Origin of the sequence: Actinomadura litoris (assembly GCF_009733595.1) — a bacterium.
In the GTDB taxonomy this organism is placed as follows: Bacteria; Actinomycetota; Actinomycetes; order Streptosporangiales; family Streptosporangiaceae; genus Spirillospora; species Spirillospora litoris.
Genome location: NZ_WOFH01000014.1, coordinates 1 through 218,526, shown reverse-complemented (window position 1 = coordinate 218,526; position 218,526 = coordinate 1). Strand labels below are relative to the sequence as shown.

Sequence of the window (218,526 nt, the reverse complement as noted above, 5' to 3'; positions counted from 1 at the left end):
GGCCTGGTGGTCGATCCGTTCGCGGGGAGCGGCTCGACGCTGGATGCCGCCCGGCTCATCGGCCGTCGCGCCATCGGCGTTGAGTGGCACGAGCCCTATGTCGAGGCCGCTGCCCGGCGTCTCGCGCAGGCGCCGCTGGAGTTGGCATGAACCGGCCGGATCCGTGGGTGGCGGAGGCGGTCGAGCGCAGTGCCCGCGAGGTGGCCGAGGCGACGCAGCCGCCGCCGGTGGATCTGCCGGAGGATCCCGTCGCGTATCTCGCGTGGCTTCGGGATCGGCCTGAGCCCACGCGCCCCATTGGCCCCGTGCGTCCCTCAGGTCCCCGTAGGCGGGCGAAGTGGTTGAACCCGGACCAGTTCCGCACACGGCGCACGCGCGGCCGTCTCGCGCCCGCTGAGACGTCCCCGGCATACGACGCTGCGGTCACCCGGCTTCAGCGCCTACCCGACTGCGGCGCCGCCTCCATCGAAGCCGCGCGCGCCCAGCTCGGCCCGACCGCCCCGTACACCGACCTCGTCCTGCACGCCGCCGCCCACCCCGTCGCACCACCCCGCGCGGACAACCACGGACACCGGCGGACACGCGCGGACAACGACGGACACCCCGCCGACGCACCGACCTGCGGGACCTGCGGCACCGCGCTTGACCCCGACGGCACCTGCTGGACCTGCACCACCACGACCACCCAGGAGGCGTCGTGATCACCGCGACCCTGCCGCGCCCCACCGGCCCCGGACTCGACCACGACTTCGTCCACGTCTACTGCTGCGACCCCGACCGGGCGGTATGCGGCCTGGACGTCGCCGACCGCAAGGACCTCGGCGACGCCGACCCCTCCGACGAGGACTGCCCCTGGTGCGGCGCCATCGAGCAGCTGGGCTCGCCATGCGGCGCGGTGGACTGCCCGGACTGGGGGGCCTGATGACACCGGAAGCCGCCGCGTGGATCCGCGCCAACGTCCTCCCTCCCGCCCTCCGCGCGCCCATCGCGACCTGCCCCTGCGAGTGGGGGCCGTGCTCGAACTGCGTGCACGGCGACCACGACCGGTGCCGCGCCGGCGAGCCCGCCGTGTTCCCGGCGGGGTGGGTCACCAACAGCAAGGGCTCGGTGGTCTCGCCTGCGCCGTCGAGCGACGCGCGGGTGTGGCGGGTCGGCCGGCCGTGCGCTTGGCGGTGCGCCTGCGACTGCCGCGTCGTGCCGTCCGAGGCCGTCCAGCTCGACTTCTTCGCTGCCTGGGACGAGGAGCTCTCGATGTCATGAGCGTCAGCCACCTGGTCAGCACGGGCCATCTCCCGGAGGTGCGGGCCGTGTCCTGGTCCTGCTGCTGCGGCGCCTCCGAGGTCCGCCACTACGGCCGGACCGTCACCGCGGTGTGGGCGGTCCGCCTCATGCAGGTCCGCGCCGACCGGCACCGCATCACCGCTGCTCACCACCCCACCACCAGGAAGTGACCCCATGGCCACCACCCGCACCCTCCAGCCGGGCGACCCGATCGCGTTGCTGAACCTGTCGCCCCGCGCCTACAACGCGCTGATGCGTGAGGGGATCCGCACCATCGGCGACCTCGCGGCGTGCGATGCGTTCGATCTGCTCGACATCCGCAACTTCGGGACCAAGTCGCTGGATGACGTGCACACCGCCCTCATCCAGCACGGCCTGGCGCTCAAGAACGGCGCGGGCCCGGCATGAGCATCCGCGTGGTCGACCCCACCTGCACCGAATGCGGAAAGCCGCTCACCGACCCGGCATCCCGTGCGTTCCGGATTGGGCCCGAGTGCCGCAAGGGGATGACCACGGCTCAGCTTCGTGACGCGATGGCCCGTGCGCAGGAGGCTGACAACCCGTTCCGGATCCCGGAGGAGCGGCCCGCGTCTATCCAGGCCAGGGTCAACAACCACAACGCCCGCGCGATGACGGAGCCGGACGGTGTGCAGCTCTGCCATCACGAGAACGTCGTCGGCCGGTGTGCGGATTGTCGCCGTGAGGCCGACCCGTGGCGCGCTGCCGAGATGATCCTCCGCCAGGTTCGCGCGCAGCCGTATGCCGAGCGGCGTGCGGAGCGGATCGCCGTCCAGGTCGCGCGGCGGGACGCCGGGATCCCCGCACCCGCCGCACGACCCGCCCCCCGACCGTCCCTCCGCCGCGCGGCCGAGCCCAAGAAGCCCAAGCGCGCCACCGCGCACCCCACCGGACAACTGGAGCTGCTTTGAGCCCCCTCGAAACCCTCATCGCCAGCGCGGTCCGCAACTGGCACACCGACCACAACATCGTGTGCCAACACGCGCGGGCCATCGACTACGGGAGCCTCGCCGAGACGCTCGCGTCGCAGGTCCGCGAACAGATCGCCAGCGAGATCGAGGGGCGCGCGACCAAGCTGGACACGACCGGCTGGCATGCGAGCGCTGATGAGCTTCGGGAGGCCGCCCGGGTCGCGCGAGGTGGGACGTGACCGGTAAGTCAGCCGGGCAGCCGGTTGCGCAGCCGGCTACGGCCGAACTCCTCGCCCTCGCCGCCAAGACCCGCGAGGACATCAACATCCGCGACCTCGAAGGCGCGATCGCCGGGGCGCTCACCGAAGGGGTCCCTTGGGCGGTCGTGATGAACCAGACCGTCCGGATGCTCGCGCAGAACGACGGCGATGTCCGTGGTCTCCGGACCGTGTTCGCCGAGCTAGTGAGGCTGCACCACGGCAACCGCCGCACCGAACGAACCAACTTCTAGGACAGGACTCGACACCATGCCCTACACCACCCACGGCCACTGGTACGGCCCTGGCGAGCCGGCTAAGCCCGGCCCGCGGCTGGTCGCGAAGTGCAACGGCCTCGGGGGCTGCGCCGCCTGCCGCGAAGAGGCCGGCCTGCTGCCGCTGCCCGAACCCGAGACCACACCCATGGCTGACGCGCCGGACGTACCCGAGGAAGCGGTCACGGCCGTCGCCGAACTCCTGCTCCGCGACTACGACGCCGAGTTCAACGCGGACCACCTGCGATGGCAGGACTTCGCCGGGCAGGCCCGCAGGGTGATCGAGGCTGGCGCGCCACACATCAAGCGGAAGACCCGCGGGCAGGTCATGACGGAGCTGTTCGGCTCACGGCAGGAGGTCGTCGCCCGGCGGTCCGAGCCGCGCACCGCGGACGACACGGTGCGGCTGTGCGAGATGGCACGGCCCGGCGAACACGAACGGCAGGTCCGCGAGCAGGTGGCCGCCGAGATCCTGGCCAAGGCCGAGCCGTACCGCGACGCCCTGACCGGTCCCCGCGCGTCGTTCCGCCGTGGCATGGAAGCCGCCGCCCGGCACATCGTGCCCGCACCGACGCCGCAGGAGATCGCGGATGCCATCGCCAACGGTGGCGCCGTGTTCTGCAACCCGCCCGAGGAGGATCGGTGACCATGCCTACGGACCCGACGCCGCCTGAGCCCGCGCTCCGCGACCAGCTCGCCGAAGCCATCCGCGCGACTGTCCGCATCAAGCCCGGCCCCCGCGCGGTTGCTGACCTCGCGGCTGGGCGGTCCATCCCGATCTCTGGTGGTGAGGCCGATGTCGCGGCGCTGGCCGTGTTGCCCGTCTTCGAGGCCGCGCTCGCGACCGTCCGGGCGTCCCGTGACCGGGCGCATCAGGCGGCGGTGGCATTTGAGCGCCGCGCGATCGCGAGCGCCAAACGCGCCGAGCAGGCCGAGGCCGCACTCCAGCGCGCCCAAGAGTTGGTCGACCTCCTCGACCAGAACGTTCCCGAGGCGGAGGGCAACGAGCAACTCCGCCGACTCATCAGCCTGTTCCACGCCGTCCTCGACCAGCCAGGAGTTACCCCGTGACCGACGTCTACCGGAAGGTCTCGGCGCTCGTCGTCCGGGACGGCTGCGTCCTCACCATCACCGCGTCCCGGCACCCTGACATTTACTGCATGCCGGGCGGCCCCGCGGTCGAGGGTGAGAGCCACGAGGCGACGTTGGACCGGGAACTGGCCGCCGAACTCGGTACCGGCCTGGCGGGCCTCACGTACGTCGACCGGTTCGAGGCGGTGTCCGGGATCGACGGGGCGCTCGTCCTCACCGAGCTGTACCGGGTCGAACTCACCGGCGAGCCAGCCGCCGTCCAGCCCGGCCGGGCACTGCGGTGGGTCCACCCGTTCGACCAGGATGTGGAGGTGTCCACGAGCGTCCACGGCGTTCTGCATCACGCGATCGGGGCCGGGCTTCTGCACGCCGCCCTCGACCAGCCTCCCCACCCCGCCTAGCACTCACCCCGAAACGTCCGACCAAGACGGTAAGGAACCCACATGCCGACCAACACCAACCCCCGACCCGACAACGAGCAGCCCACGCCCGAGCAGCTCGCCACCGCCATTCGCACCCTCCAGAGCGCATGGGACGGCGCCTGGACCCCCACCCCCACCGGTCCCGTCGACGACCCCGACGAGTGCGACTGCGCCGGCGAGTACGACGACGGAACCCCCCGCTGCAACTGCGGCGACGCCTGTACCTGCGCCAACTGCAACCTGCTCGCCGTGCAGCGCATGGCCACGTGCCAAGGTGTCGCAGGCTGCGGACGCCCCACCCGCTACCGGGTGAGCGCCTGGTCGGTCCGACCGAACTACGCGCGCCCCGACGACGCCGACCCCAGCCCCCGCGACGAACACGGATACGTGCAGGTCGGCAACACCGTCCAGCGGACCTGGAGCCTGTCCGCCTGCGGGTCGGTGTGCGCGCGGGCCGTCATCGACCGGCACGCCCACATGGGCGCCCACATCCACTTCGAGGTCGAGCGGTGGACCTACCAGCCCGACCTCGCTGAGCTCCCCAGAGCGCTCGGCGTCGCTGTCGGGTGCACGGGAGCCGCGCACCGCGCGCTCAAGCAACTCGCCGTCGACGTCTACCGAGGCGGTGGCCGAGCCTCGCGGTTGTGGTCGATGGCCGCGCGGCGCGAGCTGGCCGGTGCGGCCGCGGCCATGGCTGACGTGCCCGAGCCCGCCGACGGGCCCGAGCTGCTCGTCGTGCGCCGGGCGCTGGTGTAGGTCGGCACGGTTGTCTGACCGCCGGGCTAGACCACCGTTGGTCAGGGCGCTAGTACCGTCGGTCACCGCACTGTGGGCACGTCCGCTCGACCCCGGAGGAGAACCATGGGCAAGCACGGCGACCGATCCGACGAGGACTCCTACGAGCCCGACCGTCCCGTCCCTCCCGCCGAGAAGGACGAGAAGGGCAAGCCCGACAAGGGCAAAGGCAAATGACCGTCCACACCACCGACACCAGCGCACGCACCGACGCGCTCACCGACACCCTGACCGCCCGCGGCTTCCTCATCAGCACCCGCACCCGGGACGCCTTGCACGCCGCCCCCCGGCACCTGTTCGCGCCGGCCCGCGGCTGGTTCGCGACGAACGGCCCCGGCCCCCGCCACCGCATCGACCGCGACGCCGACCCGGACGTCTGGTGGGACGCGGTGTACAGCGACGGGTCCATCGTCGTCCAGGCCGCCGACGGAGCCGCTGACCCGGCCCAGGGCGTCGCCGAGGCCACGTCTTCGCTGTCGGCCCCGGGCGCGGTCGTGGCGTTCCTGGAGGCGCTCGACGTCCAGCCCGGTGACCGGGTCCTGGAGATCGGCACCGGCACCGGGTGGACGGCGGCGCTGTTGACCGCGCTCGGCGCGGACGTGACCACGGTGGAGGTCGACCCGGGCCTCGCCGCTACTGCCTGCGAGACCCTGGACCTGGCCGGGTTCGACCCGCTCATAGTCACCGGCGACGGTGCGCTCGGCGTCCCCGATCGTGCGCCGTTCGATGGTGTCCACGTCACCTGCGGTGTCGGTGATGTCCCGTATGCGTGGGTGGAGCAGACCCGGCCGGGCGGCCGGATCGTGGTCCCGTGGATGCCGGAGTACGGGGAAGGCCACAAGGCGGTCCTGACCGTCACCGGCGACGGGCACGCGGTCGGCCGGCTCATCGGGACCACGAACTACATGATCCTCCGCGCGCAGCGCAGCACCTTGACCGTGCCTGCGGACATGGCGGGCGCGGATGAGACCACCACGGACCTCGATCCCGGTGAGGTGACCGGCAGTCTCGGCGCGGACGTCGCGATCACCGGCGCGCTCCCGGATGTCATGGGCGCGCCCCGCGAGCGGGACGGCGTGGTCGAGGTGGAGTTGGCGGACACGGCCGGGACCTCGTGGGCGCGGGTCCGGCAGGGCGACGGCGAGCATCGGGTGTGGCAGGCGGGGCCGCGGCGGCTGTGGGACGAGGTCGCCTCCGCGTACGAGCGGTGGACAGGGTGGGGGCGTCCCGGCCGGGAGGAGTTCGGGCTGACCGTGGGCCCCGACCGTCAGGTGGTTTGGCGCGACGCCCCGTCCAACATCATCAGCCCCTGACGCGAGCGCCCGGGTTTCCAGTTTCAGCAGTCAACTGGAAACCCCTCCCGCCCACGCCGGGCGTCCCGGATCCTGGGAGCCTCCCAGAAAGGAAGGCCCTCATGGCTGACGAAAACCTCCTGACGATCTCCTTCCCGCCGGCCGATGTGGACGAGGCCGTCGAGCGCCACAAGCGGTTGACCGCGGCCGCCGAGGACCTCGGGGGCGCGGGCGGCACGTGGAAGGTCAGTGAGGGGTGGTTCTCGGTCCATGCCAGGACTCAGGCGGGCAGGGACCGGCTTCAGGCGGAGGCGGTGCCGTTGCCGTCGGGCTGGGCGATGCGGATCGGCGCCGGCCCGGCCTGACCACGCGATGAAGGGCCCGTACCGGTGGGGTACGGGCCCTTCGCGTTCACGGTCTCATTGGGGTGGCTGGTCAGCCCTTCTCCACCCTCTGGACCTCGTTGTCGGAGACGACCAGGTCCCACCGGTCGTCCGGGTCGTCGCCCTGCGCCTCGACCGTCCCGCTGAGGACGTGGTCGAACGTGAACTCCGCGAACTCCGGCGGGTAGAACCGGCCGACGATCGGCGCCTTCAGCTCGGCCTGGACGTCCGCGCCTTCCGACAGGAACGCGTTGATCAGGTACTCCATCCACTCGGTGGCGTAGTAGAACTTCTCCATCCGGTTCCACTCGATCGCCGTGCCGTCGGGTGTCGGGACCCAGTCGCACCACAGGCCCGGCTGTTCCGGGGGCGGGGAGTTGGGGTCGACGACGCCGGTGTCGTTCTCCTCGGGGCGGCGGTTCCCCAGGTAGTAGGGGCCGGTGTCGCGGTGCATCCGGCGGGAGTCGGAGAACCGGCGCAGGTAGCTGATTTCGCTGGGGTTGAGGGGCGGCTCGATCTGGATCTTGCCGGTGAAGTCGGTGTCGTAGCCCATGCGCGCCTTCCTTTGGTGGTGGGTTGGGCCTGGTCTGGCGGCCTGCCCCGGTCTCGTCCGCCACCCGCGGACGAGACCGGGGCGGGGCGTCAGGTCAGGGTTCCGGTGGGGACGTACCGGGCGCCGTACGCGCACGCCACGCTCGACGCCGCGAACACGACATCGTCCTCACCGTCGCCGAGGCCGTTCACCCCGGCGACGTCACAGACCTTGCCGAGGCGCCCGTCGGTCCGCTCCACCACGGCGAGTCGGCCGATCAGCCCCTCCCAGTTCGGGACGGTGCCAGCGAACTGGCGGGCCGCGTCCCGGCCCACGCGCTCCACCGTGACCGTGTGACCGGTCAGACCGGCGCGCTCGCGGGTGATGAGCGGGTGGACGTCCGTGACGTGGTGGAGGCTGACCGACCTGTACTCGCGGGTTCCGCCGTCCGCGTGCCGGACGATCACGACGGACCGGACGAAGCCGGCGAGGGTGACGATCTCCTTCTTGGTGGTGCGGAGTTGCGTGCCTTCCGGCAGCTGCTTGAGGTCTTGGAGGTCCATGGGTCTCCTTCGGGTTCGCGGTGGGGTAGATGGGGCTGGTCAGACCTCGTTCGAGATCGCGGCCTCGCAGTCGTCGCACAGGTCCCGGCGGACCTCGCGGCCGTTGACGTCCTCCTCGCAAGGGTCAGGGCGTTCGCGCACGTCGGGCTTGGTCACGGCGCACTCGGTGCAGCGCTGCATCGGGATCTCCCTCCGGTGGGGTGGGGTGGGGTGCTGGTGGATGCTGGGCGCTCCCCCGGCGGGGTGGGGAGCGCCCAGCACACCGTCAGCGCCTCCGAGGAGTAAGCGCGAGAACCAGGACCCAGCACGTGACCGCGATCCCGCCGATCAGGGCCAGGACACCGAACCCCTGGGTGGTGACGGTGACCGCGAAACAGATCAGCGACGCGAGCGCCGCGACAGCGCGGAGCGTGTACATATCGGGGTCCTTCCTGATCAGGGGGGTGAGCCGGCGTCCTGTCTCGGGCCGGTACCGGCCCGAGACGGGGCGTCAGCTTGCGAGGACGGCGCGGGCTTCCTCAACGTGCTGCCGGACCTCGGCGCGCTTCTTCGTCTTGGGGAACTCGCGGACGACGATGTCGTCGGTGTCCTCAGCAGTGACCTGCCATCCGGTCCAGCGGCCGCGGCGCCACGTGTCGCCGATGGTGATCAGGCCGCCGTCTACGCGCATGGTGATGCGGCAGACGGTTTCGCCGTGCCATGTGCGGCGGTCGACCTCGGTGGCGATGCCAGCCTCGGCGAGGGTGGCCGCGAGCCGGTCCCAGCGTGCGCTCATCTTGGTCTCCTTCGGGAAAGCAGTTCAGGCGGCGAGCAGGATGGCGGTGGTGCTGGCGAAGGCGCCGTTGTCGAGCAGGTCGAGCGCGTCGCCCGCGATCAGGTGGTTGCAGCGGCCGAGGCGCTGGCCCGCTTTGCAGGTGCACGACCGCTCGACGGTGTCGGTGAGGTAGGTCGACACGCCGTCGGAGCCGGTGGCGAGGTACACGCCGTCGAAGCGGGTGGGGACGATCGCGCCGTCGAGGATGAGCTGGACGGCCTTGTCCTTGACGGCCTGCGGGTTTTTGAAGGCGGTGGTGTCGATGGCGTTGACGGCGACCTCGACGACGGAGGCGCGGGCTTCTGCGAGCGCGGCGGCCTCTGCGCGCTCCTTGCGGAGGCAGGGGCGGGTGATGCCTTCGGCGACGGAGCGGGGGTTGGTGAGGAGGGCGCGGCAGCGGCGGCAGTGGGCCGTCTTGGTGGTGGTCCGCTTCGCCATGTCACCCTCCAGTCTTTGTCGTCCTGATGTAGACAAGGTTAGGAGAGGCGAGCAACCTTGTCAACATCAGAGAGACGAAGTAGCTTTGAGGGACCGCCACAACCCACGGCCTAGACTTTGTCCCCATCAAGTAGACGATGGGAGCCCGCACCCGTGACCAAGCCCGACCCCGACGCCGACTACTGGACACTCCAAGACGTCGCCGACCACTACGGAATCAAGTACGCCTCCGCGCGCCGCTACCGAGCCCGCGGCGAACTCCCACCCGAGGACAAGCAGTTCGGCCGTTCACCGGTCTGGAGGCCGGCCACGATCCTCGCCCATCAACGACCTGGCCAGGGGGCCCGCACCGACCTCCAGGAGGACACCAAGACATGACCGTCCACCTGGTCTCGTTCGGCTACCTTCACGGCCCGCCCCCGCCCGCCGACCATGTCGAGGACCTCCGCCACCAGCTCGCCGACCCGGCCGGCTACCACCGCATCCTCGCGCTGTTAGAGGTCAGCCCGGTGGATGGGCGGGACCAGGCGGTCCGAGAGGTCGTGCTCGCCGACTCCGCCGCTGCCGAACTGCTGGACCGGCTCTACGCCCGAGCGTGCGCGCCGGGCACCGCGTCGATCGGGTTGGGCTGCTCGCAGGGGCATGACCGGTCGGTCGCTGTAGCGGAGCTCCTCGCGGCGCGGCTACGGGAGTCCGGCCGCCTGGTCACGGTCGAGCACCTCCACGTCCAGCGGCCCCGCATCCGGCATACCCCTGGGAGCAGTCCATGATCAGGAAATTGTTAGACCTGTCCAGCGTCACGGCCACCGCGATCGCGATCGGGGCCACGGCCGGTGTCATCGCCGGTCAGGTATCCGCGATCCTGGGATGGGCGGCGTATCGGCTCGCCGGCTGGTCGGCCCGGCGCCGATACGCGGACACGCGAGCCGCCGAACGACGGAGATGGACGGGGCTGATCGACAACATCCCCGGCGACCCGCTCAAGTTCGTCGTCGCGGTCGTGCTCACCGCGGCCTGCCTGGGCGTCATCGCGGTCCGGCACAGGAGGCGACTCGTGTTCGTAGCTGCGGCGGTCCCCGTGGCCGTCTCCCTCGTCGCCGCCAGAGAGGCGTCCAGGGATGTGGACAGGGCAGCGCACGCCGAGGCTCGCACGTACTGCTTGACCGAGCGCCTGCCGGGTGAGTCGTCGGAGGTCTGTGTCAGTAGAAGGGCGGAAGAGATTCGTGAGCAGAGCTGGGCGCAGGCGCAGGCGACGTCGCTCGCCATCCTTCCGTAGGCGCTGACGCCGAGCATGCGAACGGCCCCGAACCGGTGTGGTTCGGGGCCGTCGCCGCCGCGCCGCTACCCGTGCCTGGTGATGGCGTTCGCGATCCCGCTGTTCCAGAACACGGTCACCGCAAAGATCACCATGCACGCCCACGTCACCGGCCCCCGCTCGATGGGCGAGTTCGTCCTGAACGCGCGAGGCCCCCGCGCGGTCAGCGACCACGGCCATCCGAGCGGGCAGCCGCCGACGGTGGCCATGTCTCCGGCGATGTGGACGATGACGCCGAGGACGACCGCGAAGGGCACCACGCGGAGGTTCGTGTCGCCGACGAGTAGGACGAACGTGACCGGGATCGGCAGCAGGTCGTCCACCTCGGTCCGCAGGCGCGTCCACCGGCGGATGTGGAAGACCCTCGCCGCCGACGCAAGGGTGAGGACGAGCAGGACCGCGAGGACGCCGGTCCCGGTCGCGTGCGGGTCCACGGCCGCGCCGACGGCGAGCGCCAGGGCGACGACGCCGAACACCCCGGCGGCCGCGGGTCCGTGCCAGCGTTCGGGGTAGACGCGTCGGCCGCGCCGCCGGTCACCCGGCCACGCCATCCCGGCCAGCAGCCCGGAGCCCGCGAGGACGGCGGCCAGGGCGATCCCGGCCACCGCCCAGCTCGTGCTCCCCGAGCGGAGCGCGGCGCCGAGGAACGCCAGCAGCGCGACCACCGCCACCCCGACGAGCGAGTGCACACCCCTGCGGTGCCCGCCGGCGACCCACGCGACCGCGCACGCGAGCCCCCGGGACAGCGGCCCGAGCGTCCGCGCCACATGCGACTCGCGGTGATCGATGTCCGGGAGCATCGCCGCACCCGCACACACGACGGTGCCGAGGGCGAGCTCGGGGAGGGACAGGTGCGCGACCGGCGCGGCCGGGACCGCCAGCACCCCGAACATCATCGCGCCGCTCAGCGCGTGCGTCTTCCCTAGCACCGCAGGTCACGCCCCCTCGGGCTCAGCTCGTGCACCGTCGAGCGACCCCCGTGCGCCTCGCGGTCGTGCTTCACTGCGGCGCCGCGCGCGCTCTGGGCGGTCTTGTAGTTCACGCCCGCGGTAGGCGCCGGGCCGCCCCGGCGGAAGGTGGCCAGGCACGTCCCGCAGCGCCAGCAGTAGCCGGTCCGCAGCGGGTTGCCGTACACGAGCGGCCCCGGGCCGACCGTGAGCTGACCGGCGCCGGGTTCGACCACCGCCGCGACCGCGTAGACCGCGCGCTCGATACCGGACGTCGAGGCTGCCTCGCGGAACAGGCGGCTGCCCTTGGCGAGGTCGCCTCCCCGGATCGCGGTGACGATCTCGGCGGCCCAGGGTGGCGCGGTGGCGGGTGTGTAGGCGCGGATGTCGAGCGTCTTCGCGGGCACGACGTCACTCGCTGTCCGGGCGGGGCATGGCGCGGCACCGCTCCGCATGCGTCTGCGCCCACTCCTGCGCCTGCTCCGTCGCCCGCTTGCCGCCGTCCTGCCGGACCGACCCCGCCCTCTCGAACGCCCGCGTGGCGTGCGCGACGGGGCAGCCGCGGCAGACCGCCGTGATCCCGGCCCGGCTGCGCATCAGATCGACCGTCGCGCCGCCGACGGTGAGGTACCGGGCGATGACGCCCTCCGGCCAAGCGGCCGGCTGCTGGGTTGTGGGGGGCATGGTTCCTGTCCTTTCGATGATCGGTTCCACCGGCTCGACGGCCGGTCCGTTCAGAGATTCAGGCCGGTACGGTCGCGCGGCCGCCGAACGCCGCCGCGTACCTCGCCGTCCACAGGTCCTTCACGCGCACCGCTCGGTCGTGCCGAGCGCCGCCCAGGTCCGCCCGGACCTTCCGCACGCTCACGGTCGCCGGGTCCACTCCGAGGTACTTGCGCATCAACACCGCCACGGCGTCCTCGTCCGCGTCCGGCCTCGACTGCTCGGGCAGCTGGCCGTCGCTCTCCTCTCCCAGGACGTCGGCCAAGACGGCGCGTACGACGTCCTCGGCGATCTCCGGCCCGACCCACTGCCGGACTCGGCCCTGCGCCGCCGCGCGGACGACGTCCTCTGAGATCTCGACCGGCAAGGTGATGATCGTCGGCACTGCCTTCTCCTTCGCTTGGTGTGTACGGGGCCGCCTCGTACGGCCCCGTTTGGCTAGGCGTCGTCGGTGCCCGTACGGGTGCCCGTACGTTCCTCGGCCGCCTCGCGCGCGGCCCGTACGGTCTTCTCGCACCACGACCGGCCCCACCCCGTACGGGCCTCCAGCTCGACGTACGCCGGTTCCCACGTACGGCCTTCCGTACGGGCCGTACGGATCTCGTCGGCCAGCACCTCGACCCAGTGCGCGCGGCCTTCCCGTACGCCCCGTACGGGTGCGCTGACCTGGTCCGTACGGGTCGTACGGGCGGACACCACGGCGCGCGTACGGGCCGCGTGTTCGGCCGTACGGGGCTCGCCGGAAGGCGTACGCGGCTCCGGCGTACGGGTCTCTTCGCCCGTACGCTCCGGCACGTACTGCTCGTTCCGTACGGCCCGCAGAACGCCCTGCGGCGCCCGTACGTACGGCGTCCCGATCGACCTCTCACAGATCACCGGCTGCGCCGTACGGACCGTCGTCGTACGGGTCTTCTCCTTCGTACGGACCGGTGCCGCCACCCGCACCGGGACCGGGTCGGCGATCAACACGTGCAGAGCGATCAGCGTCGCCAGGTCGCCCACGGTCGGGAACAACACCGCGACCGCCTTGCTCCCCATCCAGTGCATCAGCAGGTCGTACTGCGCCAGGATCGAGATCCCGATCGCCGCGAGCATCACGCCGTACGTCAGGGTCCGCTGCACGTTGCCGCACCGGACCCTGGCCGCGAGCGCGGAGGTGCCGAGCGCGAGCAGCACGGGCACTGCGCCGGTCGCGACGGCCAGCGGGTGCGGCATGCCGGTGTCGAAGGCGTGCCACAGGTTCCAGAGGAGCTGGTTGGCGGCTGCGATGGTCAGGACCGCGCACGCCCAGATCAGGCCGGGGCGTTTCTGCGTGCTCATCGTGTGTGTCCTCTCGGTCTCCCACACCCCCCACACCCCTCCCGGCCGGGGGGTGTGCGCGGTCCCCTGGCCCGGGGAAGGGGCCCCTCGCACGGAGGGGTGTGGGGGGTGTGGGGGTGTGGTTTACGCAGGTCAGCGGGCTGTGGGGGGTGTGGGGGTGGGTGTGGGTCCCACACCCCTGACACACCCCCTCCCACACCCCGGGTGTGGGAGGGGGTGTGGGGGTCAGGCCGGCGCGTCCGGGCGCCACCGCGCGACCTCCTCCGGCGGCACCAGCTCACCCGACCGGATCCGCTCGGCGGCCGCCTCGACCTCCGCGCGCTCGTACCCGCGGCCGCGGCGCCCGTCCACCGTGAAGTCCGACTTGAGCGGCCGGATGTCGAGCTGGGACAGCAGCCCCCCGAGCGACTCGGCGCGGCTGCCGATCTTCTCGGCGATCTGCCGGGTGTGCATCCGCTCGGCGGAGCCCATCGCAGCGAGGACGCGCACGACGAGTTCGGGGACGACGACCTCGTAGGCGACGATCGCCTCGAACGCGGCGGCGTCGGCGGCGTCGTCGCGCGGCCCGGCGGGCGTGTCCGGGGTGGCGTTGCGGAGCCGTTCGGCGGCGGCGTCCAGGTCGGCGAGCGCGTCGTTCAGCCCGGCGAACTTCGACCCCGCGTCCGGTCCGTCCGGGGGCGTCGGCGGGAGCGCACCCCGCCCCGTCGGGGCCTGCCGCTCCCGCCGCTCAGGGCTTCCACCACCCGCCGACGGGACGGGCATTCGTCCACCGGCGGCCGCGAGCAGATGCGCCGAGCGCTGCCACCGCTCCTCGAACACCCGCTGCCACTCCGCCGACATCCGCAACGTCACCTCATCCAGCTCCGGCCGCCACGCATCCTGCGCCACCGCCACCGCACGGATCATCGACGGCGACGTCCGATACCCCTTGAACACCCGCGGCGGCTCCTGCCCCGACCGCACATGCCCGTAGCCGGTGTGCGGCGCGTCCTCCGGCGACGGCCCGCCCCGGCCCCCCGCCCAGTCGTAGAGGTAGCCCAGCTCCTTGCGGTCGTTGACCTTCATGCCGATGCGGACCTGCGCCTGGGCGAGGACCTCGGTCGGGATGTACTCCGACAGCGCCCGCAGCGCGCACGTCACCGTCCGCACCGCCGCCGCGCGTCCGCGGTCGGAGATCTGCGCGATCCGTTTGGTGACCTCGCGGCCAGTCGCGCCCGCTTCGTCGGTGACCAGCACCAGCTGCGGGGTGGCGGGGGTTGCGGCGAGCTTGTCGTCGTCACGGGCCTGGTTCGCGGCGTGGTAGGCCCGTTTGCGGTGCTCGATCGCGGCGATCAGCCAGTCGCACATCATGATGGCCTCGTGTTCGTTGTCGGCCACCCACAGGATCGGGGACCGGGCGATCGTCCCGTCGACCCAGGGCGACAGCCACGGCAACGCGACGCCGCCGCCGTTGTAGTCGATCACCAGGACCAGCACGTCATGGCAGGACAGCAGCCCGGCCACGATCGTCTGCAGCTCGTTGCTCTTCCCCGACCCGGTCGCGCCGACCAGGACGGCGCAGCTGTAGCGCAGCGGCACGTCCGCCTGCGCGCCGTTGCGGACCACTCCGACGGGGATCGGGTTGTTGATCGTGCGGGGTTCGGTGGGCAGTGGGAGGGCGATGTCGTCGCGGAGCGCATCGACGATGGACACCTCGATGAGCGCGCGGCGCCGTGACCTGCCCGGCCCGATCTCGACCCCGCACCCCTGGGGCAGGTCGGCGGCCGCGGCGAGGTTGTCCTGGTAATTGGAGAGCGTCTGCCACGTCACGCCCGTGGTCGGGAGGACCAGTTCCAGGGTGTAGCCGGTGCACCGCTCGACACCGCCGGGGCCGGGGAACATCCAGTGCTCGACGGCGACGACGACTTGCTGCACTGGTGGCCGCTTCCCGGTGCGGGGGTCGAGGGGGCGCAGCACGATTTGGGTCACCCGCTCGATCCGGGTGACCCACTCCCCGGCGATGCCCGTCAAGCGTTCCTGCTCGGCCGCGTCCACGGCGGCTACGGACGCCGCGGCTTCCTGTGCGGCGTGCCGTTCGGCGACGACGCGGTCGCGGGCGCGGATCGGGCGCGCAAGCCCGGCGGCGGTGACCGCGCCCGCCGCGAGCGTCCACCCGAGCGTGGCCGTCCACCCGGTCGTGACGGCCTGCGCCAGCCAGAGGGTGCTGCCGCTGATGCCTGCGATCCGGTAGCCGAGGCCGAGCCAGGAGCGGCCGTCGTGGGCCGCGCGCCAGCTCGTCACCCCGGCCGCGGTCGCGCCGCCGATCAGGACCCATTCCGGGGAGACGTCCAGGACGGGCAGCGTCCCGACTTCGTAGGCGGTCGCCAGCGCGATCGTCGCGTGCAAGGGCCCGGACACCGTCCCGTGCCGCCACCGCCAATCCACGCCGCCCATCAGACGTTCCACCGCTCTTCGCTGGGACGCGGCGCTTCGTGGCGCTTCAGGTCCTCCTCGTGCAGTTTGGTGATCGCGGGCTTGATCTCCGCCGCGACCGACGCCATGCGGGTCTGGGTCTTCGCTAGCTCAACGACCAGCTCACTGATCGCGGGGTGCAATGGCAGTTCCTTACGGCACCGTGTGGCCATCCGCTCGAACCCTTGGGCGATCCACGCCAGCGCGTCGGGCAGCATCTCGATGTCGTGGTACATCTGCACCATCCCGCCCGCGCCGGGCGGCGGCTCGTACCGGGCGAGGGACTCGGCATGCTCCTGCGCCGTTGCGACGAACGACGGCACGCCACCTCCGCTCTCACGTCGGGTCATGTCTTCTCCTCTGCTGGTGTTGGCCGCCGGGTCGGTCGGCCGGTTCACTTTTGTTTCGATCCGCGGCTGGTCGCGCTCGGCGTCGGTGTCCGCCGGGTCCTGGCCGCGTAGGCGTGCCATCGCCCGCCGGGCGAGTGTCCGGCTCGCGGTGTAGCTCCGCCCGTAGGTCCAGGCCGCCGCGCTCCACAGGCCCGCCCCGGCGAGGCGCCGCCACCGGATCCGGGTGGGGTGGGCGTGGGAATCCTTCAGGGATGCGCGTGCGGCGCGTGCGGCGTCGCGTCCGGTGCCGCCGCCGGCGACGGCGCGGTGTGCGGCGCGGGCGGCGCGGGCGTTCCGGATGGCGGCGGTCGTCGCGTGGTCCATGCCGCGTCGGGTGCTCCGGGATCCCGAGCGCGCGGCTCGGCCGGTCGCGGCGGTGGCGCGGCGGGCTGCTCGGGCGGGGCCGCTCACCGCTGGGCTGGCCGTGGCGCGGCGTGCCGCGGATCCGAGCCGCCCGGCCCTTGCCCGTCCCGCGACCCCGCCCGCGCGCATGCCAGCGGCCCGGCCGCCCGTGGCGCCGCCCTTGGCGGGTGAGCGTCCGAACGACTGCGGCGTCCGGCTCCCACTCGCTCGCGTCGAGCCTGTGCCGGGCATCCGCATCTTCGCCGCGCTCGACCGGCCGCCCGTCGACCACGTCCGGGTCCGCGTCCACGCCCGCCCTGAAGTACCCACCCGGCGGCGCCCGGCGACCCCGGCCGCGCCCGTCCCGACCACGGCGGCCGCGCCGGCGGCCAGACCGATCCAACCCCCGGCGTGGAACAGCGCGGCGGGCACGGCGGTCGCGACCTCGGCGGCCATCGCTGCCGAGGGTCCGGCGACCACCTGCGCGGGACGGGGCGCGTCCTCGGCCGGCTGTGGCGTCCGCTCGATGTCCTCCGCGGGCGCGGGGTTGTGGTGTTCGGGGGGTGGGGCGGGTGGCGGGTCGGCCTCGGCCCCGGCGGGAGCCTGCTCTGCGGTATCCCGCACAAGTCCTCCAAGAAATCCGCAACGACGTGAGAAAACGCAGAACGCCTAGGTCAGCCCGCAGCCGCCCCGTCCGGAACGCGGATACACCCCACGCTGCTCCGGGCCCAGACCGTCAACCCCTCGGCGATACCAGGCGCGGCAGTGACGCGGATGTCCCCGGTTGAGGTGCGGGCGCGGACGTTACCCCGCTGAATCGCGGCGACGGTGACGTCTCCCGAGGATGTGACGAAGTCGCCCGTGCCGCCGAACCTAGCGATGCTGATGTCGCCGGCGGTGGTGGTGATGTCGGTCCGGCCGGTGACCTCGGCGCCATGGACGTCACCAGACGTCGTGCGGACGGTCAGGGTGTCGGCGGTGTCCACGTCCACGTCCCCCGAACTGGCGTGGGCGGTGACAGAGCCGAGGCGGCCCTTGGCGCTCAGGTCGGCGGCGTTCCCGTCGACCTCGATGTCGCTGCCGGGCGGTACGAGCGCGACGACCTCGATGTCCCCGGATACCGCGCGGGGCGGGGCCCCGGGCTGGATGTGCTGGCCGTTGATGACGTTCGCGCCGTGGTAGTCGCCCGCGATGAAGGTGCCGCTGCCGTGGTTGGCCTGGACCTGGATGCCGAAGTTGCCGTTGGTGCGGATGGTGGCGGTGCCGGGGAGTTTGGGGACGGCGACGACGAGGCCGTGGTCGGTGGTGTGGAGGGTGGCGCGGTCGATGAGGTCGGCGAGCGCGGGGTCGGTGGTGGTCGCGGTCAGGGTCAGGGTGGCGGTGGCGCAGCCGGGCGCGGCGGCGATCTTGACGTGTCCGAAAGGGACGGTGATGTCGAGACGCGCCGGGCCGGGGGCGGCGGCAACGAGGGTGCGGGGCATCTGATCTCCCTTGGCATGTCGGGGTTGCGATTAGGTCCACGTGGACCTTAACTTAGGTCCACGTGGACCTCAACTCACCGCACGGAAAGGCAGCGCGTTGATAAGCACACGTGGACCTGAGAAACTCCGGTTCGTGCCCAGACAGCCCCAACCCGGTCGCCAACACCGGTCCGTCACCCTCTCGGACGACAACTGGGAGCCCGGCGAACTCATCGCCGAGGCCATGGGCACGACCCGCAGCCAGCTCGTCGAGGCGCTCTGGGCCTACTTCATGCGCCGCCCCGGCGCGGAACTCCCGGAACGACCGCCGCAGGAACTCATCGACCGCGCCGACGCCGCCTGGGAAGAGCGCAAGGCCCGCATCCGCGCGCGTGCGCTGACCCTGCCGTGCCCCAGCTGCAAAGTGGAGAGCGGTCCCTGCCTCGCCGGCAAGGCCAAGCGGCCGACCAACACGATGATCCACCGGCCCCGCCTCATCAAGGCCGGCGCCGAGATCGCTGAGGAAGAGCGCGCGGCGGAAACCGACTCCGACGCCTGACATGCCGTTGCCCGACGGCGGCGCTCCCGCCTGATCCTCCGGCCCCCGTAGGCCCGTCCCATCCGACGCCCGCTCCCCGGGTCGTCGCTTCCCCCACCCCTGCCTCGACCTGGGGAGTCCCTCGCATGCCCGAAAGTCCGCGTGCCGCTCCGGCGCCGGAACCCGTACCGGCCGCGCTGCTCGGCGCCCGGGGAGTCTTCATCTGGCAGAAGGCACTGCACATCGCTGGCCTCGACCTGCCCGAGAAGGTCCGGTACACCCTGTGCGTCCTCGCGCTGTACATGAACCCCGACGGCACCCAGGGCCGCCCCGGGTATCACCGGTTCGTCCTCGCGCGGGGCGGTACGGAGCGGACGCTGCGCAGGCATCTCGACCAGGCGATCGCCGGCGGTTGGCTGATGTGCGTGCAGCGCGGCGGCCGCAACGGCGACGGCACGACCCGCGCCAGCGTCTACATCGCCACGTTCCCGGCCGCAGTGTTCGCGCGGCTCGCCGAGATCCTGGCGCCCGCGTGGGGAGACTGCGAACTTCCCGAGATGGCGGCCGAAGCGCTGCCCGCCGAACCGTCTCAAGCGGACACCCAAGAACGTCCGGTTGAGACCGCGCCTCATCCGGACACCTATGAGTGTCCGGATGAGGATTCTCAACCGGACAAAACGCGAACCTCAACCGGACATCCTGACGCCTCAACCGGACATGCAGCATGTCCGCCCACCGATCAGGTCCACCGACCAGATACACCGATCAGTCAGTCGACGCGCGCGCGAGACCGGCAAGGCACCCGCTGGCTTCACGAGCGCTACGGACTGACCGACGAGGAAGCCGCCGCCGTGATCGAGGTCGTGCGGGGGCGCGCGGGCACGCGAGTCGTGGACCTCGTGAAGTACATGGAGTCGATGACCGTCCACCCCGACGGGTCACCCAAAACCGATCTGCTCGACATCGTCGAGGCCGTCCAGCTCCACTCGACCGCCACCACGACCGCGCCGGACGACGACGACGACCCGTACGACGACCGCACCCCGACCGGGCCCGCGCTGCCCGACAGCCGCTCGGTCGCCGAAGCGCTCGCCGCCGCCACGCCCGACCGGCAACCCGAACATGACGGGCCCCGCCCCTCCGTCGCCCAAACCATCGCCGCCGCGAGGAAGCACCTCGCCCAGATCGCCGCCGAGTCCGAAGCCGCCCGCCTTGCCAAACGACCCCCCGCCCTCCCCGGCCGGTGGGAACCTGAACCAGCCGACCAGCACACCCACCACACGCCCGAGCATCTGCGCGAGCGGATGCACGAGCAGACGATCACCGGAGCACCATGACCCAGGACCGTATTTGCTCAACCCCAGGATGTGGCACAGGCGGAAAGCTAACGCGCGGGATGTGCAGCCGGTGCTATCGCTACTGGCTCGACCACACCCCGGTCGAGGAACGCGAGATCGCCCCCAGGTTCGTCGACGACTTCTGGAGCCAGGTCGAGAAGACGCACGACTACGGATGTTGGCTCTGGACAGGCAAAGCCGACCCGAAGGGCTACGGACGCTGGAAGAGCAAGCACCTCGCACATCGAGAAGCATGGCGACGCGAGCGCGGGCCAATCCCAGACGGCATATGGATCCTCCATCACTGTGACACCCCGCCCTGTGTCAATCCCGCCCACCTCTATCCGGGAACGGTCGTGGAGAACGTGCGAGACGCGGTCGCTCGCGGCCGCGCCTACCGACCTCCGCGTAAGACCCACTGCCCTAGAGGCCATGCAAAGGAAGGCGACAACCTGGTGGTAGTACACCAGCAGGGGCGTGAGGTGCACCGCTGCCGGACATGCGAGAACGAACGGAGCAACCGGCGCCAGAAGGAAGCTCGGCGCTCACGCGGACTGCGGCAGACGCGCCTCTCGGACGACGAGCGTTCCCGGATCGTCGCCCTCCGTCGGGAAGGACGCACCCATCCTGCAATCGCGCGGGAGGTCGGACGCGGCATCGCAACGGTCGGGAGAATCCTGAGGGATGCTGGCGTGTAATGGATCTCGCCACGCACGCGCTCCAGCAGGAAGGCTGGCGGCCATGACCCCCAACCCCGAACCGGAGCAGCCCACCCCGGCCTGCTTCTCCTGCGGCGACGACCTCGCGGACGGCGACTCCACACCGTTCCGTGGCGCCCCCGGCTACAGCTCCACCTACGACGAAACCGGCGAACTCGAACTCCGCGTATGCGACCCCTGCCTCACCCGACACCAGCACCGCGTCACCCGCATCACCACCACCCACGTCACCTCAACCCGACGGGAACCGTGGCAGCCATGAAACTCCACGAACGCACCATGCGTGTCGGGGGCGCCCTCGCCGACCTCCGCGTCCTCCTCATCGACTTCCAGGAGAAGCACGACCTCACCGACATCGAGATGCTCAGCATCGTCAACAGCTACGAGGCGACCCACCTGAAGTACATGCTCCGCGCCGAACGCCACCCCGACGACCCCCACCGAGGCGCAGACGAAGCCGGAGACGACGACCAATGAAGACCTGGGCGGCGCGCGTGGACGGTGAGATCCTCTTCCAAATCACCGGCCCCAACGCCGAACAACTCGCCCGCGCCGCCGCCGAACAATACGGCGGCGTCCTCGTCTACCGCGAACCCGAGAAACCCACCGAGCAGAACGGCTGGCAACTCCACGGACCCTGGACCGAAGCCGAGTAGGACAACAGCATGACCACGTTCAACCCCACCCCGTTCCTCCTGGACCTCGCCACCTTCACCGAAGCGCGCCTGGACGACGAAGAACACCGCCTCACCCAAACCGCAACCCCCGCCCCCGCCCAGGCCCTCCGCGACATCAACGCCAAACGCGCCATCGCCCGCGAAGCACGAGCCGCACACGCCCAAGCCCTCGAAGCCCGCACCCAGTTCACCGACGGCATCGCCCTCGGCTACGCCCTAGTCCTCCAGAACCTCGCAGTGATCTGGGACGACCACGCCGACTACGACCCGCGCTGGCTCCCACCGTCGAGCTGAACTCACCCCATCGAGCCGACCCCACGCGACGTAGGCACGCCCCCGAACAAGCGGTGAACCACGCCAGCAACCACAACGTCCAACCCGTCCAACCCCACCAGCAACCGAACGGACCAGCCCCCCGATGGACAACTGGATCAAGCTCATCGAGGCCATCGCCAAACTCATCGGCTCCTTCGCCTGGCCCCTCGCAGTACTCACCCTCGTGATCTTCATCCTCAAGCGACACCGGGACGCCGTTGACAGCGTCTTCGCCCGCATGACCTCCCTCACCCTCCCGGGAGGCATCGAGATGAGCATGGAACAGAAGCTCGCCGAACAAGAGCAGCAGGTGATCGAGGCCGCCGAACGCGTCGCCGAGGCCCCACCGAATGAACGAGAGCCAGCCCTTCAACTCCTCGTCGAGGAGACGGACCGGCACCGCCGGCTGCAAGAGCTCTCCGAGATCATCAACAACACCCGCTTCTCCGAGGCGATCAGGCAGAAGGCGCTCGATGGCATCTGGGCTCTCGACATCGACACGACGTGGCGTGGCGAGGAGATCAGGACCATCGAGCAGTTCGACAAGATGAGCGCGCAGAAGGGCGCGATCCAGCGACGGATCAAGAAGCTGAACAAGTCCTAGCCGAGGCGCAAAGGTCGCTGCCACCGACTCCCCCACTCCGTACGCCGTACAGGGCACAATGGGGGCCAAGGGGGTGACCATGGCCAGACCAAACGAGGACGGCCCCGACCTCGAAGGCTGCACCCGGAACCACTGCCACGCCCGCAAGAGGGACGGCTCCGGGACCGCCTGCCACCTCCCGGCCGGCTGGGCAACCGACCACGCCACCAACGACGAAGGCCCCGGCGTAGGGAACTGCAAACTCCACGGTGGATCCGTCCGGAACGCACGCGTCGCCGCGCGCACCGCGAAAGCCCGCATCGCCGCCGAGCGGTTCGGCGGCTCGCTCGACATCGACCCCGCCACCGCCCTCCTCCAAGAGGTCCAACGGTCCGCCGCGACCGTCGCCTACCTCCAGCTCCGCGTCCAGGAACTGGAGGAGGACCAGATCGTCTGGGGCGTCACCGAGGAGACCATCGGCGCCGACCGCGAGGTGAAGAAGAAGGCCACCCCGAACGCGTGGATCGTCCTCTACCAGCAGGAACGCCGCCACCTCGCGCAGGTCTCCAAGGCCGCCTTGGACGCCGGCGCCACAGCCACGATCGTGGACGTCTTCCGCCAGGTCGGCACCACCTACGTCACGCTCGTCGGGCGGGTCGTAGAGCAGGTCATCGTCGGCCTGGAGCTGTCAGACGAGGACGCAGCGCGCGCAGCGACGATCACCCAAGCCGCGTTCCAAACCGAGCTGGACAACCTCACCAGCGGGGCCGCAGCATGAGCCCGAAGATCCGCGTCACGCTCGACGCCGGCTCCGGCGAGATCAAGGAACTCCTCACCGTCGAGACCGTCGACGACGGCGCGCTCGACAGCGTCGCACCCGTCACGGACGACGAGGACGCGCTGATGGCCCACCTCGCCTCCGCGCTCCGAGCGGCGGCCGAGATGCTCGAAGGGGACTCCTCGACACCCACCACCCCGTGGGGTTGCGACTGGCCGAGGCCCGTCATCCACGTGGACCCCGCCGTCCGCTCCGGCCAGCCCATGATCCGGGGCATCTCCTGCGCGGCCATCGCCGACCGCGTCCACGCCGGCGACGCACCCGAGGACGTCGCCCTCGACTACGGCGTCACCCGCACCGAGGTCCTTCTGGCGTGCTGGTGGGCTGGCCTGAACGGGCGCCCCTACATCCGGCGGCGGTTCGCCGCGTGGGCCAAGAACGCACACCAGCTCATCGCGCGCGGCGAATACGACCAGGTCCCCGACCCGCCCGCACGACCGGAGAGAACATGACCAAGTCCCGCATCGCCTTCGTGGACACCGAGACCACCGGCCTGTCCCTAGACGACGACATCTGGGAGTTCGCCGCCATCATCCGCGAGCCCGACGGCACCGAGCACGAACACCACATGTTCATCCAGCACGACTACGCGAAGTGCTCAGCGCTGCCTGAGCCGTTCCTGAGCGACCACAGGGCACGATTCGCCCCCGGCGAGGCCGCGAAACCACAGGCGAAGGCAGCCCGCGAGATCGCCGAGATCCTGTCCGGCCACCCGCACATCGTGGGCGCCGTCCCGAACTTCGACACCGAACGGATCGCTATCCTGCTGCGCCGCCACGGGCTGGAGCCCGGCTGGCACTACCACCTGATCGACGTCGAGGCGATGGCGGTCGGCTGGGCACACGGGGTGTTCCGGCAGTGCGCCGACCAACTCGCCGCGCGGGGCCTGCCGCACGACGTCGTCGACCAGGGGCCGACCCTCGTGACCGCACTGCCGTGGAACTCCGACTTGCTCTCCGGGGCGCTCGGCGTCGACCCGGGCGCGTTCGACCGGCACACCGCTATGGGCGACGTCCGTTGGGTCCGCGCCCAGTACGACGCGATGACCAAGGCGCCCGTCCGCGAGCTGCTCGCCAAGGTCCACGTCGGCCACGGCGCCGACCAGGGGCCACGCCCGGCCGAGGAAGGCCGTGCTGATGCCTGAAGCTGGAGCCGATCCGCTCGCCGCGCGGTGCCCGGCCTGCCTCGCCGACCCCGGCCGCCCCTGCACCGCCACCAGCAGCGACCTCCCCCGCGAACTCGCGCACAAGCTCCGGCCACTCGCCGCCGCAACCCGACTCCGCCGCTGCCCGAACTGCGCCGAATGCGCCGGATGGACGCCCTCCGTCCGGACGCCTGCCGACCCGGCGGAGGTGTCGTGCCCGGTCTGCGCCGCCCCTCCAGGCGCCACGTGCACCGAGAGCGGGAACGCGCGGGCCACCTGGCACGAGGTGCGTGTCCGCGCCGCCGCCCTCGCACTCGAACCCTGCGGGGCGTGCGACGGCATCGGGTGGATACCCGACCCCGGACCGAAGGAGGACACGCCCCATGCCTGACACCACCCACCGCGTCGCCGTGACGCTTGTGGCCATCACCGACGACGACGCACACCAGGTCATGGCCAGAATGCTGGACGCCGTCCGCAACGCGCTCCCCGAACTGGCCATCGACTACGCGACCAACAGCGGGTTCGACCTCAGCGAGGACGACGAGGCCGAATCAGAGGTGCACCTAGTCGTGGACGGCACCGGCATCGTCCGCGCCTACCTTGACGCCCCTGACCGCGCAGACAAACACGCGCGCACCGTCGGTGGCGTCATCGTCGAACTACCGATCATCGCCGACCACCGGCGCGAGGCGACAGCGTGACGGACGACGACCGGCCCATCATGACGTTCGGCAAGGGCGAGGCGTGGTGGTGGACCAGCGACGACAACGGCATCCCTGACCATCCACCGGTCCACCTCGGCACGGTCACCATCGACGGCCTCACCCCCGACGAGACACCCACCGGCCCCGAGAAAGAACCACCCCATGGCTGACCTCCCCAAGGACGCCCTCACCCGCGCCACCGCCCAAGCCATCCAATGGGCCACGCTCATCGGCGTCCTCACCGCGATGCCCTGCATCGCCTGGCTCTGGAAATGGGCGCTATGAACACCGCCCTCCACGTCCTCGCCGCCGTCGTCGGAACCGCCGTCTACCTCGCCCTGGGAGTGCGCTACGCCGCCCACCCCTTCATCGCCCGCGAGGTCGAACAGAGCTGCCAGAGGTGGCCGTCCCTCATGAACGAGCCGGGCAAGATCGAGTCTTGGCGTCGCACTGCCGCCATCGCCGGCGTCGGGCTCGCGCCGCTCTGGCCCGCATACCTTCTCTACCGCGTCGCGATCAACGCGCTGGTCAAGACAGCGCCGCTCTCGCCCACCGAGCTCCGGCGACAAGTCACCGACCGCGACCGGCGCATCGCCGAGCTCGAACGGGAGCTGGGCCTCCGATGAGAGCAACCCGCAAGCAGCCCGAACCACCAGACGTCAACGACGCAGCGAACATGCTCGCCGGGGGTCTGGCAGACATCCGTGAAGCCCTCGGCCCCCTCGACGAGACCGTCCGCGGCTACCGCGACCAGCTCCAGCGCGACGGCTGGTCCACCGCCGCCGCCGAACAGATGGCGATCACGCTCCACCAGCTCATGCTCGCGAGGCTTTTCACGGAAGGCGGATGATGGTGAACACGATCGGGCCGTCCGAAGACGCCTGCCCCGGCGCCTGCAACCGCCGCTACCGTGACGCGTGGGCGGCGTACACGACCGCGCACACCGCCTGGCGGAGCACCTGCGCCGCCCTGTCCGGCACCGCCGCGCAGCTCCTCGCCGACGTCCCCGAGGACGAGGATCTAGCGCCCGACGCCTACGATGCGCTCTTCGCGATCGTCCTCCCCGAGGAACCCGGCCGCCTCCCCGACCCGCCCGACGAACCCGAGGTGCCGTTCACCGCGGGCGAGGCCGTCACCGCCAGCGGCGCGAACGTGTGGTGCCCCAGGTGCCGCCGACGGATCCGCGCCGCGCTCGTCGAGATCGGGGACCTCGCCGCGACACTGGAGGCGTGGGCGGACGGACACCGCGGCGCCGCATCCGGCGAGCACATCCCCACCCGCCGCACCACCGCGCCGTCCCCCTCGCCCATCACCGACATGCTCGACGCCCTCTACGGAATGCTCGCCGACGTCGAACGGCAATGGCGCGAGCACGCCGGGCACCCGCCCCGCCCCGGCCGCTCCCGCGGCGGCGACGCCCGCCAGCGCACCCTCGCCTACCTCCTGGAGCAGGCCGACAGGATCCTCGACAACCCCGGCTCACCCCGGTTCGGGCGCGGGATTCTGGCATGGCAGGCACGGCTGCTCCGCGCGACGAAGTCCGACCCAGTCGTCCGCCGCCGTCCCGGACGGTGCCCGCGCTGCACGTGGGTCAACGTCCTCCAGACCCGCGACGACGGACACATCGAATGCCGCAACTGCGGCCGGTTGATGAACGAGGACGAGTACCAGGACGACGTCGTCAGCGTGGCCGGGTTCGATGTGGTGGACGAGACGATCGCCGCGCGCGCCGCGTCCTAGCGGAGCACCATGAGCAGACGCCTCCCGCGAGCGTGCGAGGCGCCGAAGGCTGGCCGTTCTGAAGGGATCGACATGGCAGAGACGACCCGTACCGAAACGACCAGCGACACCAGGTCGGACGCTGGTCCGATCATCATGGTCGTCACGCTGAAGAGCGGCGCTCAGATCCGCGCGGATGTCGACGAGTACCGGATCCAGCACAACCGTCTCGGTGGCCTCGTGGGCATCAAGTGGCAGGCCACCGCCCGCGCCAACGCCGCGATCGAGTACCTCGACGTGAGCGAGGTCGCCGCCGTTCACACCGAGTGGTCGAACGCGTGAGCGTGCGGCTCGGGCTCGACATCCCGCGCGTGACCGGGCTGATCTCCGTGTTCAACGACGCGATGCGCGGCACACCGGAAGCCCTACCGCTGGAGGAACGCGCCCGGCTCGCGCTGGACTCCCTGCCCGCCTGGGTCGTCCGCGACATCGGAGCCGCCGCGCAGAGGCTCGCGGATCTGGCCAACGAGACGGCGGCGAAGACCTGAGGCGGGGCGCCCGCGCGGAGACACCCCGCCATCCGAACGTCAGCGTCAGGCGACCTGCGCCCGCGCGGCCTCGGAGAACAACGCGTTCGTCATCGCCACCGTCTTCGGCGTGAACCGGCCCTTCCCACACACCATCCCCGTCGCCTTCTCACCCGGCGCCAACTGCGTGGTGTCGATCGCGTTCTCGTACTCGCCCATCACCTGATCGGTCGAGTGCTTGGTGCCGCCGGTGTCGGTGATCGAGAAGTACAGCGGGTTGACCTCCAGCTGCTTCTTCCCCTGGTTCGTCACCGTCACCTTCACGCACGTCAGCGCACCACCGCTCGACAGCACGCTCTTCGTCGCGGTCGCGCGCTTGGCGACCAGCTTGATCGGCACCGCGCTCTTCGGCTTGCCCTTCCCGGTGGCGCCCTTGCCCGACTCGGTGGACTGCACGGCGACCGGGTCCTGCGCGGCCGGGTCGCACGCGGTCGCACCGAACACCAGAGCGGCGGCGACGGGCAGGATGATCGTGAGGCGCATGTGAGGGTTTCCTTCTGTCGTGATCCGAGCCTCGGCGGGGGGCGGTCGAAACGGTAGGGGTAGGACGCGGCACGTTCACAGCGCGTTCACGGCTACTACTCGGCTGTCACCATCCGGCCACCGTGGAACCACGGACACCCATCCGGGAAAACCCCGACGCGGCATCACCGCCGGTCACACCCGGGGCGAAGATCTACCCTGAGCCCATGAGCGGCACCGACCTCAACCGCGACGCGCTCCTCACCATCCCCGAACTCGTCACCTTCTTCGACGGCCAGGTCTCCTACGGCGCCATCGACCAATGGGTCCGCCGCAACAAGATCACCCCACGCGGCCGCAACGACCGCGGCCAACTCCTCATCCGCTTCGGTGACGCACTGCAAACCGAAGCCGACACCCACGCCACCAAACGCGGACGACCTCGCAAGACACACCCCGCCAGCTTGTTCACCGATCACTATTTGTGAGACCCTCTCCTCAATGTGGTGCTCTGTCGCCACACCCCCAAGGCCCAGGTCGAGCCACCGGCTCCCGGGCCTTTCTCCTTCCCCCCGGAGACACGGCCACCCCGGTCTGCTGCCGTCGGCCGCCCAGCACCACCGACCGCCTGCGAGGAACCCCATGCCCGACGAGCAGACCACCGTCTACCTCGGCAACCGCGACGCCGTCGAAGTCACCCACGACGACCACGGCCGCGAGACCCGCACCCCCCTGCCCGGGAACCGCTGCACCACCGTGCAGCCCCCCGCCGGAACCTCGATGGCCGAGATCTTCGCCACGATCACCGCGCCCCGCGGCGTGTGGGCCTACCACTCCGACAGCGCCCCCGCGTGGGTCGCGTCCACCGACCCGGCGCTCGCGCAACTGCTGGCCGCGCATTACGGCTGCGAGGTCCGCGACCCCGAACCCGACCAGCCCGCCGCCGCCGACGCCGGCGCCGAGGCTGAGGAGGTCTGACCGGTGCTCACCAACGGCGGCCGCGACCACGTCCTCGCGGCCTGCTTCACCACCAGCACCCAACCCGCCGCCGCGAACTACATCGCGCTGACCGCGAACTCCACCGCCCCCTCCGCCTCCGACACCACCCTCACCGGGGAGATCACCACCGCGAGCGGCGGCCTGATCCGGGCGCAGGCGACCTACGCCCACACCAACGGTCAGGCCACCGCCACGCTGACCAAGACGTTCACCGCGAACGGCTCGGATTCACTTCCGGTGACGGTGGCGAAGATCGGTGTGTTCAACGCCAGCAGCTCCGGGACCATGGTGTACGAGACGCTGCTGTCGGCCACCGCCACGCTCTCGGCGTCCGGCGACGCGCTGACGATCACCGAGACGATCACCGCGAGCTAGCGCCCTACCTGCGACCGTGGCGATCTCCTACGTCGGGGGCGGCAGTGCCGGCGGGAATGTCGCCACCCTGAACCTCGCCTGGTCGTCGCTGTCGGCGACGCCCGCGTCCGGGGACGTGGCCCTGCTCATCTGGTCGCAGTCGTCGGGCAACACCGTCACCAGCGACCCATCCGGCTGGACGGCCGCCGCCGCAGCGGTCGTCTCCTCCCAAGGGTCGCTACGCACCCGCGTCTACTACCGCGTCTGCACCGGCAGCGAGTCCGGCAACATCTCCGGGACCATGAACGGCACCAACCGGCAGACCTTCTCCGTGACGGTCTACCGGGGCGTCGACAACACCACCCCGGTCAACGCCATCACCAGCCGCAACGAGGGCGCGTCCGCCGTCACCAGCCACCCGTGCCCCGCCGTCACCCCGACGGCCGCCGGATGCGCGATCGCCTCCATGATCGGCGAACGGCAGTCCACCGGGTCCACCGCCATCACCACCAGCGGGTGGACCAAACGCGTCGACTCCGACAGCCTCGCGCTCGGCTCCGGCGGCACCATCACCGGCATCGCCGATGACGGCCTCGCCGCCACCAACCCCTCCGGCACCCCGGTCACCCCACCAGACCTGGTCGGCAACGTCGCCTCGTCCGGCGTCACCACCTGGTCCCTGGCCATCCTCGCCGCCGGAGGGGGCGGGTCGTCCAGCCGATCCGCCACCGACTCCGCCACCCTGGCCGACAGCCCTGCCCGCACCGTCCAAACCGCCCGCGCGGCCACCGATACCGCGGCGCTCGCCGACGCCGCCGCGCGCACGGCCGCCGCGCCCAGGGCAGCCGCCGACGCCTTGACCGTCGCCGACAGTTCCGCCCGGCAGGCCACCGCCCCCCGCGCCACCGGCGACACGGCCAACCTTTCCGACGGCTGCGCCGCGGCCGTCGTCCTCGCCCGCCCGGCGGCCGACACCGCGACCACCGCCGACGCCGCTACCCGGACAACGATCTCGACCCTCATCGCCAGCGACAACCTCACTGGCGCCGACGCCGCCGCAGCGGCCACCGCATCAGGACGTGCAGCCACCGATTCCGCCGCCGCAGCCGACACCGCCGCCGGTGCTCTCGCCGCGGCGCGCGCCAGCAGCGACACCACAACCACGGCAGACCAAGCCACCGCCGGCACCGGCCGGGGCGCGACCGCGACCGACACCCTCACCGCAGCCGACACCACCGACCTCCAGGTCACCTACCAGCGCCCGACCGGCGACACCCTCACCGCCACCGACCTCGCCTCCCCGGCCAGCGCCCAGGGACGCGACGGCAGCGACACGGTCACCGCCGGCGACACCGCCACCCCCACATCCGGGCGCGGTGCCGCCGCGGCCGACACCGCGACGCTCCTCGACGCGGTGGCCGGCTCCACCGCCACCGCCCGCGGCTCCGGCGACAGCATCACCACCACCGACGCGCCGACCCGGACCAGCGACCTCACCCGAGCGGCCACCGACCTCCTAGCCCTGCCCGACCTGCTGTCCGCCGGAGGGCACCTCACCAGGCCGGCCAGCGACACGATCACCCTGACCGACACCGTCAGCGCCCACCTGCCCGGGGTGCCGCCCCTGCCCGACCTCGCCGGGACCGCCCGCGTCGCCGGCCAGCTCAGCGGGACCGCGACGGTGCGCGGCGCCCTGTCCGGACACCTGCGGTGAGGAGGACGGCGTGGCGGTCTACCTCGAACTGACCCTGGTCCAGGGCGACGACCAGAGCTTCGCGTTCACCGTCACCGACGACGACGCCCAGGCCCCGGCGAACCTGGCCGGCGCGGCGGTGCGGATGCTGATCAAACCGTCGAAGGACACCGACGACGAAGACGCCACCGTGGTCACCCTCACCGCGGCCGTCACCGACGCGGCCGCCGGGGAATGCGAGGCGGACGTCCCCGCCTCCGCGGTCGCGACGGCCGGCGCGCGCTGGTGGAAGCTGACCGCGACGCGATCAGGCCAGCACAAGACCGCCCTCTACGGCGTCCTGTGGGTGCAGGACACATGACCGTCCTCGACCCCGTCCAAGGTGTCGCCGCAGCGATCCTGGCGCACTTCGAGCCGCCACCCCCGCCCCGAGGCCGCCGGTGGTCGACACCCGGGCAGCTCGCCCGCGCGATCGACCGCGCCACCCGGCAGACCGCCGCGCTCGACCTCATCGACCGCGAGCTGGTCGAGCTCGCCGACGGCGACACCGACCGCCTCCAGCTCTACTGCCCCCCTCAAGAGGGGAAATCACAGAGAGTATCCAGAAGGTTTCCGCTCTGGCTTCTCGCGCACGACAAGACCTTGCGCATCGGGATCGTCTCCTACAACGACAACAAGGCGCTCCGCTGGGGCAAGGCCATCCGCCGTGACGCGGCTGACAACCCGCAGCTCGGGATCCGGCTGAGGAAAGACACCCGGGCGGCCGGGTACTGGGAGACCGAAGATGGCGGCGGCGTCATATGCGCCGGGATCGCGGGCGGGATCACCGGCGAAAAAGTCGATGTGCTGATCATTGACGACCCGTTCCGCGGTCGAGCCGAAGCAGAGTCCGCGACCTACCGCGATGCCGCCTGGGACTGGTGGGAGTCCAACGGCTCAACCCGAGGATCGTCGCGCTTCAAGGTGTGCTTGATGATGACGCGCTGGCACTGCGACGACCTTGCTGGGCGGCTGGTGACACGCGAGCCGGGTCGGTGGCGGGTCGTGTCGATCCCGGCGGTCGCGGGCAAGGGCGTCCAGATCAAGGGCGCTGACGGCCGAGCGAAGACGGTGTGGGTTGCCGACGGCGTTGATCCGCTCGGCCGCGCCCCAGGCGAGGAACTCGTCTCCGTCCAGGACCGCAAGCCCGGCTACTTCCACGGGCTGCAAGAGGTGCGCTCCCCGTACGTGTGGCGGAGCATCTACCAGCAGACCCCGGTCGCCGCCGAAGGCAACATGTTCCGCCGTTCGACTTTCCGGTACTGGAACCCGATGCCAGCCGACCTGAGCAGGCACGGCACGGCCGATGGTCGGCGTGTCGACCTCGACAGCCGGCCGGTATTCCTGGATGACTGCTGGCGATTGGCCACGGTCGATCTGGCCGCGTCCACGAAGCGGTCGGCGGACTACACGGTTGTGTCGGCGTGGGCGATCAGCCCGGACGGTGACCTGATCCTTTTGGACCGCGCCCGGAAGCGCGTGGTCGAGGAGGACCACTGGGACCTGGCCCGGCCTCTGGTCTCTCGGTGGGCGCTGGCCACGGTATTCGTGGAGAAGTCGTTCATCAGCTCCACGATGGTGATCGACGCGACGAAGGCCGGACTGCCGGTTGAGCCGGTAGCGGCGGACACCGACAAGGTCACCCGCGCGGTCCCGGCGACGTCCCGGTTGAAGGCGGGCCGGGTGTGGTTCCCGGCTGAAGCGGACTGGCTGGACGAGTGGTGCGACGAGTTGGCTGCGTTTCCATCTGCGGCACACGACGACCAGGTCGACACCCTCTCCTATGCGGCGCGGGTGGTCGCGGCGCACTGGCTGCCGCAGGAGACCGCCGACCAGGTCGACCAGCGCCGCACAGCAGGACCTGCGGACGACGGCGCGATCGGGCAGGCGTACACGGCTTCCACAGGGGCGGAGCCGCGCACCGGCGACTACATGTCGATGGACTGGTGACCGCTTGAGCTCGATCACCGCCTGACCTCCCTGGGCAAGGGAGGTCGGGGCATCCCGCCGTCACTGCGCCGCAGAACAAAACTAAACACGCAGGTCAGGGGGTGAATGCATGGCGCCACCCACGAAGGACCTCGGAACGATCGACTTCGCCGACGTCGTCGGCGCGCAGTGGGTCGACGTCAACGAGTTCGTCCCCGACCTGGCCTGGCCCCTCAGCGTTCGGATGTACTCCCGGATGCGCCACGACCCCAAGCTCACGGCGATTCTCAAGGCCTACTCGTTGCCGATCCGCCGCGCGACCTGGGCCATCGATCCCGCCGGGTGCCGCGACGAGGTCGTCCAGGTCGTGGCTGACGACCTCGGCGTGCCGATCCTCGGCGCCGACGCCGTGCCTGGCCCGGCGCGCCGCCGTGGTGTGTCCTGGGCCGAGCATCTCCGCCTCGCCCTGCTGTCCCTGGTCTACGGCCACGCCGTGTTCGAGCGCCGCTACGAGATCCGCGGCGGCCTCGCACGGCTGATCAACCTGGGCGAGCGGATGCCGTGGACGCTCGCGATGATCAACCTGAACCGCGACGGCACCATCCAAAGCGTCACCCAGGACCTGGCGTGGACGACACCAATGACCGCGAACCGGCTGGTGTGGTACGCGCATGACCGGGAGGGCGCCACCTGGACCGGCCGGTCTCTGCTCCGCGCCGCCTACGGGCCTTGGCTGCTGAAACACGAGATGTGGCGTGTGCACGCCACATCGAACCGGCGGTTCGGGATGGGTGTCCCGAACGTCGAGGCCCCCACGGGCGCGACGCCCGCGCAGGTGCAGGAGGCGCAGCGGCTCGCGTCCTCGATGCGAGTCGGAGACCAGGCCGGGGTCGGTGTCCCGCACGGTTTCAAGGTCAATCTCACCGGCCTCAGCGGATCAGTCCCGGACACCGTCGAGTTCGTCCGCTACCTCGACCAGCAGATGTCCACCCTCGCCCTGGCGGGGTTCCTCGACCTCGGCCAGACCCAGACCGGAAGCCGCGCGCTGGGCGAATCGTTCATCGACCAGTTCCTGCTGTCGCTGCAGGCGGTCGCGGACGAGGTCGCCGACGTCGCCACCTCCGGGCAGCCCGGCCTGACCGGGATCGTCACCGACCTCGTTGACGTGAATTGGGGTGAGGACGAGCCGGCGCCGAGGGTCGTGTGCACCGACGTGGGCCGCCGCCACGACCTCACGGCCGAGGCCCTTCAGGGGCTGGTGTCCTCGGGGGTCATCCACCCCGACGACGACCTGGAGGCGTACCTGCGCGGCACCTACCGGCTGCCCAAGCGCAAGCGGGACGACATCGCCACGGCGGAGCGGTCGTACGCCTACGACCTGGATTACGGCATCCTCACGGTGGACGAGCGCCGCGCGCAGATCAATCTGCCGCCGCTGCCAGGCGGTGCGGGGGCCCAGCTTCCGACGCCGAGCAACCTGCGGTACGCGCCGCCACCCGACACCGAGACCGCGCCGACGGCGCCGCAGGTGCAGGCACGCGCGGCGGCGACCGCGCGCGGCGAAGCGTTTTTGACCGTCGATGAGCGCCGCGCGCGGCTCGGCCTGCCTGCCCTTCCGCAGGGCGCCGGCGCCAGGCTCCCCGACGCCGGCGCCGCGCCGCCTGCGCCGCCCGCGCGAGCCGCCGCTCAGCCGCGCGGCGCCAGCCCCCGCAGGCGCACGGCGCGGCGCGGCGATGTTCGGGCGGCGGGTGACAGCGCAGCCGGGCATCGGCAGCTCACCACCGTCGAGGCCGCCGCCGGGATGGACCCCGACCAGATCGCCTCCGACCACGACGCCGCGCTGGAGGATCTCCTCGCCGCGTGGGCGGCGGTGCAGGCCGCGCAGACCGACGCGCTCGTCGAACAGGTCGCTGCCGCCGTCGTGGCGGCGGAGACGGCGCAGCTCGCTGCGCTCACCCTCGACACCTCCGCCGCGGCCGAGGTCCTGGCGCCCGCCCTGCTGGCGATGGCCTCGACCGGCGCCGGGCAGGTCGTGGCCGAGGCCGCGTCCCAAGGTGTCGACCTGGCCACGCCCGAACTGGACGAGGACGCACTCCGTGCGCTGGCCGACACCATCGCCGCGCTGATGGGTTCTGCCACGGCGGACGCGGCCGGGCGGGAAGCCCTACGCGTTTGGACTCCCGGCGCGTCGGGCGAGGACGTCGCCGGGCTGGTCCGCTCCCATATGGAGGGGCTGACGGATGCGTGGCCGCGTGAGCAGCTCGGCGGGGCGCTGTGGGCCGCCCAGGCGCACGGCCGCTGGGCCACCCTCATGGACGCCGGTGAGGCCACCTACGTCGCGTCGGAAGTCCTGGACACCGGCACCTGCAAGAACTGCGTCGAGATCGATGGCACAGAGTTCGACTCCCGTGAGGCGGCAGGCGCCGCCTACGCGGCGGGCGGCTACATCGAATGTCTCGGCCGCCTGCGGTGCCGCGGCGTGCTTGTCGCGGTCTGGCCGGACTCATGACCGACCCGGCGCCCGAGGTCACGGTGACCGTGCCGCCCGCGCTCGTCACGGTCCCCAACGTGGAGCTCATGCACGTCGGGCAGTGGCCGATCTCCACCGGCATCGCCAACTTCACCGCCGGGGACCTCGCCGCCGCTGTCGCCGCCCTCGACTGCCCGGCCGTCCGTCGCCCGGTCCTCAAGCTCGGCCACGCTGAGCCCGACCCTGACGAGAACGGGCAGCGCTGGGACGGCGAACCCGCCGTCGGCTACATCGCGAACATGGCCACCGTCGAGGGCGGCCAGACATTGGTCGGGGACTACGCCGGGATGCCCGCCTGGATGGACGGGCAGTTCCTGGCGTCCGCCTACCCCGACCGGTCCATTGAGGGCCGGTACGACCACCGGTGCCAGCTCGGCCACACCCACCCGTTCGTGATCACCGCTGTCGCGCTGCTCGGCGTGGTCCCTCCGGGGATCGGGACGCTGCAGTCCCTCCAGGACGTCGCCGCGCTGTACGACGTCGCCGCCGCTACTGATCCGGCCGGAGCCGGGGTGCCGGTCGCCGTGACGATCCGCGCCGCCGCCTCGTCCACTACCCACGCCGCCCGGGAGGACGCCGTGCCCAACCCCAACCCCGCCACAGTCCGGGCGGGCGTCTCCACCGATGACGTCCGCCGCGCGTTCTACAGCTCCGAGTACGGCTCGGGCTGGGACGTCTGGATTTGTGAGATGCAGCTCGGCCCCGACCTGCAGCTGATCGTGATGGACGACTCCACCGGTGGCCTGTCGCGGGTGCCGGTCACCATCGGTGAGGGTGACGGCGAGGATGCTGTGACCTTCGCCGATCCGGTCAAGGTCGTGGTGCGGTACGAGGACGCCCCTGCCGGGGTCGCGGCGGTCGCTGCCGCGTCGTCGCGGCCGCCGGTGCTGCGGTATGCCTCGCGCGCCGAGTCGCGTCCCAGTGACCGCCCGGCCGCAGCAGCCGAAGGCCAGGACGCGACCGAGAACACGACCGAGGACACGGCCACCGAGCCGCAGGCAGCCGACCCGGACGGCGCCGAGCCGGACCCCGCGCCCGCCGAGCAGGCGCACACAGACCCCCCTGCCGCGACCGCGGTCGAGGGTAACCACAACCAGGAGGGAGAGCCCATGGATGCGGCTCTGCTCCGTCAGGCCCTGGGGCTCTCTCCCGAGGCCACCGACGACGAGGTGAGGACCGCCCTCACCACCCAGGGCATCACGCCCACCCCACCGGCGCCCGCCGGCGACCCCGAGGACCAGGCCCCGGCCGACCCCGAGGGTGAAGGCGGCGACGCCCCGGCCGCCCCCGCCACCGACCCCGCCGAGACGCTCGCGCCCGGCACCGTCACGATCGACGAGGCCGCTCTCGCCGAACTCCGCGAGCAGGCCCTGGAAGGTGTGGCCGCCCGCGCCCAGCAGCGCCGCGAGGCACGCGACCGCGCCCTCGACGACGCCATCAAGGCCGGGAAGTTCCCGCCGGTCCGCCGCCCCCACTGGGAGAGCTACTGGGACAAGGACGAGACCGGCGCCAAGGAGGCGCTGGCGTCGCTGGCGCCCGGCCTGGTGCCCGTCCAGGACGCGGGCGCGCCGGGTAGCGAAACCGACGCGGCGGCCGACGCCAGCGAGTTCGACTCGCTGTTCACCCGCCCCGTCCCCGCCACCTCGAAGGGAGCCTGACCCGTGGGCGACTACATCCCGGTTTACGAGAGCAAGGGATCCTTCACCACGTCCGCGGCGGTCACCGGCGGCACCCTGGCCGCCGTGTCGGGGGACAGCACCGTCGGCCCGGCCGCGGCCGGATCGGCGAAGGTCATCGGTGTGTTCGCCACGGACGCCGCGTCCGGGGCCCGCGTCACCATCCACCTGCGCGGCCCAGAGCACGAAGTGGTCGGCTCCGGCTCCGTCACCGCCGGCGACCAGCTCGTCGCCGCAGCCGGAGGGAAGGTCGCGTCCAAGGCGGCCGCGTCCGGTGCCACGGCAGGCGACATCAACGACGCCCGCTCCATCGTCGGAATCGCGCTCAACACCGCCGCCGACGCCGCCAAGGTCCGCTACGTCGCCCTGTAGGGCGGCCCCCGTCACGATCATCCGTACAGCCCCCGCCCAGCATCACCGGGTCGGGGGCTGTCGCATGGGAAAGGAAGACCATGCCTGACGCTTACCCGCCGGGGGCACCCAGTCTCAGCGGCGACCTGCTGACCATCAGCAGGCTCCTGCAGTCCCCGGCGCAGATCACCCGACGTCTTCGCACCTTCGTCGACCTGCGGTTCATCTCCGATCAGGTGCTGACCCAGCGGTTCCGCACCTCGGGCGGCGCGATCGCCTACGAGGTGTCCGAGCCGATCGTCAACACCCGCCCGGTGGAGTCGGTCGCGCCCGGCAGCGAGTACCCGATGGACACCCCCTCTCCCGGGACGGGCGCGCTGGCCGCGGTCGAGAAGTGGGGGCAGGGCACGTTCCTCACTGATGAGTCGATCAAGCGGACGGTGAAGGGCGGCGACGCGCTGGACCGCGCGCTCCGCAAGACCGTCAACACCATCATCACCAAGGTCGACGGGATCACCATGTCGGCGGTCGGGTCGGCGATCACCGCGACGCAGGCCGCGACCGGGTCGGGTTCGAACCGGTGGGCGAACGCGACGGCGGCGATGATCCTGCGGGACATCGAGCTGGCCAAGGCGCAGGTCGTGGACCTCAAGCAGGGCTACAACCCGAACATCATCGTCATGAGCAACACCAAGTACGCCTACATGGCGTCCGACCCCACGATCGCGTCGCTGCGTCGGCGGGAGGCGACCGACAACCCGGTCTACAACGGCCGTATCGAGATCATCGGGGATCTGATCGTGGTGCCCGCGCCGCTGTCGAGTCTGCCGTCGGACGACGTGTGGATCATCGACAACGAGGAGCTCGGGGGGATGGCCGACGAGGCGGAGGTCGACCCGGGCTACGCCGTGTCGGACATGGCGATCCAGGTCCAGTCCGAACGCAAGGCCAAGCGGGACGCTTGGGAGCTGTGGGGCCGGCGGCTCACGGTCCCGGTGATCCAGGAGCCCGGCGCCGGAATCAAGATCACGAACACCTGAGGGGCTGGGACACATGAGGCGGTACAAGGTGCTGGCGCCGTGTGTGGTGCACATCCCGATGAACACCGACCGCGGTGTCCAGCTGGGCACGCTGTACCAGAACACGGTGTTCGTCGGCGATCCTGCCAGCGACAAGATGAAGTTCCTGGTCGACGCCGAGATGATCGAGCCGCTCGACGACGGCGACTCCCCGGCGAAGGACTCGGGTGAGGAGCAGGCGTCGCTGCAGGCCGAGAGCGGCGGGCCGAGCATGCCGCCGGAGAACGGGCCGGGCTCGGGCAAGGACGCCTGGGTCGAGTACGCCGTGGGCTCGGGGCGGATGGAACGCCCGGATGCCGAGGGCCTGTCGAAGACCGAGCTGGTCAAGACCCTGAAGGGCGAGTGAGCCGCGGCCTGGCAGCGCGCGACCCCGTCACGCTGCCGGGCCGCTCCACAGAAGGGACATCCCCATGGCGACACTCGCCAGGACAGCTCTGACCCCGGTCGGTGCGAAGACCACCGGTGCTGCCGCGGGGCAGGACGCCGGCTGGGCGGCGGCGACCGCGACGACCGGTGACCTGATCCCGCTGTCGGGCCGCGGCACGATTCTGCGGATCCGCACGACCGGGACCGCGTGCAACGCGGTGATCGATTCGGTGGTGACGTCGAGCTACGGCGCTGATCAGGACTTGACGGTGACGATGGGCGCGACGGATGAGCAGGAGGTGTACATCGCCAACGACGGCCGGTTCGACCAGGGCGGCGGGTCGAAGGGGTATGCGAAGGTCGTGTGCTCGGCGGTGACGGGCGTGTCGATCGCCGCGAAGATCGTCCCCGGCTGATGACCCGCCCCGAACCGCACACTGTGCCGCCGCCGGTGCGGGCCGAGTTCGTCATCCGCGCGCGAGTGGGCGATGGCGAATGGGCTGACCTGTGTAGCGGCTGGGCTTGGGGGCGCACACCCGAGGTGACGCAGCGGCTCTTCTCCTCTGCCCTGGGCGAAGCGGCTCAAGCCGTCGATGCAAAGTCACAAGAGGTGCTGCGGATGATCGACGCGGCGAGCGATGGCTGAGCCGTGGGCGCCGAGCATGACCGACGTCGGCGCCCGGATCCCCACCAAGACCCGCGACCAGACCCAGCCCGGCAACGACAACCCCGCCGGGACCTTCAACGACACCACCGTCCCTACCGCCGACGAGGTCGAACCGATCGTGGAGGGCGCCGTCGCGCAGACTCGCGCGGCCGTGGCGTCCATCCCCGAAGCGCTGTACGGCCTGGCCAACGACGCCGCCGCGTGGCGCGCCGCCGCCGACATCGAACTGGCGTGGCCGGAACGGAACGCGCAGATCACCGACCTGTACACCACCCTGGACGCCCGCGCGAAGCTCGCGCTGCAGCAGCTGATCGACGCGTGCGACGACGCCGGTACCGGCGCCGACGGCGGCCGGCCCGTCTACGCCTTCCCCGAGCCCGTCCCGTGGGGCGACACCTATCTGTGAGAGGAGCCACGCCGATGGCTGCACCCGAGTACGAGTACGTCGCGCTGCAGGAGATCTGGCACGGCGGTGTCCGCGCCTACCACGTGGGCGACCCGGTGCCCGCCGAGAACGTCGAGGCGCACGGGTACTCGGCCGAGCAGGTCGCCAAGGTCGACACCAAGGCCGCGGCGCAGGCGGCCGAGCAGGCGACGCAGAACGCCGCCGACGCCGTCCCGGCTGAGCAGGGCCCGGCGAAGGCCGCCAAGACGGCGGCCGCGAAGTCCTGATGGCGCACCGGCCGCAGGACATGTCGGCGGCGCCAGGGAGTGTCACGGTCCGGCTGCCCGACCTGGAACCCGTAGCCGGGCTCGTCGCTGCGGTGTCGCGGTTCTGCGCGCACATGACCCCGGCAGCCTACGAGGCGATGCCGGAGAAGGCGGCCGATGCGCTCGGGCAGGTCCAGGCGATCTTGTGGCGGCTGGAGCATTCCCGGCCCGAACCCGACCCAGGACCGGATAGCGAGGGGGGCTGAGCGGTGGCGGTAGGCGGTTGGCTCGTGTGGGACGAGGCGGAACTCGACAGGCTCCTGAACTCGAAGGAGGGGCCGGTCGGGCGGGACCTGTCGCGGCGCGGGACGGTCGGCGCGCAGGCCGCCAAGACCCTCTGCCCGGTGAGTCCCCGCGGGTCGCACGGACGGCCGTCCGGCTACTCGCGGTCGCAGATCGGGTGGGAGCTGGGCCGCGACCGCGAGGGCCTGTACGTGGACGTCAAGAACCCCTCGACCACTCCCGACGGGAAGCCGCTGGGGCTGTTCATCGAGGTCGGCACGGAGCCGCACGACATCGCCTCGCACGGCGACTACCCGCTGCGGAACCGCCAGACCGGGCAGGTGTTCGGCCGGAAGGTCCGCCACCCGGGGACCCGCGCTCAGCCGCATCTGCGGCCCGCGCTCGACGTGATGATGCAGCTGTGAAGCGGCGCTGGCGGCGGCTGGATGCGATCGCGCACGCCCTGTACTGCCCGACCATGCTCGGCCGCCGGGCCACGCGCGCACGCTGGCACCACAACATTCACCTCATCCCCGGGGCCCTCCTCGACGAGATCTGCCGCCGGGCGGACACCGCTGATGGTCGTTGACGCCGAGGCCGCCGTCCGCGCCTTCATCAACTCCCGCACCGGCGACCTCGTCGGCGTGGGGCATCCGCTCCAGCTCGGCGCTTTCCTGAACCGGCAGCACAGCCCCGGACGAGGCGCCTACGCCTACCTCACCCGCGTCGGCGGCGTCCCGACCCTCACCGTCGAGCAACCGGTCGACCAAGCCCGGATCTCCGCCGCGATCTACGCGCCGACCAAGCTGATCGCCGCGCGCGCCGCGACCGCCTACGCATCCCTCCTGCACACCCTGTCGCTCGGCGGCACCCGCACCCCGATGGGCGAGGCGGTGTGCCTGACCGTCGACAACATCTCCGGTCCGCTCCTGATCGACGACTCCGAGTCCAACCACGAGCAGTTCCGGTACCTGGTCGACGCCGACTTCCTGCTGGCTGATCCCGCCCTCATCTGACCCCGTGCCGCGTAGCGCGGCGCTCTTCCATCACCCACCACCTGAGGGCTGTAGCAGCCCGGAAGGGACATCGCCATGCCCGCAGTCGCTGTTCCGATCAACGCGATCGCCCTCGGCCCTGGATTCCTGTACTGGGCGCCGCTCGCCTCGGCGTTCCCGGCCAACACCGTCGCCGGAGGTGTGTTCACCGATACCTGGCCCGTCGCGTGGAGCCTGTTCGGCGCGACCGACAAGGGCTCGGAGTTCAACTACGAGCTGTCCACCGACAACGTGGAGGTGGCCGAGACCCTGGACGCGGTGGCGGTGGTGCCGACCGGCCGCGTGATCTCGATGACGTTCGACCTGGCGCAGATCCACGCCACGAACTTCAAGCTGGCGGTCAACGGCGGCACGATCACCACCACGGGTAGCGGCGCGACGCAGCTGAACGAGTTCGCCCCGCCGGAGCTGGGCTCGGAGGTCCGGCGCATGATCGGGTGGGAGGCGCAGGACTCCACCGAGCGGCTGGTGGGGATCCAGTGCTTCCAGACCGGCAAGATCAACATCAGTCGTGCGAAGGGCGCGGACAAGGCGACCCTGCCCAACGAGTGGACGTTCGAGAAGCCGGCCGACGGGTCCCTGCCGTTCAAGTACTGGACGACCGGCGCGGCGAGGGCGTGACCATGAGCCAGCTGCAGTCCGTCCCGATGATCGAGGTCGAGACCGTCCCCGAAACGGAGGGCGCCGTCCCGCCGGTGATGTTCAACGCCGGTGAGGACGCCGAGGCCCAAGCCCACCAGATCCAGGCCATGAGCGAGGGCGTCGTCCACGGCGACACCGTCGAATGCCTCGGCGGCCACTACCGCGTCGCCGACAAGGTCGGCCTCATGCCGCTGCTGAAGTTCGCGCACACCGCCTCCATGGACGTCGACGCCAACGACATGGAGGGCCTCGTCGCGATCTACGACATGCTCCGCGACTGCCTCCACGAGGACGACTGGAAGCGCTTCGAGCGGGACATGACCGTCAAGAAGGCCGAGGCCGACGAGATGATGACGGTCGTCCAGCAGGCGATCGAGGTCATCAACGCCCGCCCTACCCGGCAGCCGTCCGGCTCCTCCAGTGGGCCGCCCACAACTGGAGCACCCTCGACGGCCACCTCCTCCTCTCCTCCGGCGCCGCGGGCGCGGCCGGGCATGGACGACACGCTGGTGCCCGTGGGGCGGCTGGCCGAGGCGCTGTAGCGCTCACCCCCCGGCAGCTGTGCAACACCGTCTACGCCTTCCTCACCGACGGCGGCGACCCCGAGGAGATCGAGAAGCTCGACGCGCGGCTGCTGGAGCCGCTCGACGCCCGTGCCCGCGCGGCTGAGGCCGCCTTCCTCCGGGATGTGAACCGCGGACGGGGGTGAGGCATGGCGCCCCTGGCGACAGCGTTCGTCCGTGTCCGCGCGGACCCCTCCGGTTTCCGCGGCGACGTCGACCGGGAAGCCCGGCGGGCGGGCAGCGACAGCGGCCGCTCGTTCGGCCAGGCGTTCGGGGACGGGTTCAGCAGCGAATCACCCGGGCGGCTCCGCGACGTCTTCCGCCAGTTCAACGGGGACGCCGACGCCGGCGGCCGCGACTCCGGCCAGCAGTTCGGCCAGGGGTTCGGGGAGACGTTCACCCGCGACGCCCAAGGCCGCCTGCGCAACGCCCTAGGCCGGTATGTGTCGGAGTCGGCCGCCAGCGGCCAGGAGTCCGGGCTGCAGTTCTCCACCGGTTTCAACGCCGCGGCCTCCAGTTCGGAGCCGTCGGTTTCGATCGACACCGGACCCGCGCTGGCGGCGGTGCAGGAACTGGGGATGGCGCTGCTGTCGCTGGCGGCGATCCCGGTCGGCGCGACCGCGATCGTGGGGATCTCTGGTCTGGCCGGCGCCGCGGCCGCGGCGGGTGTCGGGGTCTTGGGGTTGCAGGCGGTCGCGGTCCCGGCGTTCAACAAGATCAAGCAGGCGATCGCGGAGGAGGGCGCGGCGCAGGCCCAGTCGAACGGGTCGGCCGTGCAGGGGCAGCAGCGCGCGCTCGCGCTGGCCGGCGCGCAGCAGGCCCTGGCCTCCGCGCTCCGCAACGCCGGGTACGCACACCAGCAGGCCCTGGATGGGGTGCGGCAGGCCGAGCAGTCGCTGGCCTCGGCGCAGCGCAACGCGCAGCAGGCGCAGCAGGCCCTCAACCAGGCGCGCGCGGACGCCTCCCGCCGCCTGGTCGACATGCGCAACCAGGTCATCGACGGGGCGCTGGCGATCCGGCAGGACCAGCTCGCGGTGCAGCAGGCCCGGCTCGCGCTGGAGAAGCTCACCTCCGCGCGGCAGGACGACCTGGCGGTGCAGCAGGCGCAGACCGGGGTGGCGCAGGCGCAGGCCAACGCCGCCAAGCTCGCGGCGGATCCGGCGGCCTCGGATGCGGCCAAGGCCGCCGCGCAGGCCGCCGTGACGGCAGCGCAGCAGCAGCTCGCCGCGGCCAAGCAGAAACGCAAGGAGGACCAGCTCGCCCGCCAGGAGGCGCAGCTGCGCTACGACCAGGCCATCCAGCAGCTGCGCGAGCAGCAGCTGGCGCAGAAGCGGCTGGTCGCCGATGAGCGCGCCGCGGCCAAGGCCGGGGTCGAGGGGTCGGATCAGGTGCGGCAGGCGCGGCAGCGGCTCGCCGACGCCAACCGGCAGGTGCGCAACTCCGAGCTCGCGGTGGCGCGCGCCCGGCAGAACGTCGCCCGCGCCGACGCCCAGTCCGCGGACGCGGTCGCCTCGGCCCGGCGGGCGCTGACCGCGGCGAGCCTGTCGGGAGCCGCGGCGACCTCGACGCTCGGGCGGGCGATGACCAAGCTGACGCCCGCCGAGGAGAAGCTGAAGACCGACTGGCAGGGCCTCACCAACGCCTTCACCAAGTGGCGCGAGTCGATGGAGCCGACGGTCCTGCCCTTGTTTAGCAAGGGCATCGCGATCCTCAAGGGCCAGATCCCCTCGCTGACGCCGTTCGTGAAGGGCGCCGCGTCGGCGTTCGATGGGCTACTGGACCGGGTCGCCAAGGGCGCCAAGGGCAGCGAGTTCACCGCGTTCAAGAAGCAGCTCGCGGCGTTGACCGGGCCCAGCATCAAGGGGCTGGGGAACGCCGCGGTCGATGTGGCGGTCGGGTTCGGCCGCATGTTCCGCGCGTTCCTGCCGTTCGCTCCGATCGCGGTCCAGTTCATCGAGCGGCTGGCCGCGAGGTTCAAGGAGTGGGCGACCACGAATTTCGCGAACGGGGGCAGCAAGGAGTTCCAGGGGTTCCTGGCCTATGTGCGGGAGGCGGGCCCCAAGGTCGTGGCGACCGCCGAGTCGATCGGTAAGGCGATCGGTCATGTGATCTTGGCGTTGGCACCGGCGGCGGGGGGCGGCGGGCTCGGGGCGCTGGGGGCGATCAAGGCGGTCGCTGACGGGATCGCCTCGATGGACCCGGCGGTGATCCGCGCGATCGCCTACGCGCTGGTGTCCCTGAAGTTGGCGATGTTGGGCGTCGCGGCCGTGAAGGGCGTCGCGCCGGCGGTGTCGGGTGTGGTGGGCGGTCTGCGGACCGGGGTGACCGCCACGCGGGGGTTCATCGCCGGGTTCCGCAACGTCAACCTCGCCTTTTCTGACAGCGCGACCAGGGCGAACACGCTCGGCGCGGCGATCCGGTCGCAGCTGCAGCGGTGGCGGCAGCAGGCCGCCGCGGCGCGCGCGTCGGCGGCGGCGACGCTGGCGGACGCCAAGGCCAACGTCAAGGCCAAGGCCGCGGCCGCCGGGAACTGGATCAAGGCGCAGGCGACCGCGTTCCGCGCGGCGGCCGCGGCCAAGCTCGCCGACGCCCGCGCCGCCACCGCCAACGCGGTCGCGCAGGGCCGGGCGAGGGCGGCGGCTGCGGGGAACTGGATCGCGGCGCAGGCTGCGGCGTTGAGGGCTGCGGCTGCGGCGCAGTTGGCGAACGCGCGTGCGGCCACGGCGAGCGCGGTGGCGAACCTGCGGCAGCGCGCGGCCGCGATCGCCTCCGCGGTCGCGGCCGGGGTCGTCAAGGCCGCGACGGCGGCGTGGACGGCGGTGCAGTGGCTGCTGAACGCGGCGATGTCCGCCAACCCGATCGGGATCGTGGTGCTGGCGATCGTCGGGCTGGTCGCCGCGCTGGTGCTGGCTTGGAACAAGAGCAGCACGTTCCGCAACATCGTGATCGGCACGTTCAACGCGATCAAGACCGCGGTGACGTTCGCGATCTCGTTCGTCGTGAATTTCGTGCGGCAGCACTGGCAGTTGCTGCTCGCGATTGTGCTCGGCCCGCTCGGTATTTGGATCGGGCTCGTGATCAAATATTGGTCGCAGATCAAAACTGCCGTGACTTCTGCGATCACATTCGCGATCAATTTTGTCCGGTCGCACTGGCAGCTGATCTTGGCGATCGTGCTCGGGCCGCTCGGCCTGCTGGTCGGCCTGGTGATCAAATACTGGTCGCGGATCAGAAACGCCCTGGCCAGCGCCGTTTCCGGGACGATCGGGTGGGTGCGGTCCCACTGGCAACTGCTGGTGTCGATCATCGGCGGGCCCCTCGCCGCCGCGATCATCCAGGTGGTCCGACACTGGAACTCGATCAAGAACACCACGACGAACGCCATCCACGCAGTCCAGAACGGCGTGTCACGCGGAATGTCCGCAGTCCGCAATTCCTTCTCCAGCGGGATGTCGGCGATCTCCTCGACCTGGGCGAAACTGCGGAACGCCACGAAAGCCCCCGTCAATTTCGTGATCGACCACGTGTACAACAACGGCATCCGGAACCTGTGGAACAAAGTGATCGGGTGGCTGCACCTGGGCGGGAACCTGCAGCTGGGGAAGGTCGGGCTGCTGGAATCGGGTGGCACGCTCGACAACCCCGTCACGGCACGGCCCGGCGTGTACACCAAGGCCACCGCCATCGTCGGCGAGGGCGACACCCAGGCACCCGAGTTCGTGATCCCCACCGCCGCCAAGCACAAGCAGCGCGCGCAGTCGCTGTGGCTCGCGGCGGGCCGGCGCCTGCAGATGCTGGAGGGCGGCGGCCTGCTCGGCGGCATCTGGAACGGGGTGAAGAAGACCGCGTCCAAGGTCGCCGACGTGGGCAAACTCGGGCTCGCGCTGCTGGACGACCCGAAAAAGCTGTTCGATGATCTCGCGGCGAAGATGGTGCCGTCGGCCGTGGGGCTGGCCACCAGCCCGTGGGGGTCGGCGATCGCCGCGATCCCCAAGAAGCTCCTCGGGTCGGCGTGGGAGGCGATGGAGTCGCTGGTCGGCGCGTTCAAGAAGGGCTTCGGGGGCGGGGGGCAGCAGTCCGTCGTCGAAGCCGCCCGCAAATACATCGGCACCTGGTACCGGTGGGGCGGCACCGACCTGTCGGGGATCGACTGCTCCGGTCTGACGATGCGCGCCTGGCTGGACGGCGCCAAGCGCAATATCACCAGAACGACCTACACCCAGCGCGACTACATGAAGACCATCCCCGGTCCGAAGCCGGGCGCGGTCGGCCAGCCCCACAGCGGACACACCTACCTGGCCAGCCGCGTGCAGGGCGGCCGGACGTGGATCGTGGAGGCCGCACGCACCGGCACCCGCGTGTCCGAGCATCTCCTCACGCGCTCCACGCCGTGGTGGGGCTACCCGCCCGGCCTGGCCGCCGGTGGCGCGCTGGTGAAGGGCCTGGGCGAGCAGTTCATCAAGGGCACCGGCCGCGGCTGGGACGTCGCGAAATGGCTCGGCATCGCCGGTGACCCGGGCGGGGTGGTGGCCGGGTACGGGCCGCGGCTGCGGCCGCTGTCGTTCGACTCGGGCGGGTGGCTCCCGCCGGTGAACCAGACCCGCAAACCCGAGCCGGTCCTCACCGGGCGGCAGTGGTCGGACATCCACACCCTCGCCCAGCGCGGCGCCGAGCGGACCGGACCGGCGGTCGGCGAGCTGCATCTGCACGAGCTGCAGCACCTCCCACCGGACCAGGCGATCACCAGCGCGCTCGACCGGGTGCTGTTCATGCACGGCATTTAGGGGGTGTAGCCGGTGCCGATCCTCGTCCGCCCCACCGTCGTCACACCTCCGGCTCCGACCTACCGCCCTGCGGTCACGGTGATCACCGACCCGTCCGGGCGGGACTGGCCGCTGGACGGCACTGGCGGGATCTGGCGGCAGGCCGGCCGCAAAGGGTTCCACGCGCCCACCTATCAGCACTACCGGGACGACTCCCCGGCGGTCGACGGCTCGTTCTGGCGGGGTGTCCGCGCCACGGCGCGGGACCTGTTCATCCCCATCGTGATCCGCGCCGGCTCGCGGGAGGAGCTGGTCGCGACCAGGCGGGCGCTGATCGGCGCGGTCTCCCCGCGCCGGGGCGAGTGCGTGATCTCCACGGTCCAGCCGGACCTGACCCGCCGGTCCATCCGCGCCCGCTACGCCAGCGGGATGGAGGGCGAGGAGGGCAAGGGCGGCTGGGGCGTGGTCGCGATGACCTACGGGCTGCTGTTCACCGCCGATGACCCGTACATGTTCGGCGACGAGCAGACCCTGAAATGGGGCTCGGACGCCGTCACCCGCACCGAGATCCCGATCCCCGGCGCCGACACCTTCTACGAGGTCGTCAGCGCGGCGCACATCCTCGGCGCCTCCACCGTCATCAATACCGGTGACGTGGACGCCTATCCGATCTGGAAGTTCACCGGCCCGTTCGATGCGATCACGCTGACCAACGACTCCACCGGCGCGACGCTCACCATCACCTGGACGGCGACCGGCACCGACTCCCTCACCATCGACACCACCCCGGGAGCGACCACGGTGGTCGACGGCAACGGCGTCAACCGGTGGGACAAGCTCAGCGCGGGCTACCAGCTGTGGCCGCTCGCGCCCTTGGAGAACGACCTGACGTTGGACGTCACCGGGTCGACGGCCGCGACGCGCGCGCAGATGACCTACCGGCCTCGCTTCGAGTCGGACTGATGCCGGTCCTGCCGGTCGGCGAGTCGCCGTACACGATCGAGGTCCGCGACGCGGACCGGGCGCGGACCGGGCAGATCGACCGTCTCACCGCGCTGGAGCTGACGCCGGCGTTCAACGACATCGGCGCCTGGACGCTCACCATGCCCGCCGGTACCGCGCAGGCCGCAAGGTTGGTGAAGGGCGGCTGGGTCAACATCATGACCGGCACCCAGCCGGTCCTGGCCGGGCAGGTTTTGGGGCTGAAGAAGACCCGCTCCAACTCCGAGACCTTCGACGGGACGCTGACCGCGTACGGGTCGACCGCCGAGACGATCTTGAGGGTGCTGGCCTGGCCCGCGCCCGGCCTCGCGCTGGGCTCGCAGAACGTCGACTACGACCGCCGAACCGGCGCCGGCGAGACGGTGATCAAGCAGTACGTGAACCTGAACGCGGGGCCGGGTGCGCTGGTCGACCGGCGGATCCCCGGCCTGGTGATCGAAACCGACGCAGGGCTCGGGTCGACGGTGATCGGCGCGGCCCGCATGACCCCGCTGGTGCCCGACCTGATCGGCCCACTCGCCACCTCCGCAGGACTGGGGTTCAGGGTGCTGTTCAACGCGGCGGGGAACCTGGAACTGCAGACCTACGTCCCCGCAGACCGGTCGGCGTCCGCGCGGTTCGCGATCGACCTGGGCAACCTCACCTCCTACGAGCACGTTGAGGAGGCCCCCAAGACCTCCGTCGCGGTCGTCGGCGGCACCGGCGACGGCGCTCTGCGGCAGTACCGACAGGTCATCGACACCGACGCGATCGCCGACTGGCACGTGCGGACCGAGACGTTCGTGGACTCCTCCAGCGCCGCGAGCACGGACGAGATGGACCAGGCCGGCGCGCAGCAACTCGTCAACGACGGCCCGGTGAGCAGCCTGACGATCGAGGCGATCGACACCCGGGAGCTGCGGTTCGGGCGGGACTACTTCCTCGGCGACGTCGTCACCGTCGAGGGCGTCACCGACGTGTTGCGCGGGCTGACGGTCACCTGGTCGGTGCCCGACGGTCTGGTCCGCAAGTCGACGGTAGGGACGGCCGCCGCGACAGGGACACGCCGCCTTATCAAGCTACTCGCCGACCTCACCGCGAAAGTCACCGCCCAGCAGGCCAAACAGTGAAGGGAGGCGGACGTGGCTGCCGTTGAGACCGCCAAGCCGTTCGACGGCTCGGCGATCAGCTCGTCGCTGGAGTTCCGCAAACGGAACCGGCCGGTCCCGGACTATGTCGACGCGGCGTGGGGGTCGACATCGCTGCAGGTCTCGGCGGTCGGCGGGACGTCGATCAACATCGCCAACGGGCGAGGCGTGTTTCAGGGCGCGCTGTATGAGCTGACGGGCGGGCCGCTGAACCTGACCGTCGCGGCGAACGGAGGCGGCTCCAACCGCACCGACTACGCCGTAGCGACCTTTGACTCCGCGCACACCCCCGGCGTGTACTCCCGGGTGCTGGCCGGGACGGCGATCACGCAGAACGACACCGGCACCTGGGACGTCCCGCTCGCGACCTGGCAGAAGACCCCAGCCGGCGCGATCGTGAACCTCATCGACCTGCGGCCGTTCCGTGGGTCGCCGGTCGTGCCGTGCACCTCAGCCGTCCGCCCGGCGAACCCGACGATGGGGATGATCGCCTATGAGGTCGACACCGACCGGCACATCAAATTCACCGGCTCGATCTGGGTCGCGCTGCTGGAGGACACGGGCTGGGTCTACCTGACGCTCAACGGCGCGGACGGGCACGCCTGGACGCTGAACAACAACCTCCGTGTGAGGCGCGTCACCGGCGGGATCGTGCACATGCGTGGTTCGATCCGCCGCGACGCCGGTTCCCTACCGACCAGCGATGACGGGTCCGCCGTATCGATCCTGCCGGTCGGGTTCCGACCTACCCAAACCGAAACGATCTTCGGCTATCACTCCCGGTCCCCGGTGGTGGTGAAACTCGATCCGTCCGGCGAGGTGCGGGTGATCGCGATCACGGCAGACATCCCTGCGACCCGGACCATCCAGGCATCCGGCGACTGGTTCATCAACTAGTGGGGGGCGTGGGCTGATGGCGCGGCATAAGTTCGGGCAGTCCTCGGCCGACTGGACGTTCGAGGTCGGTCCCGGCGACATCCCGGTCCTGGCCAGTGGCGTGGAGCTGACGGCGTGGTCGGCGGTGACCGGCGGCACCCAGTACACCGACCTCCTGGATTCCGGCGGCGGCGCCATCACCATCATCACCTCCGGGGACGGCGGCACCTACCCGGAGGGCACGATCCCCGAGTTCTCCGGCCCGGACGGCATCACAGCCCTGTGGGTGGAGGGGGGCGTCGGCACCCGGTACAAGCTGACCGCCACCGACCTGGGCGACACACTGGACGGCAAGCTCGACCTCGCCGGCGGGTCAATGGAGGGGGAACTGCGGCTGTCTGACGACTCGCCGGCCGCGTCGCAGGACTATGTGCTCGCGCACGCCTCCGGCGGCGCCCCGTCGATCTTGCCGTTCTCCTACACCGGGATCCTGTCGGTCCGCACCGGCACCGGCCGGATCTACAACGACACCGGCCGCGCGCTGACGATCGGGACCGTCCGCGCCTCGGCCGCCACCGGCCCCGCCGGGCAGTCACTCATCATCGACGTCCACAAGAGCGGGACGACGATCTACACCACGCAGGCCAACCGGCCGACGATCGCGGCCGGGCAGGTGACCGGGACGGGCGGCGTCCCGGATGTCGCGACGTGGGCGGCGGGCGAGTACCTGACCGTCGACATCGACCAGGTCGGGACGACCACGCCCGGCAGCGATCTGACCGTGACGATCCCCTCGACCTGATGGCCGCTCCCGTCGCGCACACCGCTGCCGGTGACGTCACCACCGCGACCGACCCGAACAACGGCAACATCACCGTCTCCAAGCCCGCGAACGTCGCGGACGGGGACGTGCTCGTCGCGATCCTCAACTCCACGGTCGCGTCCACCTGGGACACGGTCCCGGCGGGGTGGACGCTGGGCGCGCAGTACAACGCGACCCGCACCACCAGCGTGTTCACCAAACCCATCCCCTCCGCGGCGGCCGAGACCGCGACGAACTACTCCTGGCACTTGGCGGGCGGCGCGGGCCGGATCGGTGCGCTGATCTTCCGCGCCACCGGGGTGGACGGCACCACCCCGATCGACGCGTCCGGGAGCGGGGTGGGGACGGGCACCACCACGATCGTGGACCCCGCGGTCACGGCCGTGTCGTCCGAGGCGCTGCTCATCGCGATCTTCTCCTCCTACATCGCGTCCGGCACGCCGACCACGGTGACCAAGCCCGGCAGCATGACCAACGTCGGCGGCTGGAACGTCACCACCGGCACCAACAGCACGACCCACCTGGTCGCCTACGAGACCCTGTCGGCATCGGGCTCGACCGGCACCCGTACCGCGACGGTATCGCCTGCGGGGGCGAACGCCGCCGGGTTCATGTTCACGCTCAAGCCGGGGTCGGTGGCGCCGCCGCCCAGCTCACCGGTCGCGCACACCACGACGAACGACGTCTCCAGCGTGACGGTGTCGTCGGCGCCGACGCTGAGGGTGCCCAAGCCGGTCGCGGTCGCGGACGGTGACCTGCTGGTCGGGGTGGTGTTCCACCGCAACGCCGGGAACATCTTTGCGACGGTCCCGCCGGGGTGGACGGTTTTCCCGGGCGCTTACACCAGCGGCTGCCTGCTGGCGGTGTACTGGCGGTATGTGACCTCGGCCGCAACGGAGCCGGACTTCTACACCTGGCGGTCGCCGAACGGCAGCGCGCGGGGCGCGGCGGTGGTGTTCCGGGTGACGGGCGCGGCACCGCCGAGCGCGGCGCACGGCCCCTACGACTCCAACGGCGCGGCGACCGGGGCGGGGGTGTCGAGCATCGTCGCTCCGGCGACCACGGTGGTGGGGCCGGCGGCGCTGCTGATCGGTGCGTTCGCGACGACGTCGTCGTCCACGACTCCGGCGGTGGCGTCCACGCCGTCGGGGATGACCGAGGTCAAGGGCGTCCCGATCGTGACGGGGACGGCGGCCGCGTATCTGGAGGTCGCCACGCAGCAGCTCGCCTCGGCCGGGTCGTCGGGGACGAAGACGGCGGCGGTGTCGCCGGATGCGGGCTCGGCGGCGGGGCTGCTCGTCGCGGTCGCGCCGCCGTCGTATGGCACCGCGCAGCCTCCGCAGCTGCTCGGGCGGCTGACGGGCGGGGTGACCTCGTCGGCCGTGAAGGTGTCGGCGGTGACGAAGTTCTGTTCGAGCGTGCGGTTCGCGCGGTCGGCGAGCCCGTCGCTGACCTCCCCGACCTACACCTCGGCGGCCGCGCCGGACCGGGACGGCATCATCACCGGCACGTTCACCGGGCTGTCTGCGGACACGACCTACTACTGGGGTGTCGAGCTGGACGGGACGCTGGACACCGCACACGTCTCGACGTTCCGGACGCTGCCGACGGTGGGCACGGCGTCGTCGTTCTCGTTCGGTGCGGCGTCATGCGCGGACAATAACTCCAACGCCGCGAGCTTCAGCGACGCCGCCGCGCGGACCGGCCCGACCGGACTGCCCGCCCGCATGTTCGTGCACTTGGGCGACATGCACTACCAGGACATCGGTGTCGACGATGACGCGTGGGCGCTGGGCGCGTGGCTCAACGCCCTCGGCCAGGCCAACCAGCAGGCCCTCTACGCCGCGAGCCCGCTCGCCTACACCTGGTCCGACCACGATTTCGGCGGACAGAACGTCGCCGCCGACTGCCCTGCCGCACCAGCGGTGCAGGCGGTCTACCGACGGCTGTTCCCCTCGCATGCGCTGCCGGGCGACGGGGTGGGGATCTACCAGTCCTGGCAGATCGGCCGCGTCCTGTTCGTGATGACCGACGGCCGGTCCTACATGGACCCGATCACCGACCCGGACACCTCGTCCAAGACCAAGCTCGGCGCCACGCAGAAGGCGTGGTGGAAGAGCCAGGTGGTCACGGCCGGGGTGGGGCTGGTGGTGTGGCTGCACGAGGACGCCTGGCACAACGCCTCCACGTTCACCGGGGACGACACGTGGTCGGCGTACGCGACCGAGCGCGCCGAGCTCGCCGACTACATCACCGCGCACCAGGTTCCGCTGCTGTACGTGCACGGTGACGTCCACGCGCTGAGCTATGACGACGGGTCGCATGTGCAGGGCCGGTTCCCGCTGGTCAGCGTGAGCCCGCTGGACCAGACCACCTTCATCGGCAACGGCGGCCTCACCGGCGGTGTTGTACCGGACCCGCCGACGACCGCGACCAAAAGCCAGCAGTACGGCTGGTTCGACGTCCTGGACAACGGCACACAGATCGTCGTGCGGTACCTGGGGATCTCTGGCGGGGTGGTGGCGCAGCGCGCCGATTTCTCGTTCGGGATCAAGCGGCAGATCGGCTGGGGCGTGCCGCTGTGAACCGGCAGGGCGAAGGGCGTGTGACCTGCATGCTGCAACGGTTGTGGCACCGGGTCGGGAAGCGCGGCATCGCCCTGTTGTTCCTGGCCCTGCTGGACCTGCTCTACCCGATCGGTCTGGCCGGGCAGCCCGCCGCGACCCGCGCTGGATACGAGGTGGTCGCGCCGTGGCAGGTGTGGGCGGTGCTGTGGCTGCTGACCGGGCTGCTGTGCGCCGCCCAAGCGTTCGCGCGGAGGGACCGGCTGGCGTTCACCGTGGCCGTGGCGATGAAAGTGCTGTGGGGGACGGTGGCGCTGATCGGCTGGATAGCCGGCACGAGCCCTCGGGGATGGTTGTCGGCCCTGATCTGGCTGACGTTCGCCGGGTTCGTCGCGGTGATCTCCACGTGGACTGAGGAGTGGGATCGCCCGTGAGCGTGTCGGGGACTCTGGCGCAGGGTGCGATCGCGGCGGGCATCGCGGGTGTCCCGGCGCTGGTCGCGGGCTGGTTCGCGTTCCGGCAGGCGACACGGGTGCAAAAGCACGCCGATCGTGCCGCGCTCACCGATGACCTGCAAGAGGAGGTCGCGGATCTGCGGAAGGCGGTCAGTGAGGCCCGCAAGGAGACCGACGAGTTGCGGTTCCGCCTGCGGGGGGCGATGGACTACCTGCAGCTGTGCATGACGGTGATGCGGCGGAACGGGGTGGACCCGCCGCCGGTGCCTGACCTGGTGAAGTTTCCGTGGGAGGAGAGCCGATGAGCGTCTTCGGCGTGGACTACGCCTGGAGCCACCCGGGCGTCGCGGCGCTGCGGAAGGCGGGGGTGCGGTTCGCCTGCCGCTACCTGTCGCGGGATGCCGGGAAGAACTTGACGCGTGGGGAGGCCGAGGAGCTGTCGGCGGCCGGGATCTGGCTGGTGGTGGTGTGGGAGACCACGGCGTCCCGCGCGCTGTCGGGGCGGGCCGGGGGCGCGGCGGACGCGCGGGCGGCGGAAGCGCAGGCGCGCGCGTGCGGGATGCCGGACGGCCGGCCGATCTACTTCGCCGTCGACTGGGACGCGAGCACGGGCCAGCAGGCGACGATCAACGCCTACCTCGACGGCGCCGCGTCCGTGATCGGGCGAGAGCGGGTCGGCATGTACGCAGGCTATGGGCCGATCAAGCGGGCGTTCGACGCGGAGAAGATCACGTTCGGGTGGCAGACGTACGCGTGGTCGGGCGGCCGGTGGGACTCGCGCGCGCAGCTCCAGCAGTACTCCAACGACGAACGGATCAATGGCGTCGGCCTCGACTACGACCGCGCCGTGAAAGACGACTACGGCCAGTGGATGGTCGGAGAGGACCCCGACGTGGCACTCAGCAGCGACGACAAGAAGTGGCTGACCGACAACCTGTTCAAGCTCGTCCTCCAGCAGGACAAGGTCGCGGCGCCGGCGGGGGTCGACCCGACCGGTAACCCGACCTGGCGTCCGGACAACCTGCTGCGCGAGATCTACTCGCGGGCGTTGGAGATCAAGGCCGGGGTGGCGCAGTTGGCGCAGCAGTCCCTGGATGTGGATGAGGCGGAGGTCGCTCGTCTGGTGCTGGCTGGCCTGACGCCGGAGAGCATCGGCAGGGCGGTGGTGGAGGCGTTCCCGGCGGGCATGGCCACGAAGGTCGTGGACGAGATTCAGGCGCGTCTGGCGTCCTGACCCTCCGTCTCCGGCGTCCGGGCCGGGCGCGCGACGCTCGCCGTCCCCGTCCGAGCCCTCCCTTCCCTGTTAGCTCATCGGCCCCAGCGCACTGGCTGGGGCTTCGTCGTTTCCGGAGGTTCTCCTTGGTCACAGGCTTCCGCGCGGGCGCGGCTGCGCTGGCGCTCGCTGCCGCGGCGCTCGCCGTGACGGTCGCGTGGCCGCTCGGTGTGCCGTCGGCGCGCGGCGACAGCGGCTGCCCGGACGCGACCGTCACCGCCGCGACCCCAGCGCAGCTCGCCGCCGCGCTCGCGAACGCGCAGCCGGGCGACTCCATCGCGGTCGCGGCCGGCACCTACGACGGGAACTGGACCGCGACCACCCCCGGCACCGAGGCGGCGCCGATCTGGCTGTGCGGGCAGGACGCGACGCTGACCAACGACGGCCCGACCGGCGGGTACGGGCTGCACCTGGACGGCGCGTCGTGGTGGCGGGTGCGCGGGCTGACGGTGACCTGGGCGGCCAAGGGCATCATTGTCGACCACTCCGCGCACGTGGAGATCGTGTCCAACACTGTCCACGATGTCGGTGACGAGGCCGTCCACCTGCGGGCGTTCACGACCGACTCGCTGGTGGCGGGTAACGCGCTGCATCACACGGGCCTGCGGCGTGACAAGTTCGGCGAGGGCGTGTACGTCGGGTCGGCGAACGGGAATTGGTCGGTCTACACCGGCGGCGCGCCGGACGCCTCGGACCGCAACGTCGTGCAGGGCAACACGGTCTACGCGACGACGGCCGAGCCGGTCGACGTGAAGGAGGGCACCACCGGCACGCAGGTCACCGGGAACGCCCTCGATGGCGGAGCGCTGACAGATTCCGGCGGCGACTCCTGCGTGGACGTCAAGGGCAACGACGGTCTCGTCCAGGGCAACACCTGCACCGGGGTGCCGGGCGGCGACGGCCATGACGGCTACCAGGTCCACCACAACAAGCTGCTCAAGCTCGGGCTGGGCGACTGGGGGTTGCGCAACGAGCTGGCCGGCAACAGCGCGGTGATCGGGCCCGGCGCCCGGGACGGGTTCTGGGTGCATGACGCCTCGACCACCTACAACGTCGTGCGGTGCGGGCAGGCCGTGACCGGCGCCGCGTATTCCAACATCACCTGCAGCCCCTGACCACACAACCAGCGAGGAGTGAGCATGACGTACAGCGCAACGTTCAAGGTGGCCGAGATCAGCCACCCGGACCCGGCGACGACCGAGGTCCGCGCGACCGCCGAGACCGCCGACATCACGGCGAACACCGAGGGCAAGGTCCGCTCGATGGAGCTGAGGGTCGTCCTGGACGAGGCCGAGACGGTGCTGAAGGAGGGCGACGTCATCACCGCGTCCGGCCATTTCACCGGCGTCGCCCAGTCGGCCGACTGAGCGCCGGGAGGAGATCGCATGGCGTCAGAGGACATCACCCACCGATCAACCAACCATCAAATGTCTGACCTGCGAGTTCCCTCATAACTCGGCATAACTCGCGGCCGTCCATCAAGCAATTGTTCAGGGGCGCGAGGAGTCCAACGATCAGCATGCCGACGTTGGATTAGGGCGCCTCAACCTCAACCCGCGTAGGGCTGAGTCCAACTGATGTGGGTGGCGGGGGCTACCCGGTGGCCCGAAGGAGGTCGCATGTCCGACTACATCGTGAGTCTGATCCGCACGTGGGTCCCGGTCGGTGTCGGCGCCGTCCTGACCTGGCTCGCCGCCAAGGCGGGCATCGTGGTCGACGAGGACACCGGCAAGGGCGCGATGCTCGTCGCGACCGCGCTGATGATCGCCGCCTGGTATGCGTTGGCGCGCGCGGTGGAGAAGGCGTTCCCCCAGCTCGGGAGCGTGCTGGTTGCGCTCGGGGTTTCGAAGGCGCCGGTGTATCCGGTGAAGGTGATCCCGGGGCGGGTGGAGCCGCCCAGGGGGTAGTGGCTGTTCCTCTCCAGCCACGAGCGGCCCGTCCTCCTTCGGGAGGGCGGGCCGCTTTCGTCGTGCTCGCCGGGGTGTGCCGTACCGCCGCCTCTGATAACGAGCAAATAGGCCGCGATCGCTGCGAATAACTCTTAATGTCTCGTCGTTCGCTGTTCGGGCACTGTCCGGTCATCAAGCAACGTCGCTCTGCTCCCGCCCGACTAGACGCCCGCCTACCGTCCAGACATGGACTTGCTTGCGCTTCTCGCCTGGGCGGGGAGTTCTCGTACGAGGTCGGCGGTGGTGTGGCCCGTGGTCGCGAGCGCGGCTTCGAGGGCGGTGACGGTGCGGGCGTAGACCACGAGGATGCGATGGCGTCGACACCGGAAGGTCGGTACGTGATCAAGGCTGATCAGCTCTATGTCCCACCCGTCGGGCCCTCGCCATTTCACGCGCACATGTTATGACCTGCGCGAACGTGGCCCGCCCTCTCGCTCTGACGGGAGGGCGGGCATTCGTCGCGTCCAGTGCGGGCGACGTCGCGGCCCCTTGTCGCTACAGGTAGGCGGTCCTCGTGACGCCGGACGCCACGATCTCCTTCGCCCACGCGAAGTAGGCATTCCTTCCCGCGAACTCCCACGCGTCGGCGACGTCCGCCCACAGCACCGCCGGCGGAGTCCCCTGGGCGAGCTTCGCTCCGGCAGCCCATACCTTGCGCGCCGCACCGGTGATCCACGCGACGGCCTCCGCGAGCTCGTCGCTGCCCTCATTCAGCCGCTCATGCCAGGCGACGCACGCCACCGTTTGCCCGTCGGGTCGCATCACCTCAAGGTAGGTGTCGCCGCGCGCGGCCCGGTCTGCGACTGAGACGTGCCAGTAGCGGGGCAGCGGCGAGGTCGACCCTGACATGTCGCCTCGGGTTCCGACGGTGGTCTCGTACAGGACCGGCAGCTCGTCGGGCATGTTCAGGTCGTTGCGGGCGCCCTGCCCAGGCCGCGGCCAGGCCCGCACGGTCTCGGCTTCCCACAGCGGCGTCCGACCCGAGTGCCGGGCCGACCCGGGCGCCTGCCCACGGGCGACATAGCTGTGCCACGTCTTGAGCTGGACGCCCCACTCGGTCGCGCACTGCTGCGCGGTCCATTCCTCACTCATCGCTTGCTCTCTCGTAGGCTGGGCGAGCGGCCCCGCTCACCACGATTGAGCGGGGCCGCTCGCAGTGTGCGGCTGGTCAGTACTCGCCTTTGAGGCTGGTGATGTACACGCTGGCCTCGTTCTTGGACATCTCCTCGATCGCGGCACGGTCGGCCGGGCCGAGGTAGAACCCGCCGCCCTCGCCGCTGATCCGGCGCTGCTCCAGCAGGTCGAGGATGTAGTCGACCTGCCGCGGGGTGGCGAGCTGCCCCTTCTGGCGGCGGAGTTCGGCGAGCTGCGCCTCGCGGGCCTGGCGGACCTCCTGTTCGGCGGCGGCGATGGCCTGCTTCTCGGCGTGCTCGGCGATCCGCTTCTCGGCGCCCTTGTCGTGGGTGAGAGTGAGCCCGATGACGTGGCCGATCGCGGTCGTGGACGAGCTGGTGGCGGGCGGCTGCCAGCCCACGTCGATCCTCGCGCTGACGCGGTGGGGGTCGCCGTCGCGGCCGCCGGTGACCACCCACCGCCAGCCGCCGGAGGAGGAGAAGGTCCGGCCGGCCTGGCGGAGTTCGAGCCGGTAGCAGTCGGGGGTGCGGTTGAGGAACTCGGCGACGGCTTCGGCGCGGGCGCGGTCTGCGTAGATGTGGTCGATCAGGCGCGCGTCGCCTCGCCAGCCGGGCTCGGTGCCGTCGGTGCGGACGACTCGGTGGAACGTGGCGACTCGGCCGAGGTGCTCCTTGTCGACGGTCTGGACGGTGTAGCGGTCGGCCACGTGGGTCCTTCCGATCTGGATGCGGTGGGCGAGGGAGGCGGCGTCGATGACCCACCGGCCGGTGACCTTGAGCGCGGCGATGACGTTGCGGCGGCACCAGGCGCGGATGGTCGCGGTGGTGACTCCGGCCTGCTGGGCGGCGGCGGTGGTGTTCATGGTGTTCTCCCTCTCGCTGACACCTCCAACCTTACAGTCTGAGACTGTAAAGTCTGCGACTCATGCCGAAAGGATCTAGATCGTCTGCTTCACACGCGCGGGCGGCTCAATGCAGGTCGGTGCAGGCGACGGGCAGCAGTCCTAGCGCGAACACGCCCTGAGCCGTGATCCGATCCACGAACGGCTCCACCGGCGCGCCAGCGGGCAACGGCCGGAACGCCACCACCAGGACGACCCGTCCATCCACCCGGGCGACATCCGCCCACTCGCTCGACACAGGCCGCTGGTAGACGGCGTCACCGGCACGCAGGTACGCCCACCCATCGCTCGTCAGCTCCACACGTCCGTCCCCGGACGGGCGGGACGTCATGGATCCGGCCTGCGACGATAGCCCGAACGCCTCAGCGACGATCGGCATCGTCACTGCCGCACGGTCGTCGGAGACGGCAGCGAGCAGGAAGGCGGCGTCTCTTCCGGTGTCCGGCGCGTCAGCGATCCATCCGGACAGGATGAGCGCGCCGAATTCCCCTTCGATCGGGTCGGTCATCAGTTGTGCCCCTTGAGGTCGGTACGGGCGCCCCGTCCGGGGCGGTTGGCATGGGCGGCGCGGACGGCCGCGGCTGAGTACACCGCCCGCACACCGCCGCCGGGCGCGGGCTCGTGCCGGTATGGGCGCACGCCCAGCCGCCGCAGTGTCGGCCGGACCGAGGGCAGCGCGATCCCCATATGCTCAGCGACGTCCGAGGCACGCCACTCCTCTACCGGCTGCTCGTGCTCGGTGACCCGCTCATGCGGGTCCGGGCCGATGATCTCCCAATCCGCAGGGATCTTCGCGGCCTGCCGTTCCAGATACCCGTAGGCGTCCTCGGGTGAATCGGCGTAGAAGCGATCCCATGCGCCCCATTCGCGCCGGACGGGCTGACCGTCGCGTGCGGGGTCGCCGTAGACGGCGTGTTCCTCCCCGCTGGTGTACATCTCGCCGCGGGGCCGGGTGGACTCCAGCCAGATCACCCCGGCACCGGCGCCCGGGGACGCGGCGATCGCCTGCGCGAGAGCGCGGGCGCGAGGAGAGAGCCGGTCCAGCTCGACGGTGTCCCGGGGCGGGACGACCCCCTTACCGTCACGGTTGCGGCCGATGCGCAGCCCGATCGTCACCTTCGCCATCAGGCGACCAGCTCCGCCAGCGCGGCGACCGCTTGCGCGATCGCGGTCGAGGGGTCACGGTCGCGCCGCTCCTGGTCGATCGCCTCGCCGGTCCACCAGATGACCTTCGCGAGCGGCTGCCCGGGGACAGGTGTGGCGTACACGTACCAGTCGGGACTGACCAGCAGGTCGGCGTTGCGGAGCGCCTCCACGTCGGCGAAGGTCGGATACCACGCGCCCCAGCGGTCCGGGTAGTCACGCAGCACCTGCGCGATCCGGGCCATGGCCTCCCGGACGTCGCTTTCCGGGACGGTCCGGCGCGGGGCGCACTCGTCGGAGTAGTCGTCGCTGAGGGTGGACGGGCGCCAGTACACGGTGGTGCTGACGGGGCCGGTGTAGCCGTCGATGGCGTCCGCGACACGGGCGGCCAGCGTCTGAACATCGGTGCTCTGCGTGGTCATTGGCGGGCTCCCCGGGTGGATGTGCAGGGTCAGATGAGCTGGGTGTGGAGCTGCTCGGCGAGGTCGAGGACGACGTCGGCAGGCAGCGCGGGCGTGCCGACGTAGGTGGTGGCGACCTTGCCGTCCATGCGGGTGTGGGTCGGAACGCCGCCGGGGAACTCCTTGGGCTCCGCGCGTAGGGCGATGACGGCGCCGGACAGGACGGTGAGGGTGTGGCCGCGTTCACCGGGGTCGGTGATGGCGTCGATGCGGTCGGCCAGCAGCGGCGCCAGGCCCCGGACGGACACGACGCGACCTTTGGCGCCGGTGCGGTCGGTGACCTTGGGGGTGACGGTGGTCTGGTGCCCGTCGGCCTCGGTCCAGGTGTAGGAGGTGTCCAGGTCGATCATGCCGCAATCCGCCTTTCGGGTGAGGGTGGGGCTCCTCTGTTGGCCTGACGCCATTACTATGCAACGTGCATAACGAAGTTGCAAGAGAATGGCTCGATCGGGTCACCGTGAGCGCCAGCAGCCGTCGTCAGGCCGGAGCGAACAGGGTGGCTCGTCGTCTCCAGGCTCAGCTCTGCGCGACCCGCTCCTTCGCCGCCACCATCAGCGCCGCCCGCGCCTCCGGGACGTCATCCACTCCGGCCCACCACGGGTGCCCTTGGATCTCGGCTGTGAGCGCCTGGAGCCACGCCCAGGTCTCGTCCCACGTCGCCTGCTGCTCGTCGGTGACCTGGGCGGCGCCGGCGGCGATCTGGGTGGAGGGTGGCTGCTCGCGGCTGAGGTCGGCGAGGCGGGTCTCGGCGCGAAGGAAATCGGTCTTGGCTTGGACGAGGTCGGAAGGTATGTCGAGGTCACTCACGTGATCATCGTAGACACGGTGCCTCGGAGCGCCTGGCGTGGTCCTCGCCGGGTGAGCAGGAGACCCCTTGGAGGGGCGATGAAGATGCGGCAGTAGCAGGGGCTACGAGCAGTCGCGGGGGCGGAGATGCACGAGCTCCCCAGACGGTGCGCGGCCGCAGGAGCAGATCTCCAGCCACCCCTGGTCCAGGAAACGCTGGGCTTCGCGGTCGAGTACCTCTTGGCCGCGGTCTTCGTAGGTGTTCCCGCCGCAGTCGTGGCCGTCTTCCCAGAGGACCCAGGACACGCGCCCGTCCTGCTCCAGTTCAAGCTTGTACATGGTCCCTGCGACCCATGGGGCGCCGGGCTGGAGCTGTGTGCCGGCGGGCACGAACGCCCGGGTCATGAGCGCTTGATGCAGTAGATCCATGCGGCGGCGACCCCCAGGGCCATGACGCTGATCGTGGTCGGGCCCGCCCAGGGCGAACCGGTCTCGATCCACAGGACCGCTGCCGCCATCAGGAGAATCAGGGGGATGATCGGGGCGACCAGGGCGGCGACGATCGCCGCGGTCGCCCATGCTGGGGTCGGGTGGTCTTCCAGGTCGATCTGCTTGTGGTGGTGCATCGGTGGGGTTCCTTTCGGTGTGGTGTGATGGCGGGGCGGTCGGGGCCCGCTCAGTTCGGATGAGCGGGACCCGACCGCTGCTGGTCAGTGTGCGCGGGCGAGCGCGCGGCAGCCGATGATGCGGCCGTCCTGGTCCCGGACCTGCTCGTCGGGATAGACGATGTCGGACCGTCCGGCGGCGGCCTCTGCTGTGGCTCGGGACACGACGAGCAGGACGCCGTCGCGCGGCTCGGGGAGGCCGGTGACGGCGCCGAATCCGACGCTGCGCAGCGGCACCGTCCCACCACCGGGCAGGGTGACGGCGCCGATCTCGCGGCGATCCTCGATGCAGCGGGCCATGGGGCCGTCCGGTGCCTGGTTGAGCAGGACGGTGTCGTCCTGCCCGATGAGGGTGAGGGGGTGGGGGGTGAGGTTGATCAACTGCATGGGGGTCGATCCTCTCCGTTGGCGTCCACTGATAGGGACTGATGGACGAGACCCCTCGCAGGGGCGATGAGGGCGCGGGGTCAGACGCCGGGGATGCGGTCCAGGGTTGCCCGGGAGATGCCGGTGATCTCGTGGATGCGGGTCTTGGTGACGCCGGCGGCGCGGGCGCGGCGGACGATCTCGTCGCGGGCGGCGCGCATCGCGCCCCAGGCCGCGAGTTCCCGCTCGGCGTCGGCTTCCGCGCCTTCCCCCTGGGGGACGAAGTCGGGGGGCAGGTAGCGGGCGGCGAGCTCGGCCCGGTGCTGGAGTTGGTAGGTGCGCCCAGGCGCCCACTCATCGGGTTCGAAGTCGTAGGCGACCTGCAGCTCGGTGTCGGCGGCCTGCATGGCGGCCTGGGTGCGGGGGGTGCCGTCCTGTGCGGTCGGCCAGAACTCGCGTGGGATGTACTCCAGGTGCTCTTCCTCCCGGAGTTCGGCGATCTCCTCGGGGGTGAGGCCCTGTTCGTTGGGCCATACGGGTTCGATGCGCTCCAGGGGGCAGGCGGAGGCGACGGCGTACATGCCGAGGCGGTTGATGATGTCCTGGATGGAGCCGGGTCCGGCGAAGGGGTCGAGGGTGGGGAGCGCGCGGGTGTAGGGCATGAAGGGGATGAGTTCGCTGAAGGTGCCGGGGTCGCCGCCGGCGAGGGTGTGCTCGATGTCGGTGATGGTAACGACGGGGACGTGGGTGCCGGTCATCTCGCTGAGGTGGGTGGCGATCTTGGTGGAGATGGCGGCGATGGTCTCTTCGTTTCTCACGTATCGAACGATACGCGTATCGATCGATACATCTCAAGCGGGTGGCCGCATCCCGCCAAGATCGCGCAGTTATCCCCAGAACGCCGCTCTACTCCCGCCCGACCAGGCACACGCCTACCGTCCCACCCATGGACGTTCTCGCACCTCTCGCCCCGCTCGCCCGTCTCGCCCGAGCCCTAGCCGGTTTACCGCCCGGCGGGCGGGTGCGGCGGCCTGCTGCCGCGCATCAACGACCGCCGCACCCACGTCATCGACGCGCGCTGCTGCTCCCGCGGTTGGCGTGGCCCTTGGCCGCGGCCCGGAGCAACTCGCGCAGTTCGTCGGCCGAGCTGGCTGTGAACCCGTCGCCTTCGTCCATGCGGTGACCGGTCACGCCGCCGCGAGTCGCCCACCAGACGGGCCTGGTTTCCGGGGGCTGGGTGTAGAAGATCATCACGTCGGGGAACTCGGCGCGGAGTCCTGCTAACTGCGGGCTGAGGTCGACCGGTGTCGTCACGGCCGGGTGACGTGCAGCGCGTCGGCCGACTCGCCCTGCTGCTCGGTGCGTTTGTCGCGGTCGGCGACGATCAGGACGGTCGCCTCGACGATGTGGCTGGCGGGGGCGATGGGGGTGCCGGCGCCGTTGAAGAACCAGAGCAGCCCCCCGTCGACCGCCCTGGGTTGGCAGGTGATGGTGTCGGCCGGGTGGTCGACGGGGTCGACGACGTTGAGGACGGCGGTGTCCTTGTCGTGGACGGGCTCGTAGCCGCGTCCTTGGAGTGAGGCGGTGAGGGCTGCGAGGGCGGCGTACTGCGGGTCGGTGGCGTCGGGGCGGTCCTCGTGTTTCTGCTGTTCTGGCATGTTCTGCCTTTCACGTTGGCCCGGGCTGTCGCGAGTGCGTTCGATAATCTGTTCTAGCTATGCCTCGTCACCATGAGCCCGACCGGCTGATCGTCGCCCACCTGGAGGGCGCGGCGACGCGTCATGCTGGCTGGCGTAATCCGGAGGGCCCGGCGCGTGAGGCGGCGTTGCAGGAGTTGCGGGCGATCGCGACGGTGGCGCCGTCGGGACGGCGCGGGTCCGTGCATCAGCCGGCGGGTGTATTGCGGGCGGATCTTCTCGCGGAGGTCGCGGGGATCCTGCTGGGTTTCGCGGCGGCCGACAGCCATCCCGAGCAAAAGGTCATCGCCGCAACGCTGCTGATCGAGGCGGGCGCGGACGCGGTCGAGGTGGCGCGGTGGGAGCAGGTGGGCCTGGAGCGTGCGTCTGCTCCTTTGGTGGGGCCTGCTCACGCGGGCTCGGCGCGGTGGCCGGGCGCCTCGACCGCGCATGACTAGATGAAGGAGTTGAACGCCGCGACCCGGACGGGCTCGGCGCCTTCCGCCTTGGGGGCGTCGGTGCGGGTGAGCCGGGCGACGATCCGCGCGGCCTCCTCGTCGTCCGCCAGCTCGGCGAGCGTCATGTCCCGGAGGTCCAGGACGCGGGGCTCCGGGTAGGTCGTGGCGGTGTTCGTGGCCATGGCGTCTCGTCTCCTGATTCGTGGGTTAGTCGCACTGGCAGGCGAAGCACGTGCAGGTGCAGTCCTCGGCGCAGTAGCAGGTCATCCGTCCGCCGTTCGGCGCGCAGCAGTACCAGTTGCCGAGGATGGTTCGGATGCGGCGGAGCATGGGTCTCCTGTGGGCGGGTTGGTGGGGGGCGACGCGGTCGGCCTTGCCTGATCGCCCCAGCCCAGGACGAGGTTCGGCGTGGTCTGCGGCGGCGCCGCCCCCCGGCTCATGGGGTGGTCGGCCTGTTCAGCTCGGTGAGCGCTTCGGCGACCTCGATTGCGGCTACGCCCACGGTGTCGCCGAGGCATTCGCCCGCGCGGGGGCCGCTGTGCCACAGGAACCCGCCGCGTGCCGGGTCCCACACCACGTGGAGGGGGCCGGCGTTGCCGTGGGTGGCGGTGAGGCAGCGTTCGGGGCGGTCGGCGGGTCCGGGTTGGCCGTGGTCGGGGTGGGGTGGGGTGGAGACGGCGGCGCGGGGGACGAGGCGGCGGACGGCTGCGTGGAGGAGGTCGAGTGCGTCGGTTTCGGAGGTCATCGCGTCAGCCGCCATGCGATGTCCCTGGCGGGGTCGGGGTGGTCGAGGGGGACGAATTTCCGGTCGGGTTTGCCGCGGATGTGGCAGCGCCACCAGCCGGGGTCGTCCTCTTCGGCGACGGCGGCTCCGACGATGTCGTGGGTTTCGGAGTCGATGATGATGAAGCCCTCGTTGTCGCCGCGGCGCACGTAGCGGTCGTTGATCTTTACGTATTTGTCCGTGTCGGGCACGGGTGGCCTTTCAGGGGCTGGTGGGGTTGGCGGGTTGAACCAGATCGACGTCCAGGGGTTGGGCATCGGCTGGTCCTTTCGCGGGTGTGTGCGGGGTGGCGCGGCGACGGGTTGCGGGGTGTGCGGGGCCCGCCGCCGCGCCTGGGTGTGCGGCTGCCTGCGCGCGGGGTTGCGTGGCTGTGGCCGCACGGGTCGGGGGCGGCGCGGTCCTGTGGTGTGCCGGCGTGGACCGCGCCGCCGTGTGGCGCGGCGGTGGGGCTCCCACGCCACCGGCCGCGCCTGGGGTGGGTACGGCGCTGGCAGCCCTGGACCGCTGCCGCGGCTCGTACCTGGATGAGGCACGGCGGCGCGGGCTCGGGATGCTCCCGCGCCGCCGTGGTGGGCGCTCCTTCTGACCCCGCCAAGAGTCCGGAGCGCCCACGTGGAAGGACGGCGGCGCGGACTTGGACCTGGAGATCCGCGCCGCCGTAGCGGGTCGCAGCGGCATTGGGAGGGTTCCCTGCTGCGCCCACGTCTCGATGTGAATCATGCTCGCGTTTCGTCGTTCCACACCACGGCGCCGGTGTCGGCATCGAGGCGGGCCCGGCCGATCGACCTCGCGCCGATGTAGTCCGGGCCGCCGACGATGTCGAGTTCCACTCGCCTGACCGTGCCGTGAGCGCTGGGGCAGGCATCGGCGGCGCGCAGGGCCTCGTCTACCTGACGGCACGCCCGGTCGCAGTTGTCGGTGACGCCGCTCCAACCGGTGCCCGCTGCCTCGACGTCCCAGGCGTAGATCGGTGCTGGGCTGGCGGGGTATCTGTCCATCCGACCGTCTCCTGCGGAGGTGTGAGTGCGTAGCGATTCGGTCACTGACACGCTGCCGCACGCAAAAGCAGGGACCGGGTACACCGTGTACCCGATCCCTGCGAATGCCAGCGAGACGCGCTAGATGACGATCCCCAGCCGCTCCGCGGCGGCCGCTATGGGCTCCTTCACCACCTTGGACCGGTGCGCGGCCGTCCGCACCATCTCGGTCGTCAACGGGTGGTTCCGCACGCACTCGGGTGCGATGAGGTCTGCGTCCATCAGCTCCCCCATCGCGCCCGGGTCATCGCCGTCCCGGCTTCGGGCCAGCGCCCGATCGATGCCGTGCCGCGCCCGTCGCTCCTTCGGCAGCGCAGACATGTCGACGCCCTCGATCCTGTCGAGCGCCTCGCTGCCCTCGCCGAGTTCGAGCGCGACGTGCACCGAATGAATGGCCTTGTTTCCGGGACCGAACTCCGTCTGATACCTGCTGACCCCAGCGCCGACCCGGCCAGCCGCAGCCGCCGCCTCCACCAGGTGCGAGGCGGCTTCTTCCCGCCGACGCCATTGCGCCTGGATCACAGACTCCACCAGGTGGAGGGTGCCCCACAGCGACCACACGGCGGGGTCTTCCTGACCGAGCAGGGGGTCGAGCTGGTCGATCTGACCGGTAGTGATCTCGTGCGCCTCATCGACGGCGCCGGCGGTGATGTACACCTCAGCCTGTGTCCACACCATCGCGGTGATGAGCATCGGGTCGCCTGAGGCGGTGGCGGCCCGGACGGCTTGGGCTGCGGCGATCGAGGCGAGGTCCACGTAGCCGAGCTTCTTGGTGGCCATGGCTGCGTCGTGTCGGGCCTCGGCCAGCAGCCCGAACGCCCGCTCTCTTTCGGTGCCGTCGAGCGCGGCGGCGGTCGCCGCGGTGTCCATGAGGAGTTGCGGTAGCGCGTGGGCGAGTTCCCCGTAGTGGGCGTGGCGGCGCTGCCGGTGGGCGTCGGAGAGGCGGTCGCGCAGGTCGGTGATCGGGAGGGGCGCACCGATGGCCCGGGGTGGCATCTCGGCGCGCAGCAGGACGCGGCGGAGCGCCGGGATGGCCATGTGGGCGCGTTGCTGCTGGGCGTCGCCGCCTTGGTGTGGGACTCCGAGGAGAGCTACGACGTGGACGTCGAGCGCGTCAGCGAGTGCGGCGATGATGGAGTAGCGGTCGAGCTGGCGGCGGCCGATCTCGACGGATTTCAGCCATTCGATGCTGCGGTCGACGGCTCCGGCGAGCTCCGCGCGGGTCATCCCGCGCTCTTCCCGGTATGCGAAGACGCGTTGGCCGATGGTGGTGTCGTCCATTGGATCTCCCATGCTGGGGATGGTGCGACGGGGTCCACGTTACGTCTTGTACCTGCTAGATCGTGTACACCATGTACCCGCTTCTGCGGGGATGCCCGGCCCGGAGCGCGCACCCCTTCCCGGGGCGGGGAAGGTGCGCTTCTTGGGGGCCGCGAGCTACGCGTTACGGGATTGGTAGGCGGCCCCGGCCGCTGTGGTACGCGGCGAGGTACTCGCTGCGGGGGTTGGCGTCGAGCCACGTCCGCATGAACCGCCGGAACTCCTCAGGATCACCGCCCGCCACGCGCCGCGCCTCACTCCGCGCGCGCCGGACCGCTCTCCGGTAGGGCTCGTTATACCTGAACCGGGCGAGCCGCGACTCCAGACTCAGATCGAGCGGGGGCCCGCCGGCCGCCTCCACCAGGGGCTGAAGCGGTGAGGTGATGCGACCACGATGCGACTGGACGGCCGTAGAGCGGCGTAGACCCGCGTGGACGAAATCGCGCCCACCGGCCAAACCGCGAACCGCGATGGACGAGTATAGATCCGCGTAGACGCGGTATCGGTCCCTTCCTCCAATACGGCTGTTACCAACGGTAGCAGTCATGTCGGAGGAAAGGGGGCCTCATCCCCGGCCGGGCGAGAACGACCGCGCGGCGGCGTAACCGGGGATACCGGCCATCGGCGGCCGCTCCCCCACCGCCACGTCGCTGGTGCGCGCGTCGTGCCCGTCCGGGACGCGGCGGAACCGCGTGAGCGCGGTCGCGGGGGCCTCCAGCGGGACCATCCGGCCGTGCCGCTCCAGCCGCGACCAGGCGGTCAGCATGATCTGGCCCGACATCTCCCCCAGCGCCTCGGTGGACTGGTGCGAGTGGACCCGGCGGCCGAGGTCGACCTGGGCGATCGCGTCGAGCCCGGCGTCCTGGAAGACGTCCAGCAGCAGGCCGAGCTCCACGCCGTAGCCGGTGACGAACGGCAGCCGCTCCAGCAGCGCGCGGCGGCCCGCGTACTCCCCGCCGAGCGGCTGCATCACCCCGGCGAGCTGCGGCCAGTGCAGGTTGATCAGCGGGCGCGCGACCAACTCGGTCACCCGTCCCCCGCCGCCCTCGACCGACCGGTCGCCCTCGACGAGCGGGCGGTCGTAGCAGCCCTTGACGTAGGCGACGGACGGGTCGGTGAGCAGCGGCCCGAGCAGACCGGTGACGTAGGACGAGGTGAAGCCGCGCAGGTCGGCGTCGATGAACACGACCAGGTCGCCGGAGGTGACGGCCAGCGACTTCCACAGCGCCTCGCCCTTGCCCGACATCCGGCCGTGCCCCGGCAGGACGTCGTCCTGGGCGACCACCTCGGCGCCCGCCGCCGCGGCCACGGCGGCGGTGCGGTCGGTGGAGCGCGAGTCGACCACGACGATCTCGTCGACGAGCGGGACCCGCTCGACCAGGTCGGTGCGGATCGCGGCCACGATGGCGCCGACCGTCGCCTCCTCGTCGCGCGCGGGCAGCACGACGCTGATCCTGGCGGCCCCCTTCGCGGCCAGCAGGACGTGCGGCGGCCAGTCGTCCGCCGCGCTCGTACGGCGGCGCAACCACGTCGCGACCTCAGGCAGCACGCGCTCTCCCTCCCCTGCGGACAGCCCCCGGTGAGGCGTCCCCACTAGAGGAAACGCCGGGTCCTCCCAGATCATTCACCCTCGTCGCGATCCGGAGTGTTCGCCCCCGGGCGCGGAGGTCACTCGGCGGCGTGCCGGTCCAGGAACTCGTAGACGTCGGCGTCGTCCACGCCGGGGAACGCCCCCGGCGGCAGGACGGACAGGACGTGCGAGTGCGCCCGCGCGGACGGCCAGGCCATCCCCTCCCAGCGGTCCGACAGCTCCTTGGGGGGCCGCTGGCAGCAGTCGCCGTCCGGGCACGCCGACTTCACCCGCCGGGTCGACTCCCGGCCCCGGAACCAGCGGGAGTCCTCGAACCGGACGCCCAGCGTGATCGCGAAGTCCCGCTCGTGGCTGGGGTCGATGTGCGACAGGCACCAGTAGGTGCCGTTCGGGGTGTCGGTGTACTGGTAGTAGACGGAGAACCGGTCCTCGGCGGTGAACACGTGCCGCCCCGCCCACTGGCGGCACATCCGCTGGCCCTCGATCGCGCCGTCGGCGTCCTGCGGGAAGGCGAGGCCGTCGTTGGCGTAGGCCTTGTAGATGGTGCCGTTCTCGTCGTTCTTGGTGAAGTGCAGCTCCAGGCCGAGGTGGTGGGTCGCGACGTTGGTGAAGCGGTGCGCGGCCATCTCGTAGGAGACGGCGAAGACGTCGGCGAGGTCCTCCACCGACAGCTCCCGCGCGGCCTTGGCCTCCTGGAGGTAGGGGACGACGCTGCGCTCGGGCATCAGGATCGCCGCGCCGAAGTAGTTCGCCTCGACGCGCTGGCGCAGGAAGTCGGCGAAGTCGCGGGGCTGGTCGTGGTCCAGCGCGATGTGCCCGAGGGTCTGGAGCAGGATCGTGCGGGGCGTGTGCATGCCGAGCTGCTCGCGCTCCAGGTAGATCCGCCGGTTGCGCAGGTCGGTGACCGACCGGACCGAGCGCGGCAGGTCCTGGACGTACTGGAGGCTGAACCCGAAGTGGCCGACCAGCGTCATCAGCAGCCCCTGCGACACCGCCCCGCGCCGGTAGCCGACCGCGTCGAGGGTCTGCGCGGCGACGCCCTCGATGTCGGCGAAGTGGTTGCCGCGCTCGTGCATCTGGCGGCGCAGCTCGGCGTTGGCCTTGCGGGCCTCCTCCGGGCTGGCGGCGGGCTTGGTGCGGCTGCGCCGCAGCTCCCGGTACAGCGCGAGGATGTGCTCGATGACCTCGTTCGGCATCCGCTTGCCGACCCGCAGGTGCGACAGCCCGAGCGTGCGGTACAGCGGGTCGCGCTGCGCCTCCTCCAGCTCGATCTCCAACTGCGCGCGGCGGCTCGGCGGCTGGCGGCGCAGCAGCTCCTCCACCGGGCACTCCAGCGCGGCGGCCAGCGCCTGGAGCAGCGACAGCTTGGGCTCGCGGCGCCCGTTCTCCAGCAGTGAGAGCTGGGACGGGGCGCGCCCGACGCGCTCACCGAGGTCCGACAGCGTCATGCCCCGGCCGCGCCGGAGATGGCGAAGCCGCTGCCCGAACGTGACGAGATCTACGTCGCTCGTCAAGTTGAGGGGTTCTTCTGGCCGCAAGGTCGTCACCGCTTCATGATAGCGGAATGTTTGATGTTCTTCTGCCATGGCCGTCACCTTCAGGCCGTGTGACCGGGGCATAGTCGTGCCAAGCACCCAGGGGACGACACGGAAGGGCAAGCAGATGAGCGACAGTCGCCTCAAGGGCGCAGCCGACGAGCTGCAGAACAGGTGGGACACCGACGAGCGCTGGGCCGGCGTCGAGCGGAGCTACACGGCCGAGGACGTCGTGCGGATCCGCGGATCCGTCCAGGAGGAGCACACGCTCGCGCGCCTCGGCGCCGAGCGGCTCTGGAAGCTGCTGCACGAGGAGGACTACGTCCACTCCCTCGGCGCGCTGACCGGGCTCCAGGCCGTCCAGCAGGTCAAGGCCGGGCTCAAGGCCATCTACCTGTCGGGCTGGCAGGTCGCGGCGGACGCCAACCTGGCCGGCCAGACCTACCCCGACCAGAGCATCTACCCGGCCAACTCCGTCCCGGCGGTCGTGCGGCGGATCAACAACGCGCTGCTGCGCGCCGACCAGGTCCAGTGGGCCGAGGGCGAGGGCGACACCCACTTCCTCGCCCCGATCGTCGCCGACGCCGAGGCGGGCTTCGGCGGCGTGCTGAACGCCTTCGAGCTGATGAAGGGCATGATCGCCGCGGGCGCCGCGGGCGTGCACTGGGAGGACCAGCTCGCCTCCGAGAAGAAGTGCGGCCACCTCGGCGGCAAGGTGCTGATCCCGACCTCGCAGCACGTGAAGACGCTGAACACCGCCCGCCTCGCCGCGGACGTCGCGGACGTCCCGTCCCTGATCATCGCGCGGACCGACGCCGAGGCCGCGACACTGATCACGACGGACGTGGACGAGCGCGACCGCGAGTTCCTCACCGGTGAGCGCACCGCCGAGGGCTTCTACCGCGTCCGCAACGGCATCGAGCCCTGCATCGCCCGCGCCAAGGCGTACGCGCCCTACTCCGACCTGATCTGGATGGAGACCGGCACGCCGGACCTGGAGCAGGCCCGCCGGTTCGCCGAGGCGGTCAAGGCCGAGTACCCCGACCAGATGCTCGCCTACAACTGCTCGCCGTCCTTCAACTGGAAGGCGCACCTGGACGACGCGACCATCGCCAAGTTCCAGCGCGAGCTCGGCCACATGGGCTTCAAGTTCCAGTTCATCACCCTCGCCGGGTTCCACGCCCTGAACTACGGGATGTTCGACCTGGCGCACGGCTACGCCCGCGAGGGCATGACGGCCTACGTCGACCTGCAGGAGCGCGAGTTCGCGGCGGCGGACAAGGGCTTCACGGCCGTCAAGCACCAGCGCGAGGCCGGGACCGGCTACTTCGACCTGGTCAGCACCGCGATCGCGCCCGACTCCGCCACCACGGCGCTGAAGGGCTCGACCGAGGAGGGCCAGTTCCACTGACCCGGCGAGCCGCCCGGACGGGCTGACCTCACGGGTCGGCCTGACGGGGCTGACTCACAGGTCGGCCTGACGGGCTGGCCGCCTCGTACGAGGCCGGACCACACCGGGTCCGGCCTCCCCCGAACCGAAGGCCCCCGCGCACCTACACCCGCGGGGGCCTTCTGGCACGTTCCCACCTGCGGCCACATCTGGAAGGCCAGATTCGGCACTTTCCTCGACAACAGCCATTGATCCGGGCAAATTAGGCACGCTAGTGATCACTCACGAGAGGATCCTCAGATGGCGCTGCGCCACCCCCGGTTCATGACGCCCCGGGCGACCCCCGGGCGAATGCTGCCGCTCGCCGTCGCCGCCGTGAGCGTCGTCGCGCTCGCGGCCCCCGCCTCCGCGGCGGGCAACGGCCGCTACACGCCCGGCGCCCCCGGCGTCGGCGACGCCTACTTCCCGCTTGAGGGCAACGGCGGATACGACGTCCAGCACTACTCGCTCGACCTGCGCTACGACCCCGACTACGACCAGCTCGACGGCACCGTCACGATCACGGCCAAGGCCACCCAGGACCTGTCGAGCTTCGACCTCGACCTGTCCGGCTTGGACGTCGACCGAGTGAAGGTGAACCGGCAGAAGGCGGACTACAAGCGGCGCGGGCAGGAGCTGATCATCACGCCGCGCAAGGGACTGCGGAAGGGGAAGACGTTCACGGCGGTCGTGACCTACGGCGGCGTGCCGCAGACCATCGTGGGCTCCCCGATCGTGTTCGGCTCGCCCTACGGGTTCCTGCACACCCCCGACGGCGCGTTCGTGGGCGGCGAGCCCAACGGCGCGTCCACCTGGTTCCCGGTCAACGACCACCCGAGCGACAAGGCCACCTACGACTACAAGATCGCGGTGCCGAAGGGCCTGCGGGTCGTGGCCAACGGCCTGCTCACCGGCACCGAGAACACGGTCGCGTCCTTCAGCCGCCGCCGCTCGGCCGCGGAGGCCAGCGTGTTCAAGTGGCGCGAGGACAGCCCGATGGCGAGCTACCTCACCACGATCGACATCGGCAAGTGGGAGATCAGGGAGGGCCGGACGCCCGGCGGCCTGCGCAACTACACCGCCGTCGACCCCGCGCTGCTCGCCGCGCAGCCGGACGCGCTGAACTTCTTCTACAGCACCACCAGCGAGGCCACCGACCTGTGGGCCAAGACCTTCGGCCCCTACCCCTTCAGCACCACCGGCGCGATCGGCGACGACGCGCGCTTCAACGGGCAGCCGCTCGGGTTCTCGCTGGAGACGCAGGGCAAGCCGGTGTACTCGGCCGTCCGCAACACCGGGACGATCGCGCACGAGCTGGCGCACCAGTGGTTCGGTGACAGCGTGTCGCCGCAGCGCTGGCAGGACGTCTGGCTGAACGAGAGCTTCGCGTCCTGGTCGGGCTGGTACTGGGCCGAGAAGCACGGCGGCGCCACCGTCCACGACGCGGCCCGCGCGACCTACAACGCCCGGCCGTTCCCGGACGCGCCGGGCAGCCCGTTCTGGTCGGTCGTGACCGCGAACCCGCAGCGCGACACCATGTTCAACGCCCGCGTCTACAGCGGCGGCGCCATGGCGCTGCAGTTCCTCCGCGAGAGGATCGGGGACGACAAGTTCTTCACGCTGCTGCGGACGTGGGTCGCCCAGCACCGGCACGGCAACGCCACCACCGAGCAGTTCACCGCGCTGGCCCAGAAGGTGTCGGGCCAGGACCTCACGCAGTTCTTCAAGGAGTGGATCTACTCCCCCACCAAGCCCGAGCTTCCGAAGGGCTGAGCAGGACCCGGGCAAGAGCGGAAACGCGTACTGGGCACGGACCGGCCGGGGCCGGCGCCGGACGGCTGACCGGCTCCGGACGGTCTGTGTGAAATTACGTGGATCCGGGCGGTGATCCGCCCTAGGGTCTCGGCGGGTGGGGGTCCTTCCGTGGGTGTGGTGGTACGGGTTCCGTCGCCACACCGCCTATGCGGCCGCCTCGCTCGCCGAGGCCCTGACCAACACCGGGTTCGGGTTCATGCGGGCCTATGTGTTGATAGCGCTCTGGCACGAGCGCCCCGTCCTCGGCGGCTACGACGTGAACGACGCCGTCACGTTCTGCTTCCTGACCCAGGCGCTGATCGGGCCGCTCCAGATCTTCGGCGGCATGGACCTCGCGCAGCGGATCCGCACCGGTGACGTGGCGATCGACCTGCACCGCCCGGTCGGCCTCCAGGGCTGGTGGCTGGCCGACGACCTCGGCCGCGCGACCGGGTCGCTGGTGCTGCGCGGCGGGCCGCCGCTGCTGGCCGGGGCGCTGGTGTTCCCGCTGAGCTGGCCGGGCCCGGCGGGCCTCGCGGCGTTCGCGGCGTCGGTGCTGCTCGGCGCGCTGGTGGGGTTCGGACTGCGCTACGTGGTGGCGCTCGGCATGTTCTGGCTGCACGACGACCGGGGGCTGAACGCGGTCATGCTGGTGATGTCGCTGTTCTTCTCCGGGATGACCCTGCCGCTCGTCGTCTTCCCCGGGCGGCTCGGCGACGTCGCGCACGCGCTGCCGTGGGCGGCGCAGCTCCAGGTCCCCGCCGACGTCTTCCTCGGCCGCCACACCGGCACCGACCTGCTCGGCGCGCTGGCGTTCCAGGCGGCGTGGGCGGCCGCCCTGCTCGCCGCGGGAGCGCTGCTGACCCGGGCGGCGCGGCGCAAGCTGGTGATCCACGGTGGCTGAGGTGATCCGCGGTGGCTGAGGCGGGCCGCGCGGCGGCGCGTCCGCTGGCGACCTACGCGCTGCTGGCGTGGACGTGGATCCGCGCGGCGGCCCAGTACCCGGTGTCGATGGTGCTGCTCGCCACCGCCACCGCCGTCGTCAGCGGGCTGGACGCGGCGGCGATCGGGCTGCTGTTCACCCGGGCGCCGCGCATCGCCGGGTTCGGCGCGTCCGAGGTCCTGTTCCTGTACGGGACGAGCGCGCTGTCGTTCGCGATCTCCGACATCCTGCTCGGCGGCACCGAGCGGCTCGGCCAGCACGTGCGGGAGGGGACGCTGGACGCCATGCTCGTCCGCCCCGTGAGCCCGCTGATCCAGGTCGCCACGGAGGACTTCTCGCCGCGCCGCCTCGGCAAGCTGCTCCCGGCCGGAACGATCCTCACGCTCGCGCTGGCGAACGCGGACGTGCCGTGGACGCCGGGCCGGCTGGCGCTCGTCCCGATGATGGTGCTGTGCGGGGCGCTGATCTTCGCGGGCCTGTGGGTGCTGGGCGGCGCGGTGCAGTTCGTGCTGGTCGAGAGCCACGGCGCCACCAAGTCGCTCACCTACGGCGGCGCGTACCTGACCCAGTACCCGATGACCGTGTTCGCCCGCGACTTCGTCCGCGGCGTGACGTTCGTCGTGCCGCTGGCGTTCGTCAACTGGCAGCCCGCGCTGTACGTGCTCGACCGCCCCGACCCGCTCGCGCTGCCGGGCGCGGCGCGGTTCGCGTCCCCGGCGGTCGCCGCCGCCGTGTGCGCGGCCGCGGCGGTCGCGTGGCGGGCGGGGCTGCGGCACTACCGATCGACAGGGAGCTGAGGCCGGTGCCGATGATCGAGGCCGAGGACGTCGTCAAGTCGTTCACCGTCCGGACGCGGACCGGGGGCCTGCGGCGGCGGGGCCGGACGACGCTCCGCGCGGTGGACGGGGTGTCGTTCGCCGTCGAGCCCGGCGAGTTCGTCGGGTACCTCGGCCCGAACGGCGCGGGCAAGTCCACGACGATCAAGATGCTGACCGGGATCCTCACCGCGTCGTCGGGGACGCTGCGGGTGTGCGGGCTCGACCCGTCGCGGCGGCGCACCTCGCTCGCGCGCCGGCTCGGCGTCGTGTTCGGGCAGCGGACGACGCTGTGGTGGGACCTGCCGCTGCGCGACAGCCTCACGCTCGTCCGGCGGCTGTACCGGGTGGAGCCCGCCGCGCACCGGGCCCGGTTCGCCGAGCTGTCCGAGCTGCTGGAGCTGGACCCGTTCCTGGACACCCCGGTCCGCCAGCTCAGCCTCGGGCAGCGGATGCGCGGCGACCTCGCCGCCGCGCTGCTGCACGATCCGGAGCTGCTCGTCCTGGACGAGCCGACGATCGGCCTGGACGTGGTCAGCAAGGCGACCGTCCGCGACTTCCTGGAACGTATCAACGCCGAGCGCGGCACCACGATCCTGCTGACCACGCACGACCTCGGCGACATCGAGCGGCTCTGCCGCCGGGTGCTGATCATCGACCACGGGCGGCTGGCCTACGACGGCGGGCTGGACGAGCTGCGCCGCACCGTCGACGCCGACCGGGTGCTGGTGGCCGAGCTGGCCCGCCCGGGGCCGCCGATCGTGCTGGACGACCCGGAGTTCGGCCGGATCGAGGCCGAGCGGGTCCAGGGGCCGCGGCAGTGGCTGCGGCTGCCGAGCGCCGCGAACGCGGCGACGGTGGTCGCGGCGCTGGCGCGGCGGCACGAGGTCCGCGACATCGCGCTCCGGGAGGCGGGCATCGAGGACGTGCTCGCCGGGCTCTACCGGGGCGACCACGCCTACACGTGCCCCGCCGACCTCCCCTGGGAGGACGGCCCCCCAAGCGGTCCGCCGGAGCGGCCGGATCACCGCTCGATGGTCGAGTAGTGGTCGGAGTCGAAGACGTCCTCCTCGGCGTGGGCCGAGCCCCAGCGGCGCGGCGCCCAGGTGGGCATCAGCAGCGCGAACCCCATCATCCCGTAGACGCCGGAGCCGAGCAGCATGCGCAGGCCGAAGTCCATGTCGCCGGAGGGCGGCACCTTGCCCGGCAGGTCGAGGACGCGCCCGGGGTCCACGAGGAAGTAGGCGGACACGCCGAGCAGGGCCAGCGCCGGGACGAGCGAGACCAGCGGCGAGGCCCACCGCGCGACGATGACCACGCCCATCACCAGGCCCACGGCGGCGAGCAGGGCGAAGGCCCCGTAGATGCGGGTGCGGTCGGTGATCTCCTGGCCCGTCCCGTCGAAGGACCGGCCCGCCTGCGCGTAGCCCCAGGCCGCGCCGTAGACCAGCGCGGGGGTCAGCAGGACGCCGAGGACGAAGCCGAACGCATGGCGCACCGCGCATCACATCCCTCTGGACGCGCCCGCGCCGGGCGGGCGTGGCTCGCGTACCGGACCATCAGAACACGCCGAAACGGAGCATCGCAGTGATTCCGGACTTGTCGCATCACAGGGTGATTCCGGGGTACGCGGGGCGGAGGTGACCGCACCGGCGCCCGCCTCCGCACGATCGCCCCACGTCAGCCGTTCGACGACGGCCGCTTCACCAGGGCCGTAAACTCCCGTGGCCTACCGGGCGTCGAACTAACCAAGATCAGAATATTCGGCGGCGCGCCTGTGAACGCCCGGAGACTCTTCGGCGGATACAAAGGCGAGAGCGGCACACGCGCGCACACGGGGGACAAGTGATCGACTTGACGGAGCGGGTCATCGGCGGATCCGAGGGCGGCCGCTCGCCGGCCCGGAGGGCGACCGGGCTCGTCGACGGCCTCACCGACGGCGCCGTCGTCCTGTTCGCCGTGTGGACGCTCGTCTACCACGCCGGCCTGCTCCTCGACCCGCCCACCACGGCGCTGCTGGTCGCGTGGTCGGCGGCGGCGGCCGTGCTCGGCGCCCTGTACGCGCGGCGCGCGGGGTGGTGGGCGGTCGGGCCGCTCTGGCACGACACCGAGGAGCCGGTCTGGCGCGACCGTCCCGGGCCCGTCCGGCGGGCCCTTCCGGCCGTCGCGGTGGGGGCGGGCCTGGTCGCGGGGGTGTGCGCGGGGCTGCACCCGTCGGGGGTGCCGTGGTGGTGCGCGTGGCTGCCGGGACTGGTCGCCGTCGCCGCGACCGGCGCGTGGCTGCTGAGCCGTCCGGGCCCGCGCGACCCGGACCCCGCGCCCGGACCCGACGCGGACGGCACCGACGACGCGGACCTGCGCTGGGGGACGCCGCTCGCCCTCCTCACCGGCGCCGGGTTCGCGATCGCGTCGCTGTTCATCGTCAACACCGACGGCGACGACGCCTACTTCGTGTCCCGCTCGGTGGCGACGGCCGCGACGGGCCGCATCCCGCTGAAGGACGTCATCTTCAGCGCCGGGGCGACGGACGAGATCGCCGGCGAGCCGCCCGTGTCGTCGTTCGAGGTGCTGGCCGGGGCGCTGGCGCGGGTGCTGCACGTCCCCGCGTCCTCGCTGCTGTGGTACGGCGTGCTGCCGCTGGTCACGTTCTTCGCGGTGTGGTCGCTGTGGCGGCTGGTGCGGGCGTGGACGCCGCGCCGCGCCGCCCTCTGCTTCGCGGTGGCCGCCGTCTACCTGCTGTGGGCGGGCGAGTCGCGCGCCTCGCTCGGCGCCTTCCACCTGCTGCGGATGTGGCAGGGCAAGGCCGTCATGGTGTCGGCGCTGATCCCGCTGCTGTACGTCTACCTCACCCGGTGGGCCGAGCGGCGGCGGCGCGGGGACCTCGCGCTGCTCGGCGCCGCCGGGATCGCGGCGGTCGGGCTGACCTCGTCGGCGGCGTTCGTGATCCCGCTGGCGGTCGGCGCCGCCGTGCTGCCGCTGCTCGCCGCCGGACGGATCCGCACCGCGCTGGCGGCGTGCGTCGCGGCGACGTACCCGATCGCGTCCGGGCTCGGGGTGGTGCTGCTGCACGGCAAGACGATCGTGGAGGGCGCCGTCCACGACGGCCCGGTCAGCTACCAGTGGGTCCTGCTCCAGGGGACGCTCGGCGTCCTCGGCGGCTGCGCGCTGTGGCTGTCCCCGTGGACGGCCCGGCGCGGCGTCCCCGCGCTCGTCGGGATGGGCATCGCGGCGCTGCTCACGCTGCTCGTCCTGCCCGGGGTGCTCACGGCCGCCGCGCGGGCCACGGACGCGGGGCAGGTGCTGTGGCGGACGATGTGGATCGTCCCCGCGCCCGCCCTGGTCGGCCTGCTCGCCTCCGTGCCGGTCCCGGACGTCCTCCGGTCCCGCGCGGCGGCCGTCGCCGCCGCCGCGGCGCCCGCCGTGGCGCTCGCGGTCGCGCTGGTCGTGGGCGGCACGCCGGTGTGGTCGCAGGCGAGCGGCTCGACCGTCGCGGACCGGCCGTCCTGGAAGGTGCCCGCCGAGCAGGTCGGGACGGCGCGCGAGGTGGTCCGCGCCGCCAGACCCGGCACGGTCGTGCTGATGCCGGTGGTGTACATGCGGGCCGTGCCGATGCTGACCGCGCGCGTGCACGCGGCGAACCCCAACCCGCACTACCTGTCGATGATCCCCGCGCCCCCGCACTTCATCGCCGACCGGCAGATGCTGAGCGTCGCGGTGCGCTCCCCCTACAGCCGGAAGCCGACGGCCGAGGAGATGCGGGCGGCGCTCCGGCGCGTGGGGGTGAGCGTGGCCTGCGTGACACCCCGGGACCGGCGCGCGCTTCGGCTGCTCGACCAGGCCGGATACGGTGACCGGCGGCGCATCGGGGACCTCGTCTGCGCCTTCCGGCCGGGAGGGTGACCGTTTCGACCGCGTCTGTGGGGGCATCGGCGTTGCGTCCGACCCCACGGATGTTGGAGGAACAATGCCGACCGTCATCATGGTCGTCATCGCCGTCGTCATCATCGCCGCCGTCGCGTACCTCGCCTGGACGTGGTCGCGCACCCAGCGGCTCAAGCGGCGTTTCGGCCCGGAGTACGACCGGGCGCTGGAGGCCCATGGCGGCCGCGCCGCCGCCGAGCGGGAGCTGAGGTCCCGCGAGCAGGCCCACCGCGACCTGGAGCTGCACGACCTGGCGCCCGAGCGGCGCGACCAGTACAAGGAGCAGTGGCTCCGCGTCCAGGAGCGCTTCGTCGACGCCCCGCAGGAGGCCGTCGAGGAGGCGGACCGCCTCGTCACCGTGGTGCTGGGCGAGCGCGGCTACCCCACGCGCGGCTTCGACGAGCAGGCCGCCCACCTGTCGGTGGAGCACGCCCGCACCCTGGACCACTACCGGCGCGGCCGCGAGATCAGCGAGCGCGCCCAGGGCCGGCAGGCCACCACCGAGGACCTGCGGCAGGCCATGGTCCACTACCGCGCCCTCTTCGACGACCTCCTCGCCGTACCGGCGGGCCACGGCGTCGCCGAGACCCCGAGGAGCTGACCGCGCGATGACGAACGAGACCCCCGCACGAGCGGCCGCGGGCGAGCGGGCCCGCGCGACCGGGATCACCGCCCCGCCCGCCGCCGGCGACGCGCACGTCGCCGGTCCCCCGCCGAAGCCCGCCGGGGCGGACGTGGAGGCCGGCCGGGACACCGCGCCCGACCTGCGCGTCCCGAAGCCGACGCCCTCCGGCCCGCCCGCGGAGCAGTCCGCGGGGCAGTCCGCGGGGCAGTCCGGCAGGCAGCCCGGCAGGCAGACCGGTAGGCCGCCCGCGGAGCAGCCCGACAGGCAGCCCGCAGGGCTCCTGGACCCCGCCGAGGCGGGCCGGTTCAAGGAGCGCTGGCACCGCGTCCAGGCCGGGTTCGTGGACGATCCGGCCGAGGCCGTCCGCAAGGCCGACGGCCTCGCGGAGGAGATCACCGAGGCCCTGGCCCGGGCCCTCGCCGAGCACCGCCGCAAGCTGTCGGAGCCCCTCGGTTCCGGCGGGGACGGGACGCCCGACACCGAGCGCCTGCGCCTGGCCCTCCGCTCCTACCGGAGCCTCCTGGACCACATCCTCGAAACATGATGACCGCCGCGCCGCGGTCGGCCCCCACCAGCCCAGGGGCCGACCGCGACGCGGGATCGGCCGAGCTCAGCCGTTGAGGTCAGCCGTTGAGGAACCGGTAGACCGCCTCGCGGCCCCGCGTCCCGCGCTCGCGGTTCTGGATGGAGTGGGCCGCGCCCTGCACGACCACCAGTTCGCCGCGCGGCGCGTAGCGCAGCTCCTCCCGCGCCCATTCGAGCGGCGTGGACAGGTCCCGGTCGCCGTTCAGCAGCAGGACCGGCACGGGCGGCAGCGTGAGCCGCCTCGGCTCGGCGGTGTGCCGCGCCGGCGGCCAGTGGACGCAGTCCTGCACGAATCCGTTGCCGACGGCGGAGGCGGCCGTGAACGGCCAGGTCGCGCGGGCGGGCAGGTGCCGGCGCGTCCGGTCCAGGCTCGCCTGACGCCCCGCGAGCGGCGCCTCGGAGGTGCCCCACGGGAAGTGGCCGTCGCCGCAGATCGTGGCGACGTGCAGGCCCGCGCTGTATCCGGCGGGGTCGTCGCCGCCGGAGTCGAGCAGCTTCAGAAGCCGGTCGAGGCGCGCCGGGTTCCCGTGCCGCGCCTCGTGGAACGCCGACACCACGTCGCCGGATCCGGCGGGGAATCCGGCCGGGTCGGGGTCGCGGTAGGTGGGGTCGGAGAACTCATAGCCGACGAGCATGTCCCAGATGCGGACGTGGTCGGCGCGGTGCCGGGCCAGCCAGGCCAGGTCCTCGGCCGGGTCGAACCCGCAGGCGGGGGCCGTCCGGCACGCGTCCCGCAGGACGCGCGCGGTCGCCCGCAGGCCGGTGAGGTAGAGCATGTCGTCGCCCTGCGGGTCCACGTGCGGGAGCACCGAGTCCAGGACGAGCCTGCGCACGTTGCGCGGGTGGAAGGCCGCGTAGCTCGCGGCGGTCATCGTGCCGTAGGAGACGCCGTCCAGCGTCATCGTCTGGACGCCGAGCGCGCGGCGCAGCAGGTCGAGGTCCCCGACGGTCTGCTCGGTCGTGAAGTAGTGCCGCCGGTCGCCGAGGATGCCCGCGCACTCGGCGACCGCGCCGGGGCTCGGCGCCTCGATGTCGGTGCCGCCGACCTCGGCCTGGAGCCGGGGGCAGTCGATCGCGCCGAACTCGCCGGTACCGCGCTGGTCGATCGTGACGAAGCGGTAGTTCTTGGCGAGTTCCGGCATCCGCTGCTGGGATATGCGCGAGATGAACGGGACGCCGGGCTGCCCGGGGCCGCCGGTCAGGAACAGCAGCACGCCCTTGGGCGCGGTGACGTTCCCGCCCGTCGCGACCTGCAACCTCAGCGTGCCCTTGCGCGGTGCGCGGTGGTCGAGCGGCACGGTCAGCGTCGAGCAGGTGAAGCCCGGCTGCTTCGGGCAGGGGCGGGGGTCGGTGAGCGCCGGCGCGGACGCCGCCGTCGGCGCGGACGGGGACGCGTGGGGTGTCGCGGCCGCCGTCGCCCCTCCGGATGCGGAGAGGGCGAGGGTGAGGGCGAGCACCGGGATGGGACGTGATCGCATGGGGAGATCATCGCCCCGGCCCGTCCCGGAACCACCTTTCTCGCCGGAAACGGCCATTCCGCCCGCCGAGCGGTCCTGACATGTCCCCTTTGGGGCGGATGGTAGTACTGGGGGGATGAGCGACAGGCCGTTCGAGATCACCGACCAGGGCGGCTGGTGGCGGGCCCGGGACCGCCCGCATCCCGCGCTGCGGCCGTTCCTGCGCTCCTATGTCGGCTACTGGGAGCGGGACGTCCGGCCGAGCCGGATGCGCACCCTCCCGACCCGCACCGCCGTCGTGATCGTGAACCTGGGGCCGCCGCTGTTCCTGGAGGTCCCCGACCCGGGCGTCCAGGGCCGCGAGTACGGGTCGTTCGTCGCGGGCATGCACGACGGGCACGGCGGCTACGTCCATCCCGGCGGGCAGCGCGGCATCCACCTCGACCTCACCCCGCTCGGCGCCTACACGCTGTTCGGCGTCCCGATGGCGCGCGTCACCAACACCGCCGTCGAGCTGGCCGACCTGCTCGGTCCGGCCGCCGACCGCCTCGTCGAACGGCTCGGCGCCGCCCCCGGCTGGGGCGAGCGCTTCGACCTGCTCGACGGGTTCCTGCTGCGCCGCCTGGAGGAGGGGCCCGACCCCGACCCGGAGGTCGCCCGCGCCTGGGACCTGCTCGCGCGCAGCCGGGGCACCGCGTCCGTCGCCCGGCTCGCCGACGAGGTCGGCTGGAGCCGCAGGCACCTCACCCACCGGTTCCACGAGCAGGCGGGGCTGCCGCCCAAGGTGATGGGGCGCGTCCTGCGGTTCCAGCGCGCGGTCGACCTGATGCGCACGGGCCGCGCGACCCTCTCCGACATCGCCGTCGCCTGCCGCTACTACGACCAGGCCCACCTCAACCGCGAGGTCCGCGCGCTGGCGGGCTGCTCGCCCACCGAGCTGCTCGCCGGCCGGTTCGAGCCGCAGTTCGTCACCACCGGCCCCGAGGCACTCTGACCCGACCGGCCGGGTCAGCCCTGGCTCACGCCGCCGCCGAGGTTCATCACGATCACGCCCAGCACGATGATCACCGCACCGGCGACCGTCAGCGGCCGCACCGGCTCGTCGAACAGCAGCACGCCGCCGGCGAAGGCGCCGATCGTGCCGAGCGCGGACCAGATCGCATACACCGGCCCGACGTTCAGCGAGGTCAGGGCCCTGGCCATGAACACGAACGAGATCAGGTACCCGGCCACGACGATCGCCGCCGGGCCGAGCCTGGTGAAGCCCTCCGAGCCGCGCATCGCCAGCGTCGCGGTGACCTCGAAGGCGATGGCGAGCGCGAGCAGGACGTAGGGCATCGGCGATCTCCTCTCGGTGCCCCGATCCTCCCATGATCCCGTCCGCGGCCGCCCGGCCGCGCCCCCTTCGCCCGGACCCGGCCATGCTCCCTCAACCGGCTCCCTCAACCGGCTCCCTCAACCGGCTCCCTCAACCGGTGGACAGCCAGTGCCGCAGCGCCCACCACCAGTTCGCGGCGCGCGTCACCGCCGCGCCCGCCGGAGGATCGAGCAGCGGGCGGTCGGTCAGCTCCTGGACGCGGCGCACCCGGTACTTGACCGTGTTCGCGTGGACGTGCAGCGCGGCGGCGGTCGGCGCGATCCGTCCGCCGTGGTCGAGGTAGGCGAGCGCGGTCGCGGCCAGCTCCCGGTGGAACGGGTCGCGCGGGTCGAGGCCGCCGAGGAGCGCGTCCGCCAGCAGGCCTCCCAGCGCGGGCTCGGCCGCGGTCGCGGTCGGCAGCGCGAGGTCGGCGAGGTGCCGCATGCCGTGCAGCCCGGCCGCCGCCCCGGCGCGCAGCGCGCGGCGCCCGAGCTCGTACACCGGCGCGACGTCGCGGGGCGCGGTGGGCGGCGCGGCCACCAGCAGCGGGCCGTCCCCGGACGGGAGGGGAAGCCGGGCGACCAGCGCGGCGAACCGCCCGTCGACCAGCCCGCACAGGCCGGGGCCCGCCGCCGTGAGGCGCGCCTCCAGCCGCGCGGCGACCGCCGGGTCGCTGACGTCGGAGACGACGCAGTGGTAGGCCCCCGCCGGGTCGAGCGGCGCGAGCGCCGGGGCCGGCTCCCCGTGCAGGAGCCGCCGGAGCGTCTGCACGTGGGCCTCGCGGGCCGTCCGGGCCGTCTCCAGCTCGGCGACCCGGTGCGCGTGCACCATCCGGTGGACGAGCGCGGTGGTGATCTCGTCCACGCGGGTGACGCCGTCCAGCAGCAGGTGCTCCGGCACGCCGAGGCGCCGCCCGTCCGCGACGAGCGTCCGGACGAGGTGGGCGCGGCCCGCCTGGAAGCCGTCCAGGAACGCCGCGACCGGCACGCCCTGGCGCGCCCGGTCCGCGCCGAGCCGCTCGGCCGCCGCCAGGACGTCCGCGCCGGGGCCGCCGGTCTCCAGCGCCGCGACGACGCCCCGGACGAGCGCGGGCGTGCCGCCTGGTCTCCTCCTCCGGCAGCGCCGCGACCGGCGCCGACCTGCCCCGCGCCGCGCGGACCGTGGCCTCCAGCACCGCCGGGTCGGCGCCGCGCTCGATCAGCAACCGCAGGAAGCGGTCGCCCTCACCGGGCTCCATGCCCCCATTCTGCGCCGTCGTTGTCCGTTGCGGACAACCGGGCGGGTGGTCGTTGGGCCGCCCTCCCCTAGCGTCCGGTCGCCGCGGCGGTGTTCTCTGGAGGGAAGCCGAGCCAAGGAGTCCGCCGATGTCCGATGACGAGAAGTTCCTCGACGAACTCTCCACCGACCTGATCTTCCGGCTGCCGCCGAGCTTCGAGGACGTCGCGGACGAGCGGCGGCACCGCAAGGAGCGCCTCGCCGCGGCGCTGCGGATCTTCGGCAGGCTCGGCTTCGAGGAGGGCGTCGCCGGGCACATCACCGCCCGCGACCCCGAGCGCACCGACCACTTCTGGGTCAACCCGTTCGGAATGTCCTTCAAGCACATCCGCGTCAGCGACCTGATCCTCGTCAACCACGAGGGAAAGGTCGTCGAGGGCCGCTACCACGTCAACGAGGCCGCGTTCGCGATCCACTCGCGGATCCACCAGGCCAGGCCGGGCGTGGTGGCCGCCGCGCACAGCCACTCCACGCACGGCCGCGCGCTGTCGGCGCTCGGCCGGAGGCTGGAGCCGATCACCCAGGACGTCTGCGCGTTCTACCAGGACCACGGGCTGTTCGACGACTACACCGGCGTCGTCACCGACCTGGAGGAGGGCAAGCGCATCGCCGCCGCCCTCGGCGGCCACAAGGCCGTCATCCTGCGCAACCACGGGCTGCTGACCGTCGGCGACACCGTCGACGCCGCCGCCTGGTGGTTCATCACGATGGAACGCTCGTGCCAGGTGCAGCTGCTCGCGCAGGCCGCCGGGCCGGTCGTCCCGATCGAGCACGACAACGCCGTCCGCACCCACGAGCAGATCGGCAACGACCTGGTCGGCTGGATCAACTACCAGCCGCTGCACGACCAGATCGTCCGGGAGCAGCCCGACCTCTTCGACTGACGGTCTCCCCCGGCCCCTCGGAGGGCGGCACGGCGGGCGGCGGGTCGTGGTGCGCCAGCAGGACCCGGACGATGCGCTCCAGCGCCGCCCTGTCCCCCGCGTCGAGCGGCGCGAGGAGCGCGGCGTCCAGCCCCGCCGCGCGGGCGGTGACCGCGTCGAGTTCGGCGCGTCCGGCGGCCGTCAGCGCGACCGCGTACCGGCGGCGGTCGGCCGGGTCGCGGTCGCGCCGGACGAGCCCGGCGCCCTCCAGCCGCTTGGCGACCTCCACCAGGTCGCTCGGGTCGACGCGCAGCCGGGCTCCGAGGTCGCGCTGCGAGACGGGGCCGGAGTCGTCCAGCGCGGCCAGGACGGCGAAGTGCCACAGGCCGAGATCGTGCTCGGCCATCATCTGGCGCATCCGCTCCCGGCCGACGCGCGCGACCCGCGCCAGCACGTACGTCGTGATCCCGAGGAGGCGCGGAGGCAGACCCCCGGCGTCGTCATCGTCCATGGGGGCTATCGTAGGGGATCGCCAATCATTGGTTGACTCCCACGAATAGGAGCACGAGATGGACGCCCTCTACCCGCGCCTGCTGGTGGACGACTTCGACCGGTGCGCCCGCTTCTACACCGACGCGCTGGAGGAACTGCTCGGCATCCGGCCGGTGAAGCTGCTGCCCGAGGCCGAGTACGCCAACTGGGACCTGAAGGACGAGTGCCTGCTGGTCCTGATGGGCCGCGCCCGCATCGCCGGGACCGTCGGCACCGCCCACCTGCCCGCCGCGGTCGGCCGCGACCGCTCCATGCTCGTCTTCCGCGTGGACGACGTGGACGCCGCCGCCAAGGCCCTCCGCGGCCTCGGCGCCGACGCCGTCACGGCGCCGCAGGACCGCCCCGACTGGGGGCCCGGCCTGCGCACCGCCCACCTGCGCGACCCCGAGGGCAACCTGCTGGAACTCCAGTCCTACTGAGCCGCCCTCCGGGGCGCCCCGGCTACTGGTCGGGCAGGTCGGGCTCGGTGAGCGGCAGCAGCACCTGGAACCGGGTGTCGCCCGGCAGCGACTCCACCCGGATGTCGCCGCCGTGCCGGTCGGCGACGATCCGCCAGGAGATGTCGAGGCCGAGGCCCGTCCCCTGCCCGACCGGCTTGGTGGTGAAGAACGGCGTGAAGATCCGGGTGAGGTTCTCCTCGGGGATGCCGACGCCGGTGTCGCCGATCTCGACCAGCGCGTGGTCGTTCTCGCGCGCCGTCCGGACCGTGAGGGTGCCCTCGCCGCCCATCGCGTACAGCGCGTTGACGATCAGGTTCGTCCACACCTGGTTCAGCTCCGCCGCGTAGACGGGCACCGGCGGCAGGTCCGCGTCGAAGTCGGTCTTCACCGCCACGTCCGGGCCGATCTTGCGGCGCAGCATGGTCAGCGTGCTCTCGATCAGCTCGCGCAGGTCGGCACGCTGGTAGGCGGCGCGGTCGAGCTGGGAGTACTGGCGCGCCGAGTCCAGCAGCGCGGTGATCCGCCCGGTCGCCTCGGAGATCTCCGCCTGGAGCTGGGCGACCTCCAGCACCTCGGCGAGCCACCGCACCGCCGCCGGCAGGTGCGCGCCCGCCGCCTCCGCCACCTGCTCGGCCTGCTCGATGCCGACCCCGGCGGCGACCAGGCCGGGCGCGAGCTCCCACGCGTCCGGGACGTCGTGCTCCTCCAGCCAGTCGCCCAGCTCGTCCTCGGCGTCGCTGACCTCCAGCGGGCTCCGCCGCCCGGCCGGCGCGCCGGGCAGCGCCGGGCGCAGCGACACCAGCGCGCCCAGGTGCGTGCAGTCGACCCCGCGCGCCGCGAGGTCGGCCAGGCTCCGCTGGGCCCCGAGCAGCCGGTCGCCCAGCTCCGCGCTGGCCCGCGCGGCGGCCGCCGCCGGGTTGTTCAGCTCGTGGGTCAGCCCCGCGGTGATCGTGCCGAGCGCGGCCAGCCGCTCGCGCTGGTCGACGGTGCGGCGCAGGTTGCTCATCCCGAAGAAGATCCCCGCGAGCAGGTGCGTCGCCATCGGGAACCACTTGCGGACGGCCTTGCCGAACTTGCGCGCGGGCAGCACGAAGATCCGGCTCGGCCGCGTCGCCCGCAGCGTGTGCTGGTACTTCTGCTCGATCTGGTCGTCCAGGTACGCCTGGACGGCGCCGCCGTAGGTCCCCGCCCGCGACGTCCGGTTGATCTCGACGATGTGGCCCCGGACGTTCTGGGACATCACCATCTCGCCGTCCAGCAGCACGTACAGGAACTCGGCGGGCTCGCCCTGCGCGCAGATCACGCCGTCCGCCGGAAGCTCCTCGACCGCCCCGCACACCGAGAGCCAGGCCAGCTTCTCCTCGTCGAGGTCCTCGAAGAGGAACAGCCCGCGCAGCTCCTCCGGCGTCGCCGTGCCCGCGCCCCGGCCCGATTCGGTCATGCCTGCTCCAGATAGCGGTGGACGAGGGCGACGGACATCGCGCCGTCGCCGACGGCGGAGGCGACGCGCTTCATCGACTCCGAGCGGACGTCCCCCGCGGCGAACACGCCGGGGACGCTGGTCTCCAGGTGGTAGGGCTGGCGGGCGAGCGGCCAGCGGGCCGGGCGGCGGCCCCCGGCGACCAGGTCGGGGCCCGTCAGCACGTAGCCGCGCGCGTCGCGCTCGACGTAGCCGTCCAGCCAGCCGGTGCCCGGTTCGGCGCCGATGAACACGAACAGCCAGTGCGCGTCGATCGTGCGCAGCCCGCCCGGCCACTGGACGGTGAGCCGCTCCAGCCGGTCGGCGCCCTCCGCGCCGCACACGGTCTTGCCGGTGTGCACCTCGATGTTGGGCGTGGCGGCGATCTGCTCGACCAGGTAGTGCGACATGGACCTCTCCAGGCCGTCGGCCCGGACGATGATGTGCACCTTCTTGGCGTACTTGGCCAGGTGCACCGCGGCCTGCCCGGCGGAGTTGGCGCCGCCGACGATCGCGACCTCCTCGTCCACGCAGGACGGCGCCTCGGTGAGCGCGGCGCCGTAGTAGACGCCGCGTCCGACGAAGTCGTCCACGCCCGGCGCGGACAGCCGCCGGTACGACACGCCGGTCGCGAGGATGACGGCGTGCGCGGCGATCTCCGCGCCGTCCGACAGCCGGGCCACGCGGGCGGTGCCGCGCGACTCCAGCGCGGTGACCTCGCCCGCCTGGAGCAGCTCGGCGCCGAACCGGTCGGCCTGCCGCCGGGCCCGGTCGGCGAGCTGCGCGCCCGACACGCCGTCGGGGAAGCCGAGGTAGTTCTCGATGCGGGAGCTCTGCCCCGCCTGGCCGCCGAGCGCGCGGCGCTCGACGACCACGGTCTTCAGCCCCTCGGACGCCCCGTAGACCGCCGCGCCCAGCCCGGACGGGCCGCCGCCGACCACGATCAGGTCGTAGAACCCGGTGGAGGGCGTGGTCGGCAGCCCGATCGCCCCCGCCAGCTCCGCGTCCGAGGGCGCCGACAGCACCGCGCCGTCCGAGGTGACGACCAGCGGCAGCTCCGGCTCCCCGGCCGCCGTGACCAGCTCCGCGCCCTCCGGATCGCCGTCCAGCAGCCAGGTGTAGGGCACCTGGTGCCGCGCGAGGAAGTCGCGCACCTCGTAGGAGCGGGCGGACCAGCGGTGCCCGACCACGCGCAGCTCGCCGGGCATCCGCCGGTCGGCGCGCTCCCACGCGTCGAGCTGCGCGTCGATCACCGGGTAGAACTTCTCCTCCGGCGGGTTCCAGGGCTTGAGCAGGTAGTGGTCGAGGTCCACGATGTTGATCGCGCGGATCGCGGCGTCGGTGTCGGCGTAGGCCGTCAGCAGGACGCGGCGGGCGAACGGGAACAGGTCCATGGCCCGTTCCAGGAACTCCACGCCGGTCATCTCGGGCATCCGGTGGTCGGCGAGCAGCATGGCGGTGTCGTCGCCGCGCAGCCGCAGCTCGCCCAGCGCGTCCAGGGCCTGCGGGCCGGACTCCGCGCGGACGATCCGGTAGGAGCCGGCATATCTGCGGCGCAGGTCCCTGGCGACGGCCCGCGACACGCCCGGATCGTCGTCGACCGTCAGCAGGACAGGTTTGGACACCGCGTCTCCCTCGATCCGTACATCCCCGCCCAAAGCCTACGTCGATCCAGGTGGTCCGCACCCCGCCGCCCCCGCGGCGGGCCGCGATCGGTCATGATGCGGGCATGGACCTGCGTGTTGCGCTGATCGGCTACGGCACCGGCGGCTCGGTGTTCCACGCCCCGCTGATCGCCTCGGTGCCGGGGATGCGGCTGGCCGCGGTGGTCACGGGGAATCCGGAGCGGCAGCAGGCCGTCCGGGACCGCCACCCCCATGCCAAGGTCCTCGCGGGCGCCGACCGGCTCTGGGAGGTCTCGGGCGCCTACGACCTGGTCGTGGTGGCGGCGCCGAACCGGCAGCACGTCCCGCTGGCGCGGACGGCGCTGACCTCGGGCGTCGCCGTCGTGCTGGACAAGCCGGTCGCGGCGACCGCGGCCGACGCGCGCTCGCTCGCGGCGCTCAGCGCCGTCCGCGGCCTGCCGGTGATCCCCTTCCACAACCGCCGCTGGGACGGCGACTACCGCACCGTGTACCGGCTGGCCGCCTCCGGCGCGCTCGGCGACGTCCTGCGGTTCGAGTCGCGGTTCGAGCGCTGGCGTCCGGAGGTGCGCGCCGGCTGGAAGGAGAGCGGCGACCCCCGCGACGCGGGGGGCGTGCTGCACGACCTCGGCCCCCACCTGATCGACCAGGCGATCACGCTGTTCGGCCGCCCGGTGCGGGTCTACGCCGAGATCGACGCGCGCCGCCGGGGCGCCGCCGTGCCCGACGACGTGTTCCTCGCCCTCACGCACCGGGGCGGGGTCCGCTCGCACCTGTGGATCAGCGCGACCGCCGCCGACCCCGGCCCGCGCTTCCGCGTCCTCGGGAGCCGCGCGTCCTACACGGTCGGCGGCATGGACGGCCAGGAGGCCGCGCTCCGCGCCGGGCGCACGCCCCTCGACCCCGGCTACGGCGTCGCGCCGCCCTCGTCCTACGGGCGCCTGGGCACCCCCGGCGAGGACCGCCCCGAACCCACCGACCCGGGCGCCTACCAGGACTTCTACGCCGCCGTCGCCCGGACCCTGCGCGGCGAGGCGCCCCCGCCGGTCACGATCGCGGACGCGATCACCGGCCTGGAGGTCATCGAGGCGGCCCTGCGCTCCGCCCGCGACAACACCACCGTGGAGATTTAGCCGGTGCCCCGCCTCGGGGCTCGGGCGCGGCGACGGGTCAGAGGACCGACACGTGGACGTGGTCGAAGTGGTTCGCGGTGATGCCGCCGCGGTCCTCCATCTGGCGCCACCCGCCGCTGCCGCGCATGTCGTAGATGCGCTGCCGCCAGATGACGTACTTGATGCCGAGCCGGGACGCGTTGCTGATGACGTACTGGGCGACCTGGTCGCCGTGGGCCTGCGCGGAGGCGCTCGGCATCTTGCCGCCGGTGCTCTCCATGAAGTCGCAGGCGCGGCCGGAACCGTGGTCCTGCGGGTCGCCGGGGCGGGCGCAGCCGATGGTGGGGAACGGCCCGAACCTGCCGTCGATCGCCAGGAGGGCGGTCCGCATGCGGGCCGTCATGGAGTTGCCGACGATGGGCGACTTGGCGCCGCTCGCGCCGTCCGGGCGCCCGCCGCCGGTGGGCGCCTTGGTCTTGGTCGCCTCGGGCTTGTACTTGGCGAGCAGCTTCTTGACGCGGGCGCGCTGGCCCTCCAGGTCCTCGATCTCGCGGCGCACCTCGTCGAGCTTGGACGTCGCGGTGCGGCGGGACTGGGTCGCCCTGGCGTTCAGCGCCTCCAGGTTCTGGACGCGGCGGCCGTTGTTGCGGCTGATGTGCTCGATGATCCCGGCGTCGCGGATGGCGCCGGACGGCTCGTTCGAGGTGACGATCGAGGTCACGTCGAGGCGGCCGGTCATGTAGGTGGTGGAGGCCAGCCTCGCGACGTCGGCGCGGGCGGTCTCGTAGTCCTGGCCGGCACGCTCGGCGTCCACGCCCGCGCGCTCGGCGGCCTTCTTCGCCTGCTCCAGGGAGACCAGTTCGCCGCGGTACTCCTTCGAGAGCTTCTCGGCGCGCTTCTGGAGCTTCGCGTACTCCTTCTTCAGATCCTTCTTCGGCGCCTCGGGGGCGCGCGCGGCGGACCCGGGGCCGGGCGGCAGCGCCGCCGACACCCCCACGGCGAGGACGAGCGCCGTGAGGCGCCGCGCCGCCCTGCGGCGCCCGGGCGGGGGCTCCGGCCTTCCGCTCGCGGTGCTGCCGGGGGGATCGAGGGCCGCCAAAGATCTCTCCTAGATAACCAACCTCAAGATTGGCGGCACGCTACCACAATCACCCATTTCACCTCATAAGCTTCGAAAAACACATAGAGTCACGCGAACGTCACACGCCTCAGGGGCCGGGCCGCCCCGCGGGCGGCCCGGCCCCTCCCCCGCGGCGCTGGGCGGGTCATCCCCCGACGAGTTCCTCCCAGCGCGGCACACGCGGATCCCAGAGCAGCCGGAGCCCCGCCTCGGCGAGCGTCCGGTTCCCCTTGCGGTTGTTGCACCTGCCGCAGGCCAGCACCGTGTTCTCCCAGGTGTCCCCGCCGCCGCGCGACTGCGGGTGGACGTGGTCGATCGTGTTGCCGCGCTTGCCGCAGTAGCCGCAGCGGCCCAGGTCGCGCAGGTACACCCCGCGCTTGCTCCACGGCGGGCGCCTGCCGTGCCGCCACCGCATCGCGACGTACCTGACCAGCCTCAGGACCCGCGGCACGGGAAAACGGCCGATGGTCCGGCCCTCCTCCGCCTCCTCGACGACGGCCACCTCGCGCACCAGCATGCGGATGGCGTGCCGCAGGTCCACCTTCTGTAAGGGCTCGTAGGACGCGTTCAGCACGAGCACGTTCACCGGGTCACCTCCAAGCCCGCGTGCCGCTCCTCCGCCAGGATTCGAACCTGGATATCCGCATTAACGGTGCGGCGTTCTGCCGTTGAACTACAAAGGAATGGTCCGGCAATTCTCTGCCCTCCGGGCATTTCCCGGAAGCCCCCATCAGAGTGCCGATCCACCCCCGCGAGCGGCAACGCATTTTCCGATCACCCGAAACCACCCCCGCTCCGCGCAGCACGGCCCACCCCCCGCTCCGCGCAGCGCGGCCCCAGGGCCCCGGACGTGGAGCGGTGCCCTTCGGGCCGGGGGTGGGACCTGGTGGTCAGGGGTCGGGGACGGCGTGGACCAGTTTCGGCATCGCCTCGGCGGCCGTCTCGGCCCACCAGGTCGGGGGGTCGGCGCCGGGTGGGAGGACCTTGAGGGCCCGCTCGCAGCCGGGGCACGTGCTCGTCGTCCAGTCGAGCGTGAGGGGCAGGGCTCCGCCGCCGGACGATCTCGTTCCCCAGAAGCGCATGACGTCGTCCGCGCGGACCACCCGTTCGGCGGCGGTGTGGCGGATGCGGCCCGGGGCGGCCCCGGACGCCCAGCCGGTGTGTTCGGCCAGTAACTGCCAGGCCAGGCCGCGCACGAGGTTGGCCGCGGTGAGCATGCTCGCGTAGGGCACGGGCCCGGCCATGACCTCGGGGAGTCCGAAGCGGTGCAGCCCGGCCGTTTCCACCCGCAGTGACGGGCCGCCCTCGCTGGAGGCGATGAAGACCGACACCCAGTCGCGTCCCGGGACGAACCGGTCCGGCTCGGTGGGCGGCCCCTCGTCAACCGGCAGCAGCCGGGACGAGTCGAGGTCGGCCGCCACCCCGCCCGTCGCCGCCGCCAGGGTGCGGGCCAGGAGGCGGGTCGCCTGCGCGTGCCGGGGCTGGCCGGCGGGGTCGGCGACCGTGGTGACCGCTAGATGTCGGGCGGCGCCTATCAGCTCCGCCAAGCGGTCCGGGGCGCCGCCCAGGGTGCGCAGCCGGTCCCGGCACGTGCCGGGTGGTGTGTGTTCGATCGTCAGCGCCGGTGTCCCCACGAGGGTGGCCGCCACCCGGGACAGGCCCCCGCCGCCGCCCACGGCGTCCGCCAGGTAGTCGGGGCCCGGGACGGTCCGCGCGTCGGTGGCGACCAGGAAACGCGTGGTCACCGTCTCGGGAAGGTGCAGGATGAGCCGCTCGCCCATGAGGGCCGCCTCCAGGTGTCCGGGCGCGCCCCCTCCGGTCGCGCTCCGACACCAACCCTCGCCGTCCCCGCGGCCCCCGCCTACTGGAACGCCGTTCTGTGGAAAGCGTCAGGGGAGGGCGCTCACGGCGGCCTGGTACTCGCGGGACTCCCGCTCGACGCGGAAGCCCAGTTCCTCGTTGACCGCGAGCATGGGGGTGTTGTCGCCGACGTTGTCGGTCTCGATCTCGCGGACGTCCGGGCGCTCCTCCGCGAGCCACCGGAGCATCGCGGCCTTGACCAGGATGCCGAGGCGGCGGCCGCGGTGCTCGGGGGCGACGGCCGTGTCGTACTGCGCGGCGCGTCCTGCCGCGCCGAGGGGCACGACGACCTCGGTGAAACCGGCGATCGCGTCGCCGTCCAGGACGGCGACGGTGTAGAGGTCGTCGCCGCGCTTGGCGACCAGCTCGGCCATCTCGCGGACGCGGTCGGCGTCCCACGGGGTGCCCTCGTACTCGGCGAGGTCGGCCATGGCGGTCTTGACCCGGGCGAGGGCGGAGGCGTGCTCGTCGGGGACGACGCCGCTCCAGCGGACGAGGCGGTACCCGGCCGGGGCCTCGGCCAGCAGCCTGGCGACGAGTCCGGGCGGCAGGTCGGCCAGGTCGAGCAGCATGCCCCGCAGGGTCAGGACGCACTCGAAGCCGTGCGACTCCAGGAACGGGACGGCGGGCGTCCCCGCGAGCACCTGGGCGATCACGCTGGTGCGGCCGTCGGCGCGCAGGCCGTTCGCGGCCGCGGCCATCAGGCGGCGGCCGAGGCCGCGCCGCCGGTACTCGGGGCGGACGCGGATGTCGATCTCCGCCGGGCGGACGGCGCCCGCCTCGCCGGGCAGCCGGAGCGCCGCGACGGCGACCAGCCCGGCGTCCTCGCCTTCGATCCCCCACAGCCGCTGCCGGGACCCGAAACCGCCGAGCAGGCGCTCGGCGGTCTGCTCCGGCTCCGGCGCCGGGTCGCCCGGGGAGTCGGCGGTGTGCACGGCCATGAGCACGTCGTGCCACTGCCGGATCCGCGCGTCCGTCGGATCATCGAGTGCGATGACGTCCATCCGACTTTTGTACCGGATCCGGGGGCGCCGCGACCGCGACCCGGCACAACCGGGGGTTTCGGACGACGGTAACCCCGTTCAGCACCCCCGCGAGAACGCGTCCAGGATGCGCTCGGCGGCCAGCGCGGGCGGCAGCGTGCCGTCGGCGACGCGCCGTTCCAGGTCGGGGGCCAGCTCCCGGACCGACGGGTGCGCGCGCAGGTCCGTCAGGAGCCGCTCGCGGACCATCGCCCACGTCCACCCGACCTGCTGGCAGCGGCGGCGCTCCTCCAGCTCGCCGGACTCGCGGAGCCGGTCCTGGTACTCGACGAGCCTGCCCCACACCTCGTCCAGGCCGGTGCCCTCCTTGGCGCTGCACGTCAGGACGGGCGGTGCCCGGCGCTCGTCGCTGCGGAGCAGGCGCAGGGCGCCCGCCAGCTCCCGGGCGGCGCGTTCGGCCTCCAGCCTGTGGTCGCCGTCGGCCTTGTTCACCGCGATGACGTCCGCCAGCTCCAGCACGCCCTTCTTGATGCCCTGGAGCTGGTCGCCGGTGCGGGCGAGGGTGAGGAACAGGAACGAGTCGACCATCTCGGCGACGGTCGTCTCGGACTGCCCGACGCCGACCGTCTCGACCAGGACGACGTCGTATCCGGCGGCCTCCATGACGACCATCGCCTCGCGGGTGGCCCGGGCGACGCCGCCGAGGGTCCCGGCGGTCGGCGAGGGGCGGATGAAGGCGTTCGGGTCGGCCGAAAGGCGCTGCATGCGGGTCTTGTCGCCGAGGATGCTGCCGCCCGTCCGGGTCGAGGACGGGTCGACGGCGAGCACCGCGACCCGGTGCCCGCGCCCGGTGAGGGCGGTGCCGAGCGCGTCGATGAACGTGGACTTGCCGACGCCGGGGACGCCCGTGATCCCGACGCGGCGCGCTCCCCCGGCGCGCGGGGACAGCTCGGCCAGCAGCCGCTGCGCCAGCTCCCGGTCGCTCGGACGGGTGGACTCCACCAGCGTGATCGCCCGCGCGATCCACGCCCGCGACCCGTCCGCCACCCCGGCGGCGTAGTCCTCCAGCCCCGGTCTCACCGGGGCGCGTGCCCGAGCCCGGCGGCCAGCTCCTCCAGCAGGCCGGTCGCCGCGTCCGCCAGCACGGTGCCGGGCGGGAAGATCGCCGAGGCTCCGGCGGCGCGCAGCTCGTCGAAGTCCTGGGGCGGGATGACGCCGCCGACGACGATCACGATGTCCTCGCGGCCCAGCGCGGCCAGCTCCTCGCGCAGCGCGGGGACCAGCGTGAGGTGCCCCGCCGCGAGCGAGTTGACGCCGACGACGTGCACGTCGGCCTCGACGGCCTGCCGGGCGACCTCGGCGGGGGTCTGGAACAGCGGGCCCACGTCGACGTCGAAGCCGAGGTCGGCGAAGCCGGTCGCGATCACCTTCTGGCCCCGGTCGTGGCCGTCCTGGCCCATCTTGGCGACGAGGATGCGGGGGCGGCGCCCCTCGGCCTCCTCGAACGCGGCGGCCGCGGCGCGGGCCCGCTCGATGTCGCTCGCCCCGCCCGCCTCGTCCCGGTACACACCGGAGATCGTACGGATCTGCGCGGCGTGCCGCCCGTACGCCCGCTCCAGCGCGTCGGAGATCTCCCCGACGGTGGCCTTGGCGCGGGCGGCCTCGATGGCGAGGGTGAGCAGGTTCTGCTCCAGGCCGGGCGCGCGGGTGCCGTCGGCGGCGGCCCCCGCCGCGCGGGTCAGCGCGGCCAGCGCGGCCTCGGCGGCCTCCCCGTCGCGCTCCTCGCGCAGCCGCCGGAGCTTGTCGATCTGCTGGGCGCGGACGGCGGCGTTGTCGACCTTGAGGACCTCGATGTGCTGCTCGGCGTCCGGGCGGTACTTGTTGACACCGACGACGGGCTGGCGGCCGGAGTCGATGCGCGCCTGGGTGCGCGCGGCGGCCTCCTCGATGCGCAGCTTCGGCAGGCCCTCGTCGATGGCGCGTGCCATCCCCCCGGCCCGCTCGACCTCGGTGATGTGGCCCCAGGCGCGCCGGGCGAGGTCGTAGGTGAGGCGCTCGACGTAGGCGCTGCCGCCCCACGGGTCGATGGCGCGGGTCGTCCCCGACTCCTGCTGGAGGAGCAGCTGGGTGTTGCGGGCGATGCGGGCGGAGAAGTCGGTGGGCAGCGCGAGCGCCTCGTCCAGCGCGTTGGTGTGCAGCGACTGGGTGTGCCCCTGGGTGGCGGCCATGGCCTCGACGCAGGTGCGGGCGACGTTGTTGAAGACGTCCTGCGCGGTCAGTGACCAGCCGGAGGTCTGGCAGTGCGTCCGCAGCGACAGCGACTTGGGGTTGGCCGGGTCGAAGCCCTTCACCAGCCGCGCCCACAGCAGCCGGGCGGCGCGGAGCTTGGCGACCTCCATGAAGAAGTTCATCCCGATCGCCCAGAAGAACGACAGGCGCGGCGCGAACGCGTCGATGTCCAGGCCAGCCTCGCGTCCGGCGCGGATGTACTCGACGCCGTCGGCGAGGGTGTAGGCCAGCTCCAGGTCGGCGGTGGCCCCGGCCTCCTGGATGTGGTAGCCGGAGATCGAGATCGAGTTGTACTTCGGCATCCGCCGCGAGGTGAACGCGAAGATGTCGGAGATGATCCGCATCGACGGCGCCGGGGGGTAGATGTAGGTGTTGCGGACCATGAACTCCTTGAGGATGTCGTTCTGGATGGTCCCGGCGAGGGCCTCCGGCTCGACGCCCTGCTCCCGCGCGGCCGCGATGTAGAGGGCCAGGACGGGCAGGACGGCCCCGTTCATGGTCATCGACACGCTCATCCGGTCCAGCGGGATGCCGTCGAAGAGCTGCCGCATGTCGTAGATCGAGTCGATGGCGACCCCGGCCATGCCGACGTCGCCCGCCACGCGCGGGTGGTCGGAGTCGTAGCCGCGGTGGGTGGCCAGGTCGAAGGCGACCGACAGGCCCTTCTGCCCGGCGGCGAGGTTGCGCCGGTAGAAGGCGTTGGACTCCTCGGCGGTGGAGAAGCCCGCGTACTGGCGGATCGTCCACGGCTGCGTGGCGTACATGGCGGGGTAGGGGCCGCGCAGGTACGGGGCGATGCCCGGGTAGGTGTCGAGGAAGTCGAGGCCCGCGAGGTCGTCGGCGGTGTAGAGGGGGCGGACGCCGATGCCCTCGGGGGTGTCCCAGGTCAGCGCCTCGGGATCGCGGCCGGTGGCCTCCGCGACGGCCCCGCGCCAGCGCTTGGCGGCCTCGTCGGCGGGGGGCGCGGCGCCGAGGTCGATGTCGGCGAAGTCGGGGATCATCGGTTCACTCCCAGATCGTGGAGGGTGGTCTCCAGCACCTCGACCGCGTCGCAGCCCGCGAACACGTTCGCGTCGACCCCCTCATAGGTTCCCTTACCCGCGACCCACACCTTCACCGCACCGCCGTCCCGCAGGACGCGGGCCGCTGCGGCGGCCTCCTCCCCGTAGACGCGGTCGCTGGAGCACAGGCACGCGACGGCGGCGCCGGACGCGGCGAACTCGCCGGGCGCTCCGGTCACCGTCTCGATCCCGCCCGCCTGGAAGAGGTTGGCGGCGAAGGACGCGCGGGCCGTGTGGACGGCGACGGGCCCGAGCACGGCGAGGAAGACGCGGGGCCGCGCGCCGGTCGCCGCGGCGTGGGCGTCGGAGCGGTCCCGGAGGGCCTCGAAGTCCTGGGCGTAGGTGACGGCGGGCAGCCCGCCCCCCGGACGCGGCGGCGCCGGCTCCCGCTCCGGCAGCGTCTCGGCGAGGTTCGGGAACTCGCTGACCCCGGTGAGGGGGGCCTCGCGGCGGGCGATGCCGGCGCGGCGGCGCGCCCAGGTCGCGGCGAGGCGGTCCGCGATCAGGCCCGACTCCAGGGCGGCGGCGAAGCCTCCGGCCCGCTCGATCTCGGTGAACCACGTCCAGGCGGCGCGGGCCGTGTCCTCGGTGAGGCGCTCGACGTACCAGGAGCCGCCCGCCGGGTCGGCGACGCGGTCGAGGCTCGCCTCCTCCAGCAGCAGGGTGTGGGTGTTGCGGGCGATGCGGCGGGCGAAGTCGTCGGGGAGCCCGAGCCGGGCGTCGAACGGGCGGACGGTGACCGCGTCGGCGCCGCCGACCCCCGCCGCGAACGCCGCGACGGTGGTGCGGAGCATGTTCACCCACGGGTCGCGGCGCGTCATCATCGCCGCCGACGTCACCGCGTGGACGCGCGCCGCCGTGCCCTCGGAGGCGCCGCTGACCTCGGCGACCCGCGCCCACAGCCGCCGCAGCGCGCGGATCTTGGCGATCGAGGAGAACTGGTCGGCGTTCACCGCGAGCCGGAACTCGATCTGCCCGAACGCCGCGTCCACGCCGAGCCCGGAGCCGGTGAGGGCCCGCAGGTAGGCGACCCCGGCGGCGACCGCCGCGCCCAGCTCGTCGGCGTCGCCGCCGCCCGCGTCGTGGTGGACGGTGCCGTCCACCGTGATCGCCCGCAGCCTCGGGAAGTCGCGGACGCACCGCGCGGCCAGCTCCGCCGCCTCGTCCAGGGAGCCCGCGGCACCGGTGCGCGCCCGGAGCCCGAGCGGGTCGGCGCCGAGGTTGCCCGACACGGCGGTCCCGGTGCCGGCCGCCAGCGCGAGGAACACCTCGGCGGCCTCGCCCGTCCGGTCCGCCGCGTCCAGGACGACGGGCGCCAGGTCCAGCAGGACGCCGCGCAGCGCCTCCGGCAGCGCGGACGGCGCGAGCCCCGCGCCGCCGACCTCCAGCCAGACGGACGTGACGCCGTTCTCCAGGTCGGCCAGAACCGCCTCCCGGACGGCCGCCGGGTCGGCGCCCGCGTGGCGCTGCCGGACGTCCCATCCCGCGAGCCCCTCGCCGCCCGCCCGCGCCCGGCCGGCGTACGGCACCAGCCCGGGGCGTCCGGGCGGGGCGTCGGCGCGGGTGGACAGCGCCGGGATCGGCACCCCGTCGTAGGTCCGGTGGGCCAGCAGGCCCTCGATCTCCTCCAGGGGGGTGTCCTCGGTCGCCGCGCCGGACTTGCGCAGCACCCCCCGCACCATCTCCCGCCACCGGTCGCGCTCGGCCGGGGGGAAGGCGGCGGCCAGTTCCAGTTCCTCAGGCGGCACCGTCATGTCCTGGATCGTAGGCGAGCTTCTAAAGCCGCGCTGAGCGCGGGTGCGGGCACCCCGCCGGGCCCTGCGGGGACGGGCGTTGCTAGAGTTCCGCTCACAGCCCCGCCGGAACCGTGAAGAGGGAAGACGAACGCATGTCGAGTGGCAGCCACGCCGGACGCCCGAAGTCCTGGATCGCCGTGGCCATCATCTTCGCCGGTTTCGCCGTCGGCGGACTGGGCGTCGTCATGGGCCCGAACTGGGTCGTGTTCGGCGCCGGCGCCGCGGTCGCCGTGCTCGGCGGGATCCTCGCGCTCGCCGTCGACATCATGACCGACGTCGTCGTCGACGACCCCCGGCAGTAGCGGTGTTCGGCCGGCCCCCGATCGAGGAGCGGATCGCGGCGCGCCAGCGCGAGCGGGGGCCGCTCAAGCCCGGCACCGTCTTCCCCCACGGCCCGGCCAAGATGCTGTTCTTCTTCGGTTTCGGCGTGGTGATCGTCACCCACCTCATCGCCCTGTCGATGTACTTCTTCACCTGACCCACCTGCGCGGTCCGCCGCGGGACGCCGCCTCCGGCGGCGCGTTTCGTCAACTCGCGCGGCAGCCCCGGCGGGTGCTTTCCCGGCGAGGGTCACGTACGGTCGAGGGCGAGGTGCCCGCGTGCGTCTCTCCCCGACTCCGAGGTGGTGGGATGGCCCTGCGAATCGGCATCGAGGAGGAGTACTTCGTCGTCGATCCCGGATCGCGCGAGGTCGTCCCCCGCGCCGCCGCCGTGGTGCGCGGCGCCCGGCCGGCGCTGGGCGAGCGGGTGTCCACGGAGCTGGTCGACTTCCTCGCCGAGGCCAAGACGTCCCCCTGCGACGACCTCGCCAAGCTGGAGGAGCAGGTCAGGTCGATGCGGGCGGCGATGGCCGGCGCCGCCGCGGCCGAGGGGGTGCGGCTCGCCGCGTCCGGGACGCCGGTGCTCGGCGACCTCGTCCCCGCGCCCATCACGGCGGGCGCCCGGTACGCCGAGAGCCTCGCGACGTACCGGGGCCTGGACGACGAGCAGTGCATCTGCTCGTGCCACGTCCACGTCGAGATGCCCGACCGGGAGCGCGCCGTCCAGGTCAGCAACCACCTGCGGCCCTGGCTGCCGACGCTGGTGGCGCTCGCGGCCAACTCGCCGTACTGGGCGGGCCGCGACACCGGCCACGCCTGCTGGCGGGTGATGACGTGGGCGCGCTGGCCGGTGGCGGGGCCGCCGCCGTTCTTCGAGTCCCACGCCCACTACGAGGAGCTCGTCGGGACACTCCTCGGCTGCGGCGCGCTGATGGACACCGGGACGATCTTCTGGGACGTCCGGCCGTCCGCGCGGCTGCCGACCCTGGAGGTCCGGCTGGCCGACGTCGCCCCGACCGCCGCCGCCGCGACCGTGTTCGCCGCGCTCACCCGGGCGCTGGTGCAGGTGTCGGCCGAGGCGGTGGAGGCGGGCGGGCGGGCGCCCGCGGCCGCCCAGGAGATGCTGCGCGCGGCGTACTGGCTGGCGGCGCGCGACGGCCTGTCCGGGACGGGCCTGGACGTGCTCACCGGCCGTCCCGTGGCGTTCCGGCGGCTGGCCGGAGACCTGCTGGCGCACGTCCGGCCCGCGCTCGCCGCCACCGGCGACCTCGACCGCGTGACGGCGGGCGTGCGGCGGCTGATGACCGGCGGGACGGGCGCGGAGCGGCAGCGCGCCGCCTACCGCAGGCGGGGCCGCCTCACCGACGTCGTGGACTCCTGCCTCCTGCGCGAGGACTCCCCCGCCCCGGCCTGAGCGCCCCGCCGCCCCCGCGGGCCGGGGAACGCGCGTGCGTTGGACGCGCGCCACCGCGTACCCTCGACGGAAGCAGGTCGCAGTGGTACGAACGGAGTGAAGGTGCGATGAGGGTCCCGTGCGCGCACCCGGGCTCCCCGCCCGGGGGTCCGTTCGCGCATCCCGCGCTCTTCTACCACGGCGAGGATGAGTACCTCGCGGGCACCGTGCCGTTCATCCGCGCCGGCCGAGAGGCGGGCGAGCCGGTCGCCGTGGCGGTGCCGGGGCCCCGCCTGGAGACGCTGCGCGACGCGCTCGGCGCGGCCGCCGCCGAGGTGACGTGGCTGGACATGTCCGAGGCGGGCCGCAACCCCGGCCGGATCATCCCGGGCGTCCTGCGGGAGTTCGCCGACCGGCACGCCGCGCGCCGCGTCCGGATCATCGGCGAGCCGATCTGGCCCGGCCGCTCCGACACCGAGTACCCGGCGTGCGCCCAGCACGAGGCGCTGATCAACCTGGCGTTCGAGGGGCGGGACGTCGCGATCCTGTGCCCCTACGACGTCGCCGGGCTCGCCCCGCTCGTGCTCGCCGACGCCCGCGCCACCCACCCGGTCGTCATCGACCGCGACGGCGAGAGCGCGAGCGGCGACTACGCGCCGCACCGGGTGATCAGCGACTACAACCGGCCGCTGCCCGAGCCGCCGGTGGCGTACCGGATGGACTTCGACCTGGGCGGGCTGCTCCGCGTCCGCGACTTCGCGTGCGGGTGGGCGGCCCGGCTCGGCCTCGCGCCCCGCGCGGTGGACGACCTGGAGATCGCCGTCAACGAGCTGGCCTCCAACTCCTGCGTGCACGGCGGCGGGTCGGGGACGGTGCGGATCTGGGCCGAGGACGGGCTCCTCGTGTGCGAGGTCCGGGACGCCGGGACGATCACCGACCCGCTCGCGGGACGCCGTCCGGCGCACATGAGCCCCCATGGCGGGCGCGGGATCCTGCTGGTGAACCATCTCGCCGATCTCGTCCGGGTGCACACCGGTCCGGACGGGACCGCGATCCGGGTCTACATGCGGCTCTGACCTCGTCCGGCGCGGAGCCCCTGGCCGAAGGCCGGCCCGCCGCCAGTCGCACGGCCGACACCACGAGCACGCAGCCCGCGATCCGCGCCCACGAGGGCCGCTCGGCGAGCACCACGGCCCCGAACACGACGGCGAGCACCGGTTGCAGCAGCAGGAGCGTGCCGCCGGTCTCGGCGCGGACCCGGGGCAGCCCGGCGCCGATCAGCATCCAGCCGCACACCTGGCCCGTCATCGCCAGTGCGGCGAGCCAGCCGAGCGCCGCCCAGCCGGGGGCGGGGTCGACGCCCTGCCAGGGGATCCCGAGCGCGGCGGACGCGGCCCCCGCCCCGGCCGTCGCCAGCAGCACCGGCGTGGCCCGGTGCGGCTGTCCGCGCCCGGCGAACCGGGTGAGGAACAGGTAGCCGGCGTAGGTGATGCCGGCGGCCGTCCCGTACAGGACGCCCCGCACGGCCCCGGCGGCCTGCGGCCCGGTGTCGGCGAGCCCGCCCGCCAGCGCCACACCGCCCAGCATGACCGGGACCGCCGCCGCGAACGCGCGCGTGGGGCGCTCCCCGTGCACGGCCAAGGCGAGCAGCGGCACCACCACGACCTGGACGCTGACCAGGACGGTCGCGACGCCCGCGCCGACCTCCCCGATGGCGGCGCCCCACAGCACGAGGTCGGCGCCGAGCAGCAGCCCGGCCGCCGCGTCCACGCCCCGGCGGCGGCGCGGGCCCGCGCGGCGCCGCTCCCGCAGCGCGAGCGGGGCCAGCACCGGCAGCGCGAGCGCGCAGCGGAAGAGCGCCGCCGTGCCCGCCGAGACGCCGGAGAGCGCGACGAGGATCGCCGACACCGAGATGAACGCGGCGCCGGCGGCCAGGAGCAGTCGGGGGTCGATGGTTCGCACCCGTCCACGCTGCCGCCCTCCAACCCGTTAGCACAAGCGAATGTTCTTCAATAGAATTCGGTAGTAGTACTACTGTGATCATCATGGCGGGAAGGAGGCGGCGGTGAACCTCGACCGGCTCAGGGCCCTGCACGCGGTGTCGGTGCACGGCTCGGTCGCGGGCGCGGCCGAGGCGCTGCACGTGACCCCGTCCGGGGTGTCGCAGCAGCTCGCGAAGCTGGAGCGGGAGACCGGGCACCGGCTGCTCGAACCGCACGGGCGGGGGGTGCGGCTCACGCGCGCCGGGCACGTCCTCGCCGGGCACGCCGGGCGGGTGCTGGCGCAGCTGTCGGCCGCGCGGGCGGAGCTGGACGGGCTGCGCGAGGCGGCGGCGGGCCCGGTCCGGATCGGCGCGATCATCGCGGTGGCGCGCACCGTCCTGCCGGACGCGCTCGCCGTGCTGGCCGAGCGGCACCCGGCGCTGTCCCCGACGCTGCGCCAGGGCGAGGCGGACAGCGTCTTCCCGGCGCTCGAACGGGGCGATCTCGACATCGCGGTGGTCGAGAGCTGGGACACCGCGCCGACGCCGATGCCCGCGTCGGTGTCGCGCGTCCCGCTGTCGGCGGACCTGGTCGACCTGGCGCTGCCCGCCGGCCATCCGCTCGCGCGGCGCCGCTCGGCCGGGCTGGACGAGCCGCTCGGCCTGCCCTGGGCGGCCTGGACCGCGGGGACCACCTGTGAGCGACAGCTCGTCCAGACGCTGCGCGAGCAGGGCGTGGAGCCCGACATCGCGTGCAACGTCGCCGACTACCGGGCCCAGCTCGCGTTCGTCTCGGCCGGGCTCGCCGCCGCGCTGGTCCCCCGCCTCGGCCGCGACCCGGTGCCCGACGGGGTCGTGCTCCTGCCGACCCGCCCGCCGATCCGCCAGCGCGTGTACGCGGTGTGGCGGACGGGCGAGGCGGGCCCGGCGGTGGAGGCGTGCGTGGAGGCGCTCCAGGCCGTCTCGGCGGGCGGGAGCGGAGGGTCATGACCGGCGGCGGGTCCAGCGCAGGCGCCCGCGCGGCCGGAACACCGACAGCCCGGTGGCGGTGAGCAGCATCGCGAGCTGCGTCGAGACGACCGCGACCTGACCCCACTGGCGGCCTTCCGGGCGGGCGCCGCCGCGTGTCGACGCCCTCATCGCCCCCGCCATCGCCTCGGGCGTGAACAGCAGCATCCCGCAGAGGATCACGCCGAGCAGCAGGAGCAGCTTGGCGAACACCCAGGTGTGCCGGGCGAGGCCCCAGTGGCTGCCGAGGCCGAGCGCGACGCCGCTGGCCAGCGCGGTGAGGCTGAGCGGGATGCCCCCGGCGAAGACCAGCGTGCCCATGAGCCGGTAGGCGGCGCCCGCGAGGCCGAGGTCGCCGGTCAGCGTGGCGGTGAGGTTCAGCACGACCAGGCCCCACACCTCGCCCAGCAGCGCGACGGAGGCGGCGACGTGCACGAGCAGGATCGACTTGCGGACGGACGGGCGGGGCCGCCACCGGCCCGCGGCGGCGGGCGCCTCCCGCTGAAGGACGGACATCTTCGCCACTCCCGGCTTCCGGTTCCAGATCGGTCGCGCCGATCATGGGGGGCGGGTCGGGGCGGCGTCGTCGGGCGGCCGGAGGCTTCGGCGCTGCCCCGGCGGGAGCACCGCGGCCCCCGCGCCTGCTCCCGCCGGGGTAGCGGGCACGGTCGCCGTGGCGTCGGCCGTGGTGAGGCGGATGCCGAGTCTTGACCGGGGCATCGCGTGTAAGGGACGTGGCGCGGGAATGATCGGTGTCGCCCGGCCCGTCCGATCCATGTGGGGAACGATGCGCTTCTCAGCCCGCACGCACCAGATGCCCGTCCGCCTCATCGTGGGCGCCTTCGTCCTGAACTCGGGCGTCTCGAAGCTCAAGGGCGTGGACGAGGTGGCCGAGGGCACGCACGGTATGGCGACGACCGCCTACCCGTTCCTGGAGTCGCAGGACCCCCGGGAGTTCACCCGGCGGCTCGGCACCGCCGAGGTGGCGCTCGGCGCCGCGCTCATGACCCCCTTCGTGCCGTCGCTGCTGGCGGGCGCCGCGCTCACCGCGTTCGCGGGCGGCCTCACCGGGCTGTACCTGCGGCTGCCGGGGATGCGCGAGGAGGGCGGGGTGCGCCCCACGCAGCAGGGCATCCCGCTGCTCAAGGACAGCTGGCTCCTCGGCGTCGGCGCGTCGCTCGTGCTGGAGGAGCTGGGGCGCGCGCGGGCGGAGCGGCGCGCCGTCCACGCGCGGCTGATCCCCGAGTGATCCCGGGGCCGCCCCCGGGCGGATCCGGTCCCGGACGGGGAGGGACACGGCGTCCTTGACGGCGGGACGGCGGCGCGGTGAGGATCACCGCGTTCCCCGAGGAGGCCCCCTATGACGCCGTCGCAATCCCAGCCGTCCCCGACGGTCCGCGTGGCGGCGGCCGCCGACGTGGCGGCCGTCTCCGCCGTGCTCGGACGGGCGTTCGACGACGACCCGGTCTGGGGCTGGCTGCTCCCGGACGAGGCGTCCCGGGTGCGCAGGCTCGGCCGGCTGTTCGGCGTCGCGCTGCGGCACGTCCACCTGCCGCACGCCGCCAGCGAGGCCGCCGGGCGGGACGGGGCGGTGGAGGCCGCCGCGTTCTGGGACCCGCCGGACCACTGGAAGGTGTCGGCGGGGCGGCAGCTCTCGCTGCTCGGACAGCTGCTGGGCGTCTTCGGGACGCGGCTGCCCATCGCGCTGCGGACCCTCGGCGCGATCGAGGAGCACCACCCCCGGGAGCCGCACTGGTACCTGGCGGTCCTCGGCACGGACCCGCCGGCGCAGGGCCTCGGCCTCGGCGGTGCGCTGCTGCGGTCGCGGCTGGACCGCTGCGACGCGTCCGGGGTCCCCGCCTACCTGGAATCCTCCAAGGAACGGAACGTTCCGTACTACGAACGCTTCGGCTTTCGGGTGACGCGGGAGCTCGCGCTGCCGGGGAAGGGCTGCCCGCCGGTGTGGCTCATGTGGCGGGACCCCGAGCCCCCTGGGGAGCGCGGGACGGCCGGGGAGCGCGGGGAGACCGGCTGATCCGACACGCGGCGACCGTCCCGGGTTAAGTCGCTGTCATGGCCGGAATCGGTCAATCGGAGGAGGCGTCCGCCCGGAGCGGCTTCGGGCCCGCGATGGCGGGTCCCAGTGCCGCGTTCCTGCTGCGCGTTGCGGTGCACCGCCGTCCGCCGCGTCCGTGGCCGAAACGCCGCTGGCCCGATGCGGCCAGATACCGGACGGCTTTCGGTCATCCGATCGGCCGTGCGTGGCGCGCCGTGACCATGGCCGCCTAACGTCGGAGACGAGCCCCGCATGCTCCCGTCCGGCGAAGGCGACAGGTGACGAGCGATGACGACACAGCGGCACCCCGCGAGGCTCGCGTGAGCGTTCCCGCCCTCGGCGTCCGCGCCCTGCGGGTCGCGCCCGAGGCGGAGCCCAGGGAGACGCTCGCCCTGCACCGGCCGGGCATCTCCCGCGTCCACGACTACTTCCTCGGCGGCAAGGACAACTACGCCGCCGACCGCGACCTCGCGCACCGGATCCTGCGGGTGCTGCCGCAGGCCGCCGAGTCCGCCCGGCAGGGCCGCGCGTTCGTCGCCCGCGCCGTCCGGGCGCTCGCCGGGCGCGGCATCAGGCAGTTCGTCGACCTCGGCTGCGGGCTGCCGACCGCCGACAACCTGCACCAGATGGCCGCCCGGCACACCTGGGGCTCCCGCGTGGTCTACGTCGATGACGACCCGTTGGTCATCGCGCACGCCCGCGCGCTGCTGATCGAGGACGGCAACATCGCCGCGCTGCGCGCCGACCTGCGCGACCCCGCCGCGATCCTCGGCAGCCCGGAGTGGCGGCGGCTGATCGACCCGCGCGAGCCGGTGGCGCTGGTGCTGTCGTCGGTCCTGCATTTCCTGGACGACCCGCACGGGCCCGTCGCGGCGCTGGGCGAGGCGGTCGCGCCGGGCAGCGCGCTGGTCGTGGCGCACGCGACCGCTGACTTCGCGCCCGAGGCGGCGGAGGCGACGCGGCTGTACCGGGAGGCGAGCGGGGTGCCGTTCGTGCCGCGCGGCGCCGCCGAGGTCGAGCGGCTGTTCGACCCGTTCACCCCGCTCGCGCCCGGCGTCGTGCCGCTCACGCGCTGGTCTCCCGATCCGGCTCCGCCGGCGCGTCCGGCGTCCGCGCGGCCGGCGAGCGTGGTCCCCCCGCCGTCGCGCCCGGCGCTGCTGTACTGCGGGGTCGGCGTCCGGGCCTCCGCCTAGCGGGCGCCGCGCCGCCTGCGGTGGGCGGCGACGCGCTCGCGTGACGCGCAGGCCGGGGAGCAGTGGCGGCGCGCGGCGCCGGTGCCGGTCCCGGCGAAGATCCGCGAGCATCCGGACGCGGCGCACTCGCCCCAGGCGGGCCGCCCGGCCTCGCTGAACAGCTGCGCGAGGGCGAGGGCGCTGGAGGCGAGGAGCCAGTCGGCCCAGGACGCGTCGTCGCCCCGGTCGACGTGCAGGTGCCACGGGTGCCCGTCGTGGCGGGACAGGCGCGGCCGCGCCCCGCACTCGGTGAGCAGGTCGTTGACCGCCTCGGCGGCCCGGTCGGGGTCGGTCTCGGTGAGGACGCCGGTCAGCCGGACGACGGCGGCCCGCAGGTCGCGGGCGTCGCCGGCGGTGAAGGCCGCGCCGGTCACGTCCTCGGGCGACTCGCCGTGCCGGACGAGCATCCCCGCGATCGCCTCCGCCGGGAGCGCCGGATCCTCGCGGACCGCGTTCGCCAGTTCGACGAGCCGCTCCACCGGCCGGAAGCCCCGTCCGCCGTCGCCCATGCGTCCCCTCCATCCTGTAACGTCTTTTCATTATAAGCCGTTACAAGGAGGTCCGTGTGCTGCGTGCCTATCTCGCCGTGGCCTTCCTCGCCCGGCTCGCGGAGGAGGGCGTGGCGGTGACCGTGGTGCTCCTGGCCGCCGAGCGGACCGGCTCCCCAGCCTCGGGCGCGTTCGCGCTGACCGCCTGGATGGCCCCGCACGTGCTGGCCGCGCCGCTGACGGGCGGGCTCGCGGCGCGGGTGCGGCGGCCCCGGGCCTTCTACTCGGCGGCGCTCTGCGGCTACGCGGCCTCGCTCGCGGCGGTGGCGGTGCTGCTCGGCCGGGCGCCGGTGGCGCTCGTGCTGGTGGCGGCCGCCGCCGGGGGCGCGTGCGGGCCGGTGGTGTCGGGCGGCCTGTCCAGCCTGGTCGCCGGGCTCGCCCCGGAGGGCCCCGGGCGGACCCGCGCCTACGCGCTGGACGCCGCGTCCTACAACGCCGCCTCCGTCGCCGGGCCCGCCGTGGCCGGGGTGCTCACCGGGGCCGTCTCCGCCGGGGCGGCCTCGCTGGTGCTCGCCTGCGCCCCGGCCGTCGCGGCGGCGCTGACCGCGGCGCTGCCGCTCGTCGCGGCGGGCCGCGCCACCGATCCGCCGGAGCGGGCGGCGGGGCTGCGCGCCGACCTCACCTCGGGGCTCGCGGCGGTGTGGCGGACGCGGGAGCTGCGCGCGATCACCATGGTCACGTGCCTGGCGTTCGTCGGGGTCGGCGGGCTCACCACCACCGCCGCGCTCCTCGCCCGCGCCAGGGGGCACGAGGAGGGCGGCGGCGTCCTGATGACCGCGTTCGCCGTGGGCGCCCTCGCCGGGTCCCTCGCGGTCGCCCGCCGCGGCACACGGCTGTCGGCCGAGCGGACGGCGGGCCTCAGCCTCCTGGCGACCGGGGCGGTGCTCGCGGCGGCGGCGATCGCCCCGTCCTTCGCCCTCGTCACTGTGGCGTTCGTCACAGCCGGGCTGATGGACGGCCCCCTGCTGACGGCCACGCTCCGCCTCCGCGCCGACCACGCGCCGCCCGGGACGCGCCCGCAGGTCTTCACCATCGGGGCCGGTCTGAAGATCACCGCCGCGGCGGCCGGGGCGGCGCTCACGGGCGCCGCGGCGGGGCTTCCCGCCGCCGCGCTGCTGCTGGCGATCGCCGCGCTGCACGTCGCCGCCGCCCTGCTGTATCCGGTGCTGCTGCGTCCGGCCGCCTCACCCAGGGTCACCGCCGCGAGCCACAGCGTTCAGTAAGTGTTCAGGCGACGCGCCGGGCGCGGGGAGGAACGGCCCCTAGGGTGTCCCGGATGCCGACGAACACTCTGACCCCGCCCAGAACCGACATCGGCGCCCCTCCGGTGAGATCGTCCCGGATGGGCTGGCTCGACGCCCTGCGCGGCCTCGCCGCGATGGTGGTGGTGTTCGAGCACTCCCTCGACGTGCTGCTGCCGGAGGTCCGCCGCACGGCGAGCCCCTGGTTCGACTTCGGCCGGTACGGGGTGTTCGTGTTCTTCCTCGTCAGCGGCTACGTCGTGCCGTTCTCGCTGGAGCGGCGCGGGAACGTGCGCGAGTTCTGGATCGGCCGGTTCTTCCGGCTGTACCCGGCGTGGCTCGTGGCGGTCGGCCTGGCGCTGCTGCTCGGCGCCACGGGGGTCTCCTGGGGGCTGCCCGCCGCGCTCGACGAGCGTCCCTGGACGTCCGCGCTGGCGCACCTGACGATGCTGCAGGACCTGCTCGGCGTCCCGAACGCCGTCAACGTCCTCTGGACGCTGTCGTATGAGATGGTGTTCTACCTGCTGGTCACCGCGCTGTTCCTCGCCGGGGCGCGCCGCGCCAGCGCCCGCGTCGCGCTCGGCTTCGGCGTCGCCGCCGCGATCCTCGGGGTGGCGCTGCCGAGCGGGCTGCTCGCCTCGCGGTGGCCGGGCGGGACGACGTTCGTCGCCGCCCTCGTCCTCGTCGCGGGGCTGGCCGCGCTGCTGAGCGGGCGCCGCGCGGTCCGGCGCGCCGGGGTCGCGGTCGTGGCGACCCTCGCGCTGACCCTGCTGATCCTCGACAGCCGCATCGGCGGGGTCGAGAGCCTGTGCATCATCGCGACGATGTTCGCGGGGACGGCCGTCCGCGCCGTCCAGGACGGGCGGCTCCGCCCCTGGCCGGGCGCCGCGATGGTCGCGGTCGTGCCCGTCCTCGTGCTGATCGCGGGGCTGCGGACGCCCCCCGCCTGGGCGCTGAGCGGCGGCCCGCAGCCGCTCGGCCGGGACTGGTCGATCGCCGTCGCCGCCGCGTGGCTGACCTTCCTCGGCGGGCTCGCGCTGCGCCACCGCGCGATGCCCCGCGTCCTCGTGTGGCTGGGGCTCGTGAGCTACTCGGTCTACCTGCTGCACCCGATGGTCGTGCAGGTGATCTGGCGGCTGACCGGCGAGCCCGCCTCGATCCCGGGCCACCAGCGGCTGGCCTGGTACGTCGTGCTCGTGTCGGCCGTCCTCGTGTCGGCGTGGCTCGCGCACCGCTACGTCGAGAGGCCCGCCCAGCGCCTCGGCCGCCGCCTGGCCCATGCCAGGTGAGGCCGGCCGGCGGATGAGGCGCCGTCAGGCGAGGCGGCCGAGCGCGGTGCGGAGCCGCCGCAGGTCCCGCATGCGCTGCTCGTAGGTCGCGCCCGCCAGCAGGACGAGCAGGCCCGCCCCGGCGAGCGGGACCCAGCCGGGAAGACCGGCGGCCGCGTCGGCGGCGTAGGGGGCGAGCCAGCGCGCCGCGTCCAGGACGAGGACGGCGCCGCCGAGCACGAGCGGCGCCTGGAGCCGGAGCCGGGCGCCCGCGAGGACGGTCGCGAGCGCGGCGGCGGCCAGCAGCAGCGGGCGCGGTCCGGTGGCGTCCGCCCACGCGGCGAGCAGGCTCGGGACGAGCGTGGACGCGAGCGCCGGGCCGAGGTCGGCCCACGACGACCGGGCGGCGCCGCGCGAGCGCCGGATCACGGCGAGGCCGAGGAGCGCCGCGGACACCGGCGCCGTGTAGATCTCCGGCACCGTGACCCCGGACGCGCCCAGCCGCACCCACCACGCCGCGAGCAGCAGCGCGGACGCCGCCCACCCGGCGGGGCGGCGGTCCGGCCGCAGCGCCGCGGCGGCGGCCAGCACGCCGGTCACGGCCAGGGCGAGGCTGAGCGGGGCGGCGTGCCCGGCGGTCATCGCGATCCCCGCCGCGGCGACGGGCCACGGCGCGGCCTCGGCGGCGGGGCCTCGCACCAGCGCCGCCGCGAGCAGCGCGAGACCGGACGCGGCGAGCACGGCGAACGCGGCGTGGTGGGCGGGGCGCCCGGCCGCGAGGGCGGCGGCCGCCGCGAACCCGCCGAGGGCGAGCGCGGCCATGGCGACCGCGCCGCCGCGCAGGACGGGGAACGCGGCCGCGCAGGCGGCGGCGAGGACCGTCAGGGCACCGAGGACGGCGAGCGTGGCGTTCTCGGTGGCCAAGGCGTAGGCGGCGGCCCACAGGGACGCGGCGACGGCGGCGCCGCACGCGGCGGGACGGGCCGTGCCGTCGAGGGCGGCCCAGACCGCGAGCGCGGCGCCGGAGATGACGGCCAGCGCGAGCGCCGCCGGGTACGGCGCGTCCGCGGCGACCGCCGCGGTGAGGACGGCGAGCGGCGCGAGGGGCGGGGCCGCCGCGCGCGCCTTCACGAGGAGTACGGCGAACAGCAGCGCGAGGACGGCGGGCGCGGCGGGCAGGACCCAGTCGAGCAGGTCCGGCGAGCCCACCCCGGCCCAGCGGGCGTCCAGGTAGCGGCCGGGGAAGAGCACCGCCACGGCCGCGCCCGGGGCGATCGACAGCGCGGAGGCGCCCAGGACGGTCATGGCCCCGATCCGCGTGCCGGAGCGCAGCCGGCCCGGCAGGAGGGACACGGCGGCGGCCACGGCGACGGCCGAGAGCGCGGCGCCCGCCGCCGTCCAGCGCAGGGGCAGCGGCAGGGCGGCGGCGAGCGCCATCGAGGCGGCCGGCCCCGCGACGACGGCGAGGGCCGCGTTCACGCGCAGCGCCCAGGCCAGCGCGACCGCGGCCGCCACCATCAGGAGCGCCGCCCCCGCGGGCGCCCCTGGGAGCGAGGGCACGGTCAGCGCGAACGCCGCCGCCGTCCCCGCACCACCCGCGAGCAGGCCCGTGGCGGTCGCGGCGACCGTGGAGAAGCGCCGGGCGCCGAGGTCGGCGAGGGACACCGCGAGGAGGGCGAGCGCCACCGCCTCCGGAGGGGCGTCCGCACCGGCGACGGCGAGCGGGAGCGGAAACTGCGCGAGGACCAGCGTCGTGGGGCGGGTCAGGCGGAGCGGGGTCAGCCGGTCGTATCCGGCCCAGACGAGGGCGGCCGCCAGGAACGACGCCGCCGCGTACCAGGCGGGGTCGACGTCGTTCAGCGAGAGGAAGCCGTGGGCGTAGGCGGAGTAGAGGTCCAGGCCGACCAGCAGGAGGCCGACGAACGCGAGGGTCTCCGCCGTGGCGGCCAGCCCGCGGCGGGCGACCACCCATCCGGCGGCCAGCGCCACGACCGTCAGCGCGAGCAGGATCGCCCCGCGCTCGACGTAGGGGAGCGCGCTCCAGCTCAGCAGGGCGAACACGAACGCGGCGATGCCGAGCAGCGCCCCGCCGGTGGTCAGCAGCGCGTTGCGGACCGCGAAGCGCGAGGCGTCCGTCCCGCCGAAGGCCGCGGGCGCGCCCGCGGGCGCCGGCCACGGCCGCGGCCCGGCCGGATGCGCCGGGGGCGGGGCCGCCGCGTACAGGAAGGCCAGCAGGTCGCGGCGGCGCCGCCCCAGCCGGGCCAGCTCGCCGTCGAGCACCCACAACTCGGCGGCGGCGGGTCCGGCCAGGCACAGCCCGCACCTCGGGCAGGCCGCGCGGCGCGGCGGGGGCAGCGGGGTCTGGCAGCCGGGGCAGGTGAGGGGCATAACGGGAGACTGCCGTTGACGCGCCGCCGTCCATAACCGTCCAAGTACTCAGATCGACCCCGAGTACCCCGAGTACCCCGTCAGAGGAAGTCGGCGACGCGGGCGGCGAACTCCTCGGGGGTGACGACCTCGACGCCGAGCTTGTCCGCCTTGGCCTTCTTGGACCCGGCCTTCTCCCCCGCGACCAGCAGTGCGGTCCTGGCCGACACCGAGGACGAGGCGCGGCCCCCGGCGCGCTCGATCAGCTCGTTCACCTCGTTGCGGGACAGCTTCTCCAGCGGCCCCGACATCGAGCCGGTCGCGACGACCGACATCCCGGCCAGCGGGAGGCCGGAGTCCGCTCCGGACGCTTCCTCCTCGCCCTCCTCGCCCTCCTCGGCGGGGCCGGTCGCGCCGGGCTCGACCATGTTCACCCCGGCGGCGGCGAGCCGGTCGATCAGCGGCGCCAGCTCGGCGATCTCGGCGACCAGGACCGGCGCCTTCTCCGGCCCGATGCCCTCGACCCGCTGGAACGCCTCGTCGCCGGCCGCGCGGATCGCGTCCATGGTGGCGAAGTACCGGGCGATCCGCCGCGACATGGACCGGCCGGTGCCGCGCACCCCGAGCGCGCAGAACACCTTGTTCAGTGGCTTGGCCTTGGCGCCCTCGATCGCGGCGAGCAGGTTGGCGGTGCTGGTCTCGCCCATCCGCTCCAGCCCGAGGAGCTGCTCGCGGGTGAGGCCGAACAGGTCCGCGAAGTCGGTGATCAGCCCGGCGTCCACGAGCTGGTCGATGATCTTCTCGCCGAGTCCCTCGATGTCGAGCTGGTCGCGGCCGACGGCGTAGCGGACGGAGGCGACCGCGTGGCAGGCCCGGCCGCGCACGCACCGCCACCGCTGCTGCGAGACGTCGATCGCGTCGCCGCAGCGCGGGCAGACCTCCGGCGCCTCGATCGGGCGCTCCTCGCCGGTGCGCAGGTGCGCGACCGGCGCCTCCACGCGGGGGATCACGTCGCCGGCCTTGTAGACGGTGACGTGGTCGCCGAGCATCAGCCCGCGCCGCTCGATGTCGGCGGCGTTGTGCAGCGTCGCGTAGGTGACGACCGACCCCTCCAGCTCGACCGGCTCCAGGACGGCGCGCGGCGCGATGATCCCGGTGCGGCCGACGTTCCACTCGACCTCCAGCAGCCGCGTGATCTTCTCCACGGCGGGGAGCTTGTAGGCGATCGCCCAGCGCGGCGCCCGCGAGGACACCCCGGCCTCGGCCTGGTCGGCCGCCGCGTCCGCGCGGACGACGATGCCGTCGATGCCGAAGTCCAGCTCGGCCCGCAGCGCCGCGATCTCCGCGACCCGCTCGTGCAGGGCCTCCAGCGCGGTCGCGGTGACGGCGGGCACCGGCGTCGTGGCGGTGGTGCGCGCGCCGAGCGCGGCGACGTACTCCATGATCTCGCTGTGCGGCAGCTCCCCCAGCCGGGCGGCCAGGTCCTCGCCGGTGCCCTCCAGCGGCAGCGCGCCGTAGGCGAAGAAGGTCATCTCCACCTGGTAGGCGCGGTCCTTGGCGCGCAGCGACCCGGCGGCGGCGCTGCGCGGGTTGGCGAACGCCGGGCCCCCGGCGGCGGTGCGGGCGGCGTTGGCGTCCTCGAACTGCGCGCGGGTCATCAGCACCTCGCCGCGCAGCTCCACGGTGACCGGTTCGGCGAGCCGCTCCGGCAGTCCGACGATCATGCCGATGCCGTGCGAGACGTCCTCCCCGGCGGCGCCGTCGCCGCGCGTCACCAGCCGGGCGAGGCGGCCGTCGCGGTAGCGGGCGGAGATCGCCAGGCCGTCCAGCTTCGGCTCGACGCACCACCGCCCGACCGGGCGGCCGAGGCGCCGCTCCAGGCCCGCGGCCCACGACTCCAGGCCCTCGGCGGAGAACACGTTGTCCAGGCTCAGCATCGGGACGGTGTGCGGCACGTCCCCGACCACCGCTCCCCCGGCGACCTTGCCGGTCGGGGACTCCGGCAGGACGTGCTCGGGGTGCTCGGCCTCGTAGGCGGCGATCCCCCGCACCAGGCGGTCGAACGCGTCGTCGTCCAGGGGCGAGTCGCCCTCGCCGTAGTAGGCGGCGGACGCCTCGACGGCGGTGCGCACGGCGTCGGCGTAGGCGGCCTGATCCGCGATCTCGGCGCGGGTCACAGTCTCGGTCATGTCCCTATCCTGCCTGGTAGGTACGACATTTCATGACTTAGCGGACAGGCTGCCCTGCCCCCGGAACAGGCCCGTTCAGGAACCGGACGGCGCGTGCCGGGCGGCGGCCGCCGAGCGCGACAGCGCGACGATCCCGGCCGTCAGCAGCACGGCGCTCACCGAGACCGCCGCGAACGCGGCCGCGCTGTGCGGCGGCCTGGTGTGGAAGGCGAGGACGGCCAGCAGGTAGGACGCGGCGGGGTTGGTCATCGTCATCGCGGTCATGGCGGCGGGCAGCGACCCGGCCGCGAACGCCCGCTGCTCCAGCACGAGGCCGAGCAGGGTGGTGCCCGCGAGCGCGTAGCCGGGCCAGTCCACGGCCGTGGCCGCGACGCCCCGGTCGACGAGGTCGGCGGTGGTCAGCTTGATCAGGACGGCGCTGCACGCGAACAGCAGCCCGGCGCAGGTGCCGAGCAGCACGGCCCGGACCGTCCCCTTCCGCAGCGCCGCGCCCCGCACGAGGACGAGCACGAGCGGCGCCAGGAGGAGCGCCGCGACGAACAGGCGGGGCCGGGACGGCTCACCCGCGGGCGGCACCGCGCCCGGCACCGTGAACAGGACCGCGAGGCCCGCCGACACGGCCGTCCCCCCGAGCAGGTCCATGCGGGCGGGCACGCAGCCGTTGCCCGCGCAGCCCAGCAGGATCGTGAAGACGAGCTGGCTGACCAGCAGCGGCTGGACGAGGCCGGTGGAGCCGAGGTGGAGCGCCACGGCCTGGCTCATGAACCCGGCGAGGTTCACCCCCCACCCCGCCAGCCACAGCGGGTCGTGGAGCAGCTTGCGGATCAGCCCGGCGGCGGCGACCGCGTCGGAGCCCCCGTGGACGGCGCGCCGCGCCGCGCGGTACTGGAGCGCGGCGGCCGCGGCGAACAGGAACGCCGCGAGCAGGCTGAACCCGATGCTCCAGGCCATCAGCGCGTCCCGGCCGGGCGGCCGCGGCGCGCGTCCGGCGCACCCGCGCGGGCCATCCGACCACCCCCCTAGTGATCATCCTCCCCCGGGCCCGGTCGCCGTCCGCGCGCGGCCGGGGGCCGCGGCGGGGCGAGGACCGAAACATGACCTTCTGCTGCTTTCTGCCCCTGGTGTCCGCTCTGAACACAGCGGCACCTCTGGACACAGGCGACCGCGGCCTCGGGGAGGGGGTGGCGCAGGGCGGGCCGGAGGGCGCCGCGCCGTCCGCCCCGGCGGCGCGGGGCCCTCCGGCCCGCCTGCGGATCACCGGATGCGGGCGGCGAACCGCGGGCTTCCCCTCCCAGGGACGCCGCCCGCCGGAACCGCCGCAAATCGGCTCCGATCAGTACAGCGCCGACGCGTCCCGAAGCGTCACACCCCCGGAAACGCCCTGGCCGGGAGCCCGGCCGCCGCGATATTCGGGTGACGTGCCCGCGACCCGGCCGCCAGAATCGCCGGATGAGCGTGACGCACTGGCCGCTGTACGGGCTGCGCCTCCGGACGCCCAGGCTCGAACTGCGGCTCCCGGACCTGGAGGAACTGGACGCCCTCGCCGGGCTCGCCGCCGGCGGCGTCCACGACCCGGCCGACATGCCGTTCCTGGTGCCGTGGACGGACCTCCCGCCCGAGGAGCGCGCGCGGAGCGTCATGCGGTACCACTGGCGCGTCCTCGCGGAGTGGGAGCCGGACGCCTGGGAGCTGTCGCTGACCGTGTTCGCGGACGGCGAGGTGATCGGCTCGCAGGGGATCAGCGCGCGGGCGTTCCGGGTCGTCCGCGAGGTCGGCACGGGGTCCTGGCTGGGGCTGCGCCACCAGGGCCGGGGGTACGGCACGGAGATGCGCGCCGCCGTCCTGCACCTGGCGTTCGCCGGGCTGGGCGCCGAGTCGGCGACGAGCGCGGCGATGGCCGACAACGCCGTCTCGGCCGCCGTGTCGCGCAAGCTCGGCTACCGGGACAACGGCCTCGACCGCGTCAGCGTGCGCGACGTCCTGCGGCTGGACCGGCGGTTCGTGCTCGACCGCGAGGGCTGGGAGCGGCACCGCGCCGTGCCCGTCGAGATCGAGGGACTGGACGCCTGCCTGCCGCTGCTCGGCGCGTCCTGACGGTGCCGGTCCCCGTCAGGTGGCCAGGCTCCGGGGGCGGATGTCGGTCCAGTTCGTCTCGACGTAGTCGAGGCAGTCGGGCCGGGGGCCGGGCCCGAACGCCGCCGTCCAGCCCGCCGGGACGTCGGCGAAGGCGGGCCACAGCGAGTGCTGCCCCTCGTCGTTGACGAGGACGAGGAACGTGCCGTCGGGGTCGTCGAACGGGTTGGTCATCACGCCTCCTGGGCGACGCGGGCGGAGCGGCGGGCGATGGACTGGACGATCTCGCCGGTGCGGACGGCGGTCATGGACAGCAGCGAGGAGGCGATGCCGTGGCTGTGCTCGGTCGCGCCCTGGAGGTAGACGCCCCACTCCTGGCCGGGCTCGGTGGCGATCCGGTAGTCGCGTTCCATCAGCGGGCGCCCGTCCGCGCCGGCGCGGCAGTGCGCGCCCGCCTCCCCGAGCAGGTCGAACGGGTCGCGCTCGCGGTAGCCGGTGGCGTAGACGACGGCGTCGGCGTCCAGGTCGGTCGTCTCGCCGGTGGGCAGGAACGCGACGCGGAGCCGGACGCCGGCCGGGACCTCGCGCACCTCCCTGACCCGGGACACGTTGAGGATCCGCAGCCGCTCGGCGCCCGCGACCTTCTCCGCGTAGGACCGCCGGTACAGCTCGTCGATCAGTTCGAGGTCCACGACGGAGTAGTTGGTGTTGCGGGAGTAGTCGAACAGCAGCCGCTTCACCTCGTCCGGCGCCGCGTAGTAGTGGTCGACGGCCCGCGGGTCGAAGATGCGGTTGGCGAAGGAGCTGTCGTCGGCGGGCGAGTACCCGTAGCGGGTGAAGACCGCGCACACCTCGGTCTCGGGGAACGTGCGGTGCAGGTGCTCGACGGCCTCGGCGGCGCTCTGCCCGGCGCCGACCACGACGACCCGCCGCGGCGTCCAGCCGGGCCGCTCGGCGAGGCGGGTCAGCAGGTCCTCGGTGTGCCAGATCCGCTCGCCGGCCGACACGCCCTCGGGCAGGAAGGGTTCGAGCCCGGCGGCGATGACGACGTCGCGGGCGAGGTGGGTCTCCAGCTCGTCGTCGCGGCGGACGACGACCTCCAGCGTCGCGGCGTCGCGCGGGCGGAGCGCGACGACCTCCGTCCCGTACCGGACGTCCCCCGCGACGGCGGCGGCGACCCATTCGAGGTAGTCGTGGAACTCCAGCCGGGTCGGGAACATCGTCTTGTGGTTGACGAAGTCGACGAGCCGGTCCCGGGCGTGCAGGTAGGCCAGGAAGGAGTAGCGGCTGGCCGGGTTGCGCATCGTCACCAGGTCCTTGAGGAAGTGGACCTGCATGGTGGCGCCGTCGATGAGCATCCCCCGGTGCCAGCCGAACCGGGGCTGCTTCTCGAAGAACACCGCGTCCACGTTCGCGCCGTGCTCCTCCTCCAGCGCGACGGCGAGCGCCAGGTTGGAGGGTCCGAACCCGATGCCGGCCACGTCATGGACGGGTGTCTGCATGTGCGTCTCCACTTTCGGGGCGGGGGTGAGGCGGGGTCAGGCGGGCCGGTCAGGCGGGCTTGGCGGCGCTCGCGGCCTTGGCGATCCTCGGGACGATCTGGTCGACGATGTAGGGGACGGCGAGCGGGGTCGGCGTGCGCAGCGGCCAGAACGACTTCAGGTCGAGCGGGACGTAGGAGCCGCGCCTGACCACGGGCAGCTGGGCGAACAGCTTGTTGCCCTCGACCTTCCGCTGCGTCGCGGGGTCGTCGTTGTAGTGGCTGAGCAGGACGTCCACGTTCAGCACCGACACCTTCTCCATGCTGAGCTCGGCGGCGAAGCCCTGCCCCGGCAGCTTGCTCAGCGGCTCGGGCAGCACCATCCCGAACTGCTCCAGCAGCTTGACGCTGGTGTCGTTCGGTGACTTCATCACGCCGATGTTCCCGGAGGGGAACATGCTGGTCAGCGCGAAGCCCTTGCCCTTCAGCTCCGGGTGCGCGGTGCCCACCGAGGCGACCTTCGCCTCGGCCGAGCGCACCAGCGCCTCGCCCTCGGCGGGACGTCCGACGGCCTTGGCGACCTGCCGGGTGATCTGCTGCCAGGTGTCCTCGGCGGGGCCGGTCTGGTAGGCGAGGGTCGGGGCGAGCTTGGAGAGCTTGCCGTACTCGCGGTCGATGGTGAAGTCCCCGGCGGCGAGGATGAGGTCGGGCCGCAGCGCGGCGATCTCCTCCAGGTTGAAGCCGGCCTCCCCGGCCTTCAGCAGCTTCGGCTTGGAGCCGGTGACCTTCGGCGCGCTCCAGGGGGCGAGCCCGTCCGGCTGGACGCCGCTCAGCTCGGTCATCCCGACGGGCTGGACGCCGAGCGCGAGCAGCGCGTCCTGGTCCACCTCGCCGAGCGCGACGATCCGCTTCGCGGGGCCCTCGACCTTGGTGGAGCCGAGCTTGTGCGCGACGGTGACGGGGAAGGCCCCGGCCGCGCCGCCGGACGCGGCGCCCGCGGGTTCGTCGTCGTCGCCGCACGCGGTGGCCAGGCCGAGGCTCAGGGCGAGGGCGCCGGTGGCGGCGGCCAGACGCCGCATCGTTGTGCGCATAGAGGACCGGTGTCCTTCCAGGTTGTGCCGGGGGTTCCGAGCAGAGACATTAGGTTAGGCTCACCTAACTCCACAAGAGGTCAGGCCGTATGAGGACTCTCACTCCCCCCGCCCGCCCTCCAGGTGCGCGAGCAGCCCGGCGACCGTCGGCGCGGACATCAGCGCCGCGACCTTCAGCCCCGCGCACCCGGGCTCCCGCCTGATCCGCCGCACCAGCCTCATGGCGAGCAGCGAGTGCCCGCCGAGGTCGAAGAAGTCGTCGTCGGGCCCGGCCTCGGGAACGCCCAGCTCCTCGGCGAAGATCCGGCACAGCGCCGCCTCCAGGTCGCCGCCGGACGCGGCTGCGCGGGACACCCCGGAACGCGGCGCGGAGACGCGTTCGGCGGTCACGGCGCGCGCGGCCCCGGCGGAGGGCAGCGCGGCGACCGGCACGCCCGGGTCGGCGGCGGCGGCCTCCAGCACCGCGACGAGCCCGGCGGCCAGCGCGGCGACCGTGCCGGCGTCGAACAGGTCGGCGGAGTAGTCGACGAGCAGGCGCAGGTCGCCGGACGCCGCGTCCTCGCGGAAGATGAAATCGAGGTCGAACTTCGCGGCGCCCGGCCCGAACAGCGCCTCGCGCTGCTCCAGGCCGGGGAAGACGACGTCGCCGGCGCCCTGGTTCTCGTAGCCGACCATCACCTGGAACAGCGGGTTACGGCCGGGCACCCGGCGCGGGCGCAGCGCCTCGACCAGCGCCTCGAACGGCAGGTCCTGGTGGGCGAGGCCCTCCAGCGCGCTCTCGCGGACGCGGCCGAGCAGCTCGGCGAAGGTCGGCGCGCCGGACACGTCGGCGCGCAGCACGATCGTGTTGACGAAGAACCCGACGAGCCCGCCGGCGGCCTCCTCGGTCCGTCCGGCGACGGGGCTGCCGAGCGGGATGTCCTCGCCCGCTCCCGTGCGGTGCAGCAGCGCGGCGACGGCCGCCTGGCACAGCATGAACATGCTGGCGCCCGCGTCGCGGGCGACCCCGCGCAGCCGCGCGGTGAGGCCGGGCGGCAGCACGGCCGCGTGGGTGGCGCCGTGCTGGCCGACCGTCCCGGGGCGGGGCCGGTCGACCGGCAGCGGGATCTCCTCGGGGATCCCGGCGAGCGCGCGCGCCCAGTGGCCGAGCTGGCGGGCGTGGACGCTGCCCGGGTCGAGCGGGTCGCCGAGCAGCTCCCGCTGCCACAGCGCGTGGTCGGCGTACTGGACGGGCGGCGGCGCGAGATCGGGCGCCCTCCCCTCCAGCCGGGCGGCGTAGGCGGCGGCGACGTCGCGGGCGAACGGCCCGAACGACCACTCGTCGAACGCGATGTGGTGGAAGACCGCGAGGAGCAGGTGCTCGCGGTCGCCCTCGGGGAACACCGCGACGCGCAGCGGCGGGTCGGCGGCGAGGTCGAACGGCCGCGCGATGAACTCCTCCGGCGTGCCCGCCGCGACCTCCAGGACGGGGCGCGCCTCCTCCGGCGGCAGGATCCGCTGGTAAGGCACGCCGTCGTGCTCGGCGAAGACCGTGCGGAGGCTCTCGTGCCGGGCCGTGACGTCGGCGAGCGCGGCCTCCAGCGCGGCGCGGTGCAGGTCGCCGCGCAGCCGCACCGCGAGCGGCAGGTGGTAGGCGCCGCGCGGCCCGTCGTCCTCGCGCAGGAGCTGGTCGAGCAGCCAGAGGCGGCGCTGCGCGAACGACAGCGGGACCTGTTCGGGGCGCTCGCGCGGCGCGAGCACGGGGCGCGGCGCGGTGCTCTCTCCCGCGCGGTCGTGCAGGCGTGCCGCCAGCTCGGCGACCGTGGGCGCCTCGAACAGGTCGCGGATCGACAGCTCGGCGCCGAGCACGGCGCGGGCCCGCCCGACGAGCCGGGTGGCGAGCAGCGAGTGGCCGCCGAGGTCGAAGAAGCCGTCGTCGATCCCGGCGCCGGGCGCGTCCAGCACCTCGGCGAACAGCGTGCACAGCAGCCGCTCGACGGGCGTGCGGGGGGGCCGCCCCTCGCGGCGCGGGCCGTCCCGGCCGGGGGCGGGCAGCGCGCGCCGGTCGAGCTTGCCGTTGACGGTCAGCGGCAGCGCGTCCAGCGTCATGACCGCGCTCGGCACCATGTAGCCGGGCAGCCGCGCCTTCAGCGCCTCCCGGACCCGCGCCGCCAGCGTGCCGTGGTCGCGGGCCGCGACCGGGTCGTTGGCGTAGGACGCGGGCGGGCGGCCCGGGTCCGCGACCGGGCTCGCGGCGCCGCCGCCGAAGACCGCGTCGTACCGGCCGATCCGGTCGGACGGGGTGAGCACCACGCCCGGGTCGAGTTCGTGGAGGGTCTCGGGTTCGACTCCGTCCGGCGGGGCGGCGAGGATCGCGCGCGCCTCGTCCGGGGACGCGCCGCCGCGCAGCGCCTCCAGCGCGGCGACCTCGCCCGACAGCCGGGGGTCGGGGATCCCGCGGACCCTGAGCGGGCCGGGCGGACGGTGGCGCAGGTCGTCCAGGCCGGTCCACTCGACGGCGGGCGTGTCCGGCGCGGGCGGCGCCGACCTCCACAGCACGACGTCGTAGCGGTGCCTGGTCAGCTCGTTGTGGCGCGTTCCGCGCTTGGTGAGGACGTCCACCCGGGCGGGCCCCTCCAGGGCGGTGAAGAACGCCGGGTCGAGCAGCAGCTCCTTCTCCATCCGGACGGCCCGGTCGACCGCCGCGAGGTCGCCGCCGCCGCGTCCGAGCTGGATCGCGGCGTGCAGGCAGTGGACCGAGCGCAGGTCGCGGACGTCGCCGAGGAACAGCGCGCCGCCCGGCGCGAGCAGCTCCAGCGCCTTCGCGACCACGTCCTCCAGGTAGCCGGGGCCGGGGAAGTACTGCGCGACCGAGTTGACCACGACGGTGTCGAAGTGGCCGCGCGGCAGGCCGCCGGTGTCGTGCGCGGGCTGCGCGCTGAGCCGGACGGGCGAGTCCGGGCCGAGGTCGCGGCGCAGCTTGCCGATGACCGGCTCGGAGAAGTCGGTGCCCCAGTACTCCTCGGCCTCGGGCGCGATCCGGGTCAGGATCAGCCCGGCGCCGACGCCGATCTCCAGCACGCGGCCGGGGCCGCGCTCCGGGTGCAGCGCGCGGATGCGCTCGACGGTCGTCTCCCGCCATTCGCGCATGTCGTCGAGCGGGATGGGGGCGCCGTCGTAGCTGCTGTCCCAGCCCGCGAACTCCTCGGTGTGCACGACGGTGCCGATCTCGGTGTACTCGGCGTCGTAGATCTGCCGCCACTCGGCGAGCTGCTCCCCCGCCGCGCCCTCGCGCGCCCCGTCCGGGACGACGTAGCCGACCAGCCGCTTCACGCCCGCGACCTCGGTGTCGACGGCGACGACCGCCGCCTGTCCCACCCCGGGCTCGGCCGCGAGCGCGCTCTCGACCTCCTCCAGCTCGACGCGGTAGCCGCGGATCTTCACCTGGTCGTCGGTGCGGCCGAGGAAGTCGATGTTGCCGTCCGCGCGGACGCGGACGAGGTCGCCCGTCCGGTACATGCGGCCGCCCGCCGGTTCCGGCGCGAACGGGTCGGCGACGAACCGCTCGGCGGTCAGGCCCGGACGGCCGAGGTAGCCGCGCGCGAGCCCGTCCCCCGCGATGTACAGCTCGCCGGGCGCGCCCGGCGGGACGGGGCGCAGCCAGCCGTCCAGGACGTAGCCGCGCGTGTTCCAGATCGGCTTGCCGACCGTCGGGGTGGCGCTGTCGGCGGTGCCGCCGCCGAGCGTGTTGATCGTGTACTCGGTCGGTCCGTACAGGTTGTAGCCGAGGACGCCGTCGGCGCGCGCGAGCCGGTCCCACACCGACGCGGGCACGGCCTCGCCGCCGAGCAGCACCAGCGGGGGCCGGTGCCCGCCGTCCAGCAGGCCCTCGTCGAGGAGCTGCTGGGCGTAGGTCGGCGTGACGTTGATGACGTCGACCTCGTGGCGGCGCAGGTAGGCGGTCAGCGCCTCGGCGTCGCGGCGCAGGTCCTCGTCGCAGACGTGCACCTCGTGGCCCTCGATCAGCCACAGCAGCTCCTCCCACGACATGTCGAAGGAGAACGAGACGGTGTGGGCGATGCGCAGCCCGCGCCCGGCGGCCGCCACGACCGGGTCGAAGATGTTCGCGCGGTGGTTGAACTGCATGTTCGTCAGCCCGCGGTACGGCGTCACCACGCCCTTGGGCCGCCCCGTCGAGCCGGAGGTGTAGATGACGTAGGCGGGGTGGTCGAGGCGTCCCGGAGTGCCGGGCGCGAACCCGTTCGGCTCGTCGGGTGCGAGGTCCCCGCCGGGCAGCTCGGCGAGGGCCCGCGCGGTCTCCGGGTCGTCCAGCGCGATCGTGGCGCCGGAGTGGGCGAGGCCCGCCGCGATGTCGCGGTGCGAGACCAGGCAGACGGGCGCGGCGTCGGCGAGCATGAAGTCGAGCCGGTCGGCCGGGTAGTCGAGTTCGAGCGGCAGGTAGGCGGCACCGGTCCGCAGCACGGCGAACAGCGCCACGACCATCCGCGCGGAACGGGGCAGCGCCAGCGCCACGACCCGCTCGGGCCCGGCGCCGTGCGCGATCAGCAGCCGCGCGAGCCGGTTGACCTCGGCGTTCAGCTCCCCGTAGGTGAGCCGGACGTCCGGCTGCGACACCAGCGCGAGCGCGTCCGGGCGCTCGGCCGCGCGCTCGGCGAGCAGCTCGGCCACGGTCAGCTCGGGGACGGCGTGCCGCGCCTCGTCCCAGTCGCGCCGCAGCCGGTCGTGCTCGGCCGGGACGAGCAGGTCGAGGCCGTGGCACGGCGTCTCCGGCGCCTCGGCGAGCGTCTCCAGCACGCGGACGTACCGGTCGGTGACCCGCTCGGCCTCGGCCGCGGTGAACGCGTCGCCCCGGTACATGACGCGGAGCCCGGCCCCCGGCTCGACGACCACCGTGAGCGGGTAGTGGGTGGCGTCGCGGACCTCCCGGCCGAGGACGCGCAGGTCCCCGCCGGGGCCGAAGCCGCGCCCGGTCGGCATGCCGGGGAAGTTCTGGAAGACGAACAGCGTGTCGAACAGGGTGCCGAGGCCGGTCGCGCGCTGCACGTCGGCGAGCGCGACGTGCGCGTGGTCGAACAGCTCGGACCGGGCCGCCTGGACGCGCTCCAGCACGGCCGACGCCGGGTCGGCGGGCCCGGCCTGCACCCGCACGGGGATGGTGTTGAACAGCAGCCCGACCATGGACTCGACGCCGTCCACGTCGGGGTGGCGGCCCGACACCGAGGCGCCGAACACCACGTCGTCGCGTCCGGTCAGGCCCATCAGGACCAGGCCCCACGCCGTCTCGAACAGCGTGCCGGGCGTGACGCCGCGCTCGCGGGCGACCGCGTCGAGCCGTCCGGCGAGCCCGGCGGGCAGCACGCGGCGCGTCTCCCCGGCGGCGGCGAGGTCGGCGGGCGCCCCGGCGAGGGCGGGACGGACCAGCGCGGGCTCGTCGAAGCCGGCGAGCGCCCGCCGCCAGGCGTCCACGGCGGCGTCGCGGTCGCGGCCGTTCACCCAGTCCAGGAACGCGCGGAACGGCGCGACGGGGCGGGCCGCCTCGGCGGCGGCGTCGGTGTAGCCCTCCAGCAGCGAGGTGACCAGCAGGCCGCCCGACCAGCCGTCCAGCAGGATCAGCTCGGAGGTCAGGACGAGGCGGTGGTCGTCCGCGCCGACCCTCGCCAGCGCGAAGCGCAGCAGCGGCGGCGCGCCCGGGTCGAACGGCTCGGCCCGCTGGGCGTCGGCGAACGCGTCGAGCCCGTCCCGGGCGACCTCGGCGTAGGTCCAGGGCACCTCGAAGGAGTCGGGGACGAACTGGACGGCGCGGTCGCCGTCGGTCCGGAACCCGGCGCGCAGGTTGGGGTACTTCTCCAGGACGGCGCGCGCCGCGTCCCGCATCCGCTCGGGGTCGACGGGCCCCGACAGCGTCACCACGGCCTGCTGCACGTAGATGTCGCGCCCCTCGCCCGCGAGCATCAGGTGGAACAGGAGCCCTTCCTGGAGCGGGGAGAGGGGCAGCTCACCGGTCGCGTCCTCCGGAGCCGGGGCGAGGGCCGGGGGCGGCGGCGCGGCGGCGCGGGCGAGGGCCTCGACCGTCCGCAGCCGGAACACGTCGCGGACGGTGAAGGCCACCCCGGCGCGGCGGGCGCGGGCGACCAGCAGCGCGGCGCTGATGCTGTCGCCGCCCGCGCGGAAGAAGTCGTCGTCGGCGCCCACGTCGGGACGTTCCAGGACGGCGGCGGCGAGCCGCGCGAGGACGCGCTCGGTCTCGGTGGCGGGCGGGCGCCCGGCGGCGGGACGCCCCGGGTCGGGCAGGGCGCGCCGGTCGGTCTTGCCGCTCGGGGTGAGCGGCAGCTCGTCCAGGACCACCAGGTCGGCCGGGACGAGGTGGCCGGGGAGCGTCGCGCGCAGCCCGTCCAGCAGCTCCTCGGGGTCGGCGTCGCCGACGACGTAGCCGACCAGGCGCGAGCCGTGCGCGGTGACGGCGGCGCGGCGGACGCCGGGCCGCGCGGCGAGCGCGGCCTCGACCTCGCCCGGCTCGATCCGGAACCCGCGCAGCTTGATCTGGTCGTCGGCGCGGCCGAGGAAGCGCAGGGTCCCGTCGGGGAGCCGCCGGACACGGTCGCCGGTGCGGTAGAGGCGGGAGCCGGGCGGGCCGAACGGGTCCGCGACGAAGCGCTCGGCGGTGCGGGCGGGGTCGGCGAGGTAGCCGCGCGCGAGGCCGTCGCCCGCGAGGTACAGCTCCCCGACGGGGACCTCGCGGAGCGCCGCGTCCAGGACGTGGGCGCGGGTGTTGGCGATGGGGGCCAGGCCCCCGCCGCCGGGCGGGGCGGCGAGGCTGTCGCCCGCCGCCTCCGAGCATCCGTACAGGTCCACGACCCGGCCGGGGACGCGGGCGGCGAGCGCGGGCGGCAGCGCCTCGCCGCTGCTGATCCAGGTGGTGACGGACGCGGGCGCCCCGTTCTCGGCGAGCGCGGCCAGCAGGCTCGGCACGAGCGTGACCGTCGCGGCGCCGTGCCGCTCGACGAACCCGGCGAGCGCGACCGCGTCGGTCGCGGTGGCGTCGTCGGCGACGGCGACGGTGTCCCCGGCGACCAGGCCGCCGAGCAGCTCGGTGGTGCCGTCGATGAACGCGGGCGAGCTCTTGGCGACGCGGACGCCCGGCGCGGCCAGGCCGGTGCCCCAGGCGAGCCGGTTGGCCAGCGCGCGCTGGGTGCCCGCGACGGCCTTCGGCGTCCCGGTCGAGCCGGAGGTGAACACGACGTAGGCGAGGTGGCCGGGCAGGATCGCGGGGCGGACGCGGCGCGGCGCGTCCCGGGGCGGCTCGTCCCGCCCGAGCACGAGCAGCGGGCGGACCGCCGCCAGCATCGCCTCGATCCGGGCGGGCGGGTAGGCCAGGTCGAGCGGCAGGTAGGCGGCGCCGGTCTTGAGCACGGCGAGCAGCGCCACCGCGAACGCGTCCGAGCGCGGCAGGGCGATCGCGACGACCCGCTCCGGGCCCGCCCCGGCGGCGGCGAGCCGGTCGGCGAGGGCCTCGGCGCGGGCGTCCAGCTCGGCGTAGGTGAGGGTGGTGCCGCCGAAGACGAGGGCCGTCGCGTCCGGGGTGCGGGCGGCCTGCGCCTCGACGAGCGCGGCGGCGGTCGCGGCGGGGAGCTCGCGGGCGGTGTCGGGGTGCGCGACGGGGGCGCCGAGCGACGACAGCCTCCGCCCGGGGTCCGCCGTGACCTGCTCCAGCAGCGTGGTCAGGCCGTCCAGCAGGCCCTCGACCGTGCCCCGGTCGAACAGGTCCTCCGCGTAGGCGGCGAAGCCCTCGACCTCGTCGCCGCCCTCGGCGAAGTACAGGTCGAGGTCGAACTTCACGCCGCCGGTCTCGGGCAGGAACGGCTCGGCGCGCACGCCCGGCAGCGCGAGCCGCACGTCCTCCAGCCGCTGGTGGACGACCATCACCTGGAACAGCGGGCCGCGGGCCAGCGACCGCTCGGGCGCCAGCCGCTCCACCACCCGCCCGAACGGCACGTCGGCGTGGGAGAACGCGGCGAGGTCGGCGGCGCGCACCCGCTCCAGCAGCTCGGCGAACGTCGGGTCGCCCGACAGGTCGGCGCGCAGCACGAGCGGGTTGACGAACACGCCGACCAGGCCGGACAGGTCCTCGTCGGCGCGCCCGGCGATCGGCGAGCCCAGCGCGATGTCCTCGCCCGCGCCCGACCGCTGGAGCAGCGCCGCGACGGCCGCGTGCAGGACCATGAACACGCTGGTCCCGGTGTCGCGGGCCAGCCCGCGCGCCCCGGCGGCGGGCAGCCGGAACGGCACGAGCCCGCCCCGGTGGCTCGCCTCGGCCGGGCGCGGCCGGTCGACCGGCAGGACCGTCTCGCCGGGCAGCCCCGCGAGGGCGTCCTCCCAGTAGGCGAGCTGGTCCCCGGTGCCGGCGCCGCGCTGCCAGGCCGCGTAGTCGGCGTACTGGACGGGCAGCGGCTCCCACCCGGGCGCGCGGCCCTCGCGGCGGGCGGCGTAGGCGCGGGCGAGGTCGGCGAGCAGCGGCGTGAACGACCACTCGTCGGCGGCGGCGTGGTGCAGCAGCAGGACCAGCGACCACTCCTCGTCCCCGGCGCGGATCAGCGTGGCCCGGACGGGCAGGTCGGCGCCGATGTCGAAGACGTGGGACGCCGCCTCGCGCTCCCGCCGGGCCGCGTCCCCGCCGCGCGCGTCGACGACGGTGAAGGGGGCGGGGGTGTCGGCGGCGAGGATCCGCTGGACGGGCAGCCCGTCGGGCCCCTCCACCAGCAGCGTGCGCAGCGCCTCGTGCCGCGCGACGACGTCGCCGAACGCCGCGCGCAGGGCCGCCGCGTCCACCGGCCCGGTCAGGCGCAGGCCGAGCGGCAGCGCGTAGGAGGGGGACGGGCCGCGCAGCCGCTCCTCCAGCCACAGGCCCCGCTGCGCCGCCGAGGCGGGGACGTCGCCCTCCGGCCGTTCGACGTCGCGCACGCGCGAGCCGCCGCCCGCGACCAGCCTCGGCGCGAGCAGGGCGACCGTGGGCGCCTCGAAGACGTCGGCGATCGACAGCGTCGCGCCGAGCGCGGCGCGGGCCTTCGCCGCGACGCGGGTGGCCAGCAGCGAGTGCCCGCCGAGGGCGAAGAAGTCGTCGTCGACGCCGACCCGGTCGCGGCCGAGCAGCTCGGCGAAGATCGCGCACAGCGCGGCCTCGCGGGCGTCGCGGGGCGCGCGGCCCTCCGGCCCGGCGGCGGCCGCGTCCTCGGGGGCGGGCAGCGCGGCGCGGTCGAGCTTGCCGTTCACCGTCCTGGGCAGCGCGTCCAGCGGGACGAGCGCGGACGGCACCATGTACTCGGGCAGCGCCGCGGCGAGCGCGCCGCGCAGGTCGCCCGGCTCCCCCTCCGGCACGTAGTAGCCGACGAGCCTCGGCTCGCCCGGCCGGTCCTCGCGGACCACGACCGCCGCCCGCGCGACGCCCGGCAGCGCCGCGAGCACCGCCTGGGCCTCCGCCGGCTCGATCCGGAACCCCCGGATCTTCACCTGGTCGTCGGTGCGGCCGAGGTGGTCGAGGGTCCCGTCCCGGTTCCACCGCGCGAGGTCGCCGGTCCGGTACATCCGGGCTCCGGGCGGCCCGGCCGGGTCGGCGACGAACCGCTCCGACGTGAGGCCGGGCCGCCCGGCGTAACCCCGGGCGAGCTGCGAACCCGCCAGGTACAGCTCGCCCGGGACGCCCGGGGGGACGGGGCGGAGCGCCGCGTCCAGCACGTGGGCGCGGGTGTTCCAGAACGGCCGCCCGATGCCCGCGGCGGGCAGGTCGGCGGCGGTCGCCCAGACCGTCGCCTCGGTCGGCCCGTACATGTTCGTCGCGTGCGCGGCCCGCTCCAGCGTCCCCGCGAGTTCCGCCGGGAGCGCCTCGCCGCCCACCAGCACCCGCAGCCCCGTGAACGCCTCCGGGGCGAGGGTGCCGAGCAGCGACGGCGTGCCCTGCACGATCGTCGCGTCCTTCAGCAGCGCCGTCAACGCGTTCGGGTCGCGGACCGCGTCGCGGGACGCGAGCACGACGGTCGCCCCCGCCAGCAGCGGCCCGTACAGCTCCAGCGCGGCGATGTCGAACGCGATCGTCGTGACCGCGACGAGCCGGTCGGCGGGGGTGAGGCCGAGCCGGTCGCGGGTGGTCAGCAGGAAGTTCGCGAGCGCGCCGTGCGGGACCGCCACGCCCTTCGGGCGACCGGTCGAGCCCGAGGTGTAGATGACGTAGGCGAGGTCGTCGGCGTGTACCGGCGTGGACGGTTCCGGGTCGTCCGGAACCTCGTCGAGGACGAGGGTCTCCGTGCCGTCCGGGAGCAGCCCGAGGGTCTCGGGGGTGACGAGGGCGCAGCGGGGGCGCGCGTCGCCCAGCATGTAGGCGAGGCGGTCCCTCGGGTGGTCCAGGTCGAGCGGGAGGTAGGCGGCGCCCGCCTTCAGCACGCCGAGCAGCGCGACGAGCAGGTCGGGCGTGCGCGGCAGGGCCAGCGCGACGACGGTGTCGCGGCCCGCGCCGCGTCCGCGCAGCGCGGCGGCCAGCGCGGACGAGCGCCGGTCCAGCTCCGCGTAGGTGAGCGGGCCCGCCTCCGACTCGACGGCCGTCAGGTGCGGCGTCCGCGCGGCCTGCTCCTCGAACAGCGCGACCACGGTCGTGTCGGGCGCGTCCCGCCGCGTGGCGTTGGCCGCCTCGACGAGCGCGCGCTCGTCCGGGCCCATCAGCTCCAGCGCGCCGATCGGGCGGTCGGGGTCCGCCAGCGCGGCGGCGAGCAGCGTCTCCAGGTGGCCGAGCAGCGCGTCGATCCGGTCGTCGTCGAACAGCTCGCGCCGGAACGTCGCCTCGACCGTCATGCCCTCGGCCCGGACGAACGCCTCCAGCGACAGGTCGAAGTGCGTCGTGCCGTTGTGGACGTGCGTCCAGCTCGACGTGACGCCGGGCAGGTCCAGCTCGCCGATCTCCTGGGCGAGGAACAGCAGCATCGTGTCGAAGAACGCCGCCCGGCCCCGCCCGCGCGCGGGGCGCAGCTCCCGCACGATGCGGTCGTAGGGCAGCGTCTGGTGCGCGAAGCCCTCGGCGCACGTCCGGCCGGCGCGGCGCAGCGCCTCGCGGAACGTCGGCGCGCCGGACAGGTCGGTCCGCAGCACCAGCGTGTTGCCGAAGTTGCCGACGAGCCGCTCGGTCCCGGCGTGCTCCCGGTTCATCACCGCCGACCCGACCGCCACGTCCTCGGCTCCGGTGTAGCGGTGCAGCAGGACGGCGTAGGCGGCGAGCATCACCGTGTACGGGGTGAGATTCTCCTCCGCCGCGAGCCGCCGCATGCCCGCGGTGACCGCGTCGCCGAACCGGCGCGCGCGGCGCCCGCCCCGCTCGGACGCGGCGGCGCCGCGCGGCCGGTCGGCGGGCAGGTCCAGCGGCGCGGGCGGCGGGTCGAGCCGCTCGCGCCAGTAGGCCAGGTCGTCCTCGCTCTCGGGGCGCTCCTGCTCCCACGCGGCGAAGTCGGCGTACTGGACGTCCAGCGCGGGCAGGCCGTCCGGCCCGCCCGCCACCGCCGCCCGGTACAGCGCGGACAGGTCGCGCGACAGCGAGCCCCACGTCATGCCGTCCCAGGCGATGTGGTGCACGACGAGGACCAGCGCGTGCTCGTCCTCGCCGAGCCGCAGCAGCTCCAGCCGGACCGGCCGGTCGCGGCGCAGGTCGAACGGCAGCGCCGCCAGCTCGGCCGCGCGCGCGTCGGCGTCCGCGCACGGGATCGGGGCGAGGTCGAGCGCGTCGTCGCCGCCGACGATCTGCACCGGGCCGGAGTCATCCTCGGCATAGGTGGTGCGGAGGATCGCGTGCCGCCGGATCAGGCCGCGCAGGGCCGCGCGCAGCGCGGCGGCGTCGAGCGGGCCCGACATCCGGACGAGCAGGCAGACGTTGTAGGCGGGGCTCGCCGGGAACGCCCGGTGGTGCAGCCACATGCTCTGCTGCGCGTGCGAGAGCGGCGCGGGGCCGTCCGATCCCCGGGGGGCGAGCCGGGTGGAGTCGGAGCCGAGCCCGGCCTCCGCCATCATCCGCCGCATCAGTTCGCGCCGCCGTACCGCCGTCGTCTGATCCCGCACGCTCAACTCTTTCGTTGTCGGGTTCACCACCGCGGGTTAGGTTAGCCTTGCCTATAAAAATCCTGCAAGGTTAGCCTTACCTAAGTTTGGAGATTCGGCTCGGAACAAAGGGAGTGGCCGCCTTGTCCATCCGTCCGCACACCGACGGTGCGCACACCGACCAGAAACTCACGGAGCGGGTGGTCGAGCACACCGCCGAGCCCCTCTCCCTCATGGCCCGGCTGGCCGGCTCCGGGTTGTTCGACGACTACGTCGTCTACGAGCGCCCGGACTCCTACACCTTCGCGGGCGGGACGCTGGGCGAGGTCGTCCTCGACGCCGGGACGGTCCGCACCCGCTGGCCGGGAGTGCCCGCGGGGAGCAGGCCGTGGTCGGGCCACCCGGCGGACGCGCTGCGGGAGGCGTTCGCCGCCGCCCCGCTGCCCGCGTGGAACGCCTACGGCTGGATCGCGTTCGAGTTCGCCGCGTCCCGCCCGTCCGGGCGGCTGGCGCACCTGGTCGTGCCGCGCGCCGAGGTGCGGGTCGAGGGCGGCCGGGCCCGGGTGACCGCGTCCGACCCCGCCGAGGCGGAGCAGATCGCCAAGCTCCTCGCCGGGGCCGAGGGCCCGCCGCCGGGCGCGCCGTCCCCGGTCGACGTCCGGGTGGGCGCCGGGGCCTACAAGCCCCGCGTGGCGGAGGCCGTCGCCGACATCGAGGCGGGCCGCTACCAGAAGGTCATCGTCTCCCGGCGCCTCGACGTGCCGTTCCCCGTGGACGTCGTCTCCACGTACGTGCGCGGACGCGGGGCCAACACCCCGGCGCGGTCGTTCCTGCTCGACCTCGGCGGCTTCCAGGCCACCGGGTTCAGCCCCGAGGTCCTCGCCAGCGTGGACGCCGCCGGGCGCGTCATGACCCAGCCGCTCGCCGGGACGCGCGCGTTCGGCGCGGGGCACGACGCCGACGAGCGGACGCGCCGCGAGCTGGAGACCGACCCCAAGGAGATCTTCGAGCACGCGGTGTCGGTCCGCACCTCGCAGGACGAGCTGAGCCGGGTGTGCGAACCGGGCAGCGTCCACGTCACCGGGTTCATGACCGTGAAGGAGCGCGGCAGCGTCCAGCACCTCGGCTCCAGCGTCAGCGGCACGCTCGCCCCCGGACGCTCCGCCTGGGACGCGCTGACCGCCCTGTTCCCCGGCGTGACCGCGTCCGGCATCCCCAAGCCCGAGGCGATCGAGGCCATCACCCGCCTGGACGAGCCGCGCGGCCTGTACGCGGGCGCCGTCCTCGCCCTCTCCCACGACGGCGCGCTCGACTCCGCGCTCGTGCTGCGCGCCCTCTACAACGAGGACGGCCGCGCCTGGCTGCGCGCGGGCGCCGGGATCGTCCTCGGCTCGACCCCCGACCGCGAGTACGAGGAGACCTGCGAGAAGCTCTCCAGCATCGCCCCGCACGTCGTCCCCCTCCCCTGACCGCCGCCTCCCGGCGTGCCGCCCGGCGCGGGGCGGCACGCCGGGAACGGCTCAGGACAGGCGGGCCGCCAGGGCCTTCTTGCTGACCTTCCCCACGGGGGTGCGCGGGAAGGTCTCGACGGTCTCGACGCGGTCGGGGTACTTGTAGGCGGCGACACCGCGGGCGCGCAGGAAGTCCTTCAGCTCGCGGAGCGTGGGCTCCTTCTCGCGGACGACCAGGAACGCGCACGTCCGCTCGCCCATCATCGCGTCGGGGACGCCGACCACGGCGGCGTCGTGCACGGCGGGGTGGGCGAGCAGATGGCCCTCCAGCTCCTCGGCGGAGATCTTGTCGCCGCCCCGGTTGATCTGGTCCTTCGCGCGGCCCTCGACGACCAGGTGCCCGGTCGGCAGCACGCGGACGAGGTCGCCGGTGCGGTAGAAGCCGTCCGGGGTGAACGAGCGCGCGTTGTGCTCGGGCGCCCGGTAGTAGCCGCGCAGCGTGTAGGGGCCCCGGGTGAGCAGCTCGCCGACCTCGCCGGGGGCGACGGGCTCGCCGTCCTCGTCCACGACGCGGATCTCGTCGGCGGGCGAGAGCGGGCGGCCCTGGGTGTGCTCGACCAGGTCGCGGGAGTCGTCCAGGCGCGTGTAGTTGAGCAGGCCCTCGGCCATCCCGAAGACCTGCTGCACCCGGCAGCCGAGGTCGCCGGGCACCTCGGCGGCGCGCTCGGCGGCGAACTTCGCGCCGCCGACCTGGAGCAGCTCCAGCGACGACAGGTCCTCACCCGACCAGCTCGCCGCGTCCAGCCACAGCAGCGCGATCGGCGGGACGACCGCGCAGACGGTGGCGCGCTCGCGCTCGATGAGGGGGAACGCGTCGTCGGGCGACCCGGACGGCGCCAGCACGACCGTCCCGCCGGTCGCGAACACGCCGAGGACGCCGGGGCAGGCGAGCGCGAAGTTGTGCGCGGCGGGCAGCACGACGAGGTAGACGGTCTCCTCGGTGAAGCCGCAGACCTCGGCGCTCGCCTCCAGGTTGTAGACGTAGTCGCGGTGCGTGCGGGGGATCAGCTTCGGCAGCCCGGTCGTCCCGCCCGACAGCAGGAAGACCCCGACGTCGGACGGGTCGGGACGCTCCGCCTCGACCGGGTCGGCGTCGACGGCGGACAGGGCGGTGAACTCCTGCGCCTCGCCGTCCACGACGACGTGCTCGACCGGCAGGCCGCGGGCCATCTCCCGGTAGTCGAAGTCGCCGTCGGTGTCGCCGCAGACGTAGCCGCGCGCCTCCGACAGCTCGCACAGGTAGCCGATCTCGCTCGCGCGGTGCGCGGGCAGCGCGAGGACGGGCACCGCGCCGATCCGCACCAGCGCGAGGAACGCCACGACGAAGCCCGCCGTGTTCGGGAGCTGCACGACGACGCGGTCGCCGCGGCCGAGGCCGAGCCGCAGGAACCCCGCCGCGGTGCGCGCGGCGCGCAGGTCCAGGTCGGCGTAGGTGAGGCGCTCGTCACCGGCGACCAGCGCCGGGCGCTCGGGGGCGCCGCGCAGGACGTCGCCGAGGACGCGGTCGCCCCAGTAGCCCTCGGCCGTGTAGCGGGCCTCCAGGTCGGGCGGCCAGGGGGTGAAGCCGTCCACGGTCACCGCCCCGCCGTCTGGGCGGCTGCGCCCGGCACGGGCTCGGCCGGGTCGGAGCCGAGCGCGACGACGCGGTTGGCGCCGTCCACGTGGACGACTCGGGGGGTGTGCTCGCGGCGCTCCGCCTCGTCGAGCGCGGCGTAGGTGATGATGATCACGAGGTCGCCGGGGGCCACCAGGTGGGCCGCCGCGCCGTTGACGCCGATGACGCCGCTGCCCGCCTCCCCCGTGATGGCGTAGGTGACCAGGCGCGAGCCGTTGGTGATGTCGACCACGTGGACCTGCTCGCCCTCCACGATGTCGGCCGCCTCCATCAGGTCGGCGTCGATCGTGAGCGAGCCCACGTAGTGCAGGTCCGCCTGCGTGACGGTCGCGCGGTGGATCTTGCCGTTCATCAGCGTTCGCTGCACCGGTTCGTCCTCTTTCTCAAGACCAACTAAGGCTAGGCTTACCTTAGCTATCCCCCCGGCGGAGGAGAACCCCGACGATGCTCAGGCGCCTTGCGATGGACATCGGCCCGCTGCGCGACAGCAGGCCCTTCCGGAACGTGTTCATCGCCCGCACGGTCTCGGTGTTCGGGATCGGGATGCTGATGGTGGCGGTGCCCGTGCAGGTCTACGACCTGACCGGCTCGACCGTACACGTCGGCGCGGTGTCGGCGGCCGAGGGCGCCGCGCTGCTGGCCGGGTTCCTGTGGGGCGGGGTGCTCGCCGACCGGCACGACCGGCGGCGGCTGATGCTGCGCGCGCGGGCGGCGGCGGGGGTCGGGTTCGCGCTGCTGACCCTCAACGCGTTCCTGCCGTCGCCGTCGGCGGCGGCGCTGTACGTCCTCGCGGCGTGGGACGGGCTCGCGACCGGCGTCAGCGTCACGGCGCTGCTCGCGGCGACGCCCGCGCTGGTCGCGCCCGACAAGCTCGTCGCGGCGGGCGCGCTGAACGCGCTGACCGTCCGGCTCGGGTCGATGGCCTCCCCGGCGCTCGGCGGGCTCGTCGTGTCGGCGTTCGGCGTCGGGTGGAACTACGCGGCGGCCGCCGCCGGCACGTTCGGGACGCTCGGCCTGCTGACCTCCCTCCCCGTGCTCAAGCCGAGCGGGGAGGACGCGGCGGGCCACCCGCTGAAGGCGATCGCCGGCGGGTTCCGGTTCGTCGCGTCCCACCGGGTGGTGGGGTCGCTGATGCTGCTCGGGCTGCTGTTCATGGTCGCGGGCGGCATCCCGGTGCTGATGCCCGCGTTCGCGACGCGCGGCCTGGACGGCGGCGCCACCACGGTCGGGCTCCTGTACGCGGCCCCGGCGTGCGGGGCGGTGCTCGCGTCGGTGACCAGCGGGTGGGCGGGAGGGCTGCGGGCGCCGGGGCGGGCGCTGCTCGTCGCGTCGGTCAGCGGCTTCGCGGCGCTCGCGTGCCTCGGCCTCGCCCGCCATCCGGGCGCCGCCGTCGCGATCCTGCTCGGGTACGGGTTCGTGGCGTCGATCGAGGAGATCCTGCGCTACGGGCTCATCCAGTCGCACACCCCCGACTCCCACCTCGGGCGGGTGAACGCCCTGTGGGCGGCGCAGGAGACCGGCGGCGGCGCGGTCGGCGCGCTCGGGGCCGGGGTCCTCGGCCGCTACCTGGCCCCCGGCCCCGCCATCGTCCTCTACGGGACGGTCAGCGCCGCGCTCGCGCTGGCCCTCGCCCTCACGCTGACCGGCCTGCGCACCGCGACGCTCGCCCCGGGCTCCGATCCCGAGCCCGCCGCCTGACGGGCACCGCTCAGGGGGCGAGGCGGGCCTCGACCTCGGCCTCCGTCATCGCCTCGACCTCCAGCCAGATGGACGCGACGGCCTCCAGCCGCCCGGGGGCCTCCTCCAGCTCGGTGAGGCGGCGGCAGACGCGCGCGACCGTCCGCTCGGCGAACAGGACGCGGACGGGCGCCGCCGCCGTGTCAAGCGCCTCCCGCAGCCGCGCGACCACGGTGGTGGCGAGGACGGAGTCGCCGCCCAGCGCGAAGAAGTCGGCGTCCGCGCCGACGCGCTCGGCCCCCAGCACCTCGGCCACGATCCGCGCGAACACCTTCTCCAGCGGCGTGCGCGGTTCGACGTGCGCCGCCTCCCCCGTCTCGGCGGCGGCCAGCGCGGCGAGGGCCGCGCGGTCGACCTTGCCGTTGGCGGTGAGCGGGAGGGCCTCCGGCGTGAGCAGCAGCTCGGGGACCATGTGCGGGGGGAGCAGGTCGCGGGCGCGCGCGAGGACCGCCTCGCGGTCCGGCTCGGCCCCGCCGGTCACGACCGCCGCGGCCAGGCTCCCCCTGTTGAGGAACGCGACCGCCCGCGTCACGGCGGGGTGCTCGCGCAGCGCGGCCTCGATCTCGCCCAGCTCGATCCGGAAGCCGCGCACCTTGACCTGGTGGTCGCGGCGGCCGAGGAACTCCAGGGTCCCGCCGGGGCGGTAGCGGGCCAGGTCGCCCGTCCGGTACCAGCGGGCGCCCTCGTGGACGACGAACCGGTCGGCGGTGCGGGCGGGGTCGCCGGTGTAGCCGTCCGCGACGCCCGCACCGCCGATCCACAGCTCGCCCGTCGCCCAGTCGGGGCGGTCGCGGCCCGCCTCGTCCACGACCCGGCACGCGACGCCGCCCAGCGGCACCCCGTACGGGACGGCGTGCCAGTCGGCCGGGACCTCGCCCGCCACCTCCTGCACGGTCGAGTGGATCGCGGTCTCGGTGGTGCCGCCGAGCGCGGCGAACCGGGCGCCGGGCGCGCGCTCCGCCAGCAGTCCGGGCAGGTGCGTGCCCACCCAGTCGCCGCCCAGCAGGACCAGCCGCAGGCTCCCGGCATGGTCGGTGCCGGCGCGCAGCAGCATCTCCAGGACGGACGGGACGCAGTTGAGCACCGTCACCGACCAGCGGCGCGCCAGCTCCGCCCAGCGCGCGGCGTCGCGGCGCTCGTCCTCGGCCGGGACGACCACCGCCCCGCCCGACGACCACGGCGCGAACAGGTCGAACACCGACAGGTCGAAGTCGAGCGCCGAGACCGCGAGCGTGCGGTCGCCCGGCCCGAGCCCGAACCGGGCGGTGAGGTCGCCGATGGTGTTCATCGCGGCGCCGTGCGACACCTCGACGCCCTTCGGCTCGCCCGTGGACCCGGACGTGAACAGCACGTAGGCGACCTGCTCGGGACGCGCCCCGACCGGCCCCGCCGCGGGCTCGACCTCCGGAACCGCGCCCGAGGTGATGGACGCGGCGACGGCCGCGCCCGCGCGGATCCGCGCGCGGCGCGCGGCGGGCTGCCCGGCCCCGATCGGGACGTAGGCGGCGCCCGCCGCGAGGACACCGAGCACGGCCGCGGCCTGGTCGGGGCCCTTCGGCAGCTCGACCGACACGCGGTCACCGGGCCGGACGCCCCCGGCGGCGAGGCCGGCCGCGACGCGCAGGGCGCGGTCGGCCAGCTCGCCGTAGGTCAGCGTGCCGCCGTCGCCCCAGTGCAGCGCGGGCGCACTCGGCGTGCGGCGCGCGTGGTCGAAGAAGCCCTCGGTGAGGGTGCGGGGAGGCGGCGCCGGGGTGGCGTTGAGCGCCGCCCGGACGCGCAGCTGCTCCGGCGTCGCGGCGACGCGGAGCGGCTCGCCCCAGTCGGCGCCGGACGCGCCGAGCCTGGTGATCGCGGCGGTGTAGGCGGCGAACATCGCCTCGGCGACGCCGTCCGGGAACGCGGGGCGCCGCACGTCCCAGTTGAGCAGCAGCCCGCCCGACACCTCGGTGACCTGCGCGTCCAGCAGCACCTGCGGACCCTGCGAGATGATCCACCCGGGCTCGCCGAACCGCTCGCGGACGGCGCCGCCGAACAGCTCGCCGAGGTTCAGCGCGCTGGTGTAGACGATCGGCGCGAGGACCTGCTCGCCGCGCAGCCGCGACAGGTCCCGCAGCACCTCCAGGCCCGAGTAGTCGCTGTGCGCGCCCGCCGTGTGCAGCGACGCCTGCACGGCCCGCGCCCGCTCGGCGAACGGCAGCTCGGCGGTGAGGTCGACCTCCAGCATGATCGAGCCGGTGAAGTCGCCGACGACGGCGTCCACGTCCGGGTGCACGGGCTCGCGGTGGAACAGCGGCAGGTTCAGCAGGAAGCGCGGCGTCGCCGACCACGCGCCGACGACCTCGGCGAACACGGCGGCCAGGGCCATCGCGGGCGTGACGCCCTCGGCGTGCGCGCGGGCGAGGAGGCGGTCCTTGTCCTCCGGCGACAGCCGGTGGTGCAGGCGCTCGACCTCGTTCCCCGGCTCGGCGACGACCGGGAGCTCGGGCGGGCCCGGCAGGTCGGCGAGGCGCCCGGCCCACCAGCGCCGGTCGGCCTCGCGGGCCTCGGCGCGCGGGTCGTCGGCGAGGTAGCGGGCGTAGCCGTACCGGATCGGGGCGAGGGACTCCCCCGCGTACAGCGCGGCGAGGTCGGCCAGCAGGACGCGGTAGCTCATCGCGTCGGCGGCCACCATGTCGACGTCCAGGTGCAGGCGCGCGGTGCCGCCGGGCAGCAGGCTCAGCCGCGCGTCGAACACGCGGCCCTCCTCGATGGGCAGCCGCTGCCGCGACATCTCCCCGCGGATCCGCTCCAGCTCCGCGTCCGGGTCCGCGGCCTCGCGCAGGTCGTGGACGGTGACCGCCGGGCCCGGCCGCTCGGGCAGGACGCGCTGCGTGCCGTCGTCCAGCACGGCGACGCGCAGCATCGGGTGCCGCCGGACGAGCGCCCGCACGGCCTCCTCGAACCGCGCCGGGTCGATCGCCCGCCCGTCCAGCTCGACGTAGAGGTGCGCGGCCACCGACCCGAGCGCCTGGCCCGAGTCGCGCCCGATCCAGTACGCGTGCTGCATGAGCGCGAGCGGGAACGGCTCGCCCGGCTCGATGTCGGAGAGGTCGATGTCGGAGAGGTCGATGTCGGAGAGGCCGGCGTCCGTGGGATCGGTGCCCGGCGGCGGGCCCGCCGCGGGCTCGGCCTGGCCGCGTTCGGTGAGCAGGTCCCACCACTCGGCCAGCGTGGGGCGCTCGGCCAGCTCGGCGAAGCGGACCTCGACGCCGCGGCGGCGCAGCCGGCCGGTCAACTGCATGAGCCGGATCGAGTCCATCCCGAGCTCGATGAGGTTGTCGCCGGGCCCGGCGGGTTCGTCGAGCACCTCGGCCAGCGCGCTCTGCAGCTCTTCCCAGGTCAGCACGGAACTCCCCTCGAATTAGGTAAGGCTAACCTAATTGAGGGGGTTTTTCGGCGTCAACGCCCGCCGCCGGTCGACCGGGACGATCAGCGGCGTGCCGGTCTCCGGATCGTCGATGACCCGGCACGGCAGCCCGAACACCTCCTCGACGAGCCCGGCGGTGACGATCTCCCCCGGCGGGCCCTGCGCGCGGATCTCGCCGTCGCGCATCGCGATCAGGTGCGTCGCGTACCGGCAGGCGTGGTTGAGGTCGTGCAGCACCGCGACGAGCGTGCGCCCCTCCTCGTGCAGGCGCGAGCACAGGTCGAGCACCTCGACCTGGTGCGCGATGTCGAGGTAGGTGGTCGGCTCGTCCAGCAGCAGGATGCCCGTCCGCTGGGCGAGGACGAGCGCGAGCCAGACGCGCTGCCGCTGGCCGCCGGACAGCTCGTCCACGACGCGGTCGGCGAGGTCCTCGACGCCCACCGCCTCCAGCGCCTCGGCGACGGCGCCCTCGTCCTCGCGCGACCACTGGCGCAGCAGCCCCTGGTAGGGGTAGCGGCCGCGCGCGACGAGGTCGGCGACCGTGATGCCCTCGGGTGTGATCGACGACTGCGGAAGCAGCCCGAGCAGGCGCGCGAGGCGCTTGGGCGGCAGCGCGGAGATCGGCGCGCCGTCCAGGAGCACCGTGCCCTCGCGGGGGCGCAGCAGCCGGGCCAGCGCCCGCAGCAGCGTCGACTTCCCGCACGCGTTCGGGCCGACGATGACGGTGAACGACTCGTCGGGGATCTCCACCCCGAGCCGCTCGGCGACGACGCGCCGGTCGTAGGCGAGGGTGAGGGCGTCCGCGCGGAGCCTCGTCATGTCGTCCCCTTCCGGGTGGACAGCAGCCACGCCAGGTAGGCGCCGCCGAGCACGCCGGTGACGACGCCAGCCGGCACGGCGACCGGCAGGTGCAGCGAGATCAGGTCGGCGCAGGCCAGCAGCGCGGCGCCGGTCAGCGCGGCGGGCAGCAGCCGCGCGCCCGCGCGGCGGGTCAGCCGCCGGGCGAGCTGCGGCGCGGCGAGCGCGACGAACGGGACCGGGCCGACGGCGGCGGTCGCGGCGGCGACCAGACCCACCCCGACGACGACGAGCAGCGCGCGGGTCCGCTGGACGGGCACGCCGAGCGCCTGCGCCGCGTCGTCGCCCAGCTCGCCCATCGCGAGGGGGCGGCCGAGCGCGAGCGCGGCGGGCACGAGCACCGCCAGCGCGATCGAGAGCGGGACGGCCTGCTCCCAGCCGCGCCCGTTCAGGCTCCCGGTCAGCCAGAACGCCGCCTCGTAGGCCTCGCGCAGCTCGGCGCGGGTGATGAGGTAGGAGTTCAGCGCCTCCAGCATCGCGGCGGCGCCGACCCCGATCAGCACCAGCCGGACGCCGTGCACGCCGCCGCCACCGGGGCGGTAGGCGACCAGGTAGACCGCGAGCGCGGTGAGCACCGCGCCCGCGACCGAGCTGACCGTGATCGCGACCGCGCCGCCGCCGAACACCAGGATCTGCAGCAGCGCGCCGGTCGCCGAGCCGGTGGTGAACCCGATGAGGTCGGGGCTGCCGAGCGGGTTGCGCGACATGCTCTGGAAGACCGCGCCGCTCAGCCCGAGCGCGAGCCCGGCGAGCAGCCCGGTGACGGCGCGGGGCAGCCGCAGCGTCGTGACGATGAACTCGGTCGCCCGGTCGCCCTGCCCGAGCAGCGCCCGCACGACGTCGGAGGCGGGGATCGGGAACTCGCCCGAGCCGACGACGAGCACCGCCGCGCCCGCCGCGACCAGCGCCAGCACCCCGCACACCAGCGCGGAGCGCGGTTCGAAGCGCAGCGACAGTCCCCCGGCCCGCAGGGTCCGGCTCATAGGTCGCGTGTCCTTCCCCTGCGGACCATCAGCATGAACAGCGGCGCGCCGAGGAAGGCGGTGACGATGCCGGTCTCCAGCTCGCCCGGGGCGACGACGCGTCCGGCGATGTCGGCGCCGAGCAGCAGGACGGGCGCGAGCAGCAGCGAGTAGGGCAGCACCCAGCGCTGGTCGGGGCCGACGGCCGCGCGGACGATGAACGGGACGGCCAGGCCGAGGAACGCGATCGGCCCGGCGGCCGCCGTCGCCGACCCGCACAGCAGCACCACCGCGACGGCGCCGAGCGCGCGGGTGCGGCCGGGGCGCGCGCCGAGCGCGCGTCCCGCGTCCTCGCCGAGGCCGAGCGCGTTCAGCGGCCGGGCCAGCAGCAGCGCCAGCACCGTGCCGGCGGCGATGAACGGCAGCACGCGGGGCAGGACGTCCATGCCGCGCCCGCCGAGCGAGCCGACCTGCCAGAACCGGAAGCCGTTGAACGTGCGCGGGCTGAGCAGCATCAGCCCGGCGGTCAGCGCGGTGAACACGGCGTTGACGGCGGCGCCGGCCAGCACCAGCCGCGCCGGGGACGCCCCGCCCCGGCCGCGCGCGCCGACCAGGTAGACCAGGGCCGCCGCGCCCGCCGCACCGGCGAACGCCGCCCACACGTAGACGAGGACCTCGTCCACGCGGAACGCGCTCATGACGGCCACGACCGCGAGCGCGGCGCCGCCGTTCACGCCGAGGATGCCGGGTTCGGCGAGCGGGTTGCGGGTGAGGGCCTGCATCACCGCGCCCGCCAGGCCGAGCGCGACGCCGACCGCGAGGCCGAGCAGCGTGCGGGGCAGCCGCAGCTCCCGGACGATCAGTGAGGACTGCGAGTCGTCGGGCGAGAGCAGGCCGGAGACGACCTTTCCGGGCGGGACGTGCTCGGCGCCGATCGCGAGGCTGGCGGCGGCGGTCAGCAGCAGCGCGGCGGCGAGCAGCCCCAGCCCGCCCCAGCGCAGGACGCGGCGCGGGACGGCCGCCGGACCCGCGCGGCCCCCGGGGCCTCCGGGGCGTGGGACGGGGGTTCTCCGCACGGACGACAGCACGCGATAAGGCTAGCCTAAGCTAACTCGCCGCTGAAGACCCTGTCACACCCTGTTCCAATACGCTCGTATGGTATACAGTCATATTGCTTGCCATACAGACGTATTGGAAGGGGGGAACATGACGACGACCGGCCGGGGCGGGGCCCCGGCTTCGGAGGACCTCACGGCCCGCGCCCGCATCCGGGACACCGCGCTCCTCCAGTTCGCCGAGCACGGCATCAGGGGCGCCACGTTCCGGGGCATCGCCGAGGCGGCGGGGGTGTCGGTGGGCCTCGTCCAGCACCACTTCGGGTCCAAGGACGCGCTGCGCGAGGCGTGCGACGCGTACGCGCTCGACGTCCTGCGGCGGCTCAGCGCGCAGTCGACCAGCGAGGCGGCGGGCGACCCGGGGTTCCACGAGGCGATGCTGCGGGCCGACCTGCCGGTGCGGCGCTACCTCGCCCGCGCGCTGGTCGACGGCTCGCCCGCCGCCGCGCAGCTGTTCGACGACCTGGTCGAGATGACCGAGCGGTACCTGGCGGACCCGCCGGCGGGCGTCGCCGCGCCCACCACCCGCGACCTGCACGTCTACTCCGCGGCCATGGCCGCGATGTCGGTGAGCGTCGTCGTGCTGCACGAGCACCTCTCCCGGGTCATCGGCACCGACACGCTGACCGTCGAGGGGGCACCGCCGCTGCGCCGAGCGGTGCTGGAGGTGTTCGACGACCGGCTGCTGAGCCGGGAGAGCGTCGCCCGCGCGCACGCCGGGCTGGACCTGTACGAGGCGGCGATGGCCGCGAAGGGAGATGACGGTGACCCACGCGACGACCCCCACGACGGCTGAGGCGACCGACGCGATCCAGGCGGCCGGCCTGGTCAAGACGTTCGGCCCCACCCGCGCGCTCGACGGGCTGGACCTCACGGTGCGGACCGGGGAGGTGCACGGCTTCCTCGGGCCGAACGGCGCCGGGAAGTCCACGACGATCCGCGTCCTGCTCGGGCTCATGCGCGCCGACGCGGGCACCGCGCGGCTCCTCGGCGGCGACCCCTGGCAGGACGCCACCGCCCTGCACCGCCGCCTCGCCTACGTCCCCGGCGACGTCACGCTGTGGCCGAACCTGACCGGCGGCGAGGTCATCGACCTGCTCGGACGGCTGCGCGGCGGGCTCGACGAGGACCGCAGGGAACTGCTGCTGGAGCGGTTCGAGCTCGACCCGAAGAAGAAGGGCCGCGCCTACTCCAAGGGCAACCGGCAGAAGGTCGCGCTGGTCGCGGCCTTCGCCTCCGACGCGGAGCTGCTCATCCTGGACGAGCCGACCTCCGGCCTCGACCCGCTCATGGAGGAGATGTTCCGCACGTCGGTCCAGGAGGAGCGCGACGCGGGCCGGACGGTGCTGCTGTCCAGCCACATCCTCAGCGAGGTCGAGGCGCTGTGCGACCGGGTCACGATCATCCGCAGGGGCCGCACCGCCGAGACCGGCACGCTGGACGAGCTGCGGCACCTGACCCGCACGGCCGTCACCGCCGACCTCGCCGGCGACCCCGGCGACCTGGCCGGGCTGCCCGGCGTCCAGGACCTCGACGTCCGCCCGCTGGAGGGGCCGGGCGTGCGGGTCCGCTGCGAGGTCGACACCGACCGGCTCGGGACGCTGCTGGAGCGGCTGACCCCGGCGGGAGTGCGCAGCCTCACCAGCCGCCCGCCCACGCTTGAGGAGCTGTTCCTGCGCCACTACCAGGACGACCTCGCCCCCGCGGAGGCGTCATGACCGCCGTCACCCTCGCGCCCGCGCCCGCCGCCGGGGAGGGCGGTCGGCTCGCCGGCACCGGCATGCTGGTGAAGATGTGGCTGCGCCGCGACCGGATCATGCTCCCGGCGTGGATCTACGCGCTGACCGCGCTCGTGTCCAGCTCCATGTACAGCTTCCGGACCGGCTACGACGAGCCCGGGGCACTGGAGAAGTTCGCACGGGGGATCAACGACAACCCGTCCACGAAGGCGATGTACGGGCCGGTGCTCAACGAGCACACCGCCAGTGGGGTCGCGGCATGGCAGACCGGCGCGACCGGCGCCGCGCTGGTCGGGCTCATGTGCGTGCTGCTCGTCGTGCGGCACTCGCGCGCCGAGGAGGAGACCGGGCGGCTCGAACTGGTCGGCGCGGGCGTCGTCGGCCGCCGCGCCCCGCTGACCGCCGCGCTGCTCGTCGCCGCGACGGCCGCCGGGACGCTCGCCGTCCTGGCCACGGCCGTGATGATCGCCTTCGGGGCGCCGGCGGCGGGCGCGGTGGCGTTCGGCCTGGCCTGGTTCGGGGCGGGGATGGTGTTCGCGGGCGTCGCGGCGGTCACCGCGCAGGTCGCCCAGACGTCCCGGCTGGCCAACGGGCTGGCGCTCGCCGTCCTCGGGACGGGCTTCCTGCTGCGCGGGCTCGGCGACGTCGGGTCGGCGCACTGGCTGGCGTGGCTGTCACCGATCGGCTGGGCCCAGCGGGTGCGGCCCTACGCGGACGAGCAGTGGGCCGCGCTGGCGCTGCCGCTGGTGGCGTTCGCGCTGCTGGCGGCCGCCGCGTACGCGCTGATCGAGCGCCGCGACCTCGGCGCCGGGATCCTCGCGCCGGGCCCCGGCCCGTCCCGCGCCGCGCCGTCCCTGCGCACCCCGCTCGCGCTGGCGTGGCGGCTGCAGCGCGGCTCGCTGGTGGGCTGGTCGGCCGGGTTCCTCGTGTACGGCCTCGCGATCGGCGGCATCGCCGACGGGGTGAGCGACCTGGTCGGCGACAGCGACTCCACCCTCAAGAGCCTGCGCGAGCTGGGCCGGCAGGACGACATCGTCGACGCGTTCCTGTCCACCGCGATGGGGCTGATGGCGCTGCTCACCGCCGCGTACGCGGTGCAGGGCGTGCTCCGGCTGCGGGCCGAGGAGGCGGGGCAGCGGCTCGAACCGGTGCTCGCGACCGGCGTCGGCCGGCTGCGGTGGGCGGTGTCGCAGCTCGCCGTCACCGTCGCGGGCACGGTGGTGATGCTCGCCCTGACCGGCCTCGCCGTCGGTTCCGCGCACGGGCTGCGCTCGGGCGACCTCGGCGGCCAGCTCCCCCGCGTGTTCGGCGCCGCGCTCGCGCAGCTCCCGGCGGTGTGGGTCGTCGCGGGGGTGACCGTCCTGCTGTTCGGCCTGCTGCCGCGCGCCGCGCAGGCGGGATGGGGCGTGCTCGCGGTGTGCCTGATGCTCGGCCAGATGGGACCGGTGCTGAAGCTCCCCCAGCCCGTCATGGACGTCTCGCCCTTCACCCACACCCCCAACGTGCCGGGCGGCACGTTCTCCCCGCTGCCGCTGGTCTCCCTCACCGCCGTGGCGCTGGCCGCCTCGGCGGCCGGGCTGCTCGCCTTCCGCCGCCGCGACATCGGCTGAAATGCCCTCAGGAAAGATCGCGGAAAAGATCGCCGGAAAGATCGTCAAGAAGAAAGGATCTTGACCGCGTTCTCCTTAACTCCCCCAAGTGCCTGACTTATCTCTGAAAGTAGGAATTAATTAGCACGCTCCTGACCGCAGTCGGTCAGCGCAGCGGCGGGGACCACGGAACGTCACCGGGGAAAACGGCGGCGGTGCGAGAATTGCCGCGTTCTGGCTCCCTCCGGCCCGGCAATTCCTAGGAGTCCCGCGGTGAAAGGCCCTCTGGGCAGCAAGTACATCCTCGAAGAGGTGATCGGGCGCGGCGCCACCGGCGAGGTGTGGCGCGGGCGGACCCATGAGGGCGAGCGGCTCGCGTTCAAGCTCCTGCACGACACCCTCGCGCGCGATCCGGAGACCGTGAACCGCTTCCTGCGGGAGGGTTCGATCCTCAGCGGCGTCGTGCACCCGCACCTGGTGCGGGTGCACGACCTCGTCGTGGAGGGCGCGACCCTCGCCCTCGGGATGGACCTGGTCGAGGGCTCGGACCTGCGCGCCCCGCTCGCCGCGCACGGCGCGATGCGGCCGGGCGACGCCTGCGCGGTCGCCGCCGAGACCGCCTCGGCGCTGGCGGCCGTCCACGACGCGGGCGTCGTGCACCGCGACGTCAAGCCCGAGAACGTGCTGCTGGACGGACGGCGGACGCCGCCCGCCGTCCGGCTGACCGACTTCGGCATCGCGCGGATCGCCGAGCAGACCGGCAGCAAGTCGACGATGCTCGTCGGCACCGCCCCCTACATCGCGCCGGAGCTGGCGGACGGCCAGCCTCCGACGCCCGCCACCGACCTGTACGCGCTCGGCATCATGCTCTACGAGATGTGCTGCGGCGTGACGCCGTTCGCCGACCGCTCGACGCTGGTCATGCTCCAGCACCACGGGCACAGCGCGCCCGGCCGGCCGCCCGGCATGCCCGGCGCGCTGTGGGAGCTGATCGTCGCGCTGCTCGCCAAGGACCCGGCGGCCCGCCCGGCCCCCGCGGGGCGCGTCGCGATCCTGCTGGAGGCGCTGGCCCGCGACCTGGAGGCCGTGCCCGCCGCCGAGACGCTGACCGAGCCCCCCGCGCCGGTCGCCGCCCTGCACGACGCCGACACCGCGCTGTCGATGCGCAACCCCGGCCGCGACTCCGGCGGCACCGAGCCCGCGGGCCGCCGGGGCGGGCGGCGCGGGCGGCGCGGGCGCACGCTCGCCATCGCCGCCGTCACCGCGGCCGTGGTCTGCGCGGTCGCGGCGGGCGCGTACGCGGCCACCCGCGACCCCGGCTCGGACACGGGCCCCGGTCCGGGCCCCACCACCGTCGCCAAGAGCGGGGACGGCCCGGCACCGGAGTCGCCGCCGCCCAGCAGCGCGCGCGCCTCCTACGGGCCGAACCAGGTCCCCGACCTCGTCGGGATGCCCGAGACGCAGGCCCGCGCGCTGCTGCCGCCGTCGGTGGGCGTGCAGATCCGCCGGGAGGCCGCGCCGTCCGGCTCGCCCGACGGCGTCGTCCTCGCCCAGGACCCGAAACCCGGCGCCGACCTGCCCACCACGCTGCAGCTGACCGTCTCCTCCAAGCAGGCGATCCAGTACCTCGCCGACATCGAGCCCAGCGCCGGCGACACGGTCAGGACCGGCACCGAGGCGGCGAACCTCCGGCTGTCGGGCCACCCGCAGCTCCACGCGATCGGCGTCGAGGGCTCGCCGTGCGGCAACGAGACCGGCAGCGTCGAGTACGACCTCGGCCAGCACTACACCCGGTTGCAGGGGCTCGCGGGCCTGGACGACAACTCGCCCGCCGCGAAGGCGCAGGTGACCGTCGAGTTCTACGGCGACGCCCGCAAGCTCAAGTCGATCACCACCACGCTCGGCAAGTCCCAGGACCTGGAGGTCGACGTGCGCGGCGTCCTGCGGCTCACCCTGCGGTGGACGTTCAGCGGCGGCGACGCGTCCCGGTGCGACGGCGGCACGCTCGTGCTCGGCGACGCCCAGCTCGTCGCGGCGGCGGGGTACGTGCCGCCCTCCACCGAGTCGCCGACCCCGACCCTGCCGGGCGGGTGAGCGCGCCCCGGGACCGGCGGGACCGGCGGGGGCGGCTCACCGTGACCGCCGCCGGGCGGGCCCGCGAGTTCGCCGCCGGCGACCGGGTGCTGGTCGGGCGCGGCGCCGGATGCGACGTCGTCCTCGCCGACGCGCGGGTGTCGCGGCGGCACCTGGAGCTCGTGCGGGGCGACGGCGCGGGCGGCGGGTGGGTGGTCCGCGACCTCGACAGCGAGAACGGCACCTGGCACGAGGGGGCGCGGCTCACCGTGCGGCCCGTCGGCGCCGGGCTGGCCGTCCGGCTCGGGGACGCGGGCGACGGCCCGGTCGTCGAGCTCGTCGCCGACCCGGCGGGCCCCGCCGCGACCGGCGACCTCGACGAGGCGGCCGGCGCCGAGGGCGTGGCCCGCGAGCCGGTGCCGCTCGGCCGGAGCCTGTCGATCGGTCGCGGCCGGAGCAACACCGTCGTGCTGGACGACCCGCTCGTCTCCCGCGCCCACGCGCGGATCGTGCTCGGGCCGCGCGGACACGTCGTCCAGGACCTCGGCAGCGCCAACCTGACGTTCGTCAACGGCGACCGCGCGACCCGTGCGCCGCTGCGGGACGGGGACGTGCTGACGTGCGGGCGCACCCGGTTCGTCCGGATCGCCGACCGGCTGCACTTCCTGCCCGCGACCCCCGACACGGGGCTGGAGGCGTCGGGCCTGGCCGTGCTGCCCCCGGCGCGGCGCGCGGGCGGCGGCGAGCCGCCCGCGCCCGCCCTGACGTTGCGGCTGGCGGGCCCGTCGCTGCTGGCGGTCGTCGGGCCCGCGGGCTGCGGCAAGACGACGCTGCTGTCGCTGCTCGCGGGACGGCGGCGCCCGGCGGCGGGCCGCGTCCGCTACGAGAGCCAGGACGTGCACGCCAACGCCGAGGTCCGCGCGCGGATCGCGGTCGTGGCGCACGAGGCCGAGAGCCATCCGCGGCTCACCGTCCGGCAGGTGCTGTCCTACGCCGCCGAGCTGCGCCGCCCCCGCGACATCGGCGGCGCCGGGCGCGCGGCGGCAGTCGCGGGCGTGCTCGCCGAGACGGGACTGGGCGAGCACGCGGGCCTGCGGGTGTCGGCGCTGGACGAGGACCGCCGCCGCCGGCTCGCGATCGCCTGCGAGCTGATCACCGACCCGTCGCTGCTGCTGGTGGACGAGCCCCTCGCGGGCCTGGACCCCGGCCGCGCGCGCGAGATGGTACGGCTGCTGCGGCGGCTCGCCGACGCGGGCCGGCAGGTCGTGCTGACCACCCGGGAGCCCTGCGAGCTGGACCGCTGCGACTCGGTGCTGGTGCTGGCGCCCGGCGCCGGAGAGGCCTACCACGGGCCGCCGTCCGGGCTGCGCCGCCGGTTCGCCTCCACCGCGTGGGCCGACGTGTTCGACCACCTGGCGAAGGTCGCCGAGGCCCGCTCGGGGCTTCTGGAGGGGGCCGCCCCGCAGCCTCCGCCGCCGCCCGCCGTCCCGGCGGGCGCCGTGGTGCGCGACCCGGCCGTGCGGCGCCGCGCCCTGCGCGACGCGCGGGTCCTCGCGCGGCGGCGGCTCCGGCTGATGGCCGCCGACCCGGCGGGCACGGCGCTGCTCGCGCTGGTCGCGCCGCTGCTGGTGCTGCTCGCGCTCGGCGTCGGCGACGGTTCCGGGCTCGCCGTCCCGGGCGGCGGGGCCCGCCGCGTCCTGCTGGTGCTCGTGCTCGGCACGGCCGCGGCGTCCGCGCTGCCCGCCGCGCGCGACCTGGCCGCCGAGCGCGCCGTGTACGCGCGCGAGCGGGCCGCCGGGCTGCTGCCCGAGGCGTACCTGCTCGCCAAGGCCGCGGTGTTCGGCGGCGTGGCGGCGGCGCAGGCGGCCCTGGCCGTCGTGCTGCTGCGGGCCGTGCGCCCGGGGCCGTCCGGTGCGGCGCTGCTCGGCCTGGCCACGCCGGAGGTCGCCGTCGCGCTCGCGCTCACCGGCGTCGTGTGCGCCCTGGCCGGGATGGCGGTCGCGGTACACGTGCCCGCGCCGGAGTGGGCGCTGCCGGTGGTCGCCGCCGTGACGGCGCTGCAGCTCCCGCTGTGCGGCGGGCTCGTCCCGCTGTCGGGCGAGCCGCTGCTGGCGGGGCCCGCCGTCCTGCTGCCCGCGCGGTGGGGCTTCGCGGCGCTCGCCTCCACCGTCGACCTCGGACGCGGCGACGGCGGCCCCGACGCGCTGTGGGGGCACAGCGCGCACGTCTGGGCGCTGTGCCTGCTCGTCCTCGCCGCCCAGGGCTGCCTCGCGGCGTTCCTCACCCTGCGGAGGCTGCGCCGGTAGCGGCGAAGACGGCGTAGCGGCGAAGACGACGGTGGCGCCGAAGACGACGGTGGCCGGGAGCCCGAGCGGGACGGGCGCCCGGCCACCGTTCCTCACCTGTCCCCTCTCACCTGTCCCCTTGCACCCGCTGCCCGGCCTCGCGGTCGACGTGCACCACGACGCCCGCGCGGGGCACCGCGCTCAGCGCGGCCACGATCCAGTACGCGTGGCCGAGGGGGAAGGCTGCGCCGCCCGCTCCGGCGGCCATCGCGACGGCCGCGGCGATGAGCCCGACGCGGGTGAGCAGGTCGACCGCGATGACGGCGGCGGCGCCGTGGACCCGGCGGATCCGGATTCTCCGGAACATCGTCTCCTCCTGCTGGTTCGCCCGTTCCGACGCGTCCCAGGGTCCGCCGGGAGGGGCCCCGCCCGCCGCTCCCGGATCAGGGAGTGGACGCGTCGTCCATGCAGGTGGACCATTTGTTGGCCTGTACGCGCAGCCAGTACGCGTCCTCGAACAGCGCGAGGTGGCGGTGCCCGAGGACGTCGTAGTGGATCAGGGCCGAGGCGACGGCGGTGTGCCCGACCGTCCCCTCCGCGGGCAGCAGCGTCCGCGCGACCAGCTTCTTCAGCAGCGCCTTCAGATGGTCGTTGACCTTCCCGGCGAGCAGCTCCTGGAGGCGGGGCTCCCGGTCGACCACCCGCAGCAGGTAGTGCGCCCCGGTCAGCTCCAGCGCCTGCCTGCCGATCTCGGGGACGGTCGGCAGCCGCGCCACCCGCGCGGCGTCCCGCAGCCACGGCTCGCACAGCAGCAGCGCGACCATGAACTGGCGGGTCTCGGGGTTCATCGTGATCCCGGCGACCGTGCTCGACCGGCTCCCGCTCGGGGCCGGCAGCACGGGCTCCCCGCTCGGCCCGGGCCCCGGCAGCCGCACGTGCACGGCCCGGTTCTCCCGGATCATCAGCGCGGACCCGACGAGCGCGCTCCCGGCCGTCAGCACGCACGCCTCGGCCGGGTCGCCGGGCAGCCTCGGCCGCAGCCGCACCGGCTCGGGACGGGTCCGCGCGGGGTCCTCCCCCACCGTCCCGGCCTCCACGACCAGCGCGTGCTTGGCGCTGAGGTTGACCAGGCGCACGCCGCCGGCCTCGACCGTGATCTCCCCGACGCGGCGCGACATCCAGCGGTTCCGCTCGCCGAACGCCAGGTCGACGTCCGGGCCCCGGCCGAAGGTGAGCCGCTCGCCCGGCCGCATCCGGCGCGGCGGGCCCTCCGGACCGCTCACCTCGACCGCGCCGTCGTCCTCGCCGTCCTCGGCGGTGTCGGGGTTCAGCATCGCGTCCTCGCAGCTCGTCCGTCCGTACGGGTACGTGGGCCGAGCATCCCCCGTCGGCGCGGTCGGCGCGCCCGCGCGGCCGGACCCGGACGCCCGGGATCACCGGATGGGCAGGGTGATCGTGAGGATCGTCCCGGCGGCGGGCGGGCTCTGGATGCGCACCCGGCCGCGCAGCGCGCCGACGCGGTCGGTGAGCCCGGCGAGGCCGCCGCCCGGGACCGGCGCCGCCGCGCCGACGCCGTCGTCGCGGACGCGGGCCACGATCCGCTCGGGACCGGCGCGGACCTCCAGGTCGACGCGGTCGGCGCGGGCGTGCTTGACGGCGTTCGCGACCGCCTCGCACAGCGCGAAGTACAGCGTCGACTCGATCTCGGGCGGGAAGCGGCGGGCGGGCAGGTCGAGCCGGACGGGCACCGGGGCGCGGGCCGCGACCAGCTCCAGCGCGGGGCCGAGGCCCGCGTCGGCGAGGATCGCCGGGTGGACGCCGCGCGCCAGGTCGTCCAGCTCGGCGACGGCCTCGGCCAGCTCCCGGCGGCACGCGGCGGCCTGGTCGCGGGCGGAGGGCTCGCCGGCGGCCGCCTCCAGCGCCGCCAGCATCGCCTCCAGCGCGCGGAGCCGCCGCCGGGCGCTGCGCTGGAGGTCGGCGGCGAGCCGCTCCCGCTCGGCGGCCTGGACGCGGACGAGGCGCTCCCGCGCGGCGCGGGCCCGCTCCAGGTGCGCCTGGGCGGTGGCCTGGAGCCGCACGGTCTCCAGCGCGCGTCCCCCGGCGACCAGCGCGGCCTCCACGAGCGGCGCGTGGTCGCGGAGCGCGGCCGCCAGCTCGACGGTCGCGAGGGGCGCGCCGCCCGACGTGCGCACCTCGTGCCGCCAGCGGCCCGGGCCCCCGGGATACGGCGGGACCCGGTGCCCTGCCCCGTCCACATAGGCCCCGTCCCCGGGCGCCCAGAACCACAGGTCGAGGGTGTCGTCGCGCAGCACGCCGCGCAACGCGTCGCGGACCTTCACGACGGTCAGCGGGTCGGCGAGCCGCTGCATGCGCTCGGCGACGGTCAGCTCCGCGAGCCTGCTCCGCAGCGTGGTGGCGAGGAAGGCGAGCGGCAGCACGGTCGCGCAGACGCCCTGGACGAGGTAGACGCGCAGCACGTCCTCCAGCCGGACGCCGCCGCCCGCGATCGACCCCTGGCCCGCCACGGCGCCCGCGGCGGCCACCGCCATCGCGGCCATGACCGGAACGGTGAACCCGCGCTCCAGGCGGCTCGTGCGCGGCAGCCGTCCGAGCAGGATCGCCACCAGGAACCCGCCGAGGCCGACCAGCGAGCCCGTCAGCACGCGCAGCGAGCCGTCGAAGACCGCGCGGTCGGGGAACAGCGCGGGCCAGATCACGGTGGGAGCGAAGCCGTTCCACTCGGGGCGGGACGTGACGCACAGCAGTACCTGCCCGCCGAGCAGCACCAGCGCGGCGGCGGCCGTCCAGAGCCGGGCGGCGGCGCCGAGGCGCCCCGAGGGGTACAGCAGGACGCCGGCGCCGATCGCGAGGAAGAACACCGACTGCGCGAAGACCGAGACGAGCGGCGCGGCACCGGCGTCCCAGCTCGCGGTCCAGGTGACCGCCCAGGCGGCCGAGGCGACGGTGAACAGCAGCCCGGTCCGGTGGCCGGAGCGCCCGGCGGCCAGCACGCCGCCGGCGACCGCGAACCCGCCGCAGCACGCCACCGTGACGGCGGCGGCGCCCGGGGCATCGCGCCAGTGCGGCCAGCCGCAGGCCACCGCGCCCGCGGCGACGGCGGCGCCCGCGCCGGCCGCGCGGCGCACCCGCGCGCCGAACCACAGCGGCAGCCGCCCTCCGGGCTCGGACCTCACCGGGGCCCCTTCCGTGTCGAGGCCCGCGCAGGGACCTCGGCACACGGGAGGGCGGGGGCCGCGAGCGGGTCACCATGAGCGACCGGGCTCGCACCGTCAGTCTTCCCGAGACCGCCGGTTCACGCGAAGGCCCGTTACCCGATTGATGCGCGCGATCGCACGACGCACGCTCAGCGGGGTTCGGCGGCGCGCAGCCAGGTCAGGACCGCGAGGACGCGCTTGTTGCTGTCCTGGGGGCCGCCGGTGGCGGAGGAGGTGATGCCGAGCTTGGTGAAGATGGACCGGACGTGGTCCTCGACGGTGCGCGCGGACAGGTGCAGCCGCCTGCCGATGCCCGCGTTGGAGTGCCCCTCGGCCATCAGCGCCAGCACGCCGCGCTCCCGCTCCGACAGCCGCGCCAGCTCATGCTCGCGGTGCCTCGCCTCGACCAGGCGGCTCACCACGTCCGGGTCGATGACGACCTCGCCGCGCATCACCCGCTCCAGCGCCGAGCGAAGGTTGTCGACGTCGGTGACGTGGTCCTTCAGCAGGTACCCCACGCCGCGCGGCTGGTCGCGGAACAGCTCCATCGCCTGCGGGGTCTCGTTGTAGGCCGACAGGACCAGCACGCCGAGGTTCTCGTGCCGCTCCAGCAGCCGCCGCGCCGCGACCACGCCCTCGTTGGTGTGGGTGGGCGGCATGTGCAGGTCCACGATCGCGACGTCGGGCGGGTCGCCCGCCACCCGCGCCAGCAGCTCCTCCCCCGACGCCGCCGACACCGCGACCTCGATGCCGACCGTGGTGAGCAGGGTGACCAGCGCCTGCCGGAAGATCCCGCTGTCCTCGGCCACGGCTACTCGCATGGCAGGACCATCCTCACCGTCGTGCCCCTCGCGGGATCCCCGTCCACACTCACCTGCCCGCGCAGCGCCCGGATCCGCCCGGACAGGCCCGCCAGGTCGGCGGCGGGGTCGCCCGGGCTCCCGCCGTCGTCGCTGACCTCGGCGACCAGCCGCGCCCCCTCGGGCCGCACCCGCACGGTCACCCTCGCCGCCCCCGCGCGTTCGACAGCGTAGGACATCGCCTCGCACAGCACCGCGTACAGCGTCGACTCGATCTCACTGGAGTAGCGCCCCGGCGCGACCTCCAGCCGCACGCGGGTGCCGATCCGCTCGGCGACGACCTCCAGCGCGGGGGCCAGGCCGCCCTGCACCAGCAGCGCCGGACGCACCTCCCGGGCCAGCGCCCGCAGCTCGGCCAGCGCCTCCATCAGCTCGCCCCGGCACGTCCGCGCGTGCTCGCGCACCGCTCCGTCGGCGCTCACCGCCTCCAGCGTGCCGAGCATCGCCCCCAGCGCCAGCAGCCGCTGCTGCGCGCCGTCGTGCAGGTCGCGGGCCAGCCGTTCGCGCTCAACCGCCTCGGCCCGCACCAGGCGCTCATAGGCGGAGCGGACCTGCTCCAGGTTGGCGTGCACGGTCGCCTGGAGCCGCGCGTTCTCCAGCGCGCGGCCGCCCGCCGCCAGCGCCGCCTCGACGAGCGAGCCGTGGTCGCGCAGCGCCCCGCCCAGCTCCACGACCGCCAGGGGGTCGCCGGACGCGGTCAGCACCGTCCGGCGCCAGCGGCCCGGCGCCGCGTCCCCGGCGAGGTCCGCGGGGCGCCCGCCGGTGTCGACGTAGAGCCCCTCCGCGGGCGCCCAGAACCACAGGTCGAGGGACGGGTCGTGCAGCACGTCCCGCAGGGCGTCGCGGACGCGCTCCACGGTCACCGGCGCCGTCAGCCGCAGCATCCGGCCCGCGACCGACAGCTCCCCGAGCCTGACCCGCAGCCCCGACGCCAGCAGCGTGAGCGGGACGACCCCGGCGACCGCGCCCTGCACCGCGTACACGTCGAGGAGGGCGTCCAGCGAGACGGACGCCTCCATGACGGGATTCTGGGTCAGCGCCGCCGACACCCCGACGAACGCCAGCGCGATCGTCACCGGCAGGGCGAGGACGCGGCCCAGCCGTCCCATCCGGGACAGCCGGAGCAGCAGCACGACGGCGAACGACAGCGCGAGCAGCAGGTACAGCCCGGACGACACCCGCAGCACGGCGCGGAACAGCCCGAGGTCGGGGAACGGCGCGGGCCACCACACCGAGTCGCCGCGGAACGCCGCCCACTCCGGCTCGGAGGTCAGCCACATCGCCGTCGGGCACGCCGTGAGGACGGCGCAGGCGACGGCGGTCCAGACCCGGTCGGCGAGGTACTCCAGCCGCCCGGTCGGGTACAGCAGCACGCCGACGCCGAGCGCGAGGTAGAACCCGGCCTGCGCGTACGGCGAGACCATCGGGCCGGCCCCCGCGTCCCAGCTCGCGAACCAGTTCAGCGCCCACGCGGCGGCGGCGGTCACGAACGCGAGGCCCGTCCGGCGGGTGCGCCCGCCGGTCGCCAGCAGCACGCCCTCGGCCGCGATCGCGGCGCAGACGGCGAGCGTGACCGCGGCGGCGGCCGGGTGGCCGCGCCAGTACGGCCATCCGGCCGCCAGCGCCAGCACCGCCACCGCGAGCCCGGCGACGAGGGCGCGCCTCGCCTCCGGACCGAACCACGGGGGCGTGCGGCGCCGCCGCGGACCGGAAATCACCACGACCACCCTCTCCATGTTCGGGACGGCGGGCCGGTCGTGCCACCGGAAACCCACGGGGGTCGGACCCGTGCTTTCCCGGGTGCGGGCGCGCCGTCACCGTCCGCGTCCGCGGGCTTGCCCGAAGTGTCATGGACGCCGGAGGCCGCCGCGAGCGGTGTTATCCGATCGATGCGCGGCGCGGGCGGGCTCCCGTGTGCCCTGTCCCGGCCGGATTCGGGACCCGTTCCCCTTGACCCGGAACGCGCCCCATGGGACAGGGCGAATTCGCCCGCCATTTCCCCGCCGTCGAAAAGCGGCGCCGAATAACCGGGAAAACCCCGGGAACGGGCCCGGGTTCGCCTGGGTTGCCGAGACCACTGGGCTTTGCGACGCTCGAATCAGTTGTCCATGGGGAGCACGGGAAGGAGCACGGGGGAATGGATCACCAGATGGAGGCGGCGGCGGTCATCACGATGGCGAAGGCGGCGCGGGGCGGGGCCCGGCGCCCGCCTCCCCCGGCGCGGGTGCGCCCGCGCTACCGCACGATCATGGCGGTGGACATCGAGGGCTCGACCAGCCGCACCGACCCGGTGAAGGCCGAGCTGCGCCGGACGCTGTACCGGCTGCTGGAGGAGGCGTTCGCGCGGGCGGGCATCGAGGAGCGCCACCGGGAGGAGTTCGTCGACCGGGGCGACGGCGCGCTCGTCCTCGTCCGCCCGCTGGACGAGGTGCCGAAGACGCTGCTGCTGCACCCGGTGGTGCCGATCCTGGCGGAGCTGCTGGCCGAGCACAACACGGGGCCGGCGCCCGACCCGGAACGCGACCGGCGGATGCGGATCCGTGTCGTCGTGCATGCCGGTGAGGTGCAGAGCGACGGGCGGGGCAGCTTCGGGGAGGCGCTCGACGTCGCGTTCCGGCTGCTGGACTGCCCGGAGGCCAAGGACGCGCTGCGGGCGGCGCGGGCGCCGCTGGTGCTCGTGGTGTCGGAGGACATCTACCAGTCGATCGTCCGGCACGGCTACGAGGGGATCGACGCGCGCGCCTACCATCCGCTGGTCCGGCTGGAGCTCACGGGCAGGCGGCACCGGGGCTGGCTGCGCGACGTCCCGCGGCCCCCGCGCGGCGGGGCGCGCCCGCTCGGCTGAGCACGCCCGCCGGAAACGCGCGCGGTCTGGACACCGGGCCCCCGCCGGCCCGCGGGAGCCCGGTGAGACCGCGGTTACGGACCCTCGGGGTCCACGATGCCGCGGTCGACCCAGAACGGCTCCATCAGCGAGCGGAGGCGGTCGGCGCCCACCCGCTCCAGGACGTCCAGCGCGGCGATGTTGGCGGTGAGCTGCTCCAGGCTGGTCGAGCCGAACAGCACCGTGCTGGTGGAGGGGTGCGTGAGCGTGAACGCGATGCAGAGCTGCGCGGGGGTCGCGTCCAGCTCCTTCGCCAGCTCCGCGATGCCCTTCGCGGCGTCCTGGATGCGCGGGCGGATCTCGCCCGGGTCGCGTCCGATCTGCCGGGACGCGCCGGACTTGCCGGCGAGGATGCCGCCCTCCAGCACGTCCGAGGCCTGCATCGACACGCCCGCCGCGAAGACGGCCTCGAACGGCTCGCCGTCGGGGATGGCGCGCCGGCACGGGCTGTACTTGAGCTGCGCGAGCTGCGGGCCGGGCGACCCGGCGGCGAGCGCGTGCTCGCGGATCTCCAGGATCGTGGAGGCCGACCAGTTGTTGACGCCCCAGCAGCCGAGCAGGCCCTCGCGCTCCAGCTCCGCGAGGTCCTCGGCGAGCTTGCGCAGGTCCAGGTCGTCGCTGCGGATGTCGCCGAGGACGGCGACGTCGGCGTGGTCGACGCCCGCGCGGAACAGCGCGTTGGTGAGCTGGTCGCGCATGGAGTGCTCGGGATAGCCCTCCAGCCACAGCTTGGCCGACAGCAGGTAGTCCTCGCGCTCGATCCCGGCGGCGCGGACCATCGCCGAGAACAGCACGTCGGTGAACACCGGCGGGTGGCCGGGCATCCCGTAGACGGCGACGTCGAACATGTTGATACCGGCGTCCACGGCGTGGCGGAGCATCGCGACGGCGTCGCCGAAGTCCATCCGGTCGTAGGTGTGCCAGGAGCCGAGGGCGAGGACCCCCACCTCGGGGCCGGCCGCGCCGAGGCGGCGGCGGGGAATGCTGGTGGACACGGTGTTCCTCATCGGTGTGGGTGGATGACGGCCTTGACCTGCTCCTGCCGCTGCATGGCGGCGAGCGCGGCCGAGGCCCCGTCGAGCCCGTCCGGGGCGCTGAACAGGTCGTCCCAGGCGAAGCGGTCCTGGAACGTCCGCAGGAACTCGACCGAGCGGTAGTAGTCGCCGACGTCGCCGTTGAGCGAGCCGAGGACGTTCAGCTCCTTGCCCATGATCGCGCCGAGGGCGAGCTGCTCGGGCTGCGGCCCGGTGCTGCCGACGATGACGAAGCGGCCGCCGAACGCGGCCATGTTGACCGCCTCGGCGCCGACGCCGGGGGCGCCGGCGAGGTCCAGGACCAGCTCGGCGCCGCGCCCGCCGGTCGCCTCCATGACCGCGGCGTGCCGGGCGTCGGGGTCGCCGTCCAGCCCGATGGTCAGGTCGGCGCCGAAGGCCCGGGCCAGCTCCAGGCGCTGGTCGGGCGCGCCGATCGTGATGACCTTGCCGGCGCCGGCGACGCTGGCGACGGCGGTGGCGACGATTCCGAGCGCGCCCGCGCCCTGCACCACCACGGCCGACCCGGGCCGCACTCCCCCGGCCCGGTCGAAGGCGTGCAGGACGGTCTTGACCGCGCAGCCCGCGGCGGCGGCCCAGGTGTCCTTGACGTCGTCGGACAGGACGACCTTCAGCGCGCCCGGCGTCACGTAGTTGTGCCCGGCGAGGCCGCCGGTGGCGTAGGGCGGGCGGTCGGCGCGCTGCAGGAACCCGTAGCCGCGCTCGGCGCACGCGACGGGGTTGCGCAGCACGGTGCAGCCGTAGCAGTGCCCGCACACCGACTCCGACCAGCCGATGCGGTCGCCCACCTTGACGGTGCGGCCGAGCGCGTCGCGCGTCCCCGGCCCGACGGCGCACACGGTGCCCATCATCTCGTGGCCGAGCACGATCGGCAGCATGTCCGGGAAGGACATCGCCCCCGACCACAGGTGCACGTCGGTCGCGCAGAGCGTCGCGCAGTCGACGCGGACGACGGCCGCGCCGGGCTCGCACTCGGCGGGCAGCGGCAGTTCCTCGATGCTCAGGACGGCGCCGTGCTCGCGCAGCACCGCCGCCCTGGTCGACGTCAGATCCGGCATGGGACGTCTCCTCGTCTCGTTACCTGCTGTGGGCGGTGTCCCAGACCTCGCGGCGGCTGCGCCACCACAGGAGCACGAGGATCACCAGGAAGGGCACGACGCCCTGGTACTTCTGGATGGAGTCCACGGAGGACGACATGCCCTCCAGGCAGCCGAGGATCAGGCCCCCGGCGAGGGTCAGCGGCAGGCTGCGGAACGCGCCGACCATCGCGACCGCGAGCGCGGTGCTGATCAGCCCGGACAGGGCGCCGAAGTCGCCGCCCAGCCGCGGCGCGACCAGCACGATCACCAGCATCGTGATGGCGCCGACGCCGGCCCAGACGCCGACGGCGAGCCGCGGCGCGGGGATGCCGACGACCTCGGCGGTGCTCGGCCGCTCCGACAGCGCCTGCAGCTTCAGCCCGATCCGCGTCCGGGTGAGCAGCAGGCCGACGGCGAGGGTGATCAGCAGCGCGAACGCCAGCGAGACCAGCACCGACTGCGGGACGACGACGCTGCCGACCGTGAAGACGGGGTCGCCGAACGGGTTCGGGAAGCGGTGCGCGCCGGTGCTGTTGCCGCCGAACAGCCGCAGGCCGATCGCGCTGAGCGCGACGAACAGGGCGACGGTGACGGCCGCCTTCGTCCGCTCCCGGTGCCCGGCGAACCAGCGGACGAGCGCCGCGCCGAGCAGCCCGGACAGCAGCGCCGCCGACAGGGCGCCGACCACCAGGGCGGCCCAGACGTTCCAGCCCTTGTCGGTGAGCGACACCATTATGAAGGCGCCCATCGCGCCGACCGCCGTCATCGCGAAGTTGACGACGGCGACCAGCCGGTAGGTCAGGACCACGCACAGGCCGAGCAGGGCGTAGCCGCCGCCGCTCGTCAGCCCGGCGATCACAGAGTTCACCATCGGGTTCCTCCGGGTGGGGCCGGGCGCGCGCGCCCCGCGCGCGCGCCCTGGCGAACGGGGCTCAGCTCTTGCCCGGGACGGTGAAGCCGCCGGGCAGGACCTTCCAGCCACCCTTGTCGGCCTTGACGAAGCGGCTGCCCTGGATGGGGTTGTGCGCGTCACCCGGACCGAACACGTACGGAGTGCCGACCATCGGGTAGTTGATCGGCTTCATCTCCTTGAACGCCTTGGTCACCGACTCGCGGGTGATGTCGCCCTTGATGGTCTTGAGGACCTGGACGAAGATGTCCGCCGACATGACCGCGCCCTGGCTGAACGCCGTCTTCTGGATGCCGTTCTTCTCGACCAGCTTGGCCCAGCGGTCGTTGCCCGGCAGGGTCGGGTCGGTGTAGGGCTGCCACTCGGTGCCCGCGTAGGCCGTCATGTCCGGCGGGATCGTCTTGGCGTTGGCGTCGGTGTAGCTGTTGGCCGCGAGGATGAAGTCGGTCTTCTGCATGCCCTGCGTGCGGGCCTGCGCGAACCAGGGGCCGACCGTCGCGTTGTACAGGACGGCCTGGCAGCCCGCGTTCTTGTCGGCGACCAGGTAGCGGGTCGGGTCGCCCTGGCCCACCGCGAGGTTCTTGTGGGCGAGGGTCTTGCCGGTGATCTCGGTCCACTTCTTGATGGCGCCCTCGATGCCGCCGCCGCTGCCCGGCAGGACGGTGTAGTCGATGCACACCTTGTCGCGCTTCAGCGTCTCGGACGCGTAGTACAGCATCGCCGTGGTCAGCGCGTACGGCCCGGGGTTGACCGGCGCGATGTTCGGGCTGGTGAAGCAGGCCGGGTCGACGCCGACCGCCGGGATCGAGACGACCTTGTTCTTGGTGTAGGTCGCGCGGTTCAGACCGCAGTCCACGGCGCTGGACGAGCCGGCGAGCGCGACGACCTTGTTGGACTGGATCAGCTCGCGGGCCGCCTGCCCGGACCGCGAGGGGTCCATCGCGTCGTCCTTGCTGATCAGCTCCAGCTTGCGGCCGCCGATGCCGCCGGCGGCGTTGACCTCCTCGAAGACCGCCTTGACGGCCTTCGGGACCTCCGGGGTCTGGAACAGCCCGGTGATGCCGTTGATCGCGCCGACCTTGATCGGCCCGTCGCCGCCGCCGGAGTCGTTACAGGCGGTGGTCAGCGAGAGGGTGAGCGCGGCGACCGCCGCGGCGGAGACATATGTGCGTTTCATCGCAATGGGCCCTTGTTTTCGCGGGGTGGGATGGGTGTTGTGTCTGGTCGCGGGTGGTCAGGTCGCCGGAACGTCCGCGGCGCCGAGGTAGGCGGCCCGTACGGCGGCGTCCGCGAGGACGTCGGCGGTGGGACCGGAGGCGATCACGTGGCCGAAGTCGAGGACCGTGACCTCCTCGCAGGTCGCCTGCACGAGTTCCATGTCGTGCTCGACGAGCAGGATGGAGACGCCGAACGCCTCGGGCGCCCGGGTGAGGCGGTCGCCGAGCCGGAGCGACTCGGCGGCCGACTGGCCGGCGGCCGGCTCGTCCAGCAGCGCCACCTTGGGCCGGGCCGCGATCGCGGCGGCCACGTCCAGCAGCCTGCGGGTTCCGGCGTCGACGATGGACACCGGGACCTCGCCGGGCGGGCAGCCGAAGAACTCCAGCAGTTCGTCGGCCTCGCCGCGCGCCAGCCGGCGTCCGGCGCCGATCGCCAGGTACTCGTACTGGGTGAGCTCCGGAGCGATCGCGGTGGTCTGGAAGGTGCGGCGCAGGCCGCGCTTGGCCCGCACGCTCGGCCCGAGCTTGTCCAGCCGCTTGCCCGCGAGTTCGACCGTCCCCCCGTAGCCCGCCACGAAACCGGTGACGGCGGAGATGAAGGTGGATTTACCTGCGCCGTTGGGCCCGATGAGCCCGACGACGGCGCCCTCGGGCACGGTCAGGTCGACGGCGTCGAGCGCGACGACCTCCCCGAAGCGGACGGTCAGCCCCTGCACCGCCAGGCACGGCCTGCGGTCGGCGGCGGGGCGCCGGACGGGGGCGGGGGCGAGGGGGGCGGCGGTCGCGCCGCCCTCGGCCTCCTTGGCCTCCTTCGCGTCCTCGCCGGCCTTCAGCAGCTTGCGGGCGCCGCGCTCGCGCTTGCGCATCCGGGTGAGGTCGGTCTGGCTCAGCCCGCTGCGCAGCGCCAGCAGGGCGCCGACGCCGAACAGCACGCCGCCGAAGTCCTGCGGCAGCGAGACCTTCTCCATGATCGTCGGCATGATCGCGCCGAAGATGCCGCCCATCACCGCGCCCTCGGGGTGGTGCGGGCCGATCATGATGGCGACGGCGAACAGCGCGAGGGACTGGCCCATGGCGAAGTTGCTCGGCACCACCAGGCTGAGCTGCCCGGCCAGCAGGCCGCCGCCGATGCCCGCGACGAACGCGCTGATCGCGAACGCGGCGAGCTTGCTGCGGGCGACCGACACGCCGTGCGAGGCGGCGGACCGCTCGGAGTGGCGCAGCTCGTACCACGACAGACCGAGCCGGGACTTGCCGATCATGCCGAGCGCCACGGCCAGCACCGTGAACACGATCACCGTGAACACGAAGTAGGACTCGTCGGTGACGAAGGGCTCCGGCCGGTCCAGCATCTTCAGCTCTTTGGCACCGGGGAACGGGTTGGCGTTCCACACGATGTCGGCCGAGACGGCGAACCCGAACGTGACGACGGCGAGGTTGACGCCGCGGATGCGCAGCGCCGGGAGGCCGATGGCGACGCCGACGGGCACCGCCGCCAGGCCGCCGAGGACCAGCCAGACGAAGAACCCGCCCGGCGCGTCCGCGACGTTGAGCCGCAGCACGACCCACGCGCCGATCGCGGCGAACGACATCTGGCACAGCGACATGACGCCGACGCGTCCGACGATCACGCCGTAGCTCTGCATGATCACGGCACTGACCACGGCGCTGATCGCGAGGTAGATCCAGTACGGGGACAGCACCGCCGGAAGGGCGACGCAGGCCAGCACGGAGAGGCCTAGCCCTATGGCGAGCCCGCGCTTGTCTACGAGGTTCATGGGCGCTCGCTCTCTTGAGGGCCGTTCCGGGGGGCGTCGGGGGTCGCCCCCCCACCGGGGACAGGGCCGGTGCTCGGGCCCGGGGTGGTCAGGGGCGGCCCGCCGAAGTACAGCCGGTGCAGCCGCTCGTCGTCGCCGCGCAGCTCGGAGCAGGGGCCGGAGAACACGACGCCGCCCTTGCGCAGCACGTGCGCGTGGTCGCCGGCGGCCAGCGCCAGGTTCGCGAACTGCTCGATGAGCACCACCGCGATGCCCATCGAGGCCAGCTCGCCGACCGTGGTCATGAGGCGGCGGACGACCAGCGGCGCGAGCCCGAGCGACATCTCGTCGATCAGGACGACCTTGGGCGCCGTCACCAGCGCGCGGCCGAGCACGACCATCTGCTGCTCGCCGCCCGACAGGTAGCCCGCCTGGAGGTTGCGGCGCTTGTCCAGCTCGGGGAACAGCTTGTAGACGGTGCCGAGATCGCCGTCGCCGGACTGGGAGACGAGCAGGTTCTGCTCGACCGTCAGCGTCCGGAACGTGGTGCGGGCCTGCTCGACGTAGCCGAGCCCGGCCCTGGCCCGCCGGAAGGTGGCGAGCTTCTCGATCGGGGTGCCGTCCAGCCTGATGGTGCCGGACCTGACCTTGGCCAGGCCGGCGATGCCGTCCATGAGCGTGGTCTTGCCGGCGCCGTTCGCGCCGAGGATGACGGTCACCGCGCCCGGTGCGGCGTCGAGGGTGACGTCGTGGATCACCGGGACCTCGGCCCGGTCGACGCCGACGCCCTCCAGGGCGAGTGCCGGAACGGTCATGCCTCGCCGCCGAACGCCGAGCGCAGCGCCGCGGCGGTGCGCGCGTGGGCTTCCTTCGCGACCGACAGCTCGGTGGCGAGCGGCCCGAAGAACGCGTGGATCATGCCGTCGTAGCGGACCAGTTCGGTCTGCACCCCCGCCTCCTCCAGCCGTCTGGCGTACTCCTCGCCCTCGTCGCGGAGCACGTCGCACTCGGCTTCGAGGATGAGCGCCCGCGCGACCCCGGAGAGGTCGTCGGCGCGCAGCGGCAGCAGGTAGGGATCGTCCAGGTCGCGCGCGTCGGACGGATAGGTCGTGAAGAACCAGTCCATGCTCGACTTGGAGAGGAAGAAACCATCGGAGAACTCGCTGTAGGAGGCGCGGCCGTCGTCGGGGTGCCCGAGGACGGGTGAGATGAGCACCTGCAGCGCGATCGCGGGGCCGCCGAGGTCGCGGGCCTTGAGCGCGGTCACGGCGGCGAGGTTGCCGCCCGCGCTCTCGCCGCCCACGGCGATCCTCGCGGGGTCGGCGCCGATCTCGGCGCCGTGCCCGGCGATCCAGGTGACGACGGCGTAGGCGTCGTCGACGGCGGCCGGGAAGGGGTCCTCCGGGGCGAGCCGGTAGTCGACGGAGACGACGATGGCGCCGGCCAGGGCGCAGACCTTCCGGCAGGAGAACTCGTTCTCCTCCAGGCTGCCGATCGTCCAGCCGCCGCCGTGGAACCAGACGAACGTCGGGAACGGGCCCTCACCCTCGGGCGTGTAGACGCGGACGGGGATGTCCCCGGCCGGGCCGGGGATCGCGGTGTCGACGGCCGAGCCCACGGGCGGCCGCTCGTCCTCGGGCAGCGTCCACATCAGCCGGAACTGCTCGCGCATGGCGGCCACGTCGAGCGGGGCACCGGCGTTCGGGTCCTCGGCAGGGGTGCGGTCGATGATCCGCTGCGCCTCGGGATCCAGGGGCATCGTTTACCTCCGAAGGCCCGGTGTACCCGCCCAAGCGGGTCGGGCACTCCAAAATCGTATCTGATTCCGTGTACGTTAATTGCATCCCATCGACGGTGTCCAGACTTGGAGCGCGATATGAGCGAGGAATCCACGACGGCCGATCTCGTCCTCACCGGCGGAAGGGTCCACACCGTCGACGCCCACGACCGCGTGGCCGAGGCGGTGGCGGTCCGCGATGGGCGGATCGCGCGTGTCGGCACCGCGAGCGAGGTGGCGCCCCTGGTCGGAAAGGGTACGCGGCTCATCCCCCTGAAGGGGCGAACCGTGCTGCCGGGGATCAACGATTCGCACCTGCACGGTGTCTGGCTCGGCCTGATGTGGCCGGGTCTGCTCATGGACCAGCTCGCCGGGACGGGCGGGCACACCCACGACGCGCCGACGCGGCTGGAGGGTGCGGAGCAGCGGCGCCGGGCGATCCTGAGGACCGCGGACCTGCTCGCCTCCTTCGGCGTCACGAGCTACACCGAGCCGGGCCTCGGCCCCGGCGAGGACGAGGGGCCGAGCGGCTGCTTCGGCTCGGCCGCGCTGCGCGACTACGCCGACCTGGCCGCCGAGGGGCTGCTGAAGGCCCGCGTCACCGCGCTGATGCTGTTCGGGGAGCTGGACGGGCGCAGCTCGGCCGCGGAGTTCGAGGAGGGCCTGCGCGACTTCAAGCCGCCGGCGGAGGTCCCCGGGCGGTTCCGGGTCGCGGGCGTGAAGATCTTCGCCGACGGCATCCCGCCGATGCGCACCGCCTGGACCGACCGCCCCTACACCGACGGGTCGCACGGATCGCTGCTGATCGACGGCGAGTCGGACGGGGAGCGCGAGGCGGCGCTGCGCGCGATGATCGACGCGGCGCACGACGCCGGGCACCAGATCGGCGTGCACGCCACCGGCGACCGCGCGACACGGGTCGTGGCGGACGCCTTCGCCGCCGCGCTGGCCCGCGACGGCCGCGACGCGCGGCACTACGTCATCCACGGCGACCTCCTCGCGCCCGCGACGCTCACCGTCCTCGCCTCCTCCGGGATCGGGGTGAACACCCAGGCGGGCATCCCGGTCGCGACCGAGCCGATGCTCGTCGGCGCGCTCGGCGAGGCCGCGCTGCGCGACGCCTGGCCCACCCGGGACGCCCTCGACGCGGGCGTCCGGCTGTGCCTCAGCTCCGACGCGCCGGTGCTCACCCCCGACTGGCGGGCCGGACTGGCCGCCGCGGTCACGCGCCGCGGGCTCGACGGCGCGGTCCGCGGGCAGGCCCAGCGGCTCGCGGTCGCGGAGGCGCTGCGCGCCTACACGATCACCCCGGCGTGGCAGGACGGCGCCGAGGACTGGAAGGGCTCCATCGAGGCCGGCAAGGTCGCCGACCTGTGCGTGCTGGACGGGGACCTGCTGGCCGTGGAGCCGCAGGCCCTCCCGTCCCTGCCGGTGGCGATGACCGTCCTGGACGGCCGGGTCGTCCACGAGGTCTGACGCCCCCGCGAGGTCCGCCCCCCACGACGGGGGCGGCTCAGCGGGGCACCGGCGCGTCGGTGCCCCAGGAGGCCGCCGGGTCGACCACGTCCCGGTCCAGCCACAGCCCCGCCACGGCGTCCCGCAGCTCGGCGCCGTGGCGGGCGGCCAGGCCGATGGCGGCCATGTTGTCCTCGAACTGCGCCGCCCGGCTCACCCCGACCAGCACGTTCGCGACGGCCGGGTGGACGAGGGTGAAGGCGATCGCGACCTGCGCGGGCGTGGCACCGAAGCGGTCGGCGGCGCGGCGCAGCTCGGGGTAGGCGGCGCGGATCTTGTCCCGGATGCCGCCGGGGTCGGCGCCGATCTTGCGCTCGGGTTCGAGCCGGCCGGCGAGGATGCCGCCCTCCAGCACGTCCGAGGCCTGGAGGCCGAGGCCCTCGTGCTCGAACAGGTTCGACCACGGCTCGCCCTCGGGGACCGAGCGGCGCGCGATGCTGTACTTCAGCTGCGCGAACGAGGGCGCCACGAGGCCCTCGGCGGCGGCGAACCGGCAGGCGAACAGCACGTCCCCGGCCGACCAGTTGTTGACGCCCCAGTGGGTGAAGCGCCCGGCCCGCACCAGCTCGGCGACGTCGGTGACCACCGTGTGCAGGTCGGGGCGCTCCATGAAGTCGCCGAGCACGACCATGTCGGCGTGGTCGGTGCCGATCCGGCCGAGCGAGACCTTCATCTGTTCGGCGAAGGAGGAATTGGGGTAGTCCCAGAGCCAGAGCTTGCCGCAGATCAGGTAGTCCTCGCGCGCCAGCCCGGCGTCGTCGACCGCCTGCCCGAACAGCACGTCGGTGACGGCGTTCTCCGCGTGCGGGCCGAAGTTGTAGTGCGCGACGTCGAACAGGTCGACGCCCCGGTCCACCGCGAGCCGGACGAGGCGCGCCGCGTCCTCGCGGTCCATCCGGTCCCAGGTGTTCCAGGACCCGAGCGCCAGGAGCGGGACCTCGGGGCCGTCCACGCCGAGCCGCCGCCTCGGCGCCCGTTCTGCGAACTCCATCGCTGACCTCCGATGAGGGTGATCGGGCGCGGGCGGCGCCCTGGCCGTTGACACCACTGATCGTATAGCATCTGGCATATTCTTTACCGCGAAGGAGACATCTTCATGTCGCATCCCGCCCCGGGAACCGACCCGTCCGCCATCCTCGGCGTCGCCACCGGTTACATGGCCGCCAAGCAGCTGTTCGCGGCGAGCGAGGCGGGCCTGTTCGCCGCCCTCGCCGGCGGCCCGGCGACCGCGTCCGAGCTGGCGGAGCGGGCCGGAATCCCCGAGCGCACCGCCCGGATCCTCGCCGACACGATGGCGGGCCTCGGCCTGCTCACCCGCGAGGACGGCCGGTACGCCAACTCCCCCGCGACCTCCGCCTACCTCGCGGGCGGCACGCAGGAGACCGACCTGCGGCCGTTCCTGGCCTTCCTCGACGCGATCAGCTACGGGCACTGGCTCGGGTTCGGCGACACGACCCGCACGGCCGAGCCGCAGAAGCTCGACCTCGCCGGCGACCGGATGCAGACGTTCCTCGGCGGCGTCATGACCTACAACGCCCTGCACGCCAAGATGCTGGCCGACAACTTCGACTTCACCCGCTTCTCGCGGATCCTGGACTTCGGCGGCCTGTCCGGCTCGTTCCTTGCCGAGGCGCTGCGCTCGGCCGAGAACGCGCACGGCACCTTCCTGTCGGGCGGCGAGCTGGTCGAGTTCGCCCGCAAGGTCCTGGAGGACGCCGGCGTGGGCGACCGCATCGACGTCGTCCAGACCGACCCGCTGACCGGCGAGGTCCCCGAGGGCTTCGACCTCGTCCTGCTGGAGCACGTCGTCCACCGCTTCGACGCCGAGCAGAACAAGGCCATCGTGGAGCGCGCCCGCCGCGCCGCCGCGCCCGGCGCCACGCTCGTCCTGCTCGACTTCTTCCTCGACTCGAACCCCGAGCAGCGCGTCCTGGACGCCGTGCACGCGGGCGAGTACCTGGTCATCGACGGCACCGTCGTCTACCCCGAGGACGAGGTGCGCGGCTGGCTGAGCGCCGCCGGCTGGGAGCCGGTCGAGACGCGCGAGCTGCCCGGCAGCCCGCGCATCATCATCGCGGAGGCACGATGAGCGGCCGCGTCGTCCTCGTCACGGGCGGCGCGAGCGGCATCGGCCGCGGCGTCGCCGCCGCGTTCGCCGCCGCGGGCGACCGCGTGGTGATCGCCGACCGGGACGCCGAGGCGGCGGCCCGCGCGGCCAAGGAGCTCGACGCGCTCGCCGTGACCGTGGACATCACCGACCCCGCCTCGGTCGCGGCCGGGGTGGCCCAGGTCGCCGAGACCGCCGGGCCGGTCGAGGTCCTGATCAACAACGCCGGCCTCGTCGCGGGCGGCGGGCCGCTGGTCTCGCTGCCCATGGAGGTCTTCGACACGGTCGTCGCGGTGAACCTGCGCGGCACCTTCACCGTCACCCAGGCCGTCGCGGGCCAGATGATCGAGCGCGGCACCCGGGGCCGGATCGTCAACATCAGCTCGATCGGCTCCCGGCAGCCGACCGCCGGGCTCGGCCACTACGAGGCCACCAAGGCGGCCGTGGACGCCCTGACCCGCACCAGCGCGCTGGAGCTCGCGGGCTACGGCATCCGGGTCAACGGGGTCGCGCCGGGGCCGGTCCACACCCCGATGACCGCCGGCCTCATGGAGAACCCCGAGGCCCGCGCCGCGTGGGAGTCCCGGATCCCGCTCGGCAAGATCGCCACCACCGACGACATCGCCCCGCTCGTGGTCTTCCTCGCCTCGGCGCAGGCCGACCACATCACCGGCGCCGTCATCCAGGTGGACGGCGGCCAGCTGCTCACCTGACCGCCCCGAAAACGAACGCGCCGTTCCCCACCCTCGCCCGGCGGGAACGGCGTGTTTGTTTTCATGCTCCTCTCCCTGCGGGGAGAGGGGCCCTCAGGTCTGGGGGTGGGGAGCTCCGGGGTGGGCGCTGTGGAGGGCGTCGGCGGTGGCGTTCTTGTGCGCGCAGGCGATGCGCTCGATCTCCGACGGCTCGGCGCCCTTGGCGATGAGGTCGAGGATGTGGCCGTGCTCGACGACCGACCGCCGGGCGCGCCCCGGCACGTAGGTGAACGTGGAGCGGCGCATGTGGTCCAGGCGCGTCCACTCCGCCTCCAGGAGGGAGCGCAGGTGCCCGTCGGGGCAGTGCTCGTAGATCGAGAAGTGGAACTCCCGGTTCAGCGCGGTGAACGCCGTCGGGTCGAACTCGTCCAGCGCCTCGACCATCCGCTTGTTGATCTCGCGGGAGCGGGTGATCTGCGCCGCCGCCATGTGCGGGGCGGAGATCGCCGTCGCGTAGCCCTCCAGGCGCGCGAGGATCTGCAGGGTGTGCTCGACCTGCTCGGCCTCGAAGACCGCGACCCGCGCCCCGACGTTGCGGACGACCTCGACGAGGCCGTCGGACTGGAGGCGGCGCAGCGCCTCGCGCAGCGGGATCGTGCTGACGCCGGTCTCCTGGGCGAGCTGGTTGATGACCAGCCGGTAGCCCGGCACGTAGGTGCCCGCGAGGATCCGCGACCGCAACAGTTCGTAGCAGAACTCGGCCTTCGACTCCTTGGTCTTGGTCTGGTCCTGCTTCTTCGTGCTCACCCGGTTCTCCTCATCCTGTGCCCCGAACCCCCGACTCCCAACGGTCCCCTCACCTCGCCAGCACGTCCAGGACGGTGTCGCGGAAGTGCGGGCCCCCGAGCACCTCGTGGTGCGCCCCCGGCACCGTGACCAGGCGGGCGCCGAGCGACCCGGCGAGGCCGTCGATTCCTCGTGTCAGCTCATCATTCTCGCCGACGACGAAGACGGGAAGAACCTTCGCATCCCAGGCGCCGCCCGCAAAGGGGGTGTCGCGGAGTCCTTCGACACACAGCGCGAGGCCGGGGGCGCGGTCACCGTGCGCGGAGACCATCCCGGCGATCGCCGCGGTGAACGGGTCGGGGCACTGCGCGCCCTCCCGGACGGCGCGGTGCAGCGCCTCGATGTCGACGGCGGTGAAGGGCTCCACGGGGCTCAGCCCGCCGAGCACGCTGCGCTCCACCCGGTCCGGCGCGGCGGCCGCGACTGCCCACGCGACGCGGGCGCCGAGCGAGTAGCCGGCGATGTCGAACGTCGCGGCGCCGGCCGCGTCCGCGGCGGCGAGCAGGTCGGCGGCCAGGGCCGGCGCGGTCGCCTCCGCGGCGCTCTCCGGGGCCGGGCTCGCGCCGTGCCCGCGCAGGTCGGGGATGATGACGGTGCGGCCCGCGGCGGTCAGCGCGGCGGCGACGCCGGTGTCGATCCAGTCGCCGGCGCCGTCGGAGCCGAAGCCGTGGACGAGCAGCACCGGCGGCGCCTCGGCGGGAGCGTCCGGGGTCAGCGTGCGCACGGCGAGACCTGCGGTGTCAGGCATCCTTCAAGCACCTCCTAGAGGATTTCGCATACGATTTGCGATCATACTGTACGGAGCCGATCCGTCCCCTCGCGCGCCCCCGCCCGCTTGGAACGATCGAAGTCACTCGCATTGCACCCTCGTCATCGTGCATGACTTCATATACGATTTACTCTGATCTCGTTCCGCGAGGTTCGCTTCCGTCCCGTCACAGGAGAGCTTCCGTGCCGCACCCGCTGGGCAACCGGCCCTCGAAGATCATCGCCGTGCACCTCAACTTCCCCTCGCGGGCGAGGGAGCGCGGCAGGATTCCGGCCGAGCCCTCGTACTTCCTCAAGCCGCCGTCCTCGCTCGCCGGCACCGGCGACCCGCTGGTCCGGCCGGCGGGCTGCGAGCTGATGACCTTCGAGGGCGAGATCGCCCTGGTCATCGGCCGCGAGGCGCGGCGGGTCTCCCCCGAGGACGCCTGGGAGCACGTCGCCTGGGTGACGGCGGCCAACGACGCGGGCGTGCACGACCTCCGCTACGCCGACCGGGGCTCCAACCTGCGCTCCAAGGGCTCGGACGGGTTCACCCCGATCGGCCCCCGGCTGCTGGACGCGCGGCGCCTGGACCCGGCCGCGCTGCGGGTGCGGACGTGGGTGAACGGCGAGCCGGTCCAGGACGACACCACCGACACGCTGCTCTTCCCCTTCGCGACGCTGGTCGCCGACCTGTCGCGGCTGGTGACGCTGGAGCCCGGCGACGTCATCCTCACCGGCACCCCCGGCGGCGCGTCCGTGGCCGCCCCCGGCGACACCGTCGAGGTCGAGGTCATCGCCGGCGAGGCCACCACCGGGCGGCTCACCAACACGATCACGGTCGCCGAGGAGCCGCTGGCCGCGTGGGGCGCGATGCCCCGCGTGGACGACAGCGTCCGCTCCGACGCCTGGGGCCCCTCCTTCACGCCCGAGCCCGCGCTGGACGCCACGACCGCCGACGCGCTGCGCGCCCTGTCGACCGCCACGCTCAGCTCCCAGCTCCGCAAGCGCGGCTTCCAGCACATGAGCATCGACGGCGTCCACCCCGCCGACGGCGCGGCGAAGATGGTCGGCACCGCGCACACGCTGCGGTACCTGCCGCTGCGCGAGGACCAGTTCAAGGCGCGCGGCGGCGGCATGAACGCCCAGAAGCGCGCCATCGAGGAGCTGCGGCCGGGCCAGGTGCTGGTCATGGACGCGCGCCGCGACTCCTCCTCCGGCACGATCGGCGACATCCTCGCGCTGCGCGCCAAGGTGCGCGGCGCGGCCGGGGTGGTCACCGACGGCGGCCTGCGCGACAGCGCGACGGTCGCGGGCCTCGGCCTGCCGGTCTTCCACGCCGGAGCCCACCCCGCGGTGCTCGGCCGCCGCCACGTCCCGTGGGACACCGGCGTCCCGATCGCCTGCGGCGGCGCCCTGGTGCAGCCCGGCGACATCCTCGTCGGCGACGCCGACGGCGTGGTCGTCGTCCCCCCGGACCTGGTCGCGGACCTGGTGGCGGACTCGGCCGAGCAGGAGGCGCAGGAACGTTTCATCACCGAGCGCGTCGCCGCCGGGGAGCCCGTCGAGGGCCTCTACCCGCTCGGGCCCCGCTGGCGCGAAGCCTACGAGGCGTGGCGCCGCGAGGGCCGCTGACCCCGCCGCCGACCCCGCCGCAGGCCGCCCGCCACTCCCACCGACCTTCCACGACCGAGGAGCAGACGTGAAGTTCCGCACCGACCCGTCCACGATCCGCGGGTCCATCGCCCCCGTGGTGACCCCCTTCGCCGCGGACGGCGCCGTCGACCACGACGCGCTGCGCGGGCTGATCCGCTGGCAGTTGGAGTCCGGCTCGCACGGGATCTCGCTCGGCGGGTCCACCGGCGAGCCCAGCAGCCAGACCGTCGCCGAGCGGATCGCGGCCATCCGCACGGCGGCCGACGAGGTCGGCGACCGCGTCCCGTTCCTGCCCGGCACCGGCTCGGCGAAGCTGGAGGAGACCCTGGAGGTCACCGCCGCCGCCCGCGACGCCGGCGCCGACGCCGCCCTGGTGATCACGCCGTACTACGCGCGGCCCACCCAGGAGGCCCTCTACCAGTGGTACGCGACGGTCGCGCGCGAGTTCCCCGACCTGCCGCTGGTCGTCTACAACGTCCCGTCCCGGACGTCGGTGGACATCGCGCCGGAGACGGTCCGCCGGCTGTTCACCGACTTCGACAACATCGTCGGGATCAAGGAGACCACCAAGGACTTCGAGCACTTCTCCCGCGTGCTGCACGCGTGCGGGCCCGAGCTGCTCGTGTGGTCGGGGATCGAGCTGCTGTGCCTGCCGCTGCTCGCCCTCGGCGGCGCCGGGTTCGTCAGCGCCGTCGCCAACCTCGCGCCCGCCGCCGTCGCCCGGATGTACGAGCTGTGGACCTCCGGGGACCAGGAGGGCGCCCGCGACCTGCACTACCGGCTGCACCCGCTCGTGGACCTGCTGTTCGTCGAGACCAACCCGGCGCCCGCCAAGTGGGTGCTGGAGCAGCGCGGCCGGATCCCCTCCGGGCACGTCCGGCCGCCGCTGGCCGCACCCTCCGAGCAAGCCCTCGTGCGCATCCGCGCACTGCTCGACCAGGGCGGCGACCTCGCCGCGGGGATCTGACCCCCGGCCGCGCCGTCCCGCCACCGAACCGGAAGAGAGCATCGATGCCCGTCCCCTCTGCACCCGCCCGCCCCGACGGCCTGCCGGATCACATCCGGCACTGGATCGGCGGCGAGTTCGCCGACAGCGCCGGCGGAGCGGTCTTCGACGTCATTGACCCCGTCTCCAACACCCGCTACGCCACCGCCTCGGCGGGCGGTCCCGCCGACGTGGACAAGGCCGTCGCCGCCGCCCGCGCCGCCTTCCCCGCCTGGGCGGCCCTCGGCAACCGGGAGCGGGCGAACATCCTGACCCGCATCGCCGACGCCGTCGAGGCGCGCGAGGACCGGCTCGCCGAGTTCGAGTCGTTCGACTCCGGGCTGCCGATCACCCAGGCGCGCGGCCAGGCCCGCCGCGCCGCCGAGAACTTCCGCTACTTCGCCGACGTGATCGTCGCGCTCGGCGAGGAGGCGTTCCGGGTCGGCGACCAGCAGCTCAACTACGTGGTGCGGACCCCGGCGGGCGTGGCCGGGCTGATCACGCCATGGAACACCCCGTTCATGCTGGAGAGCTGGAAGCTCGCCCCGGCGATCGCGTCGGGCTGCACCCTGGTGCTGAAGCCCGCCGAGTGGACGCCGCTGTCGGCGGGCCTGTGGCCGGAGATCTTCACCGAGGCGGGCGTCCCGGCGGGCGTGGTCAACATCGTGCACGGCATCGGCGAGGAGGCGGGGCAGGCCCTCGTCGACCACCCGGACGTGCCGCTGCTGTCCTTCACCGGCTCGACCGACACCGGCCGGCACATCATGCGCTGCTCCGCCGACGGCCTGAAGGCGCTGTCGATGGAGCTCGGCGGCAAGTCGCCCGTCGTGGTGTTCGCCGACGCCGACCTGGACGCCGCGCTCGACTCGGTGATCTTCGGTGTGTTCTCGCTGAACGGCGAGCGCTGCACGGCGGGCTCGCGCGTCCTGGTGGAGCGCCCCGTCTACGAGGAGTTCACCCGCCGGCTCGCCGAGCGGGCCGAGAAGGTCAGGGTCGGGCCGCCCTCGGACCCGGCGACCGAGGTCGGCGCGCTCGTCCACCCCGAGCACTACGCCCGGGTGCTGGAGTACGTGGAGATCGGGCAGCGCGAGGCCAAGCTGGTCGCGGGCGGCGACCGGCCCGCGCACCTGCCGGAGGGCAACTACCTCCAGCCCACGGTGTTCAGCGACGTCCCCCGGGACGCCCGGATCTTCCAGGAGGAGATCTTCGGGCCGGTTGTGGCCGTGGCCGCGTTCGACACCGAGGACGAGGCGGTCGAGCTGGCCAACGCCACCCGCTACGGCCTGGCCGCCTACGTGTGGACCGGCGACCTGCGGCGCGGTCACCGCATCGCCCACGCCGTCCAGTCGGGTATGGTCTGGGTCAACTCGCACAACGTCCGTGACCTGCGCACTCCCTTCGGCGGTGTGAAGGACTCGGGGCTCGGACGCGAGGGCGGGGCGCACAGCATCGACTTCTTCTCCGAGTCCAAGATCGTGCACGTCATGCTGGGCGAGGTGCACACGCCCCGCTTCGGCGCCTAGGAGCACCCATGAGCACACCTCCCGACGTGATCCGCTCCGCCTACACGCAGCTCGCGGTGACGGATCTGGCGAAGTCCCGCTGGTTCTGGGTCGACATGCTGGGCCTGCACATCCAGCACGAGGACGCCACCACCCTCTACCTGCGCGGCACGGACGAGCTGACCCACCACTCCCTGGTGCTGCGGGCCGGGCCGGTGGCCGCGCTCGACCACCTCGCCTACCGGGTCCGCGCCCCCGAGGACGTCGACCGGGCCGAGCGGTTCTTCACCGATCTCGGGCGGCCCGTCCGGCGCCTCCCGGCGGGGACCGGCACGCACGGCGTCGGCGACGCGGTCCGGGTCGTCGACCCGCTCGGCTTCACCGTGGAGTTCTTCCACGAGATCGCCCGCGGGGAGCGCCTCATCCAGCGCTACGACCTGCACAAGGGCGCCCAGATCGCCCGGCTCGACCACTTCAACATCTGCACGCCCGACATCCCCGCCGCCTACGACCACTACCGGTCGCTCGGCTTCGGCTGCTCGGAGACGATCGAGGGCGACGAGCACGAGCTGTACGCGGCGTGGATGTTCCGCAAGCAGACCGTGCACGACGTGGCGTTCACCGGCGGCGCGGGCCCCCGCCTGCACCACATCGGGATGGCCACGCACGAGTCGCACCAGGTGCTGCGCACCGCCGACATCTTCGGGTCGCTCGGCAAGGAGCACCACATCGAGCGGGGCCCGGGGCGGCACGGGGTGTCCAACGCCTTCTACGTCTACCTGCGCGACCCCGACGGCCACCGGGTGGAGATCTACACCTCCGACTACTACACCGGCGACCCCGACCACGAGACGTACCGGTGGAACGTGCACGACGACCGCCGCCGCGACTTCTGGGGCAACGCGGTGATCGAGTCCTGGTACAAGGAGGCCTCCCCCGTCCTGGACCTGGACGGCCGGATCCAGCCGATCTCCGAGGCCGCGCTGGACGAGTCCGCCGTCACGGTCGGCGCCGACGGGCTCGGCATCGTCGAGCACTCCTGACCCGCCCGCTCCCCACCTGACCACCCGGTCCCGCAGGACGTGCGGGGCCGGGTCTCCACTTCTCCCGCGTGCCCGCCGCTCAGCCGTCGCGGAGCAGTTCGAGCCCCCGCCGCGACGGCGATCCCGGCGCGGCCGTGTACAGGACGACCCGCTGGTCGGTCCCCGGCACCGGCAGGATCTCGCAGTCCAGCTCCAGCTCCCCCGCGACCGGGTGGACGGCGCGCTTGGTCAGCGTCCGCTGCACCTCGACCTCGCGGGCCGCCCACAGCGCGGCGAACTCCGGGCTGGCGGCCGACAGCTCGGCCACGATCTCCCGGACGGCCGGGTCTTCCGGGTAGCGGCCGCTCGCGCGCAGGTCCGCCACGCACCTGCGGGCCAGGGCGCGCTTGTCCCCCTCCAGCGGGCCGGAGAACAACCACCGCAGCGTGTTGCGCCGCTCCGGGGCCGCCTCGGCGAGGTCGCCGATCAGGGCGGCCGCCCGCCGGGCGCGAGGTCCGCCTCGCGGGGCCCGACGCGCTCCCACCGGCTCCGCAGGAAGCCCGCGAGCTCGCTCCTGTCCATCCGCCCCATTCTGCCCGCCCTGGGGTGGTATCGCGGGTCCCAGGCCCGGCCGTGCCTACCCCGCCCGCGCCGCGCGGCGGCAGTCTTGCGGCCATGACGATCCTGGTCACCGGAGCGCGCGGGAAGATCGCGCGGAAGCTCGTCCGCCTGCTGCTGGACGGCGGACACGACGTCCGCGCGGCGGGCCGCGACCCGTCGGCCGCGTGCCTTCCGCCCGGGGTGGAGGTGGTCGCGGCCGACCTCGCCGACCCCGGGACGCTCGGCCCGGCGCTCAAGGGCGCCCGCACGGTGTTCGCCTATGCCGACCGGGGCGGCCTGGACGGCTTCGCCCGCCGCGCCGCCGGCGCGGGGGTCGAGCACATCGTGCTGCTGTCCGCCGCGGGCGCGTCCGCGACCTCCGGCGACCCGATCGCCCGGACGCACGGCGCGGCCGAGCGGGCGGTCGCCGCCTCGGGGGTCCCGTGGACGTTCCTGCGCGCGGGCGGGTTCGCGTCCAACACGCTCCAGTGGGCCGGGACGATCCGAGCGCTGGGCGCGGTCCGCGACCCGTTCCCCGAGTCGCGGTCGGCGCCCGTCCACGAGGCGGACGTCGCGGCCGTGGCGCCGGCCGTCCTCACCGGCACCGGGCACCGGGGCGGGGCGCCCGTCCTGACCGGCCCCGAGACGCTGACGCGCCGCCGCCAGGCCGAGCTGATCGGCGAGGCGCTCGGCCGCCGCCTCGCCTTCGAGGTCCAGGACCTGGCGGAGCACCGCCGGGATCTGGCGCGGTGGGGGCCGCCCGAGGTCGTCGAGGCGCTCGTCCGCCACGCGGCCGAGGCCGTGCGCGCGCCGCTCCCGCCGACCGGGGCCGTCGAGGAGATCACCGGCCGCCCGGCCCGGACGTTCGCCGCGTGGGCGCGCGACCACCGCGACGACTTCGCCTGACGCCTCAGTCGGGGAGCATCGGCATCTCCGGGCCCGGGTCGCGGCCGAGCAGCACGGCCCGGGTGATCGCGGCCGAGCCGAACCGGTCCCGGACGCCGTCGACCGCCGCGTCCACCGCGCGGCCCCGCTCGAACGGCAGCGCGAGTTGGACGGCCCGGTCGTCGTGCAGGTTCGCGAGCGACGCGCCGACCAGCGTCAGCCCCCGGCTCTCGATCACCGGCAGCGCCGCCGCGAGCAGGCCGCGCAGCACGTCGAGGATCACCGGGGTCTCGGCGGTGGCCTGCGGGAGCGTCCGCGAGCGGCTCGCCCGCGCGAAGTCGCCGTACCGCAGCCGGAGCGTGACCGTGCGGCAGACGCGCCGCCCCTTCCGCAGCCGGCCGCCGAGCCGGTCGGCGAGGCCCACGAGGATGGCGTCCAGCTCCTCGGGCGTCCGGGGGCGGTTCCCGAGCGCCCGCTGCGCGCCGACGGAGCGGCGCCGCGCCCCGGTGCGCACCGGGCGCGGGTCGTGGTCGCGCGCCAGCGCGTGCAGGTGGCGGCCCGCGCCGGGGCCGAGCAGCGCGACGAGGGCGGCCTCGGGCATGTCCGCCACGCCGCCGACCGTGGTGATCCCGTAGCGGGCCAGCTTGGCGGCGGTGGCGGGCCCGACCCCCCACAGCCGCCGCACCGGCAGCGGGCGCAGGAACTCAAGCTCGCCGCCCGGCGGGACGACGAGCAGCCCGTCGGGCTTGGCGACGCCGCTGGCCACCTTGGCGAGGAACTTGGTCCGCGCGACCCCGACCGTGATCGGCAGCCCGACCTCCCCGGCCACCTCCCGGCGCAGCCGGGCCGCGACCGCGTCGGGAGCGGCCCGCAGCCCGCCGACGTCGAGGAACGCCTCGTCGATCGACAGGCCCTCCACCAGCGGCGTCGTCGCCCGGAACAGCGCGAACACCGCCCTGCTCGCCGCGCTGTAGGCCGCCATCCGGGGGCGCACCACGACCGCGCGCGGGCACAGCCGCCGGGCCTGGCCGCCGCTCATCGCGGTGCGGACCCCGAACGCCTTGGCCTCGTAGCTGGCCGCCAGCACCACGCCGCCGCCCACGATCACCGGCCGGCCCCGCAGGGCGGGGTCGTCGCGCTGCTCGACCGAGGCGTAGAAGGCGTCCAGGTCGGCGTGCAGGATCGTGGGGGCGGACACGAACATATGTTCGCATAGGCGCGGGTCAGCCGGTCATCGCGGGGTTCTCCCCGGCGCTGTCCAGGAACCCCTGGAGCTGGCCCCGGATGGCGTTCAGCTCGGCGATCCGCTCGTCCAGGGCCGCCAGCTTCAGCGTGACGAACTCGACGCTCGCCGCGCAGCGCTGCTCGGTCAGGTCGTGGTCGTCGAGGCAGGGCAGGAACCGGCGGACGTCGTCGCTGGTGAAGCCGAGCGCCAGCAGGCGCCGGATGTTGCGGACGCGCGTCAGCGCCCGCGCGTCGTAGTGGCGGTAGCCGTTGCCGGTCCGCCGGGAGTGCAGCAGGCCGTGCTGCTCGTAGTACCGCAGCGCGCGGGTGGTCGTCCCGGCCGCCACCGCCAGCTCGCCGATGAGCATCGCCTCACCTCCGTCCCGCCAGGATCCCATTCAGGCGATGCCGATCCCGCCGTCCACCCGGATCACCGAGCCGGTCACGTAGCCGGCCTCGGGGCGGGCGGCGGCGACGATCCACCACGCGACCTCCTCGGGCTCGGCGATCCGCGCCAGCGGGATGTGCTGCACCAGCTCCTCGCCCACCGCCTGGACCTGCTCGGGCGACAGGCCCGCGTGTTCGAGGACCGGCGTGCGGGTCGCGCCGGGCGCCACCGACACGACCCGGATGCCGCGCGGCGCCAGCTCGACCGCCCAGGTGTGGGTCATGAAGTCCAGCGCCACCTTGCCGGCCCCGTAGACGGTGTTGTTCGGCCAGCCCCGCCCCGCGGGCATCGAGGTGATGTTGACGATGGCGCCGCCGGTCCGCTCCAGGTGCGGCAGCGCCTCCTGGGCGAGGAACAGCGGGCCGAGCAGGTTGGTGTCGAACTGCCGCTCGGCCGCGTCCCGGTCGATCGCGCCCAGCTGGGCCGGACGGATGATCGCCGCGTTGTTCACCAGCACGTCGACGCGCCCGAACGCCTCCACCGCGGCCTTCATGACGCCTGCGGCGGCGCCGTCCTCGGCCACGTCGGCGACGTGGACCTCGATCCCCGGCCCCTCCGCGGCGACCTCCTTGAGCCGTGCCTCCGTCCGGCCGACGACGAGGACGCGGGCGCCCTCGGCGGCGAATCCCAGCGCGGTCGCCCGCCCGATACCGGTCCCCCCGCCCGTCACGATGACGGCCCTGCCCTCCAGCGCTCCCGAACCCATGACTCGCGTCTCCTCCCGATCATTCGCGGAACGCCGCCGACGCTAGGGCCTGACCCCGGCGTCAAGGTCAAGCCCGGCGGCGCCGCCCACCGGCGGATCACGGGACGGCGAGGGCCTCGGTCGGCGCCAGGCGCGCGGCGCGGATCGCCGGGTACAGGCCCGCGACACCGCCGATGACCAGCGTCGCGAGGACACCGCCCGCCATCGCCCACGGCGGCACCACGGTCGGCCAGCCGCGCGACACCGCGAACACCGCCGTGACCGCGGCGCCGAGCACGACCCCGCCCGCGCCGCCGAGCGCGGCGAGCAGCTGCGACTCGGTGAGGAACTGGAGCCTGATCTGCCCCCGGGTCGCGCCGAGGGAGCGGCGGAGCCCGATCTCCGCGCGGCGCTCCAGCACGGAGATCACCATCGTGTTGGCGACGCCGACGCCGCCGACCAGCAGCGCGACCGCGCCGAGGCCGAGCAGCAGCCCGGTGAAGGCCCGGTCCGCGGCGTTCTCGGCCGCGAGGGCGTCCGAGGGGCGGCTGACCTCGACCTCGTTCGGTGCCTGCGGGCTGGCGGTGGCGGCCAGCAGCTCCCGCACCGCGCCGACGGAGTCCTTGCGGGCGCGGGTGTAGAGGGTGGTGGGATGCCCGTCGAAGCCGAGGTGCGCGCGCGCCGCGTCCCAGCCGACGAGCGCGGCCGAGTCCAGCTCCGGGGCCAGCTCGCCGGGGTCGAGCACGCCGACCACGGTGAACCAGCGGGAGCCGAGCCACACCTGCGTGTTCGGGGCGGCCACGCCGAGCCGCGCGGCCGACTCCGCGCCGAGGACGACGGCGGGGTACCGGGCCGTCGCGCCGTTGAGCCAGGCGCCCGCCGCGACGCGCAGCCCGATCGCCTTCGGCAGGTCGAGCCGCGCCGCGAGCACGGTGATCCCGCCGCTCTCCGCCTCGGGGATGCGGTCGTTGCGGTAGACGTGGACGCCCTCGACTTTGCCCGTGGCGGACACCGACTCGACGCCCGGGATCCGGCCGACCATGCCGACCGCCTCCGCGGGCAGCCGCGCGTCGTCGCCGAACAGGTCGCGCCCGGGGCCCGCGGTCAGCAGGTTGGTGCCGAGCCGGTCGAGGGTGGCCTGGAGCTGCGCGCGGCTGGAGGTGGAGATCCCGACGACGGCGACCATCGCGGCGATCCCGATCGCGATCCCGAGCGCCGAGAGGAAGACCCGCGCCGGGCGGGCCCGCAGCCCGGCGGCGCCGACCCGCAGCACGTCCCGGAAGCCCAGCCGCGCGGGTGCGATCCGCCTCACCGTCCCGCCTCCGCCCGTGCCTCCGGCCGCGTGTCCCCGTGCGCGGTGTCGCGGACGATCCGTCCGTCGCGCATCCCCACCCGGCGGGGCGCCATCGCGGCGATGTCCCGGTCGTGGGTGATCAGCACGACCGTCGTCCCGGCGTCGGCCAGCTCCCGCAGCAGCGCCAGGACTCCGGCCCCCGAGGCGGAGTCCAGCGCGCCGGTGGGCTCGTCGGCCAGCAGCAGCGCGGGCCCGCCGACCACCGCGCGGGCGATCGCGACCCGCTGCCGCTCGCCGCCCGACAGCTCGTGCGGGCGGTGCCGGAGCCGGTGCCCGAGCCCCACCCGCTCCAGCGCCTGGGAGGCGCGGGCGCGCCGCCGCGCGAGCGGGACTCCCCCGTACAGCAGGCCGTCGGCGACGTTGTCGAGCGCGCTGACGCCCCCGGCGAGGTGGAACCGCTGGAAGACGAACCCGATCGCGCGGGCGCGCAGCGCCGACAGCCGCCGGTCGCTCAGCCGCGACACGTCCCGCCCCTCGACGAGGACGGTCCCCGCGCTCGGCCGGTCCAGGGTGCCGAGCAGGTGCAGCATCGTCGACTTGCCGGAGCCGGACGGCCCGGCGATCGCGAGGAGTTCGCCCGCGCCGACGCCGAGCGACACCGCGTCCAGGGCCGTGACCCCGCCCGCGTAGGTCTTGGTGACCCCGCGCAGCTCCACGACCGCGCTCATGCGGGCACCCCCACCTTCATGCCCTCCGCCAGCCCGGCGCCGGAGACCTCGACCTTCCCGCCGGTGAACACGCCCGTCTCCACCGGGACGGTGCGGACCGCCCCGTCCCGGACGACCTGCACCGCGTAGCCGCCGTCGCCGCGCGCGAGCAGCGCGGCGACGGGCACGGCGAGGACGCCGTCATGCCGGTCCGCGGTGAGGTCCACCTCGACCGGCGCCTTGTCGTAGGAGCCGAGCGAGCGCTGCCCCCGGACGGCCACGGTGACCGCGACCGTCGTCGGGTCGTCGTCGCCCCGCCCCTGCTTGGCGACCTTCCCCACGCCGGTGACGCGGCCCCTGGTGGTGCCGCCGTCCGGCAGCCGGATCTCCACCTCCGTGCCCTCCTTCGCGAGCCGCTGGTACCGCACGTCCAGGTCGATGCCGACGACGCGGGTCGTCCCGGTGTAGGTCAGCACGGCGCCGCCGGCGCGGTCGCCCGCGGCCGCCCTGCGCTCGGCCACCCTGATCTCGCCGGGCGCGACCAGCACCGCGCCGGGCGCGACCCTCCCGGTCTCGGCGACGTCGAGGTCGTCCTGCCAGCGCCTCACCGCGGCGGCGGTGCCCGAGCCGAAGCCCGTGTCGACGGTGAACCCGGTGTAGCCGAGGGCGCGCAGGTTCCGTTCAAGCTGGAGGACGTCCGGGCCCCGGACGCCCTCGGCGAGGGTCCGGTACAGCGGCAGGCGGCCGTACAGGAGCGGCACGGGCTCGTTGTCGACCCGGTAGGCCGGGCGCCCGCGCGCGATCACCGTGCCCGGCCCGGCGATCCAGGTCAGCGTGCCGCGCCCGGCGGCGGTGACGGTGCGCGCGGTGCCGTAGCCGAGCGTTCCGTCCACCCGCTGGGTCTCGACCAGCGTGGTCCGCTCGACGGGCGCGGTGGCGGGCGGCAGCGCGCTGTGCTCGGCGGCGGGCCCCTCCCCGCCGCCGAGCCCGGCGGCGGCCAGGCCCGCGCCGCCCGCCGCGACCACCCCCGCCGCGCTCAGCGCGACGACGCGTGCCCTGCTCAATTCCCGTCCCCCTGGGACGTGGATGCCGGCCCCTCGCCCGGGGCGTACTTCCGGCACGCCTTCTCGGCGTCCTTGAACGCCGGGCTCTGCGGGTCGAGCCCCGTGCCCTTCCCGGCGTTCAGGAGGATCCCGCCGTCCGGGTCCGGGTCGGGGAACCGCGGGACGCCGTGCTCGCGCATGCACTTGGAGAACGCCCGCTGCTTCGCGATCTCCTCCGGCTTCGGCTTGGGCGGTCTCCCGCCGTTCGGCATCAGGCTCCGGCACCTGCGCTGGGCCTCGTCCATCGGCCCCGAGCCCTTCTTGCCCTCCCCGGGCCGCGCCGACATCTTCATGGTGATCTTGCCGTCCCCGGACGGGTCGTCCATGTCGACGCCGTTGTCGCGCATGCACTGCGCGTACTTGCGCATCTTCTCCTGGTCGCCGGCGGCCTTGGCGGTGCCCTTCCCGCTCGCGCCGCCGTCCCCTCCCCCGCACGCCTGCGCCCCGAGGGCGAGCACCGGCGCCAGGGCCAGCGCCGCGAACATCCGTCGTCGTCGCATCGGTCGGGCCTCCCGTTCGTCCGCGCCGGACCTGCTCCGGCGGCGCACGCCAGTCCAGCGGCGCGGTGATAACCCCGCCGTAACCACCTCGCGTTATGCCGGCGTTACGCCCGTTGCCCGAAGCTGATCCGGCAGACGACGAGGGGATGTGGGGGCGGCAGAGGTGCGCGTACTGATCGCCGAGGACGAGCGGATGCTCGCCGATTCGATCGCCGAGGGCCTGCGGGCCGAGGCCCTGGCCGTGGACGTGGTGTACGACGGGGACGCCGCGCTGGAGCGGCTCGGCGTCAACGACTACGACGTGCTCGTCCTGGACCGGGACCTGCCGGTCGTGCACGGCGACGAGGTGTGCCGGGCCGTCGCGGGGTCGGGCGCCCTCGTCCGGGTGCTGATGCTCACCGCCGCCGCGGCCGTCCCCGCCCGGGTCGACGGGCTGCGGCTCGGCGCCGACGACTACCTGACCAAGCCGTTCGCGTTCGAGGAGCTGGTGGCGCGGATCCTCGCGCTCGGCCGGCGGGCCCGCCCGGCGGCGCCGCCGGCGCTGGAGCGCCGCGGCGTGCGGCTGGACCCGGCCCGCCAGGAGGTCCACCGCGACGGCCGCCCCCTCCACCTGGCGCGCAAGGAGTTCGGGCTGCTCGCCGAGCTGCTGCGCGCGGACGGGACGGTCGTGTCCGCCGAGCGGCTGCTGGAGAAGGTGTGGGACGAGCACACCGACCCGTTCACCAACACCGTCCGGGTGACGCTGATGAAGCTGCGCCGCAAGCTCGGTGACCCGCCGGTCATCGAAACCGTCCCGGGAGTGGGGTACCGGATCCCATGACGAGGCCCGCCGAGCGGCTGCGGCCGACGATCCGGATGCGGCTGGCGCTGCTGTTCACGGGCCTGTTCCTGGCGGCCGGGACCGTCCTGCTGGGGCTGACCTACCTGCTGGTCGAGAACAGCCTCCACGAACCGGCGGGGACCGCCGAGGCGGACCGGGTCTACGAGTCGGCCGGGGCGGAGCCGTTCCCCGAGGGAGTGACGCCCCCCGCGCCGCCGAACGGCTCCGTGAGCGTCCAGAAGTTCCAGGGCGAGGTGCGCAGGGCCGCGGAGACCTCCCGCAGCGAGACGCTCGACGCGCTGCTCACCCGGGGCGCGATCGCGCTCGGGCTGGTCGGCGCGGCGGCGCTCGGGCTCGGCTGGCTGCTCGCCGACCGGGCGCTGCGGCCCGTCCACATGATCACCGAGACGGCGCGGCGGGTGGCGCGCAGCCACGACCTGACCGAGCGGATCGCCTACGCGGGACCCGGCGACGAGGTCAAGGAGCTGGCCGACACCTTCGACATGATGCTCGGACGGCTCGCGCGGGCCTTCGACGGCCAGCGCCGCTTCGTCGCCAACGCCTCGCACGAGCTGCGCACCCCGCTCGCCATCAACCGGACGCTCGTCGACGTCGCGGTGCGGCGCCCCGGCGCGAGCGGCGACGTCAAGCGGCTCGGCGAGTCGCTGCTGGTCGTCAACGGGCGGCACGAGCGGCTCATCGACGGGCTGCTGACGCTGGCGGGCACCGAGAACGTGCCGCTGGACCCCGTCCCGGTGGACCTCGCGGACGTCGCCGCGCACGTCCTCGACCAGGCGGCGGCCGAGGCCCGCGACCGCGGCCTCACCGCCGACCGGCGGCTCGGCCCCGCGCCCACCGCGGGCGACCCCGTGCTGATCGAGCGGCTCGTGCAGAACCTGGTCGAGAACGCCGTCCGGCACAACCACGACGGCGGTGAACTGTCCGTCGTCACCGGGAGCCGGGGCGGGTGGGCGGAGGTCGTCGTGTCCAACACCGGCCCGGCCGTCCCCGCCTACGACATCGAAGCGATCTTCGAGCCGTTCCGGCGGCTCGGCAACGACCGGGTGCGCTCGGAGCGCGGCTCGGGGCTCGGGCTCTCGATCGTCCGCGCCACCGCGACCGCGCACGGCGGGACGGTGGCGGCGGCGCCGCGTCCGGGCGGCGGGCTGGAGGTCACGGTCCGCCTGCCGGGGCCCTGGGCGCCGCGTCCCGCGCCGGGAGGCCCCCGTTAGGCGGGCTCACGGCCAGGGGGGCCGCCACCGGGCGCGCGCTCGCGGCGGTGGAGGGCGAGCGAGGCCCCGAACGCGACGGCGGTCCCGACGACGGCGTAGGCGGCCAGCACCCCCAGGGCGCGGGCGATGTCGTGGCCGGAGAAGTAGACGACGTTCCGGACCGCCCTGGTCGCCGCGCCCGTCGGCAGCCATTCCCCGATGGCGCGCCAGAACGCGGGCAGCAGCGGCGTCGGGTACGCGCCGCCCGCGCTGGGGTTGCCGAGCACGACGAACAGCAGGATCGCCAGCCCGATCCCGACCATGCCCAGCAGCACCTGGAAGGCGACGGTGGCCGCCGACGTCGCGAACACCACCAGCGCCCCGATCGCCCACAGCCGCAGCAGGTGGCCGGGCAGCGCGCCGAGGATCGGACCCGCGATGAGCGCGCCGCCGAGCCCGGACACGACCGCGTACAGCGCGAGCGCGCCGAGCCGGATCACGGTGCGGTGCGGGTTGGCCGGGCGGGCGCCGCCCGCGACGCCGAGGATCGCGGCGGCGAGGTACCCGCCGACGATCCAGCCGATGACGAGGTAGAACGAGGACAGGCCCCGTCCGTCCTTGGCCCCGGGCGGCCGGATGTCGACGACCCGGACCTGCCGCTTCTCGGCGCCCTCCAGCCGTTCGGCGATCAGTTGGGCGGTGCTGGACAGGGCCGGGCCCGCGGCGGAGGCGACCAGCAGCGTGTCGGTGCTGCCGCGCGGGTCCACGACGATCGCCGCGTCCACGTCGCGGTCGAGGATCGCGCGCCGCGCCTGCTGCTCGGAGCCGGCCGTCCGCGCCTTGACGGGGTCTCCGTCCAGCCCGTTGAGGCGGGTCACCAGCGGGCCCGCGACCTGGGCCGGGGCGACCACCGCGACCGGGATGCGGTGCGGCGTCGGCGAGTGGAACGCCCCGATGTAGGACAGGATGAACCCCAGTTGCAGGGCCAGCACGCCCGTCACCAGGGCCATCGAGCGCGGCGTGACCGCGTCGCGGAGTTCGGCGGTGAAGCCGCGCCCGGGGCGTTCCGGACCGGCCGGCGCTCGTGTGCTCATGCGGCTCACCTACCCTGTCGGCGTCCTCTTGCGCTTCTTGGGGCACACGCGTTCCATCCGCGCGGATGCACCCTCATGCACGAGAGGCGCTCCCGTTCCCAGGGCGGACGGAGCGTCGCCCGCGCGGCGGGGTGCCGTGCCGGGGTAGCGTCTGGTCGATGACGAGTGCTGAACTGCTCACCGACGCCTTCGACCGGGTCCAGGAAGAGGTCCACCGGGCGGCCTACGGGCTCACGGCCGAGCAACTCCACTTCCGCGCCGACGCCGACGCCAACTCGATCGCCTGGCTGCTGTGGCACCTCACCCGGGTCCAGGACGACCATGTGGCCGACGCCGCCGGAACGCCCCAGGTGTGGACGGAGGACGGCTGGGAGGCCCGTTTCGGCCTGCCCTTCGCCCCGTCCGAAACGGGTTACGGCCATTCCCGCGAGGAGGTCGCGGCCGTCCGGGTCGCATCCCCGGAGCTGCTGACCGGCTACCACGACGCGGTCCACGACCGGGCCGTCGCCTACGCGGGCTCGCTGGTCGACGGCGACCTCGGCCGCGTGGTGGACGAGGCGTGGGACCCGCCGGTCACCCTCGCCGTCCGCCTGGTCAGCGTGATCTCCGACGGGCTCCAGCACGCGGGGCAGGCGGCGTTCGTGCGCGGGCTGGTCCTGCGTTCCTGACCGGCCCGCCCCGCCCGGCCTGCCGCTCTCCGGGGCCTCAGGGCGCGCAGGGGCGGCCCTGGCTGGTCCCGGTTATCTCCGGCAGCGCCGCGAGCGCCTCCGGCAGGCTCGGGTGGATCGTGAGGCGCTGGTCGAGGTTGGTGACCTGGAGGACGCGGGCGACCCGCTCGGTCACCGGCCCGGCCAGCGCCGCGCTGCCGCCGCGCCCCTCGGCGGCGAGGTAGAAGCGCAGCAGCAGGCTCAGCCCGCTGGAGTCGAGGAAGAGCAGCGGCGCGAGGTCGAACACCAGGTGCTCGCCGTGCTCGCGGCGCCCGTCGCGGATGGCGCGCTCGGCCTCCTGGACGGCGGGCAGGTTCAGCTCGCCCGCCAGCGTGATCACGGTACGCGCGCCCTCGGCCCGGCACGTGACGGTGCACGCGGTCATCGGTCCTCCCCCACCTTCTCCCGGGGCGCGCCCCGGTGGGGCGCCCCGACGACTGCCGCAGTGCCTGATTGTCCCCTGCCGGGGCCGGGACGGGGGTATCGAGCGCGGAATCACCGGGCCCGCCTCGCGTCCGAAACCGGCCTGTTCCTACCCGCCCGGTCAGGTGCGCGTGGGGCAGGTGGGGTGGTAGCGGACGCCGCGGGGACGGTGCGCCCACGCGTCGGCGGAGGGCGCGACGCGCGCCCTCCGCCGGTCGTTACCGCTGGATCCGCCGCTCTCAGGCCGTGGTCACGGTGCGGTCGAGGGCGCTTCCCTTGACCCACTTGCTCCACGACATCTCGTAGAAGCTCCAGCCGTTGTTCCAGGGGAGCCCGCGCTTGGACCCGGTGATGATCACCGGGTCGCCGCGGTAGGCCCACGAGTAGAACCACTGGGCGGCGGCGGGCGGGGAGTTGAGGCAGCCGTGGCTGACGTTCTGGCGGCCCTGCGCCCACACGGTCGAGGCCATCGAGTGGATGTACTCGCCGCTGTTGGAGATCCGCACCGCGTGCGGGATGACCTCCTTGTAGCCGCCGTTCTTCTTGTCGTCCGGCTTGACGCCCATCCACTCCGACGTCATGATCGCCGGGTTCTCCTTGCCCATCGTCAGGTGGATGCCGCTGGTGGTGAGGAAGGTGTCGGTGCCGTTGACGACGCGGCCGCCGCGGCCGGCGCTGATGCCCCAGCTCTTGATCTTCTTGCCGTTCTTCTTCACGACCAGGCGGTGCGTCTTCGTGCTCGCGGTGATGATGTGCGAGTCGCCGATGCGGAAGCGGCGCGTGTAGTCCGAGACGCCGTAGGTCTGCTTGCCCGACTTCACACCCGCGAGCTTCGCGGTGAAGGTGACCGGCTGGTTCGGCTGCCAGTACTCGCCGTTCTTGGTGCGGAAGATCACCTGGGTGTCGCTCACCCAGTACCACGCGCCGGTCGCGGCCTTGGCCGACTTCACCTCCAGCGCCCGCTCGACGGCCTTGCGGTCGCCGACGGCGCGGTTGAAGGTGACGATGATCGGCATGCCGACGCCGACCTTCTCGCCGCTGTTCGGGCTGACGTCGGCGATGTCCAACTCGGCGGCGGCCTTGAGCGTGGTGAACTTGGAGTTCACCGCCGTCGCCTTGCCCTGCGGGCTCTTGGCGACCGCCGAGACCGTGTACCGGGCGCCGGGACGCAGCGTCCGCGACCTCCAGCTCGTCTTGTCGGCCGACATCGCGCCGTCGACCGGCTTGCCCCTGAGCGCGACGGTGACCTGCTCCAGCTTCCCGCCGGTGGCCGTCACGACCACGCCCGCCTCCGGCCTGGCCTTGCCGTTGCCGTCGCCGGGGTCGATCGTCACCTGCGGTGCGGCCGCGTCGGCCTTGCCCCCGACGGTGACCCCGTCGTCCTTCTCTCCCCCGGAGCAGGCCGCCGTGGTGAGGAGCAGCACGGCCCCCGCCACTCCAGCGCCGGCCTTGACACCTGCGGACACGCTCCGCTGCACCTCAACCTCCAGAACCCCACCGTCTATCAGGGAGACATTAGCGACAAAAGCCGACGATCATGCCATGACCCGGGGTTTTGCCGTTCTCCGAGATCAAAGCGTTGCAACCGGACGTCGCTCCTGTGCGCCGGGTCACCGGTCGGGGGACGGCGGGCGCCCCGTCAGGAGAGCGCGCTGCCCTGCCGCCACTTCTCGAACGACATCTGCCACTGGCCCCAGCCGTTGTCGGGCTCCAGCTGCCGGCTCGTGCCGGTGAGGTCGATGACGTCGCCCCGCTGCATGATGTCGTAGAACCAGCTCGCGTTGGAGGGGCTGACGTTGAGGCAGCCGTGGCTGACGTTCGCCGAGCCCTGCGACCCGACCGACCACGGCGCGGCGTGGACGTACTCGCCGCTGTTGGAGAAGCGGACCGCGTGGTTGACGACCTGCTTGTAGTAGCCGGGGTCGCCCTCCTGGCGGCCCGGGGAGACCATCGTGACCGGGTTCCCCTTCTCCATCAGCAGGTGGACGCCGCTGGTCGTGGTGAACTCGCGGGTCTCGCCGTTGCCCGCGCTGAACGGGATGGTCCGCAGCGTGCGGCCGTCGCGCTTCACCGTCATGTGGTGCTTGGCGATGCTGCCGGTGGTGATCTGCGCGGCGCCGATCGTGATGACCTGCTCGGCGTCCTTGGCCCCGTAGACACCGCCGCCCGCGTTCACACCGGCCAGCCGCGCCTGGAAGCGGACCCGCTGGTGCGGCTGCCAGTACGTCTTCGTCCGGTAGGTGACCTGGTCGGGAGCGATCCAGTTCCAGGCGCCCTCGACCGGCTTGTCCGGGGTGACCTGGAGGGCGCGCTCCACGGCGGCCTTGTCGGTGACCGGGCGGTTGAAGCGCAGCATGATCGGCATGCCGACGCCGACCCTCTCGCCGCTGAGGTTCGGCGTGATGTCGGTGATCGACAGGGTCTTGGCGGGCTTCAGCGTCGTGAACGCGCTGGTCACCGTGCTGGTCTTGCCGCCGCCGCGGGCCTGCGCGGTGACGGTGTAGGACGCGCCGGGCGTCAGCGTCCGCCCGGACCGCCACGACTTCCGGTCACCGGCCAGCCGGCCCGTGATCGCGGCGCCCTGGTTCCCCTGGACGGTGACCTTCTCCAGCTTGCCGCCGGACGCCTTCACCTCGATCGTGCCGTCCGGCCTGACCTGGGCGGTCCCGTTGGCCGGTGTGATCGTCACGGTGGTCTTGGAGTCACCGGAGGCGAGCCTGCCCACCCCGCCGCCCCCGCAGCCGGCCGCGAGCAGCGCCACCGCGCCCGCGCCACCGGTCGCCACCAGTCCGAACCGCCCCTTGACTCCCACCGATCTCCCCCATGTCCAAAGATTCCACCCGTATCGGTAAAACCTATCTGACTAGGGGAGACGCCCCGTACGACCCGAAAGTTCGGAGTCGGCCGGGCCGAATTCCATGGTCCTCCCCGGCCCCCGGGGGGGCCGGGGTCAGGCGGAGGGCGATCCGGCCCGCGCGGGCTCGGCGTTGACGTGGCGGAGGCAGCGCCGGAAGCCCCAGACCGAGACGCCGACACCGACCGCCCCGAGCCCGGCGACGATGCCCGTCCGGAACCACAGGTACATGCCGATCGACTCGTTGAACAGCATCCACAGGCTGATGATCACGTTGGCGAACAGCACCATCGACCACAGCAGCGAGATGCGCAGGAAGAACTGGTGGACCCGCTCGTGCCGCAGGAACGCCTCGGGGATCGGCGCCATGTCCTTGGCGAGCTTCTTGGCCAGCGGGCGGCCGAGCGGCACCGAGGCCAGGAAGGACATGCTCACGATCAGCGTGCCGAGGGTCGGCTGCAGGAAGTACACGACGGCGCTGTGGGTGGCCGCGGCGAGCACCGCGCGGACCGTGACCCCGACGGCGGCCAGCAGCAGCATCCCGGGCACCTGGTGGCCACGCAGGTAGCGGTAGGCGATGCCGCCGTAGACCCAGGCGACGGCGGCCACGAGCGCGCCGTTCAGCCCGAGGAGGACGAGCGCGGCGTAGAAGACCGCGACGGGCGCGATGACGCCTTCGAGGAAACGCGGCAGCGCGTGCAGGAGCAGTGCCTTGACCTGGGGGAGCTCGAAGGCTCCGTGCCCGGTGTCCTGCGGCCCGGCGCCTGCGGACGGCTCAGGGGGCCGCTCGGACGCCGCCGGGGGCGGGTCCGCGGGCGTGCTCGCCGGTCGTTCCATCGAGTGCTGCGCTCCCCGATCGGTGTGCATGGACGATGTGCTCGACGGTGTGCGTGGACTCGGTCGTGGTCACGATTCGCACCACGGTACGTGATGCCGGCCGCGAGTCCACCCGCTTTGGCGGGGAAACGCCCGATTTGTTCGCTGCTCCGCCCACGCTCCGGTAAAGGTGGGGGCCCCGACCGGATCCGGACAACGCCCAGCTCGGCCACCAGGTCGAACCGTCCTCAGGCGCCGCCGGAGGGACCCGCTGCGGACGGCGGCTCCGGCGGCGGATCCGGCACCGGGCGGGCGGGCTCGGCGTCACGTGCGGCGGCGTGCACGGCACGCAGCGTGACCGCCACGGACGGGCGGCGGACGCTCGCCTTCCGCGTGACCGCGTACACCTCGCGGGCGAGCGCGCACTCGGGGATGCGCCGGACCGCCACACCCTGGTCGCCCGCCGCGAGCGCGAGCGCGGGCACGGCGGTGATGCCGATGCCGCGCGCGACGAGGCTGAGGATCGTGTGCAGGCCCTCGAACTCCCACGGGACGGGGCGGGCGCCGCCGACGGTGTCCAGGAGCCGCTCGACGGCCTGGCGGGACGGCTCGCCCGGCGGCGCCGCCATCCACGGCTCGTCCCGCAGCTCGTGCAGCCGGACGGGACGCCGCGGGTCCGACAGCCGGTGCGAGGACGGCACCACCAGCACCAGCGGGTCGCGGCGCAGGTGGAAGAACTCCAGCACGGCGGGCGACTGGTCGGGGACCTTGCCCGTCCAGTCGTCGATGAGGGCGATGTCCACCTCGCCGTTCTGCACCTGCCGGACCCCGTCGCCGGGCCGGGTCTGCCGCAGCACGAACGTCAGGCCGGGATGGTCGCCGAGGCTCTGCGCCAGCGCGGGGGCGAGCGCGACGGCGGCGGTGGGGAACGCGGTGACCACCACGCGGCCCATGGGGGTGTCGGCCTGCGCCGACAGCTCGGTCTCGGCCGCCTCGACCAGCGTGAGGATCTCCTCGGCGCGGGCGGCGAGGCGCCGCCCGGCGTCGGTCAGCTCGGCGCTGCGGGCGGTGCGGTCCAGCAGCGGGAGGCGGGCCTCCCGCTCCAGCGCGGCGAGCTGCTGGGAGACGGCCGAGGGCGTGTAGCCGAGGGACGCGGCGGTCGCGGCGATGCTGCCGCGCCGGGCGAACTCGGCGAGAAGCCGCAGGCGGCGAAGCTCCAGCATCACTCCAGCTTACGGTCACCATCGCTGAGACTCGCTTGTGATGATGCTGGAAGCGGGAAAGCATGAAGCGACACCCGGCCGGGGTCGCACACGGGGATCTCATCGCACCGTCCGCCGTCGTTCCGTCACGCCTGGAGTTCTCGATGCCTGCCCTGAACCCGACCACCCGGCCGCTGAAGTTCGCTCCCCGCCCGGTGCCGCTGTCGGCGACCCTCGCCGTCAACGAGGCCGTCGCCCGCAAGAAACGGCAGGGGGTGCGCGTCCTCCCGCTGGGTTTCGGCGAGGCCGGCATCCCCATCCACCCCGCGCTGACCCGCGAGCTTGAGGCGGCCTCCGGCCGGGGCGCCTACGGCCCGGTCGCCGGGTCCGCCGCGCTGCGCGCCGCCGCGGCCGGGTACTGGAGCCGGCGGGGGCTGCCCACCGACCCGTCCGCGGTCGTCGCCGGGCCCGGGAGCAAGCCGCTGCTGTTCGCGCTGCTGGCCGCGCTCGGCGGGGACGTGGTGGTCGCGGCGCCGAGCTGGGTGTCCTACGCCGCGCAGGCGTCGCTCACCGGCGCCGAGGCGGTCCGCGTGCCCACGGTCGCGGGCGAGGGCGGCGTGCCCGACCCGGACCTGCTCCCCGACGCGGTGGCGCGGGCGCGCGCCCGGGGACGCACCGTCCGGGCGGTGATCGTGACGCTGCCCGACAACCCGACCGGGACCCTCGCGTCCGAGGAGACCGTCCGCCGCCTGTGCTCGGCCGCGCGCGAGCTGGACCTCGTCGTCGTCTCGGACGAGATCTACCGCGACCTGGTGCACGCCTCCGGCCGCGCGGTGCCCTCCCCCGCCCGGTTCGCGCCCGAGCGGACGGTGGTGACGACCGCGCTCAGCAAGAGCCTGGCCGCCGGGGGCTGGCGGCTGGGCGTCGCCCGACTGCCGGACGGCCCGTTCGGCCGGGCGCTGCGCGACAGCGTCCTCGGCGTCGCGAGCGAGATCTGGTCGAGCGCGCCCGCCCCCATGCAGCACGCCGCCGCCTACGCCTTCGCGGAGCCGCCGGAGCTGGTCGAGCACGTCGACCGGAGCCGCCGCCTCCACGCGGCCGTCACCGGCGCCGTCGCGGACCGGTTCGCCGCCGCCGGGGCGCGGGTGGCCCGGCCGGAAGCGGCCTTCTACGTCTACCCCGACCTCGGGCCGCTCCGGGGCGAACTGGCGGAACGGCACGGCGTCCGGACGTCCGCCGACCTCACGGGGCTGCTGCTGGAGCGCTACGGGGTGGGCGTCCTGCCCGGCAGCGCGTTCGGCGACGAGGCGGAAGCGCTGCGCATGCGGGTGGCGCCGAGCCTGCTGTACGGGGAGGACGACGAGCAGCGCCTGGCCGCCCTCGCCTCCCCCGCCCCGGCGGCGCTGCCCTGGATCGCGGCCGGCCTGGACCGGCTGTCCGAGGTGCTCGCCGACCTCGCCGAAACGGCGGACAGGGGTGAGGCCGTCCCGGCCTGACCGCGCTTCAACGCATACGGGAGACCCTTTCCGCATAAGGCGGAAATGGCGGAGGGTAAGGGAGTCGAACCCCTTCGAGTTTCACCTCGACGCCGGTTTTCGAGACCGCTGCCTTACCGTTCGGCCAACCCTCCGGTGGGCGCCGGGAACGTACGGCGGGCGGCCGAGGCCGCCGGGTGGACCAGCAGGGAATCGAACCCTGATCGCTTCCTTGCAAGGGAAGCGTGCTTCCGTTACACCACAGGCCCGTTGATCACGCTCAGCAGGGGCGGAGGGAGTCGAACCCACTTTCCGCTGGTTTTGGAGACCAGCCGCCTAACCGGTGGCTCACCCCTTCGGGCCGTCGTTCCCGACGTGTTCGATGATGCTGGAGGGATGCGAATTCCGGCAAAGTGTTTTTCGCCGGCGGCGGACCGAGGGCGGTCACTGTACGGAGGGTTCGAGTCGCGGATCGTGCCGATCCCCCGGTCATTGATCATTTGCTCGCGGTCCGCCGCGCGGCCGCGCCGGTCGGGCTCCGATAGGGGCCCGACCGGCGCGTATAAGGGTGGTGTAAGGTCCAACAACGCACGGGGCGAAAGTCACGAACTCACCGACCGCGAGGCATGGGGCGCCCAGCCGGGCCACCCCGTGGCAAACCAGGACGCGCGCGTCGTCACGTGAGTGTGGAAGAAGGCGAGAGGGCCCGCGATGAGGCATGCACGGGACGGGGCCGCCGCCGCGATGAACGCGGCGTCGAGGATTCTCGTCGCGCGGGGCAAGAACGAGCCCCAGGAGCTGGAGAACCCCGACGTCGCGTGGGGCCAGCGCGCACGGGACGGCGTCTGGGTGCCGACCAGGGACGGGCAGCGCCTGCACATCGGCATCGACGTCGCCGCGTCCGACACGGTCGCCCAGGTGCTGCGGCCCAGCCTCCGGGTCTTCGTCGGTGTGGACCGCGACACCGACATCGTGGCGCAGACGACCGACAACGGGGTCCGGCTGCTGACGGTCATCCACGGGCCCGAGGCGCCGCCCGAGTTCCGCTTCGCGCTCTCCCTCCCCGACGGCCTGGCGCTGGAGGCGATGCCCTCCGGCGGTTACGACGTCGTCCACCTGCGCTACGGCGCGACCGTCGGGCGGCTCTACAACCCCTGGGCGAGCGACTCGATGTTCCGCCAGGTGAAGGCCGACTACGTGATGGACGGGCCGGTCGTCACGATGCGCGTCCAGCACGCCGACGCCTACTACCCCGTGGTCGCCGACCCCCACTACGCACGCTGAGCCCTCTCGCCCGGCGATCCGGTGGAACGCGCTAGGAGCGGGCCTTCCCGACCACGAACGGGTCCTCGAAGTCCAGCTCACGGCTGATCTCGCGGAGCGTGGCCGCGCCGATCCGCCCCTTGCGGTAGAGCGCGGTCAGCTTCGCGCGCTGGGCCTCGACCAGCTCGGCGCGGACGTGGCGGCTGTTGGGCGGGCGCCTCTCCTCCTTGCCCTCCTCGCGGTCGAGGAGGTAGCGGACGCGCTCCAGCCGGACCTCCAGCATCTGCCGGAACGCCTCGGCGGTCTGCTCGTCCACCTCGTCCTCCTCCGCCAACTCCTCCAGCCGGGCGAGGGCGGCCTTCAGCCCGGCCCTGCGCGCGATCATCGACTCGTGCCTGCGCCGTCCGGACTCCGCCAGCCCGAGCCGGCGCAGCAGCAGCGGCAGCAGCGGCGCCTGGCCGATCAGCGTGATCAGCACCACCAGCGCGGTGAGCAGCACGAGCAGGCCGCGCTCGGGCCCGACGGCGGCGGGCAGCGACAGCGCGATCGCGAGCGAGATCGCGCCGCGCATCCCGCCGAGGCCGATCACGACGCGCTGGCGGGGGCCGAGCTCCCGCCCGCCGGGCGCCGCCCGGGCGAGCGGCCCGGCGCCGAGCTGCCACAGCAGCCGGACGCCGATCACGACGCCCGACACGGCGAGCGTGGTCAGGGCGACCTCGCCCCAGGTGTGCCCGCCGGGGTGGCGGAGCACCTCGCGGATCTCCAGGCCCAGCAGGACGAACAGCGCCGACTCCAGCAGGAACGTGAGGATCTGCCAGAAGGTGTTGCCGACCAGCCGCGACGCGGGCTGGAGCACGCCCTCCCCGTGGGTGCCGATCGAGAACCCGGCGACGACGGTGGCCAGCACGCCGGACACGCCGAGGTTCTCCGCCGGGACGAACGCGAGGTAGGGGGTGACGAGCGAGACGATGATCTGGCTGACGGGGTCCTTGATCGAGCGCCGGACGCGGCGGATCGCGATGCCGAGCACCAGCCCGTAGGCCACTCCCCCCGCCACGAGCTGGACGGCCCGCAGGGCGCCGTGGGCGGGGGTGAACCCGCCGTCGAGCGACTCGACGGCGAGGGCGAAGACGGTCAGCGCCGCGCCGTCGTTGATCAGGCTCTCGCCCTCCAGGATCGTCACCAGCCGGGGCGGGGCGCCGAGCCGCTGCATCACCGAGGTCGCCGCGACCGGGTCGGTGGGCGAGACGGCCGCGCCGAACGCCAGCGCGGCGGCCCAGCCGAGCCCGGGCAGCAGGGCGTGGACCGTTCCCGCGACCGCGACCGTGGTGACGGTGGTGAGCCCGAACGCCAGCGTGACGATCGCGGTGAGGTCGGCGCGGGCCTCGCGCGGCGCGGTGAAGAACGCCGCGTGGTAGACCAGCGGCGGCAGGAAGCCGAACAGCACCACCTCGGGCGCGACCACGACCTCCGGCAGCGCGGGGACGAACCCGGCGCCCATCCCGAGCAGGACGAGCAGGATCGCGTCGGGCACCCGCAGCCGCCCGGCCAGCGCGCGGGTCAGCAGCACCACCACGGCGACGACGAGGAACACCACGAACAGCCGGTCCACACCCACGCCCGTGATCTTCTCCGAGAACGGCGCCGCTATACGCGTGCGGGCGCCCGGATCAGTGGAACGGTCCCTTTCGCGGCGCGCGGAATCGTCCGGGCGGAGTGTGCGCGGACGAGGGTTCCGGGCGGCATATGGTTGAGGTCGGGCCGCGTTTCCGGTCCCGGCGGTGCCGGGGCGCACGACCCCCCGTACGCGCCGGGGGTCCGGGGGTGCCACCCCAGGAGCCGTCGGCCCCGGTCCCCGAGACTGGAGTCACCGTGATCTTCACTCATGACACCGAGCAGGCGCTCGCCGTGGTCGTCGACCTGGTCAACACCAGCGCCGCGACCGACGGCGAGGAGGAGCTCGCCGGCCTGCCCGACCTGCGCGCGTTCGTCGAGCGCAACGACTTCAGCGGCGTGGGCGAGCTGACCGAGGCCGACCTCGCGCGGGTCCTCGGGCTGCGCGAGCGCTTCCACGCGGTGTTCCGGGCGCCCGACGTGCCCTCGGCCGTCCGGCTGATCAACGAGGTGGTGGGCGGGGTCCGCACCACCCCGCACCTGACCGACCACGACGGCTACGACTGGCACGTGCACTTCTTCGCGCCCGGCGCGCCCATGGGCGAGCACCTGGCGGCCGACTGCGGGATGGCCCTCGCCTACGTCGTCGCCGAAGGCGAGCTCGACCGGCTGCGCACCTGCGAGGCGCCGGACTGCTCGCGCGTCCTGGTCGACCTGTCGCGCAACCGCTGCCGCCGCTACTGCGACAGCCGCACCTGCGGCAACCGCATGCACGTGGCCGCCTACCGCGCCCGCCAGCGCGAGGCGGTGTCCCAGAGTCCCGGCCCACGTCCCTCGCCCGGCGGCTCGGGGCGTGACCGTGCGTTCGCGGGCGCGGCATCGCTTCGCGATCTTCCCGGTGGGGGCTCGCCTCCGGCCTCGCCCCCACCGGTCGGCTAGCGCGCCCGCGCGACGGCCGAGGCCGCTTGGAAACGCGCCCCGGCCCCCTCCAGGGCCCGCCAGGCCCGCGCTAGCCGCCCCGGGCGGTCGTGGTGAGGTCGCCGACGGCGGTGAGGGCGCGGCGGGCGGCGGCGACGTCGTGGACGCGGAAGACGCGGGCGCCGAGCCAGGCGGAGACGCCGAGGACCGCGAGGGTGCCCGCGCCGCGCCGGTCGACGGGGCGGCCGAGGGTCTCCCCGATGAAGTCCTTGTTCGACACCGCGACCAGCACCGGCCACCCGGTGGCGGTCATCTCGCCGAGCCGCCGGCTGATCTCCAGCGAGTGCCGGGTGTTCTTGCCGAAGTCGTGGGCGGGGTCGATGAGGATCGCGTCCCGCCGCACGCCGAGCGCGAGCGCGCGCTCCGCCTCGGCGGTGACGTGCCCGATCACGTCCGCCATGACGTCGTCGTAGCCGACGCGGTGCGGGCGGGTGCGGGGGTCGAGGCCCCCGGCGTGCGAGCAGACCAGGCCGATGCCGTGCGCGGCGGCGACCCCGGCCAGCTCGGGGTCGGGCCCGCCCCAGGTGTCGTTCAGCAGGTCGGCGCCCGCCCGCGCGACGGCGTCGCCGACCTCGGCGCGCCAGGTGTCGACGCTGATCACGACGCCGGGGTGCCGCTCGCGGACGGCGGCGACCAGGTCGACGACGCGGCGCAGTTCCTCGGCGACGCCGACGTCCTCGCCGGGACCGGCCTTGACGCCGCCGATGTCGATGATGTCGGCGCCGTCCGCGACGGCGCGCCCGGCCGCGTCGAGGGCGGCCTCGAAGGCGTAGGTGGCGCCCCTGTCGAAGAAGGAGTCGGGCGTGCGGTTCACCACCGCCATGATCGCCCGCGGGCCGAGCCCGCGCCCGTTCAGCCGCAGCGGGGCCCCGTGTGAATCGCTCATGACGAACCACACCGTCGCACATCCGGGGCCCCCCTCGCGAACCAGAAGGCGGTTCGGTTCAAACGAGGCCCTCGCTCGTCACCATCGCGCGGTGTCGCTAACCTCAGAGGCCACGCCCGCCGTGGGCCCGGCCCGCGGCGGCCCCGCGTCCGACCGATTCGGCCAGGAGGATCCGCTGACCAGGCGAGCACTCATCACCGGCATCACCGGGCAGGACGGCTCGTACCTGGCCGAGCATCTGCTGGAGCAGGGGTACGAGGTGTGGGGCCTGGTGCGGGGGCAGGCGAACCCGCACGTGTCGCGGCTGCGCAAGCACATCGGCGACGTGCGGATCACCACCGGCGACCTGCTGGACCAGGGCAGCCTGATCTCGGCGGTGGAGCGGGTGGAGCCCGACGAGGTCTACAACCTGGGCGCGATCTCCTACGTGCCGATGTCCTGGCAGCAGGCGGAGCTGACCGCCGAGGTGACCGGCATGGGCGTGCTGCGGATGCTGGAGGCGATCCGCGTGGTGTCGGGCGTCAGCGCGTCCCGGACGCCCGGACGCGAGCAGATCCGCTTCTACCAGGCGTCGTCCTCGGAGATGTTCGGGATGGTGCGCGAGACGCCGCAGAACGAGCGGACGCCGTTCCACCCGCGCAGCCCGTACGGGGTCGCCAAGAGCTACGGGCACTACATCACCCAGAACTACCGCGAGTCCTACGGGATGTTCGCGGTGAGCGGGATCCTGTTCAACCACGAGTCGCCGCGCCGGGGCGCGGAGTTCGTCACGCGGAAGGTGTCGCTGGGCGCGGCGCGCATCAAGCTGGGCCTGGCGGGCGAGCTGCGCCTGGGGAACCTGGAGGCGCGCCGCGACTGGGGCTACGCCGGCGACTACGCCCGCGCGATGCGGCTGATGCTCGCCCAGGACGCGCCCGAGGACTACGTGATCGGGACGGGCCAGACCCGGTCCGTGCGGGAGCTGGTGGCGTTCGCGTTCCGCTCGGCCGGCCTCGACTGGGAGGACCACGTCGTCCTGGACGCCCGCTACACCCGCCCCGCCGAGGTCGACCTGCTGTGCGCCGACCCGAAGCGGGCCCGCGAGCAGCTCGGCTGGGAGCCCGAGGTGTCCTTCGAGGGCCTGGTGACGATGATGGTCGAGTCCGATCTGCGGATGCTGGCCGGGTCGGCGAGGCCCGAGGACGAGCCTTCGGGGCCCGACCACTGGTGACCTGCCCCCCGCGCGGGTGATCTTCGGGGGGCCGCGTGCGACGATGCTGTCATGGCGACTTGTGAGCATGTGCGGTCCCTGCCGGCGCAGGACCCGGCCCCGAACACCCCGGACGGCTGCGAGGAGTGCCTCGCGCTGGGCGCCCGGTGGGTGCACCTGCGGCTGTGCCTCGGCTGCGGGCACGTGGGCTGCTGCGACTCCTCACCGAACAAGCACGCGTCCGCGCACTTCGAGAAGGAGGGGCACCCGGTCGCCCGGTCGTTCGAGCCGGGCGAGGACTGGCGGTGGTGCTTCGTGGACGAGCTGATCGTCTGATGCCGGACGTCCGGCTGGGCACCGCACCGGGGCGCTGGATCCTGCTGGCGACCGTGCTCGGGTCGAGCGTGGCGATGCTCGACTCGACCGTGGTCAACGTCGCGCTGCCGAGGCTGGGCGAGGACCTCGGCGCCGACATGGCGGGCCTCCAGTGGACGGTGAACGCCTACACGCTGACGCTCGCGGGGTTCATCCTGCTCGGCGGCTCGCTCGGCGACCGCTACGGGCGGCGGCGGATCTTCCTGGTCGGCGTGGTGTGGTTCGCGGTGGCCTCGGTGCTGTGCGGGGCCGCTCAGGACGTCGGGATGCTGGTGGCCGCGCGGGCCCTGCAGGGGGTCGGCGGGGCGCTGCTGACGCCGGGGTCGCTGGCGATCATCCAGGCGTCCTTCAGCTCCGACGACCGGCCCCGCGCGGTCGGCGCCTGGTCGGGGCTCGGCGGCGTCGCGGGGGCGGTCGGACCGTTCGCGGGCGGCTGGCTGGTGGAGGCGGCGGGCTGGCGCTGGGTGTTCCTGCTCAACGTCCCGCTGGCGGCGGTCGTGGTGCTGGTCGCGGTCCGGCACGTCCCCGAGAGCGTCGACCCGGACGCGAGCGGCCGCTTCGACGTGCTCGGGGCCGCGCTGGCGGCGCTGGCGCTGGCCGGGACGACCTACGCGCTCACCGAGGCGCCGGGCGGCGGCTCCGGCGCGACCGCCGCCGTCTTCGCGGGCGTGGGCGGGATCGTCGCCGCCGTCGTGTTCGTGCTGGTGGAACGCGCCCGCGGCCGGGGGCGGCACCTGCCGGGCCTCCGCTCCGCTCCCTTGCGGGGGGCCGACTCCTCCCGCTCTCCGAAGCGGCCCGGACGCGCGGTGCCCCACCCCATGCTGCCGCTGGAGGTGTTCGCCTCGCGGCAGTTCTCCGCCGTCAACCTCGTCACGTTCGTCGTGTACGGGGGGATGGGCGTGCTCTTCTTCCTCTTCGTGCTGAACCTCCAGGTCGTCGGGGGGTTCTCGCCGATCGCGGCGGGCACGGCGCTGCTGCCGGTCACGGCGCTGATGCTGCTGCTGTCGGCGCGGGCGGGCGCGCTCGCGCAGAAGATCGGGCCGCGGATCCCGATGACGGTGGGCCTGGTCGTCGCGGCCGTCGGGATGGTGCTGGTCGGCCGGATCGGCGCGGGCGCCTCGTACGCGAGGGACGTGCTGCCCCCCGTGATCGTGTTCGGGCTGGGCCTGTCGGCGGTGGTCGCGCCGCTGACCTCGACCGTCCTGGCCTCCGCCGACGAGCGGCACGCGGGCGTCGCCAGCGGCGTCAACAACGCCGTGGCGCGGGCGGCGGGGCTGCTGGCGGTGGCGGCGATCCCGCCGCTGGCGGGGCTGACCGGCGCCGCGTTCACCGATCCGGCCGAGTTCTCCGACGGGTTCCGGATCGCGATGATCGTCTGCGCCGGGCTGCTGCTGGCCGGGGCGATGCTGAGCTTCCTGACGGTGAGCGCCGACGCGCTGCGCGGCCCGTCCGGGGAGCGCCGGGAGCCGCAGTGCAAGAGCAGTTGCGGCGTGGGCGCGCCGCAGTTGCAGCCCGAACCGGAGACCGTCCCCGCCAGGCACGGCGCGGGCGCGTAGCCGAGCGGCGGGGCGACCGGTGGGGCGACGCCGGAGGCGGCCCCCACCGGGAAGGTCGCGAAGCGATGCCGCGCCCGAAGGCACGGTCACGGCCGTGGGCCGCCAGGCGAGCGGCCGCGGGCCGGGACTTCAACAAACACAGTCCTAATCCGGCTATGTCCAGGACCGGGTCGGCCGGTTGGCATACGGTCAGGGCATGAATCTGCGGCAGCTGCGCTACGTCGTGGCGACCGCCGACCACGGCACGATGACGTCGGCGGCCCAGGCTCTCTATGTCGCCCAGCCCGCGCTGTCGCGGGCCGTCCGCGAACTGGAGCGCGAACTCGGGGTGGAGCTGTTCGCGCGCTCGGGACGCGGCGTCGTGCTCACCGCCGTCGGCGAGCGCGTCGTGCGGCAGGCGCGGGTCGCGCTGGAGGCGGTCGACGCGATCGAGGGCATGGCGGTCACCAAGGCCAACGGCCGTCCGGGCGCCGAGCTGCGGGTGGCGACCACCGCGTCCCTGGAGCCGGAGCTGACCGGGCGGCTCATCCCCCGCTTCGCCCGCGACCAGCCGGCCGTCCGGATCCGGGTGGTGCGCTGCGAGGACCGCGACCAGGTCGCGGCGGCGGTCCGGGCGGGCCGCGCCGACCTGGCGCTCGCCGACCTGCCGGTGCCCGGCGACATGGCGGCCCACCCGTTCGAGCAGCGGGAGGTGGTGCTGATCTCGCCGCCCGCGCTGAAGGTGCGCGAGCCGGTGCCGCTGACCGCGCTGGACGGGATGCGGCTCGTCCTGCCCGCCAGGGGCAGCGCCCGGCGCGCCGAGATCGACGCGATGCTGCGCCGGATCGGCGCGACGCCGGTCGCCGCGGTGGAGTCCGACGAGCGCGGCGCCTGGCTCGGCTGGGTGCGCGCCGGGCTGGGCTCGCTGCTGTGGTACCGCAACCAGCTCGACGACACCGAGGGCGTCACCGTCCGCTCGTTCATGCCGCCGATCACCCGCATGATCGGGCTGGTCCACGCGCACCGGCAGCTCCCCCCGGCGGCGCGCGACTTCCTCGCCTTCGCCAAGGGCACGTCCCGCGACCAGCACTGACGCGCCGGGCGGCGGGTGCCGCGGGGGCCGCCTCGTGGGATCATCTGCCGGTGGAGACGACGCATGCGCTGTGGCTGCTGGCGATTCCGGTCAGCGCGCTGATGGTGGCCGCCGGGGCCCGGCGGCTGGGCCTGTCGGCACCGCTGGTGCTGGTGATCGCGGGCCTGCTGGTGACGTTCGTGCCGGGCGTGCCGGAGTTCGAGCTCGACCCGGAGTTCGTGCTGTACGTCTTCCTGCCGCCGCTGCTGTTCTCGGCGGCCTGGCAGAGCTCGTTCTACAACCTGCGGGAGAACGTCAGGTCGATCACGCTGCTGTCGGTCGGGCTGGTGCTGTTCACCACGTTCGCGGTCGGGTACGCGGCGCACCTGCTGGTGCCGGGCCTGCCGCTGTCGGCGGCGTTCGTGCTCGGCGCGATCGTGGCGCCGCCGGACGCGGTGGCGGCGGTGAGCATCGCGCAGCGGCTCGGGCTGCCGCGCCGCAGCGTGACCGTGCTGGTCGGGGAGAGCCTGTTCAACGACGCGACCGCGCTGACGGCGTTCCGGGTCGCGGTCGTCGCGGCGACGGGCGCGGGCTTCACGCTCGCCGACGGGGTGTGGCGGTTCCTGTTCGCGGCGGTGGCCGGGGCGGCGGTGGGGCTGCTGCTCGGGCCGCCGCTGCACTGGCTGCGCACGCGGCTGGACGACCCGCTCGTGGAGAACGGGGTGGCGCTGGTCGCGCCGTTCGCGGCGTACCTGCTCGCCGAGACCGTGCACGCGTCCGGGGTGATCGCGGTGGTGGTCAGCGGGCTGTACCTCGGGCACCGCTTCACCGACTCGCCGGCGGTGACGCGGCTGATCGGGCACTCGTTCTGGAAGGTCATGGTCTTCGTCCTGGAGACCGTGGTGTTCCTGCTGATCGGGCTCCAGCTGCCGCCGGTGATCGACGGGCTGTCGGGGCACGGGTGGCCGGAGCTGCTGGGCTGGGCGTCGGCGATCTTCGCGGTGACGGTCGCGGCCCGGTTCGTGTGGATCTTCCCGGCGTCGGCCGTCCCGCGGCTGCTGTCGCGGCGGGTCCGGGAGCGGGAGGGCGAGGTCGGCTGGCGCGACCGGGTCGTGGTGTCGTGGGCGGGCATGCGGGGCGTGGTGTCGCTGGCGGCGGCGTTCGCGATCCCGTTCGCGACCTCCGACGGCGATCCGTTCCCCGGCCGCGACCTGATCCTGTTCTTCACGTTCACGACCGTCCTCGGGACGCTGCTGGTGCAGGGCCTGACGTTCCCGGCGCTGATCCGGGTGCTGCGGGTCGGCAGCGCCCGGGAGCGCTACGCCGACACGGTCGCGGAGGCGGGCGCCCAGCACGCCGCCGCGAAGGCGTCGCTGGACCGGCTGGAGGAGCTGGACGCCGAGGAGGAGCTGGACGCGGCGGTCGTGGAGCGGCTGCGGCAGCTCGCCGAGCACCGGCAGCTGCGGGCCTGGGAGCGGCTCGGCGGCGGGACGGGCCCGGCGGGCGAGGAGGTCCCGACGGCGACCTACCGGCGGCTGCGGCGCGAGATGCTCGCGGCCGAGCGGCAGGTGTTCGTGCGGATGCGCGACGAGCGCCGCATCGACGACGAGGTGCTGAACCGCGTCCTGCACGAGCTGGACCTGGAGGAGGTGGCGCTGAACCGCGACTGACCAGTGGCGGCCCAGGCCACAGCGGACGAACCCGCGCGCCGCGCCCTGCGGGGGCGGGGCGGCCGGTGCCCCGGCCACGGTCGACGCCGTGGCCGAGGCGCCCTTTCTCACGCGCCGTTGAGGGGTCTTTCGGGGAGTTCCACGGCGTAGGACTCCTTCACCACGTCCAGGTGGTGCCACGACTCGCGGACCGTCACGCCCGGCACGGCCCGGATGGCGTCCAGCACCGCGACGATCTCCGCCCGGGACGACGCCTCGGCCTGCCCGACGATGTCGTAGCGGCCGAACCCGGTCGCGAGGTAGCGGACGCCCTCCTGGGCGGCCACGGCCTCGGCGACCTTGCGCAGCGCGCCGGTCACCACCAGCCCGAACCCGCCGAGCTCGGCGGCGCCGAGCGCGAGCGGGTCGGCGAGCCCGGTGACCTGGATGACGCCGGTGCGCATCAGCCTGACCACCCGCGCCCGGGTGGCGGCCTGGGACAGCCCGATGATGTGCGCGAGCCGGGTGTAGGGGGCGCGGCCGTCGCGCTGCAGCTCCTGCAGGAGCCGCCAGTCGATGTCGTCGAGGGTGACCTCGCCGAGCTCGCGGACGACCGCGTGCGTGTCGCGCACGGTGGAGATCGAGCGGAACACCTCGGCCGCGCGCACGCCGGGGACGGACCGGATGTGGTCCACCTCGGCCGCGAGCGCGGCGTCGTCGCGGGTGCGCACCTGCGCGACCAGGTCGTAGGGGCCCGCGGTCAGCGCGGTGAAGCTGACGGCCGGCTGCCCGGAGACGGCCGCGGCCACCTCCCGGGCCGAGCCGTCCACGGTGACCGAGACGTGCCCGATCGCCTCCGCGCCGACGACGGCGGCGTGCACGATGCCGACGACGCGGACGACCTCGGTTTCGAGAAGGTTCTGCACCCGTGCCCGCACGGCCGTGCGGGAAAGCCCGACGCGGTCGGCGAGCGCCTGGAACGTCGCCCTGCCATCCCGCTGGAGCTCGCGGACGAGCACGGCGTCGACCGCATCCAGCACGGCTGTCCTCCTCGACATGAGTTGAATCGTTTTGCCAGCAACTGCAAGATCATTCCATTTCAGGACGGTCTGACGTCAAATATTGATCTTGCTCGTGTTCGCCATGCCCGGCCGCCGTCGAAGCGTCGGTCTCCGGTCGCGGAGGCGACGAATTCGGCGCCGGACGAGCCCATGCGGCAGCGCAACGCTGCCGTGCCCGCGCCGGGGGCCCGGCGCGGGGGCGCCGGGCGGCGGGCGTGCGGGGTGGCGGTGATCACTCAGGGGATCGCCTCGCGGGGCGGGCGGCCCGCGGCGCGAACGAACGCGGCCGACCGGGTCCAAGTGCGTGGCCTGCATGCGCTTCTCCCGGTGTTCTGATGTCACGCCCCCTACGGCGGGTCGGCCGTTCGCGTGAGGCACATGTAAGAAAAGTGCATCGGGGGCGCAGTTACGTCAAGAGGTAACTTTACAGAGAGCTAAGCCTCACGTTGCACTGTTTTCCTTCTCCGCATGTTCTGTCTCGATCGCCCCCGGCCGGAGGCCCTGGAGCGCGCCGCCCCGGCGGGCCGGGGCCCCTGCCCCGGACGGAGCGTCATCGCCGCAGATCAGGCGGCCTTTCGCGGGGGTGAGGGAGGGGTCGCGCCCGGGCTTGTGCGGAGCATCCTCGGGTATGGATCACAATGTACGGTGGCCCAGCCACTTTGATCCGCGATTGGTGTGTAGTCAGCGTGCGCCTGCTGAATGTTGAGGCTTCAACCCACGACCTCACCTACAACGACGTCTTCATGGTCCCGCGCCGCTCGGCGGTCGGGTCGCGCCTGGAGGTGGACCTGTCGACCGTCGACGGCAGCGGCACGACCGTCCCGCTGGTGGTGGCGAACATGACGGCCGTGTCCGGCCGCCGGATGGCCGAGACCGTCGCCCGGCGCGGCGGCCTCGCGGTGCTCCCGCAGGACATCCCGAGCGAGGTGGTCGCGGAGGTCGTCGGCTGGGTGAAGGGCCGCGACCTGATCGTCGACACCGCGATCCGGCTCGGCCCCGCCCGCACCGCCGGGGACGCGCTGGCGCTGCTCGGCAAGCGCGCCCACAACGCCGTGATCGTGGTCGAGGACGACCGCCCCGTGGGCGTGGTCACCGAGGCCGACTGCGCGGGCGTGGACCGGTTCTCCCAGCTCCGCGACATCATGTCGCGCGACCTCGTCACGCTCCCGGCGGGCGTCGACCCCCGCGAGGCGTTCGACCGGCTGCACGGGCGCGGCCACCGGCTCGCCCCCGTCGTGGACGCGGCCGGGCGGCTCACCGGCGTCCTCACCCGGACGGGCGCGCTGCGCGCCACGCTCTACAAGCCCGCCGTGGACGGCGCGGGCAGGCTCCGGGTCGGCGCGGCGGTCGGGGTGAACGGCGACGTCGCGGGCAAGGCGGCGGCGCTGCTGGAGGCGGGCGTCGACCTGCTCGTCGTCGACACCGCGCACGGCCACCAGGAGAAGATGACCGGCGCGCTGGCCGCCGTCCGCGCCCTGGACCCGGCCGTCCCGGTGGTCGCCGGGAACGTGGTGACCGCCGAGGGCACCCGCGACCTGATCGAGGCGGGCGCCGACATCGTCAAGGTCGGCGTGGGCCCCGGCGCCATGTGCACGACCCGGATGATGACCGGGGTCGGCCGCCCCCAGTTCTCCGCGGTGCTGGAGTGCGCCGCCGAGGCCCGCCGCCTCGGCCGGCACGTGTGGGCCGACGGGGGCGTCCGGCACCCGCGCGACGTCGCGCTGGCGCTGGCGGCGGGCGCGGCGAACGTGATGGTCGGCTCCTGGTTCGCCGGCACCTACGAGTCGCCCGGCGACCTGCAGCGGGCCGCCGACGGGCGGCTCTACAAGGAGAGCTTCGGCATGGCCTCGGCGCGCGCCGTCCGGCTGCGCACGGCCGAGGACTCCCCCTTCGACCGGGCCCGCAAGGCGCTGTTCGAGGAGGGGATCTCCACCTCCCGCATGTTCCTCGACCCCCGGCGCCCCGGCGTGGAGGACCTGATCGACTCGATCGTCGCGGGGCTGCGCAGCTCGTGCACCTACGCGGGCGCGCGGACGCTGGAGGAGTTCCACGAGCGGGCGACGGTCGGGATCCAGAGCTCCTCCGGCTACGCCGAGGGAATGCCGCTGGACACGAGCTGGTGATCCGTCCCCCGGCCGCCGCCGTGTCCGGTTCGAACGCTCCCGGCGGCCGGTTCGAACGCCCCTGGGGAGGGGGCGCGGTCCGATCGCCGTCCGGGATTGCATATTCTGAACATGAGCTGCACATGATGCGGGAAAAAGCTCGCATTCGGTCGACTTTCACGCAACCTTCGCGCGGTTTCGCGCGTCCATAATGTGAGCCGGTGGATGAGTTCGCGCGGGCGGGGAATCGGAGCGTACATGTCGAGTCGATCAGCGAGCCGGCGCCCGCCGACGGAGGACGCGGAGGGCGCCGGCGGCGAGTCGCGGGGCCGGGGACTGCCCCGCGCGCTGGCGCTGACGCTCGCCTCCGCGCTGCTGTGGGGGGTCGCGCACCTGTCCACCGGCCGGCGGATCTCGGGCGGGCTGCTGCTCGCGCTCTACCTGCTCGTGGCCGCCTCGGTCGGCACCGCGTTCACGGTCTACCGCTCCGACCTCGTCCACCTGGCCTTCCGCCCGGACGCGCTGCAGCGGATCGCCGCCGGGCTCGTGGTGCTCGGCCTGGTGTGGATCGTCGTGGTCATCCGCTCCTACCAGGTGCTGCGGCCGGCGGGGATGTCGGTGAGCGCCCGCGCCCTCGGCGCCGGGTCCGTCGCGGTCATGTGCTTCGCGGTGGCGGTGCCGATGGCCTGGTCGGCGCACAGCACCTACGTCTACCGGGACGCGCTGACCAGCATCTTCCACACCGGCAGCGAGAACGGCCGGCACATCGACACCTCCGACCCCTGGAACGGTGAGCGGCGCGTCAACGTGCTGCTGCTCGGCGGCGACGCCGCCGCGAACCGGGAGGGCGTCCGCACCGACAGCATGACGGTGGCCAGCGTCGACACCAAGACCGGCGACACGGTGCTGCTGAGCCTGCCGCGCAACCTGGAGCGGTTCCCGCTGCCGCCCGGCCCGGCCCGCGACCGCTTCCCCTACGGCTTCACCGGCGACGGCCCGGCCACCCCGGGGCTGCTGAACGAGGTCTACCAGTACGCCGAGGAGCACCCCGACATCGTCCCGGGCGTCGCCAAGAACCACCGCGGGCCCGAGCTGCTGAAGGCCACGATCGCCGGGATCCTCGGCATCCGCGTCGACTACTACATCCTGGTCGACATGTTCGGGTTCGCCGACATCGTCGACGCGATGGGCGGCGTCCGCGTCAAGATCACCGAGCCGATCCCCTACGGGCAGCAGGGCGGGGTGCTGGCCCCCGGCGAGCGGAAGCTGAAGGGCAAGGAGGCCCTCTGGTACGGGCGCTCCCGCACCGACAGCGACGACTACGTCCGGATGGGCCGGCAGAAGTGCCTGATGCGGGCGATCGCCCAGCAGGCCGACCCGCAGACCGTGCTGACCAAGTTCGACAAGCTCGCCTCGGCCGCCAAGCGGACCCTGTCGACCGACATCCCGCAGGAGCTGCTGCCCGCGCTGGTCAAGCTGTCCTCCAAGGTCAAGGACGGCGCGCAGATCAACAGCCTGCCGTTCGTACCGCCGCTGATCAGCACCGCGAACCCCGACTTCACGCTGATCCGCAAGCTGGCCGACAAGGCGCTCAGCACCGACGAGCCGAGCGCGTCCCCGAGCGCCTCGCCCAGCACGTCCAGCACGTCCACCGCGTCCCCCAGCACGTCCCCGACGGGCGGGAACGGCTCGCAGGCCGGGACGAAGCCCGGCTCGCGCCCGCACTCGCAGACCAAGCCGGTGTCGCTGGAGGCGAGCTGCCCGTCCTGAGGGGCGAGTCCCGCCCGGCCCCCGGAGGGGGGATCATTGGGGGGCGACACCTCCGACCATGACGTCTCCGACCACGAGAGGGCGATACGGGTGCCCCGGATCCACGGCTGCGACGCCTTCCGCGTGAGAATGCCGCGCGGGCGGCGGCCGGAGAGCATCCTGGTCCGGCTCGCCGAGGAGGACGGCGCGGTGGGCTGGGGCGAGGCGGCCGTCCCCGGCGCCGCCGCCGAGCCCGCCTGGGCCGACATCGAGAAGCGCATGGGCCCGGCCCTCATCGGGCTCGACTGGGACCGCCCCGAGGACGTGTCCGCCACCGCCGACCTCGGCGCGCGCGACGCGGCCGCCGCGGTCGACGTGGCCTGCTGGGACCTGTGGTGCCGCGCCCGGGGCCTGCCGCTGGCGCACGCGCTGGGCGGCACCCGCACCTCGATCGTGACGGGCTCGCGGATCGCGCCCGAGCCCGTCCTGGAGACCGTCACGGGCCGGGTGAACCAGGCGATCGGCGCCGGGCACACCCGCGTCACGCTGGACATCCGACCCGGCTGGGACATCGAGCCCGTCCGCGCCATCCGGCACGCCTACCCCGCGCTCGCGCTCGTCGCCGACGCCGGGCACGCCTACACCGAGTCGCCCGAGCACCTGGCCGTCCTGGAGGGCCTGGACTCCTACGGGCCGGTGGCGATCGAGCGGCCCTTCGCCGCCGAGGACCTCGCCGCGCACGCCCGGCTCCAGCAGCGGGTCGGCACGGCCATCGCCCCGCACGTCGGCGACCTCGACACCCTCGACGCGGCCCTGTCGCTGGAGGCGGGCCGCGCCCTGCACCTGAGGCTGGACCGGCTCGGCGGGCTCACCGCCGCCCGCAGCGCCCACGACCTCGCCTACGCGGCGGGCTGGGACGTGTGGTGCAGCGGCTCCGGCGCGTTCGGCATCGGCCAGGCCGCCGCCGTCGCCCTGGCGGCCCTGCCCGGCTGCACGCTGCCGAGCGATGTGTCCGACCCGGCGCGCGGACCGGTGTTCGTGACGCCGCCCGTCCGCTCGTCCGGCGGGGTCGTCGGCGTGCCGCTCACCCAGCCGGGCCTCGGCCACGAGATCGACGAGGAGCGCATCGGGCGCCTGGCGACCCGCCGCATGCGCCTGTCGGCGTGACCCCCGCCTGGGTCGTCGCGGGCCCGCCCGGCGGCGGCAAGTCGACGGTGTCCGCCCTGCTGCTGCGGCGGCTGCGGCCCGTCCCCGCGCTGCTCGACAAGGACACCATGTACGGCGCGTTCGTCGCGGCGACCCTCGCCGCCCGCTCCCGCGACCCCGGCGAGCGGGAGGGCGCCTGGTACGACGCGCACGTGAAGCCGCATGAGTACGCGGGCATGACGGCCACCGCCCGCGAGATCCGCTCGCACGGCTGCCCGGTCCTGCTCAGCGGCCCGTTCACGGCCCAGATCCGCGACCCGGCCCGCTGGGCGGAATGGGTCGCGGACCTCGGCGGCCCGCCGGTGACGCTCGTCTGGATCCGCTCCGACGCCGCGACGCTGCGGCACCGCCTGCGCGAGCGCGGCTCGGCCCGCGACACCGGCAAGCTCGCCGGCTTCGAGGCGTTCGTCGCCCGGATGCGGCCGGACGAACCGCCCCCGGTCCCCCACCTCGCCGTGGACAACCGGCTCACCGCCCCGGCCGCCCTCGACGCCCAGCTGGACGACCTGCTCCCCTAGTTGGGCCGGGCGTCCCCAGGACGCGGCGGAGGGCCGTAGGGCGGCGGCGGGGCGTAGGGGTCGGCGGGCACGCCGTAGGCGCCCTGCCCGCCCTGGACTCCCTGCCCGCCCTGGGCCCCCTGGTCGCCGTGGACGCCGTACGGGTCGTAGTGCGGCTCGGGCGGCAGCAGCGCGGCGGGCTGCTCCGCCGCCGCGATCCCGGGCTCGCGGCGGGCGTCGCGGCGCTGCTGGTAGGCGTCGTTGAGCCGGCCGCCGAGGCGCTTGCCCATGTCCTGGACCTGGCGGGCGCGCTCGGAGTCCAGCGCCCGGCGCACCGACTCGGCCTGAGCGACGCGCGCGGCGTTCTCGCGGACGGCCCGCCCGGCGACCTGGCCCGCCGCCTGCGTCCCGTCCCAGGCGATGCCCGCGCCCTGGACGGCGAGTTCGGCGGCACGCCGGTAGGAGCGGGCGCGGACCACGGCGGTGCCCGCGGCGAGGTCGGCGAGCGTCCGGCGGCGGGCGCCCACGAGCGCGGGGGCGCTGTTGGCCGCGAAGACGGCGAGCGCGGCCAGCCACACCAGCACGGCCAGGAAGAACATGCCCTCCAGCAGCAGGAACCAGGCGGTGCAGTACAGCCCGCTGCTGCCGGCGGTGGTGACCAGCGCGCGTCGCAGCGCCCGCGCCTTGGCGGGCCTCCCCGCGCCGGAGGTGACCCGCAGGTCCAGGGCGGCCTTGCCGAGCGTCCGCCCCGCGAACGCCTGCGCCGCGAACTGGTACAGCAACTCGGTCAGGACGAGCAGGAGCAGCGCCTGCTCGATGTCGGTGACGATCGAGTTCCAGATCCCCAGGCCGAAGTCCTCGGCGGCCTTCTGGACGTCGCCGCCCGTCAGCACCAGCCCGCCGACCGCCCCCAGCGCCTTGCCCCACAGGCCGTCCACGAGGAGGCCGTGCAGGCGCCCCCACGTCATCGTGCCGAGCAGGGCGGCGACGCCCGCCATGAGCGCGGCGTCGATCGTCCAGGCGGCCAGGCGGCGGCCGCGGGGCGGCGCGTCCGAGGGCTCCGGCTCCGGCGGCCCCGCATACGGGACGGGCGGCGGAGGCGGCCCCGCGAACGGCGGAGGGGATGGCGGGGAAGGCGGAGGCCCGTACACGAACGCCCCTAACATCTTGAGTTCTCGGTCGATCAAAACGCGGGATTGTCAGGAGTGTAGGACGCGAACCCCGTCCTCGCACGCCGACGCGAGTCTCCACCCCCTCCTTGCCAGGCGTCTCCGACCGGCTGCCGCAGGCCCCGCTTCCAACGTGACCGGGCACCCGCCGAACTGGGAACCTGACACCCGGCCGTAGAAGGCCCGCTATTCACCAGGAAAAGGCCGTTTCTCTACCCCCGACTGTCCTCATCAAAGTCAATAGACTTGCGAAAAAATGATCGCAGGCCCACTGACAGCCCACTGCCTTTACAATGTAGATTTTTTGCGGCACGGCCACCCGCCCCGCAGCGGTGCACGGGGATCGCCTCGCACCGGTCACGGATCCTCCGGTGGCGGGACGTCTTCCGGCATAAGCTGGGTTTATCCGGCTTGTCCACCGGTCCTGGCAGAAAAAAACATCGTCGCCGGTTCGGGGCCGGTATATCGGAGGCACGGGCACAGAACCGTCCTCCAGGCGATGGGGACTTCCTTCCCGCTGTCGCCTTCCTTCCATTTCTTGGCCTCGGGTGCGGCCTCATCGCAGCGCCCGGCACGAGGGTCGTGAAGGCGAAATGGCGGAAGCGCCCGCATACCGGATCCGGCGGCGGATCGTCCTTCCGGCGGCCCTCGGACGTAGAACCCTCCCTGCGAGGGTTCCCGGTGCGATGGCACGCCCCGCCTGCCCGGATCTGGGAGACTGGGCGGACCATCAGGGCCTTGATTTCGGAGGACGCTCGGACATGCTGCATCTGCTGCGGATGGAGTACACCAGGACGGAGCAGGAGGCGACACCGCACATCCCCGAGCACATCGAGTTCCTGAAACGCCACCACGCGGCCGGGACGTTCCTCGTGTCCGGTCAGACCGTGCCGTCCACGGCGGGCGGCCTGATCATCGCCGCGGGCGTCGACCGCGCCGGCATCGAGCGGGTCCTTGTCGAGGACCCCTTCGTCCGGGCCGGGGTCGGCCGCTACACGATCACCACCGTCGCCCCCCGTCGCGTGCATCCGGACATCGCGGCGCTCCTCGACCGGGAGGGCGCTCCCCCGGCGACCTCCTAGCCGCACCAGCGCGGGGCGGACCAGCATAGGCGGGACGGGGCGGTCCGGAACCCAGCAGGCCGGATCTTGCCAGCGGCGTTGACCTCACCCGCTCGCGCCCTGAATCTGAACACATGTTCAGAACAGAGGTTCAGAATGCGCGGCGCGTCCGGGCGCGCCTCCCCGCCTCCTGCGAGGTCGCGGTGCTCGGCGGCGGCCTCGCCGGGATGGCGACGGCGGCACGCCTCCAGGCCGCGGGGATGTCCACGCTGGTCGTCGAGGCGCACGGGCACGCCGGGGGCTGCGCGGGCTACTACCGCCGGCGCGGGTTCTCCTTCGACGTGGGGGCGACGACGATGGTCGACTTCGAGCCCGGCGGCGTCGGCGCCGAACTGCTCGACGGCGTGGGCATGGCCCCGGTCCCCGGCGAGGCGCTGCCCGGCTACGTCGGCTGGCTGCCCGACCGCAAGGTCACCCTCCACCGGGACACCGCCGCGTGGCGCCGCGAGCGGCTGCGCGCGTTGGGCGACACCCCGCGCCACCGGGCGTTCTGGTCCCATCTCGACCAGCTCGCGGAGGTGTTCTGGGACGCGAGCCGCGCCGGGGTCCGCCTGCCGATGCGCCGTCCCGCGGACGCCCTCCACAACCTGCGGGTGCTCGGCCCGCGCGGGCTGCCGCTCGCCCGCCACATGAACACCACCCTCGGGGAGAGCCTGAGCCGGCACGGCCTGCGCGGTGACGCGCCCCTGGCCGGTCTGCTGGCGATGCTGGTCGAGGACACCGTGCACAGCTCCCTCGACCGCGCCCCGCTCATCAACGCCGCCCTCGGCGTCACGATCCGCGGCGCCGGGCTCACCCGCCCGCAGGGCGGCATGCGCGGCTTCTGGCGGCGCTTCGTCGCCCACTACCGCGCGATGGGCGGGCGACTCCACACCGCCTGCCGGGCCGAACGGGTCACCGGACGGGACGGGGCGTTCGAGGTCCACACCGGGCGGGGCGCCGTCCACGCCCGCCAGGTGGTGAGCGCGCTCCCCGCCTCCACGACCGCGCGGATCGTCCCCGCCCTCTCATCCCGCCTCAAGCCCTACCTGGACCGCGACGCGGCCGAGCTGGGCGGCGCGATCGTCGCCTTCCTCGGCGTGCCGGAGGACGAGGTCGCCGGGCAGGAGTTCACCCACCACCAGCTCATGCAGGACTACCGGCGACCTCTGGGCGACGGCAACAACATGTTCGTCTCCGTGTCGGCGCCCGGCGACACCGACAGCGCGCCGGCGGGGCACCGCGCCGTCATGATCTCCACGCACACCGGGCTGTCCGGCTGGGAGGGCCTCTCCGCCGACGCCTACGAGACGCGCAAGCGGGAGATCGGAGAACGGCTCGTCGGGCTGGCGCGCCGCGTCCACCCGTCCCTCGGCGAAAGGGCTCTGGTCTGGGACGTGGGCACGCCTCGCTCCTACGAGCGGTTCGCGTTCCGTCCACGGGGCGCCGTCGGCGGGGCCCACCAGACACCGGGCAACGCCAACCAGAACGCGATCCCGCACTCCCTCGGCGTACCCGGCCTGTGGCTCGTGGGCGACTCGACCTGGCCCGGCCTCGGCACCGTCGCGTGCGCGCTCGGCAGCAGGATCGTCGCGGACGACGTCCTGCGGGCCGCACGCCGGACGGCGGCACGCCGATGATCCCGAAGCTGGCCGACCTCGGTCCCGACCTCCTGGTAACCACCCGTCGCCGCCGGGTGCTCACCCTGTCCCTCCCCTACGCGGGATTGGCCCTTCTCGCTGCGGTGGCCACCGCCGGATGGTGGTGGCTCACCCCGCCGATCGCCTTCGGGATCTTCGTCGCGGTGGTGACCGCGACCCACGACGTCGTCCATCGCTCCCTCGGACTCGGCCGGACGGCGACCGAGTGGGCCCTGTTCCTCCTGGGCGCCGTCCTGCTGGAGAGCGGACACGCCTACCGCGCCACCCACCTGCAACACCACCGGACGTTCCCGAGCGACGACGACCCCGAGGGCTACCCCGCAGACCTGTCCGCGCTCGGCGCGATCGCCTATGGCCCGGTCTTCCTGGCCCGGCTGTGGCTCTGGGCGTACCGGCGCGGCCGTGCGCGGCGGCGCCTGTGGCTGCTCGCCGAGGCGGCGGTACCCGTGGCGGCGGTCGGCGCGGGGATCCTGCTCTGGCGCGGGCTCCTCGTGTACGCCGTCATGATGATCGTGGGAAGCTGGGTGTACCCGCTGCTGACCGTCCACCTGCCGCACCGCCACTACGGAGACACGCCGCTCACGCAGACGCACACCCTGCGCGGCCGTGTCATCCCGGCGCTGTTCCTGGAGCTGACGTACCACTTGGAGCACCACCTCTACCCGCAGGTGCCGAGCCACCACCTCGCCCGGCTCGCCCGCCGACTCGACCCCGTCCTCGCCGACGCCGGTGTTCGTCCCCGGAGAGTGATCTGACCGCGATGGCGCCACGCGCGCAGGCCAGGAAACGCCTCCTCGAAGCGGCGATACGCACGCTCGCCGCCGAGGGCTACGGCGGGACGACCGCCCGGTCGATCGCCCGCACCGGAGGCTTCGCCCCTGGCGTCATCTACTACCACTTCGACGACCTGGAGGACCTGCTCCTCGCCGCCCTCCGCCACACGAGCGAGATCCGGATGGCCTGTTACGAGGAGGCTCTCGGCTCCTGCACGGACGCGACCGAACTGCTGGCCCGGCTCCGGGAGCTGTACGCGGAGGACATGCAGCACGAAGGACACATCGACGCGGTGCAGGAGCTCTTCGCCGCCTCGTCCGCCTCCCCCCGGCTCCGCGCGGAACTGCTCGCGCACGTCGAACCGTGGGCCGACTTCGCGGCCGCCGCGATCCGCCGCCTCGTCCAGGGGACGGCCTTCGAGGACATGGCCCCGTCCCGCGAGATCGGCCTGATGGCCGTCGCCATGTTCCTCGGCATCCAGACCATCACGCACCTGGACGGCGACCGCGACCGCATCGAGTCGCTCTTCACCACGATGGAGCCGGCAGCCATTCTCTGGGACGCCTTCGCCCGGGGCGGTGGCACCTTTCCTGACAAATGAGAAAGGGCCCCGCCGTGAGGCGGGGCCCTTCCCTACAAAGAGTCCGGCGGCGTCCTACTCTCCCACACAGTCCCCCATGCAGTACCATCGGCGCTGAGAGGCTTAACTTCCGGGTTCGGGATGGGACCGGGTGTTTCCCTCTCGCCAAAACCACCGAACGACCAACCCCAACACCCCAAACCAACCAGGGGCGCGGGAAACTCATCGTCCGAGACCAGGCTCGAAACATTCACTTGTAAAAGACCAACGGGTTCCCGTTTGTTTTCCGGGAACCACACAGGGACGCGAACACCACACAACAACACTGCGACATGTCTTGAACGTATTGTGTGGTCAAGCCACTCGGCCTATTAGTACCGGTCGACTCCACACGTTACCGCG

228 protein-coding genes, 4 tRNA genes, 1 rRNA gene and 2 pseudogenes (1 of these 235 only partly in view) are annotated in these 218,526 nt (G+C 73.7%); 130 read left to right on the top strand and 105 right to left on the bottom strand.

Annotation, left to right across the window (positions count from 1 at the left end; translation table 11 throughout):
* From GNZ18_RS33475 to GNZ18_RS33405, 15 genes are all read left to right on the top strand, one after another.
* On the top strand, nucleotides 1–150 hold the 3' portion of the coding sequence (locus GNZ18_RS33475; RefSeq protein WP_216651522.1) for a DNA-methyltransferase. The gene continues 615 nt to the left of window position 1, outside the view; 150 of the gene's 765 nt are visible here — the last part of the coding sequence; its start codon lies beyond the left edge, outside the window; it ends in the stop codon at nucleotides 148–150.
* Entirely contained in the window at nucleotides 147–701 is a 555-nt protein-coding gene (locus GNZ18_RS33470; protein ID WP_156220640.1) for a hypothetical protein, read from the top strand. The genes GNZ18_RS33475 and GNZ18_RS33470 overlap by 4 nt, the downstream gene beginning before the upstream one ends.
* Nucleotides 698–922, top strand: a complete 225-nt coding sequence (locus GNZ18_RS33465) for a hypothetical protein (RefSeq protein ID WP_156220639.1) — start codon at nucleotides 698–700, stop codon at nucleotides 920–922. The genes GNZ18_RS33470 and GNZ18_RS33465 overlap by 4 nt, the downstream gene beginning before the upstream one ends.
* Nucleotides 922–1,260: a DUF6248 family natural product biosynthesis protein gene (locus GNZ18_RS33460; protein ID WP_156220638.1), complete on the top strand. Its 339-nt coding sequence runs from the start codon at nucleotides 922–924 to the stop codon at nucleotides 1,258–1,260. The genes GNZ18_RS33465 and GNZ18_RS33460 overlap by 1 nt, the downstream gene beginning before the upstream one ends.
* Complete coding sequence (locus GNZ18_RS33455) at nucleotides 1,257–1,451, top strand: hypothetical protein (RefSeq protein WP_156220637.1); 195 nt, start codon at nucleotides 1,257–1,259, stop codon at nucleotides 1,449–1,451. Before GNZ18_RS33460 ends, GNZ18_RS33455 begins: the two co-directional genes overlap by 4 nt.
* A gap of 4 nt (nucleotides 1,452–1,455) precedes the next feature.
* The gene (locus GNZ18_RS33450; protein WP_156220636.1) at nucleotides 1,456–1,689 is read left to right on the top strand and encodes a DNA-directed RNA polymerase subunit alpha C-terminal domain-containing protein; all 234 of its coding nucleotides are present in this window, start codon (nucleotides 1,456–1,458) and stop codon (nucleotides 1,687–1,689) included.
* Nucleotides 1,686–2,210 carry a DUF6011 domain-containing protein gene (locus GNZ18_RS33445; protein WP_156220635.1) on the top strand — a complete coding sequence of 175 codons (525 nt, stop codon included), beginning with the start codon at nucleotides 1,686–1,688 and terminating at the stop codon, nucleotides 2,208–2,210. The genes GNZ18_RS33450 and GNZ18_RS33445 overlap by 4 nt, the downstream gene beginning before the upstream one ends.
* Nucleotides 2,207–2,449 carry a hypothetical protein gene (locus GNZ18_RS33440; protein WP_156220634.1) on the top strand — a complete coding sequence of 81 codons (243 nt, stop codon included), beginning with the start codon at nucleotides 2,207–2,209 and terminating at the stop codon, nucleotides 2,447–2,449. The genes GNZ18_RS33445 and GNZ18_RS33440 overlap by 4 nt, the downstream gene beginning before the upstream one ends.
* Nucleotides 2,446–2,721 carry a hypothetical protein gene (locus GNZ18_RS33435; RefSeq protein ID WP_156220633.1) on the top strand — a complete coding sequence of 92 codons (276 nt, stop codon included), beginning with the start codon at nucleotides 2,446–2,448 and terminating at the stop codon, nucleotides 2,719–2,721. Before GNZ18_RS33440 ends, GNZ18_RS33435 begins: the two co-directional genes overlap by 4 nt.
* 16 nt (nucleotides 2,722–2,737) lie before the next feature.
* The gene (locus GNZ18_RS33430) at nucleotides 2,738–3,388 is read left to right on the top strand and encodes a hypothetical protein (protein WP_156220632.1); all 651 of its coding nucleotides are present in this window, start codon (nucleotides 2,738–2,740) and stop codon (nucleotides 3,386–3,388) included.
* 2 nt (nucleotides 3,389–3,390) lie between these two features.
* Nucleotides 3,391–3,813, top strand: coding sequence for a hypothetical protein (locus GNZ18_RS33425; protein ID WP_156220631.1), 423 nt, complete (start codon nucleotides 3,391–3,393; stop codon nucleotides 3,811–3,813).
* The gene (locus GNZ18_RS33420) at nucleotides 3,810–4,235 is read left to right on the top strand and encodes an NUDIX domain-containing protein (RefSeq protein WP_156220630.1); all 426 of its coding nucleotides are present in this window, start codon (nucleotides 3,810–3,812) and stop codon (nucleotides 4,233–4,235) included. Before GNZ18_RS33425 ends, GNZ18_RS33420 begins: the two co-directional genes overlap by 4 nt.
* A 42-nt stretch (nucleotides 4,236–4,277) precedes the next feature.
* Nucleotides 4,278–5,012: a hypothetical protein gene (locus GNZ18_RS33415; RefSeq protein ID WP_156220629.1), complete on the top strand. Its 735-nt coding sequence runs from the start codon at nucleotides 4,278–4,280 to the stop codon at nucleotides 5,010–5,012.
* A gap of 212 nt (nucleotides 5,013–5,224) precedes the next feature.
* A complete protein-coding gene (locus GNZ18_RS33410; protein WP_156220628.1) occupies nucleotides 5,225–6,364 on the top strand; it encodes a methyltransferase domain-containing protein in 1,140 nt (379 codons plus the stop codon).
* Between the two features lie 101 nt (nucleotides 6,365–6,465).
* Nucleotides 6,466–6,708, top strand: coding sequence for a hypothetical protein (locus GNZ18_RS33405; protein ID WP_156220627.1), 243 nt, complete (start codon nucleotides 6,466–6,468; stop codon nucleotides 6,706–6,708).
* Between the two features lie 70 nt (nucleotides 6,709–6,778).
* On the opposite strand, the gene GNZ18_RS33400 is transcribed toward GNZ18_RS33405, so the two are convergent.
* The 6 genes from GNZ18_RS33400 to GNZ18_RS33375 form a co-directional block, all read right to left on the bottom strand.
* A complete protein-coding gene (locus GNZ18_RS33400; protein WP_156220626.1) occupies nucleotides 6,779–7,279 on the bottom strand; it encodes a hypothetical protein in 501 nt (166 codons plus the stop codon).
* A gap of 89 nt (nucleotides 7,280–7,368) precedes the next feature.
* On the bottom strand, nucleotides 7,369–7,821 hold the full coding sequence (locus GNZ18_RS33395) for a hypothetical protein (RefSeq protein ID WP_156220625.1): 453 nt from the start codon (nucleotides 7,819–7,821) through the stop codon (nucleotides 7,369–7,371).
* Between the two features lie 39 nt (nucleotides 7,822–7,860).
* Nucleotides 7,861–8,001, bottom strand: a complete 141-nt coding sequence (locus GNZ18_RS33390; RefSeq protein WP_156220624.1) for a hypothetical protein — start codon at nucleotides 7,999–8,001, stop codon at nucleotides 7,861–7,863.
* Between the two features lie 85 nt (nucleotides 8,002–8,086).
* Nucleotides 8,087–8,239, bottom strand: coding sequence for a hypothetical protein (locus GNZ18_RS33385; RefSeq protein ID WP_156220623.1), 153 nt, complete (start codon nucleotides 8,237–8,239; stop codon nucleotides 8,087–8,089).
* Nucleotides 8,240–8,311: 72 nt separating this feature from the next.
* Nucleotides 8,312–8,596 carry a hypothetical protein gene (locus GNZ18_RS33380; protein WP_156220622.1) on the bottom strand — a complete coding sequence of 95 codons (285 nt, stop codon included), beginning with the start codon at nucleotides 8,594–8,596 and terminating at the stop codon, nucleotides 8,312–8,314.
* Nucleotides 8,597–8,620: 24 nt separating this feature from the next.
* Nucleotides 8,621–9,073 (bottom strand): hypothetical protein, encoded by a 453-nt coding sequence (locus tag GNZ18_RS33375; protein WP_156220621.1) that lies wholly within the window; start codon nucleotides 9,071–9,073, stop codon nucleotides 8,621–8,623.
* 153 nt (nucleotides 9,074–9,226) lie between these two features.
* Here GNZ18_RS33375 and GNZ18_RS33370 point away from each other — a divergent pair, with 153 nt between their 5' ends.
* The 3 genes from GNZ18_RS33370 to GNZ18_RS33360 are packed head-to-tail and all read left to right on the top strand — an operon-like array spanning nucleotide 9,227 to nucleotide 10,349.
* The gene (locus GNZ18_RS33370; RefSeq protein ID WP_216651521.1) at nucleotides 9,227–9,451 is read left to right on the top strand and encodes a helix-turn-helix transcriptional regulator; all 225 of its coding nucleotides are present in this window, start codon (nucleotides 9,227–9,229) and stop codon (nucleotides 9,449–9,451) included.
* The gene (locus GNZ18_RS33365) at nucleotides 9,448–9,843 is read left to right on the top strand and encodes a RapZ C-terminal domain-containing protein (RefSeq protein ID WP_156220620.1); all 396 of its coding nucleotides are present in this window, start codon (nucleotides 9,448–9,450) and stop codon (nucleotides 9,841–9,843) included. Before GNZ18_RS33370 ends, GNZ18_RS33365 begins: the two co-directional genes overlap by 4 nt.
* Entirely contained in the window at nucleotides 9,840–10,349 is a 510-nt protein-coding gene (locus GNZ18_RS33360; RefSeq protein WP_156220619.1) for a hypothetical protein, read from the top strand. Before GNZ18_RS33365 ends, GNZ18_RS33360 begins: the two co-directional genes overlap by 4 nt.
* A gap of 65 nt (nucleotides 10,350–10,414) precedes the next feature.
* Here GNZ18_RS33360 and GNZ18_RS33355 read toward each other — a convergent pair whose 3' ends face one another.
* The 8 genes from GNZ18_RS33355 to GNZ18_RS33320 form a co-directional block, all read right to left on the bottom strand.
* A complete protein-coding gene (locus tag GNZ18_RS33355; RefSeq protein ID WP_156220618.1) occupies nucleotides 10,415–11,317 on the bottom strand; it encodes a metal-dependent hydrolase in 903 nt (300 codons plus the stop codon).
* Nucleotides 11,311–11,742 (bottom strand): hypothetical protein, encoded by a 432-nt coding sequence (locus GNZ18_RS33350; protein WP_156220617.1) that lies wholly within the window; start codon nucleotides 11,740–11,742, stop codon nucleotides 11,311–11,313. Before GNZ18_RS33350 ends, GNZ18_RS33355 begins: the two co-directional genes overlap by 7 nt.
* A 4-nt stretch (nucleotides 11,743–11,746) precedes the next feature.
* Nucleotides 11,747–12,019 (bottom strand): hypothetical protein, encoded by a 273-nt coding sequence (locus GNZ18_RS33345; RefSeq protein WP_156220616.1) that lies wholly within the window; start codon nucleotides 12,017–12,019, stop codon nucleotides 11,747–11,749.
* 58 nt (nucleotides 12,020–12,077) lie between these two features.
* Nucleotides 12,078–12,443 (bottom strand): hypothetical protein, encoded by a 366-nt coding sequence (locus GNZ18_RS33340; RefSeq protein ID WP_156220615.1) that lies wholly within the window; start codon nucleotides 12,441–12,443, stop codon nucleotides 12,078–12,080.
* 53 nt (nucleotides 12,444–12,496) lie between these two features.
* On the bottom strand, nucleotides 12,497–13,378 hold the full coding sequence (locus GNZ18_RS33335; protein WP_156220614.1) for a hypothetical protein: 882 nt from the start codon (nucleotides 13,376–13,378) through the stop codon (nucleotides 12,497–12,499).
* A gap of 225 nt (nucleotides 13,379–13,603) precedes the next feature.
* Nucleotides 13,604–15,811, bottom strand: a complete 2,208-nt coding sequence (locus GNZ18_RS33330; RefSeq protein ID WP_156220613.1) for an FtsK/SpoIIIE domain-containing protein — start codon at nucleotides 15,809–15,811, stop codon at nucleotides 13,604–13,606.
* Nucleotides 15,811–17,184, bottom strand: a complete 1,374-nt coding sequence (locus tag GNZ18_RS33325) for a hypothetical protein (RefSeq protein ID WP_156220612.1) — start codon at nucleotides 17,182–17,184, stop codon at nucleotides 15,811–15,813. The genes GNZ18_RS33330 and GNZ18_RS33325 overlap by 1 nt, the downstream gene beginning before the upstream one ends.
* Before the next feature lie 50 nt (nucleotides 17,185–17,234).
* Entirely contained in the window at nucleotides 17,235–18,041 is an 807-nt protein-coding gene (locus GNZ18_RS33320; protein WP_156220611.1) for a DUF4097 family beta strand repeat-containing protein, read from the bottom strand.
* Between the two features lie 133 nt (nucleotides 18,042–18,174).
* Here GNZ18_RS33320 and GNZ18_RS33315 point away from each other — a divergent pair, with 133 nt between their 5' ends.
* The 20 genes from GNZ18_RS33315 (at nucleotide 18,175) to GNZ18_RS33225 (ending at nucleotide 27,145) form a co-directional block, all read left to right on the top strand.
* Nucleotides 18,175–18,579, top strand: coding sequence for a hypothetical protein (locus GNZ18_RS33315; protein WP_156220610.1), 405 nt, complete (start codon nucleotides 18,175–18,177; stop codon nucleotides 18,577–18,579).
* 125 nt (nucleotides 18,580–18,704) lie between these two features.
* Nucleotides 18,705–19,895, top strand: coding sequence for a hypothetical protein (locus GNZ18_RS33310; RefSeq protein ID WP_156220609.1), 1,191 nt, complete (start codon nucleotides 18,705–18,707; stop codon nucleotides 19,893–19,895).
* Nucleotides 19,892–20,593 carry an HNH endonuclease gene (locus tag GNZ18_RS44130; RefSeq protein ID WP_156220608.1) on the top strand — a complete coding sequence of 234 codons (702 nt, stop codon included), beginning with the start codon at nucleotides 19,892–19,894 and terminating at the stop codon, nucleotides 20,591–20,593. Before GNZ18_RS33310 ends, GNZ18_RS44130 begins: the two co-directional genes overlap by 4 nt.
* 43 nt (nucleotides 20,594–20,636) lie before the next feature.
* Nucleotides 20,637–20,876, top strand: coding sequence for a hypothetical protein (locus tag GNZ18_RS33300; protein WP_156220607.1), 240 nt, complete (start codon nucleotides 20,637–20,639; stop codon nucleotides 20,874–20,876).
* Entirely contained in the window at nucleotides 20,873–21,091 is a 219-nt protein-coding gene (locus GNZ18_RS33295) for a hypothetical protein (RefSeq protein ID WP_156220606.1), read from the top strand. Before GNZ18_RS33300 ends, GNZ18_RS33295 begins: the two co-directional genes overlap by 4 nt.
* Entirely contained in the window at nucleotides 21,088–21,270 is a 183-nt protein-coding gene (locus GNZ18_RS33290; RefSeq protein WP_156220605.1) for a hypothetical protein, read from the top strand. Before GNZ18_RS33295 ends, GNZ18_RS33290 begins: the two co-directional genes overlap by 4 nt.
* 9 nt (nucleotides 21,271–21,279) lie before the next feature.
* The gene (locus GNZ18_RS33285) at nucleotides 21,280–21,585 is read left to right on the top strand and encodes a DUF6221 family protein (protein ID WP_156220604.1); all 306 of its coding nucleotides are present in this window, start codon (nucleotides 21,280–21,282) and stop codon (nucleotides 21,583–21,585) included.
* A gap of 124 nt (nucleotides 21,586–21,709) precedes the next feature.
* Complete coding sequence (locus tag GNZ18_RS33280) at nucleotides 21,710–22,210, top strand: hypothetical protein (RefSeq protein ID WP_156220603.1); 501 nt, start codon at nucleotides 21,710–21,712, stop codon at nucleotides 22,208–22,210.
* A 79-nt stretch (nucleotides 22,211–22,289) separates the two neighbouring features.
* Complete coding sequence (locus GNZ18_RS33275; protein ID WP_156220602.1) at nucleotides 22,290–22,967, top strand: hypothetical protein; 678 nt, start codon at nucleotides 22,290–22,292, stop codon at nucleotides 22,965–22,967.
* Nucleotides 22,964–23,479, top strand: a complete 516-nt coding sequence (locus GNZ18_RS33270) for a DUF433 domain-containing protein (protein WP_156220601.1) — start codon at nucleotides 22,964–22,966, stop codon at nucleotides 23,477–23,479. Before GNZ18_RS33275 ends, GNZ18_RS33270 begins: the two co-directional genes overlap by 4 nt.
* The gene (locus GNZ18_RS33265; protein ID WP_216651520.1) at nucleotides 23,476–24,171 is read left to right on the top strand and encodes a 3'-5' exonuclease family protein; all 696 of its coding nucleotides are present in this window, start codon (nucleotides 23,476–23,478) and stop codon (nucleotides 24,169–24,171) included. Before GNZ18_RS33270 ends, GNZ18_RS33265 begins: the two co-directional genes overlap by 4 nt.
* Nucleotides 24,164–24,562, top strand: coding sequence for a zinc finger domain-containing protein (locus GNZ18_RS33260; protein WP_156220600.1), 399 nt, complete (start codon nucleotides 24,164–24,166; stop codon nucleotides 24,560–24,562). Before GNZ18_RS33265 ends, GNZ18_RS33260 begins: the two co-directional genes overlap by 8 nt.
* Entirely contained in the window at nucleotides 24,555–24,875 is a 321-nt protein-coding gene (locus GNZ18_RS33255; protein ID WP_156220599.1) for a hypothetical protein, read from the top strand. The genes GNZ18_RS33260 and GNZ18_RS33255 overlap by 8 nt, the downstream gene beginning before the upstream one ends.
* Nucleotides 24,872–25,048 carry a hypothetical protein gene (locus tag GNZ18_RS33250; RefSeq protein WP_156220598.1) on the top strand — a complete coding sequence of 59 codons (177 nt, stop codon included), beginning with the start codon at nucleotides 24,872–24,874 and terminating at the stop codon, nucleotides 25,046–25,048. Before GNZ18_RS33255 ends, GNZ18_RS33250 begins: the two co-directional genes overlap by 4 nt.
* On the top strand, nucleotides 25,041–25,163 hold the full coding sequence (locus GNZ18_RS43390; protein WP_281378200.1) for a hypothetical protein: 123 nt from the start codon (nucleotides 25,041–25,043) through the stop codon (nucleotides 25,161–25,163). Before GNZ18_RS33250 ends, GNZ18_RS43390 begins: the two co-directional genes overlap by 8 nt.
* Nucleotides 25,160–25,504 (top strand): hypothetical protein, encoded by a 345-nt coding sequence (locus GNZ18_RS33245; RefSeq protein WP_156220597.1) that lies wholly within the window; start codon nucleotides 25,160–25,162, stop codon nucleotides 25,502–25,504. Before GNZ18_RS43390 ends, GNZ18_RS33245 begins: the two co-directional genes overlap by 4 nt.
* The gene (locus tag GNZ18_RS33240) at nucleotides 25,501–25,728 is read left to right on the top strand and encodes a hypothetical protein (RefSeq protein ID WP_156220596.1); all 228 of its coding nucleotides are present in this window, start codon (nucleotides 25,501–25,503) and stop codon (nucleotides 25,726–25,728) included. The genes GNZ18_RS33245 and GNZ18_RS33240 overlap by 4 nt, the downstream gene beginning before the upstream one ends.
* Nucleotides 25,725–26,618, top strand: a complete 894-nt coding sequence (locus GNZ18_RS33235; RefSeq protein ID WP_156220595.1) for a hypothetical protein — start codon at nucleotides 25,725–25,727, stop codon at nucleotides 26,616–26,618. The genes GNZ18_RS33240 and GNZ18_RS33235 overlap by 4 nt, the downstream gene beginning before the upstream one ends.
* A 72-nt stretch (nucleotides 26,619–26,690) precedes the next feature.
* Nucleotides 26,691–26,939 (top strand): hypothetical protein, encoded by a 249-nt coding sequence (locus tag GNZ18_RS33230; protein WP_156220594.1) that lies wholly within the window; start codon nucleotides 26,691–26,693, stop codon nucleotides 26,937–26,939.
* Nucleotides 26,936–27,145: a hypothetical protein gene (locus GNZ18_RS33225; RefSeq protein WP_156220593.1), complete on the top strand. Its 210-nt coding sequence runs from the start codon at nucleotides 26,936–26,938 to the stop codon at nucleotides 27,143–27,145. Before GNZ18_RS33230 ends, GNZ18_RS33225 begins: the two co-directional genes overlap by 4 nt.
* A gap of 45 nt (nucleotides 27,146–27,190) precedes the next feature.
* On the opposite strand, the gene GNZ18_RS33220 is transcribed toward GNZ18_RS33225, so the two are convergent.
* The gene (locus tag GNZ18_RS33220) at nucleotides 27,191–27,667 is read right to left on the bottom strand and encodes a DUF4352 domain-containing protein (RefSeq protein ID WP_156220592.1); all 477 of its coding nucleotides are present in this window, start codon (nucleotides 27,665–27,667) and stop codon (nucleotides 27,191–27,193) included.
* A gap of 206 nt (nucleotides 27,668–27,873) precedes the next feature.
* Between GNZ18_RS33220 and GNZ18_RS33215 the strand changes: the two genes are divergently transcribed.
* From GNZ18_RS33215 to GNZ18_RS33060, 33 genes are all read left to right on the top strand, one after another.
* Complete coding sequence (locus GNZ18_RS33215) at nucleotides 27,874–28,134, top strand: hypothetical protein (RefSeq protein ID WP_156220591.1); 261 nt, start codon at nucleotides 27,874–27,876, stop codon at nucleotides 28,132–28,134.
* 154 nt (nucleotides 28,135–28,288) lie between these two features.
* Nucleotides 28,289–28,624 (top strand): hypothetical protein, encoded by a 336-nt coding sequence (locus GNZ18_RS33210; RefSeq protein WP_156220590.1) that lies wholly within the window; start codon nucleotides 28,289–28,291, stop codon nucleotides 28,622–28,624.
* Nucleotides 28,625–28,627: 3 nt separating this feature from the next.
* A complete protein-coding gene (locus GNZ18_RS33205; RefSeq protein WP_156220589.1) occupies nucleotides 28,628–29,020 on the top strand; it encodes a phage tail fiber protein in 393 nt (130 codons plus the stop codon).
* Nucleotides 29,021–29,036: 16 nt separating this feature from the next.
* Nucleotides 29,037–30,713 carry a hypothetical protein gene (locus GNZ18_RS33200; protein WP_156220588.1) on the top strand — a complete coding sequence of 559 codons (1,677 nt, stop codon included), beginning with the start codon at nucleotides 29,037–29,039 and terminating at the stop codon, nucleotides 30,711–30,713.
* Nucleotides 30,714–30,723: 10 nt separating this feature from the next.
* Nucleotides 30,724–31,053 carry a hypothetical protein gene (locus GNZ18_RS40975; RefSeq protein WP_173390957.1) on the top strand — a complete coding sequence of 110 codons (330 nt, stop codon included), beginning with the start codon at nucleotides 30,724–30,726 and terminating at the stop codon, nucleotides 31,051–31,053.
* Nucleotides 31,050–32,681 (top strand): phage terminase large subunit, encoded by a 1,632-nt coding sequence (terL, locus tag GNZ18_RS33195; RefSeq protein ID WP_173390956.1) that lies wholly within the window; start codon nucleotides 31,050–31,052, stop codon nucleotides 32,679–32,681. Before GNZ18_RS40975 ends, terL begins: the two co-directional genes overlap by 4 nt.
* Nucleotides 32,682–32,790: 109 nt before the next feature.
* Complete coding sequence (locus tag GNZ18_RS33190) at nucleotides 32,791–35,169, top strand: phage portal protein family protein (RefSeq protein WP_156220586.1); 2,379 nt, start codon at nucleotides 32,791–32,793, stop codon at nucleotides 35,167–35,169.
* Nucleotides 35,166–36,848, top strand: a complete 1,683-nt coding sequence (locus GNZ18_RS33185; RefSeq protein ID WP_156220585.1) for a phage protease — start codon at nucleotides 35,166–35,168, stop codon at nucleotides 36,846–36,848. The genes GNZ18_RS33190 and GNZ18_RS33185 overlap by 4 nt, the downstream gene beginning before the upstream one ends.
* Nucleotides 36,849–36,851: 3 nt before the next feature.
* Nucleotides 36,852–37,238, top strand: a complete 387-nt coding sequence (locus GNZ18_RS33180; RefSeq protein ID WP_216651519.1) for a capsid cement protein — start codon at nucleotides 36,852–36,854, stop codon at nucleotides 37,236–37,238.
* Between the two features lie 80 nt (nucleotides 37,239–37,318).
* Nucleotides 37,319–38,257 (top strand): phage major capsid protein, encoded by a 939-nt coding sequence (locus GNZ18_RS33175; protein WP_156220584.1) that lies wholly within the window; start codon nucleotides 37,319–37,321, stop codon nucleotides 38,255–38,257.
* A gap of 13 nt (nucleotides 38,258–38,270) precedes the next feature.
* Complete coding sequence (locus GNZ18_RS33170) at nucleotides 38,271–38,642, top strand: hypothetical protein (RefSeq protein WP_156220583.1); 372 nt, start codon at nucleotides 38,271–38,273, stop codon at nucleotides 38,640–38,642.
* A gap of 64 nt (nucleotides 38,643–38,706) precedes the next feature.
* The gene (locus GNZ18_RS33165; protein ID WP_156220582.1) at nucleotides 38,707–39,078 is read left to right on the top strand and encodes a hypothetical protein; all 372 of its coding nucleotides are present in this window, start codon (nucleotides 38,707–38,709) and stop codon (nucleotides 39,076–39,078) included.
* Nucleotides 39,078–39,308: a hypothetical protein gene (locus GNZ18_RS33160; protein ID WP_156220581.1), complete on the top strand. Its 231-nt coding sequence runs from the start codon at nucleotides 39,078–39,080 to the stop codon at nucleotides 39,306–39,308. The genes GNZ18_RS33165 and GNZ18_RS33160 overlap by 1 nt, the downstream gene beginning before the upstream one ends.
* Nucleotides 39,301–39,735: a hypothetical protein gene (locus tag GNZ18_RS33155; protein ID WP_156220580.1), complete on the top strand. Its 435-nt coding sequence runs from the start codon at nucleotides 39,301–39,303 to the stop codon at nucleotides 39,733–39,735. Before GNZ18_RS33160 ends, GNZ18_RS33155 begins: the two co-directional genes overlap by 8 nt.
* Before the next feature lie 14 nt (nucleotides 39,736–39,749).
* A complete protein-coding gene (locus GNZ18_RS33150; RefSeq protein WP_156220579.1) occupies nucleotides 39,750–40,001 on the top strand; it encodes a hypothetical protein in 252 nt (83 codons plus the stop codon).
* Entirely contained in the window at nucleotides 40,001–40,246 is a 246-nt protein-coding gene (locus GNZ18_RS33145; RefSeq protein WP_156220578.1) for a hypothetical protein, read from the top strand. Before GNZ18_RS33150 ends, GNZ18_RS33145 begins: the two co-directional genes overlap by 1 nt.
* Before the next feature lie 3 nt (nucleotides 40,247–40,249).
* Nucleotides 40,250–40,687, top strand: coding sequence for a hypothetical protein (locus GNZ18_RS33140; protein ID WP_156220577.1), 438 nt, complete (start codon nucleotides 40,250–40,252; stop codon nucleotides 40,685–40,687).
* Nucleotides 40,684–40,851, top strand: a complete 168-nt coding sequence (locus tag GNZ18_RS33135) for a hypothetical protein (RefSeq protein WP_156220576.1) — start codon at nucleotides 40,684–40,686, stop codon at nucleotides 40,849–40,851. Before GNZ18_RS33140 ends, GNZ18_RS33135 begins: the two co-directional genes overlap by 4 nt.
* The gene (locus tag GNZ18_RS33130) at nucleotides 40,841–41,278 is read left to right on the top strand and encodes a hypothetical protein (protein ID WP_156220575.1); all 438 of its coding nucleotides are present in this window, start codon (nucleotides 40,841–40,843) and stop codon (nucleotides 41,276–41,278) included. Before GNZ18_RS33135 ends, GNZ18_RS33130 begins: the two co-directional genes overlap by 11 nt.
* 75 nt (nucleotides 41,279–41,353) lie before the next feature.
* On the top strand, nucleotides 41,354–41,938 hold the full coding sequence (locus tag GNZ18_RS33125; protein WP_156220574.1) for a phage tail tube protein: 585 nt from the start codon (nucleotides 41,354–41,356) through the stop codon (nucleotides 41,936–41,938).
* 2 nt (nucleotides 41,939–41,940) lie between these two features.
* Nucleotides 41,941–42,501 carry a hypothetical protein gene (locus tag GNZ18_RS33120; protein WP_156220573.1) on the top strand — a complete coding sequence of 187 codons (561 nt, stop codon included), beginning with the start codon at nucleotides 41,941–41,943 and terminating at the stop codon, nucleotides 42,499–42,501.
* Nucleotides 42,502–42,671: 170 nt separating this feature from the next.
* Nucleotides 42,672–47,306 (top strand): NlpC/P60 family protein, encoded by a 4,635-nt coding sequence (locus tag GNZ18_RS33115; RefSeq protein ID WP_156220572.1) that lies wholly within the window; start codon nucleotides 42,672–42,674, stop codon nucleotides 47,304–47,306.
* A gap of 12 nt (nucleotides 47,307–47,318) precedes the next feature.
* Entirely contained in the window at nucleotides 47,319–48,248 is a 930-nt protein-coding gene (locus GNZ18_RS33110) for a phage distal tail protein (RefSeq protein WP_156220571.1), read from the top strand.
* Nucleotides 48,248–49,396 (top strand): siphovirus ReqiPepy6 Gp37-like family protein, encoded by a 1,149-nt coding sequence (locus GNZ18_RS33105; RefSeq protein WP_156220570.1) that lies wholly within the window; start codon nucleotides 48,248–48,250, stop codon nucleotides 49,394–49,396. The genes GNZ18_RS33110 and GNZ18_RS33105 overlap by 1 nt, the downstream gene beginning before the upstream one ends.
* A 12-nt stretch (nucleotides 49,397–49,408) precedes the next feature.
* Nucleotides 49,409–50,311 carry a hypothetical protein gene (locus tag GNZ18_RS33100; protein WP_156220569.1) on the top strand — a complete coding sequence of 301 codons (903 nt, stop codon included), beginning with the start codon at nucleotides 49,409–49,411 and terminating at the stop codon, nucleotides 50,309–50,311.
* 16 nt (nucleotides 50,312–50,327) lie between these two features.
* Entirely contained in the window at nucleotides 50,328–51,092 is a 765-nt protein-coding gene (locus tag GNZ18_RS33095; RefSeq protein WP_156220568.1) for a hypothetical protein, read from the top strand.
* Nucleotides 51,092–53,698: an alkaline phosphatase D family protein gene (locus tag GNZ18_RS33090; protein ID WP_156220567.1), complete on the top strand. Its 2,607-nt coding sequence runs from the start codon at nucleotides 51,092–51,094 to the stop codon at nucleotides 53,696–53,698. Before GNZ18_RS33095 ends, GNZ18_RS33090 begins: the two co-directional genes overlap by 1 nt.
* Before the next feature lie 29 nt (nucleotides 53,699–53,727).
* Nucleotides 53,728–54,111, top strand: coding sequence for a hypothetical protein (locus GNZ18_RS33085; protein WP_156220566.1), 384 nt, complete (start codon nucleotides 53,728–53,730; stop codon nucleotides 54,109–54,111).
* A complete protein-coding gene (locus GNZ18_RS33080) occupies nucleotides 54,108–54,437 on the top strand; it encodes a hypothetical protein (RefSeq protein WP_156220565.1) in 330 nt (109 codons plus the stop codon). The genes GNZ18_RS33085 and GNZ18_RS33080 overlap by 4 nt, the downstream gene beginning before the upstream one ends.
* Nucleotides 54,434–55,366, top strand: coding sequence for a glycoside hydrolase domain-containing protein (locus GNZ18_RS42720; RefSeq protein ID WP_246250886.1), 933 nt, complete (start codon nucleotides 54,434–54,436; stop codon nucleotides 55,364–55,366). The genes GNZ18_RS33080 and GNZ18_RS42720 overlap by 4 nt, the downstream gene beginning before the upstream one ends.
* A 125-nt stretch (nucleotides 55,367–55,491) precedes the next feature.
* Nucleotides 55,492–56,520: a right-handed parallel beta-helix repeat-containing protein gene (locus GNZ18_RS33070; protein WP_156220564.1), complete on the top strand. Its 1,029-nt coding sequence runs from the start codon at nucleotides 55,492–55,494 to the stop codon at nucleotides 56,518–56,520.
* A gap of 24 nt (nucleotides 56,521–56,544) precedes the next feature.
* Nucleotides 56,545–56,772, top strand: a complete 228-nt coding sequence (locus tag GNZ18_RS33065; protein WP_156220563.1) for a hypothetical protein — start codon at nucleotides 56,545–56,547, stop codon at nucleotides 56,770–56,772.
* A 252-nt stretch (nucleotides 56,773–57,024) separates the two neighbouring features.
* Nucleotides 57,025–57,312, top strand: a complete 288-nt coding sequence (locus GNZ18_RS33060; protein WP_216651518.1) for a hypothetical protein — start codon at nucleotides 57,025–57,027, stop codon at nucleotides 57,310–57,312.
* Nucleotides 57,313–57,849: 537 nt separating this feature from the next.
* On the opposite strand, the gene GNZ18_RS33055 is transcribed toward GNZ18_RS33060, so the two are convergent.
* The 13 genes from GNZ18_RS33055 to GNZ18_RS32995 all read right to left on the bottom strand — a co-directional run bounded on the left by GNZ18_RS33055 (nucleotide 57,850) and on the right by GNZ18_RS32995 (nucleotide 64,468).
* Entirely contained in the window at nucleotides 57,850–58,446 is a 597-nt protein-coding gene (locus GNZ18_RS33055; protein WP_156220562.1) for a hypothetical protein, read from the bottom strand.
* 76 nt (nucleotides 58,447–58,522) lie between these two features.
* A complete protein-coding gene (locus tag GNZ18_RS33050; RefSeq protein WP_156220561.1) occupies nucleotides 58,523–59,350 on the bottom strand; it encodes a helix-turn-helix domain-containing protein in 828 nt (275 codons plus the stop codon).
* A 106-nt stretch (nucleotides 59,351–59,456) separates the two neighbouring features.
* A complete protein-coding gene (locus GNZ18_RS33045; RefSeq protein WP_156220560.1) occupies nucleotides 59,457–59,897 on the bottom strand; it encodes a DUF5949 family protein in 441 nt (146 codons plus the stop codon).
* Nucleotides 59,897–60,514 (bottom strand): hypothetical protein, encoded by a 618-nt coding sequence (locus GNZ18_RS33040; protein WP_156220559.1) that lies wholly within the window; start codon nucleotides 60,512–60,514, stop codon nucleotides 59,897–59,899. The genes GNZ18_RS33045 and GNZ18_RS33040 overlap by 1 nt, the downstream gene beginning before the upstream one ends.
* Nucleotides 60,514–60,954: a hypothetical protein gene (locus GNZ18_RS33035; protein ID WP_156220558.1), complete on the bottom strand. Its 441-nt coding sequence runs from the start codon at nucleotides 60,952–60,954 to the stop codon at nucleotides 60,514–60,516. Before GNZ18_RS33035 ends, GNZ18_RS33040 begins: the two co-directional genes overlap by 1 nt.
* Nucleotides 60,955–60,983: 29 nt before the next feature.
* Nucleotides 60,984–61,343, bottom strand: coding sequence for a hypothetical protein (locus GNZ18_RS33030; protein ID WP_156220557.1), 360 nt, complete (start codon nucleotides 61,341–61,343; stop codon nucleotides 60,984–60,986).
* Between the two features lie 166 nt (nucleotides 61,344–61,509).
* Nucleotides 61,510–61,800, bottom strand: coding sequence for a DUF8825 domain-containing protein (locus tag GNZ18_RS33025; protein WP_156220556.1), 291 nt, complete (start codon nucleotides 61,798–61,800; stop codon nucleotides 61,510–61,512).
* Nucleotides 61,801–61,902: 102 nt separating this feature from the next.
* On the bottom strand, nucleotides 61,903–62,118 hold the full coding sequence (locus GNZ18_RS33020) for a hypothetical protein (RefSeq protein WP_156220555.1): 216 nt from the start codon (nucleotides 62,116–62,118) through the stop codon (nucleotides 61,903–61,905).
* 62 nt (nucleotides 62,119–62,180) lie between these two features.
* Entirely contained in the window at nucleotides 62,181–62,405 is a 225-nt protein-coding gene (locus GNZ18_RS33015) for a hypothetical protein (RefSeq protein ID WP_156220554.1), read from the bottom strand.
* An 84-nt stretch (nucleotides 62,406–62,489) separates the two neighbouring features.
* Nucleotides 62,490–62,831 carry a hypothetical protein gene (locus GNZ18_RS33010; RefSeq protein WP_156220553.1) on the bottom strand — a complete coding sequence of 114 codons (342 nt, stop codon included), beginning with the start codon at nucleotides 62,829–62,831 and terminating at the stop codon, nucleotides 62,490–62,492.
* 80 nt (nucleotides 62,832–62,911) lie between these two features.
* Complete coding sequence (locus GNZ18_RS33005; protein WP_156220552.1) at nucleotides 62,912–63,628, bottom strand: DUF6003 family protein; 717 nt, start codon at nucleotides 63,626–63,628, stop codon at nucleotides 62,912–62,914.
* A 247-nt stretch (nucleotides 63,629–63,875) separates the two neighbouring features.
* Nucleotides 63,876–64,124 (bottom strand): hypothetical protein, encoded by a 249-nt coding sequence (locus tag GNZ18_RS33000; RefSeq protein WP_156220551.1) that lies wholly within the window; start codon nucleotides 64,122–64,124, stop codon nucleotides 63,876–63,878.
* A complete protein-coding gene (locus tag GNZ18_RS32995; protein WP_156220550.1) occupies nucleotides 64,121–64,468 on the bottom strand; it encodes a hypothetical protein in 348 nt (115 codons plus the stop codon). Before GNZ18_RS32995 ends, GNZ18_RS33000 begins: the two co-directional genes overlap by 4 nt.
* A gap of 59 nt (nucleotides 64,469–64,527) precedes the next feature.
* Between GNZ18_RS32995 and GNZ18_RS32990 the strand changes: the two genes are divergently transcribed.
* On the top strand, nucleotides 64,528–64,944 hold the full coding sequence (locus tag GNZ18_RS32990) for a hypothetical protein (RefSeq protein WP_156220549.1): 417 nt from the start codon (nucleotides 64,528–64,530) through the stop codon (nucleotides 64,942–64,944).
* Here the strand turns inward: GNZ18_RS32990 and GNZ18_RS32985 are convergent.
* The 8 genes from GNZ18_RS32985 to GNZ18_RS32955 all read right to left on the bottom strand — a co-directional run bounded on the left by GNZ18_RS32985 (nucleotide 64,941) and on the right by GNZ18_RS32955 (nucleotide 71,190).
* Nucleotides 64,941–65,126, bottom strand: a complete 186-nt coding sequence (locus GNZ18_RS32985) for a hypothetical protein (protein WP_156220548.1) — start codon at nucleotides 65,124–65,126, stop codon at nucleotides 64,941–64,943. The two genes, GNZ18_RS32990 and GNZ18_RS32985, sit on opposite strands and share 4 nt — an antisense overlap.
* A 25-nt stretch (nucleotides 65,127–65,151) precedes the next feature.
* Nucleotides 65,152–65,274: a hypothetical protein gene (locus tag GNZ18_RS43385; RefSeq protein ID WP_281378199.1), complete on the bottom strand. Its 123-nt coding sequence runs from the start codon at nucleotides 65,272–65,274 to the stop codon at nucleotides 65,152–65,154.
* Between the two features lie 106 nt (nucleotides 65,275–65,380).
* On the bottom strand, nucleotides 65,381–65,704 hold the full coding sequence (locus GNZ18_RS32980) for a hypothetical protein (protein WP_156220547.1): 324 nt from the start codon (nucleotides 65,702–65,704) through the stop codon (nucleotides 65,381–65,383).
* Nucleotides 65,686–65,985 carry a hypothetical protein gene (locus tag GNZ18_RS32975; protein ID WP_156220546.1) on the bottom strand — a complete coding sequence of 100 codons (300 nt, stop codon included), beginning with the start codon at nucleotides 65,983–65,985 and terminating at the stop codon, nucleotides 65,686–65,688. The genes GNZ18_RS32980 and GNZ18_RS32975 overlap by 19 nt, the downstream gene beginning before the upstream one ends.
* A 459-nt stretch (nucleotides 65,986–66,444) precedes the next feature.
* Nucleotides 66,445–66,726, bottom strand: coding sequence for a hypothetical protein (locus tag GNZ18_RS32970; RefSeq protein WP_156220545.1), 282 nt, complete (start codon nucleotides 66,724–66,726; stop codon nucleotides 66,445–66,447).
* Between the two features lie 120 nt (nucleotides 66,727–66,846).
* Entirely contained in the window at nucleotides 66,847–68,046 is a 1,200-nt protein-coding gene (locus GNZ18_RS32965) for a helix-turn-helix domain-containing protein (RefSeq protein ID WP_173390955.1), read from the bottom strand.
* 604 nt (nucleotides 68,047–68,650) lie between these two features.
* Entirely contained in the window at nucleotides 68,651–69,634 is a 984-nt protein-coding gene (locus GNZ18_RS32960; RefSeq protein WP_214620387.1) for a glucosyl-3-phosphoglycerate synthase, read from the bottom strand.
* Nucleotides 69,635–69,753: 119 nt separating this feature from the next.
* The gene (locus tag GNZ18_RS32955; protein WP_156220542.1) at nucleotides 69,754–71,190 is read right to left on the bottom strand and encodes a helix-turn-helix domain-containing protein; all 1,437 of its coding nucleotides are present in this window, start codon (nucleotides 71,188–71,190) and stop codon (nucleotides 69,754–69,756) included.
* A 148-nt stretch (nucleotides 71,191–71,338) separates the two neighbouring features.
* On the opposite strand from GNZ18_RS32955, the gene aceA reads away from it, so the two are divergent.
* The 5 genes from aceA to GNZ18_RS32930 all read left to right on the top strand — a co-directional run bounded on the left by aceA (nucleotide 71,339) and on the right by GNZ18_RS32930 (nucleotide 77,238).
* On the top strand, nucleotides 71,339–72,622 hold the full coding sequence (gene aceA, locus GNZ18_RS32950) for an isocitrate lyase (protein ID WP_156220541.1): 1,284 nt from the start codon (nucleotides 71,339–71,341) through the stop codon (nucleotides 72,620–72,622).
* Between the two features lie 279 nt (nucleotides 72,623–72,901).
* Nucleotides 72,902–74,413: a M1 family metallopeptidase gene (locus GNZ18_RS32945; RefSeq protein ID WP_216651517.1), complete on the top strand. Its 1,512-nt coding sequence runs from the start codon at nucleotides 72,902–72,904 to the stop codon at nucleotides 74,411–74,413.
* A gap of 136 nt (nucleotides 74,414–74,549) precedes the next feature.
* On the top strand, nucleotides 74,550–75,338 hold the full coding sequence (locus GNZ18_RS32940) for an ABC transporter permease (protein ID WP_214620390.1): 789 nt from the start codon (nucleotides 74,550–74,552) through the stop codon (nucleotides 75,336–75,338).
* An 11-nt stretch (nucleotides 75,339–75,349) separates the two neighbouring features.
* Nucleotides 75,350–76,174, top strand: a complete 825-nt coding sequence (locus GNZ18_RS32935; protein WP_308166428.1) for an ABC transporter permease — start codon at nucleotides 75,350–75,352, stop codon at nucleotides 76,172–76,174.
* 11 nt (nucleotides 76,175–76,185) lie between these two features.
* On the top strand, nucleotides 76,186–77,238 hold the full coding sequence (locus GNZ18_RS32930; RefSeq protein WP_156220705.1) for an ABC transporter ATP-binding protein: 1,053 nt from the start codon (nucleotides 76,186–76,188) through the stop codon (nucleotides 77,236–77,238).
* On the opposite strand, the gene GNZ18_RS32925 is transcribed toward GNZ18_RS32930, so the two are convergent.
* The gene (locus GNZ18_RS32925) at nucleotides 77,217–77,690 is read right to left on the bottom strand and encodes a hypothetical protein (RefSeq protein ID WP_312874888.1); all 474 of its coding nucleotides are present in this window, start codon (nucleotides 77,688–77,690) and stop codon (nucleotides 77,217–77,219) included. The two genes, GNZ18_RS32930 and GNZ18_RS32925, sit on opposite strands and share 22 nt — an antisense overlap.
* A gap of 347 nt (nucleotides 77,691–78,037) precedes the next feature.
* Between GNZ18_RS32925 and GNZ18_RS32920 the strand changes: the two genes are divergently transcribed.
* From GNZ18_RS32920 to GNZ18_RS32910, 3 genes are all read left to right on the top strand, one after another.
* On the top strand, nucleotides 78,038–80,092 hold the full coding sequence (locus GNZ18_RS32920; protein WP_156220540.1) for a DUF6077 domain-containing protein: 2,055 nt from the start codon (nucleotides 78,038–78,040) through the stop codon (nucleotides 80,090–80,092).
* Between the two features lie 64 nt (nucleotides 80,093–80,156).
* Entirely contained in the window at nucleotides 80,157–80,714 is a 558-nt protein-coding gene (locus tag GNZ18_RS32915) for a hypothetical protein (RefSeq protein WP_156220539.1), read from the top strand.
* 7 nt (nucleotides 80,715–80,721) lie between these two features.
* Nucleotides 80,722–81,282 (top strand): hypothetical protein, encoded by a 561-nt coding sequence (locus GNZ18_RS32910; RefSeq protein WP_156220538.1) that lies wholly within the window; start codon nucleotides 80,722–80,724, stop codon nucleotides 81,280–81,282.
* A gap of 79 nt (nucleotides 81,283–81,361) precedes the next feature.
* Here GNZ18_RS32910 and GNZ18_RS32905 read toward each other — a convergent pair whose 3' ends face one another.
* The gene (locus tag GNZ18_RS32905; protein ID WP_156220537.1) at nucleotides 81,362–82,801 is read right to left on the bottom strand and encodes an alpha/beta fold hydrolase; all 1,440 of its coding nucleotides are present in this window, start codon (nucleotides 82,799–82,801) and stop codon (nucleotides 81,362–81,364) included.
* Between the two features lie 115 nt (nucleotides 82,802–82,916).
* On the opposite strand from GNZ18_RS32905, the gene GNZ18_RS32900 reads away from it, so the two are divergent.
* Entirely contained in the window at nucleotides 82,917–83,774 is an 858-nt protein-coding gene (locus GNZ18_RS32900; RefSeq protein WP_156220536.1) for a helix-turn-helix domain-containing protein, read from the top strand.
* Between the two features lie 14 nt (nucleotides 83,775–83,788).
* On the opposite strand, the gene GNZ18_RS32895 is transcribed toward GNZ18_RS32900, so the two are convergent.
* From GNZ18_RS32895 to GNZ18_RS44255, 3 genes and pseudogenes are all read right to left on the bottom strand, one after another.
* On the bottom strand, nucleotides 83,789–84,118 hold the full coding sequence (locus tag GNZ18_RS32895; protein WP_156220535.1) for a DMT family transporter: 330 nt from the start codon (nucleotides 84,116–84,118) through the stop codon (nucleotides 83,789–83,791).
* A 130-nt stretch (nucleotides 84,119–84,248) separates the two neighbouring features.
* Entirely contained in the window at nucleotides 84,249–84,581 is a 333-nt protein-coding gene (locus GNZ18_RS44260; RefSeq protein ID WP_246250919.1) for a helix-turn-helix domain-containing protein, read from the bottom strand.
* A gap of 390 nt (nucleotides 84,582–84,971) precedes the next feature.
* Nucleotides 84,972–85,202, bottom strand: a pseudogene (locus tag GNZ18_RS44255) (RsbRD N-terminal domain-containing protein); the annotation flags it as partial.
* A 299-nt stretch (nucleotides 85,203–85,501) separates the two neighbouring features.
* On the opposite strand from GNZ18_RS44255, the gene GNZ18_RS32885 reads away from it, so the two are divergent.
* On the top strand, nucleotides 85,502–86,296 hold the full coding sequence (locus tag GNZ18_RS32885; protein ID WP_156220534.1) for a class II aldolase/adducin family protein: 795 nt from the start codon (nucleotides 85,502–85,504) through the stop codon (nucleotides 86,294–86,296).
* Here the strand turns inward: GNZ18_RS32885 and GNZ18_RS32880 are convergent.
* A complete protein-coding gene (locus tag GNZ18_RS32880; protein ID WP_156220533.1) occupies nucleotides 86,238–86,786 on the bottom strand; it encodes a MarR family winged helix-turn-helix transcriptional regulator in 549 nt (182 codons plus the stop codon). The two genes, GNZ18_RS32885 and GNZ18_RS32880, sit on opposite strands and share 59 nt — an antisense overlap.
* A 58-nt stretch (nucleotides 86,787–86,844) precedes the next feature.
* Between GNZ18_RS32880 and GNZ18_RS32875 the strand changes: the two genes are divergently transcribed.
* Nucleotides 86,845–87,246: a VOC family protein gene (locus GNZ18_RS32875; RefSeq protein ID WP_156220532.1), complete on the top strand. Its 402-nt coding sequence runs from the start codon at nucleotides 86,845–86,847 to the stop codon at nucleotides 87,244–87,246.
* 22 nt (nucleotides 87,247–87,268) lie between these two features.
* On the opposite strand, the gene GNZ18_RS32870 is transcribed toward GNZ18_RS32875, so the two are convergent.
* A complete protein-coding gene (locus tag GNZ18_RS32870; RefSeq protein ID WP_156220531.1) occupies nucleotides 87,269–88,708 on the bottom strand; it encodes an ATP-binding protein in 1,440 nt (479 codons plus the stop codon).
* Complete coding sequence (locus GNZ18_RS32865) at nucleotides 88,705–90,351, bottom strand: NAD(P)/FAD-dependent oxidoreductase (protein WP_214620398.1); 1,647 nt, start codon at nucleotides 90,349–90,351, stop codon at nucleotides 88,705–88,707. The genes GNZ18_RS32870 and GNZ18_RS32865 overlap by 4 nt, the downstream gene beginning before the upstream one ends.
* 104 nt (nucleotides 90,352–90,455) lie before the next feature.
* Between GNZ18_RS32865 and GNZ18_RS32860 the strand changes: the two genes are divergently transcribed.
* Nucleotides 90,456–91,502, top strand: coding sequence for a Gfo/Idh/MocA family oxidoreductase (locus GNZ18_RS32860; protein WP_156220529.1), 1,047 nt, complete (start codon nucleotides 90,456–90,458; stop codon nucleotides 91,500–91,502).
* A 37-nt stretch (nucleotides 91,503–91,539) separates the two neighbouring features.
* Here GNZ18_RS32860 and GNZ18_RS32855 read toward each other — a convergent pair whose 3' ends face one another.
* The 8 genes from GNZ18_RS32855 to GNZ18_RS32820 form a co-directional block, all read right to left on the bottom strand.
* Nucleotides 91,540–92,580 carry a coiled-coil domain-containing protein gene (locus GNZ18_RS32855; RefSeq protein WP_216651516.1) on the bottom strand — a complete coding sequence of 347 codons (1,041 nt, stop codon included), beginning with the start codon at nucleotides 92,578–92,580 and terminating at the stop codon, nucleotides 91,540–91,542.
* Between the two features lie 166 nt (nucleotides 92,581–92,746).
* Nucleotides 92,747–93,187 (bottom strand): HNH endonuclease, encoded by a 441-nt coding sequence (locus GNZ18_RS32850; RefSeq protein ID WP_214620400.1) that lies wholly within the window; start codon nucleotides 93,185–93,187, stop codon nucleotides 92,747–92,749.
* A gap of 26 nt (nucleotides 93,188–93,213) precedes the next feature.
* A tRNA-Asn gene (locus tag GNZ18_RS32845) sits at nucleotides 93,214–93,284 on the bottom strand.
* Nucleotides 93,285–93,491: 207 nt separating this feature from the next.
* Nucleotides 93,492–94,382, bottom strand: a complete 891-nt coding sequence (locus tag GNZ18_RS32840) for a hypothetical protein (protein ID WP_156220528.1) — start codon at nucleotides 94,380–94,382, stop codon at nucleotides 93,492–93,494.
* Nucleotides 94,383–94,490: 108 nt separating this feature from the next.
* Nucleotides 94,491–95,465, bottom strand: coding sequence for a GNAT family N-acetyltransferase (locus GNZ18_RS32835; protein WP_156220527.1), 975 nt, complete (start codon nucleotides 95,463–95,465; stop codon nucleotides 94,491–94,493).
* Nucleotides 95,466–95,543: 78 nt separating this feature from the next.
* On the bottom strand, nucleotides 95,544–96,524 hold the full coding sequence (gene meaB / locus GNZ18_RS32830) for a methylmalonyl Co-A mutase-associated GTPase MeaB (protein ID WP_312874886.1): 981 nt from the start codon (nucleotides 96,522–96,524) through the stop codon (nucleotides 95,544–95,546).
* Nucleotides 96,521–98,734, bottom strand: coding sequence for a methylmalonyl-CoA mutase (gene scpA / locus GNZ18_RS32825; protein ID WP_156220526.1), 2,214 nt, complete (start codon nucleotides 98,732–98,734; stop codon nucleotides 96,521–96,523). The genes meaB and scpA overlap by 4 nt, the downstream gene beginning before the upstream one ends.
* On the bottom strand, nucleotides 98,731–100,548 hold the full coding sequence (locus GNZ18_RS32820) for a methylmalonyl-CoA mutase subunit beta (protein WP_156220525.1): 1,818 nt from the start codon (nucleotides 100,546–100,548) through the stop codon (nucleotides 98,731–98,733). The genes scpA and GNZ18_RS32820 overlap by 4 nt, the downstream gene beginning before the upstream one ends.
* A gap of 134 nt (nucleotides 100,549–100,682) precedes the next feature.
* Here GNZ18_RS32820 and GNZ18_RS32815 point away from each other — a divergent pair, with 134 nt between their 5' ends.
* The 4 genes and pseudogenes from GNZ18_RS32815 to GNZ18_RS32800 all read left to right on the top strand — a co-directional run.
* Entirely contained in the window at nucleotides 100,683–100,892 is a 210-nt protein-coding gene (locus GNZ18_RS32815; protein WP_156220524.1) for an HGxxPAAW family protein, read from the top strand.
* Between the two features lie 2 nt (nucleotides 100,893–100,894).
* Nucleotides 100,895–101,068 carry a hypothetical protein gene (locus tag GNZ18_RS32810; protein WP_156220523.1) on the top strand — a complete coding sequence of 58 codons (174 nt, stop codon included), beginning with the start codon at nucleotides 100,895–100,897 and terminating at the stop codon, nucleotides 101,066–101,068.
* Between the two features lie 152 nt (nucleotides 101,069–101,220).
* The gene (locus GNZ18_RS32805) at nucleotides 101,221–102,324 is read left to right on the top strand and encodes a carboxylate-amine ligase (RefSeq protein ID WP_156220522.1); all 1,104 of its coding nucleotides are present in this window, start codon (nucleotides 101,221–101,223) and stop codon (nucleotides 102,322–102,324) included.
* 107 nt (nucleotides 102,325–102,431) lie between these two features.
* A pseudogene (locus tag GNZ18_RS32800) lies at nucleotides 102,432–103,313 on the top strand (anti-sigma factor RsbA family regulatory protein); the annotation flags it as partial.
* On the opposite strand, the gene GNZ18_RS32795 reads toward GNZ18_RS32800, so the two are convergent.
* Nucleotides 103,234–104,265: a DMT family transporter gene (locus GNZ18_RS32795; RefSeq protein ID WP_376766292.1), complete on the bottom strand. Its 1,032-nt coding sequence runs from the start codon at nucleotides 104,263–104,265 to the stop codon at nucleotides 103,234–103,236. The pseudogene GNZ18_RS32800 and the gene GNZ18_RS32795 sit on opposite strands and share 80 nt — an antisense overlap.
* A 103-nt stretch (nucleotides 104,266–104,368) precedes the next feature.
* Here GNZ18_RS32795 and GNZ18_RS32790 point away from each other — a divergent pair, with 103 nt between their 5' ends.
* Nucleotides 104,369–105,274, top strand: coding sequence for a LysR family transcriptional regulator (locus GNZ18_RS32790; protein WP_312874885.1), 906 nt, complete (start codon nucleotides 104,369–104,371; stop codon nucleotides 105,272–105,274).
* Here GNZ18_RS32790 and GNZ18_RS32785 read toward each other — a convergent pair.
* Nucleotides 105,269–105,808, bottom strand: a complete 540-nt coding sequence (locus tag GNZ18_RS32785; protein WP_156220520.1) for a hypothetical protein — start codon at nucleotides 105,806–105,808, stop codon at nucleotides 105,269–105,271. The genes GNZ18_RS32790 and GNZ18_RS32785 overlap by 6 nt on opposite strands.
* A 271-nt stretch (nucleotides 105,809–106,079) precedes the next feature.
* On the opposite strand from GNZ18_RS32785, the gene GNZ18_RS32780 reads away from it, so the two are divergent.
* From GNZ18_RS32780 to GNZ18_RS32770, 3 genes are all read left to right on the top strand, one after another.
* Complete coding sequence (locus tag GNZ18_RS32780) at nucleotides 106,080–106,541, top strand: hypothetical protein (RefSeq protein ID WP_156220519.1); 462 nt, start codon at nucleotides 106,080–106,082, stop codon at nucleotides 106,539–106,541.
* Nucleotides 106,542–106,652: 111 nt separating this feature from the next.
* Nucleotides 106,653–107,327, top strand: a complete 675-nt coding sequence (locus GNZ18_RS32775) for a GNAT family N-acetyltransferase (protein ID WP_156220518.1) — start codon at nucleotides 106,653–106,655, stop codon at nucleotides 107,325–107,327.
* A gap of 341 nt (nucleotides 107,328–107,668) precedes the next feature.
* Nucleotides 107,669–108,541, top strand: coding sequence for an SAM-dependent methyltransferase (locus GNZ18_RS32770; protein WP_156220517.1), 873 nt, complete (start codon nucleotides 107,669–107,671; stop codon nucleotides 108,539–108,541).
* Here GNZ18_RS32770 and GNZ18_RS32765 read toward each other — a convergent pair.
* Entirely contained in the window at nucleotides 108,538–109,089 is a 552-nt protein-coding gene (locus GNZ18_RS32765) for a CGNR zinc finger domain-containing protein (protein WP_156220516.1), read from the bottom strand. The two genes, GNZ18_RS32770 and GNZ18_RS32765, sit on opposite strands and share 4 nt — an antisense overlap.
* Before the next feature lie 56 nt (nucleotides 109,090–109,145).
* On the opposite strand from GNZ18_RS32765, the gene GNZ18_RS32760 reads away from it, so the two are divergent.
* Complete coding sequence (locus GNZ18_RS32760; RefSeq protein ID WP_216651515.1) at nucleotides 109,146–110,351, top strand: MFS transporter; 1,206 nt, start codon at nucleotides 109,146–109,148, stop codon at nucleotides 110,349–110,351.
* 53 nt (nucleotides 110,352–110,404) lie between these two features.
* On the top strand, nucleotides 110,405–111,658 hold the full coding sequence (locus tag GNZ18_RS32755) for an acyltransferase family protein (protein WP_156220515.1): 1,254 nt from the start codon (nucleotides 110,405–110,407) through the stop codon (nucleotides 111,656–111,658).
* A gap of 24 nt (nucleotides 111,659–111,682) precedes the next feature.
* Here GNZ18_RS32755 and GNZ18_RS32750 read toward each other — a convergent pair whose 3' ends face one another.
* From GNZ18_RS32750 to GNZ18_RS32740, 3 genes are all read right to left on the bottom strand, one after another.
* Entirely contained in the window at nucleotides 111,683–114,025 is a 2,343-nt protein-coding gene (locus tag GNZ18_RS32750) for an SCO7613 C-terminal domain-containing membrane protein (protein WP_156220514.1), read from the bottom strand.
* An 80-nt stretch (nucleotides 114,026–114,105) separates the two neighbouring features.
* A complete protein-coding gene (gene ligA, locus GNZ18_RS32745; protein WP_156220513.1) occupies nucleotides 114,106–116,193 on the bottom strand; it encodes an NAD-dependent DNA ligase LigA in 2,088 nt (695 codons plus the stop codon).
* Nucleotides 116,194–116,268: 75 nt separating this feature from the next.
* Entirely contained in the window at nucleotides 116,269–117,144 is an 876-nt protein-coding gene (locus tag GNZ18_RS32740) for a DMT family transporter (protein ID WP_156220512.1), read from the bottom strand.
* Between the two features lie 498 nt (nucleotides 117,145–117,642).
* On the opposite strand from GNZ18_RS32740, the gene GNZ18_RS32735 reads away from it, so the two are divergent.
* A complete protein-coding gene (locus GNZ18_RS32735) occupies nucleotides 117,643–118,287 on the top strand; it encodes a GNAT family N-acetyltransferase (RefSeq protein WP_156220511.1) in 645 nt (214 codons plus the stop codon).
* A gap of 15 nt (nucleotides 118,288–118,302) precedes the next feature.
* On the opposite strand, the gene GNZ18_RS32730 is transcribed toward GNZ18_RS32735, so the two are convergent.
* The 4 genes from GNZ18_RS32730 to GNZ18_RS32715 all read right to left on the bottom strand — a co-directional run bounded on the left by GNZ18_RS32730 (nucleotide 118,303) and on the right by GNZ18_RS32715 (nucleotide 132,924).
* Nucleotides 118,303–118,500, bottom strand: coding sequence for an MbtH family protein (locus GNZ18_RS32730; protein ID WP_156220510.1), 198 nt, complete (start codon nucleotides 118,498–118,500; stop codon nucleotides 118,303–118,305).
* Nucleotides 118,500–119,768: a lysine N(6)-hydroxylase/L-ornithine N(5)-oxygenase family protein gene (locus GNZ18_RS32725; RefSeq protein WP_156220509.1), complete on the bottom strand. Its 1,269-nt coding sequence runs from the start codon at nucleotides 119,766–119,768 to the stop codon at nucleotides 118,500–118,502. Before GNZ18_RS32725 ends, GNZ18_RS32730 begins: the two co-directional genes overlap by 1 nt.
* A gap of 49 nt (nucleotides 119,769–119,817) precedes the next feature.
* The gene (locus GNZ18_RS32720) at nucleotides 119,818–120,837 is read right to left on the bottom strand and encodes an iron-siderophore ABC transporter substrate-binding protein (RefSeq protein ID WP_156220508.1); all 1,020 of its coding nucleotides are present in this window, start codon (nucleotides 120,835–120,837) and stop codon (nucleotides 119,818–119,820) included.
* A gap of 99 nt (nucleotides 120,838–120,936) precedes the next feature.
* Nucleotides 120,937–132,924 (bottom strand): non-ribosomal peptide synthetase, encoded by an 11,988-nt coding sequence (locus GNZ18_RS32715; RefSeq protein WP_156220507.1) that lies wholly within the window; start codon nucleotides 132,922–132,924, stop codon nucleotides 120,937–120,939.
* Nucleotides 132,925–133,046: 122 nt separating this feature from the next.
* Between GNZ18_RS32715 and GNZ18_RS32710 the strand changes: the two genes are divergently transcribed.
* A complete protein-coding gene (locus GNZ18_RS32710) occupies nucleotides 133,047–134,372 on the top strand; it encodes a salicylate synthase (RefSeq protein ID WP_246250883.1) in 1,326 nt (441 codons plus the stop codon).
* Nucleotides 134,373–134,423: 51 nt separating this feature from the next.
* Here GNZ18_RS32710 and GNZ18_RS32705 read toward each other — a convergent pair whose 3' ends face one another.
* Both GNZ18_RS32705 and panD read right to left on the bottom strand, forming a co-directional pair.
* Entirely contained in the window at nucleotides 134,424–135,986 is a 1,563-nt protein-coding gene (locus tag GNZ18_RS32705) for a (2,3-dihydroxybenzoyl)adenylate synthase (RefSeq protein WP_312874889.1), read from the bottom strand.
* A gap of 2 nt (nucleotides 135,987–135,988) precedes the next feature.
* Nucleotides 135,989–136,396: an aspartate 1-decarboxylase gene (gene panD / locus GNZ18_RS32700; protein ID WP_214620417.1), complete on the bottom strand. Its 408-nt coding sequence runs from the start codon at nucleotides 136,394–136,396 to the stop codon at nucleotides 135,989–135,991.
* Between the two features lie 77 nt (nucleotides 136,397–136,473).
* Here panD and entS point away from each other — a divergent pair, with 77 nt between their 5' ends.
* Nucleotides 136,474–137,727, top strand: a complete 1,254-nt coding sequence (gene entS, locus GNZ18_RS32695; protein ID WP_156220506.1) for an enterobactin transporter EntS — start codon at nucleotides 136,474–136,476, stop codon at nucleotides 137,725–137,727.
* A gap of 10 nt (nucleotides 137,728–137,737) precedes the next feature.
* Here the strand turns inward: entS and GNZ18_RS32690 are convergent, their stop codons facing one another.
* The 4 genes from GNZ18_RS32690 to GNZ18_RS32675 are packed head-to-tail and all read right to left on the bottom strand — an operon-like array spanning nucleotide 137,738 to nucleotide 144,080.
* The gene (locus GNZ18_RS32690) at nucleotides 137,738–141,151 is read right to left on the bottom strand and encodes a non-ribosomal peptide synthetase (RefSeq protein ID WP_312874884.1); all 3,414 of its coding nucleotides are present in this window, start codon (nucleotides 141,149–141,151) and stop codon (nucleotides 137,738–137,740) included.
* 30 nt (nucleotides 141,152–141,181) lie between these two features.
* On the bottom strand, nucleotides 141,182–141,991 hold the full coding sequence (locus GNZ18_RS32685; protein ID WP_156220505.1) for an ABC transporter ATP-binding protein: 810 nt from the start codon (nucleotides 141,989–141,991) through the stop codon (nucleotides 141,182–141,184).
* Nucleotides 141,988–143,013 (bottom strand): FecCD family ABC transporter permease, encoded by a 1,026-nt coding sequence (locus tag GNZ18_RS32680; RefSeq protein ID WP_156220504.1) that lies wholly within the window; start codon nucleotides 143,011–143,013, stop codon nucleotides 141,988–141,990. Before GNZ18_RS32680 ends, GNZ18_RS32685 begins: the two co-directional genes overlap by 4 nt.
* A complete protein-coding gene (locus tag GNZ18_RS32675; RefSeq protein ID WP_312874883.1) occupies nucleotides 143,010–144,080 on the bottom strand; it encodes a FecCD family ABC transporter permease in 1,071 nt (356 codons plus the stop codon). Before GNZ18_RS32675 ends, GNZ18_RS32680 begins: the two co-directional genes overlap by 4 nt.
* Before the next feature lie 118 nt (nucleotides 144,081–144,198).
* Between GNZ18_RS32675 and GNZ18_RS32670 the strand changes: the two genes are divergently transcribed.
* The 5 genes from GNZ18_RS32670 to GNZ18_RS43855 all read left to right on the top strand — a co-directional run bounded on the left by GNZ18_RS32670 (nucleotide 144,199) and on the right by GNZ18_RS43855 (nucleotide 151,814).
* On the top strand, nucleotides 144,199–144,903 hold the full coding sequence (locus GNZ18_RS32670; RefSeq protein ID WP_173390954.1) for a TetR/AcrR family transcriptional regulator: 705 nt from the start codon (nucleotides 144,199–144,201) through the stop codon (nucleotides 144,901–144,903).
* Nucleotides 144,872–145,825: an ABC transporter ATP-binding protein gene (locus GNZ18_RS32665; RefSeq protein WP_308166434.1), complete on the top strand. Its 954-nt coding sequence runs from the start codon at nucleotides 144,872–144,874 to the stop codon at nucleotides 145,823–145,825. Before GNZ18_RS32670 ends, GNZ18_RS32665 begins: the two co-directional genes overlap by 32 nt.
* A complete protein-coding gene (locus GNZ18_RS32660; RefSeq protein ID WP_156220501.1) occupies nucleotides 145,822–147,456 on the top strand; it encodes an ABC transporter permease in 1,635 nt (544 codons plus the stop codon). Before GNZ18_RS32665 ends, GNZ18_RS32660 begins: the two co-directional genes overlap by 4 nt.
* A gap of 252 nt (nucleotides 147,457–147,708) precedes the next feature.
* Nucleotides 147,709–149,529, top strand: coding sequence for a protein kinase domain-containing protein (locus tag GNZ18_RS32655; RefSeq protein WP_156220500.1), 1,821 nt, complete (start codon nucleotides 147,709–147,711; stop codon nucleotides 149,527–149,529).
* Nucleotides 149,526–151,814, top strand: coding sequence for an FHA domain-containing protein (locus GNZ18_RS43855; RefSeq protein WP_156220499.1), 2,289 nt, complete (start codon nucleotides 149,526–149,528; stop codon nucleotides 151,812–151,814). Before GNZ18_RS32655 ends, GNZ18_RS43855 begins: the two co-directional genes overlap by 4 nt.
* A 106-nt stretch (nucleotides 151,815–151,920) precedes the next feature.
* On the opposite strand, the gene GNZ18_RS32645 is transcribed toward GNZ18_RS43855, so the two are convergent.
* From GNZ18_RS32645 to GNZ18_RS43850, 5 genes are all read right to left on the bottom strand, one after another.
* Entirely contained in the window at nucleotides 151,921–152,160 is a 240-nt protein-coding gene (locus tag GNZ18_RS32645; protein WP_156220498.1) for a hypothetical protein, read from the bottom strand.
* A 76-nt stretch (nucleotides 152,161–152,236) separates the two neighbouring features.
* Nucleotides 152,237–153,127 carry an FHA domain-containing protein gene (locus GNZ18_RS32640; RefSeq protein WP_156220497.1) on the bottom strand — a complete coding sequence of 297 codons (891 nt, stop codon included), beginning with the start codon at nucleotides 153,125–153,127 and terminating at the stop codon, nucleotides 152,237–152,239.
* Nucleotides 153,128–153,226: 99 nt separating this feature from the next.
* Nucleotides 153,227–154,987 (bottom strand): sensor histidine kinase, encoded by a 1,761-nt coding sequence (locus tag GNZ18_RS32635; protein WP_156220496.1) that lies wholly within the window; start codon nucleotides 154,985–154,987, stop codon nucleotides 153,227–153,229.
* Nucleotides 154,988–155,157: 170 nt separating this feature from the next.
* A complete protein-coding gene (locus GNZ18_RS32630; RefSeq protein ID WP_156220495.1) occupies nucleotides 155,158–155,829 on the bottom strand; it encodes a response regulator transcription factor in 672 nt (223 codons plus the stop codon).
* On the bottom strand, nucleotides 155,820–157,589 hold the full coding sequence (locus tag GNZ18_RS43850; RefSeq protein ID WP_173390953.1) for a sensor histidine kinase: 1,770 nt from the start codon (nucleotides 157,587–157,589) through the stop codon (nucleotides 155,820–155,822). The genes GNZ18_RS32630 and GNZ18_RS43850 overlap by 10 nt, the downstream gene beginning before the upstream one ends.
* A 416-nt stretch (nucleotides 157,590–158,005) precedes the next feature.
* Here GNZ18_RS43850 and GNZ18_RS32620 point away from each other — a divergent pair, with 416 nt between their 5' ends.
* Complete coding sequence (locus GNZ18_RS32620; RefSeq protein ID WP_216651514.1) at nucleotides 158,006–158,713, top strand: nucleotidyl cyclase domain-containing protein; 708 nt, start codon at nucleotides 158,006–158,008, stop codon at nucleotides 158,711–158,713.
* Between the two features lie 74 nt (nucleotides 158,714–158,787).
* On the opposite strand, the gene GNZ18_RS32615 is transcribed toward GNZ18_RS32620, so the two are convergent.
* The 7 genes from GNZ18_RS32615 to lipP1 form a co-directional block, all read right to left on the bottom strand.
* Nucleotides 158,788–159,747 carry an aldo/keto reductase gene (locus tag GNZ18_RS32615; RefSeq protein ID WP_312874882.1) on the bottom strand — a complete coding sequence of 320 codons (960 nt, stop codon included), beginning with the start codon at nucleotides 159,745–159,747 and terminating at the stop codon, nucleotides 158,788–158,790.
* An 8-nt stretch (nucleotides 159,748–159,755) separates the two neighbouring features.
* Nucleotides 159,756–160,862: a zinc-binding dehydrogenase gene (locus tag GNZ18_RS32610; RefSeq protein ID WP_156220492.1), complete on the bottom strand. Its 1,107-nt coding sequence runs from the start codon at nucleotides 160,860–160,862 to the stop codon at nucleotides 159,756–159,758.
* 19 nt (nucleotides 160,863–160,881) lie between these two features.
* Nucleotides 160,882–161,754 carry a branched-chain amino acid ABC transporter permease gene (locus GNZ18_RS32605; protein ID WP_156220491.1) on the bottom strand — a complete coding sequence of 291 codons (873 nt, stop codon included), beginning with the start codon at nucleotides 161,752–161,754 and terminating at the stop codon, nucleotides 160,882–160,884.
* A 61-nt stretch (nucleotides 161,755–161,815) separates the two neighbouring features.
* Nucleotides 161,816–162,970, bottom strand: coding sequence for an ABC transporter substrate-binding protein (locus GNZ18_RS32600; protein WP_156220490.1), 1,155 nt, complete (start codon nucleotides 162,968–162,970; stop codon nucleotides 161,816–161,818).
* Between the two features lie 57 nt (nucleotides 162,971–163,027).
* Entirely contained in the window at nucleotides 163,028–164,788 is a 1,761-nt protein-coding gene (locus tag GNZ18_RS32595; protein WP_156220489.1) for a branched-chain amino acid ABC transporter ATP-binding protein/permease, read from the bottom strand.
* A complete protein-coding gene (locus GNZ18_RS32590; RefSeq protein WP_156220488.1) occupies nucleotides 164,785–165,582 on the bottom strand; it encodes an ABC transporter ATP-binding protein in 798 nt (265 codons plus the stop codon). Before GNZ18_RS32590 ends, GNZ18_RS32595 begins: the two co-directional genes overlap by 4 nt.
* On the bottom strand, nucleotides 165,579–166,526 hold the full coding sequence (lipP1, locus tag GNZ18_RS32585; protein WP_156220487.1) for a LipP1 family hormone-sensitive lipase: 948 nt from the start codon (nucleotides 166,524–166,526) through the stop codon (nucleotides 165,579–165,581). Before lipP1 ends, GNZ18_RS32590 begins: the two co-directional genes overlap by 4 nt.
* A 117-nt stretch (nucleotides 166,527–166,643) precedes the next feature.
* On the opposite strand from lipP1, the gene GNZ18_RS32580 reads away from it, so the two are divergent.
* Nucleotides 166,644–168,020: an amidohydrolase gene (locus GNZ18_RS32580; protein ID WP_156220486.1), complete on the top strand. Its 1,377-nt coding sequence runs from the start codon at nucleotides 166,644–166,646 to the stop codon at nucleotides 168,018–168,020.
* 37 nt (nucleotides 168,021–168,057) lie between these two features.
* On the opposite strand, the gene GNZ18_RS32575 is transcribed toward GNZ18_RS32580, so the two are convergent.
* Entirely contained in the window at nucleotides 168,058–169,050 is a 993-nt protein-coding gene (locus tag GNZ18_RS32575; protein WP_156220485.1) for an aldo/keto reductase, read from the bottom strand.
* A 105-nt stretch (nucleotides 169,051–169,155) separates the two neighbouring features.
* On the opposite strand from GNZ18_RS32575, the gene GNZ18_RS32570 reads away from it, so the two are divergent.
* A complete protein-coding gene (locus GNZ18_RS32570) occupies nucleotides 169,156–170,148 on the top strand; it encodes a methyltransferase (protein ID WP_156220484.1) in 993 nt (330 codons plus the stop codon).
* Nucleotides 170,145–170,879 carry an SDR family NAD(P)-dependent oxidoreductase gene (locus tag GNZ18_RS32565; RefSeq protein ID WP_156220483.1) on the top strand — a complete coding sequence of 245 codons (735 nt, stop codon included), beginning with the start codon at nucleotides 170,145–170,147 and terminating at the stop codon, nucleotides 170,877–170,879. Before GNZ18_RS32570 ends, GNZ18_RS32565 begins: the two co-directional genes overlap by 4 nt.
* A gap of 93 nt (nucleotides 170,880–170,972) precedes the next feature.
* On the opposite strand, the gene GNZ18_RS43845 is transcribed toward GNZ18_RS32565, so the two are convergent.
* Nucleotides 170,973–171,665: a GntR family transcriptional regulator gene (locus GNZ18_RS43845; protein ID WP_214620433.1), complete on the bottom strand. Its 693-nt coding sequence runs from the start codon at nucleotides 171,663–171,665 to the stop codon at nucleotides 170,973–170,975.
* A gap of 49 nt (nucleotides 171,666–171,714) precedes the next feature.
* Nucleotides 171,715–172,452, bottom strand: a complete 738-nt coding sequence (locus GNZ18_RS32555) for an alpha/beta fold hydrolase (protein ID WP_156220482.1) — start codon at nucleotides 172,450–172,452, stop codon at nucleotides 171,715–171,717.
* A gap of 203 nt (nucleotides 172,453–172,655) precedes the next feature.
* Between GNZ18_RS32555 and GNZ18_RS32550 the strand changes: the two genes are divergently transcribed.
* The 4 genes from GNZ18_RS32550 to hpaD all read left to right on the top strand — a co-directional run bounded on the left by GNZ18_RS32550 (nucleotide 172,656) and on the right by hpaD (nucleotide 177,637).
* A complete protein-coding gene (locus tag GNZ18_RS32550; protein ID WP_312874881.1) occupies nucleotides 172,656–174,086 on the top strand; it encodes a fumarylacetoacetate hydrolase family protein in 1,431 nt (476 codons plus the stop codon).
* 67 nt (nucleotides 174,087–174,153) lie between these two features.
* Nucleotides 174,154–175,074 carry a 4-hydroxy-tetrahydrodipicolinate synthase gene (gene dapA, locus GNZ18_RS32545; protein ID WP_312874880.1) on the top strand — a complete coding sequence of 307 codons (921 nt, stop codon included), beginning with the start codon at nucleotides 174,154–174,156 and terminating at the stop codon, nucleotides 175,072–175,074.
* Nucleotides 175,075–175,118: 44 nt separating this feature from the next.
* Entirely contained in the window at nucleotides 175,119–176,615 is a 1,497-nt protein-coding gene (gene hpaE, locus GNZ18_RS32540; RefSeq protein ID WP_156220480.1) for a 5-carboxymethyl-2-hydroxymuconate semialdehyde dehydrogenase, read from the top strand.
* Nucleotides 176,616–176,623: 8 nt separating this feature from the next.
* Entirely contained in the window at nucleotides 176,624–177,637 is a 1,014-nt protein-coding gene (gene hpaD, locus GNZ18_RS32535; RefSeq protein ID WP_156220479.1) for a 3,4-dihydroxyphenylacetate 2,3-dioxygenase, read from the top strand.
* A gap of 79 nt (nucleotides 177,638–177,716) precedes the next feature.
* On the opposite strand, the gene GNZ18_RS32530 is transcribed toward hpaD, so the two are convergent.
* Entirely contained in the window at nucleotides 177,717–178,061 is a 345-nt protein-coding gene (locus GNZ18_RS32530) for an MmyB family transcriptional regulator (protein ID WP_246250898.1), read from the bottom strand.
* A 230-nt stretch (nucleotides 178,062–178,291) separates the two neighbouring features.
* On the opposite strand from GNZ18_RS32530, the gene GNZ18_RS32525 reads away from it, so the two are divergent.
* The gene (locus GNZ18_RS32525) at nucleotides 178,292–179,122 is read left to right on the top strand and encodes an NAD(P)H-binding protein (protein WP_156220478.1); all 831 of its coding nucleotides are present in this window, start codon (nucleotides 178,292–178,294) and stop codon (nucleotides 179,120–179,122) included.
* A 4-nt stretch (nucleotides 179,123–179,126) separates the two neighbouring features.
* On the opposite strand, the gene dinB is transcribed toward GNZ18_RS32525, so the two are convergent.
* From dinB to GNZ18_RS32490, 7 genes are all read right to left on the bottom strand, one after another.
* Nucleotides 179,127–180,305 (bottom strand): DNA polymerase IV, encoded by a 1,179-nt coding sequence (gene dinB, locus GNZ18_RS32520; protein WP_156220477.1) that lies wholly within the window; start codon nucleotides 180,303–180,305, stop codon nucleotides 179,127–179,129.
* 19 nt (nucleotides 180,306–180,324) lie between these two features.
* On the bottom strand, nucleotides 180,325–180,723 hold the full coding sequence (locus GNZ18_RS32515) for a MerR family transcriptional regulator (RefSeq protein WP_312874879.1): 399 nt from the start codon (nucleotides 180,721–180,723) through the stop codon (nucleotides 180,325–180,327).
* On the bottom strand, nucleotides 180,724–181,479 hold the full coding sequence (locus GNZ18_RS32510) for an SDR family NAD(P)-dependent oxidoreductase (RefSeq protein WP_156220476.1): 756 nt from the start codon (nucleotides 181,477–181,479) through the stop codon (nucleotides 180,724–180,726).
* Between the two features lie 97 nt (nucleotides 181,480–181,576).
* Entirely contained in the window at nucleotides 181,577–182,770 is a 1,194-nt protein-coding gene (locus tag GNZ18_RS32505) for an ABC transporter permease (protein WP_312874878.1), read from the bottom strand.
* A complete protein-coding gene (locus GNZ18_RS32500) occupies nucleotides 182,767–183,480 on the bottom strand; it encodes an ABC transporter ATP-binding protein (RefSeq protein WP_156220475.1) in 714 nt (237 codons plus the stop codon). The genes GNZ18_RS32505 and GNZ18_RS32500 overlap by 4 nt, the downstream gene beginning before the upstream one ends.
* The gene (locus tag GNZ18_RS32495; protein WP_156220474.1) at nucleotides 183,477–184,523 is read right to left on the bottom strand and encodes a peptidoglycan-binding protein; all 1,047 of its coding nucleotides are present in this window, start codon (nucleotides 184,521–184,523) and stop codon (nucleotides 183,477–183,479) included. The genes GNZ18_RS32500 and GNZ18_RS32495 overlap by 4 nt, the downstream gene beginning before the upstream one ends.
* Nucleotides 184,520–185,062: a hypothetical protein gene (locus GNZ18_RS32490; protein WP_156220473.1), complete on the bottom strand. Its 543-nt coding sequence runs from the start codon at nucleotides 185,060–185,062 to the stop codon at nucleotides 184,520–184,522. Before GNZ18_RS32490 ends, GNZ18_RS32495 begins: the two co-directional genes overlap by 4 nt.
* 163 nt (nucleotides 185,063–185,225) lie before the next feature.
* On the opposite strand from GNZ18_RS32490, the gene GNZ18_RS32485 reads away from it, so the two are divergent.
* A complete protein-coding gene (locus GNZ18_RS32485; RefSeq protein WP_214620444.1) occupies nucleotides 185,226–185,882 on the top strand; it encodes a response regulator transcription factor in 657 nt (218 codons plus the stop codon).
* Nucleotides 185,879–187,114, top strand: a complete 1,236-nt coding sequence (locus tag GNZ18_RS32480; protein WP_156220472.1) for a sensor histidine kinase — start codon at nucleotides 185,879–185,881, stop codon at nucleotides 187,112–187,114. Before GNZ18_RS32485 ends, GNZ18_RS32480 begins: the two co-directional genes overlap by 4 nt.
* Here the strand turns inward: GNZ18_RS32480 and GNZ18_RS32475 are convergent.
* Nucleotides 187,111–188,187 (bottom strand): DUF3533 domain-containing protein, encoded by a 1,077-nt coding sequence (locus GNZ18_RS32475; RefSeq protein ID WP_156220471.1) that lies wholly within the window; start codon nucleotides 188,185–188,187, stop codon nucleotides 187,111–187,113. The two genes, GNZ18_RS32480 and GNZ18_RS32475, sit on opposite strands and share 4 nt — an antisense overlap.
* A 158-nt stretch (nucleotides 188,188–188,345) precedes the next feature.
* On the opposite strand from GNZ18_RS32475, the gene GNZ18_RS32470 reads away from it, so the two are divergent.
* Nucleotides 188,346–188,855 (top strand): mycothiol transferase, encoded by a 510-nt coding sequence (locus GNZ18_RS32470; RefSeq protein WP_173390952.1) that lies wholly within the window; start codon nucleotides 188,346–188,348, stop codon nucleotides 188,853–188,855.
* 37 nt (nucleotides 188,856–188,892) lie between these two features.
* Here GNZ18_RS32470 and GNZ18_RS32465 read toward each other — a convergent pair whose 3' ends face one another.
* From GNZ18_RS32465 to GNZ18_RS32445, 5 genes are all read right to left on the bottom strand, one after another.
* Nucleotides 188,893–189,279: an STAS domain-containing protein gene (locus GNZ18_RS32465; protein ID WP_156220470.1), complete on the bottom strand. Its 387-nt coding sequence runs from the start codon at nucleotides 189,277–189,279 to the stop codon at nucleotides 188,893–188,895.
* A 277-nt stretch (nucleotides 189,280–189,556) separates the two neighbouring features.
* A complete protein-coding gene (locus GNZ18_RS32460; RefSeq protein ID WP_214620448.1) occupies nucleotides 189,557–190,783 on the bottom strand; it encodes a L,D-transpeptidase in 1,227 nt (408 codons plus the stop codon).
* A 173-nt stretch (nucleotides 190,784–190,956) separates the two neighbouring features.
* Complete coding sequence (locus GNZ18_RS32455) at nucleotides 190,957–192,129, bottom strand: L,D-transpeptidase (protein ID WP_312874877.1); 1,173 nt, start codon at nucleotides 192,127–192,129, stop codon at nucleotides 190,957–190,959.
* A gap of 138 nt (nucleotides 192,130–192,267) precedes the next feature.
* Nucleotides 192,268–193,008: a VC0807 family protein gene (locus GNZ18_RS32450; protein ID WP_246250881.1), complete on the bottom strand. Its 741-nt coding sequence runs from the start codon at nucleotides 193,006–193,008 to the stop codon at nucleotides 192,268–192,270.
* A gap of 227 nt (nucleotides 193,009–193,235) precedes the next feature.
* On the bottom strand, nucleotides 193,236–194,210 hold the full coding sequence (locus GNZ18_RS32445) for a LysR family transcriptional regulator (RefSeq protein ID WP_156220468.1): 975 nt from the start codon (nucleotides 194,208–194,210) through the stop codon (nucleotides 193,236–193,238).
* Between the two features lie 143 nt (nucleotides 194,211–194,353).
* On the opposite strand from GNZ18_RS32445, the gene GNZ18_RS32440 reads away from it, so the two are divergent.
* The gene (locus GNZ18_RS32440) at nucleotides 194,354–195,685 is read left to right on the top strand and encodes a pyridoxal phosphate-dependent aminotransferase (RefSeq protein ID WP_156220467.1); all 1,332 of its coding nucleotides are present in this window, start codon (nucleotides 194,354–194,356) and stop codon (nucleotides 195,683–195,685) included.
* Between the two features lie 46 nt (nucleotides 195,686–195,731).
* Here the strand turns inward: GNZ18_RS32440 and GNZ18_RS32435 are convergent.
* The 3 genes from GNZ18_RS32435 to GNZ18_RS32425 form a co-directional block, all read right to left on the bottom strand.
* A tRNA-Ser gene (locus GNZ18_RS32435) sits at nucleotides 195,732–195,819 on the bottom strand.
* Between the two features lie 43 nt (nucleotides 195,820–195,862).
* A tRNA-Ala gene (locus GNZ18_RS32430) sits at nucleotides 195,863–195,933 on the bottom strand.
* A gap of 15 nt (nucleotides 195,934–195,948) precedes the next feature.
* Nucleotides 195,949–196,020 (bottom strand) — tRNA-Trp (locus GNZ18_RS32425).
* A 355-nt stretch (nucleotides 196,021–196,375) separates the two neighbouring features.
* Between GNZ18_RS32425 and GNZ18_RS32420 the strand changes: the two genes are divergently transcribed.
* Nucleotides 196,376–196,948 (top strand): hypothetical protein, encoded by a 573-nt coding sequence (locus GNZ18_RS32420; protein ID WP_156220466.1) that lies wholly within the window; start codon nucleotides 196,376–196,378, stop codon nucleotides 196,946–196,948.
* A 31-nt stretch (nucleotides 196,949–196,979) separates the two neighbouring features.
* Here the strand turns inward: GNZ18_RS32420 and GNZ18_RS32415 are convergent, their stop codons facing one another.
* Nucleotides 196,980–198,545, bottom strand: coding sequence for a Na+/H+ antiporter (locus GNZ18_RS32415; protein WP_156220465.1), 1,566 nt, complete (start codon nucleotides 198,543–198,545; stop codon nucleotides 196,980–196,982).
* A gap of 254 nt (nucleotides 198,546–198,799) precedes the next feature.
* Between GNZ18_RS32415 and GNZ18_RS32410 the strand changes: the two genes are divergently transcribed.
* Nucleotides 198,800–199,480 carry a CGNR zinc finger domain-containing protein gene (locus GNZ18_RS32410; protein WP_214620452.1) on the top strand — a complete coding sequence of 227 codons (681 nt, stop codon included), beginning with the start codon at nucleotides 198,800–198,802 and terminating at the stop codon, nucleotides 199,478–199,480.
* A gap of 70 nt (nucleotides 199,481–199,550) precedes the next feature.
* Here the strand turns inward: GNZ18_RS32410 and folP are convergent, their stop codons facing one another.
* A complete protein-coding gene (gene folP / locus GNZ18_RS32405) occupies nucleotides 199,551–200,405 on the bottom strand; it encodes a dihydropteroate synthase (RefSeq protein WP_156220463.1) in 855 nt (284 codons plus the stop codon).
* 175 nt (nucleotides 200,406–200,580) lie between these two features.
* Between folP and GNZ18_RS32400 the strand changes: the two genes are divergently transcribed.
* The 5 genes from GNZ18_RS32400 (at nucleotide 200,581) to GNZ18_RS32380 (ending at nucleotide 206,246) form a co-directional block, all read left to right on the top strand.
* Entirely contained in the window at nucleotides 200,581–201,615 is a 1,035-nt protein-coding gene (locus GNZ18_RS32400; RefSeq protein ID WP_156220685.1) for a GDP-mannose 4,6-dehydratase, read from the top strand.
* Nucleotides 201,616–201,666: 51 nt separating this feature from the next.
* Nucleotides 201,667–201,930, top strand: coding sequence for a ubiquitin carboxyl-terminal hydrolase 14 (locus tag GNZ18_RS32395; protein ID WP_156220462.1), 264 nt, complete (start codon nucleotides 201,667–201,669; stop codon nucleotides 201,928–201,930).
* Nucleotides 201,930–203,525, top strand: coding sequence for an MFS transporter (locus GNZ18_RS32390; protein WP_156220461.1), 1,596 nt, complete (start codon nucleotides 201,930–201,932; stop codon nucleotides 203,523–203,525). The genes GNZ18_RS32395 and GNZ18_RS32390 overlap by 1 nt, the downstream gene beginning before the upstream one ends.
* A gap of 196 nt (nucleotides 203,526–203,721) precedes the next feature.
* The gene (locus GNZ18_RS32385) at nucleotides 203,722–204,597 is read left to right on the top strand and encodes a LysR family transcriptional regulator (RefSeq protein WP_156220460.1); all 876 of its coding nucleotides are present in this window, start codon (nucleotides 203,722–203,724) and stop codon (nucleotides 204,595–204,597) included.
* Between the two features lie 50 nt (nucleotides 204,598–204,647).
* Complete coding sequence (locus tag GNZ18_RS32380; RefSeq protein WP_214620454.1) at nucleotides 204,648–206,246, top strand: Na+/H+ antiporter; 1,599 nt, start codon at nucleotides 204,648–204,650, stop codon at nucleotides 206,244–206,246.
* A gap of 107 nt (nucleotides 206,247–206,353) precedes the next feature.
* Here GNZ18_RS32380 and GNZ18_RS32375 read toward each other — a convergent pair whose 3' ends face one another.
* Complete coding sequence (locus GNZ18_RS32375) at nucleotides 206,354–207,265, bottom strand: Lrp/AsnC family transcriptional regulator (protein WP_214620455.1); 912 nt, start codon at nucleotides 207,263–207,265, stop codon at nucleotides 206,354–206,356.
* Nucleotides 207,266–207,972: 707 nt separating this feature from the next.
* Here GNZ18_RS32375 and GNZ18_RS32370 point away from each other — a divergent pair.
* The 4 genes from GNZ18_RS32370 to GNZ18_RS32355 all read left to right on the top strand — a co-directional run bounded on the left by GNZ18_RS32370 (nucleotide 207,973) and on the right by GNZ18_RS32355 (nucleotide 212,861).
* Nucleotides 207,973–209,409: a GuaB1 family IMP dehydrogenase-related protein gene (locus GNZ18_RS32370; protein WP_214620456.1), complete on the top strand. Its 1,437-nt coding sequence runs from the start codon at nucleotides 207,973–207,975 to the stop codon at nucleotides 209,407–209,409.
* Between the two features lie 237 nt (nucleotides 209,410–209,646).
* Nucleotides 209,647–211,158 carry an LCP family protein gene (locus GNZ18_RS32365; protein ID WP_156220457.1) on the top strand — a complete coding sequence of 504 codons (1,512 nt, stop codon included), beginning with the start codon at nucleotides 209,647–209,649 and terminating at the stop codon, nucleotides 211,156–211,158.
* A gap of 36 nt (nucleotides 211,159–211,194) precedes the next feature.
* Nucleotides 211,195–212,304 (top strand): enolase C-terminal domain-like protein, encoded by a 1,110-nt coding sequence (locus GNZ18_RS32360; RefSeq protein WP_312874876.1) that lies wholly within the window; start codon nucleotides 211,195–211,197, stop codon nucleotides 212,302–212,304.
* Nucleotides 212,301–212,861 carry a P-loop nucleotide/nucleoside kinase family protein gene (locus GNZ18_RS32355; RefSeq protein WP_214620458.1) on the top strand — a complete coding sequence of 187 codons (561 nt, stop codon included), beginning with the start codon at nucleotides 212,301–212,303 and terminating at the stop codon, nucleotides 212,859–212,861. Before GNZ18_RS32360 ends, GNZ18_RS32355 begins: the two co-directional genes overlap by 4 nt.
* On the opposite strand, the gene GNZ18_RS43360 is transcribed toward GNZ18_RS32355, so the two are convergent.
* Entirely contained in the window at nucleotides 212,858–214,027 is a 1,170-nt protein-coding gene (locus GNZ18_RS43360) for an RDD family protein (RefSeq protein ID WP_156220456.1), read from the bottom strand. The two genes, GNZ18_RS32355 and GNZ18_RS43360, sit on opposite strands and share 4 nt — an antisense overlap.
* 743 nt (nucleotides 214,028–214,770) lie before the next feature.
* On the opposite strand from GNZ18_RS43360, the gene GNZ18_RS32345 reads away from it, so the two are divergent.
* From GNZ18_RS32345 to GNZ18_RS32330, 4 genes are all read left to right on the top strand, one after another.
* Nucleotides 214,771–215,091, top strand: a complete 321-nt coding sequence (locus GNZ18_RS32345) for a YciI family protein (RefSeq protein ID WP_156220455.1) — start codon at nucleotides 214,771–214,773, stop codon at nucleotides 215,089–215,091.
* A 113-nt stretch (nucleotides 215,092–215,204) separates the two neighbouring features.
* Nucleotides 215,205–216,749, top strand: a complete 1,545-nt coding sequence (locus GNZ18_RS32340; protein WP_156220454.1) for a phytoene desaturase family protein — start codon at nucleotides 215,205–215,207, stop codon at nucleotides 216,747–216,749.
* Nucleotides 216,746–217,525 carry a fatty acid desaturase family protein gene (locus tag GNZ18_RS32335; protein ID WP_156220453.1) on the top strand — a complete coding sequence of 260 codons (780 nt, stop codon included), beginning with the start codon at nucleotides 216,746–216,748 and terminating at the stop codon, nucleotides 217,523–217,525. Before GNZ18_RS32340 ends, GNZ18_RS32335 begins: the two co-directional genes overlap by 4 nt.
* Nucleotides 217,526–217,530: 5 nt before the next feature.
* Nucleotides 217,531–218,145 carry a TetR/AcrR family transcriptional regulator gene (locus GNZ18_RS32330; RefSeq protein ID WP_156220452.1) on the top strand — a complete coding sequence of 205 codons (615 nt, stop codon included), beginning with the start codon at nucleotides 217,531–217,533 and terminating at the stop codon, nucleotides 218,143–218,145.
* Between the two features lie 41 nt (nucleotides 218,146–218,186).
* Here GNZ18_RS32330 and rrf read toward each other — a convergent pair.
* Nucleotides 218,187–218,303 (bottom strand): 5S ribosomal RNA (gene rrf / locus GNZ18_RS32325).
* Between the last annotated feature and the right edge of the window lie 223 nt (nucleotides 218,304–218,526).

What these genes read in the sequence shown, in the direction of transcription:
- GNZ18_RS44130 (WP_156220608.1), top strand. Translation starts at nt 19,892, where the DNA reads ATGACCCAGGACCGTATTTGCTCAACCCCAGGATGTGGCACAGGCGGA.
- GNZ18_RS32600 (WP_156220490.1), bottom strand. Translation starts at nt 162,970, where the DNA reads ATGAAACGCACATATGTCTCCGCCGCGGCGGTCGCCGCGCTCACCCTC.
- GNZ18_RS33330 (WP_156220613.1), bottom strand. Translation starts at nt 15,811, where the DNA reads ATGGGCGGCGTGGATTGGCGGTGGCGGCACGGGACGGTGTCCGGGCCC.
- GNZ18_RS32985 (WP_156220548.1), bottom strand. Translation starts at nt 65,126, where the DNA reads ATGGCCACGAACACCGCCACGACCTACCCGGAGCCCCGCGTCCTGGAC.
- GNZ18_RS32905 (WP_156220537.1), bottom strand. Translation starts at nt 82,801, where the DNA reads ATGCGATCACGTCCCATCCCGGTGCTCGCCCTCACCCTCGCCCTCTCC.
- GNZ18_RS32815 (WP_156220524.1), top strand. Translation starts at nt 100,683, where the DNA reads ATGTCGAGTGGCAGCCACGCCGGACGCCCGAAGTCCTGGATCGCCGTG.
- GNZ18_RS33385 (WP_156220623.1), bottom strand. Translation starts at nt 8,239, where the DNA reads ATGTACACGCTCCGCGCTGTCGCGGCGCTCGCGTCGCTGATCTGTTTC.
- GNZ18_RS33010 (WP_156220553.1), bottom strand. Translation starts at nt 62,831, where the DNA reads ATGCAGTTGATCAACCTCACCCCCCACCCCCTCACCCTCATCGGGCAG.
- scpA (WP_156220526.1), bottom strand. Translation starts at nt 98,734, where the DNA reads ATGATCCCCGACTTCGCCGACATCGACCTCGGCGCCGCGCCCCCCGCC.
- GNZ18_RS32630 (WP_156220495.1), bottom strand. Translation starts at nt 155,829, where the DNA reads ATGCGAGTAGCCGTGGCCGAGGACAGCGGGATCTTCCGGCAGGCGCTG.
- GNZ18_RS32990 (WP_156220549.1), top strand. Translation starts at nt 64,528, where the DNA reads ATGCCTCGTCACCATGAGCCCGACCGGCTGATCGTCGCCCACCTGGAG.
- GNZ18_RS32515 (WP_312874879.1), bottom strand. Translation starts at nt 180,723, where the DNA reads ATGGGATCCTGGCGGGACGGAGGTGAGGCGATGCTCATCGGCGAGCTG.
- GNZ18_RS33150 (WP_156220579.1), top strand. Translation starts at nt 39,750, where the DNA reads ATGGCTGCACCCGAGTACGAGTACGTCGCGCTGCAGGAGATCTGGCAC.
- GNZ18_RS32335 (WP_156220453.1), top strand. Translation starts at nt 216,746, where the DNA reads ATGATCCCGAAGCTGGCCGACCTCGGTCCCGACCTCCTGGTAACCACC.
- GNZ18_RS32395 (WP_156220462.1), top strand. Translation starts at nt 201,667, where the DNA reads ATGGCGACTTGTGAGCATGTGCGGTCCCTGCCGGCGCAGGACCCGGCC.
- GNZ18_RS33400 (WP_156220626.1), bottom strand. Translation starts at nt 7,279, where the DNA reads ATGGGCTACGACACCGACTTCACCGGCAAGATCCAGATCGAGCCGCCC.
- GNZ18_RS33125 (WP_156220574.1), top strand. Translation starts at nt 41,354, where the DNA reads ATGCCCGCAGTCGCTGTTCCGATCAACGCGATCGCCCTCGGCCCTGGA.
- GNZ18_RS32570 (WP_156220484.1), top strand. Translation starts at nt 169,156, where the DNA reads ATGTCGCATCCCGCCCCGGGAACCGACCCGTCCGCCATCCTCGGCGTC.
- GNZ18_RS32785 (WP_156220520.1), bottom strand. Translation starts at nt 105,808, where the DNA reads ATGTCCGTCCTTCAGCGGGAGGCGCCCGCCGCCGCGGGCCGGTGGCGG.
- GNZ18_RS32840 (WP_156220528.1), bottom strand. Translation starts at nt 94,382, where the DNA reads ATGGGCGAGCGGCTCATCCTGCACCTTCCCGAGACGGTGACCACGCGT.
- GNZ18_RS32660 (WP_156220501.1), top strand. Translation starts at nt 145,822, where the DNA reads ATGACCGCCGTCACCCTCGCGCCCGCGCCCGCCGCCGGGGAGGGCGGT.
- GNZ18_RS33470 (WP_156220640.1), top strand. Translation starts at nt 147, where the DNA reads ATGAACCGGCCGGATCCGTGGGTGGCGGAGGCGGTCGAGCGCAGTGCC.
- GNZ18_RS32385 (WP_156220460.1), top strand. Translation starts at nt 203,722, where the DNA reads ATGAATCTGCGGCAGCTGCGCTACGTCGTGGCGACCGCCGACCACGGC.
- GNZ18_RS32365 (WP_156220457.1), top strand. Translation starts at nt 209,647, where the DNA reads ATGTCGAGTCGATCAGCGAGCCGGCGCCCGCCGACGGAGGACGCGGAG.
- hpaD (WP_156220479.1), top strand. Translation starts at nt 176,624, where the DNA reads ATGAGCACACCTCCCGACGTGATCCGCTCCGCCTACACGCAGCTCGCG.
- GNZ18_RS33415 (WP_156220629.1), top strand. Translation starts at nt 4,278, where the DNA reads ATGCCGACCAACACCAACCCCCGACCCGACAACGAGCAGCCCACGCCC.
- GNZ18_RS33285 (WP_156220604.1), top strand. Translation starts at nt 21,280, where the DNA reads ATGACCACGTTCAACCCCACCCCGTTCCTCCTGGACCTCGCCACCTTC.
- GNZ18_RS33170 (WP_156220583.1), top strand. Translation starts at nt 38,271, where the DNA reads ATGAGGCGGTACAAGGTGCTGGCGCCGTGTGTGGTGCACATCCCGATG.
- GNZ18_RS33160 (WP_156220581.1), top strand. Translation starts at nt 39,078, where the DNA reads ATGACCCGCCCCGAACCGCACACTGTGCCGCCGCCGGTGCGGGCCGAG.
- GNZ18_RS32970 (WP_156220545.1), bottom strand. Translation starts at nt 66,726, where the DNA reads ATGGACAGATACCCCGCCAGCCCAGCACCGATCTACGCCTGGGACGTC.
- GNZ18_RS32680 (WP_156220504.1), bottom strand. Translation starts at nt 143,013, where the DNA reads ATGAGCCGGACCCTGCGGGCCGGGGGACTGTCGCTGCGCTTCGAACCG.
- GNZ18_RS32915 (WP_156220539.1), top strand. Translation starts at nt 80,157, where the DNA reads ATGCCGACCGTCATCATGGTCGTCATCGCCGTCGTCATCATCGCCGCC.
- GNZ18_RS32995 (WP_156220550.1), bottom strand. Translation starts at nt 64,468, where the DNA reads ATGCCAGAACAGCAGAAACACGAGGACCGCCCCGACGCCACCGACCCG.
- GNZ18_RS33190 (WP_156220586.1), top strand. Translation starts at nt 32,791, where the DNA reads ATGGCGCCACCCACGAAGGACCTCGGAACGATCGACTTCGCCGACGTC.
- GNZ18_RS33185 (WP_156220585.1), top strand. Translation starts at nt 35,166, where the DNA reads ATGACCGACCCGGCGCCCGAGGTCACGGTGACCGTGCCGCCCGCGCTC.
- GNZ18_RS33090 (WP_156220567.1), top strand. Translation starts at nt 51,092, where the DNA reads ATGGCCGCTCCCGTCGCGCACACCGCTGCCGGTGACGTCACCACCGCG.
- GNZ18_RS33455 (WP_156220637.1), top strand. Translation starts at nt 1,257, where the DNA reads ATGAGCGTCAGCCACCTGGTCAGCACGGGCCATCTCCCGGAGGTGCGG.
- GNZ18_RS33045 (WP_156220560.1), bottom strand. Translation starts at nt 59,897, where the DNA reads ATGACCGACCCGATCGAAGGGGAATTCGGCGCGCTCATCCTGTCCGGA.
- GNZ18_RS33460 (WP_156220638.1), top strand. Translation starts at nt 922, where the DNA reads ATGACACCGGAAGCCGCCGCGTGGATCCGCGCCAACGTCCTCCCTCCC.
- GNZ18_RS32735 (WP_156220511.1), top strand. Translation starts at nt 117,643, where the DNA reads ATGAGCGTGACGCACTGGCCGCTGTACGGGCTGCGCCTCCGGACGCCC.
- GNZ18_RS33265 (WP_216651520.1), top strand. Translation starts at nt 23,476, where the DNA reads ATGACCAAGTCCCGCATCGCCTTCGTGGACACCGAGACCACCGGCCTG.
- GNZ18_RS32875 (WP_156220532.1), top strand. Translation starts at nt 86,845, where the DNA reads ATGGACGCCCTCTACCCGCGCCTGCTGGTGGACGACTTCGACCGGTGC.
- GNZ18_RS33310 (WP_156220609.1), top strand. Translation starts at nt 18,705, where the DNA reads ATGCCCGAAAGTCCGCGTGCCGCTCCGGCGCCGGAACCCGTACCGGCC.
- GNZ18_RS33240 (WP_156220596.1), top strand. Translation starts at nt 25,501, where the DNA reads ATGAGAGCAACCCGCAAGCAGCCCGAACCACCAGACGTCAACGACGCA.
- GNZ18_RS32555 (WP_156220482.1), bottom strand. Translation starts at nt 172,452, where the DNA reads ATGCCTGACACCGCAGGTCTCGCCGTGCGCACGCTGACCCCGGACGCT.
- GNZ18_RS33030 (WP_156220557.1), bottom strand. Translation starts at nt 61,343, where the DNA reads ATGATCGACCTGGACACCTCCTACACCTGGACCGAGGCCGACGGGCAC.
- GNZ18_RS32900 (WP_156220536.1), top strand. Translation starts at nt 82,917, where the DNA reads ATGAGCGACAGGCCGTTCGAGATCACCGACCAGGGCGGCTGGTGGCGG.
- GNZ18_RS32610 (WP_156220492.1), bottom strand. Translation starts at nt 160,862, where the DNA reads ATGCCGGATCTGACGTCGACCAGGGCGGCGGTGCTGCGCGAGCACGGC.
- GNZ18_RS33255 (WP_156220599.1), top strand. Translation starts at nt 24,555, where the DNA reads ATGCCTGACACCACCCACCGCGTCGCCGTGACGCTTGTGGCCATCACC.
- GNZ18_RS32580 (WP_156220486.1), top strand. Translation starts at nt 166,644, where the DNA reads ATGAGCGAGGAATCCACGACGGCCGATCTCGTCCTCACCGGCGGAAGG.
- GNZ18_RS33105 (WP_156220570.1), top strand. Translation starts at nt 48,248, where the DNA reads ATGCCGGTCCTGCCGGTCGGCGAGTCGCCGTACACGATCGAGGTCCGC.
- GNZ18_RS32965 (WP_173390955.1), bottom strand. Translation starts at nt 68,046, where the DNA reads ATGGACGACACCACCATCGGCCAACGCGTCTTCGCATACCGGGAAGAG.
- GNZ18_RS33130 (WP_156220575.1), top strand. Translation starts at nt 40,841, where the DNA reads ATGGTCGTTGACGCCGAGGCCGCCGTCCGCGCCTTCATCAACTCCCGC.
- GNZ18_RS32895 (WP_156220535.1), bottom strand. Translation starts at nt 84,118, where the DNA reads ATGCCCTACGTCCTGCTCGCGCTCGCCATCGCCTTCGAGGTCACCGCG.
- lipP1 (WP_156220487.1), bottom strand. Translation starts at nt 166,526, where the DNA reads ATGCCCCTGGATCCCGAGGCGCAGCGGATCATCGACCGCACCCCTGCC.
- GNZ18_RS32345 (WP_156220455.1), top strand. Translation starts at nt 214,771, where the DNA reads ATGCTGCATCTGCTGCGGATGGAGTACACCAGGACGGAGCAGGAGGCG.
- GNZ18_RS33260 (WP_156220600.1), top strand. Translation starts at nt 24,164, where the DNA reads ATGCCTGAAGCTGGAGCCGATCCGCTCGCCGCGCGGTGCCCGGCCTGC.
- GNZ18_RS33275 (WP_156220602.1), top strand. Translation starts at nt 22,290, where the DNA reads ATGGCCAGACCAAACGAGGACGGCCCCGACCTCGAAGGCTGCACCCGG.
- GNZ18_RS33360 (WP_156220619.1), top strand. Translation starts at nt 9,840, where the DNA reads ATGATCAGGAAATTGTTAGACCTGTCCAGCGTCACGGCCACCGCGATC.
- GNZ18_RS33155 (WP_156220580.1), top strand. Translation starts at nt 39,301, where the DNA reads ATGGCTGAGCCGTGGGCGCCGAGCATGACCGACGTCGGCGCCCGGATC.
- GNZ18_RS42720 (WP_246250886.1), top strand. Translation starts at nt 54,434, where the DNA reads ATGAGCGTCTTCGGCGTGGACTACGCCTGGAGCCACCCGGGCGTCGCG.
- GNZ18_RS32820 (WP_156220525.1), bottom strand. Translation starts at nt 100,548, where the DNA reads ATGACGGTGCCGCCTGAGGAACTGGAACTGGCCGCCGCCTTCCCCCCG.
- GNZ18_RS32595 (WP_156220489.1), bottom strand. Translation starts at nt 164,788, where the DNA reads ATGAACCTCGTAGACAAGCGCGGGCTCGCCATAGGGCTAGGCCTCTCC.
- GNZ18_RS32720 (WP_156220508.1), bottom strand. Translation starts at nt 120,837, where the DNA reads ATGCGCACAACGATGCGGCGTCTGGCCGCCGCCACCGGCGCCCTCGCC.
- GNZ18_RS32465 (WP_156220470.1), bottom strand. Translation starts at nt 189,279, where the DNA reads ATGACCGCGTGCACCGTCACGTGCCGGGCCGAGGGCGCGCGTACCGTG.
- GNZ18_RS33405 (WP_156220627.1), top strand. Translation starts at nt 6,466, where the DNA reads ATGGCTGACGAAAACCTCCTGACGATCTCCTTCCCGCCGGCCGATGTG.
- GNZ18_RS32685 (WP_156220505.1), bottom strand. Translation starts at nt 141,991, where the DNA reads ATGACGAGGCTCCGCGCGGACGCCCTCACCCTCGCCTACGACCGGCGC.
- GNZ18_RS32755 (WP_156220515.1), top strand. Translation starts at nt 110,405, where the DNA reads ATGCCGACGAACACTCTGACCCCGCCCAGAACCGACATCGGCGCCCCT.
- GNZ18_RS32670 (WP_173390954.1), top strand. Translation starts at nt 144,199, where the DNA reads ATGACGACGACCGGCCGGGGCGGGGCCCCGGCTTCGGAGGACCTCACG.
- GNZ18_RS33020 (WP_156220555.1), bottom strand. Translation starts at nt 62,118, where the DNA reads ATGTACAAGCTTGAACTGGAGCAGGACGGGCGCGTGTCCTGGGTCCTC.
- ligA (WP_156220513.1), bottom strand. Translation starts at nt 116,193, where the DNA reads ATGACCGAGACTGTGACCCGCGCCGAGATCGCGGATCAGGCCGCCTAC.
- GNZ18_RS33425 (WP_156220631.1), top strand. Translation starts at nt 3,391, where the DNA reads ATGCCTACGGACCCGACGCCGCCTGAGCCCGCGCTCCGCGACCAGCTC.
- GNZ18_RS44260 (WP_246250919.1), bottom strand. Translation starts at nt 84,581, where the DNA reads ATGCGGCACCTCGCCGACCTCGCGCTGCCGACCGCGACCGCGGCCGAG.
- GNZ18_RS32620 (WP_216651514.1), top strand. Translation starts at nt 158,006, where the DNA reads ATGGATCACCAGATGGAGGCGGCGGCGGTCATCACGATGGCGAAGGCG.
- GNZ18_RS32765 (WP_156220516.1), bottom strand. Translation starts at nt 109,089, where the DNA reads ATGGGCGACGGCGGACGGGGCTTCCGGCCGGTGGAGCGGCTCGTCGAA.
- GNZ18_RS32645 (WP_156220498.1), bottom strand. Translation starts at nt 152,160, where the DNA reads ATGTTCCGGAGAATCCGGATCCGCCGGGTCCACGGCGCCGCCGCCGTC.
- GNZ18_RS32590 (WP_156220488.1), bottom strand. Translation starts at nt 165,582, where the DNA reads ATGACCGTTCCGGCACTCGCCCTGGAGGGCGTCGGCGTCGACCGGGCC.
- GNZ18_RS32880 (WP_156220533.1), bottom strand. Translation starts at nt 86,786, where the DNA reads ATGGACGATGACGACGCCGGGGGTCTGCCTCCGCGCCTCCTCGGGATC.
- GNZ18_RS32500 (WP_156220475.1), bottom strand. Translation starts at nt 183,480, where the DNA reads ATGAGCGCGGTCGTGGAGCTGCGCGGGGTCACCAAGACCTACGCGGGC.
- GNZ18_RS33445 (WP_156220635.1), top strand. Translation starts at nt 1,686, where the DNA reads ATGAGCATCCGCGTGGTCGACCCCACCTGCACCGAATGCGGAAAGCCG.
- GNZ18_RS33145 (WP_156220578.1), top strand. Translation starts at nt 40,001, where the DNA reads ATGGCGCACCGGCCGCAGGACATGTCGGCGGCGCCAGGGAGTGTCACG.
- GNZ18_RS32605 (WP_156220491.1), bottom strand. Translation starts at nt 161,754, where the DNA reads ATGGTGAACTCTGTGATCGCCGGGCTGACGAGCGGCGGCGGCTACGCC.
- GNZ18_RS33050 (WP_156220561.1), bottom strand. Translation starts at nt 59,350, where the DNA reads ATGAACACCACCGCCGCCGCCCAGCAGGCCGGAGTCACCACCGCGACC.
- GNZ18_RS32835 (WP_156220527.1), bottom strand. Translation starts at nt 95,465, where the DNA reads ATGGACGTCATCGCACTCGATGATCCGACGGACGCGCGGATCCGGCAG.
- GNZ18_RS33230 (WP_156220594.1), top strand. Translation starts at nt 26,691, where the DNA reads ATGGCAGAGACGACCCGTACCGAAACGACCAGCGACACCAGGTCGGAC.
- aceA (WP_156220541.1), top strand. Translation starts at nt 71,339, where the DNA reads ATGAGCGACAGTCGCCTCAAGGGCGCAGCCGACGAGCTGCAGAACAGG.
- GNZ18_RS33175 (WP_156220584.1), top strand. Translation starts at nt 37,319, where the DNA reads ATGCCTGACGCTTACCCGCCGGGGGCACCCAGTCTCAGCGGCGACCTG.
- GNZ18_RS33270 (WP_156220601.1), top strand. Translation starts at nt 22,964, where the DNA reads ATGAGCCCGAAGATCCGCGTCACGCTCGACGCCGGCTCCGGCGAGATC.
- GNZ18_RS32390 (WP_156220461.1), top strand. Translation starts at nt 201,930, where the DNA reads ATGCCGGACGTCCGGCTGGGCACCGCACCGGGGCGCTGGATCCTGCTG.
- GNZ18_RS33390 (WP_156220624.1), bottom strand. Translation starts at nt 8,001, where the DNA reads ATGCAGCGCTGCACCGAGTGCGCCGTGACCAAGCCCGACGTGCGCGAA.
- GNZ18_RS33015 (WP_156220554.1), bottom strand. Translation starts at nt 62,405, where the DNA reads ATGCACCACCACAAGCAGATCGACCTGGAAGACCACCCGACCCCAGCA.
- GNZ18_RS32780 (WP_156220519.1), top strand. Translation starts at nt 106,080, where the DNA reads ATGCGCTTCTCAGCCCGCACGCACCAGATGCCCGTCCGCCTCATCGTG.
- GNZ18_RS32445 (WP_156220468.1), bottom strand. Translation starts at nt 194,210, where the DNA reads ATGCTGGAGCTTCGCCGCCTGCGGCTTCTCGCCGAGTTCGCCCGGCGC.
- GNZ18_RS33375 (WP_156220621.1), bottom strand. Translation starts at nt 9,073, where the DNA reads ATGGCGAAGCGGACCACCACCAAGACGGCCCACTGCCGCCGCTGCCGC.
- GNZ18_RS32475 (WP_156220471.1), bottom strand. Translation starts at nt 188,187, where the DNA reads ATGAGCACACGAGCGCCGGCCGGTCCGGAACGCCCCGGGCGCGGCTTC.
- GNZ18_RS32440 (WP_156220467.1), top strand. Translation starts at nt 194,354, where the DNA reads ATGCCTGCCCTGAACCCGACCACCCGGCCGCTGAAGTTCGCTCCCCGC.
- hpaE (WP_156220480.1), top strand. Translation starts at nt 175,119, where the DNA reads ATGCCCGTCCCCTCTGCACCCGCCCGCCCCGACGGCCTGCCGGATCAC.
- GNZ18_RS33380 (WP_156220622.1), bottom strand. Translation starts at nt 8,596, where the DNA reads ATGAGCGCACGCTGGGACCGGCTCGCGGCCACCCTCGCCGAGGCTGGC.
- GNZ18_RS32565 (WP_156220483.1), top strand. Translation starts at nt 170,145, where the DNA reads ATGAGCGGCCGCGTCGTCCTCGTCACGGGCGGCGCGAGCGGCATCGGC.
- GNZ18_RS33115 (WP_156220572.1), top strand. Translation starts at nt 42,672, where the DNA reads ATGGCGCCCCTGGCGACAGCGTTCGTCCGTGTCCGCGCGGACCCCTCC.
- GNZ18_RS32870 (WP_156220531.1), bottom strand. Translation starts at nt 88,708, where the DNA reads ATGACCGAATCGGGCCGGGGCGCGGGCACGGCGACGCCGGAGGAGCTG.
- entS (WP_156220506.1), top strand. Translation starts at nt 136,474, where the DNA reads ATGCTCAGGCGCCTTGCGATGGACATCGGCCCGCTGCGCGACAGCAGG.
- folP (WP_156220463.1), bottom strand. Translation starts at nt 200,405, where the DNA reads ATGAGCGATTCACACGGGGCCCCGCTGCGGCTGAACGGGCGCGGGCTC.
- GNZ18_RS33220 (WP_156220592.1), bottom strand. Translation starts at nt 27,667, where the DNA reads ATGCGCCTCACGATCATCCTGCCCGTCGCCGCCGCTCTGGTGTTCGGT.
- GNZ18_RS33035 (WP_156220558.1), bottom strand. Translation starts at nt 60,954, where the DNA reads ATGACCACGCAGAGCACCGATGTTCAGACGCTGGCCGCCCGTGTCGCG.
- GNZ18_RS33235 (WP_156220595.1), top strand. Translation starts at nt 25,725, where the DNA reads ATGATGGTGAACACGATCGGGCCGTCCGAAGACGCCTGCCCCGGCGCC.
- GNZ18_RS32640 (WP_156220497.1), bottom strand. Translation starts at nt 153,127, where the DNA reads ATGCTGAACCCCGACACCGCCGAGGACGGCGAGGACGACGGCGCGGTC.
- GNZ18_RS33365 (WP_156220620.1), top strand. Translation starts at nt 9,448, where the DNA reads ATGACCGTCCACCTGGTCTCGTTCGGCTACCTTCACGGCCCGCCCCCG.
- GNZ18_RS33430 (WP_156220632.1), top strand. Translation starts at nt 2,738, where the DNA reads ATGCCCTACACCACCCACGGCCACTGGTACGGCCCTGGCGAGCCGGCT.
- GNZ18_RS32860 (WP_156220529.1), top strand. Translation starts at nt 90,456, where the DNA reads ATGGACCTGCGTGTTGCGCTGATCGGCTACGGCACCGGCGGCTCGGTG.
- GNZ18_RS33095 (WP_156220568.1), top strand. Translation starts at nt 50,328, where the DNA reads ATGGCGCGGCATAAGTTCGGGCAGTCCTCGGCCGACTGGACGTTCGAG.
- GNZ18_RS32910 (WP_156220538.1), top strand. Translation starts at nt 80,722, where the DNA reads ATGACGAACGAGACCCCCGCACGAGCGGCCGCGGGCGAGCGGGCCCGC.
- GNZ18_RS33295 (WP_156220606.1), top strand. Translation starts at nt 20,873, where the DNA reads ATGAAACTCCACGAACGCACCATGCGTGTCGGGGGCGCCCTCGCCGAC.
- GNZ18_RS43385 (WP_281378199.1), bottom strand. Translation starts at nt 65,274, where the DNA reads ATGCTCCGCCGCATCCGAACCATCCTCGGCAACTGGTACTGCTGCGCG.
- GNZ18_RS33245 (WP_156220597.1), top strand. Translation starts at nt 25,160, where the DNA reads ATGAACACCGCCCTCCACGTCCTCGCCGCCGTCGTCGGAACCGCCGTC.
- GNZ18_RS32775 (WP_156220518.1), top strand. Translation starts at nt 106,653, where the DNA reads ATGACGCCGTCGCAATCCCAGCCGTCCCCGACGGTCCGCGTGGCGGCG.
- GNZ18_RS33215 (WP_156220591.1), top strand. Translation starts at nt 27,874, where the DNA reads ATGAGCGGCACCGACCTCAACCGCGACGCGCTCCTCACCATCCCCGAA.
- GNZ18_RS33450 (WP_156220636.1), top strand. Translation starts at nt 1,456, where the DNA reads ATGGCCACCACCCGCACCCTCCAGCCGGGCGACCCGATCGCGTTGCTG.
- GNZ18_RS32945 (WP_216651517.1), top strand. Translation starts at nt 72,902, where the DNA reads ATGGCGCTGCGCCACCCCCGGTTCATGACGCCCCGGGCGACCCCCGGG.
- GNZ18_RS32480 (WP_156220472.1), top strand. Translation starts at nt 185,879, where the DNA reads ATGACGAGGCCCGCCGAGCGGCTGCGGCCGACGATCCGGATGCGGCTG.
- GNZ18_RS32740 (WP_156220512.1), bottom strand. Translation starts at nt 117,144, where the DNA reads ATGGCCTGGAGCATCGGGTTCAGCCTGCTCGCGGCGTTCCTGTTCGCC.
- GNZ18_RS33120 (WP_156220573.1), top strand. Translation starts at nt 41,941, where the DNA reads ATGAGCCAGCTGCAGTCCGTCCCGATGATCGAGGTCGAGACCGTCCCC.
- GNZ18_RS33055 (WP_156220562.1), bottom strand. Translation starts at nt 58,446, where the DNA reads ATGAGTGAGGAATGGACCGCGCAGCAGTGCGCGACCGAGTGGGGCGTC.
- GNZ18_RS32885 (WP_156220534.1), top strand. Translation starts at nt 85,502, where the DNA reads ATGTCCGATGACGAGAAGTTCCTCGACGAACTCTCCACCGACCTGATC.
- GNZ18_RS33320 (WP_156220611.1), bottom strand. Translation starts at nt 18,041, where the DNA reads ATGCCCCGCACCCTCGTTGCCGCCGCCCCCGGCCCGGCGCGTCTCGAC.
- GNZ18_RS33060 (WP_216651518.1), top strand. Translation starts at nt 57,025, where the DNA reads ATGTCCGACTACATCGTGAGTCTGATCCGCACGTGGGTCCCGGTCGGT.
- GNZ18_RS32750 (WP_156220514.1), bottom strand. Translation starts at nt 114,025, where the DNA reads ATGCCCCTCACCTGCCCCGGCTGCCAGACCCCGCTGCCCCCGCCGCGC.
- terL (WP_173390956.1), top strand. Translation starts at nt 31,050, where the DNA reads ATGACCGTCCTCGACCCCGTCCAAGGTGTCGCCGCAGCGATCCTGGCG.
- GNZ18_RS32975 (WP_156220546.1), bottom strand. Translation starts at nt 65,985, where the DNA reads ATGCCCAACCCCTGGACGTCGATCTGGTTCAACCCGCCAACCCCACCA.
- GNZ18_RS32805 (WP_156220522.1), top strand. Translation starts at nt 101,221, where the DNA reads ATGGCCCTGCGAATCGGCATCGAGGAGGAGTACTTCGTCGTCGATCCC.
- GNZ18_RS33280 (WP_156220603.1), top strand. Translation starts at nt 21,710, where the DNA reads ATGGACAACTGGATCAAGCTCATCGAGGCCATCGCCAAACTCATCGGC.
- GNZ18_RS33085 (WP_156220566.1), top strand. Translation starts at nt 53,728, where the DNA reads ATGCTGCAACGGTTGTGGCACCGGGTCGGGAAGCGCGGCATCGCCCTG.
- GNZ18_RS33065 (WP_156220563.1), top strand. Translation starts at nt 56,545, where the DNA reads ATGACGTACAGCGCAACGTTCAAGGTGGCCGAGATCAGCCACCCGGAC.
- GNZ18_RS43390 (WP_281378200.1), top strand. Translation starts at nt 25,041, where the DNA reads ATGGCTGACCTCCCCAAGGACGCCCTCACCCGCGCCACCGCCCAAGCC.
- GNZ18_RS33410 (WP_156220628.1), top strand. Translation starts at nt 5,225, where the DNA reads ATGACCGTCCACACCACCGACACCAGCGCACGCACCGACGCGCTCACC.
- GNZ18_RS32525 (WP_156220478.1), top strand. Translation starts at nt 178,292, where the DNA reads ATGACGATCCTGGTCACCGGAGCGCGCGGGAAGATCGCGCGGAAGCTC.
- GNZ18_RS32330 (WP_156220452.1), top strand. Translation starts at nt 217,531, where the DNA reads ATGGCGCCACGCGCGCAGGCCAGGAAACGCCTCCTCGAAGCGGCGATA.
- GNZ18_RS32470 (WP_173390952.1), top strand. Translation starts at nt 188,346, where the DNA reads ATGACGAGTGCTGAACTGCTCACCGACGCCTTCGACCGGGTCCAGGAA.
- GNZ18_RS32450 (WP_246250881.1), bottom strand. Translation starts at nt 193,008, where the DNA reads ATGGAACGACCGGCGAGCACGCCCGCGGACCCGCCCCCGGCGGCGTCC.
- GNZ18_RS32575 (WP_156220485.1), bottom strand. Translation starts at nt 169,050, where the DNA reads ATGGAGTTCGCAGAACGGGCGCCGAGGCGGCGGCTCGGCGTGGACGGC.
- GNZ18_RS33290 (WP_156220605.1), top strand. Translation starts at nt 21,088, where the DNA reads ATGAAGACCTGGGCGGCGCGCGTGGACGGTGAGATCCTCTTCCAAATC.
- GNZ18_RS33040 (WP_156220559.1), bottom strand. Translation starts at nt 60,514, where the DNA reads ATGGCGAAGGTGACGATCGGGCTGCGCATCGGCCGCAACCGTGACGGT.
- GNZ18_RS32340 (WP_156220454.1), top strand. Translation starts at nt 215,205, where the DNA reads ATGTTCAGAACAGAGGTTCAGAATGCGCGGCGCGTCCGGGCGCGCCTC.
- GNZ18_RS33345 (WP_156220616.1), bottom strand. Translation starts at nt 12,019, where the DNA reads ATGCCCCCCACAACCCAGCAGCCGGCCGCTTGGCCGGAGGGCGTCATC.
- GNZ18_RS32730 (WP_156220510.1), bottom strand. Translation starts at nt 118,500, where the DNA reads ATGACCAACCCGTTCGACGACCCCGACGGCACGTTCCTCGTCCTCGTC.
- GNZ18_RS33300 (WP_156220607.1), top strand. Translation starts at nt 20,637, where the DNA reads ATGACCCCCAACCCCGAACCGGAGCAGCCCACCCCGGCCTGCTTCTCC.
- dinB (WP_156220477.1), bottom strand. Translation starts at nt 180,305, where the DNA reads ATGTTCGTGTCCGCCCCCACGATCCTGCACGCCGACCTGGACGCCTTC.
- GNZ18_RS32980 (WP_156220547.1), bottom strand. Translation starts at nt 65,704, where the DNA reads ATGGCGGCTGACGCGATGACCTCCGAAACCGACGCACTCGACCTCCTC.
- GNZ18_RS33335 (WP_156220614.1), bottom strand. Translation starts at nt 13,378, where the DNA reads ATGAGCACGCAGAAACGCCCCGGCCTGATCTGGGCGTGCGCGGTCCTG.
- GNZ18_RS33395 (WP_156220625.1), bottom strand. Translation starts at nt 7,821, where the DNA reads ATGGACCTCCAAGACCTCAAGCAGCTGCCGGAAGGCACGCAACTCCGC.
- GNZ18_RS32725 (WP_156220509.1), bottom strand. Translation starts at nt 119,768, where the DNA reads ATGCAGACACCCGTCCATGACGTGGCCGGCATCGGGTTCGGACCCTCC.
- GNZ18_RS32490 (WP_156220473.1), bottom strand. Translation starts at nt 185,062, where the DNA reads ATGCGACGACGACGGATGTTCGCGGCGCTGGCCCTGGCGCCGGTGCTC.
- GNZ18_RS32420 (WP_156220466.1), top strand. Translation starts at nt 196,376, where the DNA reads ATGAGGCATGCACGGGACGGGGCCGCCGCCGCGATGAACGCGGCGTCG.
- GNZ18_RS33165 (WP_156220582.1), top strand. Translation starts at nt 38,707, where the DNA reads ATGGCGACACTCGCCAGGACAGCTCTGACCCCGGTCGGTGCGAAGACC.
- GNZ18_RS33210 (WP_156220590.1), top strand. Translation starts at nt 28,289, where the DNA reads ATGCCCGACGAGCAGACCACCGTCTACCTCGGCAACCGCGACGCCGTC.
- GNZ18_RS32930 (WP_156220705.1), top strand. Translation starts at nt 76,186, where the DNA reads ATGATCGAGGCCGAGGACGTCGTCAAGTCGTTCACCGTCCGGACGCGG.
- GNZ18_RS32510 (WP_156220476.1), bottom strand. Translation starts at nt 181,479, where the DNA reads ATGGGTTCGGGAGCGCTGGAGGGCAGGGCCGTCATCGTGACGGGCGGG.